The sequence below is a fragment of the Massilia sp. Soil_C_3 genome (assembly GCF_057657035.1).
The window spans coordinates 1-222,616 of record NZ_JBDGJG010000003.1 but is presented as its reverse complement, the minus strand read 5'-3'; the positions used below and the strand labels follow the sequence as shown (position 1 = coordinate 222,616).

The 222,616-nt window shown below is 64.5% G+C and carries 218 protein-coding genes and 5 tRNA genes (1 of these 223 cut by a window edge); 64 read left to right on the top strand and 159 right to left on the bottom strand.

The genetic code is table 11. The annotated features are described in order from the left end of the window. A protein-coding gene (locus tag AC3A6F_RS06755) for a hybrid sensor histidine kinase/response regulator (protein WP_487679176.1) crosses the window boundary here: on the bottom strand, positions 1-1,011 show its start. It extends 1,440 nt beyond the left edge of the window; only the first 1,011 of its 2,451 coding nucleotides appear in the window; its start codon is at positions 1,009-1,011; its stop codon lies off the left edge, out of view. A gap of 133 nt (positions 1,012-1,144) precedes the next feature. Here AC3A6F_RS06755 and AC3A6F_RS06750 point away from each other — a divergent pair, with 133 nt between their 5' ends. The 3 genes from AC3A6F_RS06750 (at position 1,145) to AC3A6F_RS06740 (ending at position 4,213) form a co-directional block, all read left to right on the top strand. Continuing rightward, positions 1,145-2,200 (top strand): sensor histidine kinase, encoded by a 1,056-nt coding sequence (locus AC3A6F_RS06750; RefSeq protein WP_487679175.1) that lies wholly within the window; start codon positions 1,145-1,147, stop codon positions 2,198-2,200. Continuing rightward, entirely contained in the window at positions 2,188-2,913 is a 726-nt protein-coding gene (locus AC3A6F_RS06745) for a LytR/AlgR family response regulator transcription factor (RefSeq protein WP_487679174.1), read from the top strand. Before AC3A6F_RS06750 ends, AC3A6F_RS06745 begins: the two co-directional genes overlap by 13 nt. 79 nt (positions 2,914-2,992) lie before the next feature. Then, a complete protein-coding gene (locus tag AC3A6F_RS06740) occupies positions 2,993-4,213 on the top strand; it encodes an acyltransferase family protein (RefSeq protein ID WP_487679173.1) in 1,221 nt (406 codons plus the stop codon). A 2-nt stretch (positions 4,214-4,215) separates the two neighbouring features. Here the strand turns inward: AC3A6F_RS06740 and AC3A6F_RS06735 are convergent, their stop codons facing one another. Continuing rightward, positions 4,216-4,818: a phasin family protein gene (locus tag AC3A6F_RS06735; RefSeq protein WP_487679172.1), complete on the bottom strand. Its 603-nt coding sequence runs from the start codon at positions 4,816-4,818 to the stop codon at positions 4,216-4,218. 192 nt (positions 4,819-5,010) lie between these two features. Between AC3A6F_RS06735 and AC3A6F_RS06730 the strand changes: the two genes are divergently transcribed. After that, complete coding sequence (locus tag AC3A6F_RS06730; protein ID WP_487679171.1) at positions 5,011-5,823, top strand: hypothetical protein; 813 nt, start codon at positions 5,011-5,013, stop codon at positions 5,821-5,823. A 52-nt stretch (positions 5,824-5,875) separates the two neighbouring features. Here AC3A6F_RS06730 and AC3A6F_RS06725 read toward each other — a convergent pair whose 3' ends face one another. Further along, entirely contained in the window at positions 5,876-6,787 is a 912-nt protein-coding gene (locus AC3A6F_RS06725) for an ion transporter (RefSeq protein WP_487679170.1), read from the bottom strand. A gap of 33 nt (positions 6,788-6,820) precedes the next feature. After that, positions 6,821-7,375, bottom strand: coding sequence for an NADPH-dependent FMN reductase (locus tag AC3A6F_RS06720; RefSeq protein ID WP_487679169.1), 555 nt, complete (start codon positions 7,373-7,375; stop codon positions 6,821-6,823). Positions 7,376-7,612: 237 nt separating this feature from the next. On the opposite strand from AC3A6F_RS06720, the gene AC3A6F_RS06715 reads away from it, so the two are divergent. Both AC3A6F_RS06715 and AC3A6F_RS06710 read left to right on the top strand, forming a co-directional pair. Beyond that, positions 7,613-7,972 (top strand): NADH-quinone oxidoreductase subunit A, encoded by a 360-nt coding sequence (locus tag AC3A6F_RS06715; RefSeq protein WP_109347086.1) that lies wholly within the window; start codon positions 7,613-7,615, stop codon positions 7,970-7,972. A gap of 41 nt (positions 7,973-8,013) precedes the next feature. Continuing rightward, a complete protein-coding gene (locus tag AC3A6F_RS06710; RefSeq protein ID WP_487679168.1) occupies positions 8,014-8,199 on the top strand; it encodes a hypothetical protein in 186 nt (61 codons plus the stop codon). Between the two features lie 42 nt (positions 8,200-8,241). On the opposite strand, the gene AC3A6F_RS06705 is transcribed toward AC3A6F_RS06710, so the two are convergent. The 27 genes from AC3A6F_RS06705 to AC3A6F_RS06575 all read right to left on the bottom strand — a co-directional run bounded on the left by AC3A6F_RS06705 (position 8,242) and on the right by AC3A6F_RS06575 (position 32,469). Beyond that, complete coding sequence (locus AC3A6F_RS06705; protein WP_487679167.1) at positions 8,242-8,550, bottom strand: hypothetical protein; 309 nt, start codon at positions 8,548-8,550, stop codon at positions 8,242-8,244. Between the two features lie 2 nt (positions 8,551-8,552). Further along, positions 8,553-9,815 carry an MFS transporter gene (locus tag AC3A6F_RS06700; RefSeq protein ID WP_487679166.1) on the bottom strand — a complete coding sequence of 421 codons (1,263 nt, stop codon included), beginning with the start codon at positions 9,813-9,815 and terminating at the stop codon, positions 8,553-8,555. 48 nt (positions 9,816-9,863) lie between these two features. Further along, complete coding sequence (ispF, locus tag AC3A6F_RS06695; RefSeq protein ID WP_487679165.1) at positions 9,864-10,379, bottom strand: 2-C-methyl-D-erythritol 2,4-cyclodiphosphate synthase; 516 nt, start codon at positions 10,377-10,379, stop codon at positions 9,864-9,866. 19 nt (positions 10,380-10,398) lie between these two features. Beyond that, positions 10,399-11,136: a 2-C-methyl-D-erythritol 4-phosphate cytidylyltransferase gene (ispD, locus tag AC3A6F_RS06690; RefSeq protein ID WP_487679164.1), complete on the bottom strand. Its 738-nt coding sequence runs from the start codon at positions 11,134-11,136 to the stop codon at positions 10,399-10,401. After that, a complete protein-coding gene (locus tag AC3A6F_RS06685) occupies positions 11,133-11,846 on the bottom strand; it encodes a hypothetical protein (RefSeq protein ID WP_487679163.1) in 714 nt (237 codons plus the stop codon). The genes ispD and AC3A6F_RS06685 overlap by 4 nt, the downstream gene beginning before the upstream one ends. Before the next feature lie 5 nt (positions 11,847-11,851). Beyond that, entirely contained in the window at positions 11,852-12,406 is a 555-nt protein-coding gene (locus AC3A6F_RS06680; RefSeq protein ID WP_487679162.1) for an NUDIX domain-containing protein, read from the bottom strand. A 211-nt stretch (positions 12,407-12,617) separates the two neighbouring features. Further along, positions 12,618-12,944, bottom strand: a complete 327-nt coding sequence (locus AC3A6F_RS06675) for a DUF2818 family protein (RefSeq protein WP_487679161.1) — start codon at positions 12,942-12,944, stop codon at positions 12,618-12,620. A 3-nt stretch (positions 12,945-12,947) separates the two neighbouring features. Next, positions 12,948-14,462: an NADH-quinone oxidoreductase subunit NuoN gene (nuoN, locus tag AC3A6F_RS06670; RefSeq protein ID WP_487679160.1), complete on the bottom strand. Its 1,515-nt coding sequence runs from the start codon at positions 14,460-14,462 to the stop codon at positions 12,948-12,950. A 6-nt stretch (positions 14,463-14,468) separates the two neighbouring features. Continuing rightward, on the bottom strand, positions 14,469-15,971 hold the full coding sequence (locus AC3A6F_RS06665) for an NADH-quinone oxidoreductase subunit M (RefSeq protein WP_487679159.1): 1,503 nt from the start codon (positions 15,969-15,971) through the stop codon (positions 14,469-14,471). Positions 15,972-15,993: 22 nt separating this feature from the next. Next, a complete protein-coding gene (gene nuoL / locus AC3A6F_RS06660) occupies positions 15,994-18,108 on the bottom strand; it encodes an NADH-quinone oxidoreductase subunit L (protein WP_487679158.1) in 2,115 nt (704 codons plus the stop codon). Between the two features lie 39 nt (positions 18,109-18,147). Continuing rightward, positions 18,148-18,456, bottom strand: a complete 309-nt coding sequence (gene nuoK, locus AC3A6F_RS06655) for an NADH-quinone oxidoreductase subunit NuoK (RefSeq protein WP_123067878.1) — start codon at positions 18,454-18,456, stop codon at positions 18,148-18,150. After that, a complete protein-coding gene (locus AC3A6F_RS06650) occupies positions 18,453-19,139 on the bottom strand; it encodes an NADH-quinone oxidoreductase subunit J (RefSeq protein WP_487679157.1) in 687 nt (228 codons plus the stop codon). Before AC3A6F_RS06650 ends, nuoK begins: the two co-directional genes overlap by 4 nt. Before the next feature lie 24 nt (positions 19,140-19,163). Next, a complete protein-coding gene (gene nuoI, locus AC3A6F_RS06645) occupies positions 19,164-19,652 on the bottom strand; it encodes an NADH-quinone oxidoreductase subunit NuoI (protein ID WP_487679156.1) in 489 nt (162 codons plus the stop codon). Positions 19,653-19,661: 9 nt separating this feature from the next. Further along, complete coding sequence (nuoH, locus tag AC3A6F_RS06640; protein WP_123067875.1) at positions 19,662-20,753, bottom strand: NADH-quinone oxidoreductase subunit NuoH; 1,092 nt, start codon at positions 20,751-20,753, stop codon at positions 19,662-19,664. Beyond that, positions 20,753-23,095 carry an NADH-quinone oxidoreductase subunit NuoG gene (gene nuoG / locus AC3A6F_RS06635; protein ID WP_487679155.1) on the bottom strand — a complete coding sequence of 781 codons (2,343 nt, stop codon included), beginning with the start codon at positions 23,093-23,095 and terminating at the stop codon, positions 20,753-20,755. Before nuoG ends, nuoH begins: the two co-directional genes overlap by 1 nt. Positions 23,096-23,116: 21 nt before the next feature. Next, the gene (nuoF, locus tag AC3A6F_RS06630; RefSeq protein ID WP_320475818.1) at positions 23,117-24,412 is read right to left on the bottom strand and encodes an NADH-quinone oxidoreductase subunit NuoF; all 1,296 of its coding nucleotides are present in this window, start codon (positions 24,410-24,412) and stop codon (positions 23,117-23,119) included. Continuing rightward, entirely contained in the window at positions 24,409-24,885 is a 477-nt protein-coding gene (gene nuoE / locus AC3A6F_RS06625; protein ID WP_487679154.1) for an NADH-quinone oxidoreductase subunit NuoE, read from the bottom strand. The genes nuoF and nuoE overlap by 4 nt, the downstream gene beginning before the upstream one ends. A gap of 18 nt (positions 24,886-24,903) precedes the next feature. Continuing rightward, a complete protein-coding gene (locus tag AC3A6F_RS06620; RefSeq protein WP_147933133.1) occupies positions 24,904-26,157 on the bottom strand; it encodes an NADH-quinone oxidoreductase subunit D in 1,254 nt (417 codons plus the stop codon). After that, on the bottom strand, positions 26,157-26,750 hold the full coding sequence (locus tag AC3A6F_RS06615) for an NADH-quinone oxidoreductase subunit C (RefSeq protein ID WP_487679153.1): 594 nt from the start codon (positions 26,748-26,750) through the stop codon (positions 26,157-26,159). Before AC3A6F_RS06615 ends, AC3A6F_RS06620 begins: the two co-directional genes overlap by 1 nt. Positions 26,751-26,768: 18 nt before the next feature. Beyond that, positions 26,769-27,245, bottom strand: a complete 477-nt coding sequence (locus tag AC3A6F_RS06610; protein WP_005666428.1) for a NuoB/complex I 20 kDa subunit family protein — start codon at positions 27,243-27,245, stop codon at positions 26,769-26,771. 3 nt (positions 27,246-27,248) lie between these two features. Continuing rightward, entirely contained in the window at positions 27,249-27,608 is a 360-nt protein-coding gene (locus tag AC3A6F_RS06605; protein WP_487679152.1) for an NADH-quinone oxidoreductase subunit A, read from the bottom strand. 171 nt (positions 27,609-27,779) lie between these two features. Then, positions 27,780-27,864, bottom strand: a tRNA-Leu gene (locus AC3A6F_RS06600). A gap of 298 nt (positions 27,865-28,162) precedes the next feature. Then, the gene (gene secG, locus AC3A6F_RS06595; RefSeq protein WP_487679151.1) at positions 28,163-28,606 is read right to left on the bottom strand and encodes a preprotein translocase subunit SecG; all 444 of its coding nucleotides are present in this window, start codon (positions 28,604-28,606) and stop codon (positions 28,163-28,165) included. 115 nt (positions 28,607-28,721) lie between these two features. Further along, entirely contained in the window at positions 28,722-29,468 is a 747-nt protein-coding gene (tpiA, locus tag AC3A6F_RS06590; RefSeq protein ID WP_487679150.1) for a triose-phosphate isomerase, read from the bottom strand. A 162-nt stretch (positions 29,469-29,630) separates the two neighbouring features. Next, the gene (locus tag AC3A6F_RS06585; RefSeq protein ID WP_487679149.1) at positions 29,631-30,617 is read right to left on the bottom strand and encodes an NAD(P)H-quinone oxidoreductase; all 987 of its coding nucleotides are present in this window, start codon (positions 30,615-30,617) and stop codon (positions 29,631-29,633) included. A gap of 262 nt (positions 30,618-30,879) precedes the next feature. Further along, positions 30,880-31,830: an MYG1 family protein gene (locus tag AC3A6F_RS06580; protein ID WP_487679148.1), complete on the bottom strand. Its 951-nt coding sequence runs from the start codon at positions 31,828-31,830 to the stop codon at positions 30,880-30,882. Positions 31,831-31,905: 75 nt separating this feature from the next. Beyond that, complete coding sequence (locus AC3A6F_RS06575) at positions 31,906-32,469, bottom strand: hypothetical protein (protein ID WP_487679147.1); 564 nt, start codon at positions 32,467-32,469, stop codon at positions 31,906-31,908. A gap of 196 nt (positions 32,470-32,665) precedes the next feature. Between AC3A6F_RS06575 and AC3A6F_RS06570 the strand changes: the two genes are divergently transcribed. Then, positions 32,666-33,880 carry an SGNH/GDSL hydrolase family protein gene (locus AC3A6F_RS06570; RefSeq protein ID WP_487679146.1) on the top strand — a complete coding sequence of 405 codons (1,215 nt, stop codon included), beginning with the start codon at positions 32,666-32,668 and terminating at the stop codon, positions 33,878-33,880. Positions 33,881-33,884: 4 nt separating this feature from the next. Here the strand turns inward: AC3A6F_RS06570 and AC3A6F_RS06565 are convergent, their stop codons facing one another. Continuing rightward, positions 33,885-34,508, bottom strand: coding sequence for a tetratricopeptide repeat protein (locus AC3A6F_RS06565; RefSeq protein ID WP_487679145.1), 624 nt, complete (start codon positions 34,506-34,508; stop codon positions 33,885-33,887). Positions 34,509-34,532: 24 nt separating this feature from the next. Next, a complete protein-coding gene (locus AC3A6F_RS06560) occupies positions 34,533-35,321 on the bottom strand; it encodes a GIN domain-containing protein (protein WP_487679144.1) in 789 nt (262 codons plus the stop codon). A 285-nt stretch (positions 35,322-35,606) separates the two neighbouring features. Here AC3A6F_RS06560 and AC3A6F_RS06555 point away from each other — a divergent pair, with 285 nt between their 5' ends. The 4 genes from AC3A6F_RS06555 to AC3A6F_RS06540 all read left to right on the top strand — a co-directional run bounded on the left by AC3A6F_RS06555 (position 35,607) and on the right by AC3A6F_RS06540 (position 39,895). Continuing rightward, complete coding sequence (locus AC3A6F_RS06555) at positions 35,607-36,998, top strand: M16 family metallopeptidase (RefSeq protein WP_487679143.1); 1,392 nt, start codon at positions 35,607-35,609, stop codon at positions 36,996-36,998. Between the two features lie 10 nt (positions 36,999-37,008). Continuing rightward, complete coding sequence (locus tag AC3A6F_RS06550; protein ID WP_487679142.1) at positions 37,009-38,418, top strand: M16 family metallopeptidase; 1,410 nt, start codon at positions 37,009-37,011, stop codon at positions 38,416-38,418. Positions 38,419-38,560: 142 nt separating this feature from the next. Then, on the top strand, positions 38,561-39,529 hold the full coding sequence (locus AC3A6F_RS06545) for an IS1595 family transposase (protein WP_487679141.1): 969 nt from the start codon (positions 38,561-38,563) through the stop codon (positions 39,527-39,529). Positions 39,530-39,613: 84 nt separating this feature from the next. Then, positions 39,614-39,895, top strand: a complete 282-nt coding sequence (locus AC3A6F_RS06540; protein WP_208277737.1) for a PAAR domain-containing protein — start codon at positions 39,614-39,616, stop codon at positions 39,893-39,895. Between the two features lie 3 nt (positions 39,896-39,898). Here AC3A6F_RS06540 and AC3A6F_RS06535 read toward each other — a convergent pair whose 3' ends face one another. Beyond that, positions 39,899-40,711, bottom strand: coding sequence for a TOBE domain-containing protein (locus AC3A6F_RS06535; RefSeq protein WP_487679140.1), 813 nt, complete (start codon positions 40,709-40,711; stop codon positions 39,899-39,901). A gap of 98 nt (positions 40,712-40,809) precedes the next feature. Here AC3A6F_RS06535 and modA point away from each other — a divergent pair, with 98 nt between their 5' ends. Genes modA through modC form a run of 3 tightly spaced genes read left to right on the top strand, consistent with a single transcriptional unit; the run spans position 40,810 to position 43,308 of the window. Next, complete coding sequence (gene modA, locus AC3A6F_RS06530) at positions 40,810-41,550, top strand: molybdate ABC transporter substrate-binding protein (RefSeq protein WP_487679139.1); 741 nt, start codon at positions 40,810-40,812, stop codon at positions 41,548-41,550. Position 41,551: 1 nt separating this feature from the next. Beyond that, positions 41,552-42,235, top strand: a complete 684-nt coding sequence (modB, locus tag AC3A6F_RS06525) for a molybdate ABC transporter permease subunit (RefSeq protein ID WP_123067852.1) — start codon at positions 41,552-41,554, stop codon at positions 42,233-42,235. Further along, entirely contained in the window at positions 42,232-43,308 is a 1,077-nt protein-coding gene (gene modC, locus AC3A6F_RS06520) for a molybdenum ABC transporter ATP-binding protein (protein ID WP_487679138.1), read from the top strand. The genes modB and modC overlap by 4 nt, the downstream gene beginning before the upstream one ends. Positions 43,309-43,493: 185 nt before the next feature. On the opposite strand, the gene AC3A6F_RS06515 is transcribed toward modC, so the two are convergent. From AC3A6F_RS06515 to AC3A6F_RS06465, 11 genes are all read right to left on the bottom strand, one after another. Next, positions 43,494-45,398 (bottom strand): hybrid sensor histidine kinase/response regulator, encoded by a 1,905-nt coding sequence (locus AC3A6F_RS06515; RefSeq protein ID WP_487679137.1) that lies wholly within the window; start codon positions 45,396-45,398, stop codon positions 43,494-43,496. After that, on the bottom strand, positions 45,395-46,771 hold the full coding sequence (locus AC3A6F_RS06510; protein ID WP_487679136.1) for an ATP-binding protein: 1,377 nt from the start codon (positions 46,769-46,771) through the stop codon (positions 45,395-45,397). Before AC3A6F_RS06510 ends, AC3A6F_RS06515 begins: the two co-directional genes overlap by 4 nt. Further along, positions 46,768-47,796 (bottom strand): ATP-binding protein, encoded by a 1,029-nt coding sequence (locus AC3A6F_RS06505; protein ID WP_487679135.1) that lies wholly within the window; start codon positions 47,794-47,796, stop codon positions 46,768-46,770. Before AC3A6F_RS06505 ends, AC3A6F_RS06510 begins: the two co-directional genes overlap by 4 nt. Further along, positions 47,784-48,251, bottom strand: coding sequence for an anti-sigma regulatory factor (locus AC3A6F_RS06500; protein WP_487679134.1), 468 nt, complete (start codon positions 48,249-48,251; stop codon positions 47,784-47,786). Before AC3A6F_RS06500 ends, AC3A6F_RS06505 begins: the two co-directional genes overlap by 13 nt. Continuing rightward, entirely contained in the window at positions 48,251-48,607 is a 357-nt protein-coding gene (locus AC3A6F_RS06495; RefSeq protein ID WP_027867697.1) for an STAS domain-containing protein, read from the bottom strand. The genes AC3A6F_RS06500 and AC3A6F_RS06495 overlap by 1 nt, the downstream gene beginning before the upstream one ends. Positions 48,608-48,617: 10 nt before the next feature. Next, positions 48,618-49,481: an STAS domain-containing protein gene (locus AC3A6F_RS06490; RefSeq protein WP_487679133.1), complete on the bottom strand. Its 864-nt coding sequence runs from the start codon at positions 49,479-49,481 to the stop codon at positions 48,618-48,620. Between the two features lie 125 nt (positions 49,482-49,606). Then, positions 49,607-52,792: an efflux RND transporter permease subunit gene (locus AC3A6F_RS06485; RefSeq protein WP_487679659.1), complete on the bottom strand. Its 3,186-nt coding sequence runs from the start codon at positions 52,790-52,792 to the stop codon at positions 49,607-49,609. 22 nt (positions 52,793-52,814) lie between these two features. Next, positions 52,815-54,005 (bottom strand): efflux RND transporter periplasmic adaptor subunit, encoded by a 1,191-nt coding sequence (locus tag AC3A6F_RS06480; protein ID WP_487679132.1) that lies wholly within the window; start codon positions 54,003-54,005, stop codon positions 52,815-52,817. Further along, on the bottom strand, positions 54,002-55,246 hold the full coding sequence (locus AC3A6F_RS06475; protein WP_487679131.1) for a TolC family protein: 1,245 nt from the start codon (positions 55,244-55,246) through the stop codon (positions 54,002-54,004). The genes AC3A6F_RS06480 and AC3A6F_RS06475 overlap by 4 nt, the downstream gene beginning before the upstream one ends. An 81-nt stretch (positions 55,247-55,327) precedes the next feature. Then, positions 55,328-55,636: a hypothetical protein gene (locus AC3A6F_RS06470; protein WP_487679130.1), complete on the bottom strand. Its 309-nt coding sequence runs from the start codon at positions 55,634-55,636 to the stop codon at positions 55,328-55,330. 177 nt (positions 55,637-55,813) lie between these two features. Beyond that, a complete protein-coding gene (locus AC3A6F_RS06465; RefSeq protein ID WP_487679129.1) occupies positions 55,814-56,713 on the bottom strand; it encodes a LysR family transcriptional regulator in 900 nt (299 codons plus the stop codon). Positions 56,714-56,827: 114 nt separating this feature from the next. Here AC3A6F_RS06465 and AC3A6F_RS06460 point away from each other — a divergent pair, with 114 nt between their 5' ends. Beyond that, positions 56,828-57,658 carry an SDR family oxidoreductase gene (locus tag AC3A6F_RS06460; RefSeq protein WP_487679128.1) on the top strand — a complete coding sequence of 277 codons (831 nt, stop codon included), beginning with the start codon at positions 56,828-56,830 and terminating at the stop codon, positions 57,656-57,658. 25 nt (positions 57,659-57,683) lie between these two features. Here AC3A6F_RS06460 and AC3A6F_RS06455 read toward each other — a convergent pair whose 3' ends face one another. The 3 genes from AC3A6F_RS06455 to rpsO all read right to left on the bottom strand — a co-directional run bounded on the left by AC3A6F_RS06455 (position 57,684) and on the right by rpsO (position 62,348). Next, positions 57,684-59,525 carry an ABC transporter ATP-binding protein/permease gene (locus AC3A6F_RS06455; RefSeq protein WP_487679127.1) on the bottom strand — a complete coding sequence of 614 codons (1,842 nt, stop codon included), beginning with the start codon at positions 59,523-59,525 and terminating at the stop codon, positions 57,684-57,686. A gap of 274 nt (positions 59,526-59,799) precedes the next feature. Beyond that, complete coding sequence (pnp, locus tag AC3A6F_RS06450) at positions 59,800-61,902, bottom strand: polyribonucleotide nucleotidyltransferase (RefSeq protein ID WP_147933107.1); 2,103 nt, start codon at positions 61,900-61,902, stop codon at positions 59,800-59,802. A gap of 176 nt (positions 61,903-62,078) precedes the next feature. Next, complete coding sequence (gene rpsO, locus AC3A6F_RS06445; protein WP_005666365.1) at positions 62,079-62,348, bottom strand: 30S ribosomal protein S15; 270 nt, start codon at positions 62,346-62,348, stop codon at positions 62,079-62,081. 186 nt (positions 62,349-62,534) lie between these two features. Here rpsO and AC3A6F_RS06440 point away from each other — a divergent pair, with 186 nt between their 5' ends. Then, positions 62,535-63,029, top strand: a complete 495-nt coding sequence (locus tag AC3A6F_RS06440; protein WP_487679126.1) for a hypothetical protein — start codon at positions 62,535-62,537, stop codon at positions 63,027-63,029. 22 nt (positions 63,030-63,051) lie between these two features. After that, a complete protein-coding gene (gene bamE / locus AC3A6F_RS06435; RefSeq protein ID WP_487679125.1) occupies positions 63,052-63,537 on the top strand; it encodes an outer membrane protein assembly factor BamE domain-containing protein in 486 nt (161 codons plus the stop codon). Positions 63,538-63,540: 3 nt separating this feature from the next. Here bamE and AC3A6F_RS06430 read toward each other — a convergent pair whose 3' ends face one another. From AC3A6F_RS06430 to AC3A6F_RS06385, 10 genes are all read right to left on the bottom strand, one after another. Further along, positions 63,541-64,461 carry an alpha/beta hydrolase gene (locus AC3A6F_RS06430; protein WP_487679124.1) on the bottom strand — a complete coding sequence of 307 codons (921 nt, stop codon included), beginning with the start codon at positions 64,459-64,461 and terminating at the stop codon, positions 63,541-63,543. Further along, a complete protein-coding gene (gene pssA / locus AC3A6F_RS06425; RefSeq protein WP_123070704.1) occupies positions 64,461-65,327 on the bottom strand; it encodes a CDP-diacylglycerol--serine O-phosphatidyltransferase in 867 nt (288 codons plus the stop codon). Before pssA ends, AC3A6F_RS06430 begins: the two co-directional genes overlap by 1 nt. Positions 65,328-65,457: 130 nt before the next feature. Further along, a complete protein-coding gene (locus AC3A6F_RS06420; RefSeq protein WP_487679123.1) occupies positions 65,458-66,228 on the bottom strand; it encodes an SIMPL domain-containing protein in 771 nt (256 codons plus the stop codon). Between the two features lie 311 nt (positions 66,229-66,539). After that, positions 66,540-67,556 (bottom strand): ketol-acid reductoisomerase, encoded by a 1,017-nt coding sequence (gene ilvC, locus AC3A6F_RS06415; protein WP_487679122.1) that lies wholly within the window; start codon positions 67,554-67,556, stop codon positions 66,540-66,542. Positions 67,557-67,652: 96 nt separating this feature from the next. Beyond that, entirely contained in the window at positions 67,653-68,144 is a 492-nt protein-coding gene (gene ilvN, locus AC3A6F_RS06410; RefSeq protein ID WP_005666354.1) for an acetolactate synthase small subunit, read from the bottom strand. Then, positions 68,144-69,871 (bottom strand): acetolactate synthase 3 catalytic subunit, encoded by a 1,728-nt coding sequence (locus tag AC3A6F_RS06405; protein WP_487679121.1) that lies wholly within the window; start codon positions 69,869-69,871, stop codon positions 68,144-68,146. Before AC3A6F_RS06405 ends, ilvN begins: the two co-directional genes overlap by 1 nt. Before the next feature lie 486 nt (positions 69,872-70,357). After that, complete coding sequence (locus tag AC3A6F_RS06400) at positions 70,358-71,221, bottom strand: ABC transporter permease (protein ID WP_487679120.1); 864 nt, start codon at positions 71,219-71,221, stop codon at positions 70,358-70,360. Continuing rightward, a complete protein-coding gene (locus tag AC3A6F_RS06395; RefSeq protein WP_487679119.1) occupies positions 71,221-72,063 on the bottom strand; it encodes an ABC transporter ATP-binding protein in 843 nt (280 codons plus the stop codon). Before AC3A6F_RS06395 ends, AC3A6F_RS06400 begins: the two co-directional genes overlap by 1 nt. Before the next feature lies 1 nt (position 72,064). Next, positions 72,065-73,069, bottom strand: coding sequence for an ABC transporter substrate-binding protein (locus tag AC3A6F_RS06390; RefSeq protein ID WP_487679118.1), 1,005 nt, complete (start codon positions 73,067-73,069; stop codon positions 72,065-72,067). Positions 73,070-73,086: 17 nt separating this feature from the next. Next, positions 73,087-73,962: a TauD/TfdA dioxygenase family protein gene (locus AC3A6F_RS06385; RefSeq protein ID WP_487679117.1), complete on the bottom strand. Its 876-nt coding sequence runs from the start codon at positions 73,960-73,962 to the stop codon at positions 73,087-73,089. Between the two features lie 218 nt (positions 73,963-74,180). On the opposite strand from AC3A6F_RS06385, the gene AC3A6F_RS06380 reads away from it, so the two are divergent. The 5 genes from AC3A6F_RS06380 to AC3A6F_RS06360 all read left to right on the top strand — a co-directional run bounded on the left by AC3A6F_RS06380 (position 74,181) and on the right by AC3A6F_RS06360 (position 77,595). Further along, entirely contained in the window at positions 74,181-74,753 is a 573-nt protein-coding gene (locus AC3A6F_RS06380) for an RNA polymerase sigma factor (protein WP_123070640.1), read from the top strand. Continuing rightward, on the top strand, positions 74,750-75,166 hold the full coding sequence (locus AC3A6F_RS06375) for a DUF3619 family protein (RefSeq protein WP_147933096.1): 417 nt from the start codon (positions 74,750-74,752) through the stop codon (positions 75,164-75,166). Before AC3A6F_RS06380 ends, AC3A6F_RS06375 begins: the two co-directional genes overlap by 4 nt. Continuing rightward, the gene (locus AC3A6F_RS06370) at positions 75,163-75,978 is read left to right on the top strand and encodes a DUF3106 domain-containing protein (protein WP_487679116.1); all 816 of its coding nucleotides are present in this window, start codon (positions 75,163-75,165) and stop codon (positions 75,976-75,978) included. Before AC3A6F_RS06375 ends, AC3A6F_RS06370 begins: the two co-directional genes overlap by 4 nt. Next, positions 75,965-76,513, top strand: a complete 549-nt coding sequence (locus AC3A6F_RS06365) for an RDD family protein (RefSeq protein WP_487679115.1) — start codon at positions 75,965-75,967, stop codon at positions 76,511-76,513. The genes AC3A6F_RS06370 and AC3A6F_RS06365 overlap by 14 nt, the downstream gene beginning before the upstream one ends. Positions 76,514-76,605: 92 nt before the next feature. After that, positions 76,606-77,595 (top strand): SDR family oxidoreductase, encoded by a 990-nt coding sequence (locus AC3A6F_RS06360; protein WP_487679114.1) that lies wholly within the window; start codon positions 76,606-76,608, stop codon positions 77,593-77,595. Here AC3A6F_RS06360 and AC3A6F_RS06355 read toward each other — a convergent pair. From AC3A6F_RS06355 to AC3A6F_RS06275, 17 genes are all read right to left on the bottom strand, one after another. Next, positions 77,589-79,238 carry a choice-of-anchor I family protein gene (locus AC3A6F_RS06355; RefSeq protein ID WP_487679113.1) on the bottom strand — a complete coding sequence of 550 codons (1,650 nt, stop codon included), beginning with the start codon at positions 79,236-79,238 and terminating at the stop codon, positions 77,589-77,591. The genes AC3A6F_RS06360 and AC3A6F_RS06355 overlap by 7 nt on opposite strands. A 67-nt stretch (positions 79,239-79,305) precedes the next feature. Further along, a complete protein-coding gene (locus AC3A6F_RS06350) occupies positions 79,306-79,812 on the bottom strand; it encodes a hypothetical protein (protein ID WP_487679112.1) in 507 nt (168 codons plus the stop codon). Positions 79,813-79,838: 26 nt separating this feature from the next. After that, a complete protein-coding gene (locus AC3A6F_RS06345) occupies positions 79,839-80,540 on the bottom strand; it encodes an RNA pseudouridine synthase (protein WP_487679111.1) in 702 nt (233 codons plus the stop codon). After that, positions 80,537-81,571 (bottom strand): low-specificity L-threonine aldolase, encoded by a 1,035-nt coding sequence (gene ltaE, locus AC3A6F_RS06340; RefSeq protein ID WP_487679110.1) that lies wholly within the window; start codon positions 81,569-81,571, stop codon positions 80,537-80,539. Before ltaE ends, AC3A6F_RS06345 begins: the two co-directional genes overlap by 4 nt. A 4-nt stretch (positions 81,572-81,575) precedes the next feature. Then, a complete protein-coding gene (locus AC3A6F_RS06335) occupies positions 81,576-82,460 on the bottom strand; it encodes a class I SAM-dependent methyltransferase (protein WP_487679109.1) in 885 nt (294 codons plus the stop codon). A 7-nt stretch (positions 82,461-82,467) separates the two neighbouring features. Next, the gene (gene fdx, locus AC3A6F_RS06330; RefSeq protein ID WP_487679108.1) at positions 82,468-82,809 is read right to left on the bottom strand and encodes an ISC system 2Fe-2S type ferredoxin; all 342 of its coding nucleotides are present in this window, start codon (positions 82,807-82,809) and stop codon (positions 82,468-82,470) included. A 187-nt stretch (positions 82,810-82,996) separates the two neighbouring features. Continuing rightward, on the bottom strand, positions 82,997-84,886 hold the full coding sequence (hscA, locus tag AC3A6F_RS06325) for a Fe-S protein assembly chaperone HscA (RefSeq protein ID WP_487679107.1): 1,890 nt from the start codon (positions 84,884-84,886) through the stop codon (positions 82,997-82,999). A 184-nt stretch (positions 84,887-85,070) separates the two neighbouring features. Further along, positions 85,071-85,586: a Fe-S protein assembly co-chaperone HscB gene (hscB, locus tag AC3A6F_RS06320; RefSeq protein ID WP_487679106.1), complete on the bottom strand. Its 516-nt coding sequence runs from the start codon at positions 85,584-85,586 to the stop codon at positions 85,071-85,073. Between the two features lie 4 nt (positions 85,587-85,590). Continuing rightward, positions 85,591-85,914 (bottom strand): iron-sulfur cluster assembly protein IscA, encoded by a 324-nt coding sequence (gene iscA / locus AC3A6F_RS06315; RefSeq protein ID WP_487679105.1) that lies wholly within the window; start codon positions 85,912-85,914, stop codon positions 85,591-85,593. A gap of 93 nt (positions 85,915-86,007) precedes the next feature. After that, entirely contained in the window at positions 86,008-86,400 is a 393-nt protein-coding gene (gene iscU / locus AC3A6F_RS06310; protein WP_005666324.1) for a Fe-S cluster assembly scaffold IscU, read from the bottom strand. A 20-nt stretch (positions 86,401-86,420) separates the two neighbouring features. Beyond that, entirely contained in the window at positions 86,421-87,677 is a 1,257-nt protein-coding gene (locus tag AC3A6F_RS06305; RefSeq protein ID WP_487679104.1) for an IscS subfamily cysteine desulfurase, read from the bottom strand. 19 nt (positions 87,678-87,696) lie between these two features. Then, the gene (gene iscR / locus AC3A6F_RS06300; RefSeq protein ID WP_109347015.1) at positions 87,697-88,173 is read right to left on the bottom strand and encodes a Fe-S cluster assembly transcriptional regulator IscR; all 477 of its coding nucleotides are present in this window, start codon (positions 88,171-88,173) and stop codon (positions 87,697-87,699) included. Between the two features lie 203 nt (positions 88,174-88,376). After that, positions 88,377-89,168 (bottom strand): uracil-DNA glycosylase family protein, encoded by a 792-nt coding sequence (locus tag AC3A6F_RS06295; protein WP_487679103.1) that lies wholly within the window; start codon positions 89,166-89,168, stop codon positions 88,377-88,379. 79 nt (positions 89,169-89,247) lie between these two features. Beyond that, positions 89,248-89,997, bottom strand: a complete 750-nt coding sequence (locus AC3A6F_RS06290) for a PEP-CTERM sorting domain-containing protein (protein ID WP_487679102.1) — start codon at positions 89,995-89,997, stop codon at positions 89,248-89,250. Positions 89,998-90,427: 430 nt separating this feature from the next. Continuing rightward, positions 90,428-91,180, bottom strand: a complete 753-nt coding sequence (locus tag AC3A6F_RS06285; RefSeq protein ID WP_487679101.1) for a PEP-CTERM sorting domain-containing protein — start codon at positions 91,178-91,180, stop codon at positions 90,428-90,430. A 308-nt stretch (positions 91,181-91,488) separates the two neighbouring features. Continuing rightward, positions 91,489-92,133: a maleylacetoacetate isomerase gene (gene maiA / locus AC3A6F_RS06280; RefSeq protein ID WP_320475764.1), complete on the bottom strand. Its 645-nt coding sequence runs from the start codon at positions 92,131-92,133 to the stop codon at positions 91,489-91,491. Then, a complete protein-coding gene (locus AC3A6F_RS06275; protein WP_487679100.1) occupies positions 92,130-93,167 on the bottom strand; it encodes a fumarylacetoacetate hydrolase family protein in 1,038 nt (345 codons plus the stop codon). The genes maiA and AC3A6F_RS06275 overlap by 4 nt, the downstream gene beginning before the upstream one ends. A 92-nt stretch (positions 93,168-93,259) precedes the next feature. Between AC3A6F_RS06275 and AC3A6F_RS06270 the strand changes: the two genes are divergently transcribed. Together AC3A6F_RS06270 and AC3A6F_RS06265 are read left to right on the top strand one after the other, a co-directional pair. Next, the gene (locus AC3A6F_RS06270; RefSeq protein ID WP_487679099.1) at positions 93,260-94,159 is read left to right on the top strand and encodes a LysR family transcriptional regulator; all 900 of its coding nucleotides are present in this window, start codon (positions 93,260-93,262) and stop codon (positions 94,157-94,159) included. 52 nt (positions 94,160-94,211) lie between these two features. Beyond that, positions 94,212-94,793 carry a gamma-glutamylcyclotransferase gene (locus AC3A6F_RS06265; RefSeq protein WP_487679098.1) on the top strand — a complete coding sequence of 194 codons (582 nt, stop codon included), beginning with the start codon at positions 94,212-94,214 and terminating at the stop codon, positions 94,791-94,793. On the opposite strand, the gene AC3A6F_RS06260 is transcribed toward AC3A6F_RS06265, so the two are convergent. From AC3A6F_RS06260 to AC3A6F_RS06230, 7 genes are all read right to left on the bottom strand, one after another. Continuing rightward, on the bottom strand, positions 94,774-95,355 hold the full coding sequence (locus AC3A6F_RS06260; RefSeq protein WP_487679097.1) for an AAA family ATPase: 582 nt from the start codon (positions 95,353-95,355) through the stop codon (positions 94,774-94,776). The two genes, AC3A6F_RS06265 and AC3A6F_RS06260, sit on opposite strands and share 20 nt — an antisense overlap. 19 nt (positions 95,356-95,374) lie before the next feature. Next, complete coding sequence (locus AC3A6F_RS06255; RefSeq protein ID WP_487679096.1) at positions 95,375-96,745, bottom strand: MFS transporter; 1,371 nt, start codon at positions 96,743-96,745, stop codon at positions 95,375-95,377. A gap of 69 nt (positions 96,746-96,814) precedes the next feature. Next, positions 96,815-97,990: a PA0069 family radical SAM protein gene (locus tag AC3A6F_RS06250; protein ID WP_487679095.1), complete on the bottom strand. Its 1,176-nt coding sequence runs from the start codon at positions 97,988-97,990 to the stop codon at positions 96,815-96,817. Positions 97,991-98,048: 58 nt separating this feature from the next. Further along, positions 98,049-98,639, bottom strand: coding sequence for a tRNA-uridine aminocarboxypropyltransferase (locus AC3A6F_RS06245; RefSeq protein WP_487679094.1), 591 nt, complete (start codon positions 98,637-98,639; stop codon positions 98,049-98,051). 70 nt (positions 98,640-98,709) lie between these two features. Further along, a complete protein-coding gene (locus AC3A6F_RS06240; protein WP_487679093.1) occupies positions 98,710-100,092 on the bottom strand; it encodes an efflux transporter outer membrane subunit in 1,383 nt (460 codons plus the stop codon). Beyond that, a complete protein-coding gene (locus tag AC3A6F_RS06235) occupies positions 100,089-101,150 on the bottom strand; it encodes an HlyD family secretion protein (protein WP_487679092.1) in 1,062 nt (353 codons plus the stop codon). Before AC3A6F_RS06235 ends, AC3A6F_RS06240 begins: the two co-directional genes overlap by 4 nt. A gap of 19 nt (positions 101,151-101,169) precedes the next feature. After that, on the bottom strand, positions 101,170-102,843 hold the full coding sequence (locus AC3A6F_RS06230; protein ID WP_487679091.1) for an MFS transporter: 1,674 nt from the start codon (positions 102,841-102,843) through the stop codon (positions 101,170-101,172). A gap of 211 nt (positions 102,844-103,054) precedes the next feature. On the opposite strand from AC3A6F_RS06230, the gene AC3A6F_RS06225 reads away from it, so the two are divergent. Together AC3A6F_RS06225 and AC3A6F_RS06220 are read left to right on the top strand one after the other, a co-directional pair. Then, positions 103,055-104,335, top strand: coding sequence for a dienelactone hydrolase family protein (locus tag AC3A6F_RS06225; protein WP_487679090.1), 1,281 nt, complete (start codon positions 103,055-103,057; stop codon positions 104,333-104,335). Positions 104,336-104,512: 177 nt separating this feature from the next. Then, the gene (locus AC3A6F_RS06220; protein ID WP_487679088.1) at positions 104,513-105,706 is read left to right on the top strand and encodes an esterase/lipase family protein; all 1,194 of its coding nucleotides are present in this window, start codon (positions 104,513-104,515) and stop codon (positions 105,704-105,706) included. Here the strand turns inward: AC3A6F_RS06220 and AC3A6F_RS06215 are convergent. The 3 genes from AC3A6F_RS06215 to AC3A6F_RS06205 form a co-directional block, all read right to left on the bottom strand. Next, the gene (locus AC3A6F_RS06215) at positions 105,690-106,226 is read right to left on the bottom strand and encodes a DUF2325 domain-containing protein (RefSeq protein WP_487679087.1); all 537 of its coding nucleotides are present in this window, start codon (positions 106,224-106,226) and stop codon (positions 105,690-105,692) included. The two genes, AC3A6F_RS06220 and AC3A6F_RS06215, sit on opposite strands and share 17 nt — an antisense overlap. A gap of 122 nt (positions 106,227-106,348) precedes the next feature. Next, positions 106,349-107,317 carry an IS1595 family transposase gene (locus AC3A6F_RS06210; RefSeq protein ID WP_487679086.1) on the bottom strand — a complete coding sequence of 323 codons (969 nt, stop codon included), beginning with the start codon at positions 107,315-107,317 and terminating at the stop codon, positions 106,349-106,351. Between the two features lie 105 nt (positions 107,318-107,422). Next, the gene (locus AC3A6F_RS06205; RefSeq protein WP_487679085.1) at positions 107,423-109,330 is read right to left on the bottom strand and encodes a hybrid sensor histidine kinase/response regulator; all 1,908 of its coding nucleotides are present in this window, start codon (positions 109,328-109,330) and stop codon (positions 107,423-107,425) included. 236 nt (positions 109,331-109,566) lie between these two features. Between AC3A6F_RS06205 and AC3A6F_RS06200 the strand changes: the two genes are divergently transcribed. Further along, a complete protein-coding gene (locus AC3A6F_RS06200) occupies positions 109,567-111,807 on the top strand; it encodes an ATP-binding protein (protein ID WP_487679083.1) in 2,241 nt (746 codons plus the stop codon). Positions 111,808-111,815: 8 nt separating this feature from the next. Beyond that, on the top strand, positions 111,816-112,271 hold the full coding sequence (locus AC3A6F_RS06195; protein WP_320476468.1) for a response regulator: 456 nt from the start codon (positions 111,816-111,818) through the stop codon (positions 112,269-112,271). Here AC3A6F_RS06195 and AC3A6F_RS06190 read toward each other — a convergent pair. After that, positions 112,253-113,902, bottom strand: coding sequence for a response regulator (locus AC3A6F_RS06190; RefSeq protein ID WP_487679082.1), 1,650 nt, complete (start codon positions 113,900-113,902; stop codon positions 112,253-112,255). The two genes, AC3A6F_RS06195 and AC3A6F_RS06190, sit on opposite strands and share 19 nt — an antisense overlap. A gap of 188 nt (positions 113,903-114,090) precedes the next feature. Between AC3A6F_RS06190 and AC3A6F_RS06185 the strand changes: the two genes are divergently transcribed. Together AC3A6F_RS06185 and AC3A6F_RS06180 are read left to right on the top strand one after the other, a co-directional pair. After that, entirely contained in the window at positions 114,091-114,381 is a 291-nt protein-coding gene (locus tag AC3A6F_RS06185) for a hypothetical protein (protein WP_487679081.1), read from the top strand. Positions 114,382-114,442: 61 nt separating this feature from the next. Further along, the gene (locus AC3A6F_RS06180; protein ID WP_487679080.1) at positions 114,443-114,922 is read left to right on the top strand and encodes a YeeE/YedE family protein; all 480 of its coding nucleotides are present in this window, start codon (positions 114,443-114,445) and stop codon (positions 114,920-114,922) included. A gap of 54 nt (positions 114,923-114,976) precedes the next feature. On the opposite strand, the gene AC3A6F_RS06175 is transcribed toward AC3A6F_RS06180, so the two are convergent. Then, positions 114,977-115,052: transfer RNA gene (locus AC3A6F_RS06175), tRNA-Asn, on the bottom strand. Positions 115,053-115,196: 144 nt separating this feature from the next. Here AC3A6F_RS06175 and purT point away from each other — a divergent pair. Both purT and AC3A6F_RS06165 read left to right on the top strand, forming a co-directional pair. Beyond that, entirely contained in the window at positions 115,197-116,411 is a 1,215-nt protein-coding gene (gene purT / locus AC3A6F_RS06170; RefSeq protein ID WP_487679079.1) for a formate-dependent phosphoribosylglycinamide formyltransferase, read from the top strand. Positions 116,412-116,438: 27 nt separating this feature from the next. After that, a complete protein-coding gene (locus AC3A6F_RS06165) occupies positions 116,439-116,999 on the top strand; it encodes a cysteine hydrolase family protein (protein WP_487679078.1) in 561 nt (186 codons plus the stop codon). A gap of 53 nt (positions 117,000-117,052) precedes the next feature. Here the strand turns inward: AC3A6F_RS06165 and AC3A6F_RS06160 are convergent. The 4 genes from AC3A6F_RS06160 to AC3A6F_RS06145 all read right to left on the bottom strand — a co-directional run bounded on the left by AC3A6F_RS06160 (position 117,053) and on the right by AC3A6F_RS06145 (position 119,445). Further along, positions 117,053-117,128: transfer RNA gene (locus AC3A6F_RS06160), tRNA-Asn, on the bottom strand. Between the two features lie 66 nt (positions 117,129-117,194). Next, a complete protein-coding gene (locus tag AC3A6F_RS06155) occupies positions 117,195-117,953 on the bottom strand; it encodes an alpha/beta fold hydrolase (protein ID WP_487679077.1) in 759 nt (252 codons plus the stop codon). A 90-nt stretch (positions 117,954-118,043) separates the two neighbouring features. Further along, positions 118,044-118,119 (bottom strand) — tRNA-Asn (locus AC3A6F_RS06150). A gap of 114 nt (positions 118,120-118,233) precedes the next feature. Then, entirely contained in the window at positions 118,234-119,445 is a 1,212-nt protein-coding gene (locus tag AC3A6F_RS06145; RefSeq protein ID WP_487679076.1) for an amino acid aminotransferase, read from the bottom strand. A gap of 118 nt (positions 119,446-119,563) precedes the next feature. Between AC3A6F_RS06145 and uvrB the strand changes: the two genes are divergently transcribed. After that, the gene (uvrB, locus tag AC3A6F_RS06140; RefSeq protein ID WP_487679075.1) at positions 119,564-121,660 is read left to right on the top strand and encodes an excinuclease ABC subunit UvrB; all 2,097 of its coding nucleotides are present in this window, start codon (positions 119,564-119,566) and stop codon (positions 121,658-121,660) included. A 187-nt stretch (positions 121,661-121,847) separates the two neighbouring features. On the opposite strand, the gene AC3A6F_RS06135 is transcribed toward uvrB, so the two are convergent. From AC3A6F_RS06135 to ndk, 20 genes are all read right to left on the bottom strand, one after another. Beyond that, positions 121,848-123,800 (bottom strand): hybrid sensor histidine kinase/response regulator, encoded by a 1,953-nt coding sequence (locus AC3A6F_RS06135; protein WP_487679074.1) that lies wholly within the window; start codon positions 123,798-123,800, stop codon positions 121,848-121,850. Positions 123,801-123,953: 153 nt separating this feature from the next. After that, the gene (locus tag AC3A6F_RS06130) at positions 123,954-124,586 is read right to left on the bottom strand and encodes a PEP-CTERM sorting domain-containing protein (RefSeq protein WP_487679073.1); all 633 of its coding nucleotides are present in this window, start codon (positions 124,584-124,586) and stop codon (positions 123,954-123,956) included. A gap of 137 nt (positions 124,587-124,723) precedes the next feature. Further along, positions 124,724-125,368, bottom strand: a complete 645-nt coding sequence (locus tag AC3A6F_RS06125) for a PEP-CTERM sorting domain-containing protein (RefSeq protein WP_487679072.1) — start codon at positions 125,366-125,368, stop codon at positions 124,724-124,726. Positions 125,369-125,528: 160 nt separating this feature from the next. Next, a complete protein-coding gene (locus AC3A6F_RS06120; protein ID WP_123071965.1) occupies positions 125,529-126,125 on the bottom strand; it encodes a MarC family protein in 597 nt (198 codons plus the stop codon). A 206-nt stretch (positions 126,126-126,331) separates the two neighbouring features. Next, positions 126,332-126,871 (bottom strand): phosphoribosyltransferase, encoded by a 540-nt coding sequence (locus AC3A6F_RS06115; protein ID WP_123071966.1) that lies wholly within the window; start codon positions 126,869-126,871, stop codon positions 126,332-126,334. Positions 126,872-126,895: 24 nt separating this feature from the next. Beyond that, entirely contained in the window at positions 126,896-128,212 is a 1,317-nt protein-coding gene (locus AC3A6F_RS06110; RefSeq protein ID WP_487679071.1) for an adenylosuccinate synthase, read from the bottom strand. Positions 128,213-128,215: 3 nt separating this feature from the next. Continuing rightward, the gene (locus AC3A6F_RS06105; protein WP_487679070.1) at positions 128,216-129,370 is read right to left on the bottom strand and encodes an ATP phosphoribosyltransferase regulatory subunit; all 1,155 of its coding nucleotides are present in this window, start codon (positions 129,368-129,370) and stop codon (positions 128,216-128,218) included. Positions 129,371-129,727: 357 nt separating this feature from the next. Then, positions 129,728-130,606: a protease modulator HflC gene (hflC, locus tag AC3A6F_RS06100; RefSeq protein ID WP_123071968.1), complete on the bottom strand. Its 879-nt coding sequence runs from the start codon at positions 130,604-130,606 to the stop codon at positions 129,728-129,730. Further along, entirely contained in the window at positions 130,606-131,892 is a 1,287-nt protein-coding gene (gene hflK / locus AC3A6F_RS06095) for an FtsH protease activity modulator HflK (protein ID WP_487679069.1), read from the bottom strand. Before hflK ends, hflC begins: the two co-directional genes overlap by 1 nt. Positions 131,893-131,895: 3 nt before the next feature. Beyond that, positions 131,896-133,107: a GTPase HflX gene (gene hflX, locus AC3A6F_RS06090; RefSeq protein ID WP_487679657.1), complete on the bottom strand. Its 1,212-nt coding sequence runs from the start codon at positions 133,105-133,107 to the stop codon at positions 131,896-131,898. A 32-nt stretch (positions 133,108-133,139) separates the two neighbouring features. Then, positions 133,140-133,379 (bottom strand): RNA chaperone Hfq, encoded by a 240-nt coding sequence (gene hfq, locus AC3A6F_RS06085; protein WP_005666255.1) that lies wholly within the window; start codon positions 133,377-133,379, stop codon positions 133,140-133,142. Between the two features lie 168 nt (positions 133,380-133,547). Then, positions 133,548-134,885 carry a ribosome biogenesis GTPase Der gene (gene der, locus AC3A6F_RS06080; protein WP_487679068.1) on the bottom strand — a complete coding sequence of 446 codons (1,338 nt, stop codon included), beginning with the start codon at positions 134,883-134,885 and terminating at the stop codon, positions 133,548-133,550. Positions 134,886-134,893: 8 nt separating this feature from the next. After that, positions 134,894-136,048 (bottom strand): outer membrane protein assembly factor BamB, encoded by a 1,155-nt coding sequence (gene bamB, locus AC3A6F_RS06075; RefSeq protein ID WP_487679067.1) that lies wholly within the window; start codon positions 136,046-136,048, stop codon positions 134,894-134,896. 84 nt (positions 136,049-136,132) lie between these two features. Beyond that, positions 136,133-136,813: a YfgM family protein gene (locus AC3A6F_RS06070; RefSeq protein ID WP_487679066.1), complete on the bottom strand. Its 681-nt coding sequence runs from the start codon at positions 136,811-136,813 to the stop codon at positions 136,133-136,135. A gap of 48 nt (positions 136,814-136,861) precedes the next feature. Continuing rightward, complete coding sequence (gene hisS / locus AC3A6F_RS06065) at positions 136,862-138,214, bottom strand: histidine--tRNA ligase (RefSeq protein ID WP_320468740.1); 1,353 nt, start codon at positions 138,212-138,214, stop codon at positions 136,862-136,864. Between the two features lie 156 nt (positions 138,215-138,370). Then, the gene (gene ispG / locus AC3A6F_RS06060; RefSeq protein ID WP_487679065.1) at positions 138,371-139,672 is read right to left on the bottom strand and encodes a flavodoxin-dependent (E)-4-hydroxy-3-methylbut-2-enyl-diphosphate synthase; all 1,302 of its coding nucleotides are present in this window, start codon (positions 139,670-139,672) and stop codon (positions 138,371-138,373) included. A 25-nt stretch (positions 139,673-139,697) separates the two neighbouring features. Then, complete coding sequence (locus AC3A6F_RS06055) at positions 139,698-140,729, bottom strand: RodZ domain-containing protein (RefSeq protein ID WP_487679064.1); 1,032 nt, start codon at positions 140,727-140,729, stop codon at positions 139,698-139,700. Between the two features lie 49 nt (positions 140,730-140,778). Further along, positions 140,779-141,600: a type IV pilus biogenesis/stability protein PilW gene (gene pilW / locus AC3A6F_RS06050; RefSeq protein WP_487679063.1), complete on the bottom strand. Its 822-nt coding sequence runs from the start codon at positions 141,598-141,600 to the stop codon at positions 140,779-140,781. Beyond that, positions 141,600-142,769 carry a dual-specificity RNA methyltransferase RlmN gene (gene rlmN, locus AC3A6F_RS06045; RefSeq protein WP_487679062.1) on the bottom strand — a complete coding sequence of 390 codons (1,170 nt, stop codon included), beginning with the start codon at positions 142,767-142,769 and terminating at the stop codon, positions 141,600-141,602. The genes pilW and rlmN overlap by 1 nt, the downstream gene beginning before the upstream one ends. A 125-nt stretch (positions 142,770-142,894) precedes the next feature. Further along, on the bottom strand, positions 142,895-143,320 hold the full coding sequence (gene ndk / locus AC3A6F_RS06040; protein WP_123071979.1) for a nucleoside-diphosphate kinase: 426 nt from the start codon (positions 143,318-143,320) through the stop codon (positions 142,895-142,897). Positions 143,321-143,576: 256 nt separating this feature from the next. On the opposite strand from ndk, the gene AC3A6F_RS06035 reads away from it, so the two are divergent. Continuing rightward, positions 143,577-144,263, top strand: coding sequence for a Bax inhibitor-1/YccA family protein (locus AC3A6F_RS06035; RefSeq protein ID WP_123071980.1), 687 nt, complete (start codon positions 143,577-143,579; stop codon positions 144,261-144,263). A 46-nt stretch (positions 144,264-144,309) separates the two neighbouring features. On the opposite strand, the gene AC3A6F_RS06030 is transcribed toward AC3A6F_RS06035, so the two are convergent. The 9 genes from AC3A6F_RS06030 to AC3A6F_RS05990 all read right to left on the bottom strand — a co-directional run bounded on the left by AC3A6F_RS06030 (position 144,310) and on the right by AC3A6F_RS05990 (position 154,901). Continuing rightward, positions 144,310-144,471, bottom strand: a complete 162-nt coding sequence (locus AC3A6F_RS06030; protein ID WP_487679061.1) for a PQQ-dependent sugar dehydrogenase — start codon at positions 144,469-144,471, stop codon at positions 144,310-144,312. Positions 144,472-144,676: 205 nt separating this feature from the next. Next, a complete protein-coding gene (locus AC3A6F_RS06025) occupies positions 144,677-146,269 on the bottom strand; it encodes a PQQ-dependent sugar dehydrogenase (RefSeq protein WP_487679060.1) in 1,593 nt (530 codons plus the stop codon). After that, positions 146,270-147,643: a 23S rRNA (uracil(1939)-C(5))-methyltransferase RlmD gene (gene rlmD / locus AC3A6F_RS06020; RefSeq protein WP_487679059.1), complete on the bottom strand. Its 1,374-nt coding sequence runs from the start codon at positions 147,641-147,643 to the stop codon at positions 146,270-146,272. It abuts the gene before it with no gap. A 127-nt stretch (positions 147,644-147,770) separates the two neighbouring features. Beyond that, positions 147,771-148,793, bottom strand: coding sequence for an RNA polymerase sigma factor RpoS (gene rpoS / locus AC3A6F_RS06015; RefSeq protein ID WP_487679058.1), 1,023 nt, complete (start codon positions 148,791-148,793; stop codon positions 147,771-147,773). Between the two features lie 7 nt (positions 148,794-148,800). Continuing rightward, on the bottom strand, positions 148,801-149,661 hold the full coding sequence (locus AC3A6F_RS06010) for a peptidoglycan DD-metalloendopeptidase family protein (protein ID WP_487679057.1): 861 nt from the start codon (positions 149,659-149,661) through the stop codon (positions 148,801-148,803). A gap of 54 nt (positions 149,662-149,715) precedes the next feature. Continuing rightward, complete coding sequence (locus AC3A6F_RS06005; protein ID WP_487679056.1) at positions 149,716-150,582, bottom strand: protein-L-isoaspartate(D-aspartate) O-methyltransferase; 867 nt, start codon at positions 150,580-150,582, stop codon at positions 149,716-149,718. Continuing rightward, positions 150,579-151,328, bottom strand: coding sequence for a 5'/3'-nucleotidase SurE (gene surE / locus AC3A6F_RS06000; protein WP_487679055.1), 750 nt, complete (start codon positions 151,326-151,328; stop codon positions 150,579-150,581). The genes AC3A6F_RS06005 and surE overlap by 4 nt, the downstream gene beginning before the upstream one ends. A gap of 424 nt (positions 151,329-151,752) precedes the next feature. Beyond that, positions 151,753-154,284: a tetratricopeptide repeat protein gene (locus tag AC3A6F_RS05995; protein WP_487679054.1), complete on the bottom strand. Its 2,532-nt coding sequence runs from the start codon at positions 154,282-154,284 to the stop codon at positions 151,753-151,755. 8 nt (positions 154,285-154,292) lie between these two features. Beyond that, positions 154,293-154,901: a toll/interleukin-1 receptor domain-containing protein gene (locus AC3A6F_RS05990; RefSeq protein ID WP_487679053.1), complete on the bottom strand. Its 609-nt coding sequence runs from the start codon at positions 154,899-154,901 to the stop codon at positions 154,293-154,295. Positions 154,902-155,077: 176 nt separating this feature from the next. On the opposite strand from AC3A6F_RS05990, the gene AC3A6F_RS05985 reads away from it, so the two are divergent. After that, a complete protein-coding gene (locus AC3A6F_RS05985; RefSeq protein WP_487679052.1) occupies positions 155,078-156,052 on the top strand; it encodes an NADPH:quinone oxidoreductase family protein in 975 nt (324 codons plus the stop codon). 7 nt (positions 156,053-156,059) lie between these two features. Here AC3A6F_RS05985 and yoaA read toward each other — a convergent pair whose 3' ends face one another. Both yoaA and AC3A6F_RS05975 read right to left on the bottom strand, forming a co-directional pair. Further along, positions 156,060-158,108 (bottom strand): DNA repair helicase YoaA, encoded by a 2,049-nt coding sequence (gene yoaA, locus AC3A6F_RS05980; protein WP_487679051.1) that lies wholly within the window; start codon positions 158,106-158,108, stop codon positions 156,060-156,062. A gap of 31 nt (positions 158,109-158,139) precedes the next feature. Next, complete coding sequence (locus tag AC3A6F_RS05975; RefSeq protein WP_005666222.1) at positions 158,140-158,340, bottom strand: YdcH family protein; 201 nt, start codon at positions 158,338-158,340, stop codon at positions 158,140-158,142. Positions 158,341-158,521: 181 nt separating this feature from the next. On the opposite strand from AC3A6F_RS05975, the gene AC3A6F_RS05970 reads away from it, so the two are divergent. Next, entirely contained in the window at positions 158,522-159,298 is a 777-nt protein-coding gene (locus AC3A6F_RS05970) for a PP2C family protein-serine/threonine phosphatase (RefSeq protein WP_487679050.1), read from the top strand. 93 nt (positions 159,299-159,391) lie between these two features. Here the strand turns inward: AC3A6F_RS05970 and AC3A6F_RS05965 are convergent, their stop codons facing one another. From AC3A6F_RS05965 to AC3A6F_RS05940, 6 genes are all read right to left on the bottom strand, one after another. Then, the gene (locus AC3A6F_RS05965; RefSeq protein WP_487679049.1) at positions 159,392-160,093 is read right to left on the bottom strand and encodes a hypothetical protein; all 702 of its coding nucleotides are present in this window, start codon (positions 160,091-160,093) and stop codon (positions 159,392-159,394) included. Positions 160,094-160,107: 14 nt separating this feature from the next. Next, positions 160,108-161,205 carry a cell division protein ZapE gene (zapE, locus tag AC3A6F_RS05960; RefSeq protein ID WP_487679048.1) on the bottom strand — a complete coding sequence of 366 codons (1,098 nt, stop codon included), beginning with the start codon at positions 161,203-161,205 and terminating at the stop codon, positions 160,108-160,110. A gap of 104 nt (positions 161,206-161,309) precedes the next feature. Next, positions 161,310-162,746: a dihydrolipoyl dehydrogenase gene (lpdA, locus tag AC3A6F_RS05955; protein WP_487679047.1), complete on the bottom strand. Its 1,437-nt coding sequence runs from the start codon at positions 162,744-162,746 to the stop codon at positions 161,310-161,312. A 204-nt stretch (positions 162,747-162,950) separates the two neighbouring features. Further along, the gene (locus tag AC3A6F_RS05950; RefSeq protein WP_109346952.1) at positions 162,951-163,304 is read right to left on the bottom strand and encodes a PspC domain-containing protein; all 354 of its coding nucleotides are present in this window, start codon (positions 163,302-163,304) and stop codon (positions 162,951-162,953) included. A 68-nt stretch (positions 163,305-163,372) separates the two neighbouring features. After that, the gene (gene odhB / locus AC3A6F_RS05945) at positions 163,373-164,626 is read right to left on the bottom strand and encodes a 2-oxoglutarate dehydrogenase complex dihydrolipoyllysine-residue succinyltransferase (protein ID WP_487679046.1); all 1,254 of its coding nucleotides are present in this window, start codon (positions 164,624-164,626) and stop codon (positions 163,373-163,375) included. A gap of 82 nt (positions 164,627-164,708) precedes the next feature. Continuing rightward, entirely contained in the window at positions 164,709-167,564 is a 2,856-nt protein-coding gene (locus tag AC3A6F_RS05940; RefSeq protein WP_487679045.1) for a 2-oxoglutarate dehydrogenase E1 component, read from the bottom strand. Positions 167,565-167,873: 309 nt separating this feature from the next. On the opposite strand from AC3A6F_RS05940, the gene AC3A6F_RS05935 reads away from it, so the two are divergent. Genes AC3A6F_RS05935 through AC3A6F_RS05915 form a run of 5 tightly spaced genes read left to right on the top strand, consistent with a single transcriptional unit; the run spans position 167,874 to position 172,285 of the window. Continuing rightward, a complete protein-coding gene (locus AC3A6F_RS05935; RefSeq protein ID WP_487679044.1) occupies positions 167,874-168,545 on the top strand; it encodes a PepSY-associated TM helix domain-containing protein in 672 nt (223 codons plus the stop codon). A 26-nt stretch (positions 168,546-168,571) separates the two neighbouring features. After that, the gene (locus tag AC3A6F_RS05930) at positions 168,572-169,084 is read left to right on the top strand and encodes a DUF2271 domain-containing protein (protein ID WP_487679043.1); all 513 of its coding nucleotides are present in this window, start codon (positions 168,572-168,574) and stop codon (positions 169,082-169,084) included. A 29-nt stretch (positions 169,085-169,113) separates the two neighbouring features. Further along, positions 169,114-169,929 (top strand): DUF4198 domain-containing protein, encoded by an 816-nt coding sequence (locus AC3A6F_RS05925; RefSeq protein WP_487679042.1) that lies wholly within the window; start codon positions 169,114-169,116, stop codon positions 169,927-169,929. A gap of 5 nt (positions 169,930-169,934) precedes the next feature. Then, a complete protein-coding gene (locus AC3A6F_RS05920; RefSeq protein ID WP_487679041.1) occupies positions 169,935-170,945 on the top strand; it encodes an FAD:protein FMN transferase in 1,011 nt (336 codons plus the stop codon). After that, positions 170,942-172,285, top strand: a complete 1,344-nt coding sequence (locus AC3A6F_RS05915) for a sulfite reductase subunit alpha (protein ID WP_487679040.1) — start codon at positions 170,942-170,944, stop codon at positions 172,283-172,285. Before AC3A6F_RS05920 ends, AC3A6F_RS05915 begins: the two co-directional genes overlap by 4 nt. 63 nt (positions 172,286-172,348) lie before the next feature. On the opposite strand, the gene AC3A6F_RS05910 is transcribed toward AC3A6F_RS05915, so the two are convergent. After that, positions 172,349-172,693, bottom strand: a complete 345-nt coding sequence (locus AC3A6F_RS05910) for a KGG domain-containing protein (protein WP_123067803.1) — start codon at positions 172,691-172,693, stop codon at positions 172,349-172,351. Between the two features lie 260 nt (positions 172,694-172,953). Between AC3A6F_RS05910 and AC3A6F_RS05905 the strand changes: the two genes are divergently transcribed. The 6 genes from AC3A6F_RS05905 to AC3A6F_RS05880 all read left to right on the top strand — a co-directional run bounded on the left by AC3A6F_RS05905 (position 172,954) and on the right by AC3A6F_RS05880 (position 177,070). Beyond that, on the top strand, positions 172,954-174,450 hold the full coding sequence (locus tag AC3A6F_RS05905) for an ATP-binding protein (protein ID WP_487679039.1): 1,497 nt from the start codon (positions 172,954-172,956) through the stop codon (positions 174,448-174,450). Then, positions 174,447-175,109, top strand: coding sequence for a response regulator (locus AC3A6F_RS05900; protein ID WP_487679038.1), 663 nt, complete (start codon positions 174,447-174,449; stop codon positions 175,107-175,109). Before AC3A6F_RS05905 ends, AC3A6F_RS05900 begins: the two co-directional genes overlap by 4 nt. A 63-nt stretch (positions 175,110-175,172) precedes the next feature. Beyond that, on the top strand, positions 175,173-175,574 hold the full coding sequence (locus tag AC3A6F_RS05895) for a hypothetical protein (RefSeq protein ID WP_487679037.1): 402 nt from the start codon (positions 175,173-175,175) through the stop codon (positions 175,572-175,574). Between the two features lie 41 nt (positions 175,575-175,615). Further along, complete coding sequence (locus AC3A6F_RS05890; protein ID WP_487679036.1) at positions 175,616-175,789, top strand: oxidoreductase-like domain-containing protein; 174 nt, start codon at positions 175,616-175,618, stop codon at positions 175,787-175,789. Between the two features lie 62 nt (positions 175,790-175,851). Further along, entirely contained in the window at positions 175,852-176,316 is a 465-nt protein-coding gene (locus tag AC3A6F_RS05885) for a DUF421 domain-containing protein (RefSeq protein ID WP_487679035.1), read from the top strand. 151 nt (positions 176,317-176,467) lie between these two features. Further along, the gene (locus tag AC3A6F_RS05880) at positions 176,468-177,070 is read left to right on the top strand and encodes a CHRD domain-containing protein (RefSeq protein WP_487679034.1); all 603 of its coding nucleotides are present in this window, start codon (positions 176,468-176,470) and stop codon (positions 177,068-177,070) included. Here AC3A6F_RS05880 and gluQRS read toward each other — a convergent pair. The 11 genes from gluQRS to AC3A6F_RS05825 all read right to left on the bottom strand — a co-directional run bounded on the left by gluQRS (position 177,042) and on the right by AC3A6F_RS05825 (position 186,453). Continuing rightward, positions 177,042-177,977, bottom strand: coding sequence for a tRNA glutamyl-Q(34) synthetase GluQRS (gene gluQRS, locus AC3A6F_RS05875; RefSeq protein ID WP_487679033.1), 936 nt, complete (start codon positions 177,975-177,977; stop codon positions 177,042-177,044). The genes AC3A6F_RS05880 and gluQRS overlap by 29 nt on opposite strands. A gap of 4 nt (positions 177,978-177,981) precedes the next feature. Next, on the bottom strand, positions 177,982-178,473 hold the full coding sequence (locus AC3A6F_RS05870) for a nuclear transport factor 2 family protein (RefSeq protein WP_487679032.1): 492 nt from the start codon (positions 178,471-178,473) through the stop codon (positions 177,982-177,984). A gap of 80 nt (positions 178,474-178,553) precedes the next feature. Then, positions 178,554-178,961: a nucleoside diphosphate kinase regulator gene (gene rnk / locus AC3A6F_RS05865; protein WP_320476518.1), complete on the bottom strand. Its 408-nt coding sequence runs from the start codon at positions 178,959-178,961 to the stop codon at positions 178,554-178,556. 337 nt (positions 178,962-179,298) lie between these two features. Beyond that, positions 179,299-179,973, bottom strand: coding sequence for a thiol:disulfide interchange protein DsbA/DsbL (locus tag AC3A6F_RS05860; protein ID WP_487679031.1), 675 nt, complete (start codon positions 179,971-179,973; stop codon positions 179,299-179,301). A gap of 163 nt (positions 179,974-180,136) precedes the next feature. Further along, positions 180,137-181,438, bottom strand: coding sequence for a citrate synthase (gene gltA, locus AC3A6F_RS05855; RefSeq protein ID WP_487679030.1), 1,302 nt, complete (start codon positions 181,436-181,438; stop codon positions 180,137-180,139). A gap of 96 nt (positions 181,439-181,534) precedes the next feature. Beyond that, the gene (locus AC3A6F_RS05850; RefSeq protein ID WP_005666165.1) at positions 181,535-181,813 is read right to left on the bottom strand and encodes an FAD assembly factor SdhE; all 279 of its coding nucleotides are present in this window, start codon (positions 181,811-181,813) and stop codon (positions 181,535-181,537) included. A gap of 268 nt (positions 181,814-182,081) precedes the next feature. After that, positions 182,082-182,792, bottom strand: coding sequence for a succinate dehydrogenase iron-sulfur subunit (locus tag AC3A6F_RS05845; protein ID WP_109346931.1), 711 nt, complete (start codon positions 182,790-182,792; stop codon positions 182,082-182,084). 48 nt (positions 182,793-182,840) lie between these two features. Further along, on the bottom strand, positions 182,841-184,619 hold the full coding sequence (gene sdhA / locus AC3A6F_RS05840; protein WP_487679029.1) for a succinate dehydrogenase flavoprotein subunit: 1,779 nt from the start codon (positions 184,617-184,619) through the stop codon (positions 182,841-182,843). Positions 184,620-184,621: 2 nt separating this feature from the next. Further along, the gene (sdhD, locus tag AC3A6F_RS05835) at positions 184,622-184,990 is read right to left on the bottom strand and encodes a succinate dehydrogenase, hydrophobic membrane anchor protein (protein WP_005666160.1); all 369 of its coding nucleotides are present in this window, start codon (positions 184,988-184,990) and stop codon (positions 184,622-184,624) included. 3 nt (positions 184,991-184,993) lie between these two features. After that, positions 184,994-185,419 carry a succinate dehydrogenase, cytochrome b556 subunit gene (sdhC, locus tag AC3A6F_RS05830; protein ID WP_487679028.1) on the bottom strand — a complete coding sequence of 142 codons (426 nt, stop codon included), beginning with the start codon at positions 185,417-185,419 and terminating at the stop codon, positions 184,994-184,996. A gap of 269 nt (positions 185,420-185,688) precedes the next feature. After that, complete coding sequence (locus AC3A6F_RS05825; protein WP_487679027.1) at positions 185,689-186,453, bottom strand: GntR family transcriptional regulator; 765 nt, start codon at positions 186,451-186,453, stop codon at positions 185,689-185,691. Between the two features lie 319 nt (positions 186,454-186,772). Here AC3A6F_RS05825 and AC3A6F_RS05820 point away from each other — a divergent pair, with 319 nt between their 5' ends. The 4 genes from AC3A6F_RS05820 (at position 186,773) to acnA (ending at position 192,220) form a co-directional block, all read left to right on the top strand. Further along, complete coding sequence (locus tag AC3A6F_RS05820) at positions 186,773-187,762, top strand: malate dehydrogenase (protein WP_487679026.1); 990 nt, start codon at positions 186,773-186,775, stop codon at positions 187,760-187,762. 84 nt (positions 187,763-187,846) lie between these two features. Beyond that, positions 187,847-188,836 (top strand): HpcH/HpaI aldolase/citrate lyase family protein, encoded by a 990-nt coding sequence (locus AC3A6F_RS05815; protein ID WP_487679025.1) that lies wholly within the window; start codon positions 187,847-187,849, stop codon positions 188,834-188,836. A 7-nt stretch (positions 188,837-188,843) separates the two neighbouring features. Next, positions 188,844-189,392 carry a hypothetical protein gene (locus AC3A6F_RS05810; protein ID WP_487679024.1) on the top strand — a complete coding sequence of 183 codons (549 nt, stop codon included), beginning with the start codon at positions 188,844-188,846 and terminating at the stop codon, positions 189,390-189,392. 119 nt (positions 189,393-189,511) lie between these two features. Then, positions 189,512-192,220, top strand: coding sequence for an aconitate hydratase AcnA (acnA, locus tag AC3A6F_RS05805; protein ID WP_487679023.1), 2,709 nt, complete (start codon positions 189,512-189,514; stop codon positions 192,218-192,220). A gap of 117 nt (positions 192,221-192,337) precedes the next feature. On the opposite strand, the gene AC3A6F_RS05800 is transcribed toward acnA, so the two are convergent. From AC3A6F_RS05800 to AC3A6F_RS05765, 8 genes are all read right to left on the bottom strand, one after another. After that, the gene (locus tag AC3A6F_RS05800; RefSeq protein ID WP_487679022.1) at positions 192,338-192,595 is read right to left on the bottom strand and encodes a PAAR domain-containing protein; all 258 of its coding nucleotides are present in this window, start codon (positions 192,593-192,595) and stop codon (positions 192,338-192,340) included. A gap of 20 nt (positions 192,596-192,615) precedes the next feature. Then, positions 192,616-193,605, bottom strand: a complete 990-nt coding sequence (locus tag AC3A6F_RS05795) for a phospholipase effector Tle1 domain-containing protein (protein ID WP_487679021.1) — start codon at positions 193,603-193,605, stop codon at positions 192,616-192,618. Positions 193,606-193,628: 23 nt separating this feature from the next. Beyond that, positions 193,629-194,294, bottom strand: coding sequence for a hypothetical protein (locus AC3A6F_RS05790; protein WP_487679019.1), 666 nt, complete (start codon positions 194,292-194,294; stop codon positions 193,629-193,631). Positions 194,295-194,299: 5 nt separating this feature from the next. Beyond that, a complete protein-coding gene (locus AC3A6F_RS05785) occupies positions 194,300-194,917 on the bottom strand; it encodes a DUF3304 domain-containing protein (RefSeq protein WP_487679018.1) in 618 nt (205 codons plus the stop codon). A 66-nt stretch (positions 194,918-194,983) separates the two neighbouring features. Continuing rightward, positions 194,984-195,808, bottom strand: a complete 825-nt coding sequence (locus AC3A6F_RS05780) for a DUF4123 domain-containing protein (RefSeq protein ID WP_487679017.1) — start codon at positions 195,806-195,808, stop codon at positions 194,984-194,986. After that, complete coding sequence (locus AC3A6F_RS05775; RefSeq protein ID WP_487679016.1) at positions 195,805-196,899, bottom strand: DUF2345 domain-containing protein; 1,095 nt, start codon at positions 196,897-196,899, stop codon at positions 195,805-195,807. The genes AC3A6F_RS05780 and AC3A6F_RS05775 overlap by 4 nt, the downstream gene beginning before the upstream one ends. Further along, a complete protein-coding gene (locus AC3A6F_RS05770) occupies positions 196,812-198,476 on the bottom strand; it encodes a type VI secretion system Vgr family protein (RefSeq protein WP_487679015.1) in 1,665 nt (554 codons plus the stop codon). Before AC3A6F_RS05770 ends, AC3A6F_RS05775 begins: the two co-directional genes overlap by 88 nt. A 152-nt stretch (positions 198,477-198,628) precedes the next feature. After that, a complete protein-coding gene (locus AC3A6F_RS05765) occupies positions 198,629-199,312 on the bottom strand; it encodes a Fe2+-dependent dioxygenase (RefSeq protein ID WP_487679014.1) in 684 nt (227 codons plus the stop codon). A 397-nt stretch (positions 199,313-199,709) separates the two neighbouring features. On the opposite strand from AC3A6F_RS05765, the gene AC3A6F_RS05760 reads away from it, so the two are divergent. Continuing rightward, positions 199,710-200,963, top strand: a complete 1,254-nt coding sequence (locus AC3A6F_RS05760; protein ID WP_487679013.1) for a DUF2863 family protein — start codon at positions 199,710-199,712, stop codon at positions 200,961-200,963. A gap of 176 nt (positions 200,964-201,139) precedes the next feature. Here AC3A6F_RS05760 and AC3A6F_RS05755 read toward each other — a convergent pair whose 3' ends face one another. Beyond that, entirely contained in the window at positions 201,140-202,081 is a 942-nt protein-coding gene (locus AC3A6F_RS05755) for a LysR family transcriptional regulator (protein WP_487679012.1), read from the bottom strand. A gap of 133 nt (positions 202,082-202,214) precedes the next feature. Between AC3A6F_RS05755 and AC3A6F_RS05750 the strand changes: the two genes are divergently transcribed. Beyond that, positions 202,215-202,958: an SDR family oxidoreductase gene (locus AC3A6F_RS05750; RefSeq protein ID WP_487679011.1), complete on the top strand. Its 744-nt coding sequence runs from the start codon at positions 202,215-202,217 to the stop codon at positions 202,956-202,958. 6 nt (positions 202,959-202,964) lie between these two features. Here AC3A6F_RS05750 and glf read toward each other — a convergent pair whose 3' ends face one another. The 6 genes from glf to AC3A6F_RS05720 all read right to left on the bottom strand — a co-directional run bounded on the left by glf (position 202,965) and on the right by AC3A6F_RS05720 (position 208,150). Then, positions 202,965-204,119 carry a UDP-galactopyranose mutase gene (glf, locus tag AC3A6F_RS05745; protein WP_487679010.1) on the bottom strand — a complete coding sequence of 385 codons (1,155 nt, stop codon included), beginning with the start codon at positions 204,117-204,119 and terminating at the stop codon, positions 202,965-202,967. A gap of 206 nt (positions 204,120-204,325) precedes the next feature. Then, a complete protein-coding gene (locus tag AC3A6F_RS05740; RefSeq protein ID WP_487679009.1) occupies positions 204,326-205,498 on the bottom strand; it encodes a serine hydrolase domain-containing protein in 1,173 nt (390 codons plus the stop codon). Beyond that, positions 205,498-205,974, bottom strand: coding sequence for a CYTH domain-containing protein (locus AC3A6F_RS05735; RefSeq protein WP_487679008.1), 477 nt, complete (start codon positions 205,972-205,974; stop codon positions 205,498-205,500). Before AC3A6F_RS05735 ends, AC3A6F_RS05740 begins: the two co-directional genes overlap by 1 nt. Before the next feature lie 3 nt (positions 205,975-205,977). After that, positions 205,978-207,099: a M14 family metallopeptidase gene (locus AC3A6F_RS05730; protein WP_487679007.1), complete on the bottom strand. Its 1,122-nt coding sequence runs from the start codon at positions 207,097-207,099 to the stop codon at positions 205,978-205,980. 152 nt (positions 207,100-207,251) lie between these two features. After that, complete coding sequence (locus AC3A6F_RS05725) at positions 207,252-207,656, bottom strand: hypothetical protein (RefSeq protein WP_487679006.1); 405 nt, start codon at positions 207,654-207,656, stop codon at positions 207,252-207,254. Between the two features lie 152 nt (positions 207,657-207,808). Next, the gene (locus AC3A6F_RS05720) at positions 207,809-208,150 is read right to left on the bottom strand and encodes a KGG domain-containing protein (protein WP_487679005.1); all 342 of its coding nucleotides are present in this window, start codon (positions 208,148-208,150) and stop codon (positions 207,809-207,811) included. 339 nt (positions 208,151-208,489) lie between these two features. Here AC3A6F_RS05720 and AC3A6F_RS05715 point away from each other — a divergent pair, with 339 nt between their 5' ends. From AC3A6F_RS05715 to AC3A6F_RS05705, 3 genes are all read left to right on the top strand, one after another. Continuing rightward, on the top strand, positions 208,490-209,371 hold the full coding sequence (locus AC3A6F_RS05715) for a hypothetical protein (RefSeq protein ID WP_487679004.1): 882 nt from the start codon (positions 208,490-208,492) through the stop codon (positions 209,369-209,371). Positions 209,372-209,583: 212 nt separating this feature from the next. Beyond that, positions 209,584-210,591: a glycosyltransferase family 2 protein gene (locus tag AC3A6F_RS05710; RefSeq protein WP_487679003.1), complete on the top strand. Its 1,008-nt coding sequence runs from the start codon at positions 209,584-209,586 to the stop codon at positions 210,589-210,591. A gap of 12 nt (positions 210,592-210,603) precedes the next feature. Further along, the gene (locus AC3A6F_RS05705; protein WP_487679002.1) at positions 210,604-211,203 is read left to right on the top strand and encodes a D-glycero-alpha-D-manno-heptose-1,7-bisphosphate 7-phosphatase; all 600 of its coding nucleotides are present in this window, start codon (positions 210,604-210,606) and stop codon (positions 211,201-211,203) included. Between the two features lie 40 nt (positions 211,204-211,243). Here the strand turns inward: AC3A6F_RS05705 and AC3A6F_RS05700 are convergent, their stop codons facing one another. Continuing rightward, complete coding sequence (locus AC3A6F_RS05700; RefSeq protein WP_487679001.1) at positions 211,244-211,927, bottom strand: cation efflux transmembrane domain-containing protein; 684 nt, start codon at positions 211,925-211,927, stop codon at positions 211,244-211,246. A 66-nt stretch (positions 211,928-211,993) separates the two neighbouring features. On the opposite strand from AC3A6F_RS05700, the gene cadR reads away from it, so the two are divergent. Then, positions 211,994-212,395, top strand: coding sequence for a Cd(II)/Pb(II)-responsive transcriptional regulator (cadR, locus tag AC3A6F_RS05695; RefSeq protein ID WP_487679000.1), 402 nt, complete (start codon positions 211,994-211,996; stop codon positions 212,393-212,395). 21 nt (positions 212,396-212,416) lie between these two features. On the opposite strand, the gene AC3A6F_RS05690 is transcribed toward cadR, so the two are convergent. Continuing rightward, positions 212,417-212,686, bottom strand: a complete 270-nt coding sequence (locus AC3A6F_RS05690; RefSeq protein WP_487678999.1) for a hypothetical protein — start codon at positions 212,684-212,686, stop codon at positions 212,417-212,419. A 279-nt stretch (positions 212,687-212,965) separates the two neighbouring features. Here AC3A6F_RS05690 and AC3A6F_RS05685 point away from each other — a divergent pair, with 279 nt between their 5' ends. From AC3A6F_RS05685 to AC3A6F_RS05665, 5 genes are all read left to right on the top strand, one after another. After that, complete coding sequence (locus AC3A6F_RS05685) at positions 212,966-213,985, top strand: transporter (protein ID WP_487678998.1); 1,020 nt, start codon at positions 212,966-212,968, stop codon at positions 213,983-213,985. A 123-nt stretch (positions 213,986-214,108) separates the two neighbouring features. After that, positions 214,109-215,830: an FAD-dependent oxidoreductase gene (locus AC3A6F_RS05680; protein WP_487678997.1), complete on the top strand. Its 1,722-nt coding sequence runs from the start codon at positions 214,109-214,111 to the stop codon at positions 215,828-215,830. Between the two features lie 84 nt (positions 215,831-215,914). Then, the gene (locus tag AC3A6F_RS05675; RefSeq protein ID WP_487678996.1) at positions 215,915-218,743 is read left to right on the top strand and encodes a hybrid sensor histidine kinase/response regulator; all 2,829 of its coding nucleotides are present in this window, start codon (positions 215,915-215,917) and stop codon (positions 218,741-218,743) included. A 42-nt stretch (positions 218,744-218,785) separates the two neighbouring features. Beyond that, positions 218,786-219,358 (top strand): helix-turn-helix domain-containing protein, encoded by a 573-nt coding sequence (locus tag AC3A6F_RS05670; protein WP_487678995.1) that lies wholly within the window; start codon positions 218,786-218,788, stop codon positions 219,356-219,358. Then, complete coding sequence (locus AC3A6F_RS05665; protein WP_487678994.1) at positions 219,358-219,882, top strand: N-acetyltransferase family protein; 525 nt, start codon at positions 219,358-219,360, stop codon at positions 219,880-219,882. Before AC3A6F_RS05670 ends, AC3A6F_RS05665 begins: the two co-directional genes overlap by 1 nt. 49 nt (positions 219,883-219,931) lie before the next feature. On the opposite strand, the gene AC3A6F_RS05660 is transcribed toward AC3A6F_RS05665, so the two are convergent. Both AC3A6F_RS05660 and AC3A6F_RS05655 read right to left on the bottom strand, forming a co-directional pair. Beyond that, a tRNA-Pro gene (locus AC3A6F_RS05660) sits at positions 219,932-220,008 on the bottom strand. An 88-nt stretch (positions 220,009-220,096) separates the two neighbouring features. Further along, on the bottom strand, positions 220,097-221,986 hold the full coding sequence (locus AC3A6F_RS05655) for an MFS transporter (protein WP_487678993.1): 1,890 nt from the start codon (positions 221,984-221,986) through the stop codon (positions 220,097-220,099). A 31-nt stretch (positions 221,987-222,017) separates the two neighbouring features. Between AC3A6F_RS05655 and AC3A6F_RS05650 the strand changes: the two genes are divergently transcribed. Next, positions 222,018-222,242 carry a hypothetical protein gene (locus AC3A6F_RS05650; RefSeq protein WP_487678992.1) on the top strand — a complete coding sequence of 75 codons (225 nt, stop codon included), beginning with the start codon at positions 222,018-222,020 and terminating at the stop codon, positions 222,240-222,242. 9 nt (positions 222,243-222,251) lie between these two features. Beyond that, positions 222,252-222,431, top strand: coding sequence for a hypothetical protein (locus AC3A6F_RS05645; RefSeq protein ID WP_487678991.1), 180 nt, complete (start codon positions 222,252-222,254; stop codon positions 222,429-222,431). Positions 222,432-222,616: the final 185 nt, after the last annotated feature.

The window sequence follows — 222,616 nt, the reverse complement described above, 5'->3', positions numbered from 1 at the left end:
GATGGGCGCGCCGCCGGCGTCGAATTTCACTTCCAGGATGCAGAAGGCCTCGTCGACCTCCTCGAACAGCTTGCGGTATTTTTCTTCGGACTCGCGCAGGGCCACCTCGGTGCGCTTGACACGGTCGATGTCGGTGACCACCGAGACCTGGCCGTCGATCCTGCCGTCGGCATCGACGATCGGCACCGAGCTGATATGGGTCCAGATTTCGCGGCCGTCATCGGCGCGATACAAGGCCTCCATTCCCGGCACCACGCGCTCGCCGCGCAGCGCGCGCGCGCCAGGGAAGTCCCCTGCCGCCACCGGCTTGCCGGCGCCATCCAGCACCGTCCAGCGCGCCAGGCGCTGCGCGTCGCGCGAGGGCATGAAGCGGGCCGGCACATAGCGCCGCATCGCATCGTTGGCCAGCACCACCGCGCCAAGGGTATCGGTCACGGCCACGCCGACCGGCAGGCTGTCGAACACCGCCGACAGGCGCGCATCGCTCGCCCGCCGCGCCGCCTCGGCACGGCGCGCCTCGAGCACGCGGCCGGTGGTCTCGACGGCGGTGTGCACGAAGCCCTTGACCTCGCCGGCCAGACTGCGCAAGGGAATATAGGAGGCGGTGAACCAGCGCTCGCACTCGTCGGCTCCCGGAGGCAGCACAACGCACAAGTCCTCGACCTGGCCGGAACGGCCCGCCATGGCGGCGTCGGCCAGCGGCGCGACGTCCGGCCACAGGGTGGGCATCACGTCGCGCAGCGGCTTGCCCAGCGCGGCCGGATGGGCCGTGCCCAGGAGCCGCGCATAGGCGTCGTTGTAGAGCATCAGGTATTGCCCGGTCCAGCACACCAGCGTCGGATAGGGCGCATCGAGCATCAGGTCGAGCGCCACCCGCAGCTCGACCGGCCAGCCGCCGGGGTCGCCCATGGCGCTTGCAGGCCAGTCGTGGGCGGCCAGCAGCGTGCGCATCGCGTGCGGGTCGGCGGGTTCGCCCTTATCGCTGACAGATTCGTGGCCAGGTGTGCTCATTCCTTATTGTCGCACGATGAACTTGCGCGATACGCAATCGTCACAGATTGTCACACCATCGCGATCGCCGGACCGGTTTGACGAACGCCCGACGATGCACGATCATCGGGTTTTCTCTTCCAGAGCGCCATCCGTGCCCACGAACCGCAGCCTCGTCGTCGCCAGCATCGCCTGGGTCCTGTTCTGGACCATCATGGTACTGGTGGCGCTCGAGGATTACCGGCGCGACGGCGGCGCCGCGCCCTGGCAGCCGATCCTGTGGGAGACCTCGTCGGCGCTGGTGGCGACCATGCTGTTCCTGGTCCAGCGCCGTTTCAGCACCGGCGACGATGCGCTGGTCGCCACGCCCCGGCGCTGGTTCGGCCGGCAACTGCGCTGGCTGCCGCTGTACTGGTTCGGATTCACGCCGATCGTGTTCGGGATCCGCCACGGCGTCTATGCGCTGGCGGGCTCGACTTACCACCACCAGCCCTGGGACGAGGTGTTCGTCTACGAAGCGCTCAAGATCTCGCTGTTCTTCGGCTTGTTCACGACGATCGGCTTCGGCCTCTTGTCCTATAGCGAGATGATGAAGGAAAGGGTCAGGGCCGAGCAGGCCGGCGCCCTGCTGCGCGAGGCCCAGCTCGAACGCCTGACGCGCCAGATGCAGCCGCACTTCCTGTTCAATGCGCTCAACACCATTTCATCCCTGATGCACACCGATGTGGCGCGCGCCGACGCCACGCTGGTGCGGCTGGCCGACGTGCTGCGCGCCACCCTGGCCCTGGGCGAACGGCCGCAGGCGCGCCTGCGCGACGAGCTGCGCCTGGCCCAGGGCTATGCGGCGGTGATGGCCGAGCGCTTCGAGGGACGGGTGACGCTGGCCTGGGACATCGACCCGGCCGCGCTGGACGTCATGCTGCCCGCCATCAGCCTGCAACCGCTGCTCGAGAACGTGTTCAAGCACACGGTCGGACAGCGCCGCGAGTCGACCGCAATCCGGGTCGCGGCCCATATCGACGGCGACGCCATGGTGGTGCGGGTCGAGGATGACGGCGGCGTGCTGGACGAGTCAAGCACGCCCGGCATCACGGTGGCCAACCTGCGCACGCGGCTGGCGGCCCTGCACGGAAAAGACGCGGGCCTGGCCTTGATCGCCCTGGCGCCCGCCGGCGTACGCGCAGAGATGAGGCTACCATGCACCTGCTGATCGTCGACGACGAACGTCCGGCGCGCGACCGGCTGCGCCGCATGCTGGCTTTGGCCCCGGGCATCGGGTCGGTGCGCGAAGCGGTCGACGGCGTCGAGGCCCTGCGCATGGTCGAGAGCGAGCGGCCGGATGCGCTGCTGCTCGATATCGAGATGCCAGAACTGTCGGGCATCGACCTGGCCGTCTCGCTGCCGGCGCCGGCGCCGCTGGTGGTGTTCGTCACCGCCCACGAAGACTATGCGCTGCGCGCCTTCGACAGCGAGGCGGTGGACTATCTGCTCAAGCCCTTCGACCAGGCCCGCCTGCAGCGGGCGCTCGAACGGCTGCGCGCGCGCCTGGACGCGCCTATGCAGGCGGCGCCACCACCACCCAGCCCGCCGCGCCAGCTGCTGGTGAGCGAGCGCGGTGCGACACGCGTGGTGCAGGTGGCCGAAATTGAGTGGCTCGAGACGGCCGATAACTACGTGGCGCTGCACACGTCCGCCGGCGCGCCGCTGTTGCGCCAGACCCTTGGCGCCCTGCTCGGCCAGCTCGGCCCGGCCTTCGTGCGCTGCCACCGGCGCGCGGCGGTGCGCCTGTCGGCCATCGCGCGCATCGCACCGCTCGACAAGGGCGATTGCGAACTGGTGCTGCGCAGCGGCGCGCGGGTGCCGTGCAGCCGCCAGTACCGTCCCGCCCTGGTCGAACGGCTGGAACCGGCTCGCCCCACATAAGGCCCGGTTCGCCCCCTGGCGCTGGCATCTATCCCGCCTGCGCGCGATGCTGGCGCTCCCATCATGACAAGAGCGCGCCATGCAGCCAAACACTTCCGCAGGCAATCAACGCCTGTACTTCCTCGACTGGGTTCGTATCCTGGCCTTCTTCGTACTGATCGCCTATCACGTGGGCATGTACTACGTGAGCTGGGACTGGCACGTGAAAAGCCCGCACGCCGGGACCGGTCCGGAGCCGTTCATGCTGCTGTCCTCGCCGTGGCGCCTGGGCCTGCTGTTCTTCGTGGCTGGCGCGGCCTCGCATTTCTTGCTGCGCAAGATGGCGCCGGGGACCTTCGTGCGGCGGCGCAGCCTGCGCCTGCTGCTGCCGCTGCTGTTCGGCATGCTGGTCATCGTGCCGCCGCAGCCCTGGCTCGAGGTGGTCGAAAAGCTCGGCTATGCCGACGGCTTCATGGCCTTCATGCGCCTGTACCTGGTTGGCTACGATGGCTTCTGCCAGGACGGCTGCCTGATCCTGCCGACCTGGAACCATTTATGGTTCGTCGCCTACCTGTGGGTGTATACGTTGGTGTTTGCCGCCTGCACGGCATTGTTGGGCAATGCCCGCATCGACGCGCTGGCCGCGCGTACCGCCGCCATATTGAAAGGCTGGAAACTGCTGGTGCTGCCGGCGCTGTTCCTCGCCGTGATGCGCATCCTGCTGGCCGACCGCTTCCCGTCCACCCACGCCCTGGTCGACGACTGGTTCAACCATGCCACCTACCTGCCGATGTTCCTGCTCGGCGCCCTGGTGGCGCGCAGCCGCCACGTGTGGGAACGCATAGAGAGCGTGCGCTGGATGGCGCTCGGCATCGCACTGGCCGGATGGGCCGCCATCGTGGCCTGGTACGCCGCACCCCACCATGAGCACAGCGCGCAGATGATGGCGATCTGGGTTCCCATCATGCGCTGCGTGTACACGCTGTGCGCCTGGGGCGCCATCGTCGCGGCCTGCGGTTTCGCGCGCCGCCACCTGGACCGCGACGGGCCGGCGCGGCGCTACCTCACCGATGCGGTGTTCCCGGTCTATATCGCGCACCAGACCCTGATCGTGCTGATGGCGCATGCCTTCAAGCCGCTGAACCTGGCGCCCGGCGTCGAGGCGCTGCTGCTGATGGTGCTCACTGCCACCGGCAGCTTCGCGCTGTACGAGATCGTGCGCCGCCTGCCCTGGGCGCGGCCACTGTTCGGCCTGGCGCCGCGGGCAAGGACGGAGGGCGGGCCGGCCCCGGCGCACGGCCAGATGCCGGCGCCGCGCTGAGCTCAGTGCGTCGCGCCCGCTTGACGCACCTGCTGGCTGGCCTGGGCCACCTGCTGCGCCACTTGCTGGCTGGCTTGCTGGCTGGCCTGCTGGCCGACCTGCTGTGGCGGCTGCACCGTGCCATCGGCGCGCGCGTGGATCGCACCGTCGGCGCGCGTAAACGGGTCGGTCATGGTGCGCAGCGCCTCCTGCTGGCTACGGATGCCGCGCTCGGCTTCCTCGGCCGAAGTGCGCGCCACTTCGTCGACCACGGCGCGCGCGGTGCGGGTGGTGTTCTGCACGTGCTGCTCGGTGACGCGCGCCAGCTCGACCTGGGCGTCGGTGGCCAGGCGCGAAATATGCTGCTGGTAGGCGCGCAGCTTCTCGGTGGCCGGCTGGGCCCGCGCCGAGGCCGCGCCCAGCAGTTCGGACTGGCGGTCGACGCTCAGCACGTGCTGACTGGCCAGCGTGGTTTCCTCCAGCATGGTCTGGGCCAGCTGGATGTTGAGCTCACACATTTGCTGGAAGGAACGGAACAGGGATTTGGACATCTCGTTGACGAAGGCGGTCTGGGCGTCCATATGGGTGCGCACGGCCGGCGTCACGGATTGCGGAAACGGATACATGCATGCCTCTCTGTGGATGAATGAGATCGAATGTGAAATGGCGTGCCTGGGCACGAATTACGACACTAAAGCGCTCCCGCTCGTGCACGGTTGAGGTGCACCAAACGTGCAGTCCCCGGGTGTACGCGGGCTGGCCCGATCCTTGCATGTCAGAAAGCACCCTGGATTCCAAGGGCTTTGTGGGAGGTAAAGATGATTGGACAGAACGATGTAGTCGAATTCGCGGGCACGCCCGGGCGCACCGTCCGCGTGCTGTGGATCGACCAGCCGCGGGCGCTGGCCTGGACTTATCAACTGGGCAGCCATGCGGCCATGCCCGAGCCGATGCCGGTGGCGGCGCTGGAAGAAGCGCTGGCGTCGGGCCGTGCGCGCCGCCTGCTGGTCGACCCGTTCGCCGCGGCGCCGCCGCGCGAACCGGTGCCGCAGGGCTACCTGAACCTGCAGGCCAAGGCCTGGTCGGCCGTGCGCGCCCTGCACACCGACCGCCACGCGCTGTACGATCCACGCCAGCGCGCCACGCTGATGGCCGGCTACGCCGCCGCCCATGGCATGTCGAAATCGAGCATCCTGCGCTACCTGCGCCGTTACTGGGAGCGCGGCCAGACACCCGACGCCCTGCTGCCGGACTACGGCAATTCGGGCGCGCCGGGCCGCACCCGCGCGGTCACGGCCGGCATCAAGCGCGGGCGTCCGCGCAAGGGCGCGGCCACCGGCACCAATGCCGACGAGCGGATGCGCGCGATCTTCCGCGCCGCCGCCGCGCGCTATGCGGCCAGCAACGACGCCTTCTCGCGCCGCGCCGCCTATCGCCAGATGCTCGAGGATTTCTTCCAGGACGTCGACGCCGGCGCGCAGCCCAGCTTCGGCCAGTTCAATTACTGGCTCGAACGCGACGCCACCGTCCCGCCGCCGGTCACGCTGGCGCGTCCGGCGCCGCCGCGCGCGCCGGTGCATGCACCAATACATGCACCAGCGCGGTACACGATGCACGCCGCAATGGCCTGAGCGATCGCGGTGCACCGCACGCCATCATGGTGCGCGGTGCAGACCCCTCGCGTTACTCCGGGGCCGGCGCCAGCGGCGCGCCGCAATCCTTGCAGAAGTGGGCGCGCGGGTCATGGTCGCCGCTGCCGCAGGCGCCGCACTGGCGCGGCGTGCCGCGCGGGGCGTGGCGCGACATCTTCTGCGACGTCATCTCGGCCGAGACGATCCCCGTCGGCACCGCCAGGATGCCCCAGCCCAGCAGCACCATGAACGAGGCGATCGCCTTGCCCACCGGCGTGTGCGGCACCATGTCGCCATAGCCCACCGTGGTGATGGTCACCGTGGCCCAGTACATCGACATCGGGATGCTGGTGAAGCCGTTGTCCGGCCCCTCGATCACGTACATCACGGTGCCGAGGATCAGGATCAGCATCAGCACCACCGACAGGAACACCATGATCTTGCGCCGGCTGGCGACCAGGGCTTCGCCCAGGCGCGTGTATTCCTCGATGTACAAGGTCAGCTTGAAGATGCGGAAGACCCGCAGCAGGCGCAGGATGCGCACGTCCAGGAATACCTGGCTGCCGGGCAGCAGCAGCGACAGGTAGGTCGGCAGCACCGACACCAGGTCGATGATGCCGTAGAAGCTGCGCGCATAGCGCACCGGGCGCTGGATGCACACCAGGCGCGCGATGTATTCGATCGTAAACAGGATCGTGAAGCCCCATTCGAGCACCGAGGTCACGCCGGAATACTCGCTGTAGATCGAGGGCACGCTGTCGAGGATCACGACCAGGATGCTGAGCAGGATCAGGATCACCAGCACGATGTCGAAGCGGCGCCCGGCCGGCGTGTCGTTGCCAAAGATGACGTCGAACATGCGCGCGCGCCAGCCGTCGGGCGGACGGCCCAGCAGCGTGGGCAGGTCGCGCGGCGGCGTCGGCACGAACTTGCTATCGATCTTGCTGTCGGTCGCGCGGATCATCTGTAGCAGTTCCCCGCCCGCGCAGCCAGGCCGTTATTTGGCATGCTGCTCCACCCAGGCGCCAAAGGCGGCCATGAATTTCTGGAAGAAGGCGCGCGACGATTCGTCGACCAGCTTGTCTGCCTCGTACTTGCCGGCGACGCCGCCGACATAGGCTTCCGGCGCCGGCATGGTCGGCATGTTCAGGAACGGCAGCATCTGGCGCAGATGGTGGTTGGCGCCGAAGCCGCCAAGCGCGCCCGGCGAGACGCTGACGATGGCGCAGGGCTTGTCGGCGAAGGCCGCCTTGCCGTAGGGGCGCGAGCCGACGTCGATCGCGTTTTTCAGCGCTCCCGGCACCGAGCGGTTGTATTCCGGCGTGCAGAACAGGATGCCGTCGGCCTGGCCGATGGCGTCGCGGAAGGCCGTGAACGCGGCCGGCGGCGTCGCCGTCTCGTCGTCCTCGTTATACAGCGGCAGGTCGCGCAGTTCGACGATCGTGAGTTCGAGTCCTTCCGGGGCCGACTCGATCAGGCTGTGGGCCACGCGGCGAGTGTAAGAATCCTTGCGCAGGCTGCCGACGAGGACGGCGATTTTTTTCGAGACCATGGTGCTCCTTTGGGTTTGGATGAGGTCGTTTTGCCAACCCCTGATAATAACCATTTTGTGCCGCGCGCGGAGCCGATAGAGGCCAGTTAGGCGTAAATACCGACTAAAACGCGGTAATTACACGCAAAATGCCTGGTTGGCAACAAGGTTATATGCGGTTAGAATCGAGCCCAACTTTGCCTGTCGAGGCCGCATCATTCCTTTATCAACCCACGCGCATCACCGCGCAGCAGAACCATGAATCTCGAAGAATACTTCCCCGTACTCATGTTCATCATCATCGGCATCCTGGTCGGCGTCGCGCCCCAGGTGCTGGGCCGCGTGCTGGGCCCGCACCGTCCCGATCCCGAGAAGCTGTCGCAGTACGAGTGCGGTTTCGAAGCCTTCGGCGATGCGCGCATGCAGTTCGACGTGCGCTTCTACCTGGTCGCGATCCTGTTCATCCTGTTCGACCTGGAAGTGGCCTTCCTGGTGCCTTGGGCGGTCGTCGTCACCGACATCGGCTCGACCGGCTTCTGGGCCATGATGGTGTTCCTGGGCCTGCTGACGATCGGCCTGGCTTACGAGTGGAAAAAGGGCGCGCTTGATTGGGACTGAGTGCGCGGGACTGAGTTCCCGCGCCACCTGAGGGAGTGACGATGGACGCCATGCTGTTCGTGAACCTGGTGATCGGCATCGGCCTGCTGGACGCGGCCTGGCGCTCGCACATGAACGCGAAACCGCGCACCGCGGCGCTGCTCGCGACCATCGCCGGCACCGGGATCGCCCTGAGCCTGTTCGTGCTGGCCACCGGAGCCGGAGTCCCTCCTCCCACCATCGACTAGACTTCCATGGCCGCGAATCCCGCGGCTTTTTTTCGTCCCGCCTTACAGCCGCAGGCGTCGGTACATCTCCAGAAAACGCTTTACCTCTGCCTTGCTCATGACGACCGCCGGGTCGCCATGCCATGCATACAGGAACGGTTCCCCCCCTTGTCGATCCGTGATCCGCGCCGACAGCCGAAAGCGCGTACCGATCGGATACTGCCCGGTGTCGAGCAGGCGGCGCGAACACTGCACCCGCATATCGGTCGCAAAGGCCTGTCCCGACACCGGCCGAATGCGCGGCTTGCCGCTGCGCGCATCGAGCGCCGATTCAACGACGAGTTCGCGGTAGGCCCAGGCGTCGCGCGCCATCGTCACGCACCCGCCAGCTTGGGCGAACGCACCACCGCCGCTTCGCGGATCGGCAGGTTCACCAGGGCCGCCGCCAGCGCTAGCGCCATGTCGGCATACCACATCCAGCTATAGTCCCCGGTGTGCACCACGGCCAGGCCGCCCAGCCAGGCGCCGAAGAAGCCGCCGATCTGGTGCGACAGCAGGGTCATGCCGAACAGGGTGGCCAGGTAGCGCACGCCGAACAGCTTGCCGACCAGGCCGGCCGTCGGCGGGACGGTGGCCAGCCAGGTAGCGCCGAGCGCGGCAGCGAACAGGTAGAAGGTCCACTCGGTCTTGGGCGCCAGCAGGTAGATGCCCACCAGCACGGCGCGGCTGGCATAGATCCAGAACAGCAGCGACTTCATGCGGTAGCGCGAGGCCAGCATCCCGGCGCCCAGGCTGCCGGCGATGTTGAACAGGCCGATCAACGCCAGGGCTGTGGCCGAGACGCTGGCCGGCAGGCCGCACATCGCGACCTCGCCCGGCAGGTGGGTGACCAGGAAGGCGATGTGGAAGCCGCAGGTGAAAAAGCCCAGGTGCAGGCAGATATAACTGCGGTCGCGCATCGCCTGGCGCAACTGCTGGCCGAGCGAGATCGTGGGCGCGGCCGGCTGCGACGCTGCAGGCGCCGTCGCCGTAGCCACAGGTACGGCGGCGGCTTTCCTGCCACGCAGCGGCCATGCCAGCGGAATGGTCAGCAAGGTGGCCGCGGCCATGGTGAGCATGGCCCAGATCCAGCCGGCGCCGGCGATGATGGCGCCCATCAGCGGCGCGAACACGAACTGGCCGAAGGAGCCGCCGGCGTTGATGAAGCCCGAGGCAAAGGCGCGCCGCTCGGCGGGCAGGCGCTGGGCGGTGGCGCCGATCAGGATCGAGAAGCTGCCGGCGCCGGCCCCGGCCGCCGACAGAAAGCCCATCGTGAGCAGCAGCGCCCACTGCGAATCGACGAAGGGCGTGGCGGCGGTGCCCGCCGCCAGCATCATCCCGCCGAGGGCGATCACCCTGCCCGGCCCGTATTTGTCGGCGACGGCGCCAAACACCGGCTGGGCCGCGCCCCACATCAGCTGGGCCACCGCCATCACGAAGCTGATGCTGGCCACGCCGAGCCCGGTCGCGGTATTCAGTGGCGACAGGAACAGGCCGCTGGTCAGCCGCGCGCCCATCGTGATCATCATGATGGCGCTGGCAACCAGGATCAGGGTCCAGGCCGCGCGCGGCGAGAGTGCTGGGTTGGCGTTGGTCATCGGGCAATTATAGATTGCCTTTTCGACCTTTGCCGAAGCCCGTCAATACTACTCCGTGGAGGCCCGGATCAGCAGCGCCGTCGAGTGCGCCGCCATGCCTTCTTCGCGGCCCAGGTAGCCCAGCTTTTCGTTGGTCTTGGCCTTGATGTTGACCTGTTGCGGCGACACCCCCAGGTCTTCGGCGATGCGCGAGACCATCAGCGGAATGTGCGGCGCCATCTTCGGCTGCTGGGCGATGATCGTGGCGTCGATATTGCCGATGGTGTAGCCCGAGTTCAGCACGCGGTGCGCGACTTCGCGCAGCAGGGTGCGCGAATCGGCGCCGGCGAACATCGGGTCGGTGTCCGGGAAGTGCTTGCCGATGTCGCCCAGCGCGGCCGCGCCCAACAGCGAATCGATGATCGCATGCAGCAGCACGTCGGCGTCGGAATGGCCCAGGAGGCCCAGGCGATGCGGGATGGTGACGCCGCCGACGATCAGCTTGCGGCCTTCGACCAGCGCGTGGTTGTCGTAACCGGTGCCGATGCGAAACGGAGGATGAGGATTGTAGGATGCGAGTGCCATGGTGTGTGGTTCGTGTCGTTCAAATGGTGGAATCGAGCGCCAGGTACATCTCGGCGATGCGGATGTCGGATGGCAGCGTGACTTTCAGGTTGCGCGGATGGCCTTCGACCAGTCTCGGGGCCAGGCCCAGCGCCTCGACCGCGCTGGCGTCGTCGGTGATCGCGGCCGGATCCGTGGCCGCGTCGAGCGCGCGGCACAGCAGCGCGTAGGAAAACATCTGCGGGGTCTGGGCCAGCCACAGCCCGTCGCGCGGGACGGTCGCGACATGGTCTGCGTCGCGGCGCTTGACGGTGTCGACCACGGGCAGTGCCAGCAGGCCGCCGGCCGCATGGTCGCCGGTCTCGACGATCAGGCGTTCGATCAGCGCGGCGTTCAGGCCGGGCCGGGCGGCGTCGTGGACCAGCACGCGGTCGGCCTGGCCGAGCACGTCGCGCAGCGCATGCAGGCCGTTGCGGATCGACTCCATGCGGGTCGCGCCCCCGCAGCGCAGCACGGTGACGCGCTTGCCCGCCTCCTGCGCGTCGGGCAGCACGCCGTCGATGAAGGGATCGTCCGCGCTCACCACCACATAGGTGTGGGCGATCAGCGGGCTGGATAGGAAGGCGTCGACCGTGTGGCGCAGCATGGGCTTGGCGCCGATGGCAAGATACTGCTTGGGGCTGCCGGCCGCCATGCGGGCGCCGACGCCGGCCGCCGGAATGAGGGCGACATGCTGCCGCGCTGCCGTGTTCGTTTCGTTTGCTTGCTCGGTGGTCATGAACTGCTTCGTGTTGCCTGTCTAAGCAAAGACTGTACCTCACCTGCGCAAACCTTGCCCAGGCGGGCGTATTCCTGCGGCGTATCAATGGCCGCCTGCAATACTTCGACCTTTTCCATCTCACGTTTAATGTAGGGCATCCAGCTGCGGTCGACTTCGCGCTGGAGCAGGGATCGCGCTTGTCCGATCGGTGCATACAGCGGCTTGCCGGCAAAGCGCGCCGCCAGCCTGGCGCGGACGATGGCTTCGGCCTTCGGCAAAAAATCCTGGTAGGTCTGCAGGTGGCGCATCTCGTGGGCCAGCACTTCCCGGTAGGAACACGATCCCGGCGGGAATTCCCGGCTGACATAGATCACGATGGGCGCGTAATACAGGTTGACGTCGATACGCGGCGCCACGCATTCATGGCCGCTGGCGCGATCCGTCAGCATGCGCCCGCCGACCTTGATGCTCACCCGCGCCTCGGTATGCGTCAGGCCCAGCACCCAGGAGCCGCGGCGCACGCTGCCCTTCAGGCGCGTCAGGTCGAAATAGGAGCGCGTGTTATCGATGCGGTAGCCTTCACCGCGGCCGGACAGCACCGAGATCGTCTCGCCGATGGTGTCCTCGCATTGCGCCTGGAACGGGGTGCGGGCCTGGGCTGAGGCCGGGGCGACCACGACCATCGCACACGCAGCCGACAGCGCGGCCAGGCTCCGGCGCGGCTGCATGATGGTCAGGCAGGCGTCCAGTGGCCGGCCAGGATCTTCTCGAGCCAGAAGGTGCCGATGATGGTCTTGACGTCGGTGATCTCGCCCTTGCGCACCATCTCGAGCAGCTCGGGCACGGTGGCGCTGAAGATTTCGAGGAACTCGCCGGCGTCGAGCTGCTGCTCGCCCGCGGTCATGTCTTCGGCCAGGAAGATCTCCAGGTGCTCATCCGAATAGGCGATCGCATTGTGGATGGTGCAGACGAAGCGCCAGCGTCCCGCCGTGTAGCCGGTTTCTTCCCTGAGCTCGCGCTTGGCGCATTCGAGGTGGTCTTCGCCCGGATCGATCTTCCCGGCCGGGAATTCGATGAACACCTGCCCGTTCGGATAGCGGAACTGGCGCTCGAGCAGCACGCGGCCATCGGGTAGCAGCGGCAGGATCACGACGGCGCCGGGATGGCGGAAGAACTCGCGCTGGCTCTCCGAGCCGTCCGGCAGGCGAATGCGGTCTTTTTCGACTTTCAAAAAATGGCCGTCGTAGACGACGCCGCCGTCGATGCGGGTTTCTTTCAGATCCGGCACTTTTCACTCCAGTTAGTTGAGACTGCAATGGTAAGAATCATAAGCGAAACCCGCGCCGCACGAGATATTGTTGGCCCAAAAACGTCTTTTTTGGCACTGCCAAAAAAGACTTCCCGCGGAGGCGGGAACCTAAGTTGCTCGCGTATCGATAACGCTAAAAACTTAGGTTCCCGCCTGCGCGGGAACGACGGGTTGGCTGTACTGGTTGAACTTAACGACGCTTGCGCATATACCGCATCACGAAGCCCGGAAACGCCAGCACCAGGAACATGCAGCCGGTGACCGCATAAAACTCCCAGGTCTGCACGAACACCGAGCCGATACGCGATTCCAGCAGCTTCGCGACCAGTCCGACGATGAAGTACAAGACCACCAGCTCGAGCAGGCGCAGCGCGAACGCCTTGTTGCGGGGCTCCCCTGCCGCCGCCTTGCCTGCCGGGACCGGCACGAAGCCGAACAGGCGCTCGTTCACGAACGGCAGATTGGCCCCCGCCAGTGCGAGGGCAATCACCAGCAATGCGGCCAGCGAGCTATCCATGGCTTAATTTGCCAGGGTCGCCTGCATGGCGCTGTAGCAGATCGCCAGCAGGCCGCCCGGGACCACGCCCAGCACGACGATGGCGACGCCGTTCAACGACATGATGACGCGCATATCGGTAGGGGTCGAAATCGCGGCAGTGTCCACGGCTTCGTCGAACCAGATGGTCTTGACGATACGCAGGTAGTAGAACGCGCCGATCAGCGAGAACATCACGGCCACGACGGCCAGCCACACCATGCCGGCGTTGGCGACGGCCTGGATCACGGCGTACTTGGCGATGAAGCCCACCATCGGCGGCACGCCGGCCAGCGAGAACATCAGGATCGTGGCGACGATCGCGAACCATGGGCTGCGCTTGCCGAGACCCTTGAAGTCGCTGATCAGCTCCGCCTCATGGCCGGCGCGCGCCAGCATCATGATCAGGCCGAAGGTACCGACCGTGGTCAGCACGTAGATGATGGTGTAGTACATCGCGGCGCTGTAGGCGGCTGCGGCATTGGTGGTGTCGCCATCGACGTTGCCGACCACCAGGGCCAGCACCACGAAGCCCATCTGGGCGATCGTCGAGTACGCCAGCATGCGCTTGATATTGGTCTGCGCGATCGCGGTCACGTTACCGAAGGCCAGCGACAGCACGGCGACCACGAGCAGCATCTGCTGCCAGTCGAAGGCCATCGACGGCAGCGCTTCGGCCAGCAGGCGGATCACGATGGCGAAGGTGGCGATCTTCGGCGCGCCGCCCAGCAGCAGGGTCACGGCGGTCGGGGCGCCCTGCACCACGTCCGGCACCCACATGTGGAATGGCACCACGCCCAGCTTGAAGGCCAGGCCGGCCACCACGAACACCAGGCCGAACACCAGGATGGTGCGGTTGGCGCCTTCCGCGGCGGTCACTTGCGCGATGGTAGTGATGTCGAGCGAACCGGTCGCGCCGTAGATCATCGAGATGCCGTACAGCAGGAAGCCCGATGCCAGGGCGCCCAGGATGAAGTACTTCATCGCGGCTTCGGTCGAGATTGCGTGGTCGCGGCGCAGTGCAACCAGCGCGTACAGCGACAGCGACATCAGTTCCAGGCCCAGGTAGATCGACAGCATGCTGTTACCCGAGATCATGATCATCTGGCCCAGCATCGAGAACAGCGCGAGCGTGTAGAACTCACCGCCCAGGTTGCCCGACATCATGCCGCGCTCGCCGGCGTACTGGCGCGAGTAGACGATGGTCATGGCCGTGGCCAGGTAGGTGAACATCTTGAGCAGGTTCGACATCGGATCCGACACGTACATGCCACTGAAGGTGTACACGGTCGCGCCCGAGTCGAAATCCATGAAGGAGAAGATCGCGCAGCCGCCGATCGCCAGCAGCGACAGGCCATAGGTCAGGTTGCGCTTGCCCTCTTTCAGGAACAGGTCGATCAGCAGGATCGCCGACGTCGCGATCAGCAGGAAGATTTCGGCATAGACCGGCGCCAGATTGGTGTCGGCAGCCGATAACAGGGTCGAGTTCATTTCATTCATGGCGTTTTATTGAGGCACTTTGCTGACTGCGACGTGCTGAAGCAGGTCGGTGACCGAGACTTGCAGCGTCTCGGCGATCGGCGCCGGGTACAGGCCCATCGCCAGGGTGGCGATTGCCAGCACCGACAGGATGGCGAACTCACGGCCGTTCAGGTCGGTCAACGCAGCGACTTTCTTGTTGGCCACTGGCCCGAAGATGACGCGCTTGACCATCCACAGCGAGTAGGCCGCGCCCAGGATCAGGGCGGTACCCGATGCGACACCGGTCCAGAAGTTGAACTCGACCGCGCCCAGGATCACCATGAACTCGCCGATGAAGCCCGAGGTCGCCGGCAGGCCGGCATTGGCCATCGAGAACAGCACGACGAAGGCGGCGAACTTCGGCATCGTGTTCACGACGCCACCGTAGTCGGCGATTTCACGCGAGTGCACTCGGTCGTACAGCACGCCGATACACAGGAACATCGCGCCCGACACGAAGCCGTGCGAGATCGCCTGCATCAGGCCGCCCTGCACGCCCAGGTCGTTGAACATGAAGAAGCCCAGGGTCACGAAGCCCATGTGTGCGATCGACGAGTACGCCACCAGTTTCTTCATGTCCTTCTGCACCAGGGCCACCAGGCCGATGTAGATCACGGCGACCAGCGACAGGCCGATGACGACCGGCGCCAGGTACTGGCTGGCATCTGGCGTGATCGGCAGCGAGAAGCGCAGGAAACCGTAGGCGCCGAGCTTGAGCATGATCGCGGCCAGCACGACCGAACCGCCGGTTGGCGCTTCGACGTGGGCGTCCGGCAGCCAGGTGTGCACCGGCCACATCGGCACTTTCACGGCGAAGGCCATGAAGAAGGCGATGAAGATCAGGATCTGTTCTTTCATCGTCAGCGGCAGGTCATGCCAGGCCAGGATGTCGAAGGAACCCGACTTGTTGTACAGGTAGACGATTGCGACCAGGGTCAGCAGCGAACCGAAGAAGGTGTACAGGAAGAACTTGAATGCCGCGTACACGCGATTCGGGCCGCCGAACACGCCGATGATGATGAACATCGGGATCAGCGTTGCTTCGAAGAAGAAGTAGAACAGCAGGCCGTCCAGCGCGCAGAACACGCCGATCATCAGGCCCGACAGGATCAGGAACGAGCCCATGTACTGGGCCACGCGTTCTTCGATCACCTGCCACGCCGCCAGCACCACGATGATGGTGATGAAGGCGGTCAGCGGCACGAACCAGAGCGACAGGCCGTCCACGCCGAGGCGGTAGAAGATGTTGAAGCGCTCGATCCAGGCTGCCTGTTCATAGAACTGCATGCCGACCGTGGTGTTATCGAAATTGGCGATCAGCGGGATCGTCGGCAGCAGGCTGACGACGGCGCCGGCCAGTGACATCATGCGCACCATCCCGGCGTTCTTGTCGCGGCCGATGGCCAGGACCAGCACGCCGAACAGGATCGGGAGCCAGATTGCCAGGCTCAGGTACGGTGGAAACGTAGAAATTGTTGACTGCATCATTTTTCTTTATCTCTGCCTGTGATTAACCGCGCCAGAACGGGAAGAAGTACAGCATCGCTGCCAGTACGCCGACGATCATCACGAACGCATAGTGATAGATGTAACCGGTCTGCGCGCGCTTGGTGACGGTCGAGAACCAGCCCACCAGTTTGGCGCTGCCATTGACGACCAGGCCGTCGATCAGGCTGCGGTCGCCGACATTCCACAGGCCCTTGCCCACGCCGAGTGCGCCGCCAGCGAAGAACTTCTGGTTGAACGCATCCATGTAGTACTTGTTGTCCAGCAGGGTGTGCAGTGGCTTGAACTTGGCGTAGAACCAGGCCGGCACGCGCGGGTTGACCATATAGCAGTAGTAGGCGGCAACGACGCCTGCCAGTGCCAGCCAGAACGGTGCGGTCTGCAGGCCGTGCAGGGCCATCGCGCCGGCGCCATGGAACATCTCGCCCAGTTCGGCCATCGCAGGGTGAGCAGGATTGACCGTGATCACGCCGTCGAAGAAATCACCGTGCAACATAGGACCGATCGCCAGGTAGCCGATGACGACCGACGGGATGGCCAGCAGGATCAGCGGCAAGGTCACGACCCATGGCGACTCGTGCGGCTTCTGGCCTGGGGCCAGGCCGTGGTGGCCGTGGTCGTCGTGCGCGTCTTCTTCGTGGTGCGCGCCCGAATCGTGCAGCGCGTGCGGATCGGCATGGTCGTGCGCGGCAGCTTTGGTATGCGCATGATCGTCATGATGATCGTGTGCATGTGCTTTACCAAAACGCTCTTCGCCATGGAACACCAGGAAATACATACGGAACGAGTAGAACGCCGTGACGAACACGCCGGCCAGCACCGCGAAGTTGGCGAAGCCCGAACCCGGCAGCGTGCTTGCGTGCACCGCTTCGATGATCGAATCCTTCGAGTAGAAGCCCGAGAACAATGGGGTACCGATCAGGGCCAGCGAACCGATCAGCGAGGTGATCCAGGTGATCGGCATGTACTTGCGCAGGCCGCCCATATTGCGCATGTCCTGGTCGTGGTGCATGCCGATGATGACCGAGCCGGCGCCGAGGAACAGCAGCGCCTTGAAGAAGGCGTGGGTCATCAGGTGGAAGGCGGCGACCGAGTAGGCCGACACGCCCAGCGCCACGGTCATGTAACCCAGCTGCGACAAGGTCGAGTAAGCGACCACGCGCTTGATGTCGTTCTGAATGATGCCCAAAAAGCCCATGAACAGCGCGGTGATCGAACCGATGACGATGATGAAGGAGAGTGCGCCATCCGACAGCTCGAACAGCGGCGACATGCGCGACACCATGAAGATGCCAGCGGTAACCATCGTCGCGGCGTGGATCAGTGCCGAGATCGGGGTTGGGCCTTCCATCGAGTCAGGCAGCCAGACGTGCAGCGGGAACTGCGCCGATTTACCCATCGCGCCGATGAACAGGCAGATACAGGCGGCGGTCAGCAGCGGCCAGTCGGTGCCAGGCACGGTCATCAAGGCCAGCTGGTCGGCCTTTTCGAACACTTCGGCGTAGTTCATTGTGCCGGCACTGGCCAGGATCAGGCCAATACCGAGGATGAAGCCGAAGTCGCCCACGCGGTTGACCAGGAAAGCCTTCATGTTCGCGAAGATCGCGGTCGGACGGGTGTACCAGAAACCGATCAGCAGATACGAGACCAGGCCCACCGCTTCCCAGCCGAAGAACAGCTGCAGGAAGTTGTTGGACATGACCAGCATCAGCATCGCGAAGGTGAACAGCGAGATGTACGAGAAGAAGCGGTTGTAGCCGTCGTCTTCGGCCATATAGCCGATCGTGTAGATGTGGACCATCAGCGACACCGAGGTCACCACGCACATCATCATCGCGGTCAGGGTATCGATCTGGAAGCCGACGGCGAGCTTGAGCGTGCCGACCGTCATCCAGGTGTAGAGATCTTCATTCAGCGTGAAGCCACCCAGCGTGGCCATCAGGGTTTGCACCGAGATGATCAGCGCGATCAGCACGCCCAGGATGGTCGCCGTATGCGACACCTTGCGACCGACCACATTGCCCAGGAACTTGGTACCGAGCAGGCCGGCGATCGCCGAGCCTGCCAACGGCGCCAGAGGCACCGCCAGTAAGAGTGAGGTTGAAATTTGCCCCGCCATGTTGAACCTTATTCGTTATTAGTTATCGAGCCGAGCTCATCAGCCTTTGAGGCTGTCGAGGTCTTCCACGTTGATCGTGTCCAGGTTACGGAACAGGACCACCAGGATCGCCAGGCCGATTGCAGATTCGGCGGCCGCGACGGTCAAAATGAAGAACACGAAGATCTGCCCCGCCGCGTCGCCCAGGTAATGCGAGAACGCGATGAAGTTCAGGTTCACTGCCAGCAGCATCAGTTCGATGGCCATCAGCAGGATGATGATGTTCTTCCGGTTCAGGAAGATGCCGACCACCGAGATCGCGAACAGGATCGCGCCCAGGATCAGGTAGTGTGCGAGCGTCAACGTCATTTTGGCTCCTTCGGTTCGGCGGCGGCAGCGGCAGCAGCAGCACTTGCAGCGGCTGCGGCCTTCTCGACGTTCGCTGCGTCGATGGCGCGCTGGTTGACCGTCTCGACCTTGACGATCTTGAGGCGGTCGTTACGCTTGACGCGAACCGCTTGGCCCGGGTCGATGGCTTTGGTGTCCTTGCGGCGGCGCAGGGTCAGGGCGACGGCGGCGATGATCGCCACCAGCAGCACCACGGCGGCGATTTCGAAGCCGTAGATATAGCGGGTGTAGATCTGCAGGCCCAGTTCCTTGGTGCCGCCGATGTTCAGGGCGGCCGCTTCCGGCGTTTGCTGGAAGTTGCTGTAGCCATGCCACAGGACAGCACCCATCTCGAGCACGATCAGGCCGCCGACGCCGGCCGCCACGGGCAGGTAGCCCCAGAAGCCTTCGCGCATGCGGTCGATATTAATGTCGAGCATCATGACGACGAAGAGGAACAGCACCATGACGGCGCCCACATAGACCAGCACCAGCACGATGGCGAGGAATTCAGCCTTCAGCAGCAGCCAGATGCCGGCCGCGTTGAAGAAGGCCAGCACCAGGAACAGCGCGGCGTGGACCGGATTCTTGGCGGTGATGACGCGCAAGCTGGCCAGCACCATGATGGCCGCGAACACGTAGAACAGAACAGTTGTAAATGTCATGACTTACCCAGGACCCTTTTGTTATTAGCGGTACTTCGCGTCCGCCTCGCGGGCGGCGGCGATCTCGGCTTCGTAGCGGTCACCCACGGCGAGCAGCATCTCTTTGGTGTAGTAGAGATCGCCGCGTTTTTCGCCGTGATACTCGAAGATGCTGGTTTCCACGATCGAGTCGACCGGGCACGATTCTTCGCAGAAGCCGCAGAAAATGCACTTGGTCAGGTCGATGTCGTAGCGCGTGGTGCGGCGGGTGCCGTCATCGCGCTGCGACGATTCGATCGTGATGGCCATCGCCGGGCACACCGCTTCGCACAGCTTGCAGGCGATGCAGCGCTCTTCCCCGTTGGGGTAGCGACGCAACGCGTGCAGGCCGCGGAAGCGATTCGACATGGGAGTCTTTTCTTCCGGGTACTGGACCGTGATCTTGCGCGACAGCGCATATTTCCCGGTCAGGGCAAGGCCCTTGATCAACTCGGTCAGCATCAAGCTGCCGAGGATTTCTTTCATTCGAGACATGTCCGTTCCTTACTTCCAAATATTCCACGGCGTCTGCATCCAGACGGCAACGACAACCAGCCAGATCAGGGTCAGCGGGATGAACACTTTCCAGCCCAGGCGCATGATCTGGTCATAGCGGTAGCGTGGGAAGGTACCGCGGACCCAGATGAAGAAGGTCACGAACAGGAAGGCTTTCAGGAACAGCCAGAAGAAGCCGATGAAGCCACCAATGGTGCCGCCCACTTCCAGGAAGGCGAACGGCGCCGACCAGCCGCCCATGAAGAACAGCGAAGCCAGGGTACCGATCAGGATCATGTTGCCGTATTCGGCCAGCATGAACATCGCGTACGACATGCCCGAATACTCGACCATGTGGCCGGCCACGATTTCCGATTCGCCTTCGATCACGTCGAACGGGTGACGACCGCACTCGGCCAGGCCCGACACGAGGTAGATGATGAACAGCGGGAACAGCGGCAGCCAGTTCCACGACAGGAAGTTGATGCCCATGTCGGCGAACATGCCCACTTGCTGGCCGGCGACGATACCCGACAGGTTCAGGGTGCCCGACACCATCAGCACGACCACCAGCACGAAGCCCATCGGGATTTCATACGAGATCATCTGGGCCGAAGCGCGCATCGCGCCCATGAACGAGTACTTCGAGTTCGAGGCCCAGCCGGCGATGATGATGCCGTAGACTTCGACCGAGGTGATCGCCAGCAGCAGCAGCACGCCGGCGTTGACGTCGGCCAGCGCGAATTGCGGGCCGAACGGCACCACCGACCAGGCCGCAAGCGCCGGCATGATCGTCATGATCGGGCCGATGATGAACAGGTTGCGGTTCGCCTTGGCCGGGATCACGATCTCTTTGATCAAGAGCTTCAGGCCGTCGGCCATCGGCTGCAGCAGGCCGCCAGGACCGACGCGGTTCGGGCCAATACGGATCTGGATCCAGCCGATGAATTTACGTTCCCACAGGGTGGCGTAGGCGATCGCGATCATCAGCGGTGCGACCACCGCGACGATCTTGATGATGGTCCAGACCAGCGGCCAGACCGGGCCGAGCAGGTCGGCGCCGCCGGCGTTGAATGAATCGATGTAACCGGGCGTTGCCATTACTTGCCCTCCCCTGCTTTTTCAACTTGGATGGAACCGAACATCGCGCCGAGCGTGGCGACGGCCGGGTGGCCGGCGGCGACACGCACCGCATTCGACGGCAGGGTCTTGTCGACGTTGGCGACCAGGACGGCCGAACCGTTGCCTTGCGTGACCTTGACCTTGTCGCCGGCAGTGACGCCGATCGATTCGGCGACCGCTTTCGACAGCGTGACCAGCGGCGCATTCGCGTCGGCGGTGCGCTGCAGCGGCTCGGAACGGCGCGCCAGCGCGTCGGTGAAGTACACCGGCACGTCGGTCAGGCGCTCGAGCTGGCCGGCCGGGGCGTAGGCACCCGCGGTCGGGGCCAGGCTCGCCACATTGTTCAGCTTGGCCGACAGATCGGTATTGCCCTTGCCGAAGGCTTCGTCGCGGATCGATTCCGAGGTCTCGTAGTCGAAGCCGGTCAGGCCCAAGAGGTTACCCAGCACGCGCAGCACTTTCCAGGCCGGACGCGCATCGCCCAGCGGACGCACGGTGCCGTTGAAGCTCTGTGCACGGCCTTCGCAGTTCACGAACGTGCCCGAGGTTTCCGAGAACGGCGCGATCGGCAGCAGCACGTCGGCGTAATCCATGCCATGCTTGAAGGCCGACATCGCGACCACCATCTCGGCGCCCTTCAGGGCGGCGACGGCTTGCTGCGGATTGGCTGCATCCAGTTCCGGTTCCGCGTTCAGCAGCACATAGGCTTTCTTCGGCGTGGCGAACAGCGATTCCTTCTTGCCAGAGACAGCGCCCACCAGGTGGCCGCCGACGGTATTGGCGGCGTCGACCAGGTAGCCGAACGAGCAACCGGTCTGCTCGGCGATCCACTGGGCGCAAGCGTGGATCTGCGAAGCTTGCGGATGTTGTGCGGCGGCGTTGCCCAGCAGGATGGCGCCTGGGACTTCGACGTCACCGACGACGACCAGCGAAGCGGCGATGGCGCGCGCATGCTCCGACGCTTCGATGTTCTCGAAACCGTTTGGTACGGCGATGTTCTTGTCGGCGGCGATGGCGACCACGACTTCCGACAGGGCGACCAGCCAGTCGCTCGGTGCGGCGACCAGCTTGTGGGCGACCTTCATCAGCAGCTCTTCATCGCTGCCACCCAGCACCGACAGGCGCAGGCCGGCCTTGGTGGCGGCGCGCAGGCGGGTGGTGACCAGCGGGTGATCCTTGCGCAGGAAGGAGCCGATGACCAGGGCGCGCTTCAGGGTCGACAGTTGCGCGATCGGCATGCCCAGCCATGGGGTCACCTGGCCGTCCAGGGCGAAATCGCTCTGGCGCAGGCGGAAGTCGATGTTCTCCGAACCGAAGCCGCGGAACGCCTTGTTCAGCAGGTACAGTTCTTCCACCGTCGAATGGGCGGTGGCGACGGCCGCGAGACTGTCGGCGCCATGCTCGTGGCGGATATTGCGCAGGCCGTGAGCGACATATTCAAGGGCCGTCGACCACTCGGTCTCGATCCACTTGTTGTCCTGCTTGATCATCGGTTTCGTCAGGCGATCGGCATTGTCCAGCGCCTCGTACGAGAAGCGCTCTTTATCCGACAGCCAGCACTCGTTGACCGCTTCGTTCTCGAGCGGCAGCACGCGCATGACTTTGCCGCCCTTGACCTGGACGATCAGGTTGGCGCCCAGCGAATCGTGCGGCGACACCGATTTGCGGCGCTGCAGTTCCCAGGGACGTGCCGAGTAGCGGAACGGCTTGCTGGTCAGCGCGCCGACCGGGCACAGGTCGATCATGTTACCGGACACTTCCGAGTCGACGGTCTTGCCCACAAAAGTAGTGATCTCGGAGTGCTCGCCGCGGCCCAGCATGCCGAATTCCATGACGCCGGCCACTTCCTGGCCGAAACGCACGCAACGGGTGCACTGGATGCAACGCGACATCTCTTCCATCGAGATCAGCGGGCCCGCTTCTTTCGGGGCCACTACGCGTTTTTCTTCTTCGTAGCGCGAGCCGCTCTTGCCGTAGCCGACGGCCAGATCCTGCAGCTGGCATTCGCCGCCCTGGTCGCAGATCGGGCAATCCAGGGGGTGGTTAATGAGCAGGAATTCCATCACCGACTTCTGGGCCTGCACGGCCTTGTCGCTGTGGCTGCGCACGATCATGCCCGGCGACACTGGCGTGGCGCATGCTGGCAAGGGCTTGGGCGCCTTTTCCACTTCGACCAGGCACATGCGGCAGTTCGCTGCGATCGACAATTTCTTGTGATAGCAGAAGTGCGGAATATAGGTGCCGAGTTTGTTTGCGGCGTCCATCACCATGGAACCCGGTGGGACTTCGACTTTCTTGCCGTCTAATTCGATTTCAACCATTTGATCGTTACCTGACCTGGTTTAAAGGTATGCGGGCACGAGGCAGTGCTTGTGCTCGATGTGATATTCAAATTCCTGGCGGAAGTGCTTGATCATCGCCTGGACTGGCATCGCGGCCGCATCGCCGAGCGCGCAGATGGTGCGGCCCTTGATGTTGTCGGCGATGTTGTTCAGCAGATCCATGTCTTCCGGACGGCCCTGGCCATGCTCGATGCGATGGACCATGCGGTACATCCAGCCGGTGCCTTCACGGCACGGGGTGCACTGGCCGCACGATTCTTCGTAATAGAAGTACGACAGGCGCAGCAGCGACTTGACCATGCAGCGGGTCTCGTCCATGACGATGACGGCGCCCGAGCCCAGCATCGAACCGGCTTTCGCGATCGAATCGTAGTCGAGGTCGGTCTGCATCATCAGGTCGCCAGGCACGACAGGCGCCGACGAACCGCCAGGAATGACGGCCTTGATCTTCTTGCCGCCGCGCATGCCGCCAGCCAGTTCCATCAGGGTCGCGAACGGCGTGCCCAGCGGGACTTCGTAGTTGCCTGGACGCTCGACGTCGCCCGAGATCGAGAAGATCTTGGTGCCGCCGTTGTTCGGCTTGCCCAACGCCATGTAGTTCTCGGCGCCGATGTTCAGGATGAACGGGACGGCCGCGAAAGTCTCGGTGTTGTTGATCGTGGTCGGCTTGCCGTACAGGCCGAACGAGGCCGGGAACGGCGGCTTGAAGCGCGGCTGGCCCTTCTTGCCTTCGAGCGACTCGAGCAGCGCGGTTTCTTCGCCGCAGATGTAGGCGCCGTAGCCGTGGTGGGCGTGCAGCTGGAAGCTGAACTCCGAACCCAGGATGTTATTGCCCAAAAAGCCCGCCGCGCGCGCTTCTTCCAGGGCTTCTTCGAAACGCAGGTAGTCTTCGAAGATCTCGCCGTGGATGTAGTTGTAACCCACGGTGATGCCCATCGCGTAGGCGCCGATGGCCATGCCTTCGATCAGCGCATGCGGGTTGTAGCGGATGATGTCGCGATCCTTGAACGTGCCCGGCTCGCCTTCGTCGGTATTGCAGACGAGGTATTTCTGGCCCGGGAACTGGCGCGGCATGAAGCTCCACTTGAGGCCAGTCGGGAAGCCCGCACCGCCGCGGCCACGCAGGCCCGAAGCCTTCATGTCGGCGATGATCTGTTCCGGCGTGATCTTTTCTTCGATGATGCGGCGCAGCGCCGAATAGCCGCCACGATTGACGTAGTCGGCCAGGTGCCAGTTTTCGCCGTTCAGGTTGGCGAGGATCAGCGGTTTGATGTGACGATCGTGCAGGCTGGTCATTTGTTCAGTTCCTCAAGCAGGGCGTCGATCTTGGCGTCGCTCATGAACGAACACATGCGGTGATTGTTCACCAGCATGACCGGTGCGTCGCCGCAGGCGCCCATGCACTCGCCTTCCATCAGCGTGAACTTGCCGTCGGCGGTGGTGTCGCGGAAGTCGATGCCGAGCGCGTCCTTGATGCGCTGGGCCGCGTGTTCGCCGCCCGACAGGGCGCATGGCAGGTTTGTGCACACGGTGATCTTGTGCTGGCCGACCGGCTTGATGTTGAACATATTGTAGAAAGTCGCCACTTCCTGCACGGCGATGGCCGGCATGCCGATGTAGTCGGCAATCTCTTGCATGGTTTCAGGCGACAACCAGCCCAGTTCGACCTGGGCATGGGCCAGCGAAGCCATCACGGCCGACTGGCGTTGATCGGCTGGGTACTTGGCCAGCTCGCGATCGATTTTTTGGTAGCACTGCTGCGATAACATTTTCTCTCTGCCCTTCCCTTATCGGTCGATACTGCCGAACACGATGTCCTGGGTACCGATGATGGCCACCGCGTCAGCGATCATGTGGCCGCGTGCCATCTCGTCGAGGCTCTGCAGGTGGACGTAGTCCGGAGTGCGGATTTTCAGGCGGTATGGCTTGTTGGCGCCGTCGGAGACGATATAGATGCCGAACTCGCCCTTCGGGTGCTCGACCGCGGCATACGCCTCGCCCTCTGGGACGTGGAAGCCTTCGGTGAACAGCTTGAAGTGGTGGATCAGCGATTCCATATTGGACTTCATGTCCATCCGGTTCGGCGGCGCAATCTTGTTATTGTCGATCATCACCGGGCCTGGATTGGCGCGCAGCCAGGTCAGGCACTGCTTGATGATGCGGTTCGACTGGCGCATTTCTTCCACGCGCACCAGGTAGCGGTCGTAGGAGTCGCCATTGGTGCCGACCGGGATGTCGAACTCGACCTTGTCGTAGGCCGCGTAGGGCTGGTGCTTGCGCAGATCCCAGGCGATGCCCGAGCCGCGCAGCATGGCGCCGGTGAAGCCCATGGCTTTCGCGTCTTCCGGCGACACGACGCCGATGCCGACGGTCCGCTGCTTCCAGATACGGTTATCGGTCAGCAGGGTCTCGTACTCGTCGACATAGCCGTCGAAACGCTTGGTGAACGCGTCCAGGAAGTCGATGACCGAACCCTGGCGGTGTTCGTTCAGGTCGGCGATCGCCTTGGCGCTGCGGATCGGCGATTGCTTGTGCTGCGGCATGGTGTCCGGCAGGTCGCGGTACACGCCGCCCGGACGGTAGTAGGCCGCGTGCATGCGCGCGCCCGACACCGCTTCATACACGTCGAACAGGTCTTCACGGTCGCGGAAGCAGTACAGGAACGGGCCCATGGCGCCGATGTCCAGCGCGTGCGCGCCGAGCCACATCAGGTGATTCAGGATGCGGGTGACTTCGTCGAACATGGTGCGGATGTACTGGGCGCGGATCGGCGCTTCGATGCCGAGCAGCTTTTCGATCGCCAGCACATAGCCGTGTTCGTTGCACATCATCGACACGTAGTCGAGGCGGTCCATGTACGGAACCGACTGCAGATAGGTGCGGGTTTCCGCCAGCTTCTCGGTTCCGCGGTGCAGCAGGCCGATGTGCGGGTCGGCGCGCTGGATCACCTCGCCGTCGAGTTCGAGCACCAGGCGCAGCACGCCGTGCGCCGCCGGGTGCTGCGGACCAAAGTTCAGGGTGTAGTTCTTAAGCTCAGCCATTATTTCGTCCCGTAGGTCTCTTCGCGAATCACGCGCGGGATGTTCTCGCGCGGCTCGATCGTGACGGGTTGGTAGATCACGCGTTTCTGTTCCGGGTCGTAGCGCATTTCGACATAGCCCGAGATCGGGAAGTCCTTGCGGAACGGGTGGCCGATGAAGCCGTAGTCGGTCAGGATGCGGCGCAGGTCGCCGTGGCCGTCGAACAGGATGCCGAACATGTCGAACGCTTCGCGCTCGAACCAGTTGGCGGCGCGCCAGATACCGGTGATCGATTCGACCAGCGGCATGTCGTCGTCCGGGCAGAACACGCGCACGCGGACGCGCCAGTTCTTCGCCAGCGAGAGCAGGTGCACCACGACCGCAAAGCGCGGACCTTCATAGGTGCCTTCGCCATAGGTCGAGTAGTCGACGCCGCACAGGTCGATCATCTGTTCGAATGCCAGGGTCGGGTCGTCGCGCAGCGTGGTCATGGCCTTGATGTAATCAGCCGCCTTGACCACCACGGTCACTTCGCCCAGCGCCGCCGAAATGGCAACGCCCTCGCCCAATGCATTTTTCAGGGCGAGTTCAAGGGTCTCGAGTTTTGTCGTCATGGAGTACGCCGTCCGTTTTTAGCGCGCGATGGTATTGGTGCGCTTGATCTTGTTCTGGAGCTGCATGATGCCGTAGAGCAGCGCTTCGGCAGTCGGCGGGCAGCCTGGCACGTACACATCGACCGGGACGATGCGATCGCAGCCCCGCACCACCGAATACGAGTAGTGGTAGTAGCCGCCGCCGTTGGCGCAGGAACCCATCGAGATCACCCAGCGCGGTTCGGCCATCTGGTCGTAGACCTTGCGCAGCGCCGGCGCCATCTTGTTGCACAGGGTGCCGGCGACGATCATCACGTCGGACTGACGTGGCGATGGACGGAACACGATACCGAAGCGGTCCATGTCGTAGCGGGCCGCGCCCACGTGCATCATCTCGACCGCGCAGCAGGCCAGACCGAACGTCATCGGGAACATCGACCCCGTACGCGCCCAGTTGATCAGCTTGTCGGCTGTGGTGGTGATGAAACCTTCGTTTAATACGCCTTCAATTGCCATGGCTTATTCCCAATCAAGGGCACCTTTCTTCCAGATGTACCAGAAACCGACCACGAACTCGGCGATGAACACCATCATCGTGATGAAACCGGTCCAACCCAGCTCGCGCATCGAGACGCCCCATGGGAAGAAGAATGCCGTTTCCAGATCAAACAAAATGAACAAGATCGCGACCAGGTAGTACCTGACGTCGAACTTCATGCGTGCGTCTTCGAACGCTTCGAAGCCGCATTCATACGGGGACAGCTTGGCAGCGTCGGGCTTGTGGGGCCCCAGCAGGCGGCCGAGCACCTGCGGGGCAACACCGACACCGATGCCAACCAGGATAAAGAGAAGAACGGGGAGATAATTTTCGAGGTTCACAGCTGAAGCTTCCTGAACGATCGGTTAATGAAATGCTGCGGGGATGCAGCACCGAATCGTGCGAACCTGGCTTCAAGCCTGCCACCAGGACCGGACGACGATCCTCGTAAAAAAGCCAGCGCAGGCATGAGGAAAAACTCGTGCGCCCTTGCTGGCTTTCTTTCTAAATTTTGGTGCCGACGGCGAGACTCGAACTCGCACAGCTTGCGCCACTACCCCCTCAAGATAGCGTGTCTACCAATTTCACCACGTCGGCTGGAGACCAGTATTTTACCCTGCCTTAGCATTACTTATCAATGCTCAAATTGCGCAATCACAAGGATATTTGCGAATTCTTTGAATCATGTCGCCGAATAATCGATGGCTCATCAATTATTTACGCCAAACAGACCGCACTGCTAAACACGGTACACGTCAATATTCCAGGGTCGCGTACCACGTGGCTTGATACTTTAGCCACGCGCCGCAGCATTCTACGCCTAAAAACACAAACGCGCCGTAGAACGGCGCGTTTATGAACAACAAGTGTGGCGCGGTTGCCGCGCCCTACCCCATTACTTGGCTGGAGCGGCCGGCGCTGGCGTGGCTGGCGCCGGGGTCGCTGGAATGGCTGCGGCCGGTGCGGCGTTGTTGGCCGGCAGCGTCGGCACGTCGGCCGGTGCGGTCTGGGCCGGTGCGCCACCGGGGATGCCCGTAGCTGGCGCCTGGCTCGACGGCACGGTCACACGACCCATGACGCCGCCGCCGCTCTCGCCGCCGCTGCCGCTGTTGCCGATATAGGCCAGCGCCAGGGTCGAACCGAAGAAGATCGCGGCTGCGACGGCAGTCGACTTCGACAGGAAGTTCGACGAACCAGAGGCGCCGAACAGGCTGCCCGACGCGCCCGAACCGAAGGCGGCGCCCATGTCGGCGCCCTTGCCGTGCTGCATGAGCACCAGACCGATAATGCTCAGGGCAGAAATAACCTGCACGACGATAATCAAATTGAACCAGATCATTGCAATTCCATTCCAAGTTTAAAACAACGTTTTTAAATTTCTTATATTTTCAAAAGATTCGAAAATTCGTGATGCTTGAGGCCAAATCTTATGCTGCCCGCTTACGCGGCCCGGCCTACGCGGCGCGAATAATCCCGAGAAAATCACTCGACTTTAACGCAGCTCCGCCGATCAGGCCACCATCGATATCCGGCTGCGCCATCAGAGCGCCTGCATTCTCCGGCTTCATGCTGCCGCCGTAAAGGATTTGTACGCCCTCCGCCGCCTCGGCGTTGCAGTTGCGCAGTTTTTCGCGCAAGAAGGCGTGCACTTCCTGGGCCATCGCCGGCGTCGCCGTCTTGCCGGTGCCGATCGCCCATACCGGCTCGTAGGCCAGCACCAGCTTCGGCACGGCATCGGCGCCCACCACTTCGAGCACCGCATCCAGCTGGGCGCCGACCACGTCCTGCGTGGCGCCCGCCTCGCGCTGGTCCAGCGTTTCGCCGACGCACACGATCGGGGTCAGGCCGGCATCCAGCGCCGCCTTGGCCTTGGCGGCCACCAGCGCATTCGATTCGCCATGGTAGGCGCGGCGCTCGGAATGGCCGACGATCACGTAACGACAGCCGAAATCCTGCAGCATCGAGGAACAGACTTCGCCGGTGAAGGCGCCGCACGGCTCGGTCGCGACGTCTTGCGCGCCCCAGGCCATCGCACTGCCTGCGAGAAGTTGTTCACACTGAAAGAGGTAGGGAGCGGGGACGCAGACGGCGCTCGCGGCGCCTGCCTCGGTCAATCCAGCGAGAATACCTTGCAGCAACTGTGCATTGGCTGCACGGCTGCCGTTCATCTTCCAGTTACCTACGACGAGTTTGGGACGCATACTACCCCATGTCAAATAACCCGCTATTCTAGCGGTCGATCATATGGCGGTCAAACACAGGCTGAGCTGCTCAGCTCGTTGATTTTTTGCCTGGAAACCGCCGCCAATGCGTGCCCGCAAGGCCGTCCTGGCCCGGCCCAAGCACGCTCCTTTTCATCACCTTCAGCCCGGCTGCACCTGCAGCACGATCTTGCCGACGTGGGTGCTCGATTCCATCAGCGCATGCGCCTGGGCTGCCTGCTCCAGCGGGAAGACCTGGTGGATCACCGGCTTGATCTTGCCCTGGGCGAACAGCGGCCATGCATGTTCGCGCAACTGTTGCGCGATCGCCGCCTTGAATTCCACCGGACGCGGCCGCAGGGTCGAGCCGGTGATGTGCAGGCGGCGCCGCAGCACCTGCCCCATGTCGACATTGGCGCGCGCGCCGCCCAGCAGCGCGATCACGACCAGGCGGCCGTCGTCGGCCAGGCAATCGATCTCGCGCGCCACGTAATCGCCCGCAACCATGTCCAGGATAACGTCGACACCTTTGCCGTTCGTGAGTTCCTTGATCACGGCGACGAAATCCTCGTCGCGGTAATTGATGCCGCGTTCGGCGCCCAACGCCTCGACGGCGCGGCATTTGTCGGCACTGCCGGCGGTGGCGAACACGCGGTGGCCCAGGGCCTTGGCCAGTTGGATCGCGGTCACGCCGATGCCCGAGCTGCCGCCCTGCACCAGCAGGCTCTCGCCCTCGGACAGGCGGGCGCGGTCGAACACATTGCTCCACACGGTGAAATACGTTTCCGGCAAGGTGGCCGCTTCCAGTGCGCTCAAACCCTCCGGCACCGGCAGGCACTGTTCGAGCGGCGCCGCGCAGTATTCGGCATAGCCGCCGCCCTGCACCAGCGCACACACGAGGTCGCCCTTTTTGAGGTCACTGCCTTGCAAATCGCCGCCGACGATCTCGCCCGCCACTTCCAGGCCCGGCAGGTCGGAGGCGCCGGGCGGCACCGGGTATTTACCCAGGCGCTGCAGCACGTCGGGCCGGTTGATGCCGGCCGCGTGGACCTTGATGAGCACTTCGCCGGCCTTCAGGACCGGCGTCGGGCGCTCGCACAGTTGCAGGACTTCCGGCTTGCCCGGCTGGGTGATTTCGATGGCGCGCATGGTTGATTGCTCCCGTGTTAGCAAAACCGTAATTGTACGGGAGTCGGGGCGGATCTGCGTGTGGGCGTGGATCGTGCGTGTCAATAACAGTTAGCCCCCCGCACGTCGTTCCCGCGCAGGCGGGAACCCAAGGTTGCATGAGCTGAAGCTGCGTTTAAAAGTATCGGCAGCGCTGAGGCCTTGGGTTCCCGCCTGCGCGGGAAGTCGTTGCTGCCAGTGGCAGGAACGACGTGCGACGGGTGAAATGAAGCGCCGCGGGGCGTTACGCGCCCGCCTCCACCGCGGCCAGCGCCTGGCGCGCCATGGTCAGGGCGCCGGCATAGCTGCGGGCGGCGGCGATGAAGCGGCCGGTGTGGCAGAACACGGCATCCTCGACGCCGGTAACGGCCGCCAGCTCGGCTTCGCGCAGGCCGGCCCAGGCTTCGGGCAGGTCGGCCCTGGCGTCGAAGCTCTCGGTGTCGACCGACACCGTGTGCAGCATGTAGCGCTGCTCGGTCAGGCTGTGGCTGATGACGAACAGGATCTTCGGCATTTCCTTGCGTACCACACTGCTCCAGGGCAGCGCGGCATTCTTGAGGAACAGCAGCTTGCCGTCTTCGAGCACCTCGGCCTGGCGCACCTGGGTCACGGCCAGCATCGCGCCGACGCGATAGCGCACGGCGTTGCCCATGATGTCGGTCAGGAACTCGACCGCGCGCATGAACTGGCCCATGCGGTAGACTTCGACCGCCTCGCCATAGCCCAGGCGCTGCTCGTCGAGCCAGCCGGGATTAAAGCCCGACACCACCGCCGACAGGCCATAGCTGCCCGGCGCGTTCTTGGCCACGCCCACGTCCGACAGGTCGAGGTATTGCACGATGTCGGCATCGATCGCGTAGGCGATCTGCTGGGCCGTGTCGTCCGTCAGGCGCTCGCCGGTCTGGCGCTCGGCCAGGGCGGCGACGCAGCGCGCGCCATAGTCGCGCCAGACCAGGCCGGCGCTGGCATACGGCACGCCGGACACGCGGGTGGCGTCGAATTCCTTCTGGTGGTGGTCGAAGCGGCCGGTGGCCGGGTCCCAGACCCCGCCGACGTCGATCGCGAAGTCGGCGGCATCGATCCTGGCCTGTTCGCGGGTGCGGACGATCTCCGCCTCGGGGAACAACACCTTCAGGACGGCGACCGCCCACGCATCATCCGCGTGGAATTTGCCGCCGTGAGTGGCAATCAACATACTACATGCTCCAAATGGTCGCCGCGCCTTAGCCACTGTATTGACAGGCGCGCGCGCGTGAGTCGAAGCCGAAGCCTACCACGCGGACCTGTCCCGGCGCGCCCTTCCATCTCTGTTTTGGGCAATTTCCTGGCTTTGCACGTCCAGCGCACGCGCCAGCATCTTGTGACGGTGCGCGAACAGCAGCTTGACCATGGCGCGCACCACGGGAGTGGCGAACCGGGGCGAGAAGGCGAGATGGTCGGTAATCAGGGCGCCGCGGCCGTCGGCAGCCGGCGTGATCACGCGCTCGTGCCGCCAGGCGTGCATCGAGAGCAGTTGCGACTGCTCGACGAAGCGGTGGCCCGGCACGATCTCGGTAAATGTCAACTTCGACATATCGACTGGAAACAAGCCGAACAGCAGGAACTGGCACCGGCCCAGCGACTTGCCGAGCATCGTATTGGCGCCGATATCCGTCATCCCTTTCGGAAAGACGAGCTTCAGCAAAGGCCGCATCTCGGCGCGCACGCTCTGGAGCGAGGTCGACCAGGCCCAGGCCTCCTGGGTAGACACCGGCACCTGGGTCGTCATCGTCAATTCAACATCCGCCATCGTCATCTCCTCATCGATGTATCCAAGCATCATGCTGGCCCCCATCGGCGCTCCGCTCAGTTCGCCAGATCGCTTACGGCAAACTTTAGATGGCTAGAATTTTCTTATTGGAATCGCAATCAACGTGGGCTTCGATATCGCGCAACGATCCGGCGGCTTGCCATCTTTTCCACATCCTGTATCGCCGCTAGATTGTCATTACGAGCTCATGCTTATCGCATGCGCGTCCAAGGAGCTGCACATGAACCGTTTCCTGTCCGCCCTGGCCGCCACCATCGCGCTGGCTTGTCAGCCGGCAACGGCCCAATCATGGGACGCCAGCCACTGGACCGCGAGCTGGGGCGCGGCCCCGGCCGGACCGCCGCCGGACGCCAGCGTGTATGCATTCAATAACCAGACCCTGCGCCTGATCGTCCAGTCCAGTGTGGGTGGCAACCGCGTGCGCTTCCGATTGTCGAACGAACTGGGGTCGAGGCCGCTGCGGATCGGCGCCGCGCGCATCGGCCTGCGCGCCCAAGGTTCGGACCTGGCGCCCGGCACCGACCGCGCCCTGACCTTTGGCGGGCACGCCGGCGTGACGATCCCGGCCGGGGCGCCGGCGCTGTCCGATCCGGTCGAACTGAACCTGCCGCCGCTCACGTACGTGGCCGTCAGCCTGTATCTGCCGGGCGCGGTGCAGGCGGCCACCGTCCACGTCCAGGCACGCCAGACCGGCTATGTCTCGCCGAGCGGCGACCATACCGCCAGCGCCAGCCTGCCGGTGCAGCGCACGATCACCGCCTGGCCTTTCCTGACGGCGCTGGAAGTCGATGGCATGAACAGCGCCATCGCCGTGCTGGGCGACGCGCTCACCGACGGCGCGCGTAGCACCATTGACGCCAACCGGCGCTGGACCGACGTGCTGGCGCGGCGCCTGCAGACCGGGCGCAATGCAGGTGCGCGCCCTGGCGTGATCAACCGGGGGATTGGCGGCAACCGCCTGCTCGGCGACGACCCGGCCAAGCCGCTGGCCGGACACAGCGCCCTGGCGCGCTTCGAACGCGACGTGCTGGCCACCGGCGGCGTGCGCCAGCTGGTGCTGATGATCGGCATCGAGGATATCGGCCACAGTTCGGCGGCCGATCCGGTCACGCTGGACGACTTGGTGGCCGGCTATCGCCAGCTGATCGCGCGCGCCCGCGCCGCGCGCATCGCCGTGATCGGCGGCACGCTGGCGCCGTTCGAAGGCGCGGCGCTGTACTCGATTGAAAAGGAAACGCTGCGCCAGGCGGTGAACGCCTGGATCCGCAGCAGCGGAGAGTACGACGCGGTATTCGACGCCGACCGCGCGCTGCGCGATCCGGCGCGCCCCAGCCGGCTATTGCCGGCCTATGACAGCGGCGACCACCTGCACCCGAACGACCGTGGTTACCAGGCGCTGGGCGAGGCGATGCCGCTGACGCTGCCGCGCCGCTGAACGCCTACGGATTGGCGCCGGTCTTCGACGCCGTCGGCAAGGCCGTCCCCACCTTCCAGGTGCGCGACAGGGCCTGCGCTTCCTCAACCTGTTCCGGCGTCATCTTCTTGCCGATCGCGGCGCGTTGTTCGACCGCGTTGCGGTGGCCGCCAGCCGCGGCCAGGTTGTACAGCATATAGGCCAGCACCGCATCCTGCGGCACGCCGGCCACGCTGTAGCGGTACATCAGCCCGAGCGCGTGCTGGGCGTCGGGATTGCCCTGCTCGGCCGCCTTGCGGAACCAGCTCACCGCATGCTTCTGGTCTTGCGGCACGGCGTTGCCGGTGTAATACATGGCGCCTACCACGTACTGGGCGTCGGCCTTGCCCTGCCCGGCCGCCTTCAGGTGCCAGGCGAAGGCCTGCTTGTAATCGCGTGTGACGCCGCGGCCCATGTAGTACATCAGGCCCAGCAGGTGCTGGGCGTCCGCATTGCCGGCCTTGGCCAGCGGAGTGATTTCTTTCAGTGCCAGTGCATAGTTGCGGGCGTTGTAGGCGCTCGCGCCCTCCGCAAAGCCGGCCCTGGCGCTCGTCTGCAGGCCGAATTGCAGGCCGACGGCAAGCAGCGTCACAAGGAGTATTTTTTTCATGTCTCGTGCACAGAATCTGGATCGTTATTTCCAGTTGACCTTGCCCAGGCCATCGAGGGCGACCTTGCGATTGGCCGGCTTGCCGAACACCGTCACCGATCCCATGCCCGACAGCGCGAGGTTGACGCTGCGCTGGGCGTTGACGGTGGCGTTGCCCAGGCCCGACAAGTCCAGCGTGACCGAGTCGACCGCACAGGCCTGCGCATCCAGCCCGCCCAATCCGCCCAGCTCGGCCCTGAGGTTCTTGCTGCGCCCACTCAGGGTCACGTAGCCGGCGCCGCCCAGGCTCAGGTCGACGTGCTCGCTGTTCACGCCCTGGATCTTGAGGTTGCCCACGCCGCCCAGGCTGGCCTTGATGGTGCGGTAGTCCGACGATGATACATACATCGAGCCGGCGCCATCGAGGTTGATGTTCAGCGTTTCGCCGGCAAAGCCGCTCACGGTAGTGGAACCGAGGCTTTCCGACGACACCGCCTGCAAATTCGGCAGCACCAGTTCGGCCTGCAGGCCAGACGAACGGCCGAAGCTGAAGCCGGAATTGCGGCCCTCGGTCTCGATGTTCAGGGTATCGCCTTTCTGCGAGGTCGTGGTCCGCGACAACAGGCGCGCGTCGCCCGTGAGCACCAGGGCCGGGGTCGCCCCCTGCCGGATCTTCAGGTCGCCCAGCCCTTCAAGCTTGACGCGCACCACCCGCGCATCGATCGGGCGGGTCTCGGTGCTCATCTCCGGCGCGGCCTCGGCGACGCCGATCGCCGCACAGAACAAGGCGCACGGCACGGCAAGTGCGGCGCCCAGCTTGATCAGGTGGTTCATCCATTCTCTCCAGTAAATTCTTGCGCCGGCATTGCGCCAGGACTTGTCATGTTGCAACTATAGCCTGAAAGCCAGGCGGGTCGATGGCCCATGCGACGAACTGCACGAATCGCTACCCGAAATGCACACGCCGGGGATGGATGCCGTCTGCATGACATCGGCATGGACAGGCATAACCCGTGCGATGGCACAATAAAAAGACCGCTTATCAACATGCCATTGCGCTAAGATGAGCCGCCGATGACGCCCCGGCGCCATCGCTCCATCATTCATCATGAGGTCCCCATGCGCATGCGCCCATTACCTGTCCTGATGGCCGGGTTCACCCTGTCGATGTCGGCCTTCGCGGCCCCGAGCGACCAGTGGACCCTGCCGGTCAATACCAAGAAACTCGACAACGGACTGACCGTCATCGTGTCGGAAGACCGCAGCTCGCCGACCGTCGGCGTCTCGGTGGTCTACCACGTCGGCATGCGCCTCGAGCCCCGTAACCGCACCGGTTTCGCCCACCTGTTCGAGCACCTGATGTTCCAGGGCACGCCGAACGCGCCGAAGGGCGTATTCGACACCACCATCACCGCCGGCGGCGGCTGGAACAACGGCTCGACCCGCCCCGACTTCACCAACTACATCGAGACCGCCCCGGCCTCGAGCCTGGAGCCGATCCTGTGGCTCGAAGCCGACCGCATGAAGACGCTCGACTTTAACCCCACCACGCTGAAGAACCAGCAAGACGTGGTCAAGGAAGAGATCCGCGTCAACGTCAAGAACCAGCCCTATGGCGGCTTCATGTGGATCGACATCAGCCAGCACGCCTTCCAGAAATGGGAGAACAACCACGACGGCTACGGCAGCTTCGAAGACCTGGAAAACGCCAGCCTGGACGACGTGCGCGCCTTCCACCGCGACTACTACGGCCCCAATAATGCGGTACTGGCGATCGCCGGCGACATCACGCCGCAGCAGGGCTTCGCGCTGGCCCAGAAATACTTCGGCGGCATCGCGGCGCGCCCGGTGCCGAAGGGCACCGACTTCTCGGAGCCGCTCAATACCGCCGAAAAACGGCTGGAGCAAAGCGACGCCCTGGCCCAGGTGCCGGCCATCGCGGCGGCCTGGAAGGCGCCGGAACGCGGCAGCCGCGACCAGGCGCCGATCGCGGTGCTGGCCGAGCTGCTGGGCGGCGGCGACGCCTCGCTGTTCTACCAGGGGCTGGTGAAGGGCCGTGAGATCGCCCTCAACGTCGACACCATGTTCGGCCTGACCAGCCCGTGGGAATACAATGGCCCGACCCTGATGACCGTATTCGCGCTGTACAAGCCGGACAGCAGCGCCGATGCCGTGCTCAAGGCGATGGACGAAGAGATCGCCAGGATCGCGAAGGACGGCGTCGACAAGGCGACACTCAAGCGTGTGAAGACGCGCATGCTGGCCGACTGGAACAACAAGCTGGAGAGCTTCGTGAACCGCGCCGACACGATGGCCAAGCTGCAGGTCTTGTGGGGCGACGCCAACGTGGTCAACAAGATCCCGGGCTGGATCGAGGGCGTGACCTCGAACGACATCCAGCGCGCGGTCAAGACCTACCTGGTGCCGGCCAACCGCACCGTCATCGACCGCAAGCCGGCCGCCATGATCGAGGCGGCCAAGACTGCCTCGGCCGTCACCAACACCAAATAAGGAGCGCATCGTGAACAAACTGATGCTCGCAGTCGCCGTTTCGCTCGCATGTGCGCCGGCGGCCCATGCCGCCGACGTCAAGACGCCGTCCGGCATGCCCGCCTATGGCCAGGAAAAATCGATCCCGGCGCCGAAGATCGCCAAACAGACGCTGTCCAACGGCCTGACCGTGTGGGTCGTGCCACGCGAGGGCCTGCCGCGCGTGGACTATGTGCTGGCGCTGCACGGCGCCGGCTTCGCGGCCGACGCGCCGAGCCAGAGCGGCTTTGCCGCCATGCTGGCCGGCATGCTCAACGAAGGCACGGCCAAGCGCGATTCGCGCGCGATCGCCGAAGCGGCCCAGGGCATGGGCGGCGAAGTGGCGGCCAGCCCGGCCGCCGACGGCATCATCGTCTCGGGCAACGCCCTGGCCTCGCAGGCGAGCGGCATGCTGAACCTGATGGCCGAGATCGTGCGCCGGCCGTCCTTCCCCGAGAACGAAGTGACGCTGGCCAAGGCCAATGCGCTGCAGTCGCTGCGCGTGTCCGAGACCCAGCCGGGGTTCCGCGCCGAGCGCGCGATCAAGAAGGCCGTGTATGCCGACCACCCATATGGCCGCACCGACCCGACGATCGAGTCGATCAATGCCGTCAGCGCCGGGATGCTGCGCACGGAACATGCGAAGCGCTTCCGTCCCGACCGCGCGCTGCTGGTGGTCACCGGCCGAATCACCGAAGCCGAGGCGATGAAGCTTGCCAAGGCCGCCTTCGGCGACTGGAAGGCCAGCGGCGCGGCCCTGCCCGACACTCCGGCAGCGACTACCGGCGTGAAGCCTGCCCGCATCCTGCTCAAGCGCGACGGCAGCGTGCAGTCGACCTTGCGCCTGGGCAGTCCCGGCATCGCGGCCAGCGCGGCGGACCAGATCCCGCTGCGCCTGACCAGCACCATCCTGGGCGGCGGCTTCTCGAGCCGCATCAACACCAATCTGCGCGAAGAAAAAGGCTATACCTACGGCGCCTCGGCCGGCGCGCGCATGAGCCGCGCGGGCGGCATGATGGTGGGCGGCGCCGACGTGCGCAACGAAGTCACCGGCGCTTCGCTGGAAGAATACTTCAAGGAATACAAGCGCCTCGGTTCGGAGCTGGTGCCGGCCAGGGAAATGGACATGAACAAGCGCTACGTCGCGGGCGGCTACCTGCTCAGCAACCAGCTGCAGCGTTCGGTCGCCAATACCCTCGCCGCCAACTGGCTGGTCGGCCTGCCGCCGGAATTTTTGGGCGAGTACGTGCCGAAGATCCAGAAGGTCACGCCGGAGCAGGTGCGCACCGTGGCGAAGAAGTATTTTGCGCCCGACAACCAGTCGATCGTGGTGGTCGGCGATCCGTCCAAGCTCGAGGAGCAGCTCAAGCCGTATGGCGACTTCAAGGTGACGGACAAGTGAGCCAGCGTAGATGCTGACCTGAAAGCCCCGCGTCGTTGGCGGGGCTTTTTTTATGGCGCTGTCATCGTTAAATATGGATGAGCATTGAACTGCTGAGCTGATTTGCGGTCTAATCCCGGTCGCCATCGATCGGGAGCGCGCTATGAAAGCGCCGAAGTTCGCGAAGCTGGTTGCCCAACTACCGCTACTGAACCAGCCGCAGCGTCAGCAGGTACTCGCCGCCCTGCATCCGGCAGCCGGGCTCGACCGGGTGGTCGCGCTCATCGGCGAGATCCGGTCAGAAGGGCGCTGCTGCCCCGATTGCGGCTGCGAGCGTTGCCACCGTCACGGTCATGCTAACGACCTGCAACGCTTTCGCTGTTGCGCGTGCGGCCGCACCTTCAACGACCTGACCGGCACACCGCTGGCGCGGCTCAGGCACAAGGGCAAGTGGCTCGATTATCTCGACACGGTGCTCGATTCCCGCACAGTCCGCTCCGCAGCCAAGCGTGTCGGTGTGCACCGCAACACCACGTTTCGCTGGCGTCATCGCTTTCTCGACCGGGTCAAGGACGACCGACCCGAGCGCCTGGTTGGCATCGTCGAGGCCGACGAGATGTTCCTGTTCGAATCGCAGAAAGGGGCACGCAAGCTCGATCGCAAGCCGCACAAGCGTGGCGGCCGGGCCGCCCTGCGCGGGATTTCGCATCACCTCGACTGCATCCTGGTGGCGCGCGACCGCAGCGGACAAACCATCGACGCCGTCACCGGCCGCGGCGCCTTGAAGGTGGCCCAGCTGGTCAAGCACTTGCTGCCGAAGCTCGATCCCCAGGTGCTGCTGGTCACCGATGCCAACGCTGCCTATCCCGCCTTCGCCCGTGCCCATGGCATTGCGCACCAGGCGGTCAATCTCAGCGCCGGGGAACGCGTCCGCAACGGCGCCGAAGGGGCCATCCATGTGCAAAACGTGAACGCCTACCATCGGCGCTTCAAGGAATGGCTGGCGCGCTTCCATGGTGTGGCGTCGCGCCGCCTTCCCAACTATCTGGGCTGGCATTGGGCGCTCGATGGCGGCCGAGTCACTTCTGTCGAGAAATTGCTGCGTCTTGCATTCGGGGTCATCAACAGATAACGATGACAGCGCCTTTTTTATGAGTTGTCAAAACCGGCTACCCGGTCCATCCTTATGCTGCATCCTTGCAGACAAGGAGTGGACATGGCAACGCGCTACTACATCACGCTCGGCGCATCGACGACGGCCGGCGGCACGGTCACGTCAGCCAGTTCGCTGCTGGCGCTCGATGGCGTGAAGGTCGCGCTCGAAGGCGACCAGGTGTCCTGCCCCGTCTGCGGAACGACAGGCATCATCGGCCTCGACGGTCCGCGCCTGCCGGCGCGCCATGACGGTCGGCAATATGCCCTCGACGGCGACCTGTGCCTGTGCCGCTGCGATCCGCCGCCGCGCCTGGTCGCGATTCAGCATCTGTGCGGCCAATAAGGCCTACTCGGGCACGCCCAGGATCACGCTCGACGCCTTGAACAGCGCGGTCGCCGCCACGCCCTCGGCCAGTTCGAGCGCATCCACGCTCTCGTTGGTGATCGTGGCCGCCACGCTACCGCCGCCCGCCAGTTCGATCACGACTTCAGAATTGACCGCGCCGCGCATCAGCCGCGTGACCTGGCCCTGCAGTTGATTGCGCGCCGACAGCCGCGCGCCCTCGCCGGCCGTCATCACGATCACCGACGACGACTTGATCAGCGCAAAGGCCTGCCGCCCTGGCGCCAGCCCGAGGTTCTCGGCACTCTCGCGCGTGACGATGGCGACGATCGTCTGTCCGCCCGCGATCCCGAGCTCGACTTCGTCGTTGACGGCGCCGCGCGCCACCCGGGCCACCGTGCCGAAGAACTGGTTGCGTGCGCTGGTCCTCATCTTGAACCTCGTGAAGAGCGCCAGGTCGTCGGCCACGTCGCCGGCCTGGCGGTTGAGTCGCTCGAGAAAATCATTGTGCACCTGTTCGATCGTCCTGAAATTGTCCACCAGCTGCTGGCCACGCGCCGTGAGCCGCGTGCCGCCGCCGCCCTTGCCGCCGGTGACGCGCTCCACCAGCGCCTCGCCTGCGAGATTGTTCATCGTGTCGATCGCATCCCAGGCGGCCTTGTAGCTCAGGCCGACCGCCTTGGCGGCGCCGGTGATGGAGCCGAGTTGCCCGATCGCCGCCAGCAGTTCGACCCGGTTGCCGCCGCCGAGGTTCTCGCCGCCGACCGTCATCCAGACCTTGCCCTCGAGGGCGATGCTCTTGTCTTCCGTGCTCATCTGTTGTCGTGAGAAATTTCGTTATATACTTCAATATACAGCGCCTGCGCCTCAACCGGCAAGCTACCACGATGTTGCCGACATTACATGGAGAAAACATGAAACGCCTTGCCAGCCTGCTCGCCGTACTGACCATGATGGGGACGGCAAACGCCGGCGAGGTGCAGGTCGCGGTCGCCGCCAACTTCGCCGGGCCGATGGAAAAGCTGGCCGCCGAGTTCCAGCGCGACACCGGCCACAAGGCCGTCGTCGCCACTGGCGCCACCGGCAAGTTCTACGCCCAGATCCGCAACGGCGCGCCGTTCGAGGTGCTGCTGGCGGCCGACGACGAAACCCCCGCCAAACTGGAAACCGAAGGCCACGTCGTGGCCGGCAGCCGCTTCACCTATGCCACAGGCCGCCTGGTGCTGTGGTCGGCGAAGGATGGCGCCGTTGATGCCAACGGCAATGTCCTCAAGACCGGTAGCTACAAGCACCTGGCGATCGCCAATCCGAAGACCGCGCCGTATGGCGCCGCCGCCGTCGCCACCCTGCAAAAGCTGGGCCTGTACGAGACCGTGCAGCCGCGCATCGTCCAGGGCGAGAACATCGCCCAGGCCTGGCAGTTCGCCAGCACCGGCAACGCCGAACTGGGCTTCGTGGCCCAGGCCCAGGTCTGGCGCGACGGCAAGTTCACGGGTTCGGGCTGGATCGTCCCGGCCACCATGCATGAACCGATCCGCCAGGACGCCGCACTGCTGGCCAAGGGCGCGAAGAACCCGGCGGCCCAGGCGCTGCTGCACTACCTGCGCAACGACAAGGCGAAAGCGCTGATCCGCAGCTTCGGCTACGAAGTCTGAGGTGCTCGATTCGTCCGACTTCGCCGCGATCTGGCTGACCCTCAGGCTGGCCACGGTCGTCACCCTGCTCTTGCTGGTGTTCGGCACGCCGCTGGCCTGGTGGCTGGCGCGCACGCACTCCAGGCTGCGGCACGCGGTCGGGGCGGTGGTGGCCCTGCCGCTGGTGCTGCCGCCGACCGTGATCGGCTTCTACCTGCTGCTGGCGATGGGGCCCAACGGCCCGCTCGGCCAGCTGACCACGGCGCTGGGCCTGGGCACGCTGTCGTTCACCTTCACGGGTCTCGTGATCGGTTCGGTCTTCTATTCGCTGCCCTTCGTGGTGCAGCCGCTGCAGAACGCCTTCGAGGCGGTCGGCACGCGGCCGCTGGAAGTGGCGGCCACGCTGCGCGCCAGTCCCTGGGACACCTTCTGGTCGGTGGTGGTGCCGCTGGCGCGGCCCGGCTTCGTCACCGGCGCCATCCTCGGCTTCGCCCACACCATCGGCGAGTTCGGCGTGGTGCTCATGATCGGCGGGAACATCCCCGACAAGACGCGCGTGGTTTCGACCCAGATCTACGACCACGTGGAAGCGATGGAATACGCGCAAGCGCACTGGCTGGCCGGCGGCATGCTGGTGTTCTCGTTCGTGGTCCTGCTGGTGCTGTACACGCTGTATCCACAATCGGTCAGGGGGACGCGCCGATGAGCGGCATACGCATCAAGGTAAGACTCGATCGCGGCGCATTCGCCCTCGACGCCGATCTCGACCTGCCCGACCACGGCGTGAGCGCCCTGTTCGGCCATTCCGGCTCGGGCAAGACCACGCTGCTGCGCATCCTGGCCGGACTGGAACGCTCGCCGGGCGCCGTCATCGCCGTGGGCGACGAAACCTGGCAGGACGATGCGCGCGGCGTGTACGTGCCGACCCACCGGCGCGGCATCGGCTACGTGTTCCAGGAGGCGAGCCTGTTCGACCATCTCGACGTGCGCGCCAACCTGGAGTTCGGCCTCAAGCGCCTGCCGCCGGGCGCGCGCCGCTTCGACATCGGGCCAGTCACCGAATTGCTCGGCATCGGCCACCTGTTGGACCAGCGCCCGGCGACGCTGTCAGGCGGCGAACGCCAGCGCGCCGCGATCGCGCGCACCCTGCTCGCCTCGCCGCGCCTGCTGCTGATGGACGAACCGCTGGCCGCGCTCGACATGAAGCGCAAGCAGGAGATCCTGCCCTATCTCGAACGCCTGCACGACGAGCTCGCGCTGCCGGTGGTCTACGTCAGCCACTCGGCCGATGAAGTGGCGCGCCTGGCCGACTATCTGGTGGTGCTGGAACAGGGCCGCGTGCTGGCCAGCGGTCCTCTGGCCGATACCCTGGCGCGGCTCGACCTGGCGGCGAACTTCGAGGACGATGCCGGCGTGATGATCGAGACCATGCTCGCCGAACAAGATGACGACGGCCTGTCGCACCTGGCGTTTCCCGGCGGCGTGCTGCTGGTCGGCCGGCGCGATGCCGCCATTGGCAGCCGGGTGCGCTGCCGCATCCACGCGCGCGACGTCAGCCTGGCGCTCGAGCGCCCGCGCGGCAGCAGCATCACCAACATCCTGCCGGCCGTCGTCGATGCGGTGGGTCCGGCGGCGACGCCGGGGCAGGTGCTGGTGCGCCTGAAGATCGGCGCAACCTTCCTGCTGGCGCGCATCACCGAGCGCTCGCGGCGCGAGCTCGCGGTGGAGCCGGGATGCGCGCTGTGGGCGCAGGTGAAGGCGGTGGCCTTGCTGGCGTGATCGAACCACCACGTGCGATCGAACCACCACGTCGTTCCCGCGGAGGCGGGAACCTAAGTCAATCTGCGTAGTCGATAAGTCGCGCGCAGCGTCGTTGCGAGCGCACTTGGGTTCCCGCCAAGGCGCCCGGCGATGGCGGGAACGACGGAGGCACGTGTGCGGCAAACGCCCGCGCAACGGGTCGATCAGCCCCGCAGCGCCGCCTCCAGATCCGACAACTCGGCCGGCTTGACCAGGTGCGCGTCGAAACCCGCTTCCTGCGCGCGGCGCCGGTCTTCGGGCGAGCCGTAGCCGGTGTGCGCCACCAGGCGGATGTGCGCCAGGTCGGGATTGCCCTTGATGCGGCGCGCGACCTGGTAGCCGTCCATGCCCGGCAGGCCGATGTCGAGCACGATCACCTGCGGCTTGTGGCGCAGCGCCAGCGCCTCGATCTCACCCGCGTCGGCCGTGGTGACTGGCTGATAGCCCATCTCGGCCAGCAGGAAGCCCATCATCTCCATGGCGTCGACGTTGTCGTCCACGAGCAGCACGCGCATGCCGCCGGATTCGTTGCCGTCCGCGGCTTGCTGCGGCGCGGCCGCGGGCGCGCCGGACGCGGCGCGCAGCAGCGGCAGTTCGATCGTGAAGGTGCTGCCCTGGCCGATGCCCGGGCTGGCCGCTTCCAGCCGGCCGCCATGCAGTTCGGCCAGGTGCGACACCAGCGACAGGCCGATGCCCAGCCCTTCCGGCGCGCGGTCCGGCGGCACCGCCGCCTGGGCGAACATGCCGAAGATGCGCGGCAGGTTGTCCTCGTCGATGCCGATCCCGTTGTCGCGCACCGAGATGCGCACGCGCAGCTGCTCGCCCTCGCCGGCGACATCGATACCCAGCACGATGGCGCCGCCGGACGACGTGAACTTGGCCGCGTTGTGCAGCAGGTTGCCGACCGACTGGGCCAGGCGCACAGGGTCGCCCACCACCCACAGGTCCTGTTCCGGCTGGCGCACGTCCAGGCTATGTTGGCGGGCAGCGATCAGCGGGCCGGCGGTTTCGATCGCCTGCGCGATCACGCTCTTGAGGTTCACTTCTTCGTTGCGCAGCACGATCTTGCCTTCCGAGATGCGCGCCACGTCCAGCAGGTCGTCCACCAGATGGGCCAGGTGGTCGACCTGGCGCGTGATCACCTCGCGCGCGCGCGCCTGGCGCTCGACCGCACCTTCGCCGCTGGCGCCCAGCAGGGCCGCCGCGTTGCGGATCGGGCTCAGGGGATTGCGCAGCTCGTGCGCCAGCGTGGCCAGGAACTGGTTCTTGTTGCTGTCTGCGGTGCGCAGCAGCGCCTCCATTTCCTTGCGCCCCGTGATGTCGCTGCTCATGCGCGCCACGCGGTATACCTGGCCGCGCGAGTTACGCACCGGGAACAGGCGGTCGCGCACCCAGTGCAGCTGGCCGTCGGCGCCGTGGATGCGGAACTCGTCGTCGTAATGGGGTTCTTGCGCCAGGCGCTCCCAGCGCGCCGTCATGCGCGCGCGGTCGTCGGCATGCACGGCCTCGAGCCAGCCGCCTGGATCGTCACGCAGCGACTCGGCGCTGCGGCCCCAGATAGGGGCATATGCCGGGCTGACATAGACCAGCGCGCGTGCCGGCACCGAGAACATCCAGAACACGTCGTCGATATTGTCGGTCAGCTGGCGAAAGCGTTCTTCGCTGTCGCGCAGGTCGACCTGGATGCGGCGCATGCGCAGCAGTGCGTTGACGTTGGCGATCAGTTCATCGGCCTCGATCGGCGCCGCCAGATAATTATCGGCGCCGCCCTCCAGGCCGCGGATCTTGTCGGCGCGGCCAGTCAGCGCGGCCGAGGTCTGCAGCACCAACACGCTGCTGCTGTCCGATTCTGCCTTGATGCGGCGGCACACCTCGATGCCGTTGATGTCAGGCAGCTTGACGTCAAGCAGCACCAGCGCCGGCGCCAAACGCTTGACCATGTCGAGCGCATCGGTGCCGTTGGCGGCCTCGATGACGTCGAAGCCGGCGCTCTGCAGGATGCGGGTCTTCGCGTAGCGGGCCCCGTCATTGTCGTCAACGTTGAGAATCTGGGTCGGGTGACTATTCATGATGCGGTTCCATCAGGATCCATGGGCGGTTGCGGCGAAGTGTTGGGCAGGGTGCGCGGCAGGGTCAGTGTAAACGTCGATCCTACGCCCGGTGTGCTCGATACGTCGACCCGTCCCCCAAGCAGGTCGGCCAGCTTGCGGCACAGCGGCAGGCCGAGGCCCGTGCCCTTGCTGCGACGCTGGAGCGGATGCTCGATCTGGCTGAACTCTTCGAAGATCAGCTGCAGGTTGTCGTGGCTGATGCCGATGCCGGTGTCGGCCACCGCGAAAGCGATGGTGTCGGCTTCCGGGTCGTGCGCGGCGAACACCAGCACCGATCCATGCTCGGTGAATTTCAGTGCGTTCGAGATGAAGTTGCGCAGGATCTGGGAGATCTTGCCTTCGTCGGAGTAAAACGGCTCCTCGATACCGGACGGCTCGAAGATCAGCTCCACCCGTGCCTCGTCCACCAGGGGACGCAGCATCCCCTTGAGCGCGCGGAACAGGTTTTCGACCACCACCGGCTCGGCATGGACCTCGACCCGGCCGGCCTCGATCTTGGCCAGGTCGAGCAGGTCGTTGACCAGCTCCGACAGGTCGGCCGCCGCAGTGGAGATGAACTTCACCTGCCGTTCCTGCTCGTCGGTCAGGTCGCCATCCATACGGTCCAGCAGCAGTTGGGCCAGCGCGCGGATCGACGACAGGGGCGTCCTCAATTCATGGCTGGTGTTGGACAAAAAGCGCGACTTCATTTCGTCCGCGCGGCGCAGGCGCTCGGCCTTGTCCTCGATCTCGGCGTACAACGCCACGATGCCGCGATTGGTGTCTTCCAGTTCGCGCGTCAGCGACATCAGGTCGTCCTGGCGCTCGCGCAGTTCGGCCAGGGTCGACAGCAATTCCTGGTTCTGCAGCTGCAGTTCGTGCACCGGGTTCGATGCCGGGGTGTCGGCCAGGCGCGCGCCGATCTCGGCCAGCCTGGCGTTCGTCACGTGCTCGTGACGCGGCAGCATCTTGCGCACCGTGACGGTCGACGCGCCGGCCTCGCCGGGATCGACCTCGCAGGCATCCATCAGGCGGTGTGCGGTGACGATCGCCAGTTCGCGCAGCGACTCGACCTCGTCGGTCGCGGCCGAACGGCCACTGCCCGCGCCGCCGCTGAGCAGCACCTCAAGGTGCTGGCGGCCATCCTTCTCGCCCAGCTGGAACAGTGCCCTGCCGCCGCGCCCCTGGAGACTGGCGCCGCGCGCCACTTCCGAGACGGCGGTGCCGATGCGCACCTGGTCCTGCTGCGAAAATCCCAGCAGCGCCGAGATCTGGCGCGCGCGCTGGCGCACCAGCACCACGTCCTGGTCGCTGTCCAGGCCGACGCCCAGGATGCGCTGGACTGTACTCATGCCGTCCCCGCCAGGCGGCGCACCACCAGCACCATGGCGTCGTCGCGGCCGCGGATGTGGTCGCGCATCAGGACGGCCGCGATCAGGGCCGGGCTGCGGCCCTGCAGGCCCGGATACTTGTCCAGGTCCCAGCGGGTCTCGATGCCGTCCGAATGCATGATGCACAGCGCACCTGGGCCGAACGGCACCGTGAACTCCTGCACCTTGCGCATATTGTGGCCGACGATGCCATTGTGCGACACCAGCGCGCGGCGCGTCTCGTCGAACGCGACCGCGCCGATATTGCCGACGCCGGCGAAGCGCAGCTCGCCGGCGTCGAAATCGATGCGCGCGGCCGCCAGCGCGGCGCCGCGCGTCGGCCGCAACGCTTCGTGCGCCAGGTGCATCATCTCGCTCGCCCCGACCGGACCGCGCCGTTCGAGCGCGCCAATGGCGGCGTTGGCGGCGCGCGCCGCGTCCGGACCGTGTCCCAGCCCATCGGCGGCGAGCAGCGTCGCGCCGGAAGCCTCGCAGGCGACCGCCCAGCCGTCGCCGCAGGCTTCCTCGCCCCGGATCGGCGTCCACAGCGCACCCACCTCGACCCCGCAAGGACTCGGGCCGGGCACGTCGCGCCACAGGCGCATGAAGAAGGCGGCGCCGTCGCCGCGGGTCGAAAACACGTCGAATTCGTCGGACAGGCGGTGCAGCGCCCCCAGGCCGGTGCCGGCGGTGCCCGCGGTCGAGACGCCGTCGACCAGGCTGCGGGCCAGGTCGGCGATGCCCGGGCCTTTATCGAGGGCCAGCACGTCGACGCCGATGCCGCTAGGGGACTGCGCCGGACCGACGTGGATCTCGCCCTCGCCGGCGTGCTTGAGGATGTTGGTGGCCGCCTCGGTGATGATCAGGGCCAGCTGGCCGGCGCGGGTCTCGTTGAAACCCAGCGAGTCGGCCAGCTTCTGCCCGGCGCGGCGCACCGCGGCGACGTCGCTGGCGTGGGAAACGGCGAAGACATACTGCGGGGACTGCGAACTGATCAGCGTTTCCATTTGACGATCAGCACCGCGGTGCCCTCCTTCGGACGGCTGTCGATGTCGAACTCGTCGACCAGGCGCTTGGAGCCGCCCAGGCCCAGGCCCAGGCCGCCACCGGTGGTGAAGCCATCCCGCAAGGCGCTGTCGATGTCGGGAATGCCTTGCCCGGCATCGACGAACAGCAGGCCGATGCCCTTGCGCATGCCGTCATTGAGCGAATCGAGATGCACTTCGCCGCCGCCGCCGTACTTGATCGTGTTGCGCGCCAGTTCACTGGCGGCGGTCACGAGCTTGGTCTGGTCGACCAGCGACAGTGCGATCGCCACCGCGCGCTCGCGCACCTGCTTGCGCAGGCCCACCACATCCTCGTCCGAGCGCAGGCGCAGGGTCACGCGCCCGGTGCGCTGCTGGCGACGATGATCCAGCAGGTGCGTTTCGAACAGGACCGCATCGGTTTGCGCGTCGCTCATTATTTATAGCTCTTTCCAAGCAGGGCCATGCCCTTCTCGACATTCAGCGCGGTCTTCACGCCGTGCAGGGTCAGGCCCAGCTCGACGAGCGTGATCGCGACCGCCGGCTGCATGCCCACCACCACGGTGCGCGCGTCGAGCACGCGCGCCATGGCGGCGGTATTGCTGATCATGCGGCCGATGAAGGAGTCGACCAGGTCGAGCGCCGAGATGTCGATCAGGACGCCCTTGGCGCCGTCGCTCACGATGCGCTCGGTCAGGTCATCCTGCAGCTGCATGGCGAGCCGGTCGTGCATATCGACCTGGATCGTCACCAGGAGCAGGTCGCCCATGCGCAGGATCGGGATGCGTTCCATGGCGCGGGCCTCAGGCTTGCTTGATGGTGATCGCGGCGCCGGTGCGTTCGAGCGCGACCAGGAAGGCGTCGGCCAGGGTGGCCTTGGTGATCACGTCTTCCAGGTTCACGCCCAGGTGCACGATGGTCTGCGCGATCTGCGGACGGATGCCGCTGATGATGCAGTCGGCGCCCATCAGGCGCGCGGCGGCGATGGTCTTCATCAGGTGCTGCGCCACCAGGGTGTCCACGGTCGGCACGCCGGTGATGTCGATGATGGCGATCACGGCGCCGGTATCGACGATCTTCTGCAGGATGTTTTCCATCACCACCTGGGTGCGGGCCGAGTCCAGGGTGCCGATCAGCGGCAGCGCCAGGATGCCGTTCCACAACTTGACCACGGGCGTGGACAGCTCGAGCAGCTCCTGCTGCTGGCGCACGATGATCTGGTCCTTGGTCTTCTGGAACACCTCGATGGTGTACAGGCCCAGCTTGTCGAGCAGGTTGGTGATGATCCACGTCGCCCCCGCCAGTCCCGCAGGGTCGTCCGCGAACGCCTGCTGCAGGGGGCTGAACAGCGGCTGCTTGACCGAGAACACGAAAGTGGCGGTCTCGCTCGGGGTCGAACCCGACTTGGCGCGGGTCGACGAGATCTCGGCCAGCAGGTCGCGCACCTCGTCCCAGGAACGGTGTTCGATGTTCTCGAGTTCGCCGCTGCGGGTGGCTGCGGCGAAGGCTTTCAGGAACTGGTTGCAGTGCGAACGCAGCTGCTCGCGCGCGGCGGCGCTGCTGCGCACACTCAGCGCTTCGAGCTGGGCGAGCCATTCGGCGCCGATGGCGGCCTCCTGGTCCAGGATTGTCTGGCTGATGCGATCCGCGTAATCCTTCATGCTCATCTGTCTTATCCCTTGTAATGGTGATTGGCGCCGCGCCGGGGCCGCCTGGCTGCCGGTGCGGGCGAATTCTGTTAAACATCCAACTATACCATTTTCATCTATAGCAATATGTGGCGCACGGTTGTCTACGGGATATTTTTGCTGTCCCTGCGGAAAAACGCGCGCGCGAATGGCGAAACGGCCGGCGCAGGTCGTTCCCGATGCGTCCATTCATACAAAACCGGCAACAAAAGCAGGGTCAACACCGTCGACGACAGCACCCCGCCGATCACCACCGTGGCCAGGGGGCGCTGCACCTCGGCCCCGGTGCCGACCGCCAGCGCCATCGGCACGAAGCCGAGCGAGGCGACCAGTGCCGTCATCAGCACCGGCCGCAGGCGCGCCAGCGCGCCCTGGCGCACCGCATCGGGCAGCGCCATGCCGTCCTGGCGCAGGCTGCGGATGAAGGAAATCAATACCAGGCCGTTGAGCACCGCCACCCCGGACAGGGCGATGAAGCCGACCGCCGCCGAGATCGACAGCGGGATGCCGCGCGCCCACAGGGCCGCCACGCCGCCGGCCAGGGCGAACGGAATCCCGGTGAACACCAGCAAGCCGTCGCGCACGTTGTTGAACACAAGGTACAGCAGGACGAAGACCAGCAGCAGCGAGGCCGGCACGATCAGCTGGAGGCGCTCGGCCGCCTTCGCGAGGTGCTCGAACTGGCCGCCCCAGGCGATCCAGTAGCCGGGCGCGATGCGCACCTCCCGCGCGATGCGCTCCTGGGCCTGGGCGACGAAGGAACCGATGTCGCGCCCGCGCACATTGGCGCTGACCACCACCCGGCGCTTGCCTTGCTCGCGACTGAGCTGGTTGGGGCCCGGCGCCACTTCGAAGGTGGCGATCTCGCCCAGGGCGATGAAGCTGCGCGTTCCCTCGGCGCTGCCCGGGAGCGCCACCGGCAGCCGGCGCAGCGCGTCGATATCGCCACGCACCGCTTCCGGCAGGCGCACCACGATGTCGAAGCGGCGGTCGCCCTCGAACAGGGTGCCGGCGGCGCGGCCGGCGGTGGCGGTCGCAATCATTTCCTGCACGTCGCCGATGTTCAGCCCCATCCTCGCGGCGCGCTCGCGGTCCACGCGAATCTGCAGCATCGGCAGGCCGCTGGTCTGCTCCACCTGCACTTCGCTGGCGCCGGGCACCCGGCGCAAGGTGGCCGCGATCTCGCCCGCGGTGGCTTCGAGCACGGCCAGGTCGTCGCCGAACAGTTTGACGGCGACGTCGCTGCGCACGCCCGAGATCAGTTCATTGACGCGCAGCTGGATCGGCTGGCTGAATTCGTAGCTGTTGCCGGGCAGGCCTTCGAGCGAGGTGCGGATCGCGCTTTCGACCTGCGCGCGCGTACGCCTCGGCCTGGGCCACTCCTTCTCGGGCTTGAAGATGATGTAGCTGTCGGCCACATTGGGAGGCATCGGGTCGGACGCGATCTCGGCGGTGCCGATGCGGGCGAACACGCGCGCGATCTCGGGGAATTCGCTCTTCAAGACGGTCTCGATCTGCTGCTGCATTTTCACCGACTGAGTCAGGCTCGTGCCGGGCACGCGCATCGTCAGCACCGCCATATCGCCCTCGTCGAGATTGGGTGCGAACTCGGTGCCAAGGCGCGTACCCATCAGGGCGGCAAGCGCGATCACCACGGCCGCGAACACCAGCATCACGGCGCGGTTGGCCAGCGCATAGTCGAGCGCCGGCGCATACCAGCGGCGCGCCGCGCCCATCACGCGGCTTTCCTTTTCGTCGACCGAGCGGCCGATGAACAGCGCCACGGCGGCCGGCACGAAGGTCACCGACAGGATCATCGCGCCCAGCAGCGCGAACACCACGGTGAAGGCCATCGGATGGAACATCTTGCCCTCGATGCCGGTCAGGGCGAAGATCGGCAGGTAGACGATCATGATGATCAGCTGGCCGTAGACGAGCGGCCGGCGCGCTTCGCGCGCCGCCTCGAACACCTCGGCAAAGCGCTCCTCGCGCGTGAGGACCCGTCCCAGCCGGTGCTGGGCGCCGGCCAGGCGCCGCACGCAGTTCTCGACGATCACCACGGCGCCGTCGACGATGATGCCGAAGTCCAGCGCCCCCAGGCTGAGCAGGTTGGCGCTGACCTGGTTAGCCACCATGCCACTGAAGGTAAACAGCATCGACAAGGGGATCACCATCGCGGTGAGCAGCGCTGCGCGCAGGTTCCCAAGGAAGAAGAACAGCACCGCCACCACCAGGATCGCGCCCTCCACCAGGTTCTTGCGCACCGTCGCGATGGCCCGTTCGACCAGCACCGTCCGGTCGTAGACCGTGACGGCCTTGACGCCCTTGGGCAGGCTGCGGTTGATCTCGAGCATGCGCGCGTCGACCGCTTTCGACACCGCGCGGCTGTTCTCGCCGATCAGCATCACCACGGTGCCGAGCACCACCTCGACCCCGTTCTCGGTGGCGGCGCCGGTGCGCAGCTCCTGCCCGATCGTCACCTCGGCCACGTCGCGCACCCGCACCGGGATGCCTCGGATGCTGGTGACGACGATATTGCCGATGTCGTCGATCGACGCGGCCTGGCCCGGCGCGCGCACCAGGTACTGTTCGCCTTCGCGCTCGATGTAACCGGCGCCGACGTTGCTGTTGTTGCGCTCCAATGCGTTGACGATGTCGGCCAGTTCCAGCCCATAGGACGACAAGGTGGCCGTGTTCGGCGCCACCAGGTATTCCTTGTCGAAGCCGCCGATCGAGTTGATCTCGGTGACGCCCGGCACGGTGCGCAGCTGCGGCTTGATGATCCAGTCCTGGATCTCGCGCAGGTCAGTCGGGGTGTAGGGCGTGCCGTCGGCCTTCCTGGCGCCCGGCTCGGTCTCCACGGTCCACTGGTAGATCTCGGACAGGCCGGTCGCGATCGGCCCCAGGGTCGGAATCACGCCAGCGGGCAACCCCTCGCGCGCGTCCTGCAGGCGCTGGCTGACCAGCTGGCGCGCGAACTGGATGTCGGTGCCCTCCTCGAACACCACCGTCACCTGCGACAGGCCGTAGCGCGACAGGGAACGGAACTGTTCCAGGTGCGGCAGGCCCGACAGCACCGCCTCGACCGGATAGGTGATGCGCTGCTCGGTCTCGAGCGGCGAATAGCCCGGCGCCGCGGTATTGATCTGCACCTGGACATTGGTCACGTCCGGCACCGCGTCGATCGGCAGGCGGCCGTAGTTGTAGACGCCGATGCCGGCCATCGCCAGCACGGCCAGCATCACCAGCCAGCGGCGCGCGATCGCGGTGGCGATCAGGCGGTCGAACAGGGTCGGGGATTGGTTCGACTGGTCAGTGTTCATGACTACCCTCCCCCTTGCCCTGCTCCGCCTTGACCGCGAAGCTGCCGGCGGCCGCGTAGTCGTCGCCCGCGCTCAGGCCGGATGTGACCTCGATGAAGCGCCCGTCGGAGCGGCCGGTGGCCACCGGCTGCGCGACAAAGCCTTCCTTGACCCGCTTGTAGACGACTTGCCGCCCATTGGCCGTCTGGATCGCCTCGCGCGCCACCGCCACCGGCACGTCGGCCGAGCCGGTGACGATGTCGATGTTCACCGCCAGCCCCGGACGCCAGGCCGCGCCCGGATTGTCGAGCACCACCCGCGCCTTGGCCGAGCGCGATTCCTCGCCCACCAGCGAACTCACATACGACACCTTGCCCGGCGCCGTCGTGTTCGATGCGATCGATCGGATGACGGCATCGGTGCCGACCCGGACGATGTCGAGGTCGCGCGCCGGCACCACCACATCGGCCCATACGGTCGACAGGTCGGTGAGCGTGAACACGCGGGTGTCGGCACCCACGACTTCCCCCATCGTGATGTGTTTTTCGACGATCACGCCATCGAACGGCGCCCGGATTTTCAAGAGGTTGGATGACCCGGCGTCGCGTGCGCCGAGCGCCTGCAACTGCTGGCGCGCGCTCTGCACGGCGATCTCCGCCTCGTGCAATTCCTGCTCGGCGCGCAGCAAGTCCTGGCGCGCCGATATCTGCTCTTCCCACAGCATTTTTTCGGACGCATGGATCTTGCGCGTATACGCGAGCCGGCGCTCGGCCGTCGTCAGCGCGCCGCGCTGGGCCGCTACTTCGGCGCTGGCGACGCTGGCCAACACCTGATCCTTGCGCACCTTCTCGCCGAGGGTGGCATTGACTTCGCTGACCGCCCCGGCGGCGCGAGGCGTCACGTGGGCGGTGCGATCTTCGTTAAGGGCGATCTGGCCCGGCATGCGAATGAAGGTGTCCAAGTGGACCGGGCCGGCCTTGGCGATCGTGATGCCGGCCACGCCGACCTGCTGCTCGGTGAAGCGGATCACGCCGTCGTCGGCATGCCCCTCTTGACCGCGTTCGTCCGCGTGCTCCTGCCCCTCTTGATGAGCGTGTTCATCCGCACCGCCCGGGGCGCGGTCGCGCAACAGCACGATGGCGGCGAGGAAGATGGCGATCGCCAGCACGATGGCGATGACCTTGCTTTGCTGCTTGTTCATGGATTCTCCTGGACGGCTGCGTGTCCCAGCAGCCGTGCGATATCGGCCGCCGCGCGATGACTCTCCGCGACGGCGTTCAGGTAGTGGTTCTTCGATTGCGCCAGCACGCGCTGGGCATCGAGCACGTCGATCAGGCCGAACTTGCCCAGTTCGAAGCCGCGGTTGGCGGCGCGCTGCGCGTCTTCGGCGCCGGGCAGCACGTCGCCTGCGATCAGCGCGCATTCGGCCAGCGCCGCCGTGAGCCGCGCATGCGCCTGGGCCAGTTCGGCGCGCAGGCGCACGCCTTCGGCATCCTGCTGGTCGCGCGCCTTGTCGACCCGGCGCAGCGCATCGAGCACGGCGCCGTCATTGCGGTTGAACAGCGGCAGCGGCACCGACAAGCCGAGCACCGCGCGGTTGCGGGTGTCCGGTCCTTCGCGCTGGGCGCCGACGATCACATTGACGTCGGGCGTACGCCGCGCGCGTTCGAGCCGCGCCAGCGCTTCGCGGTGGCCCACCTGGGTGCGCGCATGACGCATCGCCGGAGATTGGTCGAGCTGCGCCAGCAGCTTGTCCAGCGGCGGCGCCGGGGGCAGCGCGGCGGCCTGCGGCGCAACGATGTCCAGCCCGCGCGCATCGCCGGCCCATAGCGCGGCCAGGCGGATGCGCGCGCCTTCCACGTCGCGCCTCGCCTGCAGCGCCTCGATCCGGGCGCTGCCCTGGGCCACGCGGGCGCGGGTCTCTTCGACCGGCGACAAGGTCCCGGCCTCGACCCGCTTGCCGGCGGCGCCCAGCGCGCGGCCGGCAAGCGCGACGAGCTCCTGGGCCATGCGCTCGCGCTCCTGCGCCGCGACGACGTCGTGGAAGGCGGCGGCGGTATCGGCGCGGACCTTGTCCCGCTCCGTCTCCAGTGCGATTGCCGCCAGTTGCCTTTCCTGGCGCGCCGCATCGACCCGCGCGCTGCGCTTGCCGCCCAGTTCAATGGGAATATTCAGGGTGGCGGTCGTGGTGCGGTTGCTACTACCCTCGCCTTCGCGCAGCAGCTCGAGCTCGGGATTGGGTAGTGCCCCGGCCTGGGTCAGCGCGCCCTCCTGCGCCGCCACTTCGCTGCCGGCCGCGCGCAGGGTCGGATTGGCGCGCAGGGCCAGGTCGATGGCCGCTTCCAGGGTCAATGGAGTTGATGGTTGCGACCACGCCGCCACAGGCAGGCACGCGCAGGCGAACGCGAACGCCGCCAGCAGCGGTGTCAAACGATGTTTCATGATGATGCTCCGAACGGGTGGATGTCCGGCGGGTGCGATGGCGTTGCCGCGTTACGCGGCGCTGTGATGGTCCCCGCCGCCTTAGCTGCGGAGCGGCCGGTCTGGCGGAGGAATCAGGTCGGGGACGTGGGAGACGTAGCGCCGCAATTCGCCGCGCATATGCGGGGCTCCCTTGGGCAGCGGCAGATTGGGTTGCGCGGACAGCACGGCGCTGGCGGACAGGTGGTGGCAGGCGTCGCAATCGTCGCAATGCTCACCCGGGGCGCCGTCATCCTCGCCCTGGTTGGCCGATGGCGGATGCTTGTGGACGTGGTGACCCGGATGCATGGTCTGTTCGTCATGACTGCAATACGGCGCGCCAGCGGCCCAGGCGGCCTGGAGTGGCATCATGAGCAGCAGGAGTATCAGGAGCAGGCGTCGCATCGCGTCAGGGTGGTCAGGTAGCGCAGGGCCGGTCGGCCAACTTTTTCTACCAGCTATTAAATACCCTGTAGCCGCTACAGGGTCAAGCACATTCGTACGTTCGCTGCGATTCCCGTATATCGCGTAAAGGAATCGATCCGGAATTCACGCCGGTGCGTACACCTCCTGCAGCACCCCGATGAAGGCGCGCAGCGCCGCCGGCACGTGGCGATGACCCGGATAGTACAGCGCCAGTTCGGACGACGGCTGGCACCAGTCCTCCAGCAAAGGTACCAGGCGGCCCTCCTGCAAATGATCGCGCACGGTCGTGTCCGGCACATAGGCGATGCCACGTCCCGCGATGGCGGCCTCGGCCATCAGCCCGACCTGATTCAGGACCAGGGTGCCCGGCACGTCCAGCGCGAAGGCCTGGCCGTGACGCGCAAACTCCCAGCGATAGATCTTCCCGCTCTGCATGCGCATGCGGATGCATTGGTGCCGGTGCAGATCGTCGGGCGCCTGCGGCGTGCCGCGCGCCGCCAGGTAGGCGGGCGATGCGACCGGCATGAAACGCACCGGCGCGCCGAATGGGGCGACGTGCATGTCTTGCGGGACCGCCTCCAGCAGGCGCACACCCGCATCGAAGCCGGCGGCGACGATGTCGACCAGGCCATTCTCGACGAACAGGTCGAGCGACACTTCCGGATAACGTTCCTGGAATACCGGCACCGCATGCTGCAGCAGCCAGCGCGCCGTCGGTTCGGCCGTGTTGATGCGCAAGCTGCCGCCGGGCCGCTCGCGAAAGCCGTTGACGTCTTCCAGCGTGGCGCCCAGTTCGCGCAGCGCCGGTTCGAGCCGGCGCAGGAAGTGTTCGCCGGCCTCGGTCGGCGCCACGCTGCGGGTGGTGCGGTGCAGGAGGCGCACGCCCAGCTTTTCTTCCATCACCCGCATCATGTGGCTCAGGGTCGAGGGAGAAACGCCGAGCTCGTCGGCGGCCTTGCGAAAGCTGCGGCGGTGGACGATGGCGACGAAGGCGCGCAGGCTGTCGAGGTCGGGCGGGGACATTAATGGCGTTCCTTCACTAATGCATGCGGGATTGGATGGATGATAACAGCAATGTGTTCGTCTATTCTGTTTTCAAGGCAGCCATCCGGCGACCACCATACAAGGAGAACGACCATGCAACGCACCTGGTTCATCACCGGCACCTCGACCGGCTTTGGCCGCATCATGACCGAACAACTGCTGGCCCGGGGCGACCGCGTCGCGGCCACGCTGCGCAATCCTGCCGTGCTGACGGAGCTGCAGGAACGCCATCCCGGGCAGTTGTGGGTGGCGCAGCTCGACGTCACCGACGATGCAGCCATCCGTAGTGCGATGGCGCGCGCTTTTGCGGAACTGGGGCGCATCGACGTCGTCGTCAGCAATGCGGCCTATGGCCTGTTCGGCGCGGCCGAGGAGCTGACCGACGCGCAGGTCAAGCGCCAGCTGGACACCAATCTGCTGGGATCGATCCAGACGATCCGCGCCGCCTTGCCCCATCTGCGTGCGCAAGGCGGCGGGCGGGTGATCCAGGTCTCGTCGGAAGGCGGCCAGATGGCTTATCCGAACTTCAGCGTGTATCACGCGACCAAGTGGGGGATCGAGGGCTTCGTCGAATCGGTGGCGCAGGAGGTCGCGCCGTTCGGCATCGAGTTCACGCTGGCGGAACCGGGGCCGACGCCGACCAATTTCGCGGCTGGTCTCGATGCCGCGCCGGCGATGGCCGAGTATGTCGATACGCCGTCGGGTGGGGTGCGGCGTGCGCTGGCCGACGGCAGCTTCAAACTCACCGGCGACCCGGTGCGGATGGTCGAGATCATGATCGACTCGGCAGGCCAGGCGCCGGCGCCGCGCCGCATCACGCTGGGCTCGACCGCCTATGAGTCGATCCGGGCCGCGCTCACCGACCGGCTGGCCCGGCTCGACGCGCAAAAGAGCGTCGCCCAGGATGCGGACCTGAAGGCCTGACAGGCCTGACGGTAAGCGCAGCCGACTAACCTGCCAGTGCCGTCTCGCGCGGCTGCCATGCGGCTGCCTGCGGCGCCATCGCGCCGAACTGGTAATCCGCCGCGGCATGCATCTCCCAGCAGCCCTTGCCCGTCAGCCACAGCACATGGGTATGGTGACGCAGCACGCCGGCGCGGTGGGCGATGCTGACCAGCGTCGTGCCCTTGTCGCGCAGGCGCTTGTACAGCGACGATTCATTGGCGCTGTCGAGCGCACTGGTGGCTTCGTCGAGGATGACGATGCGCGGCTCGTGCACCAGCACGCGGCCGAATGCCAGCCGCTGCTGTTCGCCGATCGACAGCAGCTTTTCCCAATCCAGCACGGCATCCAGGCCGCCGACACGGCCGGCCAGGTAAGGCAAATGCACCTGCTCCAGGATGGAGAGCAGCTGTTCGTCGCTCAGGTCGGTGCGGTCGCTTGGGTAGATGAGCTGGCTGCGCAGGGTGCCCGGCTGCATATACGGCTGCTGCGGCAGGAAGAAACAATCCTCGCGCGGCGGATGGTGGATCGTGCCGCTGCCCTTGTGCCACAGGCCGGCGATCGCGCGCAGCAGCGAGCTTTTTCCGCATCCACTGTCGCCGGTGATCAGTAAAGCATCGCCGGGTTGCACCGCCAGCGTCAGGTCCTTGATCAGGACGCGTTCCGATTGCGGCGGGCACAGGGTCAGCGAGTCGATCTTGAGGTGCGAGCAGGGCGTGCGTTGAATACGCGATGATGGATCACATGCCGGTTCGCTCGCCGCTTGCGGCGCCGGCAGCACATGGCTGGACAGGGTCTGCAGGCGCCCGATGCCCGCCACGAAGCGGCTCAGGCTTTCGAAGTTGTCGACGATGACGCCCACCGCAGTCAGCACCGCGGTAAAGGCGCCGGCAGCCTGCACCGCACGCCCCACCTCCAGCTGGCCCGACAGCACCGCATCGGCCAGGATGACGAACGGCAGTACCAGCGTGAGCTGGCTGAAGGTGCGCTGGAACAGGTTGAGCGCGCGCTGCTTCTTGATCAGGCGCGAGAAGTTATGGATGACCTTGTTGAACTTGTTGTCGATGCGTGCACGCTCCTGCGCCTCGCCGCCATAGAAGGCAATCGACTCGGCGTTTTCACGCACGCGTATCAGGCTGAAGCGAAAATCGGCCTCACGCCGCAACTGCCAGAAATTCAGGTGGATCAGCGGATTGCCGAACACGTACAGCGCGACCATCGTCCCTACCAAAGCGTAGGCAATCAGCACGCCCACCAGCACATGCGAGATCGACCACAGGACGGCGCTGAAGGCGACCAGCTGCATCAGCGAGCCCAGGAAAATCAGCATGAAGTGGATGGAGCGTCCGGTGAAGGTGTTCACGTCCTCGCTGATGCGCTGGTCCGGGTTGTCGATCTCGCGGTTCGAGCCGAGCTCGTAGTATTTGCGTCCACCGAGGTAGCCGTCGAGGAAGCGCCGGGTAAGCCAGCGCCGCCACTGGTTCGCGAACAGGTCGCGCATATAGTAGTAGAAGGCATAGATCGGCACCGCGAACGCCAGGACGACCAGGCAGGCCTGGACCGAGGTCCAGAAACGCGGGCGATCCCGGCCTGCCAGCGCCGAGGTCATTTCCCCGGCCTGGTCGTTGAGCATGACCGCGAGCTTGGTTTCCACCAGCATCAGCACGATCAGGAGCGTGAGCAGCAGCCACGCCCTGCCCTTCTCGTCGCCCAGCCAGTAAGGCTTGGCGACGCTGACAAACTGCTTCCACGCAGCCACCGACAAGGTCGCGCCGCTGCGCCGTTTCTTCGTTGACCCTGGAATGTCGCCAGCGATTCCTTCGTTCGACGTCTGCGTAGGGGTCTTCATGATTCGTGTGGTGCCCATGCCCGGTCAGGTCCGGCCGCAGGACATGACTGGTCTTGCTATCATCCTTGTCGACAGCGGCGCCCATCGCCATCCCGGCGCCGGTGTCTGCGGTCCCGTGGCTTGTATTTATCCAATCCACGAACCCAGCATAGAACCGGGAATCGAACCGTTCCGTGCGAAAACATACATAACAAACGCCAAATAAAAAACCGCCAGGCTCACGCACTGGCGGTTTTTTCATTCAGCGGCGAACCGCTCCGTTACTTGCAGCTTATTACTGCGCTGCGCCTTCGACCGGATCGGCCGCCTTCATCGACAGCTTCAGACGACCACGCTCGTCGGTCTCCAGGACCTTGACGCGCACTTGCTGGCCTTCTTTCAGGTAGTCGGCAACGGCGTTGACACGCTCGTTGGCGATCTGCGAGATGTGCAGCAGGCCGTCTTTACCTGGCATGACTTGCACGATCGCGCCGAAGTCCAAGAGCTTCAACACGGTGCCGTCGTAGGTCTTGCCCACTTCGACCGATGCGGTCAGTTCTTCGATGCGGCGCTTGGCTTCCTGGCCGGCGGCAGCGTCGACCGACGCGATGGTGACCACACCTTCGTCGCTGATGTCGATCTGGGTGCCGGTTTCTTCGGTCAGCGCGCGGATGACGGCGCCGCCCTTGCCGATCACGTCACGGATCTTTTCAGGATTGATGCGGATGGTGATCAGGCGCGGTGCGAAGTCCGACAGCTCGGTCTTCACGGTCGGCATGGCCTTCTGCATTTCGCCCAGGATGTGCTGGCGGCCTTCCTTGGCTTGCGCCAGCGCCACTTGCATGATTTCCTTGGTGATGCCCTGGATCTTGATGTCCATTTGCAGCGCGGTGATGCCTTGCGCGGTGCCGGCCACCTTGAAGTCCATGTCGCCCAGGTGATCTTCGTCGCCCAGGATGTCGGTCAGGACCGCGAACTTGCCGCCTTCCTTGATCAGGCCCATGGCGATACCGGCCACGTGCGCTTTCATCGGCACGCCGGCGTCCATCAGCGCCAGGCAGCCGCCACAGACCGAGGCCATCGACGACGAACCGTTCGACTCGGTGATTTCCGACACCAGGCGCACCGAGTAGCTGAAGTCTTCAGGGTTGGGCAGCGCAGCGATCAGCGCGCGCTTGGCCAGGCGGCCGTGGCCGACTTCGCGGCGCTTCGGGGTGCCCACGCGACCGGTTTCGCCGGTGGCAAACGGAGGCATGTTGTAGTGCATCATGAAGTCGTCGGTGTACTCGCCCATCAGCGCGTCGATCTTCTGGCTGTCGCGGGCGGTGCCGAGGGTGGCAACGACCAGCGCCTGGGTTTCGCCGCGGGTGAACAGGGCCGAGCCGTGGGTGCGCGGCAGGACGCTCGAGCGGATCGAGATTGGACGCACGGTGCGGGTGTCGCGACCGTCGATGCGTGGCTCGCCGTCCAGGATCTGCGAACGCACGACCTTGGCTTCCATGTCGAACAGGATGTTGCCGACATCGCCAGCATCGGCGGCGACGCCTTGTGCCGACAGCTCGGCCATCACTTCCGACGACAGCGACTTCAGCTTCTGCTGGCGCGCCGATTTTTCGCGGGTCTGGTAGGCGTCACGGACCTTGGCGCCGGCCAGTTCGCCAACGCGGGCGATCAGTTCTTCGTTCTTTGGCGCCGGCGCCCATTCGACTTCCGGCTTGCCGCCTTCGGCGACCAGGTCGTGGATCGCGTCGATCACGGCCTTCATTTGCTCGTGGCCGAACACGACCGCGCCGAGCATGACTTCTTCGGACAGTTGCTGGGCTTCCGATTCCACCATCAGGACGGCGGTTTCGGTGCCGGCCACGACCAGGTCCATCTGCGAGGTTTTCAGCTCGGTGGTGGTCGGGTTCAGGATGTACTGGCCGTTCGCGTAGCCGACGCGCGCGGCGCCGATCGGACCGGCGAACGGGATGCCGGCGATGCACAGGGCTGCCGAGGCGCCGATCATCGCAGGGATGTCCGGATCGATTTCAGGGTTGACCGACAGCACGTGGATGATGACCTGGACTTCGTTCAGGTAGCCTTCCGGGAACAGCGGACGGATCGGACGGTCGATCAGGCGCGACGTCAGCGTTTCTTTTTCGGAAGGACGGCCTTCGCGCTTGAAGAAACCGCCAGGGATCTTACCCGCAGCGTACGTTTTCTCCATGTAGTCGACGGTCAGCGGGAAGAAATCCTGGCCCGGCTTGGCGTCCTTGCGTGCAACCACGGTTGCCAGGATGACGGTGTCTTCGACCGACACGACGACGGCGCCGCTTGCCTGGCGCGCGATTTCACCCGTTTCCAGGGTGACCGTGTGTTGACCGTACTGGAAGGTTTTCGTAACTTTATTAAACATTGGGTAATCCCTTTCATTTTACCGACAGATTTTCAGGAGCTGTCGTTCACCTCTCACCACGGGCCACAGAGAAATGGCCTTGCAACAAACAACCAGACAGCAAAAACGAAAAATGCCCGCGTCAGACAACTGGCGCAGGCATTTTTGACTAAACCGTCTGAAGCAAGAGCTTACGATTACTTACGCAGGCCCAGCTTGGCGATCAGGTCGCGGTAACGATTCAGATCTTTGTTCTTCAGGTAAGCCAGCAGGCTCTTACGGCGGTTGACCATCATGATCAGACCACGACGCGAGTGGTGATCCTTCTGGTGTGCCTTGAAGTGGCCGTTCAGTTCGTTGATGCGTGCGGTCAGCAGTGCGACCTGGACTTCCGGCGAACCGGTATCGTTCTGGCCACGAGCGTTGTCCGCGATGATCGCGGCTTTGTTGATGTTTTCAACCGACATGATGTTACCTTTCACATGCGGTGCAAGAGTCGGAACCCAGAGCACCGTGATTTATCAAATAACTGTCCGGATTGGACAGACCCGCCAGTATAGTGCAAAACGCCGGCTCGAACCAGTGTTTGCTTTCTTCCTTCAGCGATTGGACAGGACGCCGCCCGGCTGGCAAGCTCGACACAGGTGACAATCATGAACAAGATGAGCAAACTTACAACGCTAATCGTTGCCCTGCTGCTGGCCGGCTGCGCCATCCGCCAGGCGCCGGATCCCGGCGATTCGCAGGACGTCATCCAGTCCAAAATGGGCGCGCCTACTGCGGTCTACACCGACGGCGCGCAACGCACCCTCGAGTACTCTACCGGCCCCATGGGCCAATACACCTGGATGGCGCACCTGGGCCCGGATGGCCGCCTCGCCTCCTACGAGCAAGTCCTGACCAGCGAGAAATTCGCCACTGTTAAAATTGACCATGCGACGAAGGGCGACATGCTGCGCACCTTTGGCCATCCGGCCGAGCGCTCACGCGTCGCCATGCACGACTATGAGGTATGGTCATATCGCTACAAGGAGGCCGGCGTGTGGAATTCATTGATGCACGTCCATTTTGACGGGCAAGGCGTGGTGCGCCAGATGATGAATGCGTCGGATCCCATGTATAACCCACAGGATCGCGGCATCTGGTGAGTGCTGCGACGATTAAAACACAATGATCAAACGAACAATATTCATCGCCACCTTGCTGCTGACGGCCTGCGCCATGCGCACGCCGCCGAACCCCGGCGACACGCAGGATGTGATCCAGGCCAAGATGGGGGCGCCAACCGCGGTGTATGTCGATGGCGCGTCTCGCACGCTCGAATACGCCACCGGCCCCATGGGCCAGAACACCTGGATGGCGCACCTCGGCCCGGATGGCCGCCTGCTCTCATACGAGCAAGTACTCACGAGCGAGAAATTTGCCACGATTAAAATCGATCAAACGACCAGGGAGCAGGTATTGCACACCGTCGGCCGCCCCGCGGAGCGGTCGCATGTCGCCATGAAAGATTATGAAGTCTGGTCTTATCGCTACAAGGAAGCCGGCGTCTGGAATTCGCTCATGCACGTCCATTTCGACGGGCAAGGCGTGGTGCGGCAGATGATGAATGGTCCCGATCCGATGTACGAACCGCGCGACCGCTTCGGTTTCTGAGCGTTATTTTGCCGGAACGGTGCGGCGGCCGCCGTCGCTGCGCACGAAATCCTCGACCGCGTCCAGACTTGGCGCCAGGCGGCTCAGCGTGGACGAGAGCGTGGCCACCAGGGTGGCGTGGTTGACGTTGTCGTAATATTCCTCGCGCACGGGAACGTCGGCGTTGCGCATCCTGGCCGCGAGCGCGCCGGTATTGCGTTCCGGGTTCACCGTCGTGTCGTTGCGGGCGGCGATCAGCAGCGCCGGCGGCGCCCCGGCCCTGACATGATCGATCGGCTGCGAGTCGCGCGGCGTATCGGGATAGTGAAAAACAGGACGCGTGGTTTCGTTCTCGACGGGCAAGAAATTATACGGGCCCGCCAGGCCGATCCAGCCGCGCAGGATGCCAGGGCTACTCCCCTGTTCGCGCAGCCAGCGCGGATCGAGCGCCAGCATCGCCGCGTTGTAGGCGCCTGCGCTATGCCCCATGACGAACAGGCGTTTCGGATCGCCGCCATAGGCCGCGATCCGGCGCTGGGTCCAGACGACGGCGCGCGCGCCATCGTGCAGGAAGCCGGGATAGCTGGCCTGTGGATACAGGCGATAATCGGGAATCACCACCACGAATCCGCGCTTGGCCAGCGAACGCCCGACGAAGGCATAATCGTCGCGCTCGCCACTGACCCAATTGCCGCCGTAGAAGAAGACGATCACCGGCGCCTTGCTTGCGCCCGATGCGGGCCGGTAGATGGACAGCACGTGGCGCGGGTCGGGACCGAAGGCGGCCGTCGCGACCGAACGCGCCGTTCCGCCTGGCGACACCGCATTGACCAGGCTGAGCGGTGAACAGGCGCTCAGGGCGCCGGCCAGGACCAGCGCAGCCAGCGCCGCCGCGGCGACGGCGAGCGTCTTCGTCAACCGCAAACGGGAGCCAGTCACCGGCATCAGCGGCGCACGTCGTCCGGCTCGTCGTCGAGCGGAATGATGCTAACCGGCTTGCCCTTGGCCTTCTGCCAGACATACACGGCATAGCCCGACAGGCCATACACCACGAAGATCGGCCACAGCACCTTGGGCGGATCGATCGCCAGCAGCGCCAGCACCAGCGCGATCAGGAACACCGCGATGAACGGCACCGACTTCCTGAAATTGATGTCTTTAAAACTGTAGAACGGCACATTCGACACCATGGTCAGGCCCGCGAACACGGCGATGCACCACGACACCCAATCGACCTTGCGCGCGCTGACGCTGATGTCGGGGTCGATCATCATCATGATGAAGCCGATTACCAGCGCCGCGGCGGCTGGGCTCGGCAAGCCCTGGAAGAAGCGCTTGTCCACCACCTGGATATTGGTGTTGAAGCGCGCCAGGCGCAGCGCCGCGCAAGCGCAGTAGATAAAGGCCGCGATCCAGCCCAGCTTGCCAAGGCCGCGCAGCGACCATTCATAGATCACCAGCGCCGGCGCGGCGCCGAACGAGACCATGTCGGCCAGGCTGTCGTATTGCGCGCCGAACTCGGACTGGGTATTGGTCAGGCGCGCGATGCGTCCGTCCAGGCCGTCGAGGATCATGGCGATGAACACGGCCCAGCAGGCATGCTCGAAGCGCTGGTTCATCGCCATGACGATGGCGTAGAAGCCGCAGAACAGGGCCGCGGTGGTGAAGGCATTGGGAAGCAGGTAGATGCCGCGCCCACGTTCGCCGGCCTGGCGGTCTTCCGCGCGGCGGCCGAAACGCTTTTTCAGGCGGGAAAATCGTGGACCCTTTGGCGTTGTCCCTGGTGTTCTTCTTCGTGGAAAGGTTGGCATAAGGAATCGTATTCAAGTAAGTCGCCGAGCGACAGTTCCCCCACATTATAGAGGTGGGGACACGTGTTAGCGAAACACTACGCTAACCCGACTGGCGATTGCCTGGCGCTTACTTGAACACAGCCAGCTTTTACTTGAACTTGACCTTGCCCACCACGCGCATTTGCAGCGTGGTTTCGCCCGGCTCGAAGCTCGGTTCCGACATCTCGTCGGCCATCTCGCGCTTGGCGCTGCGCATCATCATGGCCTGCGGCGCCGCGGCATCGCCCGCGTAATTGCCCGAGCCCTCGAAGTCGACCGTATCGAGCACGGCGTCGGTCGGCTGGCGGCCCATGGCCTTGGCGATCGAGACGATGCGCTCGTTCAGGTTCCGGTAGGTTGCGGCGATACGCTGGTCGTCCAGGCGCTTTTCGAGTTCAGGGCTCAGGCCAAAATTAACGCCATTGATCTGCAGCACCTTCTGGGCGGCGGCGGCGGTCTTCGGCAGCGCGGCCAGGTTGGTCGTCTTCACTTCCAGGTACTGGCCGACGCGCCAGGCGATCGGCACCGGCTTGACCGGCTGCTGCGTGGTGCGGCCGACTGGCTGCGGCGGCACTTCCGGATAGACCGGGTAGGTGTAATAGCCCTGGGTCTTGAGTTCGGCATTCGGATCGGCGCGGCGCACGATCTCGGTGCCCTCCTTCATCTTGCGGTTGACGCGGTCGGCGGCGGCATTCTTGTCCTTGTCGTGCTCTTCGACGGCGAAGACAACGGTGGCCTGATCATTGGCGTGCTTGACTTCGCCGAAGGCGGGAACCACGACCATGGTGCCGCTGGTGGCCGGCGACGGCAGGTTTTGCGCCTGGGCGGCGCTGAAAGCCAGGACCAGAGCGGCGGCGACGAGGGATTTAGAAACAGCCATTTATTGTTCTCCTATAAGTTGCGACAGATGTCTGACAGCACTTATACGATACCAATCACAATGATTCCATCGTGATTTTGTAATGGACAGTTGCAAATGAGTAGGTTTACGGTCGAATTTGTAACAGTTCGAATGACCGCATGCCCAAAACAACGTCGTCCCCGCGCAGGCGGGGACCCAAGTTTCTTCGCGTAGCCACTTAATTTTATATAAGTGGCTCGATGAGGACTTGGGTCCCCGCCTGCGCGGGGACGACGTGCGGAGGTCGGAGGGAACGGTGGCGTAATCGCTGCGCTACCGTGCCAAAAAAATTAGTTCTTCGACTGATCCACCAGCTTGTTCTTGGCGATCCACGGCATCATGCCGCGCAGCTTGGCGCCGACTTCTTCGATCTGGTGCTCGGCGGTCAGGCGGCGGCGCGAGATCAGGGTTGGGGCGCCGGCCTTGTTTTCCAGGATGAAGCTCTTGGCGTATTCGCCGGTCTGGATGTCCTTCAGGCACTGGCGCATCGCGTTCTTGGTGTCTTCGGTGACGATGCGCGGGCCGGTCACGTATTCGCCGTATTCCGCATTGTTCGAGATCGAGTAGTTCATGTTGGCGATGCCGCCTTCGTAGATCAGGTCGACGATCAGTTTCAGCTCGTGCAGGCACTCGAAGTACGCCATTTCAGGCGCGTAGCCGGCTTCGGTCAGGGTTTCGAAGCCAGCCTTGATCAGCTCGACGGCGCCGCCGCACAGCACGGCCTGCTCGCCGAACAAGTCGGTCTCGGTTTCTTCGCGGAAGTTGGTCTCGATGATGCCGGCACGGCCGCCGCCGTTGGCCATGGCATACGACAGCGCGATGTCGCGCGCCGCGCCCGATTTGTCCTGGTACACGGCAACCAGGTGCGGCACGCCGCCGCCTTGCGTGTAGGTGCCGCGCACGGTGTGGCCTGGGGCCTTTGGCGCGACCATGATCACGTCGAGGTCGGCGCGCGGCACGACCTGGCCGTAGTGGACGTTGAAACCGTGGGCGAATGCCAGGACCGCGCCCTGCTTGGCATTCGGGGCGACGTTCTTGTTGTAGACCTCGGCGATGTTCTCGTCCGGCAGCAGGATCATGATGACGTCGGCAGCCTTGACTGCCTCGTCGACCTCGGCGACCTTCAGGCCGGCTTGTTCGACCTTGCCCCATGACGCGCCGCCGCGGCGCAGGCCGACGGTGACGTTGACGCCCGATTCAGAGAGGTTCTGGGCGTGGGCGTGACCTTGCGAGCCGTAACCGATGATGGCGACGTTCTTGCCTTTGATGAGGGAGAGGTCGCAGTCTTTGTCGTAGAAAACTTTCATTTGGGTGTCCTGTATTTGAGTAATTTAGTGGGTATTCGGGCGTAACGCGTCGGCGGCATAGCCGCCAACCCTACGTCGTTCATTCAGCTTTTTTGGTCAGACTTTTAGGATGCGTTCGCCGCGCCCGATGCCCGAGCCGCCGGTGCGGACCGTCTCGAGGATGGAAGCCCGGTCGATCGAGTCGATGAAGGCGTCCAGCTTCGACTTGGCGCCGGTGAGCTCGATCGTGTAGGTCTTTTCGGTGACATCGATGATGCGGCCGCGGAAGATGTCGGCGGTGCGCTTCATTTCTTCGCGCTCCTTGCCGACCGCGCGCACCTTGATCAGCATGAGCTCGCGCTCGATGTGCTGGCCTTCGGTCAGGTCGACTACCTTCACCACCTCGATCAGGCGGTTCAGGTGCTTGGTGATCTGCTCGATGATGTCGTCCGAACCGGAAGTGACGATCGTCATGCGCGACAGGGTCGCGTCTTCGGTCGGGGCCACGGTCAGGGTTTCGATGTTGTAGCCGCGCGCCGAGAACAGGCCGACCACGCGCGACAGCGCGCCGGCTTCGTTCTCCAGGAGGACAGAGATAATGTGGCGCATCACAGGTCCTCCGAGCCGAGCAGCATTTCGTTCAGGCCACGGCCCGCCTTGACCATCGGCCAGACGTTTTCGTTCTGGTCGGTGATGAAGTTCATGAAGACCAGGCGGTCCTTCATGGCGAAGGCTTCGCGCAGCGAGCCCTCGACGTCGCCCGGCTTTTCGATGCGCATGCCGACGTGGCCATAGGCCTCGGCCAGCTTCTCGAAATCGGGCAGCGAATCCATGTACGACTCGGAATAGCGCGAACCGTAGTCGATCTGCTGCCACTGGCGCACCATGCCCAGGAAGCGGTTGTTGAGCAGGATGATCTTTGGCGTCAGGTGGTATTGCTTGCAGGTGGCAAGCTCCTGGATGCACATCTGGATCGAACCCTCGCCGGTGACGCAGGCCACGGTCGCATCCGGATTGGCCATCTGCACGCCCATCGCGTACGGCAGGCCGACGCCCATCGTGCCCAGGCCGCCGGAATTGATCCAGCGCCGCGGCTTGTCGAAGGCGTAGTACTGCGCGGCCCACATCTGGTGCTGGCCGACGTCAGAGGTGATGAAGGCGTCGCCATTGGTCACGCGGTGCAGTTGCTCGATCACCGACTGCGGCTTGATCACGGTATCGGAAGTCAGATACTTGAGGCAGTCGCGGCCACGCCATTCGGCGATCTGCTTCCACCAGCCCTGCAGCGCATTGGTGTTCGGCGAGACATTGCCGGCGTCCAGCTGCGACAGCAGTTCGACCAGCACATCCTTGACGTTGCCGACGATCGGGATGTCGACCCGCACCCGTTTCGAGATCGACGAAGGGTCGATGTCGATGTGGATGATCTTGCGCGGATGCGAGGCGAAGTGCTTCGGATTGCCGATCACGCGGTCGTCGAAGCGGGAGCCGATGGCGATCAGGACGTCGCAGTGCTGCATCGCCATGTTCGCTTCATAGGTGCCGTGCATGCCCGGCATGCCGACGAAGTGCGGATCGGAAGAGCGCGATCCGCCCAGGCCCATCAGCGTATTCGTGATCGGGAAACCGGTTTTCTCGACCAGGCGGTTCAGTTCATCCGAGGCATTGGCCAGGATCACGCCGCCGCCCGCATAGATCATCGGGCGCTCGGCGTTCTGCAGCAGCTGGACCGCCTTGCGGATCTGGCCGGCATGGCCCTTGTCGACCGGACGGTACGAGCGCATCTCGATCTCGCGCGGGTACTCGAACAGGCATTTATTGACCGTGATGTCCTTCGGAATATCGACCAGCACGGGGCCTGGACGGCCGGTACGGGCAATGAAGAAGGCTTTCTTGATGGTAGAGGCCAGTTCGCGCACATCCTTGACCAGGAAGTTGTGCTTGACCACCGGACGGGTGATGCCGACGGTATCGCATTCCTGGAACGCATCCTGGCCGATCGCGTGGCTCGGCACCTGGCCCGAGATCACGACCATCGGGATCGAATCCATATAAGCGGTGGACAGACCAGTGACGGCATTGGTGACGCCGGGGCCGGAAGTGACCAGGGCGACGCCCACGGTGTTCGAGCTGCGCGAATAGGCGTCGGCGGCGTGCACCGCGGCCTGTTCGTGGCGAACGAGAACGTGCTGGAATTTGTCCTGCTGGAAGATCGCGTCGTAGATATAGAGGACCGCGCCGCCCGGGTAACCGAAGACGTGCTTGACGCCCTCTTCCGCCAGACAACGGACCACTATCTCAGCGCCCGTGATCGGGACGGCTGAATCGTTACTCATGTACATTCCTTTCAAAACCCAATGGGAGATTGATCGGATGCCCGTTCCTAACGATATGCGTCTTTGCGCGACAACCCTCAGGCTTGACTACTTTCTGCGTGCACGTCGATGTTTCGGACACCGTAGGGTCCTTACGCACCGGCGCTGGGCGCAACTCGTTGAGCGTGAGTGTCTGTAGCGGTCTTACGCATCTCTCGCGCTTGTGGCGCGGGTCGGAGCAAACTGCCTACAAATGAAAGCGTGTCATAACCGGACTGGGCCTTGTGTGCCGGGTCCGGATGACGTAAAAGCCTTGGGGATGCAAAGCGTGAGGGACACCTTACCGCGCCGCACCATTTTGGTCAAGAAGGAAAGATAAAAATCGCTTCATGAACAAAAATGGTGCAACAAATTTGGCGAAAGCCCGATAAAGTGCGCCGTTTTAGCGTGGCGTGCGTCGATCGTAGGGTGGCCCGGGGCGCGCAGCCGGCTACGCCGTCCACGCGTTCACCGCTGCATCCCCCACCGCCGCACGGTAACTCTCTCCAGCGCCTGAAACACGAAGTGCTCGATGGCCAGGCCAATCAGGATCACGGTCGCCAACCCCGCGAACACCTTGTCGGTGAACAGTTCATTGCGGCTCTGGAAGATATACCACCCCAGCCCGCCCTGCCCCGAGGTGCTGCCGAATACCAGCTCGGCCGCGATCAGGGTACGCCAGGCAAACGCCCAGCCGATTTTCAGGCCCGACAGGATGGCCGGCAGCGCCGCCGGAATCAGGATCTGCAACACCATGCGCAATCCACCGAGACCGTAATTGCGACCAGCCATGCGCAAGGTTTCGGGCACGGCGCGAAAACCGGCGCTGGCATTCAGGGTCAGCGGCCACACCACCGAGTGCACCAGCACCATCAACAGGCTGCCCTTGCCCAGCCCGAACCACAGCAGGGCCAGCGGCAGCAGTGCGATGGCCGGCAGCGGGTTGAACATCGAGGTCAGGGTATCGATCAGCTCGCGTCCGAAGCGGTTCGAGACGGCCAGCCAGGTCAGCAGGAAAGAGCCCGCCACGCCCAGCAGGAAGCCCTGGCCCAGGATCGCCAGCGACACCGAGACATAGCCGATCAGCTCGCCCGACAGCATGCCGTCCACGAAGGCGCGGCCGGTCTGCAGCGCGCCCGGCAGCAGCAGGTCGTTGTCGAACCAGCGCGCGAGCGCTTCCCACACGACGGCCAGCGCCAGCAAAATGGCGGGCTTTCTCAGCCAGCCGAAGCGGTCGAGCGATACGGACGCTGCCGACGCCGGCGCGGCGACGACGGGCCGCAATGGAAGGATGTACTCGGGGCGGATCGGCGGTTCACGCAAGGTCGTCATCAATGCGCCTCCGCCACGAGGTGAGCACCCTCGCGCACATCGGGCGCGGCTTCCCCGGCGCCGAACAGCAGCCCATGGATGCGCTGGGTCGCCGCCTGGAATTCCTGGCTACCGGCACTCGACAAGCTGAACTGGTGACTATTGAGCTCGGCCCGCACCCGGCCCGGATGGGGCGACAGCAGCAGGATGCGGTTGCCAACCACCAGCGCCTCCTCGATCGAGTGGGTCACGAACAGCATGGTAAAACCGATCTCGTCCCACAGCGCCTGCAGCTCTTCCTGCATGCTGCGCCGGGTCAGCGCATCGAGCGCGGCGAACGGCTCGTCCATCAGCAGCACGGCCGGCTGCATCGCTAGCGCACGGGCAATGGCCACCCGCGCCTTCATGCCGCCCGACAGGGTGTGCGGATAGGCGTCGGCAAAGCGGGCCAGCCCGACCTTGCCCAGCCAGTGACGGGCGCGCCTGTCGCTCTCTTCTCGTCCTACGCCGCCCGCCAGCATCGGAAACATCACGTTCTGCCGCACCGTCTTCCATGGCGGCAGCTGGTCGAATTCCTGGAACACGACGATGCGGTCCGGCCCCGGCCCCGTGATCGGCTTGCCGGACAGGCTGAGGCTGCCGGCGCGCGGCGCGATGAAGCCGCCAATCGCTTTCAACAAGGTCGACTTGCCGCAGCCGGACGGTCCCAGCAGCACGAAGCGGTCGCCGCGGTGGACGTCGAAGCTGACGTCGTCCGTGGCGCGCACGATGCCGCGTTCGCTCGCATACTCGAGGGTGACGTGCTCGGCGCGCAGCAATGGTTCAGGGGGGACCAGGTTCAGCGGTATGACGGGGGTCACCATGTCAGCTCCCGTTGGCGATGACCGGATGCTCGAAGAAATAATCCTTCCACGAGGCCGGCTTGTTCTTGATGGCGCCGACCTGATGCAAAAATTGCGCAAGGCCCAGCGTATTCTGCGGCGCGACGCGGAACTGCGTTTTCGGATCCTTGATCACCTTCAGCAGCAGCGCGCGGTCGATATTGCCCTTATTCACCCGCAGGTAGGCATCGGCTGCGCCGTCCGGATTGGTCGCGATGTACTCGGCCGCCTCGGCCAGCGCATCGAGGAAGGCGCGGTAGGTCTTTGGATTTTCCTTCACATATTTTTCGGTGGCATACAGCACCGTTGCCGAGGCCGGCCCGCCCAGCACCTGATAGGAATCGAGCACGATTTTCGCGTTCGGGTTACCGGCAAGTTCTTGCTCCTGGAATGGCGGCCCGCCGAAGTGGGCGTTCAGTTCGGTCTTGCCGGCGATCAGGGCCGCGGCCGCGTCCGGGTGCGGCAAGGTCTGGGTGATCGGGTCGAGTTTCTTGAACTGGGCATTGCCCCACTGCTTGGCGGCGGCCATCTGCAGGATGCGGGCCTGCACCGACACCGTCACCGCCGGCAAGGCAATGCGGTCTTTCGGGCCGAAGTCGGCAATGGTCTTGACGTTCGGATTGGTGCTGACCAGGTAATAGGGGAAGCTGCCCAGCGAGGCGACGCCGCGCACGTTCTGGCGGCCCTTGGTGCGGTCCCAGATCGTCATCAGGGGGCCGACGCCGGCGCCGGCGATATCGATCGAGCCCGACAGCAGCGCATCGTTGATCACGGCGCCGCCGGACAGCTTGACCCAGCCGACGTCGACGTCGACGCCCTGCTTCTTGCCATGCTTTTCGATGAGTTTCTGGTCTTGCGCCACGTTCAGCAGCAGGTAGACCACGCCGAACTGCTCGGCGATGCGGATCTGGCCTTCGGCCTGGGCAAATGATGGCAGCGCCAGGGCCAGCGCGGCACCGAAGGCAATGAACTTCTTGTGGAGTGTCATGGGTTTCCCGGGTTGAGTCAGAACGGAACGTCGCCTTCGATGGTCGTGCGGTACAGCTTGCGGCGCAGGTGGTCCGGACAGCCGGCCGCCAGGTGCATCAGCGAACGGTTGTCCCAGAACACCATGTCGTGCGGCTGCCAGTGATGGCGGTACACGTGAGGCGCGCGCGTGCTGTGGTCGAACAGCGCGTCGAGCAGCTCACGGCTGCGCTGTTCAGATATGCCCAGGATGCGGGTCGTGAAGTGCTCGCTGACGAACAGGGCCTTGCGGCCGGTTTCGGGATGGGTGCGCACCACCGGGTGGCTGACCGGCTTGACTTCGTCGATCTGGGACTGGGTGAGCTTCGGGCGGAACGGGTTTTTCTGGCGCAGCTCTTCATACTTCGCCAGATACCAGTGCTCGGCCTGCAAGCCTTCGACCTCGCGCTTCAGGTGGTCAGGCAAGGCTTCCCAGGCCGTGTGCTGGTTCGCGAACAGGGTGTCGCCGCCTTCTTCCGGCAACTCTTGCGCATGCAACATCGAGCCCAGGCTCGGCGTTTCCTTGTACGACAGGTCGGAATGCCAGAAATGGCCGGCATCGCCCAGGCCGATCGGCTCGCCGTTCTCGCGGATGTTCGAGACGATCAATAGTTCGGGGTGGCCCGTCAGCTGAAAATTGCGCAGCACGTGAATTTGCAATTGCCCGAAACGACGGCTGAACTCCACCTGCTGGGCGGGCGTGATGTGCTGGTCGCGAAACACCAGCACGTGGTAGTCGAGGTGGGCGCGGTGCAGGCGTTCGAAGTCTTGCGCACTGAGGGGACGCGACAGGTCGAGGCCGACGACTTCGGCGCCCAGCGGCGCTTTGACAATGGGGTGGACAGCGAATGCTTGGCGGGGAATATCGAGCGGCATGATGGCGGAGGCGGTGTGGTCGTGTTGCTAGCGTAATGACGCTCCAATAGGCGAACAACGAATGATTTCGCGTATCTTCATGCAGTTTCTGAACGTTATGCAAATAGCATTGCCGTCTCCCTCCACTGTGAGATGTCGGTGCAGGCCAGGACGTTTTTTGCTAGGATGCGAAGGTTTTCCCTAAAGCACGAGTAAGACGAGCGCTTCCTTGAACCCGCATGGCCACAGATAAAGAACTCAACGACTTCCTCGAGAATGTCGAACGGCGTGCGTTCAAGCAGGCGGTGTATGCGGTGCGCAAGGACGAGTCGGCGCTGGACATCGTCCAGGACGCCATGATCAAGCTGGCCGAAAAATATGGCGACAAGCCAGCCGCCGAGCTGCCGATGCTGTTCCAGCGCATCCTGCAGACGACGATTCTCGATTACTTCCGCCGCGAAAAAGTGCGCAACACCTGGGTCAGCCTGTTTTCGGGCTTCAGCCGCCGTGAGGGAGATGACGATGACGACTTTGATATACTTGCCTCATACGCGGCTGAAGATGGATCGGCCGCGGCAGAGTCGAGTGCGGACCAGCTTGAGCGTGAACAAACTTTGCGCTTGATCGAAGAAGAAGTACAAAAGCTCCCAACGCGTCAACGGGAAGCCTTCCTCATGCGTTACTGGCAGGATATGGACGTGGCCGAAACGGCCGAAGCAATGGGATGCTCCGAAGGCAGCGTCAAGACACATTGCTCCCGTGCCACCCACGCCCTCGCCGCAGCGCTCAAGGCCAAGGGAATCACACTATGAATACCGACGACATCAACCTGGCGTATAAAATCCGCCATGCACTGAACGAACAGCTCGATACCCTGCCGGCATCGACCACCGACCGGCTCGCCGCCGCGCGCGCCGCCGCGCTCGCGCGCAAGAAGGCGGACGCGCCGGTCGAGTATTTCAAGCCGGCCCCTTCCGGCTGGCGCCAGATGCTGGCCGGCTTCGGCAATGCCCTGAGCGGCCCGGCCATGTCGCGCCTGGCCGTTGCGGTGCCGGTCCTGGCGCTGGTGATCGGCATGGGCGGTGTCTACCAGCACGAACAGCAACAGCAGATCGCCGAGCTGGCCGACATCGACGCGGCCGTGCTGTCCGATGAACTGCCGCTCAACGCGTACCTCGACCCTGGCTTTTCCGCCTATCTGGAGTCGCAGCAGCGCCGGCAATGACGAAGAACGACGCTTCACAGTCTCGCGCATCGAAGCCCGGCGCCTCGAAAGCACGGTTTCCCGTCCTGAAAACGGTGGCCGGGGTGCTGGTGGCGGGTGTCATCGCCTGGGTCATCGTGGACCGTTTCGACACCCCGTCCGTACTGCCGTCGGTGGCCGATGTCGTCGATGGCGAACGCAAGTCGCCCAAAACCTTCGACAAGCCCCTGTGGAACGATCTGAGCAGCGCCCAGCAAGTGGCGCTGGCGCCGCTGGAACCCGAGTGGAACCAGATGGAAGGACCGCGCAAGCGCAAATGGATCGAAATGTCGGCCCGCTTCGCCTCCATGCCCGCGTTCGAGCAGCAGCGCGTGCACGAACGCATGCGCCAGTGGATGAAGCTCACCCCCGAGCAGCGCGAACTCGCGCGCGAGAACTATAGCCGCACCAGCCGCCTGGCCCAGGGCGACAAGGCGGCCGACTGGGAAAACTACAAGCAGCTGTCGGCGGACCAGAAACGCAAGCTGGCCAACAGCCCGGCGGCGACGCGCCACAAGAGCATCCCGGTGGCGCTGCCTGAAGCGCCGATGCTGGTCACGCCGACGCCCTGCCCGCCGAACACCACCCGCCGCGGCGCCGAATGCATCCTGATCGGCACGGATACCGTGGTGCCGACCGACACCGCGGGCGTGCCGCCGGCGGCGCAGCCCGTCCCTGCTCCCGTTTCCCCGGCGACGCCGGGTCCGGCGGCCAGTTCCGCCGCCGATGGCGGCGCGATCGCCGCCCCGGGCGGCCAGCAGGCGCCCGCGCAGGCCGCCAATGCAAGCAACTGAGCCGCTTGCCAGTCCGGGCGCGGCTACTGCGGCGCACGCGGCCTCCTTCCCGACGCCGACCGTCAAGCGCCGCGTGACGGTGATGGTCTATGAATTCTTCCTGCTGTTCGCCGTCGAGATGCTGGCGGTGCTGGTCTACATCCTCCTCACCGGCAACCGCCAGGAGCCGCTGTTCCAGCATGGGCTCAAGCTCTGGCTGTTCCTGGTGACGGGCCTGTACTTCACCTGGTGCTGGCGCGACAGCGGCCACACGCTGGCCATGAAGACCTGGCGCGTCAAGGTGGTCCAGGCCGGCCACGCGCGCCTGCCATGGCGTACGGCCATCGTGCGCTTCCTGCTGGCCTGGGGCTGGTTCGCACCGGCGCTGCTCGTGTGCGCCGCCTTCGGGCTGCACGCCAGGGGCGAGATCGCCGTTGCGCTGACGGTCGGCATCGTCCTCTGGGCGCTCACCGCCTTCCTCGACCAGGACCGCCAGTTCCTGCACGACCGCCTGGCCGGCACCCGCCTGGTCCAGCTGCCCAAGATCAAGCGCTAGTCCTACCTCTAGCTTGCCGCGCGGCATTCGAACGCGGCGGCTTCCGGAATCGCGGAATAATCGACCTTTTCACTGTGAATGAAAGGTCAACGATGAAGCGATCGAATCTCCGCGTGGTCATCATGGGCGCCTCCAGCGGCATCGGCGCCGCGACCGCCATCGCTTTTGCCCGCGAAGGCGCCGACCTGGTGCTCGGCGCGCGCGGCAAGGAAGGCCTCGACGACGTTGCCCGCCGCTGCTTCCAGGCAGGCGGCCGGGCCGAAACGGTGGTGGTCGACGCGACCGACGCCAAAGCCGTGGCAGCCTTCGCGCGCGAAGCGCGGTCCATCCTGGGACAGATCGACCTCTGGTTCAGCAATGTCGGCGCCGGCGTGGTCGGCAAATACCACGACGTGCCCATGGACGACCACCGCCAGGTGATCGAAACGAACCTGCTCACCCATATGAACGACGCGCACGCGGTGCTGCCGGTCTTCTTGGAGCAGGACCACGGCATCTGGGTCAATATGATCTCGTCCGGCGGCTACGTCGCCACACCCTATGCCGCAGCCTACGCGGCCAGCAAGTTCGGCCTGCGCGGCTTTAGCGAAGCCCTGCGCGCCGAGGTAGGCAAGCGGCGCCATATCCACGTCTGCGACGTGTACCCTACTTTCGTGGATTCGCCCGGCTTTGGCCATGCGGCCAACTATAGCGGCGCCCATCTCTCGTATCCGCCGGGCGCGCTGGCGCCGGAAACCGTGGCCGACGCCGTCGTGAAGCTGGCGCGCCGCCCGCGCGACACGACCGTGATCGGGGCGCCCGCCGCCGCCATGAAGGCCACCCAGCTGGCGCCGAATCTCGTCGCGGCCGGCATGAACCGTTTCATGGATGCGTGGGCAAAACGGGCGGAACGCACGCCCGATACGCGCGGCGCGCTATACGAGGCGCCGCGCGGCGCCAGTGGCCTGCATGCCGATCCGAGCCGCCTCAATCAACCAAGGCCGCAGCCGAGCCAGCCGGCCAACAAGGTGCTGGTGGCCGGTGCGGCGGTGGTCGCCGCCGCGATCGGCATGCAGCTGCTGCGAAAGCGCGCGGATCAGTAGGTCAGGTTGATCTGCATGACGGCGGTGGTGCCGCTGACCTCGTTACCGACGATCAGCAGCGGCTTGCCGTTCGGCGACTTGTGTCCGGGGATCAGGGTCAGGCCTTCCGGACCCAGGTCGCCCTTGTCGCCGTCGCGGGTGTTCAGGTAGGTGACGAAGGAAGGCTGGGATGGTTTACTCACGTCATACACCATCACGCCACCGACGCGCTCCAGGCCGATGAAGGCGTAGTGTTTGTTGCCGAACTTGCCGACCACCGCGCCCTCTGGCTCCGGGCCCTTCGAGGCACTGCGGTCTTCCAGGTCGTTGTTGTCGTTGCTGGCGTTGAATTTGACGTTCGGCAGCGCCTTGGTACGCTGCTCGAACTCGTCGCCCGAGTCGTAGACGCGCTTGATGTCGGTGTCCCAGATCGAGAACGAACGGCCGCCGAAGGTATAGAGCTCGTTGCACTGCCCTGCCGCGTTCTTGCCGTCCTTGCCGCCATTCGGCGTCGTCGTGATGCGCAGGCGCCCCAGGTTCGAATCGAAGATCTGGTTGGCCGCGTCCGCGAAGACGGCGGGGTCCAGCCCTGCCGTGCAGTGCGCACGCACGCGGCTCTCTTCATTGAAGCCCGGCCAGTCGGCGCGCGCGTCTCCCTCGTTGGCGGTGATCAGGTAATGCTTGCCGTCCACCGAATAGCTGGCGATGGCGTCCGGCAGGTACATGCCCTTCACCGGCTGCGGGCCGATCTTGATGGCTGGCGAACCGCTGTTGGTATTGGCGCCGCCGTCTTCGTCCGACGCATCCATCCCCATGCCGGCGACGCTGTGGTCTTTAAAACCGAGCGGCTTGACCGCGGTGACCTTGGCCGTCGCGATATCGACGATGGCGATCGCGTTGTTCTCCTGCAGGGTCACCCAGGCCGTGCGGCCGTCGTCGCTGACGGTGATGTATTCCGGCTCGAAGTCCTGGGCTGCGCTGGCGTTCGGCCCGAAAATGCGGATGCCCTGCGCGCGCAGCGCGGTTTCCTGGCCGTTGAAGGCGCGGAAGTCGGCTGTCGCCACCGAGGGGGTACCGCCGCGGTTCACGGTGATAACGCTGACCGAACCTTCCGGATCGGTCGTGCCGGCCACGCCATAGCCGCTCGGCTCACCCTCGTTCGCGACCAGCACCTTGCTGCCGTCCGGCGTGAAGGTCAGCATGTCGGGCAGCGCGCCGACCTTGACGCTATTGACCAGCTTGAGGTCGGCCGCATTGTAGAAGGCGACGGTGCCCGGCTGGGTCTTGGGATTGGCTTCGATCGCCAGCGCCACCAGGCCGTCGTGCACGGCAACGCTGTTGACCGCCTTGCCCAGGCTGGCCACATTGATGGTGCCGATCAGTTTCGGCGTGCTTGGGGCCGCCAGGTCGAGCACGTCGACCGTGCCGTTGGCGCCGTTGACGACGAACAGGCGACGGCTGCCCGCATCATAGGCCGTGATCTCGGCCGCGCCGGCCGCTCCGCCGTTGTAGCCGCCGATCTTTTGCAGCGCGAGCGTGGTCGGGGTCGGATCGTCGTCGTCGCCGCCGCAGGCCGCGAGCACGCAGGCCAGCGCGATCGCGCTCAACATCGGGACGTAACCCGGAAAGTAACGGGAAGGTTTGGCGGGGCGACGCAGGAACATGGTTGTCGATTTTCCAAGGATGAAAAATCGACAGCATATGGATGCAAGATGACAGCCGTATGACTTCTCAGGCGCGTTCGACGGCGCGCTGCATCAGCTTGCGCGGCCACGGCAGCAGCTGGAACAGGATGCCGCAGGCCAGCGCCGGCAGGATGAACAGCTCGATCACCATATAGGCGCGGATGATCTTCCATGGATCCGGGTTGTTCGGGTCCATCCCGCCCAACAGGTCGCCATAGGAATGGCGCGCGATGTAGAGCGTGAGCGCGGTCATCGCCAGCCCGCAGGTCAGCGCCGCGACTGCCCCCAGCAGCACACGGCGCGGCGTGGTCTGCAGGCGCCGGCGCAGCGGCTCCAGCTTGACGGCCAGCGCCACCAGCATGCCGTGGGCAAGGCCCAGCGCACCCGCGATCAATGCGCCGAACAGCAGCGCCGCCAGGTAGAACGACGGCATGAGCTCGATGCGGCCCTTGGTGAACAAGGTGGCCAGGGTGAATTCGATCACGGGGATCACGGGCCCCAGCAACAGGAAGAACAGGACGCTGGTCGCGACGAGGCGGAACGAACTTGGCATAAGTAGAATGTAGAAGCGGTACAGAATCAGAAGCGCTCGACGTCGCGCAGGTAGCGCCAGCCGCCCGGCGGCAGGCTGCCCATGGAAATGCGGCCGATGCGCAGGCGGCGCAGCGCGGTGACCTTCAGGCCGACGTCGCCGCACAGGCGCTCGATCTGGCCGCGCTGTATGTTCTTGCCCGCGATGCGCAGGCGGGCCTCGCTTTGCCAGCTGGCGCGGAACATGCGGCCCAGTTTATCGAGGCCACCCTCGGCGATCTTTCCGTCCACCTCGGCCACGTATTCGTACTCGTTGCGCGGCGCATCTTCAACCAGCTTGCGCATCACGCGCCAGTCCTGGCTGAACACGACCAGGCCGGATGCCGTCGTCTCGAGCGGCGTCGCCAGCGCCAGCTTGAACAGGTGCCGGCGCAGGAAAGGCTTGCCGAAGCCATTGTCCAGCACTTGCGTGTCGGCGCCGATCGCCGCCAGCAGCGCGTCCTGATCGACGCCGGCCGGCTTGTGCAGCAGGATGGTGACCGGCTCAGGCTCGACCGGGGTCGCGCCCGGCAGCATCAGGACCTGTTGCCCGGCCGTGACGCGGGTGGCGGGATCTTCGGCCACCACGCCATCGACGCTGACCCAGCCGCCCGCGATATAGCGCTCGGCGTCGGCGCGCGAGCACCCCGCTACGTCAGCGACGCGTTTCGCGAGGCGGATGCCGTCGTCGGTGTTCGATGGTGCGGTCATGCGTGCCAATCAGAGAAAAATTCGGTGAATACGTCGATGGTGCGCTTGATGTCGGCGTTCGAGATATCGAGATGCGTCACCAGGCGCATTTTCGGGCCGACCGTGGCGCGGATCTGCGCGCGCTCCAGTGCCTGGCGCAGCGGCGCGCAGGCGGCGGCCGGCACGTCCATCCAGAAGATATTCGTCTGCGGCGTGCCGACGCTGAGCTGCTCAATCCTGGCCAGGCCGCGCGCCAGTTCGGCTGCGTTATCGTGGTCGTTGGCGAGCAGCGCGACGTTGTGCTCCAGCGCATAATGGGCCGCGGCGGCGATCACGCCGGCCTGGCGCATGCCGCCACCCAGCATCTTGCGCCAGCGCTTGCCCTGCTCGATGAGGGACTTCGGCCCCAGCAGGACCGAGCCGACCGGCGCGCCGAGGCCCTTGGACAGGCACACCGACACCGTATCGAAACCTTTTACGGCATCAACCAGGCTGATGCCCTGCTTGACGGCGGCGTTGCAGATGCGGGCGCCATCGAGGTGGGTCGCCAGGCCCTTGTCGTGGGCCAGCGTGGTCGCCGCAGCGATGTATTCCTGGCTCAGCACGCGGCCACCGATGGTGTTTTCCAGCGCCAGCAGGCGGGTGCGGGCGAAGTGCATATCGTCCGGCTTGATATAGGCCTCGATGTCCGCCAGGGCGATCGAGCCGTCCGGCTGGTTCGCGATCGGCTGCGGCTGGATGCTGCCCAGCACTGCGGCGCCGCCGCCTTCGTACTTGTAGGTGTGCGCTTCCTGGCCGACCAGGTATTCGTCGCCGCGGCCGCAGTGGGTCATCAGCGCAATCAGGTTCGTTTGGGTGCCGCTCGGGGCGAACATGCCGGCCTCATAACCGAACAGCTCGGCCGCATAGTCCTGCAGGCGGTTGACGGTCGGGTCGTCGCCGTAGACGTCGTCGCCGACCGGGGCGGCCACCATGGTGGCGCGCATCGCGGCGCTCGGCTGGGTCACGGTGTCGCTACGCAGGTCGATCCAGCGCTGTTGGTCTTGGCTCATCTTCTTATTCCGTGGTCTCGGCTTGCGGGGTATAAAAACGGCTCTTCATTTCATCCAGACCGACCTCGTGCAGCACTTCGTGCAGGCGTTCGCTCGGCCGGCGGCGCGGCAGGTTCTTATAGGTGGCGACGATCAACTCGTTCTTCATCGAGTGTTCCCAGCCCACCAGTTCGGTGACCGTGACCTGGTAGCCATGGGCCTCGAGCTGCAGGCAGCGCAGAACATTGGTGATCTGGCTGCCGAACTCGCGGGTGTGGATCGGGTGGCGCCAGATCTCGGTCAGCGCGCTGCGTTTGATGTCATTGCCCTTGTTCTTGCGCAGCACGGTGGCGACTTCGGCCTGGCAGCACGGCACCAGCACCATGTGCCTGGCCTTCTTCTTGAGGGCGAAGTCGATGGCGTCGTCGGTGGCGGTGTTGCAGGCGTGCAGCGCGGTGACGATGTCTATTGTCTGGGGCAGTTCTGTCGAGGTGGTCGACTCGGCCACCGACAGCGGCAGGAACGACATCCCATTGAAACCCAAACGCGCGGCCAGCTCGGTCGATTTGCTGACCAGCTCTTCGCGGGTCTCGATGCCGTAGATGTGGGAGCCCTGCTCCTGCCCCTTGACGAACAGGTCGTACAGGATGAAGCCGAGGTAGGACTTGCCGGCGCCATGGTCGACCAGCGAGACGCTGCCCTTCTCGTTCTTCACGTCGCGCAGCAGCGGCTCGATGAAGTTGTACAGGTGGTATACCTGCTTGAGCTTGCGGCGGCTGTCCTGGTTCAACTTGCCGTCGCGGGTCAGGATGTGCAGCTCCTTGAGCAGCTCGATCGACTGGCCGGGACGAACCTCCGGCGGCAGTTCCTGTGGCGCCGGGACTTTTTTGGCTTGCTCAACACGCTTCATGGACGGCTCAGTGGTTCTTTTCTGCGGCGTGGTTGATCGTGTATTTCGGGATCTCGACCACCAGGTCTTCTTCCGCGACGATCGCCTGGCACGACAGGCGCGAATTCGGCTCCAGGCCCCAGGCCTTGTCGAGCATGTCTTCTTCCTTTTCTTCCTGCTCGTTCAGCGATTCAAAACCTTCGCGCACGATCACGTGGCAGGTGGTGCAGGCGCAGACGCGGTCGCAGGCGTGCTCGATGTCGATGTCGTTGTCGAGCAGGACGTCGCAGACCGACTTGCCGCTAGGCGCTTCGAGCACGGCGCCGTCGGGGCAGAACACCGGGTGTGGGAGGATGACGATTTGTGGCACTTGGGTTACCTCGGTTGGTATGTTGTGTGTGGTGCGCTACTGCTTATTCTATGCCGCTGCTTCCGATCCGTCGTTCCCGCGAAGGCGGGAACCCAAGTCCTTGGCGCCCCAGCTACTATCGATGCTACTGGCAGAGCGAGCAAACTTGGGTTCCCGCCTTCGCGGGAACGACGTGCGGGCGATCGCGTTAGATCTCGTCCAGCGACTTGCCCGCCAGCGCCTTGCGCACGCTCTTGTCCATGCGGCGGGCGGCGAATTCTTCGGTGCCCCTGGCCAGTGCCTGCACCGCATTGTGCAAGGCATCCTGGCGTTGGCCCGCTGCGGTCGACGCGTCGTTCGACGCCGTCACCGCATCGCGCACCGCCTGCAGCTGCTGGCCAATCGCGGCCTGCTCTTCCGGCGCCAGCAGATCCACGTCGGCGTCCAGCGCCGACTGGGTCGCCAGCAGGATGCGCTCGGCCTCGACCTGCTCTTCGCGCAGCGCGCGCATCTGCATGTCTTCCGATGCGGAGCTGTACGACTCCTGCAGCATGCGCGCCACGTCGTCGTCAGCCAGGCCATAGGATGGCTTGACCGTGATCGACGCTTCCACGCCCGAACGCATTTCGCGCGCCGCCACTGACAGCAGGCCGTCGGCGTCGACCTGATACGTGACGCGGATGCGCGCCGCGCCGGCCGCCATCGGTGGAATGCCGCGCAGCTCGAAGCGCGCCAGCGAACGGCAGTCCGACACCAGCTCGCGCTCGCCCTGCACCACGTGCACCGCCAGCGCCGTCTGGCCGTCCTTGAAGGTCGTGAATTCCTGGGCGCGCGCCACGGGGATCGTCGAATTGCGCGGAATGATCTTCTCGACCAGGCCGCCCATCGTCTCGATGCCCAGCGACAGCGGGGTCACGTCCAGCAGCAGCCAGTCGTCGCCCTCGGCGCGGTTGCCGGCCAGTTGGTCGGCCTGGATCGCGGCGCCCAGCGCCACCACGCGGTCCGGGTCGATATTGGCGTGCGGGATGGTCTGGAAGAATTCCGAGACGGCGCGGCGCACGTGCGGCATGCGCGTCGCGCCGCCGACCATCACGACGCCGTCGACGTCGTCGACATTGACGCTCGCATCGCGCATCGCCTTGCGGATCGCATTCATGGTCTTGCCGACCAGGTGCTTGGTGATCTCGGAGAACACTTCGGCGGTGACCGACACCTGCACGATCTCGCCCGACTTCAGGATCGCCTCGACCGTCGTTTCTTCATTGGTCGACAAGAGTTCCTTGGCCTGGCGCGCCTTGACCATCAGGGTCGCGGTGTCGTGCTCCGACAGCGGCGCCAGCTTGGCCTGCTCGGTGATCCAGCAGAACAGCCGGTGGTCGAAATCGTCGCCCCCCAGGGCCGAATCGCCGCCGGTCGACAGCACCTCGAACACGCCCTTCGAGAGCTTGAGGATCGAAATGTCGAAGGTGCCGCCGCCCAGGTCGTAGACCGCGAAGACGCCCTCTTTGCCATGGTCGAGGCCATAGGCGATGGCGGCGGCGGTCGGCTCGGACAAGAGGCGCAGCACGTTCAGGCCGGCCAGCTGGGCCGCGTCCTTGGTGGCCTGGCGCTGGGCGTCATCGAAATAGGCCGGCACGGTGATCACGGCGCCGACCAGGTCGTCGCCCAGCGAATCCTCGGCGCGCTGGCGCAGCGTGGCCAGGATCTGGGCCGACACCTCGACCGGGCTTTTCACGCCGGCGACGGTGTTCAGCTGGACCATGCCCTGGCCATCGACGAAGTCGTAAGGCAGGTTTTCGGCGTGGGCGATGTCCTTGAGACCGCGGCCCATGAAGCGCTTGACCGAGACGATGGTGTTCTTCGGGTCGGTGGTCTGGTGCACGCGCGCCTTGTGGCCGATGTTGGCGTGGCCGTTCGGCAGGTAGCGCACGATCGACGGCAGCAGCGAACGGCCCTCTTCGTCGCTCAGCACTTCGGGGCTGCCGCTACGGACGGTGGCGACGAGCGAGTTGGTGGTGCCCAGGTCGATGCCCACGGCCAGGCGGTGCTGGTGCGGGGCGGTGGACATGCCGGGTTCGGCGATTTGGAGGAGTGCCATAGTCGTGATACCAATATTGTTTTTCTGCGCCGGGACGGAGCGACAGCTATTTTACGCTGGGACGCATTGCGACGCCGTAGGGTTGGCGGCGGAGCCGCCGACGCGGCGATTGTTATCGGCTCCGTTATTGCGCCGGATGAACTTGCCTCCAACTATCACCGCGTCGGCGGCGGAGCCGCCAACCCTACGCGTCAATGGCCTCGAATGCGTACTGGACTTCGTCGCCGAATTTATCCAGGAACATCAGCGAGCGCACGCCTTGTGCCGCGCCGACGTAGTCGCCAGCGTCGAGCTGCCGCTCGACCGCAACCAAGATATTCTTGCGCTCGGCGCGCAGCTGCGCTTCCAGGCGGTCGAGCGCAATGGCGTCCTTGGCCGCGCGCGCGTCCTCGAGCTCCTCGCGCCATTCCATCTGCTGCATCAGGAAGGCAGGCGGCATGGCCGTATTCGACTCGGTCTGCAGGTCGACGCCGTTCAGTTCGCACAGGTATTGCGCGCGCTTCTGCGGGTTGCGCAGCGTTTGATAGGCCTCGTTGGCGCGGGTCGCCCACTGCATCGCGACACGCTTTTCGGCGTCGGTGGCATTGACGAAGCGGTCCGGGTGGACGCGGCCCTGGACTTCGCGGTAGGCGGAATCGAGGGCGTCCTGGTCGACCTCGAATTGGGCCGGCAGCTGGAACAGGTCGAAGTGATTCTGCATCGGCTTAAATACGGAAGCTCTCGCCGCAGCCGCAGTTGTCCTTGACGTTCGGGTTGTTGAAGCGGAAGCCTTCGTTGAGCCCTTCGCGGGCGAAATCGAGTTCGGTGCCGTCGATGTAGGCCAGGCTTTTAGGGTCGACGAAGACCTTGACGCCGTGCGACTCGAACACCGCGTCTTCGGCGGCGCTCACATCGACGTATTCGAGCTTGTAGGCCAGGCCGGAGCAGCCGGTGGTGCGCACACCGAAGCGCAAGCCGATGCCCTTGCCCCGGCGTTCGAGGTAACGGTTGACGTGCTTCGCGGCTTTTTCGGTCAGGGTGATTGCCATGTGCTTCTCCAGCTCTTCTCTAAATATTCCAACGCTGCTGCAATGCCGTTGAACGTGAACGCGTGGACGGCGAAGCCGTCCACCCTACGTTCATTACGCTGCTGCCTTCTCGTGCTTCGCCTTGTAGTCGGCGACGGCGGCCTTGATCGCGTCTTCGGCCAGGATCGAGCAGTGAATCTTGACTGGCGGCAGGGCCAGTTCTTCGGCGATCTGCGTGTTCTTGATCGCCAGCGCCTCGTCCAGGCTCTTGCCCTTCACCCATTCGGTGATGAGCGAGCTCGATGCGATGGCCGAACCGCAGCCATAGGTCTTGAACTTCGCGTCTTCGATCAGGCCCTGGTCGTTGACCTTGATCTGCAGTTTCATGACGTCGCCGCAGGCCGGCGCGCCGACCATGCCCGTGCCGACTGCATCGTCGCCCTTGTCGAAGGCGCCGACGTTGCGCGGGTTTTCGTAGTGGTCGAGTACTTTGTCCGAATATGCCATGGTGATGCTCCTTCAGTGATTTAGTGGGCTGCCCATTGGATCGAATTCAAGTCGATCCCTTCCTTGAACATGTCCCACAGCGGCGACAGTTCGCGCAATTTGCCAACCTTGGCTTTCAGCAGGTTGACGGCGAAGTCGATCTCTTCTTCGGTCGTGAAGCGGCCGATGGTGAAGCGGATCGAGCTGTGCGCCAGTTCGTCGCTGCGGCCCAGGGCGCGCAGCACATACGATGGTTCCAGGCTGGCCGAGGTGCAGGCCGAACCGGACGATACGGCGATGTCCTTGACCGCCATGATCAGCGACTCGCCTTCGACATAGTTGAACGAGACGTTCAGGTTGTGCGGCACGCGCTGGTCCATGTCGCCGTTGATATAGACTTCTTCGATCTCGAGCAGGCCCTTGGCCAGGCGGTCGCGCAGCGCGCGAATACGCACCAGCTCACCGTCCATCTCTTCTTTCGCCAGGCGGAACGCCTCGCCCATGCCCACCAGCTGGTGGGTCGGCAGGGTGCCCGAACGCAGGCCGCGCTCGTGACCGCCGCCGTGCATCTGCGCTTCGAGGCGCACGCGCGGCTTGCGGCGCACGTACAGGGCGCCGACGCCCTTCGGGCCGTAGACCTTGTGCGCGGTGAAGGTCATCAGGTCGACCTTCGATTTTTCGAGGTCGATGACCACCTTGCCGACGGCTTGCGCGGCGTCGCAGTGGAAGATGATGCCTTTCGAGCGGCACAGCGCAGCCAGCTCTTCGATCGGCTGGACCACGCCGATCTCGTTATTGACCAGCATGACCGAGACCAGGATGGTATCCGGACGCAGGGCCGCCTGCAGCTGCTCGACGGTGATCAGGCCGTTGTCTTGCGGCTCGAGGTAGGTGGCGTCGAAGCCGACGCGCTCGAGTTCGCGTACGGTGTCGAGCACCGACTTGTGCTCGGTCTTGACCGTGATGATGTGCTTGCCCTTGGTCTTGTAGAACTGGGCCGCGCCCTTGAGCGCCAGGTTGTTGCTCTCGGTCGCGCCCGAGGTCCAGATGATCTCGCGCGGATCGGCGCCGACCATGTTCGCGACGTTCTGGCGCGCCTCTTCGACCGCCGCCTCAGCGCTCCAGCCGTAGGCGTGGCTGCGCGAGGCCGGGTTGCCGAACTGCTCGCGCAGGAACGGGATCATGGCATCCGCGACGCGTGGATCGACCGGCGTAGTGGCCGAATAATCCAGGTAGATCGGGAAATGGGGCGCAGTCGCGAAGCTCTGCTCGGTTTTCTTGTCCAAAGGCGCGTTCATCAATTCACTCCAGTAAGCTTCAGTTTGTTCCGACGGCGGCCGGGGCGCCACGGTGCACGTGCACGACGTTCTGTTCTTTTTGACGCTGCTGGTCGACCAGGTCTTGCAGCGACACCGAATCGAGGTAGTCGACCATTTTTTCGTTCAGCGTGGTCCACAATTCGTGGGTCATGCAGCGGGCGCCATCGGTATGGGCGCCATGGCAATTCTCTTTGCCACCGCACTGGGTCGCATCCAGCGGCTCGTCGACGGCGATGATGATGTCGGCCACCGTCACCTTGCCCGCCGGCCGTGCCAGGCTGTAGCCGCCACCCGGGCCGCGGATCGATTCGACGATCTCGTGGCGGCGCAGCTTGCCGAACAGCTGCTCCAGGTAGGACAGCGAAATGGCCTGGCGCTGGCTGATGCCCGACAGCGTGACCGGACCATTGCCTTGACGCATGGCAAGATCGATCATCGCGGTAACAGCAAAACGGCCTTTGGTGGTCAGACGCATTACAACCCCGGTTAATGTTAAAATATTCCTCTTGCCCAACTATCCCGTACTGCCGCCGACTTCTCTTGCGGGACCAGGCTAAAAACCCGATTAGTTGAACGATTTAGTCAAGTATAGCAAATCGCGGACATCTTGTCTTGGCGCCCCCCAAAATGGGCCACCCACCTTCTCCCCCTTTCGCCTGACTCCTGCGACGCCCGCCGTTATCGCTTGCGCAACAGCGCCATCGGGCCAAACAGCTGTTGCATACCCGCGTGTCCGATGAAGCTCAGGTTGTAGGGATGCTCGGCCAGCGCCTGCGGGAAGGCGGCCGTCTCGGGCAGCTTTTTCAGTTGTTCGGCGATCTTGCCCCACAGGACAAGGGTCGGTGGCTCGGGCCGCTCGCCCAGCGCCGCCAGCACCGTTTGCAGGAACGGCAACCAGGCGCGCGCATCGATGACCGGCGCGACGTGTTTACGGAACACTAACGCTGCGTTCAGCAGCAGGAAGCCGTGCCCGTGCAGATTGTCCTGCAGTTCAGCCAGGGTCTGGATCGCGCCATCGTCCCTGGCCGCCTGGGCGATCGGCGCCAGCGCTGCGCCGCCGGTCGCGTCAGGCTGCAACTGGCCGCTCGCCACCAGCAGCATTTTCATGAAATTACGCAGCGAGGTCGCGCGGTTGACCGGCTTCGACAGGCCGCTCTCGGACCATAACTCTCCTACCGCCCCATCCATGAAACAGACGCCGGTCGCGCTCGCGGCGCGCGGGTATGGGCCCTCGCCCACCAATACGTAGCGGACCTTGTCGAGTGGCTGGGCGAAGGCGGCGAACAGGCGATGTTCGGTAGGCAGGTAGTCGTCGACGGCCAGCGCCGGCAGGTAGCCGGGATTGGCGCGGGCGACGGCCTCGAGGCCGGCTACGAGGACGGGACGCCAGGAAGCGTCGGCCAGGTCGAGGGCTTGCAGGATCGGGGCGGGAATCTGGGAAGAAGGCTTGGAGGCGTCGGCGGAAGTCATGGCGTACCGGTAAAAAAGACGAGGCCGGATTGTATCCCGCCCCGTCGATCCGGTTCGCCAGCCTTCCGCTGGCTGTCGGTCAGCCCCGCGGCGTAGGGCGCGAGCGGCGGCGCGCCATCCAGCCCAGCATGCCGAGGCCGCCGAACATCAGCGCGACGCTCGACGGCTCCGGCACCTCGGCTACGCCAGCGCTGACCGAGATATTGTCGATCGCGACGTCGAAGTCGGTGAAGCCGTAGAACCAGCCGGGAACGAGGGTGGAGAACACCAGTTCGTCCACGCTCGACAGCACGTCGGCGAAGGTACGGCCGGGCGGGAGACCCGGCCCCTGGGCGTCATCCGTCGTACCGTAACCGCCCCAGCCGGCCGGCAGGGCCGCCATCGCGGTATCTTCGATCGTCACCGACAGGTGCTGCCAGCCGAGCGTGGCGTCGATGACGCCCAGGTCGAACCAGACGCTGGAGTAAGGCATGCCCTCCGGCGTATTGTCATAGTCGCGCAACTCGACGATCAGGTTGCGCGAGACCTGCTGGCCGACATAACTGATCGAATTGGCGATGATGTCCAGGCCGATGGTCACGCTGCCGAGCTTCGAGTAATCGCCCACGTAATTCTGGTTACGGTTGCTGAAACCGATGCCGAAATTTTCCATCACCGTGTGCAGCGCAGGGGCGCCATTGCCCAGGGTGGTGTCGATCCATGACCCACCTACGCCATTGGCAGGCTGCGAGCCTTCCCATCCCTGGGCGCCGTTGGAAAAGTCGACGAATGACGAGGCCGGTGCGGCCTTGACGGTGGTCGCCGCCAGAGAAAGCGCCAACACAAACATTAATTTATGCAAGGTCATGATCTTCCCTTATGAATATTTAAAAAAGGCGAATATCCACCCCTTCCAGCAAAAACCGGAATCGATTTACTGTGCACTGAATATATTCAGGGGGAATGGATAAGTGATTCTAGGGCCGTCATATTTACCGGTCTACGGCATCTCGACACTAAATTGTCATAATTATGTAGCAAATTTACTATTGGAAATTTAATTATTCTCAGTAGAAATCATTCCTGCGATCGAGAACCAGTTAATAAAGTTCGGACCGCATAATCGCCATCGTTTAGTAAAATTTCTCCGGCGTTTAGCGCGTTTATTAAATAATGAACGATCCCGGATATGGACCATCCGGAATATCACAACCGTTGTGCGCGGGGAGGCAAAACGTACAGCCTGCCCCGCTAATACTGTGTGCAGCGCCGGCTAACGTTCAGATTCTCGGAATGCTTCGCGATCTGCGTCGCGCCATACAGCCCAACAGACCGAGGCCGCCCGCCAAGAGCGCGTAGCTCGACGGCTCAGGCACCTCGGCCGCGGCGGCGAATGAAATATTGTCGATCGAAATGTCATAGAGCCCATACAGGAAACCCGTTCCAGGAACGATCGTCGTGAAGGCCACCTCGTCGATGCTGGACAGCACGTCTGCAAACGTCCGGCCTGAGGGCAGACCGCCGTCATTCGACGCACCGTATCCTCCCCAACCTGCGGGCAAAGTACTGGCGGCGGTATCCGCGATCGTCACCGACAGGTGTTGCCACCCGTTAGCGGCATCGATAACGCCCAGGTTGTACCAGACACTGGTATAGGGCTTGTCCGCAGGCGTGTTGTCATAGTCGCGCAGTTCTACAACTAGACTTCTCGGCAATTGCCCCCCGCCGGTGGTGATCGAATTGGCGACGACGTCCAGGCCGATACTCACGCTGCCGAGTTTTCGATAATCTCCAAGATAATGTTGATTAGTGCTATTCAAAAAACTGGCGCCAAAAAAATCGAGGCTGCTGCGCAACGCTGGCGCGTCACGACCCATGCTTGTATCCACCCAGGTTCTACCAGGCACGTTCTTCAAACCATCCCATCCCTGCGCACCTTGAGAAAAATCCACAGTCGATGTCACCGGCTCTGCCATCGCCAAACTACTCGCCAAGAAAAGCGTCGACGCATACATTATTTTATGCAAGTTCATGATTTCCCTTTATTAGATAGGTGGGAAAACAAGCTGATATGCCACCACCTTCCACACGCGATCGTGTGCAAGAAGCCGACAGGTGCACTACCCGGCTCTAAAGTGGCAAATCAATTCTAGGTCACTGGAATTATGGAATCCATGACATGAACAAGCTAATTTGTCGTTATTATGTAGAATTTTCTCGTTGAATAATAAGCATTCTTTAGAGAAAAATATATTAACGAGCAGGCCTATAAATAAATAATGCACAGCGACTCAATCGCTGTGCATTATCAGACCGCATCGACGACGTGATCGTATTGCAGCTATTCCGTATCCGGCTGGTGCGACGGATGCGCCGCCCTGAACGCCGGCAGCTCGACGCACAGCGAATTGATGCGGTCGATGTTCGGATAGGCCGAGACGTCGATATTGAAGCGCTGGGCATTGAAGACTTGCGGCACCAGGTAGCAGTCGGCGATGGTCGGATGGTCGCCGTGGCAGAACGGACCGGCGCCCGGATCGCGCGCCAGGTGCGCCTCGAGCGACTGGAAGCCCTCAATGATCCAGTGGCGGTACCACTCGGTCTTGGCCTGGTCCGACAGACCCATGTGCTTGACCAAGTAGTTCAGCACGCGCAGGTTGTTAATGGGATGAATGTCGCAGCCGATGATCTGGGCCAGCTCGCGCACCCTGCCCCTACCCGGCGCATCCTTCGGCAGCAGCGGCGGCTCGGGATGGATCTCTTCGAGGTATTCGATGATCGCCATCGATTGGGTCAGCGTGATGCGATCGTCCTGGAACGACGGCACCAGGCCGCTCGGATTGATCTTGCGGTAGTCGTCCTGCAGGTGCTGGCCGCCGTCCTTGAGCAGGTGCACCGGCACTGCATCGTAGGACATGCCCTTCAGCTTGAGCGCAATGCGCACCCGGTACGCGGCCGAGCTGCGAAAATAGGTGTAGAGCTTCATCGCTGCCTCACTTGGTGCTTCTCTTTATAAAGCATGACTTCCTGGTCGATCGCGCCGAAGACGCTGGCGCCGTCGGCATCGAGCATTTCGATGCGCACCGTGTCGCCGAATGCTAGGTACGGCGTCTTCGGCTTGCCCTGTTCGATGGTTTCGTACATGCGCACCTCGGCCAGGCAGCAGTAGCCGACCCCGCCGTTCTCGACGCTCGAACCGTGCAGGCTGCCCTGTTTGTTCGACACCGTGCCCGAACCGATGATGCTGCCCGCGCACAGCTCGCGGGTAGTAGCCGCATGCGCGACCAGCTGGGCAAAGCTGAAAGTCATGTCCTCGCCGGCATTCGGACGGCCGAAGGCGGCGCCGTTGAGCGTGACCAGCAGCGGCAGGTGCAGCTTGCTGTCGTGCCAGGCCTCGCCCAGCTCGTCCGGCGTGACGGCGACCGGCGAGAAGGCGCTGGCCGGCTTGGACTGGTAGAAACCGAAGCCCTTGGCCAGTTCGTTCGGGATCAGGTTGCGCAGCGAGACGTCGTTGACCAGCATGACGAGGCGGATCGCGCTTGCGGCGCGCTCCACGCTGGCGCCCATCGGCACGTCGCCCGTGACCACCGCCACCTCGGCCTCGAGGTCGATGCCCCAGTCCTCGGACAGGGCCGCGATCGGATCGCAGGGCCCGACGAAGGAATCGCCGCCGCCCTGGTACATCAGCGGATCGGTATAGAACGAAGCCGGCACTTCGGCATTGCGCGCCTTGCGCACCAGCTCGACGTGATTGATGTAGGCCGAGCCGTCGGCCCACTGGTAGGCGCGCGGCAGCGGCGAGTGGCATTCCTGCTCGATGAAGGATTCGGCGCCGTCGGCGTTGCCGTCGTTGAGCTGCTCGTAGACCTTTGCCAGGTGTGGCGCGACCGCATCCCAGTCGTCCAGCGCGGCTTGCATGGTGCGCGCGATCTCGGGCACGGCTTGGTACGTAACCAGGTCGCGGCTGACGACGACCAGGGCGCCGTCGCGGCCGCCGGATTTGAGGGTGGCGAGTTTCATGGGCATTTCCTTATTGCTGAGTAGCCACCATTACAAATCAAAAGCCACTATCATACAAACAGTATTTTCAACCCGATTTATCAGGTTTTCTTATGAATCCAACCCTGCGCCAGATGCGCGCCTTCGTCGCCCTTGCCAAGACCGGCAATTTCACCCTCGCGGCGCAGGCGATCCACGTGACGCAGTCGGCGCTGTCCGGGCTGATCAAGGAGCTGGAGCAGACCCTGGGGGCGCGCGTGGTGGACCGCAGCACGCGCCGCATCGTATTGACCGACATCGGTCGCGAACTGTTCCCCCTATTTAGCCAGATGATCGATGACCTGGACGGTGCGCTGGCTAACGTGGCCGATCACACGCAACTCAAGAAGGGGCTGGTGCGGATCGCGGCGCCGCAGCTGATGTCGTGCACCCTGTTGCCGCAGGCGATCGCCGCCTACCGGGCGGAACACCCGGCGATCGAGGTGCGCCTGGCCGATACCGAAGTGGAGGGCGTGATCGCGCGCGTCTTGTCGGGCGAGGCGGACGTGGGCATCGGCCCCGAGCGGGTGCCGGCGCCGCCGCTGGAGGCGCGCGAGCTGTTCGAGATGCCGTTCGCGCTGGTGTTTCCGGAGAATCACCCGCTGGCCTCGCTGCCGCGCCTGACCTGGCAGGACGTGGCAAATTTCCCCTTCATTTCGCTGCAGGGCCAATTCACCGAGCGGCTATTAGACGATATGCATGCGTCGCTGCGCGAGACGCCCATCAAACCGGCGCACGAGGTGACCTTCATGACCACGGCGCTGGCGATGGTCAGTGCCGGGCTCGGGGTAACGGTCTGCCTGCCGTACGCAGAGCCGCTGGTGAAGCTGCACGGCCTGGTGTTGCGTCCCCTCGATGAGCCGGTGCTGACCCGGCGCTTCTTTGTCTATACCCGCCCCGGCCGCTCGCTGTCGCCGGCGGCCGAGAGTTATATTAATTTCCTGTTTGGATATGTAAAACGGTCGCAACGCTGATTGCGCATGGCGCGCTACAATGAACAGCATCTGTCTTAGCCCTGACCTCACGATGTCACACAATACGATCGCGATCAACCAGCGGATGAACAAGTTCAACGGCCACAAGCGTGTCTGGCTGTTCGGTTACGGTTCACTGATCTTCAAGGCCGATTTCCCCTTCATCGACCGGCGCCCCGCCTATATCGGCGGCTGGTCGCGGCGCTTCTGGCAAGGCTCGCACGACCACCGCGGCACCGAGACGGCGCCGGGACGCGTCGTCACCCTGGTGCCCGACGCCGGCACGCTGTGCCACGGCATGGCCTATCTGGTGACGCCAGAAGAATTCGCGCACCTGGATCACCGCGAAAAGAATGGCTACCTGCGACTGGCGACCGAGATGCATTTCGACGACGGCAGCAGCGACGAGGGGATCGTCTACATCGCCACGCACGAGAACGAAGCCTATCTCGGCCCGGCCGACGAAGTCGACATCGCGCGCCAGATCGCCACGGCCCGCGGCCCGAGTGGGCCGAACAGCGAATACCTGCTGGGCCTGGCGCAAGCCTTGCGCGAACTCGGCAAGCCCGACCCGCATGTGTTCGCGCTCGAGCGGCACCTGGCCGATCTCAAGCTTACGCAGCTGCGCGCTTGAGCTGCCGGTCCTGCTCGATCGACGACAGGACTTCCATCACCTTCGCGGCGCGCTGTTCCAGCGTGCCCGTCAACACCGTGTAGTCGATGCCGCGCCGGTCGAGGTCTTCCAGCACCAGGCGCTGGATGTGCGCTCTCCAGTCGGCGTTCTCGCGCACGCCGGGTTCTTCTTCATACGGGATGTCGTCGGCGCACACGAAATGGTGCAGGTAGCGGGTGCGGCAATCGTCGGCATGGCGCAGCAGCGCGGGCGGCGCCGGCTCCGTGACCTGGCCGAAGCACAGGCCGAGCAGCAGCGTGGTGAGCGCATTGGTGTCGACGAAGACCCAGGGACCCGATGCCTGTTTCACCGCCTCGTCTTCGGCAGCGCGGTGGCGTTCCGAGATCTCGACGTAATCTTCGGCCGTCAGCCGGCCCTGCTTTTCTTCCCAGATGAAGCGGCCGATTTCGGGAACGAAGCCGGCGTCGAGACGCCGCGCCAGGTGCTGCGCCAATGTGGATTTGCCGGTCGATTCCGCGCCGACGAAGACGATCATGTCGACCAGCTGCTGTTGTACGCCCATCCGATTCACCTCTGTATCCTCAATCCAGCGCCCGCTGGCGCGACTCGGTGTCGACGCACAGGATGGCGACCGCCCCGACCAGCAACAAGCTGGAGAGCATCACCAGCGCCAGCGTGAAGTGCGTCGCCATCACCGGCGCCACGATCGCCGGCGCGAACAGGCCGCCAAAGCGCGCGACCGCGCCGGCCATGCCCATGCCGGTTGCGCGCAAGCGGGTCGGATAGACCTCGGGCGTGAACGCATACAGGGCGCCCCAGGTGCCGAGCAGGGCGAAACTCATCAAGAGCGTCGATCCTACCACCAGCGCGGTGGAACTGCCGAGGCTATAGCCAAGGCAGCCGACGGCGCTCAGCAACAGGAAGCCGACCAGGGTCGGCTTGCGGCCCCAGCGCTCGACACCATAGGCGGCCAGCGCGAAGCCCGGCAGCTGGACCAGCGCCAGCACGATCAAAAATTCCTGGCCGCGCATGAAGCCGAAGCCTTCGGCGCCCAGCTTGATCGGCAGGTAGACGAACACGCCGTAATAGGCGATCGAGATCAGGGCCCATGCCGCGAACAGCGAGACGCTGCGGCGGCGCAGGCCGTCCTGGAACAGCGAGAACAGCGACGTGACCTGCCTGCGTTCGGGCTGCAGCATCGGGATGTCGACATTGCGGCCATTGGTCCTGGCCACCCGCGCCAGCACCGCGCGCGCTTCTTCGGACTTGCCGCTACGGTGCAGGTACATGGGCGACTCGGGAATATAAAAACGCAGGACCACGCCGACCAGGGCCGGCAGGCCGGTGACGAAGAAGATCACGCGCCAGGCGTCGTCGCCCCACTGCACCGCCCATAGCGCCAGCACCGCCAGGCAGATCGTCCCCAGCGCCCAGAACGACTCGAGCAGCACCAGCCAGCGGCCGCGCCGGTCGCTGGGCAGGAATTCGGCCATCATCGTGTAGTCCACCGGCAGGGTCGCGCCGACGCCGACGCCGGTCAGGAAGCGCAGCGCCAGCAGCCAGGTGAAGTCGGGGGCGAAGGCTGACGCCACACCGAAGCAGGCGTCGATCAGCACCGCGATCAGGAGCACCGGGCGGCGGCCGATCCGGTCCGCCAGCCGGCCGAACACGAAGGCGCCGATCAGCATGCCGACGAAGAACAGCGTCCCCGTCTGCAGGGCTTGCGGCATGCTCAAGCCGAAGGTCCTGGCGATCGACGGCGCACTGAAACCGATCGACAGCACCTGCATGGCGTCGGCCAGCCAGACCAGCCCGAAGATCGTGAAAATGCGGTACTGGAAGCGGCCGACACCGGCGGTCTGCAGGCCCTGTTCCACCGTCACTGCGGCGGCGCCCTGCCCGGTGGAATTTGCGGGATGTCCGCTCTGCGCTGCAGGAACTGAGGTGGCCATAGCATGTAGAAAGGAGCAACAGACGGCATTGTACGCCGGAGGCCGCCAACGCACGCTCCCTCTCGCAACCTAAAACAGATCCAGTTGCCCCGCGTCTTTCGCATCCCGTTTCTGCGTTGACGGCACCACCAGCGGCCGCCTGAACTGCGAACGGTCGAGCCGCCCGAAGCGCCCGCGCAAATCCGAGAAACCGAGCCGCTCCGACGCCTTCTCGAAACGCTGCCGGATCAGGTCGGCCCACACGCCCTCGCCCTTCATGCGCGTCGCGAAATCGCTGTCGTAGTCCTTGCCGCCCCGCATCTCGCGGATGCGGTTCATCACCCGCTGCGCGCGATCCGGGAAGTGCGCCTGCAGCCATTCCTGGAACAAGGGATTGACCTCGTGCGGCAGGCGCAGCACCGTGTAGTGCGCGCCCACCGCGCCGGCGTCGCGCGCCGCTTCCAGGATGCGTTCGATCTCGGGCTCGGTCACGAATGGAATGATCGGCGCCACGCTCACGCTCACCGGGATACCGGCATCGGTGAGCGTGCGGATGGTGCGCAGCCGCCGCATCGGCGCCGCCGCGCGCGGTTCCAGCGTGCGCGAAATCTCCGCATCCAGCGTGGTCAGTGTGATGGCCGCGCACGCCAGCCCCTTCGCGGCCATCGGCGCCAGGATGTCGATATCGCGCTCGATCAATGACGACTTGGTGATCAGCCCGGCCGGATGGCGGCATTCGGACAGCACTTCGAGCACCGAACGCGTCAGCTTGCGCTCGCGTTCGCACGGCTGATAGGCGTCGGTGTTGACGCCGATGGCGATGTGCTCGGGCACGTAGCCGGGTTTCGCCAGCTCGCGCCGCAGCAGCTCGGGCGCGTTGACCTTGGCGAACAGGCGGCTCTCGAAGTCGAGCCCCGGCGACAGGCCGAGATAGCTGTGCGTCGGCCGCGCGAAGCAATAGATGCAGCCGTGCTCGCAGCCGCGATAAGGATTGAGCGAGACGCTGAACGGGATGTCCGGCGATGTATTGCGCGACAGGATGCTCTTGGCGGTCTCGTCAGTGACCACGGTCTTGAAGGCCGGCGCTTCATCCTCGTCGACCGCCCACCCGTCTTCGAAGCGCTCGCGCCCGTTGACCTCGTAGCGGCCTTGCAGGTTCGACACCGCCCCACGTCCCTTGCGCGCGAGCGGCGGCGGTGACGGCGCAAGGGCGACATGCCCGTCGTCGAAAGGTTCGCGCTGGAGTGGAAAATCGATGGTGCCCATAGTCGGCGCTCCAATACTGTATATTTGTACAGTATATTACGCCGCCCCCGTGCCAAATTCAAGCGCGCACGTACGATGCCTGTTGCGAAACGAACCCGTCGAAGGCCTCCAGCAACGCTCCGTACCGTCCGCCATCACCTTCGAGCTGGCCCAGCGCCTGCGCCGCCGCTTCCAGGCTCGACAGCTGATGCGGGGCATGCGCCTTGCGGATGCGGTAGTTGGACGGCGCCACGTCGCTCAGCGCCAGCCGCGGCAACTTCTGTAGCGCCGGATTCAGGTACAGCATCTTGCGGCTCTTGCGCCAGGTGGCGTCGAGAACGACCAGGCGCAGCATCGACGCTGGCAGCGAAGGAAGCGCCGGCGGCGGTGGCATATTCCGGTCATCGGGCGTCTGCGGATACAGCAGCACCGGCGTGCGTCCATCGGCGTGCAGCAGGCCCTCCAGCACCTCCGCATCGAACGCTTCGCCGACCGCCAGCTCACTGCCGGCCACGCTTAGGTGCAGCAATCTCCCGCTGTTCTTGGCATTACCGACTTCGAGCGGATGCAGCAGGACCAGCAAGCGGGCCTCCGGTTCCACGTGGGCGATCCAGTGGCAGATGCAGGTGGATTGCGCGCGCAGGCAGGTGGAGCATGTCGGGCGTTTCATGACAAGTCGGCGCTATCGGCGTATCGAGGGACTTGGGTTCCCGCCTTCGCGGGAACGACGAGATAGGTGGTCACTGCGCCGGCGTCCATCCACCACCCAGCGCTCGGTACAGGTCGACGTGCGCCGCCAGCAGGCTGGCGCGCAATTGCAGCGCATTGAGGTCGGCATTGAAGGCCGTGCGCTGGGCGTCGAGCTCCTCCAGATAGGAAGCGTAGCCATTGCGATAGCGGTTGGCCGCCACCCGCAGCACCTCGCCCGCCGCCCGGCGCCGCGCCTCGGCTTCCACCAGTTGCCGCTGCAAGCCGTCGATCGAGGCCAGCGCATTGTCCGTTTCGGCGAACGCCGTGCGCACCACCGATTCATAGGTATAGACCGCGCGGTCGCGTACCGTGCCCGCGATCTCGGCCTGGGCGCGCAGCCGGCCCGCGTCGAACAGCGGCGCCAGCACGCTGCCGCCGATGCTCCACAACTCGGTCGGATCGCGCAGCAGCTGCGACAGGCTGTGTCCTTGCGCGCCCAGCGAGGCCGTCAGGCGGATCGACGGCAGCAGCGCATCGCGCGCCACCGCCAGGCTGGCGTCGCTTGCCGCCACCAGGCGCTCGGCCTGGGCGATGTCGGGGCGCCGGCGCAGCAGTTCCGACGGCAGCCCCGGCGTCGGCCGCGGTTCATGCAATGCCTTCAGTTCCGCGTCCCGCGCCACCGGGCCGGGGCTGGCGCCGAGCAGCAGGTTCAGCGCCTGCTCCTGCAAAGCGATCTGGCGCTCCAGCTGGGGCACGGTGGCGGCGGTCGAGTGCAACTCGGCCTCGGCCTGCGACATCTCCAGGCGCGAGCTGTAGCCGACCTCGAACTGGTGGCGCGCCAGCTCGAACGAGCGCTCGCGCGATTCGAGCGTCGCGCGCGCCAGCGCCAGCTGAGCGTCCAGGCCAAGCAGGTTCAGGTAGCCGGACGCCGTATTCGCCGCCACCGCCAGCGCTGCGGCTTCCAACGCCGCCTCCTGCGACAGCGATTCGAAGCGCGCCGCCTCGACGCTGCCGGCGATGCGGCCAAACAGGTCGAGTTCATAACTGGCCTGCACCGCGCCGACCACCGAGGTGGTCTCGACCGGTTCGCCGAGCGGGCCGATGGCGCGCGAGCGCGTCGGCCCCAGCGACAGGTTCAATGCCGGCAGGCGCGCGCTGTCGGCCACGCGGATGCGCGCCTGGTATTCCTGCAAACGCGAGCGCGCGATCTTGAGGTCGCCGTTGCTGTCGAGCGCACGCCGCACCAGCGCGTCGAGCGCCGGATCGCCGAAGGCGCGCCACCAGTCACGGTCGATGGCGGCGCTGTCGCCGGCGCTGGCCGTGCGCCAGGCCGGAGGAACAGTCAGGGAAGATTCCGGCGCCGGCTGCGGCGCCATCGCGCAGGCCGACAGCAGCAGCGGCAGCGCCGCCAGGGCGAGCACGCGCCGGCTCACCGCGCGGCTCCGGCGTGCGCCGTATCGATCGTGGTCACCACCGACATGCCCGGCCGCAGGCGCTGCGCCAGCGGCTGGTTCGGATCGATGCTGATCCGCACCGGAATGCGTTGCGCGATCTTGACGAAGTTGCCGGTGGCGTTGTCTGGCGCGATCACCGAGAACTCCGAGCCGGTCGCCGGCGAGATGCGCTCGACGTGGCCGCGCAGCCGTGCGTTACCCAGGGCGTCGACGCTGAACGTCACCGGCTGGCCGACGGCCACGTTGGCCATCTGCGTTTCCTTCATATTGGCGATGACCCACATTGTGCTCGGCACCAGCGCCGTCAGCTGCGCGCCCGCGTTCACGTAGGCGCCCTGGCGCACCGTCACCTGCCCCAGCTGGCCGTCGCGCGGAGCGGTGATGCGGGTGTTGGCCATGTCGATCTCGGCCAGCTTCACGGTCGCTTCGGCATTGGCCACCGCCGCCTCGAGCGCGGCGCGATTGACGTCGACCGAGCGCAGGTTCTGGCGGGCGATCTCGATCGCGGCGCGCGACTGGTCGCGCGAGGCGCTGGCCTGGGCCTGCGTGGCGCGCGCGGCATCGAGTTCGCGCGCCGACAGCGAACCGTCGGCCGCCAGCTCTTCCACGCGGCGCAGGTCGGCCTGGGCGCGCCGTGACTGCGCCTCGTTCGACGCCAGCAGCGCCTGGTTCTGGACAATGGTGGCGCGCGCACTCGACTGGCTCTGGGCAAAGTTCGCAAGCGCCGCCTGGCGGTTGGCCAGTTCGGCGCGCGCCTGCGCCAGGCGCTGGGTGGGAATGCGCTCGTCGATGCGCATCAGGAGCTCGCCCTTCTTGACCATCTGGAAATCCTGCACCCGCACCTCGACCACGTAGCCGCTCAGTTGCGGGCTGATGATCGTCACCTGGCCGCGCACCAGCGCATTCTCGGTGCTCTGCAGGGTGCTGCGAAACGGCGGCAGGTTCCAGGCATACAGCACGATCAACACGCCGGCGATGGCGATGGCGCCGAACGCGAGTGCGCTCAGCAGGATGCGGCGGCGGGAACGGGAAGGCACGGTCGATGGTTCTGGCATATCAGTCGGTCACAGGGTCGGGTGGTGGTGGGGTTCCCGGCTTGGGCGCGGGGGTCGGCACGGCTTTCACCGCCGGGAAGTAATGCAGCCACACGGCATGCAGGAAGATCCAGGCCGCGCTCGCGGCGGCCAGCATGGCCAGCACCAGGAACACGTCGTTGTAGGCGAGGATATTTGCTTCGCGCGTGGCGACGCTCGACAACGATTGCAGGCTCTGGCGCGTCGCGGCCGCCGGGTCGGCCAGCAGGCGCCCGGCCGCGGCGGCGCCGGACTGGATGCGGCTGGCCACCAGCGGATCCAGGCTGGAGAGGCCCTCGACGATCAGCGAGGAATGGTATTTTTCGCGGATCACCTGGAAGGTGCCCACCAGGCTCGAACCGAGCAGGCTGCCCAGGTTTTGCGTCAGGCCGAACAGCACCGAGAAGCTGATCAGGTTTTGCGGATTGGGGATCACGGCCCCGAGCAGCGACACCACCAGGGGGCCGAGGAACAATGTGCCGCCAAAGGCGAGCAGGCTCTGGCTCAGGTACATCTGCTCGGGACGGGTCTGGTTGCTGGCATGGGCGTCGATCCAGGCGCCCAACGCCATGCACAAGAGCGCGATCACCTGGGGCGACACCAGGTGGTTGACGTTGATGGTCAGCGCCGACACCACGATCCCGGCCACCGTGGCGGCCAGCACGATCGCATACAGGGTTTGCAACTGGTCGTTGTCCAGGCCCACGGCGCGCAGGAAGCCGACCGCGCCGACGCTCTGCTCCGACAGCACGATGCGCACCAGCAGCATCGACAGCGCCAGGCGCGCGATATTGCCGCTGGCCAGCCAGCGCAGGTTCAATAGCGGATTGGCGCGGTTATGCTCGACGCATAGCGCCGCCGCCAGCAGCAGGATCGCGCCCGCCAGCGCCATCCCGATCCAGGCGCGTTCGAACCACCATTCCACGCGGCCGAAGCTGATCGCCGCGCACAGCAGCGCCATGCCGGGCGCGAACAGGGCGAAGGTGACGAAATCGGTGGGCCGGAAGGCCTTGATGTAGTCGCCCGACGGCAACTTGAGCAGCAGCACGGCGCCCAGCGACACCAGCGCCAGCCCCAGCTCGAACAGGTAGAGCCCGCGCCATTCGGCGATCTGCAGCAAGTCGTTGGAGAAGATGTAGGCCAGCGGCAGCGCCAGCTGGGCCGCGCCCATCGCCAGCGCCACCCCGCGCAGCCGCCACTCCTTCTTGAAGCCTTGCAGGATGTAATACAGGCCCAGCGGCGACACCGCCGCCGCCAGCATGCCGTGCGCGGCGCGCACCGCGATCGCCGAGGCGAGATCGTTGACGAACAGGTGGGCGAAGGTCACCAGCGCATACAGCACCAGGAAGATCTCCGTGAACAGGCGCAGGCCGAACTGTTGACGGAATTTCACCAGCAGCAGGTTCATCGAGGCATTGGCCATCACATAGGCGGCCGGCAGCCAGGTGGTTTCGGTGGAATAGGCGCCCAGCACACCCTGCAAGTGGACCAGGTTGACGGTGACCAGCGCATTGCCGAGACCGCCGGTAATGGTGATCAGGACGCCGACGAACAGGTAGGCGAAGCGCAGCGGAGTCGGGTGGGGCGGCGTCGACGGCGAGCCGGGCATCATCGGCCGCTCGTCGGGTGCCCACTCGCGCGGCGCATACTTGCTCATGCGTAATTTCCCTTGCTACTCACAGGGGGCGATGATACTCCTTCAGGGAAAAACGCGTCGGATGACACTTTCGCCACACACAAAAATATTCCTTCCGATCTGGTCAACCGGATATTGCTCTCAAGATTTACTCGTCCTAGACTCGGTTTATTCCGTGCGGAAATTGTTCCGTATGGCAGTAAATATGCACCGCGCATTTCCAGAGTCATCCATGTCGAGAACACTGTCCACCCTGATCTCCGCTTCGATTGCCGCGCTGGCCATGCTGCCCGCCGTGGCGCACTTGCAGGAATTGCCTGCCACTCCCGTCCCTGCCAGCACCGCGGCGCTCGATTACCACATGAACGAGCGCATCGTCCAGGTGCCGGCTGGCGACGGCGGCGTCACGCTCGAGACCACCGTGTTCCAGCCGAACGGCGCCGGTCCGTTTCCCCTGATCGTCATCAACCACGGCAAGGATTCCGGTCGCCCCGGCCTGCAGCCGCGCGACCGCTTCTATCACATGGCCAGCGCCTTCGTGAAGCGCGGCTATGCGGTGATGGTGCCGATGCGCCAGGGCTTTTCGAAGTCGGGCGGCCGCTACCGCGACCATGGCTGCGACATGACGGCCAACGGCTATACGCAGGCCGAAGACATCCGCTCGACCCTCGACTATGCGCGCAGCCAGCCCTGGGTCGATGGCGAGCGCATGGTGGTGGCCGGCCAGTCGTATGGCGGCCTGGCCACGATCGCCCTCGGCACCGAAAACCTGCCGGGCGTGCGTGGCCTGATCAATTTCGCCGGCGGCCTGCGCGACGACAGCGACCGCTGCGCCTGGCGCTCGCAGCTGGTGGCGGCCTTCGGCGAATACGGCGCCAAGGCCAAGCTGCCGAGCCTGTGGATGTATGGCCAGAACGACTCGCTGTTCGGGCCGGAACTGGCGGGCCGCATGCACGCGTCCTATCTCCAGGCCGGCGGCCGCGGCCGTCTGGTCGAGTTCCCCTCGTTCAAGCGCGATGCCCATGGGATGCTGGCCAGCCGCGACGGCGAGAAGGTGTGGTTGGCAGATACGGAACGCTTTTTGAAAGAGATCGGCATGCCGACTGCGGTCGTGGTCGACGTCGCGGCCCCGCCGAGCCAGCCGCGTACCGATTTCGCCAGTGTCGACGCCGTCGACGCCGTGCCCTTCCTGTCCGAGCACGGCCGCCGCGCCTACCGCGAATATCTGACCAAGATGACGCCGCGCGCCTTTGCCGTGTCGCCGAGCGGCGGCTGGACCTGGGCCGAGGAAGGCGAAGACCCGGAAGGCCGCGCGCTGGCCACCTGCTCAGCTAAAAGCCGCGACCCGTGCCGCCTGTACTCGGTCGACGACTACGTGGTGTGGACCGATAGCCGCCTGGAGCAAGCCGAGAAGGCGGCGGCGACCGCATCGACCGCGCCGCTGCCGGGCGCCACGCCGGCGACGGCGGTCTCGGAGCCGACCACCTCGGTCGGCAGCACCACGGTGCGCTGATCGCATAAGTAATCATCGGGAGTAATACATGCAGGGAATATGACGCGGCGTTGTCAAGCGGCATGCGCATGTTTCCTTGCGTGAAGTTTAATTCCTTCGCCGCGGGTCGACGCAGCGCAAACCCGACCGTCGTCCTACCTCCGACAATGTGCTTGACGCATTTAACGGAGAAGCCAGATGGTTCGGTTCTATCGCGCCTGCGCCGCCCTGTTGACGGCGCTGGGCATCCTTGCCGCTCCGGCCTGCAGCGCGGCGAATAACTATCCCGTCATCCTCGTCCACGGCTTCCTCGGCTTCGGGCCCGAGGAATTCCAGCACAGCGGTTTCAACTACTGGGGCGGCTACGGCGACATCGCCTCGCAGATGCAGATCTACCGCGGTCCGCGCGCCGTGTTCGCCGCGGCGGTCGGGCCGATCTCGTCCAACTGGGACCGCGCCGCCGACCTGTATGCCCAGATCAAGGGCGGCTGCGTCGACTATGGCAAGGCCCATGTGCGCGACCACGGCTTGCCCGGTCAGGTACAAAAGCCCCCCGGCAAATGTTGGGCCGCCGATCCGCGCAATAATCCGCAAGACTATCCGCTGGCCCTGTATCCGGCCTGGGACCAGGACCACCCGATCCACTTTATCGGACACAGCCAGGGCGGCACCACGATCCGGGCGCTGATCGAACTGCTGGAACATGGCTCGCCCCAGGACGAAGGCGACGGCGAACTGTTCAAGGGCGGCAAGGTCGGCTGGATCCGCAGCGCGACCACGATCTCGGCGCCGCACAACGGCACCACCCTGACCGATGCCGTGTTCAACATCCTGCCCGGCATCCGCCTGCCGCTGCGCGACGTGCTCGGACACCGGGTAGCGGGCTGGGAACTGGCGCCGGACGGCGCGCGCGAATTTAACTTGTGGGCGCGCACCTCGCCGCACATCTATTATTTTTCGGTCGGCACGGTGGCCACCGAAGGCGGCGCCTGGTGCTGCAACGGTACCGACCGCGTCGTCGCCCCGGTCCAGACCACCTTGTTCCAGTATGCGCGCGCCGACATGATCCCCTATTTCAAATCCTCCGCCGGCGAGTGGATCGTGCCCTCGGTGGCGCAGCGCGGCATGGGCAGCTATACCCTCGACCTGCCCAACCGGGTGCGCATCGACAGCGACTGGTTCTCGAACGACGGCGTGGTCAACACGATCAGCATGCGCTCGCCGGGCGGCCACCCGGCGCGCGACTACGACGGCACCGCCGTGCGCGGCGCCTGGAACTTCCTGGGCAACTACAAGGGCTACGACCACTTCGACATCCTGAACTGGCCCAACCAGGGACCGTCGGCCGACAAGCTCTATGAACAGGTCAGCGACATCATTTTTGCGCTGTAAGATGATCGATGCGCATGATCTGCACCCGGTCGGGCTGGTCGACCAGCATGCAGGGCTTGCCGCTGCGCTTGCAGTGGTCCTGCACGCGCCAGTAGTCGCCATGGCTCAGGCAACCGGTCTGGCAGATCACCAGATCGGCCGCCAGCAGGCTCGCTTCCAGCTCGACTGGCAAAGCCTCGTCCGCCCGCGAAGCATGTTCGGCCAGCTCGCGCGAATGCAGCTGGCGCATCAGTGTGTGCACCCGCGCCTGCAGGGATTCGATCTGGCGGCCCATGGCGGCGCGCCGCTCCAGGCCAGGCGCAGCCTTTTCGAGCGCTGCGCGGTCCTCGCGCTCCCAGGCCAGCGCGGTGAGGCTGCGCATCGCCGCCACGCGCGAGCGCATCAGCTGTGCATCGAGGCCGCGAATGCGCTCGGCCTGCTCGCGTAACAGCACAGTGCAGCGCGCCTGAACCTGAGCATGGGCCCGCAGCAGCGCGCCATGCTCGCATAGCAGTCGATCGACGTCCTGTTCGGCCAGCATGGCATCCCCTTTCGAAGGGTGACGCAAGGTGCGCCACAGCCGCCATCTTAAATGAGAATTATTCTCATTTCAATGAAGACCCTTCGGCAACCATGGACTCACAGACAAAGGCGCTGTCATCGTTACCTGTTGATGGCCCCGAATGCGATACGCAGCAGTTGCTCGACAGATCTAACTCGCCCGCCATCGAGCGCCCAATGCCAGCCCAGGTAGTTGGGTAACCAGCGTGACGCCACGCCATGGAAGCGCGCCAGCCATTCCTTGAAACGCCGGTGATAGGCATTCACATTCTGAACGTGGATTGCGCCCCCAGCGCAATTGCGGATGCGTTCGCCAGCACTGAGATTGACGGCCTGGTGGGCGACGCCTTGGGCACGGGCGAAGGCGGGATAGGTGGCGTTGGCATCGGTGACCAGCAGCGCCTGGGGATCGAGTTTTGGCAGCAAGTGCCTGACCAGCTGGGCCACCTTCAAGGCGCCGCGTCCGGTGACGGCGTCGATGGTTTGTCCGCTACGGTCGCGCGCCACCAGGATGCAGTCGAGGTGGTGCGAGATGCCGCGCAGGGCGGCCCTGCCGCCACGCTTGCGCGGCTGGCGATCGAGCTTGCGTGAACCCTTCTGCGATTCGAGCAGGAACGTTTCGTCGGCCTCGACGGTGCCGACCAGGCGCTCGGGCCGGTCGTCCTTGACCCGGTCGAGAAAGCGATGGCGCCAGCGAAACGTGGTGTTGGGGTGCACGCCGACACGCTTGGCCGCAGAGCGGACTGTGCGTGAATCGAGCACCGTGTCGAGATAATCGAGCCACTTGCCCTTGTGCCTGAGCCGCGCCAGCGGCGTTCCCGTCAGGTCGTTGAAGGTGCGGCCGCACGCGCAGCAGCGAAAGCGTTGCAGGTCATTGGCATGGCCGTGCCGGTGACAACGCTCGCAGGCGCAATCGGGGCAGCGCCGTCCCTTTGACCGGATCTCGCCGATGAGGGCGACCACCCGGTCGAGCCCGGCTGCCGGATGCAGGGCGGCAAGCACCTGCTGACGCTGCGGCTGGTTCAGTTGAGGCAGCTGGGCGAACAGCTTCTCGAACTTCGGCGCTTTCATGGTGCGCTCCCGATCGATGATGACCAGGATTGGACCGCGGATCAGCTCAGCAGTTCAATGCTCATCCATATCTAACGATGACAGCGCCCAGACAAAAGGCGTCGATCAATGCGCGCTGCGCAGGCTCCGGGCCAGGTCCGACAGCCGGTACGGCTTGCTGACGAAGGCGAACTCCCCCAGCCGCGAGCGGTCGAGCTTCAATGCCGGTTGCGGGTAGCCTGAGGCCAGCATCACCTTCACGTTCGGGTAGTGGTTGCGCGTATAGGCCGCCAGCTCGATGCCGTTCATCCCGTTCGGCATCACCACGTCGGTGAACAGGATATCGACGTCGCGGCTGGCCAGCAGGTTCAGGGCGTCGTTGCCGCTGGCGGCGGTCATCACGTCATAGCCCATGCTCAGAAACAGCGAGGACGCGACGTCCAGCAGGTCGGGTTCGTCCTCGACGATCAGCACGGTCTCGGTCTCGATCTCGGCCAGGTCGTGCGCGTGCGAAGTCACGGCCGGCAGCCAGATGACAATGCTGGTGCCCTCGCCCACCGTGCTCTCGATGGTCACCTCGCCGCCCGACTGCTTGATGAAGCCATACACCTGCGACAGCCCCAGGCCCGTGCCCTTGCCGACTTCCTTGGTGGTGAAGAACGGTTCGAAGGCGCGCGCGATGGTCTCGGGCGCCATGCCGGTGCCGGTATCGCTCACGCTCAGGCGCACATACGAGCCGGCCGCCAGCGCCGCGTGCTCGCCCTGCGCCAGCGCCACGCCCGCGGTCTCGACCACGATGCGCCCGCCGCCCGGCATGGCGTCGCGCGCGTTGACCACAAGATTGAGCACCGCCGACTCAAGGCGCGCGGCGTCGATCACGGCGTTCGGCGCCTTGGGGTCGAGCTTGAGCACGAAATCGATCGACGAGTTGGCGGCGCGCCGCAACACCGATTCGAAGCCGCTGATGATGCGGTTGACGTTGCGCGTTTCAGGTTCCAGCGGCTGCTGGCGCGCGAAGGCCAGCAGTTGCTGGGTGAGCGTGGCGCCGCGGTCGATCGCGCGCCGCATGCTGTCGAGCGTCTTGGCGTCGCCGCCCGGACTGCGCTGCATGCTCAGGATCTCGAGGCCGCTCGAGATCACCGACAACAGGTTGTTGAAGTCGTGCGCGATGCCGCCGGTGAGCTGGCCGATCGATTCCATCTTCTGGGCCTGGAACAGCGCCGCCTGCGCTTTGTCGAGCGCCTCGGCCGCCGCCTTCTTCTCGGTCAGGTCGCGCGTGATCTTGGCATAGCCCAGCAGGCGCCCATCGTCGCCGCGGATGGCGTCGATCACGACATTGGCCCAGAACCGGGTGCCGTCCTTGCGCACGCGCCAGCCCTCGGCCTCGTAGCGGCCGACGTCGCCGGCCGTCGTCAGCGCGCGCGCCGGCAAGCCGCGCAGCCGGTCTTCGTCGGTATAGAACAGCGAGAAGTGATGGCCGACGATGTCGTCCTGGCTGTAGCCCTTGATGCGCTGGGCGCCCAGGTTCCAGTTCGACACCACGCCCTCGGGCGTGAGCATGTAGAGCGCGTAGTCTGTCACGCCCTGCACCAGCAGGCGGAAGCGCTGCTCGCTCTCGCGCAGCAAGTCCGCGGCCTGCTTCTTGTCGGTGACGTCGCGCGTGATCTTGGCGTAGCCGATCAGCTCACCCCGGTCGTCGCGGATCGGATCGATCACCACATGCGCCCAGAAGCGGCCGCCGTCCTTGCGCACGCGCCAGCCTTCTGATTCGTAGCGGCCGTGCTCGAGCGCTTCGGCCAGCGCCTGCGCCGGCAGGCCGGTGGCGCGGTCCTCCGGCGTATAGAAACGGGAGAAATGCTGCTGCAGGATCTCGTGCTCGACGTAGCCCTTGAAACGCTGGGCGCCGGCATTCCAGCTGGTGACGTATCCTTGCGGATCGAGCATATAGATCGCGTAGTCGCTGATGCCGGCGATCAGGTACTGGAAGCGTTGCTCGTCGGTAAGCGTCTGCTTGACGGGTAGAGAAGTGTCCATGGGGCGATACCGCGTCCTTGTCTACGGAGTCAAAAAAGTAGCCCATCATACATCTGCTTTAACTGACCACGCCATACGACATTGCGTACGTGCGCGCCGATAACCAGTTATCAGGACAGATAGCCACAATGACAATGCAGTGGCACATCGGATGTTGAAAAACATTCTATATAGAATGAGATACCAGCTTTTCACGTTACAATGGGCCTTGTTCCCTGCTCGTTAAAAAGCGGCTCATGATCCAGGCATCTCCCGAACAACTCGACATCACCGGCTGCGATCGCGAACCCATCCGCACGCCGGGCAGCATCCAGCCGCATGGGTTCATGCTGACGCTGTCGCCTGCGCTCGAGGTGCTGCAGGCCAGCGCCAATCTCGCCGAGTGGGCCGGCGTCGACGCCGGCGCCGTGATCGGCCGGCCGCTGGCCGCGGCGATCGGAGAAGCTGCCGTCTCCCAACTGGCCCAGGAACTGGGCAGCGGCACGCTGGGCCAGCGCCCGGCCTACCTTGGCACCGTCACGACCGTCAACGGCCAGCATTTCGACGTGCTGGCGCACGCCTGGGACGGCCTGGTGATCGCCGAATTCGAATCGGTCATGCGCGCGCAGCCGGCCGATTTCCGCCACCTGTACCCCTTGATCACCGACTTTCTGGCGCGCGTGGGCGACCATGCCTCCATTCCCGCCCTGACAGACCTGGCCGCGCACCACGTGCGTTCGGTAACCGGCTACGGCCGCGTCATGGTCTACCAGTTCGACCCCGCCGGCCATGGCCGCGTGGTGGCCGAGTCAAAGGCGGACGATTACGACTCGTATCTTGGCCAGTCGTTCCCGGCCAGCGATATCCCGGCCCAGGCACGCGCGCTGTACACGCTCTCGCCGATCCGTGTGATCCAGGACGCCAACTACGAGGCCGCCCCGCTGGTCCCGGACGTCAATCCGGCCACTAGAGCGCGCAACGACCTGTCCTTCGCCGCCCTGCGCAGCGTCTCTCCGGTTCACCTGCAATACATGCGCAATATGGGCACGCTGGCCTCGATGTCGGTGTCGCTGATCGTCAAGGGCAAGCTGTGGGGGCTGATCTCGTGCCATAACGCCATGCCGTGCCAGGTGTCGGTCGAGAAACGTACCGCCTGCGAGCAACTGGGCCAGATCCTGGCGCTGTGCATCGAGTCGCGCGAAGATGCGCGCGAACTGCAGTTCCGCCTCGACGTGCGCCGCATCATGGTCGAGATGCTGGGCCGCCTGACCAAGGGTTCCGACTTCATCGACAACCTGTCCGGCGTGTTCCCCGAACTGCTGCGCTTCGCGCGCGCCGGCGGCGTGGCGATCGTGGTGGACGACCGCATACTGACGTATGGCGACACGCCGAATGACAAGGCGATCCGTTCGTTGGCAACCTGGCTCACCGTGAATGGTCACGAGGTATTCCATACCAATCAGCTGGCCGGCGTGTATCCGCCGGCGCGGGACCTGACGCGCAATGCCAGCGGCCTGCTGGCGCTGCCGATCTCGCGCATCCACCAGCACTACCTGCTGTGGTTCCGCCCCGAGCTGGTACAGACCGTGGAATGGGCCGGCAACCCGTATGAAAAACAGGCGGCCGCGAACGCGCCGACCAGCCTGTCGCCGCGCCAGAGCTTCGCCGCCTGGCGCGAAACCATCCACGGCCACAGCCTTCCGTGGCATGCCGCCGAGATCGAGCTGACCACCGAGTTTCGCAGTGCGCTGCTGGGCATCGCGCTCGAGCGCGCCGAACAGATGGCCGAACTGGCTGAAGAACTGGGCCGCGCCAACAAGGAGCTCGAGGCGTTTTCATATTCGGTATCGCACGACCTGCGTGCGCCGCTGCGCCACATTGCAGGCTTTTCGGACCTCTTGATCGAATCGGCCGGCAGCGAAGACGTGGCGATGCGCCAGCGCTTTTTAAAGAACATCAAGGAGTCGGCGCGCCTGGCCGGCAAGCTGGTCGACGACCTGCTGTCGTTCTCGCAGATGGGCCGCGCCGCCCTGCGCCCGACCAGCATCGACATGACCGACCTGGTGTCGGGCTGCATCGACAAACTGGCCCTGGACATCGGCCAGCGCAAGGTCGACTGGCATATCGAAGGCATGCCGGTCGTTTGCGCCGACCCGGCCTTCCTGCACCTGGCGATGTACAACCTGCTGTCGAACGCGGTCAAGTTCACGCGCGAGCGCGAACAGGCCGTGATCCGGATCACCTGCGACGAGACCGCGGACGATTTCGTATTCCACGTGGCCGACAATGGCGCTGGCTTCAACCCCGACTACGTGCACAAGCTGTTCGGCGTCTTCCAGCGCCTGCACCGGATGGAAGACTTCCAGGGTACCGGCATTGGCCTTGCCAATGTGCGCCGCATCATCGAGCGCCATAACGGCCGCGTATGGGCCGATTCGACATTAGGCGAAGGGGCGACGTTCTCCTTCACCCTTCCAAAACAACCCATCAATCCGTAGACCGTACCATGCTCAAACCCATTCTTCTGGTCGAAGACAATCCGCACGACCTCGAACTGACGCTCATCGCGTTGTCGAAGAGCCAGTTGGCCAATGAAGTCGTGGTCGTGCGCGACGGCGCCGAGGCGCTCGACTACCTGCACCGGCGCGGCGAGTTCGCCGACCGCCAGCTGGGCAGCCCGGCCGTGATCCTGCTCGACCTCAAGCTGCCCAAGGTCGACGGCCTCGAGGTGCTCAAGGAAATCCGCAACACCGATGGCCTCAAGCCGGTGCCGGTGGTGATGCTGACCTCGTCCAAGGAAGAGCAGGATGTGGTGCGCAGCTATGCGCTGGGCGTGAATGCCTATGTGGTCAAGCCGGTGGACTTCAATGAATTCGTGCGCGCGATCGCCGATCTTGGCATCTTCTGGGCGGTGCTGAACGAACCGCCGCCAGGCTCGCACCGCTACATCAAGCCGAAATGAGTCGCGCTTGACGGCTTGCCGGCGGCGCGCCTGGCGCGCCGCAGCAGGTGACGGATGCGCGCGCTCAGCGCTTCCGGATGGTAGGGTTTCTGCAGCAAATGGACCGATGCGTCCAGTTTTCCTTCATGGGTCAGCACGCCCTCGGCATAGCCCGAGGTGTACAGCACTTCGCATTCCGGCAGCTTGCTGCGCACGATCTCGCCCAGTTGCAGGCTGGTGAGCGGCCCCGGCATCACCACGTCGGTGAACACCAGGTCGATGTGACGCCCCTGTTCGATGATCGCCGCTGCCTGCGCGGCGTCCTCCGCCTCCAGCACGTCGTAACCGAGCGCGGACAGGATGCCGCAGGTCGACGAGCGCACGTCTTCTTCGTCCTCGACTACCAGGATGGTTTCCAGGCCCCCGGCCAGCGGCAGGTGGTAAGGATGCTCGCTGGCCACCTGCGGCGCTGCACTGCTGCGCGGCAGATAGATACGCACGCTGGTGCCCTTGCCTGCCTGGCTGCGCAGTGCGATCTCACCGCCTGACTGCTTGACGAAGCCGTAGGCCATCGACAGGCCCAGGCCAGTGCCCTGCCCGGTCGGCTTGGTGGTGAAAAATGGCTCGAACGCGCGCGCCATCACCTCGGGCGGCATGCCCTTGCCAGTGTCGGCGATCTCGATCATCACGAAGTCGTCGGATGCCACTTCCGCCGGCCGTTCGTCGCCCGGGCCGATATTGGTGGCGCGAATGGTCAGGGTACCGCCTTCAGGCATCGCATCGCGCGCATTGATGACCAGATTAAGCAGCACATTATTGAGCTGGTTCGGGTCGATCACCGTGCTGCCAAGGTCAGCAGCGATCTCGCTGCGGACAAAGGTATTGGCGTCCAGCAGGCGGCGCGCCATATCGTCGAGCTCGCGCAGCAGATGGCCGGGATCGATCACGATCGACTGCAAGGGCTGCCGGCGCGCAAAGGCGAGCAGGTGCGACGCGAGCTTGGCGCCGCGTTCGACGCCGGCCAGCGCCATCTCGACCCGCGAGCGCCCCGCATCGCTCAGGCCGCCAACCATCCTGAGCAGTTGCAGATTGCCGCCGATGATCTGCAGCACATTGTTGAAGTCGTGGGCGACGCCGCCGGTGAGCTGGCCGATCGCCTCCATTTTCTGCGCCTGCTGCAGGGCCGACTGGCTGGCGGCCAGCTCTTCCTGGCTGCGGCGCAGCGAGGCGAAGGCCTGGTCGCGCTCGCGCCGGGCGATGCAGGCGCCGCTGTGGTGGCGCACGCGCGCCACCAGCTCGCGCGGATCGGGCCACTTGACCATATAGTCGCTGGCGCCGATGGCGAAGGCCTTGGCCTTGATGTCGGGATCGTCCTCGGACGAGAGCAGGATGACGGGAATGTCGTGGGTATCCGGATGCGCGCGCAAGCTGGCGATCACGTCGAAGCCATCGACTCCACCCGGCATGCGCAGGTCGACGATGACGACGGTCGCATCGACCTGGCGCGCCACGTCGACGGCGCGCGACGAGTCCGATTCATACACGAGTTGATGACCGACGCAACCTTTCAGACCGTGCGCGATGATGTCCTGAGCAAAGGACTCATCGTCAATCAACAACACGGAGCAGCGGGTCGAGTCGTCTTCAATCATGCAACTGTGTCGCTTTCAGGTTAAAGAGGGAATGTATTGCACAAAAATCAAGCGCAAATTTTACACGTTTACTATTTTACACAAGGCGCACACGCATTTCTCCATTGAAATTATCGGGTCAAGACTTGTGCAACGCGTTCTAGCGCACCATATCGCAATCGATAAGCAAACACAACCCGGAGCAGGATGTGATCGACAACTGTTGCCCTCTGTGCGGACGGCCTCTCGGGACTGCCAATATCGACCGCCACCACCTGGTCCCGAAGACCTTCAAGGGCAAGGAACAGTTCCCGATCCACAAGATCTGCCACCGCAAGATTCACTCTGCGCTGACCGAGCGCGAACTGCTGCGGCAGTATCACACCTGGGACGCGCTGCGTGGGCACGAGGACATCGCCGCCTTCATCGGCTGGGTGGCAAACAAGCCGCCCGAGTTCTACACCCGTACTTACACATCCAACAAGAAGAAGAGCCGCTGAGCGATAGGCTCGCGACAACTTTCGCGCGCACCCACAGTCCAAGGTGGATTGGGGAGGGACGATGGAAATCGACTGGGTCAATTTCACGCCATGGTCGGCGCTGGCCGGCGGGTTGCTGATCGGCGTGGCAGCCGGCGGCCTGTTGCTGTTCAACGGCCGCATCGCCGGCGTCAGCGGGATTCTCGGCGGGCTGCTGCATCCGGCACATGGCGAGACCGGCTGGCGCATGGCGTTCCTCGCGGGCCTGGCCTGCGCTCCCCTGCTCCATGGCCTGGTTGCCTCGCCGCCCCACGTCGAGGTCGATGCGGGCTGGCTTGCCCTGATCGCGTCCGGCCTGCTGGTCGGCATTGGCACCCGCTACCTGGTGGGCAGCCTGGTGTTCGGCGGCGGCTGGGGACTGGCCGGGTATTGCCCCGGGCCGGCGGTGGCGTCGATCCTGGTCGGCGGCATCAAGCCGTTGCTGTTCTTCGTGGCGATGGTGGTGGGGATGGGCGTCTACGAATTACTTCAACGGCACGGGGCTCAGCGCGCGGCGGCGTGAGTGGCGCCACAAAAGCAAAAAGGGCCGCATTCGCATGCGGCCCTTCTCTTGTTCTGGCTCCCCGACCTGGACTCGAACCAGGGACCTGCGGATTAACAGTCCGTCGCTCTACCAACTGAGCTATCAGGGAATTGAGGCAATATTATAGCCGTTCGATTGCAGTTTGACCAGCGTCTCTTGTGAATCGATGCCACTACGCGATCCTGCGCCTCCCGCTTTGCTATAGTTTCGGCTTCGCCGCCACCTGCGGCCTGCCACCTCTATCAGACAGATCATGACCACTTCCCGCACCCTCGGCACCCCGCTCTCCCTTGTCGCAACCAAAGTCATGCTGCTCGGCTCCGGCGAGCTGGGCAAGGAAGTGATCATCGCCCTGCAGCGCCTGGGCGTCGAAGTGATCGCCGTCGACCGCTACCCGAACGCGCCCGGCCATCAGGTGGCGCACCGCGCCCACGTGATCGACATGACGGACGGCGCCGCATTGGAGGCCCTGATCGAGCGCGAGCGCCCCGATCTGGTGGTGCCCGAGATCGAGGCGATCGCCACCGACAAGCTGGCAGAACTCGAAGCCGCGGGCCGCATCACCTGCATCCCCACCGCCCGCGCGGCCCAGCTGACCATGAACCGCGAAGGCATCCGCCGCCTGGCGGCCGAGGAACTGGGCCTGGCGACCTCGCCCTACCGTTTCGCCAGCAGCCTGGCCGAGTTGCAGGACGCCTGCGAAGCGGTCGGCTTCCCTTGCGTGGTGAAACCGGTGATGTCGTCGTCGGGCAAGGGCCAGTCGAAGCTCGACGCCGCCGCCGACGTGCAGGCCGCGTGGGACTACGCCGCCGCGGGCGGACGGGTCGACGCCGGCCGCGTGATCGCCGAAGGCTTCATCGACTTCGACTACGAGATCACCCTGCTGACGGTGCGTTCGCTGGGGGCCGACGGCAAGATCGAAACGAGCTTCTGCGAACCGATCGGCCACAAGCAGGTGCAGGGAGACTACGTCGAATCGTGGCAGCCGCACCCGATGCAGCCGCTGGCGCTCGAGCGGGCGCGCGACATCGCGAGCAAGGTCACCGCCAACCTGGGCGGGCTGGGCGTGTTCGGCGTCGAGCTGTTCGTCAAGGGCGATATGGTGTGGTTCTCGGAAGTGAGCCCGCGTCCGCACGACACCGGCATGGTGACGATGGCGAGCCAGTTGCAGAGCGAATTCGAACTGCACGCGAAAGCCATCCTCGGCCTGCCGGTGAACCCGGCATTGCGCGCCCCTGGCGCCTCCGCCGTGATCTATGGCCAGCTGGACGAAGCCGGCATCGCCTTCGAGGGCGTGGCCGAGGCGCTGCGCGTGCCGGGCGCCGACCTGCGCCTGTTCGGCAAGCCGGAATCGTTCGCGCGCCGCCGCATGGGCGTGGCGCTGGCGAGCGCCGACGATGTCGAGACCGCGCGCCAGCGTGCGCTCGAGGCGGCGTCGAAGGTCAGGCCGGTGTCCGGCAAGCGCTGAAGCCCCCCTCCCTCAAGGACGACCGCCATGCATGAACAGCTTGCACTGCTCATCATCGATATGCAGAACGCGATGTGCAGCCAAACCCTTCCACCCCGCAACAATCCGGCGGCGGAAGACAATATCGCACTCCTCCAGCTCGCCTGGCGCAATGCGGGCCAGCCGCTGGTCTTCGTGCGGCACATCAGCCGTTCGCCGACGTCCGTGTTCGCGCCTGGCCAGCATGGGGCGACGCACCAGGAGCGCTTCCTGCCGCAGCCGCATGAACACGTCGTCGAGAAGAACGTGCCCGACGCCTTCATCAACACCGGGCTCGAGCGATGGCTACACGCACGGGGTTTGCGCCGCCTCGTGATCGCCGGGGTCAGCACCAACAATTCGGTCGAGGCGACGGCGCGCACGGCGGGCAACCTGGGCTTCGACGTCGTGGTCGTGTCCGATGCCTGCTTCACCTTCGACAAGCAGGATTTCGGCGGCACGTGGCGCAGCGCCGAAGAGGTGCACCTGATGGCGCTGGCCAACCTTCATGACGAGTATGCAGAGGTGCGCAGCACGGACGAGGTACTGGCCACGCTGGCGCGCGGCTGATCCAGGCTACCAACGCAAAAAGGGCCGCATTCGCATGCGGCCCTTCTCAATTCTGGCTCCCCGACCTGGACTCGAACCAGGGACCTGCGGATTAACAGTCCGTCGCTCTACCAACTGAGCTATCAGGGAAAGGAGGCCGCATTATACCTGCTGTTTTCGATTTCGCAAGCATTCACGCGACGAAAAAACGTGAAACTAGGTTTTCGCCCGCGCGACCAGGCGCCTCAGGGCGTCCAGCACCAGCTCCGGCTCGGTCAGCTGCGGGAAGTGGGCGCTGCGCCGCGCCTCGATCCGCTCGCCCAGTGGTGACAAGGCCGCCAGCCCCAGCTGGGTACGCTCACGTTCGCGCACGAGGGCTGCAGGCACCATCCAGCGCGGCAGGCGCTTCGTGCCCGACAACACCGTCACCGGCACCGGCGGGAACGCGGGCGCCTCCTGGATGTCCTTCACAGTCTCGGCTTCATGCCGGATCTCGTCGAATCGATCGCGCGGCGATATGCGGTCGAGCAGATTGATGAAGCCGCGCTGCAACGGCGACTGGAATTGCTTGAGCGTGGTGACGTCGTCCGGCGCGGTCGCTTCCAGGAACAACACGCCGGCAACCTCGTCAGCGAAGGCGCGTGCGAACAGGTTGGCGTGCAGGCCGCCGAAGGAATGGCCGACCAGCACGAACGGCGGCTCGACGCCAGCCGTCTGCAATAGCAGGCGCAGCTGTGCCACCACGGTCTCGCCGTACTGCGCCTCGCGCGGCTTGGGGCTGCCGCCGACACCGGGCCGGTCATAGGCGAACACGGTGCCCAGCTGCTCGATCTCGGGATACAGCTTGTACCAACCATCAAGCGGGCCGCCCGCGCCATTGATCAGCACGATCGACGGCTTGCCCTGCCCCGACTTCATCAGGCGGAACATCTGCCCCTCGATCAGGGTGGCATGGCTTTTCGGAAGGTGCTTCACGCGGGTATCTCCTATGGTGCCCGACAGCGCCAATCATGCACGCCGCAAAACGAAAAAGGCCGCATCCTCAGATGCGGCCTCTTCTAATTCTGGCTCCCCGACCTGGACTCGAACCAGGGACCTGCGGATTAACAGTCCGTCGCTCTACCAACTGAGCTATCAGGGAATTGATGCTTGCATTATATGGCTGCTGAAACGTTTCTGTCAAATTTGCACAGATCGCAACCGCCACTCCTGCTGCTCTCCGCACACGCTGTAACGCTTGCGGAGAGCCGGGATTTTAGAGAACTTTGGCAACCGCGTCAACGACGCGATCGATATTGGTCGAGTTCAGCGCGGCGACGCAGATGCGACCGGTGTCCACGGCGTAGATCGATTCGTTGCGCAGCTTGCCCACTTGTTCCTTGGTCAGGCCCGAATACGAGAACATGCCGACCTGCTCGCGCACGAATTCGAAGTCGTGGCCCGGGGCCTTGGCCTTGAGCTTCTCGACCATCGCGCCGCGCATTTCGCGGATGCGCACGCGCATGCCGGCCAGTTCTTCTTCCCACAGTTTGCGCAGCTCAGGGGTCGACAGCACGGTCGCGACGACCTTGCCGCCATGGGTCGGCGGATTCGAGTAGTTGGTGCGCACCACGCGCTTGAGTTGCGACAGCACGCGGGCCGCCTCTTCGCCACTGGTGGCGACGATCGACAGCGCGCCGACGCGCTCGCCGTACAGCGAGAACGACTTCGAGAACGAGTTCGACACCAAGAGCGGCATGCCGGTCGCTGCGAAGCGGCGCACGACGGCGCCGTCTTCGTCGATGCCGTTGGCGAAGCCCTGGTAGGCCATGTCCAGGAATGGCACCAGGCCGCCCGACTGCACGGTGGCGATGACTTGATCCCACTGCGCTTGCGACAGGTCGGCGCCGGTCGGGTTGTGGCAGCAGGCGTGCAGCACGACGATCGCGCCGGCCGGCATGGCCTTGAGCGCGGCCAGCATGCCGTCGAAGTTCACGCCGCGGGTGGCCGCGTCGTAATAGGCATAGTTATGGACGGTGAAGCCGGCGCTTTCGAACAGCGCGCGGTGGTTTTCCCAGCTCGGATCGCTGATATACACGTCGGACGATGGCAGGAAACGCTTGAGGAAGTCGGCGCCGATCTTGAGCGCGCCGGTGCCGCCCAGGGCTTGCACGGTGATCGCACGCTTCTCTTGAATTACGTCGCTATCGGCACCAAATACCAGCTCTTGCACCGCCTTGTCGTAGGCCGCCAGGCCATCGATCGGCAGGTAGGTGCGCGGCGCAGGCTGCTCCATCAGCTTCGCTTCCGCTTTCTGTACGCATTCCAACAGTGGCACCTTGCCGTTATTGTCATAATAGACGCCCACGCCGAGGTTGATCTTGGCAGGGTTGGTGTCGGCATTGAAGGCTTCGGTGATGCCCAGGATCGGGTCACGCGGGGCCATTTCAATGGCGCCGAAGAGGCTGGCAGAGGCGGTGGAAGTCATCGTGATAAACTCGGTTTTCGGCTGGGTTGGCAGCGGTGGGGTTAGTAATTGTATAGACAGCGGCCCTTGTAGGTGCAAGGCCGCGGGCGGATTCTCATTCTAACAAAGGTCTGTAAGCATGGCTGATTTATCCATCGCAACTTCGCCGGAACCGACGGTCATCACCTTCCCGGATTCCCCTTTCAAGTTGCATCAACCGTTCGAGCCGGCGGGCGACCAGCCGACCGCGATCGCGGGGCTGATCGAAGGCATCAACGATGGCCTGTCGTACCAGACGCTGCTTGGCGTGACGGGCTCGGGCAAGACGTACACGATGGCCAATGTGATCGCGCGCGCCGGCCGTCCGGCGATCGTGTTCGCACCCAACAAGACGCTGGCGGCCCAGCTGTATTCGGAGTTCCGAGAATTCTTCCCGCAGAACGCGGTCGAGTATTTCGTCTCGTACTACGATTACTACCAGCCCGAGGCCTATGTGCCGCAGCGCGACCTGTTCATCGAAAAGGACTCGTCGATCAACGAACACATCGAGCAGATGCGCCTGTCGTGCACCAAGTCGCTGATGGAACGGCGCGACGTGGTCATCGTGGCCACCGTGTCGGCGATCTACGGTATCGGTAATCCGAACGAATACCACAAGATGATCCTCACCCTGCGCCACAAGGATAAAGTGGCGCAGCGCGACATCATCGCGCGCCTGATCCAGATGCAGTACACCCGCAACGAGATGGATTTCTCGCGCGGATCGTTCCGTGTGCGCGGCGACACCATCGACATCTTCCCGGCCGAGCATGCCGAGCTGGCGATCCGCGTCGAGATGTTCGACGACGAGATCGAATCGCTGCAGCTGTTCGACCCGCTGACCGGCCGCGTGCGCCAGAAGATCCCGCGCTTTACCGTGTATCCGGGCTCGCACTACGTCACGCCGCGCAGCACCGTGCTGCGCGCGGTCGAATCGATCAAGGCCGAGCTGCGCGACCGCCTGGAGGAATTCCGTCAGCAAAACAAACTCATCGAAGAACAGCGCCTCGAGCAGCGCACCCGCTTCGACCTCGAGATGATGGCCGAGATCGGCTTTACCAAGGGCATCGAGAACTACTCGCGCCACCTGTCCGGCGCGATGCCGGGCGAGCCGCCGCCGACCCTGATCGACTACCTGCCGAAGGACGCGCTGATGTTCATGGACGAGTCGCACGTGATGATCGGCCAGCTCAACGCGATGTACAGCGGCGACCGTTCGCGCAAGACCAACCTGGTCGACTATGGCTTCCGCCTGCCGTCTGCGCTGGACAACCGGCCATTGAAATTCCAGGAATTCGAGAGCAAGGCGCGCCAGACGATCTTTGTCTCGGCTACGCCGGCCGAGTACGAGAAGGGCAAGGCCGACAATGTGGTCGAGCAGGTGGTGCGCCCCACCGGCCTGGTCGACCCGCAGATCATCGTGCGCCCTGCCCTGTCGCAGGTCGACGACCTGATGAGCGAGATCAACGACCGCGTCGCCAAGGACGAGCGCGTGCTGGTGACCACGTTGACCAAGCGCATGGCCGAACAGCTCACCGAATACCTGGGCGACCACGGCATCAAGGTGCGCTACCTGCACAGCGACATCGACACGGTCGAGCGCGTGGAAATCCTGCGCGACCTGCGCCTGGGCACCTTCGACGTGCTGGTCGGGATCAACCTGCTGCGCGAGGGCCTGGACTTGCCCGAGGTATCGCTGGTGGCGGTGCTCGATGCAGATAAAGAGGGCTTCCTGCGCTCCGAACGTTCGCTGATCCAGACCATCGGCCGCGCGGCGCGTAACCTCAACGGCGTGGCGATCCTGTACGGCGACCAGATCACCGATTCGATGCGGCGCGCGATCGACGAAACCGAACGCCGCCGCGCCAAGCAGATCGCCTTCAACGAGGCCAATGGCATCACGCCGAGGGGCGTGCACAAGAAGATCAAGGAAATGATCGACGGCGTGTACAGCAACGCCGCGCAGAAGGCCATGGTCGAGGGCGTGCACGACGACGCAGCGACGGCCAAGGTCGAGTCGATGAGCGAGAAGCAGATCAGCAAGGAGATCAAGCGCCTCGAGAAGCTCATGGTCGACCATGCCAAGAACCTCGAGTTCGAAAAGGCGGCGCAGGTGCGCGATCAGCTGCATGTGCTCAAGCAGCAGGCGTTCGGGGCGCCGGGGGCGGATAATGTGGTGTCGATGTTGGGCAAGTAATCTTGCTATCAGCCTGAAATCAGCCGTCGTTCCCGCGCTCGCCGGGCGCCTTGGCGGGAACCTAAGCTTGCTCGCTACGAGGCAACGTTTTCATGTAGCGGAAACTCAAACGACTTAGGTTTCCCGCCTCCGCGGGAACGACGTTTTTGGGCTGCGGACAGAATTACCTTCTCACGGTGCGGACGCCTTACGCTGCCACTCCCGCCAGCAACTCCAGCAGTTTCGCCAGGTCCGCCGGCTTGGCCATGTGATGATCGAATCCGGCATTGTGCGCGCGCTGCCGGTCTTCTTCCTGCCCATAACCCGTCAGCGCCACCAGCAGCGCCTGCGTGGTCTCGGGCATCGCCCGGAGCCGGCGCGCCAGTTCGTGGCCGTCGATGTCGGGTAGCCCGATATCGAGCAGGGCGACGTCCGGCGGCGCATGCAGCGCGCTGGCCAGCGCGCTGCGGCCATCGTAGGCGACGTCGACCTCATACCCGTTCATCTCCAGCAGCGTCCCCAGCATTTGGGCCGCGTCGACGTTGTCGTCGACCACCAGCACCCTCAGCCCGCGCGCGACGCGCGATTGCACGTCCAGCAGCGGCGTGCTCGCTTCCGGCGCCTCGGCCAGGTACGGCAGATACACCACGAACTCGCTGCCCTTGCCCAGCCCTTCGCTGTGCGCCTCCACCCGTCCGCCATGGAGCACGGCCAGGCTCTTGACCAGCGCCAGGCCGAGCCCAAGGCCGCCCTGCGAGCGGTCGGGCGTGCGCTCGGCCTGGATGAACAGGTCAAAAATGTAGGGCAGGATCGGTGGATCGATGCCCTGCCCGTTGTCGCGCACCGCCACCCGCACGCAACCCGAGTCGATGCGCGCGCCGAGCACGATGCATCCGCCCGGCGCCGTGTACTTGGCGGCGTTGTTGAGGATGTTCGAGACCACCTGGACCAGGCGCGTGCGGTCGCCCTCCACGCGCAGCGCGCCGGAGGCGATCTCGCAGTGCAGTTCGTGGCGACGCGCATCCATCAGCGGGCGCACCTGCTCCACCGCCGCGCCCACGATCTCGCGTACTTCCAGCGCCTCCCTGGTGATGGTCACCTGGCCGCGTGTCACGCGCGAGACGTCGAGCAGGTCGTTGACCAGGGACGTCATGTGCTGGGCCTGGCGCGCGATGATGTCGCTGGCGCGCTGGATGCCCGGCGCGTCCATCTGGCCGCGCTGCAGCAGCTGGGCGGCCGTCGTGATCGGCGCCAGCGGATTGCGCAGCTCATGCGCCAGCATCGCCAGGAACTGGTCCTTCTGGCGGTTGGCGGCGCGCAGCTCGTCCTCGATGCGCTTGCGCGCCGTGACGTCGCTGCCTTCGACGAAGATGCCGGAAACCTTGCCGTGCTGGTCATGGATCGGCTGGTAGACGAAGTCGATGAAGCGCTCTTCCAACGGCGCATCGCGGTCGCGCTGCACGCGCAGCGGCACCGCGTGGCCGACGAAAGGCTGGCCGGTCTGGTACACGTGGTCGAGCAGCTCGAAGAATCCCTGCCCCCGCACCTCGGGCAGCGCGTCGCGCGCAGCCTTGCCCACCAGCGCGCGGTGCCCAACCAGTTGCAGGTAGGAGCGGTTGGTGAGCTCGAACACGTGATCCGGCCCACGCAGCACGGCGATGATGCCGGGCGCCTGCTCGAACAAGGTCACCAGGCGCTCGTTCTCTTCTTCTCGGTAGCGCTGCGCCAGCACCTCGCCGGTCATCTCGACGCAGGCGCAGAACATGCCGGCCACGGTGCCGTCTTCGTCGCGCACGGGCGAGTACGAAAAGCGGAACCAGGTGTCTTCGTCGTAGCCGTGGCGGCGCATCCGCAGCGGCAGGCGGTCCATGTAGCTGGCCTCGCCCCTCAGGGCGCGCACGACCAGCGGGTGAATGTCATGCCAGATCTCGACCCAGACATCGTGGAAGCGTTTTCCAAGCGCGGCCGGATGCTTGTCGCCCAGGACCGAGATATAGGAGTCGTTGTACAGGAAGCCAAGCTCGCCGCCCCAGGCGACGAACATCGGGAACTTCGAGTTGAGCATCAGCCCGACCGTCGTGCGCAGCGCCTGCGGCCAGGTGCGCGGATGCCCCAGTGGGGAGGCCGACCAGTCGTGGGCGCGCATCATCGCGCCCATCATCCCTCCTCCACTGAGAAAGGGTAGCCATTCGGTCGGTGACGCGGATTCCTGATTCATTCGTGTGCCGGGAGTCGCGTACAGTTTACGCAATTGCAGTGTGCCAGATTTGTCCGGCGACTCCCGCACGGATGCCCGGAACAGGCTGCTTGCCGCTTAGAGCATGCGTGCGCACCGCCGCCTGCAGAGGCCGAGACAGCCGAGCGCAATGCCGATCAGCGACAAGGTTCCGGGCTCCGGGATCTGGCTGACCGCCAGCTCGACCGAGATGTCGTCGAAGAAAATTCCCGAAGGATCGTGGTAGCCGGATAACTGCAGGATCGTCGATGCCGATGTCGCCAGCAGGTTGCGGACGATGATCTGCGTGGACGGGCCGCCCGTCGTGATATCGGTGGACGTGTTCGTGGTCGGGAAGTTGTAGATGGCCGTGGCCAGCGCGTCTCCGAACATCACCTGTATTCCATTATCAAACTGAAATATCGGAAAGCCTCCCGGGCCGATCACGCCGTCCGCGTACAGCCAGAAGGTCAGATCGTAGCGCTGGCCGATCGTCGTCGGCAGGACCTGGGTGGCGAAACAGGAGAATTCAGGGCCGAAGCAGCCGGTACTGAGCGAGTTGACGCCGCTGTGCGCGCCGCGGCCGGCGTCGCCCAGAAACCAGCCTTCGGAGAGTTCCCACGTGCCGTCGTTCAGTTCAAAACTGCCGTCGCGGACAATATTGGCACTTGCCGGCACGGCGACTGCCAACGCCAGCAGAATTGCCGCGGCAACACGCATTACGGATTTCATCGAGACCTCCTCTGAGCACATCCGGGAGTAAACGATGATTGATTTTCGCGAGGACGATGTCAAGGAACGCCATCTGACGGGAGTCAATGCGGTGGCGAGTCCCGCACAGATGGCTTCAGGACGGCAGGACCCGCTCCTCAGTCGGCGCGCATGCGGCGCCTGCGCGCCAGCGCCAGTCCGCCCATTGCCAGGCCGAGCAGCGACAGCGTGCCCGGCTCCGGCACTTCGCCCGGCTCTTCGCCAGGCACTGCCTCGACCATGACGTTGTCGAGATAGATGCCGGCCGGGTTGTGGTAGCCGGCGAACTGCAGGACGGTCGATGCGGAAGTCGCCAGAATATTGCTGATAGTGATCAGCGTCGAAGGTCCACCGGGGTTGAAGCTCCCGCTCGTATTCGTCGTCGGGAAATTGATGATCGTCTGGACGATCTCGTCGCCGAACCAGACCCGCAAGCCGTTATCGAAATTCAACGCAACGTTGCCATTGCTGTCGACAACGCCGTCGGCGTACAACCAGAAGCTCAGATCGTAGCGCTGACCGGCGACAGTGGCCAGGGTCTGGCTGAGCGTGCAGCTGAAATTGCTGCCCATAGCGCAACCGGTACCCGCCGAGAAGCCGCCATCCTGCGTGCCGCGCACGTACCGGCTCCAGCTCTCGGTTTGCCATGCGCCCTCGCCGTCGAAGGCTTCGAAACTGCCGTCGACGACGATGTTGGCGCTGGCCGGTGCGATGACCGCGGCAGCCAGGACGAACGTGGCGGCAAGTTGTTTTGCGAATTTCATCTGACATCCCTTCAGAAATAGTTGGTCTAGTGTCCTCCCATCCAAAGGAAGATGCTTCTGCCTAAGCAAAAAGCACACCACGCCAATAATTTCCTTAGGAATCAAGCAACTAAAGTTGCGTCACACCTGACACTGCGATCTCTGTAAAGAAAACCGACAGTTACAACGACTGAACGAATTCGCGAATACCACCCAGCAGCATCTCTATCGACATCGCCGTCAGGATCAGGCCCATCAGGCGCTCGAAGGCGGTCATGACCTGCGGGCCGAGTTTCTGCTGCAGCTTCTCGGCGCTCAGGAACACCATCAGCCACACGATGCCCACGGCAGCCAGCGCGGCGACGTGCACCATCGTATCGGTAAAGCTGGTGGAAGAAAACAGCAGCACCGTCGCCAGCGCCGACGGACCGGCCAGCGCGGGAATCGCCAGCGGCACGATGAACGGCTCGCCGCCTTCGCTCTTGCCCAGCACGCCGTCCGGGTGCGGGAAGATCATCCGGATCGCGATCATCAACAGGATGACGGCGCCGCCGATGCGCAGCGCGACCGGGGAGAGGTGCAGCGCTTCGAGGAAATGCTTGCCGAAGAACATGAAAGTCAGCAGCAGCAGGAAGGCGATGCCGCACTCACGGATCACGATCTTGTTGCGGCGCTCGATCGGCGTGTCTTTCAGGGCCGCGGCGAACAGGGGAACGTTACCGAAGGGATCAGTGACGAGGATGAGCAGGATGAAGGTCTGGAAGAAGCTTTGGGTCATGGCTTGTTATTGTTGGGATGCCAAAAGTTTTGGTGACGCAATACTACCAGAGGCCCGAAACGACCTCGTCCCCGCGAAGGCGGGGACCCAAGCTCGCTTGCGCGGCCACTTCGCTTGAAGCAAGTGGTGCGCTGAAAAACTTGGGTCCCCGCCTGCGCGGGGACGACGGGCCGGCGGCTGCTAACTGGACAGCCGCAGCGGTCTGCTTACTTCTCGAATTTCTTCAGCCACGCCGCCAGCTGGTGCGGGCGCAGGCCGTCATACTCTTCGAACGGTTGATGAATCCACGGATTGTGCGGCAGATCGTCCAGGAAGTAATCCGGACGAATCGACGACGTGCCCTTGACCCAGATGACCGCCGATTTCACTTCGGTCACTTGCGGGTAGTTCTCGGTCAGGTGCTGGCTGACTTTACGCAGCGTCACGCCCGAATCGGCCAGATCGTCGACCAGCAGCACGCGGCCGGCCAGCGGACCCTTGGTCATGGTCATGTACTTCGAGATGTCCAGGTCGCCCTGCTTGGTGCCCGCTTCTTCGCGGTACGAGCTGGTCGACAGGATCGCCAGCGGTACGTCGAAGATGCGCGAGAACACGTCGCCCGGACGCACACCGCCGCGCGCCAGGCACAGCACCTGGTCGAACTTCCAGCCCGATTCATAGACCTGCAGCGCCAGGCGCTCGATCAGGCGGTGGTATTCATCCCAGGAGACCCACAGGTCTTTATCCGTCGATACGGGGGTATTCATCTTCTACTCCAGATTCTTCTTAGATTATGCTGCGAACGGGTGACGCAGGACGATGGTTTCTTCACGGTCCGGGCCGGTCGACACCATGTCGATCGGCACGCCAACCAGTTCTTCGATGCGCTTGATGTAGGCGCGGGCATTGGCCGGCAGCTCTTCCATCGACTTGGCGCCGACGGTGGTTTCGGTCCAGCCCGGCATTTCTTCGTACACCGGCTCGCACATGGCGGCTTCTTCGGCGCCGACCGGGAAGATGTCGACCTCGCGGCCGTCGATCTTGTAACCGGTGCAGAGCTTAAGGGACTCGATACCATCCAGCACGTCCAGCTTGGTCAGGCACATGCCCGACACGCCGTTGATCTGCACCGAGCGGCGCAGCAGCGCGGCGTCGAACCAGCCGCAACGACGGGCGCGGCCGGTCACGGTGCCGAATTCATGGCCGATGCGCGACAGGTGCTCGCCCACGCCTTCGTCGGTCGGCAGTTCGGCCGGGAACGGGCCCGATCCGACGCGGGTGGTGTAGGCCTTGGTGATGCCCAGGATGTAGTGCAGCATGTTCGGGCCGACGCCGGCGCCGGCGGCGGCATTGCCTGCCACGCAGTTCGACGAGGTGACGAACGGATAGGTGCCGTGGTCGACGTCGAGCAGCGAACCCTGCGCGCCTTCGAACAGCAGCTTGCCGCCGGCCTTGTGGGCAGCGTACAGCAGCGACGACACATCGGCGACCATCGGACGCAGGCGCGGCACGAGGGCCATCGCATCGTCATAGGTTTGCTGGAAGTCGATCGCTTCGCCGCCCAGGTAGTTGACCAGCACGTGGTTGTGGTAGTCCAGGTTTTCCTTGAGCTTCTCGGCGAAACGCTCCGCGTTGAGCAGGTCGGCGATACGGATCGCGCGACGCGCGACTTTATCTTCGTAGGCCGGGCCGATGCCCTTGCAGGTGGTGCCGATCTTGTTCTCGCCGCGCTTGGCTTCGCGCGCCTTGTCGATGGCGACGTGGTACGGCAGGATGATCGGGCAGGCCTCGGAGATCTTCAGGCGCGACACGACTTCGATGCCGGCAGCCTGCAGCTTGTCGATCTCGCGCATCACGTCCGGCACCGAGACCACGACGCCGTTGCCGATGTAGCAGGCCACGCCTTCGCGCATGATGCCCGATGGGATCAGCTGCAGCGCGGTCTTCTGGCCTTTGATGACCAGGGTGTGACCAGCGTTATGGCCGCCCTGGAAACGCACCACGCCGGCGGCGTGGTCGGTGAGCCAGTCGACGATCTTACCTTTGCCTTCATCGCCCCACTGGGTGCCGATGACAACGACGTTCTTTGCCACGTTAGTATTTGACATCACTTAACCTAAGTTTTTGAGAATCCAATTTCCGTTTTCGAGGACGAGCACGCGGTCGCACTCGAACTCGTCCTGAACATTGTCGTGACCAGGCATGCTCTGGATCACGACTTCGCCTGCCTTGCGCAGGTCAGCGATTTTTTCCTTCAGCTCGGGGGCATTGCCCCACGGCGCGCGGATGGAATGCTTGCGCTCGGCCGTCGGCAGCAGCCGGGCCAGTTCGCGCAGGTCGAGCGAGAAGCCGGTCGCCGGACGCGCGCGTCCGAAGGCCTCGCCCACATGGTCGTAGCGCCCGCCACGGGCCACGGCGTTCGGCAGGCCCGGCACGTACAGGGCGAACATGGCGCCGCTTTCGTACTGGTAGCCGCGCAGGTCGGCCAGGTCGATCGCCACGTCGGCGCGGCCGATGGCGCCAGCCGCCAGCGCCGCCAGTTCGGCCAGCGCGCGCCCGATGCCCGGCAGCGCCGGCAGCTGTTCGCGCGCCTTGGCCAGCACCTCGACGTCGCCGTACAGGTGCGGCAGCGCCAGCAGCGCCTGGCGGGTCTGCGGGTAGTAATTGGTCGAGATCTCGTCCAGGCCCGGCGCATCCTTGGCGCGCAGCAGGCAATAGATCTGGGTCTCGTCGCGCTTGGCGGCCGGATCTTCGTTCAGCAGTGCGCGCAGCACGCCGACGTGGGCCAGGTCCAGGCGCACATTGGTAAAGCCCGCCAGGGCCAGCGAGCCGAGGGCCAGCTCCTGGATCTCGGCGTCGGCTTCCAGGCCGGCATGACCATAAATTTCGGCGCCGATCTGCACCGGCTCGCGGGTAGCGTGCAGGCCCGACGGACGGGTATGCAGCACGCTGCCGGCGTAGCACAGGCGCGTGATCGATTCGCGGTTCAGCAGGTGGGCGTCGATGCGCGCCACCTGCGTGGTCATGTCGGCGCGCAGGCCGAGCAGGCGGCCCGACAGCGGGTCGATGACCTTGAAGGTTTTCAAGTCGGTATCTTCGCCGGCGCCTGCCAGCAGCGACTCGGTGTATTCGAGCAGCGGCGGCATCACGAGCTCGTAGCCGTACAGCCGGAAGTTATCGAGCATCAGGCGGCGCAGCTCTTCGATCTTGCGCGCTTCGGACGGCAAGACATCGGCAATATTCTCAGGCAATAGCCAGTTCGGCATGGGCAACAGATGGGAGTTGGGATTGTATTTGCGATGGGCGTGCCAGCGCATGGCGCGAACGCCGAATCGGTGATTTTACCCGAAAACGGGCAGATCGAGGAATGGAATGCTGTCTAGACATGGTGGCAGGTTGATAATCTGCCACGGTTGGAGGTGCTGCGTGGGGTGGTGGTTTGCAAATGACTTGGGGGGAACAATGCCAAGGGCATTGTTCCCGCCTTCGCGGGAACGACGTGCTTTGGCAGGAGGTGAACAGAGGCGCTATACGCTTCTCACCCAGCTTCAAAACCGTCATCCCCGCGAAGGCGGGAACCCCAGTGATGCAAGAACAGCCCCGCACTCAAGCGGAGCTATTCATCAGCGCCCCGATGCCCCAGGCTGCTTCATGTACTTGAAGAACTCCGAGCTCGGATCCACCACCAGCACGTCGCTGCGATCCTTGAAGCTGGCGCGGTAGGCTTCGAGCGAACGGTAGTAGCGGGCGAATTCCGGGTTCTTGCCGAAGGCATCGGCGTAGATGGCCGAGGCTTTCGCGTCGCCGTCACCCTTGACCTTCTCTGCGTCGCGGAAGGCTTCGGCGATGATCACGGTGCGCTGGCGGTCGGCATCGGCGCGGATCTGCTCCGACTCGGCGGCGCCGGTCGAACGCAGCTCGTTGGCGACGCGGACGCGCTCGGCGCGCATGCGTTCGTACACCGAGTTGTTGATCTGCTCGATGTAATCCACACGCTTGAGACGCACGTCGACGATGCCGACGCCGATCTCCTTGGCCTCGGCCACGACCTTGGCCTGCACCGCCGCCATCACCGCGGCGCGCTCGCCAGAAATCACTTCGCGCACGGTGCGCTTGGTGATCTCGTCGTTCAGCGCCGCCTTGATGATCTGCGACATGCGGTCGCGGGCACGGCTTTCGTCGCCGCCGAAGCTGACGTAGTACAGGCGCGGATCTTCGATACGCCATTTCATGAAGGCATCCACCAGGATGTTCTTCTTCTCGGCCGTGATGAAGCGGTCGGCGTCAGGCGTGTCCAGCGTGAGGATGCGCTTGTCCAGGTAGATCACGTTCTGGAACGGCGGCGGCAGCTTGAAGTGCAGGCCCGGCTGGGCGATCACTTCCTTCACCTGGCCGAGCGCGAACACGATCGCGAAGCGGCGCTGGTCGACGACGAAGATCGTCGACGACAGCAGCATCAGTGCGATGAAGCCCGCGACGAAAATAGTTACGAGGCGGTTCATCAGCGGGTCTCCCTGTCGCGTGAGGTATCGCGGCTACGCTCGTCTCGCTGGCGCACCGCTTCCAAGGCCTGGGTCACTTCGGCCGGCTGGCCGTTCTGCTGCAACTGCACCGGACCGGATTTGCTGCCGACCTGGGCGTCGTTGGCTGCCTGCTGCTGCATCAGCTTGTCGAGCGGCAGGTACAGCATATTGTTGTTGGCGCGCGAGTCGATCATCACCTTGGTGGTGCTGGTGAAGATCTGCTGCATGGTGTCGATATACATGCGGTCGCGGGTCACGGCCGGGGCGCGCGAGTAGGCAGCCACCACCTGGTCGAAGCGCGAGGCGTTACCGGTCGCGTTCTCGACCACCATCGAGCGGTAAGCCTCGGCGTCCTGCTGCAGGCGGAAGGCCTGGCCGCGCGCAGCCGGGATGATCTGGTTGGCATACGCTTCACCCTCGTTGCGGGCACGGGCACGGTCTTGCCCGGCGCGCACGGCGTCGTCGAAGGCGCTCTGCACCTGCTCCGGCGGCTGCACACCCTGCATCGTCACGTTAGTGATCAGTGCGCCCAGCGCGTAGCGGTCGCCGATCGCCTGCATCATCGAATGCACGTCGGCGGCGACCTTCTCGCGGCCTTCGTACAGGACGAAGTCCATCTTGTTGCGGCCGACCACTTCGCGGATCGCGGTCTCGGCGATCTGGCGCACGCTGTCGTCCTGGTCGCGGTTGTTGAACAACCAGGCGACCGGGTCCTTGAGCGTGTACTGCACCGCGAACTGGATGTCGATGATGTTTTCGTCATCGGTCAGCATCAGCGCTTCTTGCGGCTGCTTGTTGCGCACGTTCGCGCGGTAGCCGATCTCGGCAGTGCGGATCTGCGAGGTGTTGACGGTCTCGTGGGCCTGGAACGGATACGGCCAGCGCCAGTTGAAACCCGGCGTCGTCGAGTGGCTGTACTTGCCGAAGGTGGTCACGACGCCAACCTGGCCCTCTTGCACGATGAAGGCGCCGCTGGCGAGCCAGATGAAGCCGACGATGATGGCGATCACGCCGGCGCCGATGCCGGCGCCGCGCATTTCACCGCGCGGGCCGCCGTTGTCGCCGCCGCCGTTATTGTTGCCGCGGCCGCCGAACATGCGGTTCAGGCGCGCATTGAAATCGCGCCACATCTGGTCGAGGTCGGGAGGACCGTCACCGGGGCGGCGACCATCCTGGGCCTTGCGGTCGTCTTCGGGGTTGCGTCCCCAGCGTGGGTCGTTCAGCGACAGTTTGACGCCGAATCTTTTTAGTAGAGAAACAAGCATAGGCTAGTTGGGCCTGACATGGGTGGAAGTTGGCATATTGTCGGCAAGACCGCCGGGGTGCGCGTCCACCGACGCGTCGTCCTCGGCGAGCCCGAAGGCTTCGTCCTGCTCTTCGTTTTCTGGGTTACCGTACCCGCCTGACCCCGGCGCGGACGCGGCTGCCTCGGCGATTGCCGAACGCAGCAGATCCAGGCCGGCGCCACTGTGGGCGCTGATGAAAACCCGGTTGATCTTATCATACTCATCACGCTCGACCCCAGGCTCCAGGCCGGCGGCATCGATCTTGTTCCACACCAAAATTTGCGGAACATGATCTGCGCCAATCTCGCGCAAGACTTCATTGACCTGTTCGACCTGTTCCATGCGCGTCGGGGAGGCGCTGTCGACCACGTGCAGCAAGAGGTCGGCATGGATGGTTTCTTCCAGCGTGGCGCGGAACGCCGCCACCAGTTGGTGCGGAAGTTCGCGCACGAAACCGACGGTGTCCGAGATCACGACGCTGCCCACCTCGTCGTTCAGGTACATGCGGCGGCTGGTGGTATCGAGGGTCGCGAACAGCTGGTTCGCCACGTACACGCCGGCTTTCGTCAGCGTATTGAACAGGGTCGACTTGCCGGCATTGGTATACCCGACGAGCGACACCGAGAAGGTCTTGTTGCGGCCACGCTGGCGGCGCTGGGTCTCGTGCTGCTTGCGCAGCTTGGCCAGGCGCGCGCGCAGCATCTTGACCCGCTCGCCGATCAGCCGGCGGTCGGTCTCGAGCTGGGTTTCACCCGGACCGCGCAGGCCAATACCGCCCTTTTGACGTTCAAGGTGGGTCCAGCCGCGGATCAGGCGCGTGGCCAGGTGCTGCAGTTGAGCCAGCTCGACCTGCAGCTTGCCCTCGTGGCTCTTGGCGCGCTGCGCGAAGATATCGAGGATCAGGCTGGTGCGGTCGATCACGCGCAGCTGGAGACGGCGTTCCAGGTTGCGCTGCTGGGCAGGAGAGAGAGCGTGATTGAAGATGACGATCTCGGCGCCAAGGGCCTTGGCGTCGAGGGCGATTTCGTCGGCCTTGCCGCTGCCGACGAAATGCGCGGGGTCCGGGCTGCTGCGCTTCGCCGTGATCGTGGTGATCGGTTCGGCGCCGGCGGAGCGCGCAAGCAGCGACAGTTCTTCGAGACTGGCATTGAAGTCGCCAGTCCCGAAGTCGATGCCGACCAGCGCTGCGCGCAAGGTGGGAGTGCCGGGGGCGTCAGCCATCGGCCTTACTCGGCTTCGTTGGAGTCAAGGTTAAGATTGACGGCACGTGCCGGCACGACGGTGGAAATAGCATGCTTATAGACCATCTGGGTCACGGTATTACGAAGCAAAACGACGTATTGGTCGAAGGATTCGATATGGCCCTGGAGTTTGATACCGTTGACGAGGTAGATGGAGACAGGGACGTGTTCCTTGCGCAAGGCGTTGAGGAATGGGTCTTGTAACAGTTGCCCTTTGTTGCTCATAACAGCTCCGTAATGTTGTTGTAGTTAAAAGTTTGAGGCGATTTGCCGGTTTTCAAGTAGCTAGAGCCATATTCTGCGTGAGCGAATGCAGCCCTAAGCCTACTGTAACCTGTTTTGCCGGTTTTTGTCGTACCGCTAAGGCTTAAGGTAGCCTTAATCGCCCCTCGATCAGTCCTTCGCAAACGGGTTCTTACCGCTGCGCAGCTCGATCCGCAACGGCGTGCCGACCAGGCTGAACGTCTCGCGGAAATGCTTTTCCAGATAACGCTTGTACGGCTCGGTAATGCCTTCGAGGGCATTGCCGTGGATGACGATGATCGGTGGATTCTGGCCACCCTGGTGGGCGTAGCGCATTTTCGGACGCGACGTACCCTTGCGCTTCGGCTCTTGCTTCTCGACCGCCTCTTGCAGCGCGCGCGTCAGGCGCGGCGTCGACAGGTTGGCGGTGGCGGCGGCATAGGCCGCTTCGACCGATTTCATCAGCTGCGACACGCCGGTGCCGCGCAGTGCCGACACGAAGTGGGTCTTAGCGAAACTGAGGAAGTCCAGCTTGCGGTCGAGGTCGATCTTGACCTCGTCGCGCTCCTGCGTCTGCAGGCCGTCCCATTTATTCACGGCCACGACCAGCGCCCTGCCCGACTCCAGGATGAAGCCGGCGATGTGCGCATCCTGCTCCGAGATATCCTGCTGGGCGTCGAGCAGCAGGATCACGACGTTGGCGTCCGAGATCGACTGCATGGTCTTGACCACCGAGAACTTCTCGATCGCCTCGAAAATCTTACCGCGGCGGCGGATACCGGCGGTATCGATCAGCGTGAAGCGCTTGCCGTCGCGTTCGAAAGGCACTTCGATCGAGTCGCGGGTGGTGCCCGGCATGTCGAAGGCGATCACGCGCTGCTCGCCGACGAGGGTGTTGATCAATGTGGACTTACCAACATTAGGACGGCCGACGATGGCGATCTTGAAGCCGTGGTCGGCCGGCTCGAGCTCTTCGGGCTCTTCCGGACGGCCTTCGAAGGCCATGTCGAGCGCCTCGTTGACCAGATCGGTTACGCCGTCGCCATGGGCGGCGGAGATGACGTAGGGGTCGCCCATGCCGAGCTCATAGAAATCGGCGGTGACCGAGGTGTACTTCATGCCTTCTGACTTGTTCACCACCAGCATGACCTTGCGGCCACTCTTGCGCAGGAAGTCGGTGATGGTCTTGTCGTGCGGGGTCAGGCCCTGGCGGCCATCCACGATGAACACGACCACGTCGGCCTCGGCCACGGCCTGGCGCGTCTGCAGCGCCATTTCGTGCATGATGCCTTCTTTGGCGACCGGCTCGAAACCGCCCGTGTCGATGACCAGGAATGGCCGTTCGCCAATCCGGCCTTCGCCATAGTGGCGGTCGCGTGTCAGGCCAGGGAGGTCGGCCACCAGCGCGTCACGCGAACGGGTCAGGCGGTTAAATAAGGTCGATTTCCCGACGTTGGGACGACCTACGAGTGCGATTACCGGCTTCATGTTTTATTCTATTCGACCGCGATGGCGGTCACAGTTCCATTTTGTGTTTGAAAAATCAGGTTCGTGCCGGCCACCAGCGGCGTGCCCAGGATCGGGCTGCCATCGGTCGCTGCGCGCGCCAGGAAAGATCCGTCCTCGCGCGACAGGAAGTGCACGAAGCCTTCGAAGTCGCCGACCGCGACGGCGCGGCCATATGACAGCGGGGTCGACAGGCGGCGGAAGGCCAGCTTGTCGTTCTTCCAGCTGGAAGAACCCGTGTCGCGGGTGAAGGCATGCAGGGCGCCCTTGTCGTCCGGTGCGAACACATACAATTGGTCGACGGCGACCCCGGCGTCGGACGACAGGTCGCGCGTCCACTTGGCCGAACCGGTGACCAGGTCGAAGCAGCCTACGCGGCCTTGATAGGACACGGCGCACACCTCGCTCTCGAACAGCACCGGGGCGCCGCCAATATCGGTCACGCGCTCCAGCTCGGTGGCGCCACGCGAGACACCCACCTCGACATCCCAGCGCGGCGCGCCGGTGGCCAGGATCATCGACGACAGCTTGCCGCCCGGCTGGGCGACGATGACGTCGCCGCCGGCCACGATCATGCCCGGCGCATTGCGCAGGGTGAGCGGCGGCGCGACCTTTTGCACGGTCCACTTGGTCTTGCCGTTGGCGGCGTCGATGCCGACGATGCGGTTGTCGATCGAGCGCGCCACGACGACGCCCTGCGACACCACCGGCGCCGACAGGATTTCGCTCGACAGCTGGGTCTTCCACAGCGCCTTGCCATCCATGTCGAAGGCCAGCAGCTGGCCCTTGTCGGCGCCGACCACGATCAGGTTGCCGTCGGTGCCAACGCCGGCCGACAGCTCGGTATCGGCCTTGATGCGCCACAGCTGCTTGCCGCTCCCGGCTTCGACGCGCGCGATGGCGCCGTCTGCGCCGGCCACCACCACCGTGTTGCCGGTCAGCGCGGGCGAGAAGGTGTAGCCGTGCGCCTTGCCGATATCAAGTTTCCATGCTGTACGCACGGCCATGCTGCCTTTCAGCTCGACCAGCTTGGCCGGCTGGTCGCCCTTCTTTTCAGACGCGAATGGATTGAGCGAATTGAGGGTCGAGCAACCCGTCATCAGGGCCAGTACGCCGACACCAACAAGCTTGCTGCAAATACGCATTTTGTTCTACCTTGTTCCTGGACTATAGAGGACGCAAGGCCCGCGCCGCCGTCAGGCGTGCGCGGGCCCTCTCATGGGGGAGGATTACGCGGCTGCCTTTTTCTCGGCAGCTGCTTCCGATTTCTTATCTGCCGGCACGGTGCCGCCGATCGCTTCCAGCTTGATCTGCACCAGCTGGCGGCCCGGTGCATTCGGCTCCATGGCGGCGATCGCCGCGACATAGGCCGCGCGCGCTTCGTTGAGCTTGTTCTGCGCGACCAGCAAGTCGCCCTTGCGGTCGTTCACTTCCGACGTGAACTGCGGCAGGAACTTGCCGTTCAAGACCTTCAGCGCTTCGTCGAATGCCTTCTCGTCCAGCAGCACGCCGGCCAGGCGCAGGTTGGCGATCGACTTGTACTCGTCGTTGCCGTGCTCGGCCGCCCACTGCAGGTGCGTCTTGGCAGACTTGAGGTCGTTCGCTTCGAAGGCGGTCTTGGCCGCGGCCAGGGCCGCCATCGGCGCGTAGGCCGACGATGCGTACTTGGCGCGGATGTCGCCCGCGACGCGCTGCACCTTGGCATTGTCGTTCGCCAGCAGCGAGGTCTGCAGCTCGTCATACAGCGCCGACGCCTCGACCGACTTGTTGCGCTGGTGGGTTTTCCAATAGTTCCAGCCGGCGTAGGAGCCGAGCGCGAGAATCAGGACCCAGATGATGATATTGCCGTACTGCGACCAGAACGCCTTGAAGGAATCAAGCTGTTCCTGTTCCTGGTGATCGTATGCCATGTGCGTATTCTTGTAGTGAGTGGTTCGAAAATGTGGCCGGTGCCGGGATTAATGCCTGTGCACGTGGTCGTGGTCGTGGTCGCAATCGGGGCCGTGAACATGTCCACCGACAATCTGGTCGACCAGGTAGTCGACCACTTCCTCGAACGGCACGCTGGCCTGCTGCTGTTCGCCAATCTCGCCGCGCATGGTCTTCACTTGCGCGGCATTGTTCGCGATCTCGTCCTGGCCGATGATGACGGCAAAGGCCGCACCGCTGCCATCGGCCTTCTTCATCTGGCTCTTGAAGCTGCCCGCACCCGTTGGAGTTGCGCAATGTAACACAACATCCAGGCCGGCATCCCGAATCCTCTCGGCCAGGATGAAGGACTGCAGCTGCGCTTCTTCTCCCTGGTGGACCATGTAGACGTCGCACACGTTCGGCTCGGCCGGTTCGCCCAGCCCTTTCATGAGCTCGATGATGCGTTCCATGCCCATCGCGAAACCGACTGCCGGGGTCGGCTTGCCGCCGAAGGTCTCGATCAGCGGATCGTAGCGCCCGCCCGCGCAGATGGTGCCCTGGGCGCCCAGCTCGTCGGTGACCCACTCGAACACGGTGCGGTTGTAGTAATCCAGGCCGCGCACCAGGCGCGGGTTGACGGTGTACTGCACCGCGTTCTTGTCCAGCAGCGCCTTGACGCCGTTGAAGTGGGCCAGCGATTCCTCGCCCAGGTAGTCCAGCAGGCGCGGGGCGGCGTTGACCATCTCTTGCATCGCCGGGTTCTTGGTATCCAGGATGCGCAGCGGATTGCTGTGCAGGCGGCGCTTGGCTTCGGCGTCCAGGATGTCTTCGTGTTTTTCCAGATACACGATCAGGTCAGCGCGGTGGCGGTTGCGCTCTTCGGCATTGCCGATCGAATTGAGTTCGAGACGCACGTTCTGCAGGCCCAGGTCATCCCACAGGCGGCGCGACATCATGATCATCTCGGCGTCGATGTCCGGGCCCGAAAAGCCGATCGCTTCGGCGCCGAACTGGAAGAACTGGCGGTAGCGGCCGCGCTGCGGACGCTCGTGGCGGAACATTGGGCCCTTGTACCACAGGCGGCGCGGGCCGTCGTAGACCAGGTTGTGCTCGAGCACGGCGCGCACGACGCTGGCCGTGCCTTCCGGACGCAGGGTCAGCTGGTCGCCGTTCATCGAGTCTTCGAAGGAATACATCTCCTTCTCGACGATGTCGGTGACGGCGCCAATGGCGCGCGCGAACAGGCCCGTCTGCTCGACGATCGGGGTCACGATCTTCTGATAGCCGTAGCTTTTCAGGATCGTTTCGGTGGTGTTCTCGAACAGCTCCCACAGCGGCGCGTCTTGCGGGAGGATGTCGTTCATGCCTTTGATGGCGACGATTTTTTCTGGTTTGGACATATTAGTTAACTTTTGATCCTCGTCGTTCCCGCGCAGGCGGGAACCCAAGTTTGCATACGTTACCGCAGCGCTGGAAAACTTAGGTTCCCGCCTTCGCGGGAACGACGTGCTGTGGCCGGTGGCCGTTGTTATCGTGTCGTGGCCGGTGGCCGTATTTTATTGCGTTGCCGCCTCGCGGCTGTAATTCTTCTTCACATAATCGAGCACGATGGTCTGGAACTCGTCGACGATGCGCTCACCGCGCAGGGTCGCGAATTTCTGGCCATCGACGAACACCGGCGCGGCTGGCGATTCGCCGGTGCCCGGCAGGCTGATGCCGATGTTCGCGTGCTTCGATTCGCCCGGGCCGTTGACGATGCAGCCCATCACGGCCACGTTCATCGCCTCCACGCCTGGATAGGATTTCTTCCATTCCGGCATCTGCTCGCGCAGGAAAGTCTGGATATTGTCCGCCAGCTCCTGGAACACGGTCGAGGTCGTCCGGCCGCAACCCGGGCAGGCGATCACCATCGGGGTGAACTTGCGCAGGCCCATGGTTTGCAGGATTTCCTGGCCCACCACCACCTCGCGGGTGCGGTCGCCGCCCGGTTCCGGCGTGAGCGAGATGCGGATGGTGTCGCCGATGCCTTCCTGCAGCAGCACCGACAGCGCCGCGGTCGAGGCGACGATGCCCTTGCTGCCCATGCCGGCCTCGGTCAGGCCCAGGTGCAGCGGATAGTCGCAGCGGCGCGCCAGTTCGCGGTAGACCGCGATCAGGTCCTGCACGCCCGAGACTTTACAGGACAGGATGATCTTGTCGCGTGCCAGGCCGACTTCTTCGGCGCGCACGGCGTTCTCGATCGCCGAGGTGATCAGGGCTTCGTACATCACCGCCTGGGCGCTCCATGGATTGGCGCGCGCGGCGTTTACATCCATGATGCGCGCCAGGAGCGTTTGATCGAGCGAGCCCCAGTTGACGCCGATGCGGACCGGCTTGTCGTATTTCGCGGCGATCTCGATCATCTGGGCGAACTGGGTGTCGCGCTTGGCGCCCTGCCCCACATTGCCCGGATTGATGCGGTACTTCGACAGCGCCTGCGCGCATTCCGGATAGTCGCGCAGCAGCAGGTGGCCGTTGTAGTGGAAGTCGCCCACCAGCGGCACGTCGACTTCCATACGGTCGAGCTGTTCGCGGATCGCCGGCACGGCGGCAGCCGCCGCCGGGGTGTCGACCGTGATGCGCACGATCTCGGAACCGGCGCGCGCCAGGTCCTTGACCTGGATCGCGGTGCCGATCGCGTCGGCGGTATCGGTATTGGTCATCGACTGCACCACTACCGGCGCGTCGCCGCCCACCCACACGGTGCGGGCGCCGTGCGAGACGGCCACCTTGCGGCTGGCGCGGCGCGCCAGCGGGCCGGAGGGGATTGCTGCGGCCGGCGTAGGCTCGGGAGTGCAGGCTTCGTTCAAGGAGTTCATTCTTTGTATTCCAACTTGATCCAGCTTATTTCAGCGCCACGCGCGCGATGGTGCGGCCCGGCTGCGGCGGCAGCGCGATGTCGGCGCCGCGCAGGGTCGCGGTCACGCCGCCAGGCGCGCCGACCACCAGGGTCGCGGGGCCGGCCAGTTCGATCGACTCGGTGCTGCCGCCCTTGACCAGGCGCGAAATCAGCGGACGGCCGCCGGCGCTCGGGCGCACTTCGATCCAGGAATCCTCGCGCACGTTCAGCACCAGGGTGTTGGCGCCGGCGGCGGCCGGCACCGCGGTTACGGCGACGGCGGCGGTCGCAACGCTGGGGGCCGGGGTGGCGCCAGGCGCGGCGGCGCCTGGCGTTCCAGCTGGCGGCGTCGTGGTCACGGGCGCAGTCGGTGCGGCCGGCGTTGCCGGCGTGTCCGTGGCCGGCGCCGCTGACGGCGCGCCTTCTCCGGCCGGCGCCGGCACCGAGATCAGCGGCACCGACGGATTGATCAGGCCTTGCGGAGCGCCATGCGCGGGCGCCGAGCCCGGCGCAACGACGCCGGCGGCAGGATTCTCGAGCACCGTGGCGTCGTCCGCCTGGCCATCGCGCTGCAGGTTCGGAATCAGATCGAACTGCCAGGCCGCGACGGCGGCGCCGGCCACCACCACGGCGGCGGCGATCCAGCCCAGCGGCAGGCGGTTGCGTTTGCCGCCCATCGGGAACCGGGTCTGGGAGAACGTGGCCGGACGCTGTTCGCGGCGCACAGCGCCGGCATTGATGGGGGCGCCGGCCTGGGCTTCCGGCGGCATATTCAGTTCGATCATCGACACCAGCGGCGCGGCGTCGACCTTGAGCAGCTTGGCGTAGGCGCGCACGAAACCGCGTGTCACGGCCGGGCTCGGTAGCGCGGCGTAATCGCCCGCTTCCAGCGCCACCACCTGGCGCGGGGCCAGCTTCAGCTGGTCCGCCACCTGTTCCACACTCCAGCCCATCGCCTCGCGCTGGGATTGCAGGGTCTTGCCAGGGATGCCGGGCTGGTTGCCTGGCGTAGCCGGCTGATCTGCTTGCTCGTTCATTGTCCTCGTCCTTGTCCGTGTGAGCTTCTAGTTGAGCTTGTTCTTTTGCTTACTCGTCGAAAGCGCCTCGCTCGAACGCCGCGTATTCGGGCGAACCGGGGAAGCGCCGCCGCAGCTGGGCCGCAAACGTCGCTTCATGGGTCCGGTCGCCCAGCTTGCGCTGTACGCGCAGCGCGAGCCAGAGCGCGTCGGCCGGCAGTGTCTCGATGCTTGCCGTCTCGATCAGGCGATTCACGAAAAAACCGGCGCGCTGCATGTCGCGCCGCTCGTAGTACACCCGCGCCAGGCCGGCATTCACCGCCGGCTGCGTCGGGTTCAGACGCAGGGCCTCGAGCAGGTAGCGCTCGGCCGCGTCGATATTACCGTTCTTGATGCTGCACGCGCCCGCGTTGATCAGCGCGGACAGCGGCGTCTGATAGGCGGGATTCTTGAGCGCGGCATCGAAATAACGCAAGGCCTCGGCCGGCTTGTTCACCGACTGGCACAGGAAGGTGCCGTAGTTGTTCGCGAACTCGGGATTGCCCGGTTCGAGCCGCAACGCGTGGCGATGGTTCTCGTCGGCCAGCGGAAACTGTCCCATCGAGGTATAGATCAGGGCCCGCAGGCCGTAGGCGTCGGCGTAGTTCGGATCGGCCGCCAGCGCCTGTTTGACTTCGTCGAGGGCGATCTCGTGCTTGCCCTCCTGGTAGTAGCCGACCGCCAGCTGCACCCGGATCGAGGCGCGCTTTTCCAGCGCGGTCTGGTCCGAGGCGGTCCTGAGTTCGCCGTCGCGCGCCGTCGCCGCGCCGCCCGCCCCCGTGCCGGCGCAACCGGCCAGCACAGCCAGGGACAGGGTCGATGCGAATGCGAGCCAGGCGGCGGCGAATTTCATCAGGTCGGGATCTCCACGATGCGACCGAAATCGGCGCCGAACTTCTTCTGGTATTCGGCCATCTTTTCCATGCGCTCGGCCACGCGGGTGCGGTCCTTGACCTCGCCGGCCAGCTGGCCGCAGGCGGCGTCGATGTCGTCCCCGCGCGTCTTGCGCACGGTGGTCACGATGCCGGCGTTCATCAGCACTTCGGCGAAGGCCTTGATGCGCGGATTCTTGGAGCGGAACAGGCCCGACTCGGGGAACGGGTTGAACGGGATCAGGTTGAACTTGCAGTTCACGCCGACCACCGGATCGTTCACCAGCGCGATCAGTTCGCGCGCGTGCTCGTCGCTGTCGTTGAAGCCGTCGAGCATGCAGTACTCGAAGGTGATGAAGTCGCGTGGCGCGAATTCCAGGTAGCGCTTGCAGGCGGCCATCAGCTCGCGCAGCGGATATTTTTTATTCAGCGGCACCAGGATGTCGCGCAGCGCATCATTCGAGGCGTGCAGCGACACGGCCATGGCCACCGGCACGTCTTGCGACAGCTTGTCGATATTCGGCACCACGCCCGAGGTCGACAGGGTCACGCGGCGGCGCGACAGGCCGTAGGCGTTATCGTCGAGCATCAGCTTGAGCGCGGTGACGGTCGGCTCGTAGTTCAGCAGCGGCTCGCCCATGCCCATCATCACCACATTGGTGATCTGGCGTTCGCCTTTCGGGCCGGGCTCGATACCCTTGGTGCGGCGCAGCTCGAACTCGGCCATCCACAGCTGGCCGATGATCTCGGCGACCGTCAGGTTGCGGTTGAAGCCCTGCTTGCCGGTCGAGCAGAAACGGCAGTTGACGGCGCAGCCCGCTTGCGTGGAAATGCACAGCGTGCCGCGGTTTTCTTCCGGGATGAACACGGTTTCGACCGCGTTGCCGTTGCCGACGTCGACCAGCCATTTGCGGGTGCCGTCACTGGCCGTCTTGTCGCTTACGATGCTTGGTGCGCGCACTTCAGCGCGCGTCTTGAGCTTTTCGCGCAGCGACTTGGCCAGGTCGGTCATGCTGTCGAAGTCGCTTGCTCCGAACTGGTGTATCCAGCGTTGCAATTGCTTGGCGCGGAACGGTTTCTCACCCAAGTCGGCGCAGTAAGCGACGAGTTGCGCGGGATCAAAGTCCAGCAGGTTGGTGAGAGTTGTCATATCGTATTCCTATATTTCCGAACCCGCTTGCGCCAGCCCTTGGCTGCGGGCAAGCGGGTTACTCATTTAAATTAGTCCGGGGGAATCAATCCGGGGAACGCCCGGACTGCGTTCCCCCTTACTAATTAACGCGAGTAGACGTTCAGTGCTGGGAAGTAGTAAGCGATTTCCACAGCGGCGGTTTCGGCAGCGTCCGAACCGTGAACGGCGTTGGCATCGATCGAGTCAGCGAAATCGGCGCGGATGGTGCCGGCGTCGGCTTTCTTCGGATCGGTAGCGCCCATCAGGTCGCGGTTTTTCAGGATCGCGCCTTCGCCCTCGAGCACCTGGATCATCACCGGACCCGAGATCATGAAGTCGACCAGGTCCTTGAAGAACGGACGCGCAGCGTGCACTGCGTAGAAGCCTTCGGCTTCAGCGCGCGACAGTTGCACCATGCGTGCAGCCACGACCTTCAGGCCGGCTTCTTCGAAACGGCTATAGATTTTGCCGATCACGTTTTTTGCAACTGCGTCCGGCTTGATGATGGACAGGGTGCGTTCGATTGCCATGAGAAAACTCCAATAAAAGAAAGGTTTTGAACTGAGAAATTCGTTTGAACTTTGGGACTCAATCAACCTTTAATTTTACCATACCTGCCCCAGATATCCGATATTGCGGTAGTGGCAAGCATGGTGTTACAGTGGCGGCAAAAGTCCGTCCAATGTGATCGTTTCTTCATCTTCAGTTAAGAAAGATGCGATAGGATCAAGGTGACGTACCTCGCGTAGCACTCGCAAGTACCATTTATCTAACCGGAGGCACTATATGTACCCTAGTACCCAACAGCAAAGTACCATCGACCTGAGCAAAGGTGGTCAGGCCACGCGTAACAAAGTGTTACGCAACACGTATTGGCTGCTGGCGCTGTCGATGATTCCTACGGTCCTGGGCGCCTTCACCGGCATCTCCCTTGGCATCGCATTCACCGGCATCATGGGCTTCGTCATCTTCCTCGCGGTTGCCTTCGGCTTCATGTGGGCGATCCAGAAGAACAAGGATTCCGGCCTGGGCGTCGCCCTGCTGCTCGGCTTTACCTTCTTCATGGGCCTGATGCTGGCGCCGCTGCTGACCCACACGCTCAATTACTCGAACGGCGGCAGCCTGATCATGACCGCCTTCGGCGGTACCGCCGCCGTGTTCGCCGTGATGGCCAGCATCGCCACCACCACCAAGCGCGACTTCTCGGGCATGGGCAGCTGGCTGATGGCCGGCGTCGTCGTCCTGCTGCTGGCGGTCGTGGCCAACATCTTCCTGCAGATGTCGGTGCTGTCGATCGTGATCTCGGTCCTGGCGATCGGTATCTTCTCGGCCTTCATCCTGTATGACGTGCAGCGCATCGTCAACGGCGGCGAGACCAACTACGTCACCGCGACCCTGTCGATCTACCTGAACGTGTTCAACATCTTCACCAGCCTGCTGCGCCTGCTGGGCATCGTGGGCGGCGACGACTGATCGATCGCTGTTTCTCGACAAGAAACCGGCCTGCGGGCCGGTTTCTTCATGGGCGCGTCAAACGCAGCAGGCTGGCATCGACGCCATCGGTCAGGACGTAGATCGCGCCGTCCGGGCCGACCTTGACGTCGCGCATACGCTGATCCAGTTCTGCCAACAGCGTCTGCTGGCCGACGATCCTGCCGTCATCGCAGAACAACGGGGTCACAGAACAACCAACAACGGGGTCACAACCAACAACGGGGTCAGGTCTGACATTTGGACACGAGCTCAGCCTTCAAGGACGCTTGCTGTCGAGGCCGTGTCTGAATGTCAGACCTGACCCTAGCTGTATGACCCTAGTGTGTTCGTGGGCGGCGACGACTGCTCGATCGCTGTTTCTCGACAAGAAACCGGCCTGCGGGCCGGTTTTTTCATGGGCGCGTCAAACGCAGCAGGCTGGCATCGACGCCATCGGTCAGGACGTAGATCGCGCCGTCCGGGCCGACCTTGACGTCGCGCATACGCTGATCCAGTTCTGTCAACAGCGTCTGCTGGCCGACGATCCTGTCGTCATCGCGCACGACGCGGTAAATGGCACGGCCGCGCAGCGCCGGCACCAGAAGGTCGCCGCGCCATTCGGGGAACTGGTCGCCGCGATAGATCGCGAGGCCGGCAGGCGCGATCGACGGCGTCCATTCCAGCAACGGCGCCTCGAAGCCGGCCAGGCGGCTGAACGGCGTCACGCGGCCGAACGGATAATCGATGCCGGCCGTGACGAGCGGCCAGCCGTAATTCTTGCCCGCCACGATGCGGTTGATCTCGTCGCCGCCGCGCGCGCCGTGCTCGGTGAGCAGCAGCTCGCCCGTGGCCGGATCGACGGCGATGCCCTGCGGGTTGCGGTGACCGAGGCTGTAGACCTCAGGCGCGGCGCCGGGACGGCCCAGGAAGGGATTGTCGGGCGGCGCCTTGCCGTCGCGGTCGAGCCGGACGACGGTGCCAAGGTGATTGGCGGCGTTCTGCGCTTCTTCTCGGCGCCAGTTGCCGTCGCCGACCGTCAGCACCAGCGTCTGATCGGGCAAGAAGGCGATGCGGCCGCCGTTATTGCCGGCGCGCGGCTTCGGCGTGGAGCTGAACAGGATCCGGACGTCTTCCAGGCGGTCATTCTCCAGCCTGGCCCGCGCCAGGCGCGTGCCATTGGCGCCCTCCTCGCCATGGCCCATCGTCAGGTACAGCAAGCCATTGCGCGCGAAGGCGGGATCAAGGGCGACGTCCATCAGGCCGATCGTCCCGCCACGCTGGAACACGGGCGGCAGGCCGCCGGTGGCGATCGGCGTCTTCGCGCCATCCCTGCCGATGACCAGCAGGCGCCCGGCCATCTCGGTAACGAGCAGGCGACCGTCCGGCAGGAAAGCCAGCGACCACGGCCGATCGAGTCCCTTCGCCACGGTTTCGACCCGGTAAGTGGCGGGATCGACCGCATCGAGCTTGTCGGCCGCACCGGGCGAGGTGGCGAGGAAGAGCGCCGCGGGGACGAGGGCCATCAGCGCCGCCGCCAGCACCTGGCGCCGCGGCCCTGCGGCCTGCCGCGCCGGCAACGTCATGCGGGCATAGACCAGGCCGCCGGCGATGCCGCTCAGAGCCATCAGGGCGTGCTCGAGTCCACCGCGGGTCGCGGCGATCGCCGGCATGGGAATGACGTTGAGCATCAGCCAGAATGCCGCCCACAGGCCGGCGACGGCCGCCACGGCGAACAGCGGTGCACGGCGCCCCAGCCCGGCGGCGCGTTCGACCGCATGCGTGGCCAGCATGGCCGGCAACAGCGCCGCGAACGAGATCCCGATCATGACCGGGCCAAAGCCCGCCAGGTCTTGCAGCGTAGTCCAGGCCCGCAGCGACAGTGGAATTGCCGCACCGAGCGCGGTGAGTTCGCCGAGATTGACCTGGGTCTGGACCAGGCTGGCGACCATCCCGGTCGCGACGGCGGCGGCCAGCAAGGCTGCCGCGTGGCGACCGAGCTGCCTCACTCAGGCCACCGCGTCAACTGCAGGCACGGGCCTGGCGCCCAGCTCGAACACGCCGATCGACTCGACGTGCGAGGTGTGCGGGAACATGTTCACCACGCCCGCCTTCTTCATCACATAGCCCGCCTTGTGCACCAGGATGCCGGCGTCGCGCGCCAGGGTCGACGGGCTGCACGACACGTAGACGATGCGCTGCGGCATCAGGTCTTCATGGGTCTCGCGCAGCTCGGCCAGCGCCGTCGCCAGCGCCATGGCGCCGTCGCGCGGCGGATCGACCAGCATGCGGTCGAAACGGCCGAGCGCCACCAGGTCATTCTTGGTGACTTCGAACAGGTTGCGGGTCGAGAACGAGGTTTTTGCGGCCAGGCCGTTGGCCTTGGCATTGTCCAGCGCGCGCGTGGTGAGCGCCGTGCTGCCCTCGATGCCCACGACTTCACGCGCCTGGGTCGCCAGCGGCAGGGTGAAGTTGCCCAGGCCGCAGAACAGGTCGGCCACGCGGTCTTGCGGCTGCACGTCGAGCAGGCGCAGCGCCTTCGCCACCAGCACCCGGTTGATGTGGTGGTTGACTTGGGTGAAGTCGGTCGGCTTGAACGGCATGCGGATGCCGAATTCAGCCAGCGTGTAGTACAGCTCCTTGCCAAGCGGGTAGAACGGATGGGCAGTGTCAGGGCCTTTCGTCTGCAGCCACCACTGGATGCCCCATTGGTCGGCGAAGGCTTTCAACAGGGTTTCATCGGCGCCCGTCAGCGATTCCATGATGCGCAGCACCATCACCGTGCTTTCCTCGCCGATCGCCACTTCGATCTGCGGCAGGTTGTCGTAGATCGACAGACTCGCGATCAGCTCGCGCAGCGGCACCAGCAGGCGCGCGACGTGGTCCGGCAGGATCTCGCAGGTGGTGATGTCGGCCACGAAGGACGAGCCGCGCTCGTGGAAGCCGACCAGGATGCCGCCCTTCTTGGCCACGTGGCGCACCGACAGGCGCGCGCGGTAGCGGTAGTCCCAGGTCGGGCCGTACATCGGGCGCATGATCATCTCGGCCTTCACTTTGCCGATGTGCCACAGATTGTCTTCCAGCACGCGGCCCTTCATCGCCACCTGGGCGCCCGGCTCCAGGTGCTGCATCGAGCAGCCGCCGCAGGTACCGAAATGCTGGCATTTCGGCTCGACCCGCATCGACGAGGCGCGCTGCAGGGTGACCATGCGGCCCGCTTCCCAATTCTTTTTCTTGCGCGTCGTTTCGAAGCTGACGCGTTCGCCCGGCAGCGCGCCTTCGACGAAGATCACCTTGCCCGGCGAGCCGTCCTCGTTTTCGAGGTGGCCCACGCCGCGCCCGTCCATGTCGAGGGATTTGATGTCGATGAAGATTTCTTGCATGGTGATGAGAAAGTGGGGTGAAGGCAGGGGCTGGCCCTGGCTGGCGGCGCATGCTTCAAAGGCCGCGCAAAAAAGAACGGCGGATGATAGCAAGGAATCGAAGTGGACGCTACCGGAGGGGTTGTCGCTAAAGCAATGAATCGCGCACCACGCCGCGCGCCGCCATCGCACGCTTGAGCTTGACCAGCGCTTCCTGCTGGATCTGGCGCACCCGCTCGCGCGTCACGCCCATCTCCTCGGCCAGCGTTTCCAGGGTAGCAGGATCGTCGTTGTCGAGGCCGAAACGGCGGGTGACGACCAGGCGCTGCTTGTCCGGCAGCCGGGTCAGCCAGTCGCGCACCAGCAGCGCCACCTCTTGCTGCTCGGCGTGGGTGTCGGGACTGCCTTCGCCGTCGTCGGGCAGCATGTCCATCAGGCTCGATTGCGGATCGTTGTCGAGCGGCGCATCGAGCGAGGTCGCGTGCTCGGACAGGGTCAGTATGTCTTGCACTTCCTCGACCGGACGGCCGACCAGGCTGGCGATGTCCTCGCTCGAGGCGTCCTTGCCGTCGTGCTTTTGCGCTTCGAGGTGGTATTTGGCGCGCAGCACGCCGTTGAGCTCGCGCACCATATGCACGGGCAGGCGCACGGTGCGAGCCTGGTTCATGATGGCGCGCTCGATGCTCTGACGGATCCACCAGGTGGCATAGGTCGAGAAACGAAAGCCCCGTTCGGGTTCGAACTTGTCGATGGCGCGCATCAGGCCGATATTGCCCTCTTCGATCAGGTCGAGCAGGACCACGCCGCGGTTGATGTAGTGCTTGGCGATCGAGACGACCAGTCGCAGGTTATGCTCGATCATCTTCTGGCGCGCGCCGAAGTCGCCAGCCTTGGCCAGGGTGGCGAAATGGACTTCCTCGACGGCCGTGAGGAGCGGCCTGGCGCCGATCTGGTTCAGGTAGTGCTGGGTGGTGTCGGTCGCGAGTTCGGCCTGCAAGACCTTGCGCAGCTCGTCGACCGTCTCGACGCTGGCGTGGCGCGCGAGCGATTCCTGGCCCGCCGCACCGTCGCCGCGGCCGGTATCGTCGTCAACATGCACGCGCTCGCTTTCCGGTTCGTCCGGAAACTCATCCGTATCCTCCTGGTCCAGCGAGTGCGGCGGCTGCGTCATACCGTTCCTAACGAACGGGCAAGAACCTCGTCGGGTCGACCGGCTTGCCCTGCTGACGAATCTCGAAGTGCAACTTGACCGCATCGGCGTCGGAGTCGCCCATCTCGGCGATCACCTGGCCACGGCTGACGTTGTCGCCCTCCTTGACCACGATCTTGCGGTTGTGGGCATAGGCGGACAACAGGCTGTTGCTGTGCTTGACGATGACGAGATTACCATAACCGCGGATGCCGCTGCCAGCATACATTACCTTGCCCGAACTGGCGGCGACCACCGGCTGACCCAGCTTGCCGGCGATGTCCAGCCCCTTGTTGCGGCCATCGTCGAAGGTGGCCACGACGCGGCCTTCAGATGGCCACATCCAGCTCAGGCGCGCTTCGTCGGCAGCAGCCGGGGTGGCCGGTGCGGGCGGTGCGGTGGTGGCCGGCGGCGTGGTGGTAGCCACCTTGCCGTCGCTGTACGGGGTCTTGTCGGCGCGCGGCTCGGTCTTGCGCGGCACGCTGGCCGACGGCGGCATCGGCACCGGCTGGGTCTGTACATTGGCGGTGCGCTCGCCCTGGGGCTGGGTCACGCGCAATACCTGGCCGACCTTGATGTCGTCCGGATTGGCCAGGTTGTTCCAGCTCACCAGGTCGCGGTAGTTCTGGCCGAAGTCGAGCGCGATGCGCAGCAGGGTGTCGCCCTTGCGCACGGTGTACATGCCGCGCTCGTCCTGCTTCGGCGCTTCTTCGACATGCGCCGGTGCCGGACGGCTTGGCGCGGCGACCACGGGACGCTCGACGACGGGCGCCTGGCGGGTGGTGGTGGAACAACCGGCCACGAGGCCGATGAGGATCGTCAGGAGGGCTAAACGCGGTGCTTGTGTCATTGGCATTCTATTGTCTTATCGGCGTACGGCGGGCCTGGCGGCCCTTCTTGGGTTTCAGATGGTGCCTGGGCGCAGCGGCACGAAGTGGCACGCTTCCAGCGTTTCGCTGGTCCACTCGGATTTGCCGGTGCGGGTAATACGGTGCAGATGCTGCACCTGGGCGCCGACCGGCGCCACGAGATGCGCGCCGATGGCCAACTGCTCGAGCAAGGCCCGCGGCACCTCGAGTCCGGCGGCGGCGAGGATGATGCCATCGAAAGGCGCGACCTGCGGCATGCCTAGCATACCATCCCCATACTGCAAACGCAGGTTCGATATCCGCAGCGGCCGCAGATTGGTCTTCGCCAGCTCGTGCAAGGGCTTGATGCGCTCGATCGAATACACGTCCTTGGCGACGAAGGACAGGACCGCGGCCTGGTAGCCGCAGCCAGTGCCGATTTCGAGCACTTTGCCCAGCGCGCCGCCGGCATGCCTCGATCCGATCATGGCTTCGATCATGCGGGCGACGATATACGGCTGGGAAATCGTCTGGTTATGGCCGATCGGAAGCGAGGCGTCGACATATGCCTGGCCCGACATGGCCGGTTCAATGAACAGGTGGCGCGGCACGGTTTCCATCGCCATCAGCACCTTCGGGTCGCTCACGCCCTGGCGCGCGATGCGGCCCACCATCGCGCGGCGCACCGCCTCGCTGGCCGCCAGGTCCGAACGCTGGGCGGCCGGCGCGCTGCTGGCCGCCTGCACATAGCTGGGCGCGCGCGGCGCCGGGCCCGGGGACGGCGGCGTCCTGGCACCGGTATAGCTGGTGGCGTTGCGGGTGGCGGTCTGCGGCGTCTGCACCGGCGCCGGCGTGCCGGGTTTGCGCACGCCGCTCGTCACCGACGACAGCGGCAGCGGAAAATTCGGTCGCGCATCCTTCATCCCAAGCCTCCCGCCAGCAGCGCCAGCTGGGTCTTGTGGGTCAGGTCGATCTGCAGCGGCGTGATCGACACGCGACCTTGCGCGGTCGCGTGGAAGTCGGTGCCCTCGCCCGCATCGCGGCAGGCGCCGGGGGCACCGATCCAGAAGATCTCGCGGCCGCGCGGATCCTCTGCGCGGATCACGGGCTCGGCCTGGTGCCGGCGTCCGAGGCGGGTCGGCGTCAGCGGGCCGATCTCCTCGTACGGCAGGTTCGGGATGTTCACGTTCAGCAGGAAGGCCTTGGGCAGCATGTCGAAGCCGCCGGCGGCGAAACGCTCGACAATGTCGCGCGCCACCCGGGCGGCCGAATCGACGTGGGCCCAGCCGCCGTGCACCTGCGAGAAGGCGATCGCCGGCAGGCCGAACAGGAAGGCTTCGGTGGCGGCGGCGACGGTGCCGGAATACAGGGTGTCGTCGCCCATATTCTGGCCATTATTGATGCCGGAAACCACCAGGTCGGGCGGCGCATCGGACATGCCGGTCAGGGCGATGTGCACGCAGTCGGTCGGCGTGCCATTGGTGAAATAGAAGCCGTTGGCCGATTTATAGACCGACAGTGGCCGGTCCAGGGTCAGCGAATTCGAGGCGCCCGAGCGATTGCTGTCAGGTGCGACGACGACGAGGTCGGCGATCGGCGCGAGCGCGTCCGCCAACGCCTGCAGCCCAGGCGCCAGATAACCGTCATCGTTACTGATCAAGATTCGCATGGCGGAGATTTTACCTGAAGCAACGCCCGTATCGACGCCCGGCAGTAGAAATTCACGCCCAGATTTCATAATCCGGGACGATCGATGGACCGCCTGATAACAGTGAAGCGGACATGCGACAGTTTACTGGACAGGCTGACAATCTCGACTGGAATCGGCCAATGCCGTCTTTACAAGTTGCTTGTCAGTAGGGAAAGTCAGGGCGTGGCGTGCGAAGGTGATGGTCAATCTGGGCAGGCAGATGCGAGGCCGGCAAGGGGTCGCGAGCTGGCGCCACGCGGGTGATGGCGGCTCAATGCTGGCGGGTTGGAAGCCAGCGATCAGGCGCAGGCCCGCGGGCGCCGGCATAAGAAAGCCGGCATACGAACGCCGGCCCAAGCACTTGCCCGGAGCGGCGCCGGGCGTCAAGGCTGGCGCAGCGCCGTCAGCGTATCGCCATCGGATTGTCGCGCGCCGCCTCGATCAAGGCCCCTTCGAGCAGCGACACTTCGTCCTGGGTGAAGGACAGCAGTGCGTCCTTGTCGCCCTCTTGCAGATAGACCTGCTTGATCATGGCGGCGCCGCGCCGGCGCAGCGGATGGGCGGCGCTGGGCCTCAGCACCGAGGTGCGCAGGCTGTCGGCCAGCGCCCTGGCCTCGCCCGGACTACTGCTGTCGATCAGGTTCTGCAACTGGGTCAGCTTGTGCCCCAGGTTGTCGGCCGCGTGGCCGGTCTCGGCATGCTCGCGCGAGGCCGCATGCGCGTGCTGGCCGCGCGCCGCGATGCCTTCCGCCGCAGGCTGGGACGGCGGGGTAGTCTCTACGCCGTCCGGGAGCAGCCCGGCGGCTGACGCCCCGGCCTGAGCCCGCATCCGCTCCAGCATCTGCGCCTGCACGGCATCGTCCGGCGCGCCACCGGTCGCCGGCGCGCCTTCGACTTCGCGCAAGTGCTGGCGCAATTCGGCCACCTGTTCGCGCAGGCGGCGCGCGGCTTCGGCCTCGCCCTGCTGGCCCAGGGTCGAGGCCAGCCGCAGCTGCATATTGAGCGTTTCGGGATGGCCGGCCCCGAGGTCCCGCTCGCGCGTGCGCGCCAGCGATTCCTGGATGCTGCGCACCGCCGCCAGATCGCCCTGGGCGGCCAGGATCTCGGCCAGCGCCTCGCGCGCCGACAGCGTGCCGGCGGCGTCCAGGCCGTCGTGCCGTTCGCGGGCCCGCAACACCGATTCGAGCATGCGCCGCGCGTTGCCCAGTTCGCCCGTCTCGCCCAACAGCAGCGCCAGCCGCTGGCCACAGCGCAGGGTGTCGGCATGCTCGCCGCCCTGGCGCCTGCGGCGGGCATCGAGCACCCGCTCGAGCACGATGCGGGCGCGTTCGAGTTCACGCTGCTGCACCAGGCTGTGGGCCAGGTCTTCAAGACAGTCGAGCGTGACCGGGTGTTCGGCCCCGAGCGCGCGTTCGCAGGTGCTCACCACCTGCTCGTGCAGCGCCAGCGCGCGCTCGCCCTCGCCCAGCGCGGCCAGCACCCGCGCCAGCTGCGAGCGCGCCGTCAGCGTCTCGGCGGCTTGTGCTCCGGCCTTGCGCGCGCAGGCCTGGGCCAGCAGGTCGTAGTGGCGGCGCGCCTCTTGCACGGCGCCGCTGTCGAGCAGGAGTGCGGCCAGCGCGGCGCGGCCCTGGCGGGTGGCCGCATGGTCGTCGCCGAGCAGGCGTTCACGCAAGACCAGGCTTTCTTCTAAACAGGCGCGGGCTTCTTCGCGGCGCCGCTCGCGGCGGCACAGCTCGCCCAGGCGGACGAGGTATTCGGCCAGCTGCGGCGAGCCGATCTCGTCGTCGCCGCCCAGCCGGCGCGCCTGCGCGACCGCGGCGCGCAGGCGCACTTCGGCCAGCGATTGCCAGGGAAGGCTTGCCGGCGCCAGCCATTCGGCCAGCAACGCGGCATGGCGCGCCAGCGCACGGCGGTCGCCGGCCGGGCCGGCGGTGGACAGGGCGTCAGCCAGCGCCAGCTGGGTCTCGTCGAACCAGCTGTCGAGGTTGACGCGCGACCAGCCATAGCTGGCGCGCAGCAGCGCCTCGAAGCGCGGCTGGTAGCCAGGCAAGCCGTGGCGCGCATCGCCGCGCCGCCAGCGCGCATGCGGATCGCTGCGCGCGCCGTCGGCGCTGCAGGCCAGCGGATAGAGCAACAAAGGACGCTGTTCGTCTTCATGGGTGCAGCGGTAGTCGATGGCACGCCGCAGCACGCCTTCGATGCCTTCGATGCTGCCCGGCGCCGGCGTGAACAGGCCCACCAGGCGGTCGGGCACGAGGGTCGAACACACGCTGACGGCGGCCGAGCGCCCGGCGGCGGTGGCGACCAGCACGTGGCCGAAATGCTGGGCCAGGCGCGCCGCGAAGCGGCGGAACAGCGCCGGGCAGGCGTCGAACAGGGCTGGGTAGTCGAGCCGGCCGGCGCGTTCGGCATAGCTGTCGTCGAAGCGTCCGGCGCGCAGCAGGTAGAGGGGACGGCGGCCGTCGGCGCGTTCGAGATAGGCCTGCCAGCCGACGCCGTCGATCACGCGGTCGGCCAGCTCCTCGCCGCGGCCGGCGGTGTTGCGCAGCCGGGCGCGGCAGGCCTCGAAGAATTCGAGCAGCCCGGGCCGCGCCGCGTCGCCCGCTTCGTCGTCGGCGGCATGCGCGCCCGGAAGCCCCGCCAGGTGCGCGGACGCCGGCCCGGTGTCGGGCTGGGAGGCAGACTGGGAAGCAGGCAGCGAGACAGGCAGCCCGGCTAACGGTTCATCGGCCGGCACCGCGAAATAACGGTGCAGCGCCGGCGCCTCGAGATCCCAGTCGATCACCAGCACCGGCGCCTCGGCGTCCCCACCCGCCAGCTGCAGCGCCAGCGCCGCCAGCACGGCATTGCGCGCCGCGCCGCCCTCGTAGGCATAGAAGCTCGTCACCGCGCCGGGCATGGCCAGCGGCGGAAGCGAGATACCTTGTTGGTCCATATGGCTCCTCATTCTTTTGGAAACGTCAGTTCTGGAACATCGCGCCATTCTGGTGGGACAGCGGGAAGCACGAAATGGTTGCAGTCGTGGTCGAGTGGAGTATGCTTTTTTTGACATGCATAATGGGCTGCGATCCGCTTGACCATCTTGTCAATGTCCGGCAAGAAGTCTGGATTCGACATGAGATCGGGCGTGGCCATCGTGTAGTGCGAAAAGTCGACGTAGAAGCGCGCGTCGCTGATCTGGAGCGGCAGCGATTCGGGGTGGCGCGTCATGACGACCGGGATGATCAGGCGGCTCGGCAGGGTGTACCACTTGCCGCGCTCGGCCTCGATCAGGCGCATGGCCTCGTACTCGCGCCGCGTGTAGGCGTGGGCCTCGTACTTGGGCGTATAGATGAGGATCATGCAGACGCTCTCGCACATGGCGCGTGCGATCTTGCTGTCGAGATCGTCGCCGCCGCCCAGCTGCTCGGTATCGATAAACAGTTCGTGTTCGTTGTCCAAGTAGGGTTCGAGATAGCAGCGCAGGGCGTCGGCCAGGGCCGACTTGAAGCGCTGCATCAGCGCGTGCCGGCCGTGGGCATAACTGAAGAAACAACCGTAACGGATTGCCATGCTTGTCCTCTTGTGCTGGGCGCGCGCAGCGTCCACATCCCAAGACTCTAGCGCGCAGCCCCATGCCGGCTTTGCGGACGGACAAGCGGACACGGGCCTTGCGACGAAGATTCGCTCTCTTTCTTAAGGCATAATTCGCCCCGCCAACAACTCCGCCAATAAACTGTGAGGAAGCAATGAAAGCCGTACGCTGCACCGCTTGGGGACCGCCAGACAGCCTGGTGCTCGACAACTTGCCGGAGCCGGTCGCCGGCCCTGGCGACGTCGTGGTGGACGTGAAGGCGGCCGGCGTCAACTTCCCCGACGTGCTGACGGTCCAGGGCAAGTACCAGGTGCGTCCTCCCCTTCCCTTCACGCCGGGCAATGAGTTCGCGGGCGTGGTGCGCGCCGTCGGCGCCGGCGTGGACGGCTTCGTTCCCGGCCAGCGCGTGATCGGCTTCACCCGCACCGGCGCCTTCGCCGAGCAGGCCGTGGCGCCAGGCAGCGCCTTCCTCCCGATGCCGGACGATATGGACTTTGACGTCGCCGCCGCCATCACGCTCACCTACGGCACCTCCTATCACGCGATCGCCGACCGCGGCGCCTTGCGGGCGGGCGAGACGATGCTGGTGCTGGGCGCGGCCGGCGGCGTGGGCCTGGCGGCGATCGAGATCGGCAAGGCCCTCGGCGCGCGCGTGATCGCGGCCGCGTCCAGCGACGAGAAACTGGCGGCGTGCAAGGCGCACGGCGCCGACGTGCTGATCAATTATGAAACCGAGGACTTGCGCGAAGCGATCCGCTCCGCCACCGACGGCAATGGCCCGGACGTCATCTACGATCCGGTCGGCGGCAAGTACAGCGAGCCGGCGCTGCGCTCGATCGCCTGGCGCGGGCGACACCTGGTGGTGGGCTTCGCGGCCGGCGAGATCCCGCGCCTGCCGTGGAACCTGATGCTGCTGAAAGGGGCGTCGGTGGTGGGCGTGTTCTGGGGCGACTTTACGCGCAAGGAACAGGATGCGCACCTGGCGGCGATGGCGCGCATCACCGGCTGGATCGCGCAAGGGAAATTGAAACCGCTGGTCTCGCAGCGCTACCGCCTTGCCGACACCGCGCAGGCGCTGCAGGATATGGCGGCGCGCAAGGTCATCGGCAAGGTCGTGATCGTGCCCTGAAGCACGGTCAGGCGACGTTCTCGTCCGCCTCTTCGACCGGCCGGAAGAACTGGATCACTTCTTCCTGCACCCGCGTGCGCTTGAACGACGGCAGACTCTGCCAGATGCGGCGGCCATAGGGCTTGGTGATGATGCGCGGATCGCAGATCATCAGCACGCCGCGGTCGTCGACGTCGCGGATCAGGCGGCCGGCGCCCTGCTTGAGGGTAATGATCGCCTCGGGCAACTGATGGTGCATGAAGCCGTTCATGCCCTGCTTTTCCATCACCTCGATGCGCGCAGCCAGCACCGGATCGTCGGGCGGCGCAAACGGCAGCTTGTCGATGATCACCAGCGACAGCGCCTCGCCGCGCACGTCGACGCCTTCCCAGAAGCTCTGGCTGCCGACCAGCACCGCATTGCCGGCATTGCGGAAGGAATCGAGCAGTTCGGTGCGGCCCCGCTCGCCCTGCACGAATAGCGGGAAATCCCAGCCGCGCTCGGCGAACTCGGTGCGCAGGCGCTCGGCCACTTTATTGACCGCGCGGATCGTCGTGCACAGGAAAAAGGTGCGGCCACCGGCCGCCTCGATCACCGGCAAGGCGGCATCGACCACGGCGTCGGTGTACACGGCCGCCTGCGGTTCAGGCAAGCCGGTCGGCACGTACAGGATGCCCTGGTTCTCGTAGTCGAAGGGGCTGGGCCAGGTCTTGGCCGGCTCGCCGGTCAATCCGAGCTGATCGGAGAAATGCTTGAAATCGTTCTTCACCGCCAGCGTGGCCGAGGTGAAGATCCAGCTGCGCGGCGTGCCTTCGCGCTGGTTGGTGAAGATCGGCGCGATCGACAGCGGCGTCTTGTGCAATTGGAGCGAGGACGAGAAAGCCTCGGCCCACAGCACGGCCTGCTCGTTGGCCGGCGCCTTGTGGTCGGGCTTCCAGCCGTCGAACGAGGCGGCCAGCTCGTGCGCGCGCAGGCGGCAGGCCTCGATGGTTTCGGCGCGCGCGGCGTTTTCTTCGAGCACCGTGATCATGCCGGCGATTTCTTCTTTCAGCTTGTCCAGGGCCGGGAAGAACTGCGACGTCGGCATGATCTGCGGCAGCGACAAGCGCAGGTTGCCGTCGCCGAAGGACAGGCGCAGGTCGCGCGCGGCCTTTTCGACCACGGTCACCACCTTGGCCCAGTCCGGGCCGCCGCGTGCATGGGCCAGGCCCTCGGCCAGCACGTCGCGGCACAGTTCCAACACTTGCGAGGTCGAGACCGACTGGCCGAAGAACAGGGTCGCGACGTCGGGCAGCTGGTGCGCCTCGTCGAAGATGATGGTATTGGCCGACGGCAGCAGCTCGGCCACGCCGGTATCCTTCAGCGCCACGTCGGCAAAGAAGAGATGATGGTTGACCACCACCACATCTGCTTGTTGTGCTTCCCTGCGCGCCTTCATCACGAAGCAATCCTGGTAGTACTGGCACTCGGCGCCCATGCAGGTATCGCGGGTCGAGGTGACCAGGTTCCACACGGTGGCGGTCTCGGGCACCTTGGCCAGCTCGGCCTTGTCGCCCGAGCTCGTCATCTTGATGAAGCGCGAGATCTCGCGCAGGTGGCCAACGTCGTCGCGCGACGTCAGGCGCCCGTTCTGCAGGGTGCGCTCGAGATGGAAATGGCAGACGTAGTTCGAACGGCCCTTGAGCAGGGCGACCGAGACCGGCGCGCGCAAGGCGGCGCGCACGGTCGGGATATCGCGCAGGAACAATTGGTCTTGCAAGTTCTTGGTGCCGGTCGAGACGATGGTCTTGCCGCCCCACAGCAGTGCCGGCACCAGGTAGGCGAAGGTCTTGCCCGTGCCGGTACCGGCCTCGGCCATGAGCACCTGCTGGTCGGCGATAGCCTGGGCCACGGCCTTGGCCATCTCGGTCTGCGACTGGCGCGGCTTGAAGGTGCCGACGGCCGGCGCGAGCGGGCCGCCCGCACCGAACAGGCGATCGACGTCGGCGTCGTACTTGCCGGCGGGAGCCTGGGTTTCCGGGGCTGCGGGAGCAATAGTCTCCACCGCATCCGGAGAAGCAGAAAGTTGGTCGGTCAAAATACGTGGTTTCGTTGGGCCTGGGAATGAATCAGGCGGGGATATCGGGTACCAGCTGCATCTTCAGCAGCGTAATATGATCTTTGAGCTGCAGTTTACGCTTCTTGAGGCGGCGCAGTTGTAACTGGTCGGCATGACCGTCCGCCGTCAACAGGGAGATCACGGCGTCGAGGTCGCGGTGTTCCACATCGAGTTCGATAATACGGCGTTGTATGTCCTGGACGTCGGTCATGTTGGATGCAGTTACGGGAAAGAATGGCGAAAAGCGCCGGCCAAGGCGGGCGCTCCGGATTTTGCTATGTTGTTGCTACAACATTAACTTGCAAGCTGGTGGCTTCTCAGTGCATAGTTTAATCGAGGCGGAGGTTGCCGCCAACAAAGAATGGCGTTAGCGTCCCGGAAAACACGGATTTATGACTTCTTACAAGATCGAAGCGGGCACCGCGCAACATATCGGAAACCGCCCCCAGCAAAACGACCGCGCCGCCCTGTTCACCGGCGCCCGCGCCCCCGGCTACGTGCTGGCGGTGCTGTCGGACGGGGTCGCCAGCCCGGCCGGGGCCGACCAGGTGCTGCATACGGCGCGCCAGGTCTTCGACGCATTCAAGCCCGGCGACCGCCCCGGCATCGAGCGCCTGGCACAACTGCTGCACGAGATGATCAGCGAGACCCACACGGTGATCAAGATGAACGCCGTGGCCACCCAGGCCGAAGTCCACGCCAGCTTCGTCGGCCTGGTGATCAGCCCGCACGGCGAGGCGGTCTGGGCCCACGTGGGCGATTCACGTCTCTACCGCTTCGAGCACGGCAAGTGCGCGGTGCGCACCAGCGACACCGCCTACGTCGAGCACCTGATCGGCAGCGACCGCCTGCCGCCCGACGCGGCGCGCAACCACCGCCGCTCCAAGCTCTTGCTCAATGTATTGGGAAACAGCCGCAAGGAACCCTTCGTCACGACTGGCAGCCACACGGGCCTGGCGGCGGGCGACAGCTTCTTGTTGTGCTCGGACGGCCTGTGGCATTTCTTCACCGACGCCGAACTGGCGGCCGTGACCGCCAGGACAACGCCGCGCCAGGCGTCCGAGATGCTCATCAACAAGGCCACCGAGCGCTCGCAGGGCAAAGGCGGTAATTGCACCATGGCCATCGTGAAGCTGGTCAAGCCGGCCCAGGATGGATCGTTCGCCTGACCAGGGTCGTCGCTGGCGTCAACGGCGACCGCCAGCTTGAGCCGGTAGCCCTCGCCCCGTCGTTCCTGCCACTGGCAGAAACGACGGTTGAGGCTATTGGCTATTGGTCGGCGCCGGCCCGTTGCCGTTGGCGCGCCTGGCTTCCTCGGCCGCGCGCTGGGCGGCCTTGGCTTCGCGTTCGGCCACGCGGCGCGCGACTTCCTTCTGGCGCTCTTCGGACTTGCGGCGGCGCTCTTCATAGGCCGCGACATTCGCGGCGCGTTCGGCGGCTTCCTTCTCGGCGTTCGCCGCGCTTTCCTGGGCACGCTGCTGGCTGCGTACCACGCGCGATTCGCCCGGCTTGGTGCGCGGCGGCGGCGCGGTGCTGGCCGCAGCCTTCACCGGCGGCGGATCGGCCGCCAACTTGGCTTCTTCTTGCGCATAGGCGGCGTCGGCCTCGGCGATCGCCTTGTCGCGCTCGTCTACCTTGAGGCGGCGCAGATAAAGCGAGGCCTCGATCTCGATCGCGCGCTGCGTCACCAGGGCCGCACGCCGCTCTTCGCGCGCTTCGTCCAGGCAGCGGTTGACGAAGAATTTATCGTAGCAAACCACTTCGCGTTCGGCATAGCGCGCCTCGATCGCGGCGCGCTCCGCGGCGACCGCCGCCAGGCGCCCTTCGGCCTGTTCGGCCGAGGTGGTCGGCGCCGGCGGCGTTTCCTCCGGCACCAGCTCGGTGTTCGAGCAAGCCCCCAGCAGCAGCGTCAGGGAGATTGAGGCGGCGATTGCGGTGAAGCGCAGCATCGGTTGTCTCGTCATGGTGTTCCTTTCGATCATGCAATGGCGTCGGCCGCGCCGCGCCGTTCGGCGAGCAGGTACTCGCGCGACTGCATCTCGATGATACGCGATACGGTCCGGTGGAATTCGTTCGCCAGCTGGCCGGTGGTGTACAGCTCTTCCGGCTCGACCGCTGCCGACATGATCAGCTTGACCTTGTGGTCGTAGAACACGTCGATCAGCCAGGTGAAGCGGCGCGCCTCGGACGACTGGGCCGCCGACATCGCCGGGATGCCGGACAGGACCACGGTATGGAACTGGCTGGCCAGTTCCAGGTAGTCGTTCTGCGAGCGCGGGCCGCCGCACAGGGTGGCGAAGTCGAACCAGATCACGCCGCCGGCGCGGCGCAGCGCGCGGATCTCGCGCTTTTCGATGTGCACGATCGGCGATTCGTCGGCGGTATCGGCCACCTTGGCATAGGCGTCGCGCAGCGCCTTGTCGGACGCCGCGTCGAGCGGCGTGTAATAGGCCTCTACCTGCTCCAGCGCGCGCTTGCGGTAGTCGTTGCCGGCGTCGACGTTCAGCACGTCGAGTCTGTCCTGCAGCAGCGCGATGGTGGGCAGCATGCGGTCGCGGTGCAGGCCGTCCGGATACAGGGTCGACGGCTCGTAGTTCGAGGTCATCACGAAGGAGACGCCATTGTCGAACAGGGCCTTGAGCAGGTTGTACAGGATCATCGCGTCGGCGATGTCCGAGACGTGGAATTCGTCGAAGCAGATCAGGCGATACTTCTTGGCGATGCGCTTGGCGACTTCGTCGAGCGGATCGGCCACGCCCTTCAGTTCATCCAGCTGGCCATGCACGGCGCGCATGAACTCGTGGAAGTGCAGGCGCGTCTTGCGCACCACTGGCACCACCAGGTAGAACGAATCCATCAGGAAGGATTTGCCGCGCCCCACCCCGCCCCACATATACACGCCCTTGGGCACGTCGGGACGGTTGATCAGGCGCTTGAAAGCGGACGACCGCTGGGCCTTGTAGTGGACCCAGTCGTCGTACGCCTGTTGCAGGCGGTCGACCGCCATTTGCTGCGCCGGGTCGGACTTGAAGCCGCGCTCGTTCAGCGCGTGCTGGTAATACTCTTGAACGTTCATATTCTTACCGCTGTAAACGTAATGTGGGCGGGGAAGCCCGCCCACATTACGGGATACCGTTCGCCGGCGCCGCGTGAACCGCGCCGGCGAATGTTCCTGTTTGCTTAGAAGTTCAGCGAACGCTTGTCGACTGCCAGCGCGGCTTCCTTGGTCGCTTCCGACAGCGACGGGTGCGCGTGGCAGATGCGGGCGATGTCTTCCGACGAGGCCTTGAACTCCATCGCGACCACGGCTTCCGAGATCAGCTCGGAGGCCATCGGGCCGACGATGTGCACGCCCAGGATTTCATCGGTCGTGGCATCGGCCAGGAACTTGACCATGCCCGAGGTGTCGCCCAGCGCGCGCGCACGGCCGTTGGCCATGAACGGGAAGGTGCCGGCCTTGTACTGCACGCCTTCGGCCTTGAGCTGCTGCTCGGTCTTGCCGACCCACGCGATTTCCGGCGAGGTGTAGATGACCCAAGGAATCGTGTTGAAGTTGACGTGACCGTGCTGGCCGGCGATGCGCTCGGCAACCGCCACGCCTTCTTCTTCGGCCTTGTGCGCCAGCATCGGGCCGCGCACGACGTCGCCCACCGCCCACACGCCCGGCAGGCTGGTGCGGCACTCGTCGTCGACCACCACGAAGCCGCGCTCGTCGAGCTGCAGGCCGACGGTTTCGCCGCCCAGACCGATCGTGTTCGGCACGCGGCCGATCGAGATGATCAGGCGGTCGAACACGGCCGTCGAGGCCGCGCCGGACGAATCCGTATATTCCACGGTGACGTCGTTGGCGCCCTTGGTGATCGCGCCGATCTTGCAGCCCAGGTTGATCTTCAGGCCCTGCTTGGTGAACAGCTTGTGCGCTTCCTTGGAGATCTGCTCGTCGACCGCGCCCAGGAAGGTCGGCAGGCCTTCCAGCACCGTGACGTCGGCGCCGACACGGCGCCACACGCTGCCCATTTCCAGGCCGATGACGCCGGCGCCGATCACGCCGAGCTTACCCGGCACGGCGTCGATCGCCAGTGCGCCGGTGTTCGACAGGATCAGTTTCTCGTCGAATTCCGCGCCCGGCAGCTGGCGTGCGTTCGAACCGGTCGCCACGACCACGTTCTTGGCGGTGATGGTCTCAAGGGTCGGGCCCGAGACGTTGATGGTATAGCCCGCATCGCCTTCCGCCTTGCCGGCGAAGGCGCCGCGGCCGTGGAAGAAGGTGACCTTGTTCTTCTTGAACAGGAACAGGATGCCGTCGTTGTTCTGCTTGACGATGGTGTCCTTGCGCTTGAGCATGGTCGGCAGGTCGAGCTCCAGGCCCGAGACCTTGATGCCGTGGTCGGCGAAGGCGTGGCCGGCGTGCTCGAAGTGTTCCGACGATTGCAGCAGCGCTTTCGACGGGATGCAGCCGACGTTGGTGCAGGTGCCGCCCGGGGCAGGCTTGCCTGCGGCATTGCTCCACTCGTCGATGCAGGCGGTCTTGAAGCCCAGCTGGGCAGCGCGGATGGCGGCGATGTAGCCGCCAGGACCGCCGCCGATCACGACGACGTCAAATTGTTTATCGCTCATTACTTTGATTCCTTGTTAAGTTCGATTCGTTGCCTCTGCCCTAGCCCTTGGAACGTCGTCCCCGCGAAGGCGGGGACCCAAGTTTCTCCGCACAGTGGCTGCGTTCGAATCAGCCAGCGGCTCGGAAGACTTGGGTTCCCGCCTTCGCGGGAACGACGTGCTGGAGACGCGGATTCGTGAAGCACTCGTACGCATCAAACGTGTTTATTCTTCCGGAATGAATACCCACAACAGCAGGTATATCAGGATGCCGAAGCCGAACGTCAGGACGAACAGCACGAAGATCAGGCGCCAGACCCACGATTCGAGACCGTAGGTGCGCGCCAGGCCGCCGCACACGCCGCCCAGCCAGCGGTCGAGCCGCGAACGGCGCAGGCCGCTCAGCAGGTCGTCGCGATGCTGGTCGAAGGAAATCCGCTCCGTAGTGGGCGGTTCCTTGCTGAGACTGACGGTCGACGCACCCGACAGGATGCGCGCCTTGGCCTGCTCGAATTCGGCATCCGACAGCGCGCCGGCCTGGTGCAGCTCGTGCAGCCGCTTGATTTCATCTGACAGCATGACGTTCTCCGGCAAACAGCAAGCCGGCGCGCGCATCGATGAACGATGTGGCGCCGGCACGTGATGAATTACAGGTCCAGCAGCAGGCGGGCCGGATCTTCCAGCGCGTCCTTCATCGCGACCAGGCCCAGCACGGCTTCGCGGCCGTCGATGATGCGGTGGTCGTACGACATTGCCAGGTAGTTCATCGGACGGATGACGATCTGGCCGTTTTCGACGACGGCGCGGTCCTTGGTCGCGTGCACGCCCAGGATCGCCGACTGCGGTGGGTTGATGATCGGGGTCGACAGCATCGAGCCGAACACGCCGCCGTTCGAGATCGAGAAGGTACCGCCCGACAGGTCGTCCAGGGTCAGCTTGCCGTCCTTGGCTTTCTGACCGAACTCACCGATTTTCTTTTCGATCTCGGCGATCGTCATCTGGTCGGCGTTGCGCAGGATCGGCACCACCAGGCCACGTGGCGAACCGACGGCGATGCCGATATCGAAGTAGCCGTGGTAGACGATGTCGTTGCCGTCGACCGAGGCGTTCAGGATCGGGTACTTCTTCAGTGCGGCAACGGCAGCCTTGACGAAGAAGGACATGAAGCCCAGCTTGACGCCGTGTTCTTTCTCGAACTTGTCCTTGTACTTGTTACGCAGTTCCATGACCGGAGCCATGTTCACTTCGTTGAAGGTGGTCAGGATGGCGTTGGTCGATTGCGATTGCAGCAGGCGCTCGGCGATACGGGCACGCAGGCGGCTCATCGGCACGCGTTCTTCCGGACGGTCGCCCAGGTTCCCTGGCGCCGGTGCGGAGACTTGCTGCAGGGCTGCCTTCGGTGCGGCAGCAGGCGCTGCGGCTGGCTTGCCGGCTGCGGCGGCCAGGGCGTCGCCCTTGGTCACGCGGCCGTCACGGCCCGAGCCTTCGACGCTCGACGCCGAGATATTGTTCTCAGCCAGGATCTTGGCGGCGGCCGGCATGGCGACGCCTGCTTTCGATTGATCAGCAGCTGGCGCGGCGGCTGGTGCGGCTTCGATCGGCGCGTTTGGCGCTGCCGAGGGAATAGCCTTGACCGCGATCGGGCTGGTCTGCGCCGATGCTTCGGTATCGATGATGGCGATGACTTCGCCGGCGACGACGGTCGCGCCGTCGGCTTTGAGCAGTTGCACGATCACGCCGGCGCTTGGCGCCGGCAGTTCCAGGACCACCTTGTCGGTCTCGATGTCGATCATGTTTTCGTCGCGCGACACGGATTCGCCGACTTTCTTGTGCCACGACAGCAGGGTTGCTTCAGCAACGGATTCCGACAGAACAGGGACCTTGACTTCGATTTGTGCCATTTTTTAAAACTCCAGTAATTATTCTTTGCAAGTACCCCCGCGCACGGGTCGCGGGGGCCGTGGTTTTACCTTATCTGACCGATTACTTGGTCAGGATGAAACCTTTGAGCTTCGAGAACGCGGTCTCCAGCAGTTCTTTCTGCTGAGCGATGTGCTTGTCCGCATAACCCACTGCCGGCGATGCCGACGCGGCGCGACCGGCGTAAGCCAGGCGCTGGCCATCTTCCATGCCTTCGAAGATGTTGTGCTGGATCTGGAACCACGGACCCTGGTTTTGCGGCTCGTCCTGCGCCCACACCACTTCGGTCGCGTTCGGGAACTTTTTGAGTTCGGCGGCGAACGACTTGTGCGGGAACGGGTACATCTGCTCGATACGGATGATCGCGGTGTCGGTGCTGTTGCGTGCCTTGCGTGCGTTGACCAGGTCGAAATAGACCTTGCCCGAGCAGGCGATCACGCGCTTGACCTTGCTTGCTTCGATCTTGTCGTCGCATTCGCCGATGACGGTCTGGAAGCCGCCCTTGGCCAGGTCGGTCAGCGGCGAACCGGCGTCCTTGTTACGCAGCAGCGACTTCGGCGTGAAGATCACCAGTGGCTTGCGGAACTGGCGCACCATCTGGCGGCGCAGCAGGTGGAAGATCTGGGCAGCCGTGGTCGGCTGGACCACTTGCATATTGTTGTCGGCGCACAGCTGCAGGAAGCGCTCGATACGGGCCGACGAGTGCTCCGGACCCTGGCCTTCGTAGCCGTGCGGCAGCATCATGACCAGGCCCGAGGCGCGGCCCCACTTCACTTCGCCCGAGGCGATGAACTGGTCGATGACGACTTGCGCGCCGTTGACGAAGTCGCCGAACTGGGCTTCCCAGATGGTCAGGGTGTTCGGTTCGGCGGTCGAGAAGCCGTATTCGAAGCCCAGCACCGCTTCTTCGGACAGCACCGAGTCAATCACGGTGAAGTCGGCCTGGTTGTCAGAGACATTGGCCAGCGGCAGGTAGATGCCCTGGTCCCAACGCTCGCGGTTCTGGTCGTGCAGCACGGCGTGGCGGTGCACGAAGGTGCCGCGGCCGGCGTCCTGGCCCGACAGGCGGATCGCGTAGCCCGAGGCCAGCAGCGAAGCGAAGGCCAAGTGTTCGCCCATGCCCCAGTCGAGGTTGACTTCGCCGCGGCCCATGGCGGCGCGGTCGGCCAGCACCTTGTCGACCAGCGAGTGCGGTTTGAAACCTTCAGGCACCTTGGTAATGCGTTCGGCCAGGCGCTTCAGTTCGGTGACCGGCACGGCGGTGTCGGCGGCGTCGGTCCACTTCTTGTTCAGGAACGGCGCCCAGTCGACGGCGTACTTGCCCTTGAAGTTGGTCAGCACCGGATCGACCGTGTGCTTGCCGGCGTCCATGGCGTCGCGGAAGGCGGCGACCAGCTTGTCGCCGCCGTCGGCTTCGATGGTGCCCTGCGCAGCCAGTTTTTCAGCGTACAGCTTGCGGGTGCCCGGGTGCTTGGCGATCTTCTTGTACATCAGCGGCTGGGTCAGGGCCGGCGTATCTTGCTCGTTGTGGCCCAGTTTGCGGTAGCAGATGATGTCGACCACGACGTCCTTGCCGAACTCGGCGCGGTAGTCGAGCGCGATCTGGCTGGCCAGCACGACGGCTTCAGGATCGTCCGCATTCACGTGCAGCACCGGCGCTTCGATCATCTTGACGACGTCCGAGCAGTACAGGGTCGAGCGCGCATCGCGCGGATCCGACGTGGTAAATCCGATCTGGTTATTGATGACGATGTGGACGGTGCCGCCGGTACCGTAGCCGCGGGTCTGCGCCAGGTTCAGGGTTTCCATGACCACGCCCTGGCCGGCGAACGCAGCGTCGCCGTGCACCAGGATCGGCAGCACTTCCTTGCCCTTCTTGTCGCCGCGACGCATCATGCGCGCCTTGACCGAACCTTCGACCACCGGGTTGACGATCTCGAGGTGGGACGGATTGAACGCCAGCGACAGATGGACCGGGCCGCCCGGGGTCGAGATATCGCTCGAGAAGCCCTGGTGGTATTTCACGTCGCCAGCCGGCAGGTCGTCGGCGTGCTTGCCTTCGAATTCTTCGAACAGGTCGGCCGGGCTCTTGCCCAGGGTGTTGACCAGCACGTTCAGGCGGCCACGGTGGGCCATGCCGATGACGATTTCCTGGACACCTTTTTCACCGGCGCGCTGGATCACTTCGTCGATCGAGGCGATGAACGATTCGCCGCCTTCGAGCGAGAAGCGCTTGGCGCCGACGTACTTGGTGTGCAGATAGCGTTCCAGGCCTTCGGCCGCGGTCAGGCGTTCGAGGATGTGCTTTTTCTTTTCGGCGCTGAAGGTCGGGGTCGAGCGGATCGATTCCAGGCGCTCTTGCAGCCAGCGCTTTTCGGTCGGATCGCTGATGTACATGAACTCGGCGCCGATCGAACGGGTGTAGGTATCACGCAACATGTTCAGGATATCGCGCAGTGGCGCGGTTTCCTGACCGAAGTAGGTGTTGCTGATATTGAAAACGGTGTCGAGATCGGCTTCGGTGAAGCCGTAGAAGGCGGGATCGAGCTCTGGGAGTGGCGGACGTTCCTGGCGTTGCAGCGGGTCCAGGTTGGCCCAGCGCGATCCGAGGTAACGGTAGGCGGCGGTAATCTGGGTGACGGCGACGCGCTTGCGGCCCAGTTCGGAGTCGGCCGAAGCGACGACGGTGCGGATCGGACCCTGCTTGGCGCGTTCCGCGAACGAGGCTACCACCGAGGAGTGCACCACATCGGGGCGGTTCGAGCCGTCGACTGCCGGCACGTGTTGCATCTGGTCGAAATAGGCGCGCCAGTTTTCGGGCACCGACGTCGGATTATCCAGATAGGCCTCGTACAACTCTTCCACGTACGGGGCATTGCCGCCGAACAGGTAGGAGTTGGCGTTATGTTGTTGCATCATTCTTGCTCACCTTTCTTTTCGCGCTTCGCGAGGTTTGGGCGGGTTGTTTAAAACCTTCCGCGACACGGCCTGACCGGTTAGCGGATTGCACTTCAAGACATCAAGTTGTGGGGGAAGGACTGTTCAGTACCAAAATACGTGTGCAAAATCCTGCCAATTTGCGCACATTATTGTAACGCATGATCTTGACCAAGGCAGACCTTGGTCGAACAAATTATTTATTTCAAAATGTGTTTTTCAGCGTCGCACTTTTGGCATTCATTTCACTGCTGAGTTGACCATGTAAATGATAATCGTTATCATTTAAGGATGTCTTCATCCGCAACTCCCCTCAAGAACAAAGCCGAGCCTGAAAGCGCCCTGCCCGGCGCCAGCCGCGCCATGTGGCTCAAGCAGTTGCACCAGTGGCATTGGATCAGTTCGGCCATCTGCCTGATGGCCATGCTGCTGTTCAGTTTTACCGGCCTGACCCTGAACAACGCCACCCTGATCGAGGCCAAGCCGGTCGTCACGCGCCTGAAGGCGACGCTGCCCGAGCCGCTGCGGGCCCAGTTGCAGGCCTATGCCGAAGACCACGCCGACGCCGAAGTGCCGCTGCCGAGCGAGATCGCGGACTGGACCAATGGCGTCTTCCCGGTCGACGTGCGCGGCAAGCGCGCCGAATGGAGCGAAGAAGACGCCTACGTCGCCCTGCCCCGCCCCGGCGGCGACGCCTGGCTGCGCATCGCCGTCGACGGCAGCGCCGAATTCGAGAAGACCGACCGCGGCTGGATCTCGTGGCTCAACGATATGCACAAGGGCCGCAACACGGGCGCGGTGTGGAGCTGGTTCATCGACATCTTCGCCGTCGCCTGCGTGGTGTTCTGCATCACGGGCTTTCTGATCATGAAATACCACGCGGCCAAGCGGCCGTCGACCTGGCCGGTGGTCGGTTTCGGCATCGTGTTGCCGATCGTACTGGCGCTCCTGTTCGTCCACTGATCCATCAACCTGAGAGAAGACCAAGAATGAAACTGTCCCATTCGCTCGCCCTCACCCTCCCGCTCGCGTCGGGCTGGGCCATGGGCGCCGACCTGTCCGTCAAGTTCGACGTGCCGCAGCTGAACGTGGCCGAATATCACAAGCCCTATGTGGCGATCTGGATCGAGGGCGCCGACCAGAGCATCGCGTCCAACCTGGCCGTGCTGTACGACGTCAAGATGAAGGACAAGGGCGGCGAGAAATGGGTCAAGGACTTGCGCACCTGGTGGCGCAAGGCGGGCCGCGACGCCACCCTGCCGATCGCCGGCGTCAGCGGCGCCACCCGCGCGCCCGGCACCCACACCATGAAGTTCGACGGCGCCAGGTTTGGCATCGACAAGCTGGCGGCCGGCGAATACAAGCTGGTGGTGGAAGCGGCGCGCGAGGCGGGCGGACGCGAAGTGGTCAAGGTGCCGTTCACCTGGACCGGCAAGGGCAAGCTGGCGGCGAACGCGGCGGGCAAGGAAGAACTGGGCGCCGTGTCGCTCCAGATCCAATAACGATAAATACACACAATCAGGAGAACACCATGCAACAGAATAAACTCTACAAGGCCGCCATCGTCGGCCTGATGCTCGCCGGCGCCTCGATGACGGCCCAGGCCCACCGCGCCTGGATCCTGCCGAATACCGCCATGGTCGATTCGAAGGAAGCCTGGGTCACGATCGACGCCGCGATCTCGAACGAGGTGTTCGAGTTCAACCACCACCCGCTGCGCCTGGACAACCTGGTGGTCACCGATCCGGACGGCGTGCAGGCCAAGGCCGAAGGCGCCGTGGTCGGCAAGTACCGCAGCACGCTCGACCTGCGCCTGCCGAAGGACGGCACCTATCGCCTGGCGATCGTCAACAACAACCTGATGGGCAGCTACAAGCTGAACGGCGAAACCAAGCGCTTCCGCGGCGCCGCCGGCAGCCCGGCGGTGGCGATTCCCGCCGGCGCCACCGACGTGCAGACCACCGCCGTCCACTCGCGCAATGAAACCTTTGTGTCGGCCAACAAGCAGAACGACACCGCCCTGAAGCCGGTCGGCGAAGGCCTGGAAATGATCCCGCTGACCAATCCGTCCGACCTGCGCGTCGGCGAGCCGATCCGCGTGCGTTTCCACCTCGACGGCAAGCCGGTCGCGAACCTGCCGTTCAGCATCGTGCAGGGCACCGTCAAATACCGCGGTGCGTCGGGCGAGCAGCGCCTGACGACCGACGCCAAGGGCGAGGCCTCGTTCACCGTTCCGGCCGCGAATATGTACTGGCTCAGCGCCGGCTTCCCGTTCGGCGAAGGCAAACCGCAGCCGGGCGCCAAGCGCTACAGCTACGCGGCCACGCTCGAAGTCCTGCCGCAATAAGTACGATGCGCGACGTTCTCGTTCCGCTGGAAGTCGACATGGCGCTGCCGCCCGGCGGCAGCACCTTGTACACGACGTCCGGCACCGCGATGGGCACCGGCTGGTCGGCGCGGCTGATGCTGCCGCCCGGCGCCGACGGCGCCGCCTTGACGCACGCCCTGCAGCGTGAACTGGACGAGATCGTCGCGCAGATGAGTCATTGGGAGCCTGACTCCCTGCTGTCGCGCTACAACCAGGCCCCGGCCGGCAGCTGGCATCCGCTGCCGCCGCAGTTCTTCGAAGTCGCCGACTACGCGCTGCGGGTGCATGAAGACAGCGGCGGCGCCTACGATCCGGCCGGCGGGCAGCTGGTGAACCTGTGGGGCTTCGGCGCCACCCGGCGCTACGACCAGGCCGGCTTCTATGCGCCGGATGCGGCCGCGATCGGCGCCGTGCTGGCGCAGCGGGCCGCCAGCCAGCCGACGCTCGACCGTGCTGGCCGCCGCCTGCTGCAGCCCGGCGGCGCCCTTCTCGATTTTTCTTCCGTCGCCAAGGGCTATGCCGTCGACTGCATGGCGCGCTGCCTGGCACAGCGCAGCGTGCGTCACTACCTGGTCGAGGCCGGCGGCGAACTGCGCGGCGCCGGCGCCAAGGCCAATGGCGAGCCGTGGTGGGTAGAGATCGAAGGCGTCCCCGATGCCAACGGCTCCGCCAACCAGGCCGTGGTTGCCCTGCATGGCCTGGCAATCGCCACCTCGGGCGACTACCGCCGCTACTTTCAACACGGCGCCCGGCGCGCCGCGCACACCCTCGATCCGCGCAGCGGCCATCCGGTTGCCAATGGTGTCGCCTCGGTGACCGTGCTCGCGCCCACCTGCATGGCGGCCGATGCGCTGTCCACCGCGCTCACGGTGCTGGGTCCCGACGAGGGCCTCGCCTTCGCCGAGGCGCGCGGCATCGCGGCGCGCTTCCTGGTGCGCGCACCTGGCGACCTGGTCGATACTACGTCCAGCGACTGGCGCGCCTTACTGCAATGATGCTGACGATCGAACCCTTGCGCTGGGGCGGCGCGCTCGCGCTGTCCGGCGTCTATTTCGCCATGTGCCTCGGCATCTGGCGCAGCCGCCTGGCGCGCACCCGGGCCAGCGGCGGCGCGGCCGACTGGCTCGTGGTGCACGCCAGCCAGACCGGCAGCGCCGAATTCCTGGCCGAACGCACCGCCGCCACCCTGGCCCTGGGGGGCCTGGACGCGCGCGCCGCCTGCATGTCGACCGTCGAGGCCGCGCAGCTGGCCGCAGCCTCGCGCGTGCTGTTCATCTGCAGCACCTATGGCGAGGGCGATGCGCCGGATACGGCCGCGCGCTTTGCCGGCCACACGATGGGCGAAGCACTCGACCTGTCGCGGCTGCACTATGGCGTGCTGGCGCTGGGCGACGCGACGTATACCAATTACTGCGGCTTCGGCCGCGCGCTGGACGCCTGGCTGCGCCAGCGCGGCGCCACGCCGCTGTTCGACCGGATCGACGTCGACCGCGGCGCGCCCGAGGCGCTGGCCGCCTGGCAGCACCACCTGAGCCACCTGGCCGGCACCAGCGATGCGCCGGACTGGGAAGCGCCGGCCTACGGCGAATGGCGCATCGCCAGCCGTATCCAGCTCAATCCCGGCAGCGCCGGCGCGCCGTTGTACCGCATCGCCCTGGCGCCGCGCGCTGGCCAGCTGCCCGCCTGGGAAGCGGGCGACCTGGCCCAGGTCAGCGCGCCGCTCGACCCCGACCACCCGCGCGAGTATTCGATCGCTTCGGTGCCGGGCGAGGGCCGGCTCGAACTGCTGGTGCGTTTGCAGACGCGCGAGGACGGCACGCCGGGCGCGGCATCGGGCTGGCTGTGCGTGTGCGCGGGCCCGAACGACACGATCCGCCTGCGCGTGCGCGCCCATGCGCGCTTCCGGCTGGGCACGAATGCGGGGCGTCCCCTGATCGCGATCGGCAACGGCAGCGGCCTGGCCGGATTGCGTTCGCTGCTCAAGGCGCGCATCGATGCCGGAACGGACCGCAACTGGCTGCTGTTCGGCGAGCGCAATGCGGCCCACGACTATCTCTGCCGCGAGGAACTGGAAGCCTGGCGTGAAGGCGGCATGCTGGCGCGGCTAGACCTGGCGTTTTCACGCGACGAGGGGCAGGCGCTCTACGTGCAGCACCTGGTGAATGCGCACCAGGCAGAACTGCGCCGCTGGGTCGCGGATGGCGCGGCAATCTATGTCTGCGGCAGCCTGCAAGGCATGGCTGGCGGCGTGCACGATGCGCTGGTGTCGGCGCTCGGACTCGATAAGGTCGAGGCCATGATGGAAGACGGTCGCTACCGGCGCGACGTCTACTAGACAGGAATGAGAACCGCCGGCACTGCCGGCGGTATCGATCAATATTGCTGAGCTAACACAGCGTCAGCGTTTGTCGTTCTTGTGGCTTTGACGCCCTGCTTCGGCGTGCTGTTCCGGCGTGCCACCCTGGACGCCCTTTTGCTGGCTGCCCTGACTGCGGCCGCTTTGCTGGCTGCCCTGGTTCAGGTTGCTCTGCTGGCTGCCCTGGTTGTTGCCGCTCTGCTGGTTGCTCGACCCATGCGATGCACGACCGCCCTGGCTGGCGATTTCACGCTGGCGCTCCGGATCCATCGATGCGAAACCTTGCTTGCCGCTACCTTGATTGCCCTGGTTACCGCTCTGGCTATTGCCTTGCTGCGAGTGTTGGTTGTTGCCCTGTGGGTTGTTGTTACGCGAATTGTTTGCCATGATTGACTCCTTTTCATCGTGAACACATGTCAGCAGTGCTGACTCGAAGGACTCCATCGTAGCCACCTGAAGGCGCGCTGAACACCAAAAACCGGCAGTGCTCCTGTAGGAGTCTGCCCCACTGGCCCATGCGTCTGGACTGGCATACTGAAAGAAAAATCAGATATGAATTTGCCAGTTTGTAGAATGATAATTAATAAAATGGAAGCCCTGCGGAAGAAATGGGCTACGCCGAGACACCCTTATCTCTTTGCGGCAATATGAAGATCGGCATCGGGCACCGTCTTTTCATCGCTGTCCTGCTCGCCATTCTCACGGTGGCCGGCGCCGGTGTCTTATTACTGCGGCACAAGGTCCTGGGCAGTTTTGGCGACTACGCCGTCGGCATCGAACTCGACCGGCTGGACGGCTTGTCGAACGCCGTGGCGCGCCAGTACCGGGACCATGGCGACTGGACTTTCGTGCCTGGCGGCGACGCGCGGCGCGGCTGGATCACGCAAGAACTGGCGCGTCTGCAGACGAGCCATGTTGTCGCACCGGTCATGCCGGTCGCGCCGGCGCCGCCCGCTCCGCCCGCCATGCCGGTGTCCCCGGTCCCTCCCGCGCCACCGGCGCCTCCACTTCCCCCGCTGCCGCCACCCGCGCCGACCGGCGTCACCCAGGATCTGCACACGCGCATCACACTGCTCGACGCCACGGGCGGCTACCTGGCCGGACGCCTTCCCGGCACGCTGCCACTGGCGCAGCGCCCGATCGAGGTCGATGGCCGCACCGTCGGCTACCTCGGCGTGGCGCGCAGCCACCGGCCGAGCGATGCGATGGCCTACGCCTTCCTGTCCCAGCTTCAGCACAGCCTGTGGCTGATCGGCGCGGTCGCCGTCGTGCTCAGCGCATTGGCCGCGACCCTGCTGGCGCGCCACTTCCGGCATCCGATCGACCAGCTCGCGCGCGGCGCCGCCACGCTCGCCGCCGGTGACTATGGCGTGCGCCTGCCTGACACGCGCAGCGACGAACTGGGCGCGCTGGCGCGCCATTTCAATGTGCTGGCCGAGCGCCTCGACGGCGCCGAAACGGCACGCCGCCAGTGGGTGGCAGATACTTCGCACGAGCTGCGCACCCCGCTGGCGGTATTGCGCGCGCAGCTGGAAGCGATCCAGGACGGCGTGCGCCAGCCCACGCCGCAAGCCATCGACGCCATGGGGCGCCAGGTGAGGTCTCTGACCAGGTTGATCGACGAGCTGTACGCGCTGGCGCGCGCCGACGTCGGCGCACTCGAATGCCGACGCGAAGCGCTCGACCTGTGGGCGCTGGCAGCCAGCGAAGCCGGCGCCTTTGCCGCGCGCTTCCAGGCGGCCGGGATCGCGCTCGACATTGCCGCTGCGCCCACACAGTCGCGCGTGCTGGCCGACCCGGACCGCTTGCGCCAGGTATTGGCCAACCTGTTCGAGAACAGCCTGCGCTATACCGCGGCTGGAGGCATCGTGCGCCTCGCCGCGCATGCCGACGCCGGCCGCCTTCACCTGCTGCTCGACGACAGCGCGCCCGGCGTGCCGGACGAAGCGCTGGCCCGGCTGGCCGAGCGCTTCTACCGGGTCGATGCCTCGCGCAGCCGTGAGCATGGCGGCGCCGGACTCGGGCTGGCCCTGTGCCGGCGGCTGCTCGAGGCGCAAGGCGCGGCCCTCGCCTTCGACCATTCGCCGCTCGGCGGCCTGCGCGTGACCGTGTCGCTGCCTTTGGACGAAAAGGAACACGCATGAGCGTGGCCATCATGATCGTCGAAGACGAACCCGAACTGGCATCCGTCATCGCCGACTACGCGCAGGCCGCGGGCTATGCGCCAGCCGTGTTCGGCGACGGCCTCGTGGCGCTTGAAGCGATCCGGCGCGCACCGCCGGCCCTGGTCGTCCTCGACCTGATGCTGCCCGGCCTGGACGGCCTGGCGCTGTGCGGTGCGGTGCGCACATTTTCCAGCGTGCCGATCGTGATGGTGACGGCGCGGGTGGAAGAAGTCGACCGCCTGCTGGGCCTGGAAACGGGCGCCGACGATTACCTGTGCAAGCCGTTCAGCCCGCGCGAGCTGATGGCGCGCATCAAGGCCATCCTGCGCCGCAGCGGCACGCCGGAGGCTGCGTCCGTGCTGGCGCTGGACGAAGCCGCACTCCGCGTCACACTCCACGGCAAAGTGCTCGAACTAACGCCGAGCGAGTACGCGATCCTGGCAGCCCTGGCGCGCCGTCCCGGCCAGGTGCTGTCGCGCGCCCAGTTGCTCGACGCGGCAAGGGCCGACCACCTCGACGCTACCGACCGCGCCATCGACAGCCACGTCAAGAACCTGCGGCGCAAGATCGACGCCGTCGCCCCTGGCCTGGAACCGATCCGCTCGATCTACGGACTCGGTTACCGCTGCGATCTCTAGCCTCCATTTTTTCTCCACATTCGGGATGCACGATGGTGTTCATCGCCACCGAGGAGAAAGACCATGCAGAGAACCATCCCACTGATCCTGGCCGCCATGCTGGCGCTGGGCGCCACCACCGCCGAAGCCGGCATCCACTATGTGTGCGAAGCGGCGCGCGGCAAATGCCCGAAACCGCCAGTGCCGCCGGCACCGCCCACGCCACCCGCGCCGCCAGCCCCGCCGGCGATCGTCGGCCAGCCGGCGCCAGCCCTTCCGGCCAGGCCCGCCCCACCGGCGCCACCGGCACCACCCGAGATCGACCTGCCCGAGATTCCCGCCGCCTTCCACGCGGCCTGCCAGGGCAAGATCGATGGCACCAGGCTGAACCTGACCATGCGTCCCGGCGAAGGCATGGGCGGCGTGTGCGAGAACGAAGGCGGCAAGATGGTGTTTCACCTGCGCAGTTACCATCGCGCGGATTGAGCGCGGTCGACGCCAGGCCCGGCATCCTCTATGCTGGGCAAATGACGTCACCCGCCCCGACCAGCCCCCGCCCTGAACCTCCCGTCGCGCCCGACCTCGACGATTGCTGCCGCAGCGGCTGCGTGCCGTGCGTGTTCGACCTGTACGAGGAGGCGCTGGCGCGCTATGAAGCCGCGCTGGCGGCGTGGGAAGCGGCGCAAGGACCGCCCAACTGAAAGTCGTAATGTTAATAGATTGATTACAATGAGCTGAACCGTGTCATGCCTGCGGAGGGCTCATGTTTGGTCTCGATCTTCCATGGTGGGAACTGATTGCGCGCGGCGCCATCGTGTATTGCGCGCTCCTCATCATGATGCGCCTGTCCGGCCGCCGCACCGTCGGCCAGTTCACACCGTTCGACCTGCTGGTGGTGATGCTGCTGTCGGAGGCGGTATCCAACTCGATGACCGGCGGCGACGAATCGCTGTTCGGTGGCCTGATCATCGCCGCGACCCTGGTGGCGCTGACCGTGCTATTCGCCTTCGTCACTTCCCGCAGCAGGAAGCTCGAGGAAATCATCGAGGGCAGCCCCGTGCTGATCGGCCGCGACGGCGTGTTCTTCGACAAGGTCATGAAGCGCTGCCGCCTCTCCGACAGCGACGTCGAAGTAGCGCTGCGCGAGGCCGACTGCCCCCGTCCCGAGATGAAATGCGCCTTTCTCGAAGCGGACGGGCGGATCAGCATCCTGCGTAATCCTCAATAGCCATGTCGCACTTGCCTGAACTGCCGAGATTTCTCAGCAGCCTTTGACCACCCGTACGGTGTGGGCGGGCCACTCCTCCTGTGCTAATTTTTTGGGCACTGCCGCCAATCCGGCGGAGCGATTGGTTTCTTTCCTGATCAGGAGGTGTGCCATGAAACGAGCCCTCACCGCGTTCGCGCTGGCCGCGTCGACAGTTGCCGCTGCCACCAGCCAGGCCGCGCCGGTCTACTACCGTGCGGTAGCCAGCGGTCCCGCCGAAGACATTCCCAACGGTTCGCCGGGATCGAGCGTCTCGGCCTTCGAGATCGACGACCTCATCCTGCGCGCCGAGGTCCCGTTCCGCGACCTGTCCAGCCCGACCATCAGCGCCCACATCCACTGCTGCACGGTGGACGCCTTCCGCGGCGTGGCGCCGGTCGCCATCCCCTTCACCGGCTTCCCGCTGCAAGTCACGGCCGGCGCCTATACGGCCAACTTCGACCTGGGCGACCCGGCGACCTACAATCCCGATTTCCTGGCCGCCAACGGCGGCACGCCGCAGCTGGCCAGCGGCGCGCTGATCGATGCGTTCAACGGCAACCAGGCCTACATCAACATCCATACCGAGCGCTATACGGGCGGCGAAATCCGCGGTTTCGCGGTCGCGGCCCCGATTCCGGAGCCGCATACGTGGGCGATGATGGGGATGGGCCTGGGCATGCTGGCGCTGCTGGCGCGGCGCGGCTTTACTCCGCAGCCGCGCCTGGCGAAATAGCTTGCGCGGCTGCGCGGCGCGCCAGCAGGCGGCCCCAGGCGGGGATTGCCGCCTGCCAGAAGTCCTCGCGCGAGCACGGCTGCGCTGGCGCGAAGTCGAGGTCCAGATCGAGGTAACGGGCTGCCTGCACCAGTGCGGCGACGGCGGCGGCTTCGTCCCCCGCCGTCACCGCCAGCGCGCCGGTCTGCTTCGACAATTTTTCACCGTTCTCGTTGCGCACCACCGGCACGTGCAGGTAGCGCGGCGTCGGCACGCCCAGCAGGCGCTGCAGGAAGATCTGGCGCGGCGTCGAATCGAGCAGGTCGGCGCCGCGCACGACGTCGGTCACGCCCTGTTCGGCATCGTCCACCACCACCGCCAACTGATAGGCCCAGAAGCCGTCGGCGCGCTTGAGCACGAAGTCGCCCGAGTCGAGCGCCAGGTGCTGCGTGACCGTGCCCGCGAAACGGTCGATGAAGGTGATCTCGTCAAGGCCGGCCTCGGGTACGCGAACCCGCAGGCTGCGCATGGTGCGGTCCGGCCCCAGGCCGTGGCGGCAGGTGCCGGCATAGATCGCCGCGCCGTCGGGTGCAAAGCCCAGGCGCGAATCGGCGATCTCGCGCCGGTTGCAGCCGCAGGGATAGGTGTCTAGCGCGATTCGCTCCGCCGCCGCCTGGTACAGGTCTTTGCGCTGACTTTGCCAGACGATCTCGCCGTCGGCATGCATGCCCAGCGCGTCCAGCAGCGCGAGGATTCCCTCGGCCGCACCTTGCACGCTGCGGCCCTCGTCGACGTCTTCGATGCGCACCAGCCAGGTGCCGTCGTGCCAGCGGGCGTCGAGGTAGCTGGCCAGCGCCGCCACCAGCGAACCGGCGTGCAGCGGGCCGGAGGGCGATGGGGCGAAGCGACCTATATAAGCTTGGTTCACTTGCTTACTTCTTAGCCTTCTTCTCTTGCTTGGCGATGATGCCGGTGACCTGGTCGATCACCTCGTTCGGCACCGCCAGCGACAGCTGATAGTGGACGAGCTCGAAGCCGGTCGTGGTCTTGCGGATCACGCCGCTGGCCATCGCATGGCCCATGTTCTTTGTATCGAGCAATTCATCGAACCAGATGAGCGACTTGTCGGCGGACGCATAGACGTTACGGCGGGTCGCCTTGAAAGTCCAGGCCGACTTGGCGTCGAAATACTTCTTCGACCAAGCCTTGAATTCGTCGCGGGTCCACAGCTCGCTGCGGTCGGTGCCGATGTAGACACCGTCCTTGGCGATCTTGTCGAAATAGGCCATCCGCGTGTTCGCCGCGTCGTCATGCCATTCGTCGACGAAGGCGTTGACCTGCTTCGTCAGTTCGGCATCGGTGGCGGCATTGGCGGCGCCAATCAAGCCCAGGCACAGCAAGCAGGCGGTCAGGAAGCGTTTCACGAAAAGTCCCTTCGATAGAGTTTGAGCGCAGTTATTGTACACATGCAAATGTGCTCGCAACACACCACGCCCACATCCCGCTATCGATGCAACTCCCCTGCCCGTTCCGGCTGGTAGTCGATGTCGAGCACGACGGCCTCGAAAGTGCCGCCGCCCGGGCGTTGCCAGGTGATGCTGGCGCCGACGCGCAAGCCCAGCAAGGCGGTGCCGACCGGCGTCAGCACCGACAATTGCTCGCCGCTGTCCTTCATGTCTTTCGGATAGCTCAGGGTCATGGTCACGTCTTCGTCGGAACCGGCGAAGCGGAAGCGCACCCGCGAGTTCATGGTGACGACGTCGGGCGGCATGTCCCACGGCTCGACCATTTCAGCACGCTCGAGTTCGCTCAACAGGGCGTCACGCGCATTGGCTTGCGCGGCGGGAAGGCGGTCGAGGATGCGTTCGAGACGCTCGAGGTCGAGCCAGGATACGACGATGGAAGGTTTCATGTGTTCTCCACAAAATGACCGGATAAGGTCAAGAATGATGACGGCGCCGCATGGTCGATGCGGCGATTCAGTGAATGGAGGCGGCCCGGGAGGATGGACAGGCGCTGGCCTGCCGTGTTCCTCACCGAGCCCGGGAAAGCCGGGCGAGGTCGAGGCTGGAAAGGTGCGCCGCTCGACGCGATGCCACACGCACGCGCACGCCGCCATCGCCCAGGGGCGATGTGGCGTCAAACGGTGGCAGGCAAAATGGATTCATGGCGGGCGGCTGGGACGATTAGCGCAGTATAGCCCGCTTTGCCGTCCAGTCAACCGGCAGCTGATCTGGACGATGGCTTGTTTACTTGCTGGCGGCCGCTTTGGTCACGAGTGCGTCGAGCACCTGGCCGGTCGCCGTCATCAACTGGCCCACATCCTGGATCTTGTTGGCCTGCCGCACCGCATCGGGCGACACGACATACTTGCCGTCGATGACGACCGTCGGCGTGCCGCTCACCTTGTAGGCGTTGGCGATCTGCGACAGGCGCTTGAGCCTGGTCTGCACGCCGAACGAGTTCCACGCCCCCATGAATTTCGCCTTGTCCAGGCCGTTCGCCGCGGCCCAGGCGATGATGTCGTCGTCCTTCATCAGGCGCTTGCGTTCGACGTGCACGGCGCGGAACACGCGGTGGTGGTAATCCTCGACCTTGCCCATCGCTTCCAAGGTCAGGTACAGGCGCGCTTCCGGGTCGAGCGGCCCCTGGAACGGCAGCGGGATGCGGCGCATGACGATATTGTCGCCCTGCTTCTTCGCCCAGTTGACGAGGGTCGGCTCGAATGCGTTGCAGGCGCCGCAGTGATACGCGAAGAACTCGATCACTTCGACCTTCTTGCCGCTCGCCTGGGTCGCCTGCGGCTGTGCGAGGGTCGTGAATTCGGCGCCGTTGCGTGGGTCGGTGGGCGACGCGTCGGCGATACCCGCGGCCAGTGCGACCGCAATCAGGGCAAAAAGCGGGGCAAAACGCATGAGACGCATATCTTTCCTTCGGCAAATAAGTGGACGAAGGCGAGAGTACCACTTTTTCATGCTCTGACGACCAGGCTACGGCTGTGTGCGACTGGGAGCCCCGGACCGCGAGAAAAAGCAGCGGATAAAAAAAGCGGGCCGAAGCCCGCTTTCCGATGACGCCGCGTCGTGATTAACGCTTGTCGATCGCTGGCACGTCGCGCACCGGCGAACCGACGAACAGCTGACGTGGACGGCCGATCTTCTGCTCTGGATCGGCGATCATTTCGTTCCACTGTGCGATCCAGCCGATGGTGCGGGCCATGGCGAAGATGCCGGTGAACATCGAGGTCGGGATGCCCAGGGCCGATTGCACGATGCCCGAGTAGAAGTCGACGTTCGGGTACAGCTTGCGCGACACGAAGTATTCGTCGTTCAGGGCGATCTTTTCCAGTTCCATCGCCAGCTTGAACAGTGGGTCGTCCTGCAGGCCCAGCTCTTCCAGCACTTCGTGGCAGGTTTCGCGCATCAGCTTGGCGCGCGGGTCGAAGTTCTTGTACACGCGGTGACCGAAGCCCATCAGCTTGACGCCCGAGTTCTTGTCCTTGACCTTCTCGATGAAGGCCGGGATGTTCTCGACCGAGCCGATTTCTTTCAGCATGGTCAGTGCGGCTTCGTTGGCGCCGCCGTGGGCAGGGCCCCACAGGCAGGCGATGCCGGCTGCGATACAGGCGAACGGGTTGGCGCCCGACGAACCGGCCAGACGGACGGTCGAGGTCGATGCGTTCTGCTCGTGGTCCGCGTGCAGGATCAGGATGCGGTCCAGGGCGCGCACCAGAACGTCGTTGACCTTGTACTCTTCGCACGGATTACCGAACATCATGTACATGAAGTTGGCGCTGTACGACAGGTCGTTGCGCGGGTACATGAATGGCTGGCCGACCGAGTATTTGTAGGCCATCGCGGCCAGCGTCGGCAGCTTGGCGATCAGGCGGATCGCCGAGATCTCGCGCTGCTTGGCGTCGTTGATGTCCAGCGAATCGTGGTAGAACGAGGCCAGCGCGCCGACGGTGCCGACCAGCACCGACATCGGGTGCGCATCACGGCGGAAGCCACGGAAGAAGAAGTTCATCTGCTCGTGGATCATCGTGTGCTTGGTCACGGTGTCGCTGAACGTCGCCTTCTGCTCTGCGTTCGGCAGTTCGCCGTTCAGCAGCAGGTAGCAGGTCTCCAGGAAGTCGCAGTTGACGGCCAGTTGCTCGATCGGGTAGCCGCGGTACAGCAGCTCGCCCTTGTCACCGTCGATGTAGGTGATGCTCGAGTTACAAGCGGCGGTCGACATGAAGCCAGGATCGTAGGTGAACTTGCCGGTCTGGGCATACAGCTTGCGGATGTCGACGACGTCCGGGCCGATGGTGCCCTTGTAGATTGGCATGTCGACCGACGGGCTGCCGTCCGAGAACGACAGGGTGGCTTTGGTATCAGAGATGTTCATGGCACTTCCTTCTTGTGGGAGTGGGTTCTACAAAATAAAACGAAACCGGAGGGCGCCGCGACCAGCCCGCGAGGCAGACCGGATGCCCAATTTCGCTTACGCTTGCCGCAACCGCGCCAGCAAGGCACGCACATGCGGCAGGTCGACTTCGCCGGAAGGCTCGGAGCGTCCCAGCAGCAGGTCCATCAACGGGTTGTCCGCCAGATCGAGCAGACGGGTCAGCGCATCGACCTCTTCGTCGGTCAGTTCTTCTTCGTGCGCATCGAGGAAGCGCGTGAGAATCAGATCGTTCTCGAGCAATCCCCGGCGTGCGCGCCAACGCAGGCGGGCACGGTTGGCGGGATCGGATTGATGCGCGTTTGCACTAGGTTTCACACTAGAGTCCGTTGTGGGTTCGACATCATACTCCGGCTGCCGCGATTCGGCAGTACGGTACTTTTACTGTATTGCTTCGGCATATTTAATGCCGAACGAGGTATGCACACGTTCGTTGAACGCGTCGGCGGGAGGACCCGTCAACCCGACGTAGGGTTGGCAGCTTTGCTGCCGACGCGTTCAACCGGCGCCCGAAACATCGCGCCGCCAAACGCACGTCTGCACACCACATGCGGCGCCAAACCGGCCGCCGCATGCGTAACACGCCTTAAATGGCGCGACGAACCAGCAATTCCTTGATCTTGCCGATCGCCTTGTTCGGATTCAGGCCCTTCGGACACACGTCCGTGCAGTTCATGATCGAGTGGCAGCGGAACAGGCGGTAAGGATCTTCCAGGTTGTCCAGGCGGTCGTTGGTCGCTTCGTCGCGCGAGTCGGCGATGAAGCGGTAGGCCTGCAGCAGGCCGGCCGGGCCGACGAACTTGTCCGGATTCCACCAGAACGACGGGCACGAGGTCGAGCAGCAGGCGCACAGGATGCATTCGTACAGGCCGTCGAGCTCTTCGCGCTCTTCCGGCGACTGCAGGCGCTCTTTCTCTGGCTTGATCGAATCGTTGATCAGGTACGGCTTGACCGAGTGGTACTGCTTGAAGAAGTTGGTCATGTCGACGATCAGGTCGCGCACCACCGGCAGGCCCGGCAGAGGACGCAGCACGATCGGCTGGGTCAGCTCGTTCAGGTTGGTGGTGCAGGCCAGGCCGTTCTTGCCGTTGATGTTCATCGCGTCCGAACCGCACACGCCTTCGCGGCACGAGCGGCGCAGGGCCAGCGAATCGTCGACGTCCGACTTGATGCGCTGCAGTGCGTCCAGCAGCATCTTGTCGGTGTCTTTCAGCTCGACGGTCACGTCTTGCATGTAGGGCTTCGAATCCTTGTCCGGATCGTAGCGGTAGATTTTCAGTTGGACGGTGCGTGCCATTTGATTACCTGTTCTGGGCCGGAACATCGGTTCCGGCCATGGAAAATATTAGAAAGTACGGGCCTTCGGCTTGAAGGTGTCGACGGTCAGCGGTTTTTGCACGACAGGCTTGTAATCGAGACGGTTGCCTTCCGAGAAGAACAGGGTGTGCTTCATCCAGTTCTCGTCGTCGCGGTTCGGGTAATCGCTGTGGGCGTGGGCGCCGCGCGATTCCGGACGCGCCGCTGCCGACACGATGGTCGCCTTGGCGGTCTCGATCAGGTTGTCCAGTTCCAGCGCTTCCACGCGGGCGGTGTTGAACACCTTCGACTTGTCCTGGAACGACACGTGCTTGCGACGCTCGTCCAGCTTCATGATCTCGGTGACGCCCGTCTCCAGCAGTTCCTGGGTACGGAACACGCCGCAGTATTTCTGCATCGTGGCGCGGATATCGTTGGCGACGTGCTGCACTTTTTCGCCGCCCACCGAGGTCTCGAGCTTGTTCAGGCGCGCCAGGGCGAAGTCGGCCGCGTCCGCTGGCAGCGGCTTGTTCGACTTCTGCTTCAGGTTCGACGCGACGACGTGGTTGCCGGCCGCGCGGCCGAACACCACCAGGTCGAGCAGCGAGTTGGTGCCCAGGCGGTTCGCGCCGTGGACCGAGACGCAGGCGCATTCGCCGATCGCGTACAGGCCATTGACGATCTTCTGTCCGCCGGCGCCGTCAGGCGCAACCACCTGACCGTGAATATTGGTCGGGATGCCGCCCATCTGGTAGTGGATGGTCGGGACGACCGGGATCGGTTCCTTGGTCGCATCGACGTTGGCGAACTTGTGGCCGATTTCCAGGATCGAAGGCAGGCGCTTCTCGATGGTGTCCTTGCCGATGTGGCGCAGGTCCAGCAGCACGTGGTCTTTATTCGGACCGCAGCCGCGGCCTTCCTTGATCTCCTGGTCCATCGAACGCGACACGAAGTCGCGCGGCGCGAGATCCTTCAGGGTCGGCGCATAGCGCTCCATGAAGCGTTCGCCGTTCGAGTTGATCAGGATACCGCCCTCGCCGCGCACACCTTCGGTGATCAGGACGCCGGCGCCCGAGACACCCGTTGGGTGGAACTGCCAGAACTCCATGTCTTGCAGTGGCAGGCCGGCGCGCGCCGCCATGCCCATGCCGTCGCCGGTGTTGATGAAGGCGTTGGTCGATGCGGCGAAGATGCGGCCTGCGCCGCCGGTGGCGAAGATGGTCGTCTTCGCTTCCAGGATCATCACGTCGCCGGTTTCCATTTCCAGGGCCATCACGCCAACCACGTCGCCGTCGGCGTCGCGGATGATGTCGAGGGCCATCCACTCGACGAAGAAGTGGGTGCGGGCGCGGACATTACGCTGGTACAGGGTGTGCAGCAGCGCGTGACCGGTACGGTCGGCTGCGGCGCAGGCGCGCTGGACCGGCTTTTCGCCGAAGTTCGCGGTGTGGCCGCCGAACGGGCGCTGGTAGATGGTGCCGTCGGGATTGCGGTCGAACGGCATGCCGAAGTGCTCGAGCTCGTACACGACCTTCGGTGCTTCGCGGCACATGAATTCGATCGCATCCTGGTCGCCCAGGTAGTCGCCACCTTTGACGGTGTCGAACATATGCCAGTACCAGTCGTCCTCGCTCATATTGCCCAGCGAAGCGCCGATGCCGCCCTGGGCAGCGACGGTGTGCGAGCGGGTGGGGAAGACTTTCGACAGCACGGCCACGTTCAGGCCGGCTTCGGCCAGCTGCAGCGATGCGCGCATGCCGGAACCACCGGCGCCCACGATGACCGCGTCAAAACGACGGGTTGGAATTGCAGTTTTGATTGCTGCCACGATTACACACTCCAGAGAATTTGCACGGTATAGGCGACGCAGCCCACCAGCCAGAAGATGGTGATGAATTGCAGCGTCAGGCGCAGGCCGACGTTCTTGACGTAGTCCATCCAGATATCGCGGATGCCGACCCAGGCGTGGTAGTACAGGCCAAGGAAGGTGACCATCGACAGCAGCTTGAACCACTGTTTCGCGAACAGGCCGGCCCAGCCTTCATACGTGAAATTCTGGCCGGACAGGAACATGGCCAGCAGGACGACGGTATAGACCGCCATGAGGATCGCGGTGACGCGCTGGGCCAGCCAGTCGCGGAAGCCATAATGAGCGCCGACGACGAGGCGGCGCTGGCCGATATTATTCTTGCTTGCCATGGTTTAAAACACTCCGAACAATTTCAGGCCGACCAGCGCGGTCAGCAGGAGGCTGATGATCAGGACCCAGCGCGCGGTCGATTGCGCGGCATCCTTGTCCAGGGCAAAGTGGTTGTCCATGAACAGGTGGCGCACGCCGGCGATGAAGTGGTGCAGGTAAGCCCACGACAGGCCCAGCAGGATGATCTTGACCAGCGGGTGCGACACGATGCCGGCAAAGTAGCCGAACGTCGATTCCGACAGCAGGCTCTGCTGGAACAAATACAGCAGGAACGGCAGCATCAGGAACAGTCCGGCGCCGCTGACGCGGTGCAGGATCGACACGATCGCCGACGGCGGCATGCGATATTTCGTCGTGATATCGCCGATTCCGACGTTGCGATACACCGGCCGCCCTTTCTTGCTTGCTTCTCTCACGGCTTCCGACATGATGGTACACCTCCCATTTATGACAAATTTTTGTATGAACCCTGCATTCTTGCCGATTTCACGTCCTGGTCCGGGAAAGTGGACCAAGCCAGCGGGACAGCGAGCGGCGAACCGGGTCATGTCCGTCGCGTACCCAAAACCAATATATTTTAATCGCATTCGTGCGATTGACGCAGAGGGGAGTTTTATTCCATTTGGCTATTTTCCGAACTATTTGAAAAGACAGAAAACAGAGAATATTTACTCGACTGTTTTCAGCTTTATTCTCCTCACGACAATTCGTTCAAATAATGATGTTTCACGGTCGAATACAGCTCGCGGCGCAGCTCGACGGCCTTGTCGCCATAGGTGAACGACACCCGCTCGCCCAACAGCAGCGGCGTGCCGGGCGCCACCTTCAGGTGCTCGGCCGTGGCCGCGTCGGCCGACACCGCGCGGATCTTTTCGGTGGCGCGGATCATGCGCGTGCCGAACTCGGTCTCGAACAGGCCGTACATCGGCCCCTTGTATTCCTGCAGCCGCTCCGCGCTCAGGCCCTTGAACAGCTGACCCGGCAGCCACAGCTCTTCCAGGATGGTCGGCTGGCCGTCGAACGACTGCACGCGCTTGATGTAGACCACGGCGTCGCCCGACTTGAGATCGAGCAGGCGCGCGACCTCGGCCGGCGCACGCATGCGCTTGACCTCGAGGAAGCGGTTCTCCGGATGATGGGGGAGCCCCTCATCCGGCATCAGTCGCAGGAAACGGAAATGGGCGCGCTCTTCGGCGTGGCTGGCAACGAAGGTGCCCTTGCCCTGGCGCCGCAGCACGAGGTTTTCGGCGGCCAGCTCGTCGATCGCCTTGCGCACGGTGCCCTGGCTGACCTTGAAACGGGCCGCCAGCTCGACTTCGCTCGGCATGAGTTCGCCAGGTTTCCACTCACCGGCCTGCAGGCTCTGGGTGATCAGCGCCTTGATCTGCTGGTACAGGGGCCGGAACGACGGCGAGCCACTGCTGACAGGATCAACGGCCGGATTGGATGGGGCGGAATTCATAGACCGCGATTTCACCACAAAAGTGCATGACCGTCCAGTATTAGAGGCCTTTAGATATGTGTCTTATATAAGACATATGATATTGAATTGACAGACCAAACGGCAGAGGAATACACTCATGGCCGACCGGGAGTCGGCGCCACTCTTCCATGATTGTACGCGCGCGACACCCGTCTTTCGACCTTGAAGGCTTGAAGAGCGCTTTTGGTATCATTGCAGCTTCATCAAACCGCGTGAAGGCAATTTGTAACCAAACAGGCGTATGCTCGGCGTCGACCTTCGGCGCAAACCGTTTTCATTCCCACTTTGGAGATTCATCATGGCTAAAACCCCAATGCGCGTCGCCGTCACCGGCGCGGCCGGCCAGATCGGCTATTCCCTGCTGTTCCGCATCGCCAACGGCGACATGCTGGGCAAGGACCAGCCGGTCATCCTTCAGCTGCTCGAGATCGACAACGAGAAGGCACAGAAGGCGCTCAAGGGCGTCATGATGGAAATCGACGACTGCGCATTCCCACTGCTCGAAGGCATGACCGCCCACTCGGACCCGATGACCGCTTTCAAGGACGTCGACGTCGCCCTGCTGGTCGGCGCCCGCCCACGCGGCCCAGGCATGGAGCGCAAGGACCTGCTGGAAGCCAACGCCCAGATCTTCACCGTGCAAGGTAAAGCCCTGGATGCCGTCGCTTCGCGCAACGTCAAGGTGCTGGTGGTGGGCAACCCGGCCAACACCAACGCCTACATCGCGATGAAATCGGCCCCTAGCCTGCCGGCCAAGAACTTCACCGCCATGCTGCGCCTGGACCACAACCGCGCCCTGTCGCAAGTGGCCGCCAAGACCGGCAAGGCCGTCAAGGACATCGAGAAGATGGTCGTCTGGGGCAACCACTCGCCGACCATGTACGCCGACTACCGCTTCGCCACCGCTGGCACCGACGCCGTCAAGGACCTGATCAACGACCAGGAATGGAACGCCAACACCTTCCTGCCGACCGTCGGCAAGCGCGGCGCAGCGATCATCGAAGCGCGCGGCCTGTCGTCGGCCGCATCGGCCGCCAACGCCGCGATCGACCACGTGCGTGACTGGGTGCTGGGCACCAACGGCAAGTGGACCACCATGGGTATCCCTTCGGATGGTTCCTACGGTATCCCAGAAGGCACCATGTTCGGCTTCCCGGTTACCACCGAGAATGGCGAATACACCATCGTCCAGGGCCTGGACATCGATGCCTTCTCGCAAGAGCGCATCAACCTGACCCTGAAAGAGCTGGAAGAAGAGAAAGCCGGCGTCGCTCACCTGCTGGGCTAAGTTTCAATCTGGCGCGCGGCATTTGCCGTGCGCCGACCGCGCCGTGCCACTCAATTGGCACGGCCGTTTTATGTTGTGAGAGATATGCACCCTTCCGAGGTTTTATTCCAGGGCAAACGCCAGCCACTCCTTCTCCCCGCCTGCGACCACTACGCCGGTTCCGAGAAGCTGATGCGCAAATCGATGGCCCTGCAACAAGAGCTTGGCCCCCTGTTCGACATCACGTTCGACTGCGAAGACGGCGCCACCGCCGGCAGCGAACTGGAGCACGCCATCCTGGTGGCGCAACTCGTCAACAGCGACGACAACCATTTCAACCGCATCGGCGCGCGCCTGCACGAGCCGGCCAGCCCCCATTTTGCGAAAGACGTCGAATTCATCGTGGGCGGCGCGGCCAAGCGCCTGGCCTACATCGTGCTGCCCAAGGTGGAAAGCGCGATGGAAGTCACGCGCGCGATCGACCTGATCAACCAGCATGCCCAGGCCGCCGGCCGCCCTGACCTGCCGGTGCACGTGCTGATCGAGACCCACGGCGCGCTGCGCGAAGGCTACGACATCGCTGCCCTGCCCCAGGTCGAATGCCTGTCGTTCGGCATCATGGACTTCGTGTCGAGCCACTATGGGGCGATTCCCGCGAGCGCGATGCGCACGCCGGGCCAGTTCACCCACCCGCTGGTGGTGCGCGCCAAGCTCGAGATGGTGGCCGCCTGCCACGCCCATGGCAAGGTGGCATCGCACAATGTCACGACCGACATCAAGGACAGCCCGACGGTTGCCAACGACGCCCAGCGCGCCGGCGCCGAATTCGGCTTTACCCGGATGTGGAGCATCCATCCGGACCAGATCAAGCCGATCCTGAAGGCGTTTACGCCGCGCCTGTCCGAGGTCAATGAAGCGACGAATATCTTGACGGAGGCCATGGCGGCGGACTGGGGTCCGATTGCTCAACATGGCCGCTTGCACGACCGTGCGAGCTACCGATATTATTGGTCGGTGTTGCAGCGTGCCAAACTGGCGGGCCTCGCGCTGCCGGAAGCCGCTGCCGCAATCGTCAACCTCCCCGACAGCGAATAAACCGACCATGGCCATCCTCCTCCCGAAAATGATCGCCGCCTGCGCCGTCGCGCTTGCGGCCGCCGTCGCGTGCGCGCCGGCAAGCGCTTCCGTCGCCAAGGAAAAGCATCCGAAAGCGGAAGCGGTCCTGAAAGCGCAAGCCAAGAAGAAGCCGTCCAAGAAGGCCCAGGCGGCTGCAGCGGCCGCTGCGGCAGCCGCCGCTGCGGCGGCAGTTGCGGCGAACCCGCTCGAAATCAACGAGCCGGACATCACCGACACCAAGGTGACCGAATACGCTTGCGAACTCGGCAACAAGATCACTATCTATACCAACGATACCGATGACAGCCATATCGCGCTGCGCTGGAAGCAGCGCCTGCACCGCCTGGCCCGCATCGGCACCACCACCGGCGCGCTGCGCTTCGAGAATCCTCACTATGGCCTGATCTGGATCGGTATCCCGTCCAAGGGCATCCTGCTCGACTCGAAGCTCAACCGCCAGTTGGCCAATGAATGCAAGAACGCCGAACAGTCCGCGATCGTGGCGACCGCGGAACCGGAGGCGAGCAAGACTTGAAGATGCGGCGCGGACTTTCCCGGAAGTCCGCGCCGTTCTGTCGCCCGAAGTTATATCTGGCCCGTTATTTCCGTGAACGCTGCTGTTGAAATAACAATATTCCCACTGAAGGAGAGATTATGTCTCGCAACACTCTGAACACACTGAAGGAATTCCCGATCGGCGCAGGCCAGAGCGGCCAGTTCCATTCGCTGCCGGCGCTGGCGGAAAACCTCGGTGTGAACCTGTCGCGCCTGCCGGTGTCGATCCGTATCGTCCTCGAGTCCGTGCTGCGTAACTGCGACGGCAAGAAGGTCACCGAAGAACACGTCAAGCAAGTCGCCAACTGGGGCGCGACCGCAGAGCGTACCGACGAGATCCCGTTCGTCGTGGCCCGCGTCGTGCTGCAAGACTTCACCGGCGTGCCGCTGCTGGCCGACCTGGCCGCGATGCGCAACGTCGCCGCCAAGATGGGCCTCGACGCCAAGAAGATCGAGCCGCTGGTGCCGGTCGACCTGGTGGTCGACCACTCGGTCACCATCGACCACTTCCGCGAGCCGGGCGCGCTCGACCTGAACATGAAGCTGGAATTCTCGCGCAACAACGAGCGCTACCAGTTCATGAAGTGGGGCATGCAAGCCTTCGACACCTTCGGTGTCGTCCCTCCGGGCTTCGGCATCGTCCACCAGGTCAACCTGGAATACCTGGCGCGCGGCGTCATGAAACAGGGCGACGTGTACTACCCTGACACCCTGGTCGGCACCGACTCGCACACCACCATGATCAACGGCGTCGGCGTCGTCGGCTGGGGCGTGGGCGGCATCGAAGCCGAAGCCGGCATGCTGGGCCAGCCGGTCTACTTCCTGACCCCGGACGTCATCGGTGTCAACCTGAAGGGCAAGCTGCGCGAAGGCTGCACCGCGACCGATCTGGTGCTGACCATCACCGAACTGCTGCGCAAAGAGAAAGTCGTCGGCAAGTTCGTCGAGTTCTTCGGCGAAGGCACCCGTTCGCTGTCGACCACCGACCGCGCCACCATCGGCAATATGGCCCCTGAATACGGCGCGACCATGGGCTTCTTCCCAGTGGACGAAGCGACCGTCGACTACTTCCGCGGCACGGGTCGCACCGAAGAAGAGCTGGCCGCTTTTGAGGGCTACTACAAGGCCCAGGGCATGTTCGGCATCCCGCAGGAAGGCGAGATCGACTTCACCCGCGTGGTCGAGCTCGACCTGTCGACCGTCACGCCTTCGCTGGCTGGCCCGAAGCGTCCGCAAGACCGTATCGAGCTGGGCAACGTCAAGAACAACTTCACCGAGCTGTTCAGTAAACCTACCACCCAGAACGGCTTCAACAAGAACCCGGACGACCTGCACAAGGTCTACGAGACCACCAACGGCGTGCGCGTGAAGAACGGCGACATCCTGATCGCCGCCATCACCTCGTGCACCAACACCTCGAACCCGAGCGTGCTGCTGGCCGCGGGCCTCCTGGCCAAGAAAGCCGTCGAGCGTGGCCTGACCGTCGCGCCGCACATCAAGTCGTCGCTGGCGCCTGGATCGCGCGTGGTCACCGAATACCTGACCGCCGCTGGCCTCTTGCCTTACCTGGACAAGCTGGGCTTCGGCGTGACCGCCTACGGCTGCACCACCTGCATCGGTAACGCCGGTGACCTGACCCCGGAACTGAACGCCACGATCACCCAGAACGACATCGTCGCGTCGGCCGTGCTGTCGGGCAACCGGAACTTCGAAGCACGTATCCACCCGAACATCCGCTCGAACTTCCTGGCGTCGCCACCGCTGGTCGTCGCTTACGCGATCGCCGGCAATATGACGAAAGACCTGATGACCGAGCCAGTCGGCAAGGACAGCAACGGCGTCGACGTCTACCTGGGCGACATCTGGCCAACCTCGCAAGAGATCGGCGAACTAATGCGCTTCGCGATGAATTCGGAAGTCTTCAAGAAGAACTATGCCGACGTCAAGGGCAACCCTGGCGCGCTGTGGGAACGCGTGTCGTCGACCGAAGGTCAAGTCTACAACTGGCCTGAATCGACCTATATCGCCGAACCACCGTTCTTCGCCGATTTCGAGATGACCCCGAAAGCGGTCGCCACCGGCATCACCGCAGCCCGTGCCCTGGGCGTGTTCGGCGACTCGATCACCACCGATCACATCTCCCCGGCCGGTTCGATCAAGGAAGACGGCCCTGCAGGCAAGTGGCTCAAGGAACATAACGTCCTGAAAGCGGACTTCAACTCCTACGGTTCGCGCCGCGGTAACCACGAAATCATGATGCGCGGTACCTTTGCCAACGTGCGTATCAAGAACCGCATGATCCCGGCCAAGGCTGACGGTTCGGCAGTCGAAGGCGGCATCACCCTGCACCAGCCGACCGGCGAACAGATGTCGATCTATGACGCTGCAATGAAGTACGTGGAAGCGGGCACCCCGACCATGATCTTCGGCGGCGAAGAATACGGCACCGGCTCGTCGCGCGACTGGGCTGCCAAGGGCACCCAGCTGCTGGGCGTGAAGGCGGTCATCGTGCGTTCGTTCGAGCGCATCCACCGTTCGAACCTGGTCGGCATGGGCGTGCTGCCGCTGCAATTCATCGGCAACGACAGCGTCGACACCCTGGGCATCACCGGCAAGGAAACCTACGACCTGAAGGGCCTGGAAGGCGAGATCAAGCCGCAACAACTGGCGACCCTGGTGATCCACCGCGAAAACGGCGAATCGCAAGAAGTCAAAGTGCTGCTGCGTATCGACACCCCGATCGAAGTCGACTACTACAAGCATGGCGGCATCCTGCCGTTCGTGCTGCGTCAGCTGCTGGCTGCTTAAATCTGGAAGGCCCGCTACGGCGGGCTATCGCTTCAAGCGAAAAGGGCTGGAATCCGGGAGGGTTCCAGCCCTTTGTATTTGTTCGCTCCTGCTGCAAATCGACACTTCAGAAGGGTGTCAAATCGACGAGATAAGCTTGGCGCCGCACGCAGTGAGGTCCTGATCATATGCGACCTGCTTTCCCTGATGCTTACGGGTGCTGTCACTTGCCTGAATCGGGAACTGGCCTTTGCATTTGGGGCAGTAAGTCGCGTCGCCTTCTACGGCAAGACGCTTGCCAAGTACAGTGAAGTCCGCTACTGCGGAAATTACTTCACCGCCATGCGTGGTCTTGTCGCCGAGTCGGATAACGCCTCGTCCGTTTTGATCTTTCATAGCGCACCTTCTCTATTTGATCATGCTGCGCCGCGGACCCGATCAATATCTTGGTTCGTAGCGACAGTATGGTTATCGGTACCCAAGAAGGCCCTTCGGTACCGCCAGTAACCGGGACTTTCCAGAAACGGTGAATTGAACCCTGCCAGCGAATCATGCACATATCCGTCGAATAAATTCGCAAACGACGGGGGCGTCGGCCCGGACTTTTGAGCACGCATCAATACGGAAGACGCTTCCGGCTCCAATGACCTGATTCTCGAAACCTCATATCTCTCTTGAGACTGAAACACAGTTTTAAAAGCGGCAAGCGTGAGCTTTGCAATGCTCCAGCCTTTACTGAAACGCAACATAATGTTGGCATCCGTGATTAGGCTTTTGTTGAAATTCACAAGAATTTCTTTGTCAGATTTACTTGCTTGCTTAACCTGATTGGTGGTGTGAAAACGGTCGCGCATCTGCCATCGCCAATTTAAATATGGTTGCAACCATTCGTATACTGGACGTGGATCTAGCATGGACTGAGAAATAAAATCATCAAATGCTTTGACAAGATCAGGGTGAGTGGCGAACGGATCATACTCACCCGGCACAGCCCTCGGCTTATTCAGTGGAACGCCGGCTGAGATCGCGCATTCGAGCATATGATTCAGCGGGATTTGGGATAGCTTCTGAGAATCGTCGCCGGCCGCAAGACCCAGCTCTCCCGGGCGATATCCTCCGCCGACATCGCTATGTGAGCCAGGATATGCATATTGCAGCCAACCATCTTGCAGTTTTCCTTCAATCCCAATGGCATCAAGAGGAAAATTCCTGCGAAGCTCATGCATTGCCACCATATGCACACAGTTCTCCACTGACGACGGGATACGTAAGGCTTCGGCGCTCGCCCATGCTCCGTGGCCTCCCGTCGATTTTGTAGCTAGTGCGATCGTGCCAGACCAAAATCCTGCCGATGCAACGATATCTATGATTCCAACAAAGCGGAAACGGAGTGGTATGCCAGCCAACCGACCGCCGACAAGCAATTCATCTAACCAACTGCAGAATACCCGTGCTTCCGCTGCCCCCTGGAGAACCCAAAAACATCAACGAAACATTCGACAATTCGTGGCTTTTTAGCTTTTAGTTTTTCCTCAAGAATCTTGGATTGTCTTATTAAGAATTGGCATCGTCTCCCCTCTCCGATTTCCGGCTCGAGCAATCCACTACTCTCACCCATCTTGGCCAAAACTGCAAGATCTCGCTTAAGTTTTACATAGGACCCATTTCGACATAATGCAAGGGCAGAATCTCCATCGAACATGTTGATCTCAAAGCATTGTCGGTGAAGAGAATCTAGAACCTCTAGAATCCCGAAGATTACCCGTCCCTCGCAACCAAATGCGCAACCGCTACCTAATGAACTTTCTTCAAACTCGCCAATCTCTGGAAATATCGTTCCAACACCAGGAATGTAAATTCGGTGATAACCAATTTCCCTTTTGCTACTGTATCGATCAAAAAGTCGAGCAATATTTGTATCCGAACGATGCGGGGAATCTCTATCCTTGTTATTGTTAGTACCATCAAAGAATATCCCGACATTAACTACAGTTTCGCATCTTTTTAGTTCATAATTAAGGGACGACTCCACCCGTTTAATTTTCTCTATCGGCGATTTCTTTGTGGGCAACACGGAAAAGCTAGAAAGGGTCATGATTTTTATCTCCAATCGCCGTATATTTTTCGATCGCGGTCAATTTCACGCCGCAACTCTGCTAGGTCCTCTTTATTGAAAATAGCATCGATAGGCTTCCCAGTCGTAGCAAATTCCTTGGCCCTGTAATCATCACCCTGTATTGGATGCAACTTTCCGCCAGAGGCATTTGGACTGACAACAAGCCGAACACGGCCGCCAGAGAAAAAATGCACGTACAAATCGCCAGGCTCTGCATATAACTCGATTGGCACTTCTGCCTGGTATATTCCATTGACCTCTTCAGTCTCTTCTAGAGTAGAGTCCGATGGCCTTACGATATGGTGTACTTTCCAACGAACGTCTGCCGTCAAATTCGACCTCGATTCACGCGGGAGATTTATGCAACACACCCTACTCCCGCCACCACCTTCTTCCCCAACGTTATCTCCAATACGTTTATTTATATAAAACCGGTTGATTAAATAATCTGCACCAAGGTGATGCACCCCAACAACAGAAGCGAGAACTTTCTCTTCCTCATAGGATTTACTCGAGGATACCACCCCGAATACGATCAACAGCATTACTAAGGTCAGTGAGCCGATGCAGCGCCACTTAATGGAATGTTTTCTTCGATTCATAAATATTTCCAAACGTATAAATCTAGAGACAGCTTTCTATCACTTAATTTATTTATTGGCTTGTAGTTACAATTCAATCGTATCGATAAATTTTCTCAATTTTTTTCGAAAATCGTCGAGACTATCTAAAGACATATAAACTGAGAGCTCTTTGTCATTGAAAATTTCACCTCGCGTGACCAACGCAGCTTCAGTCAAGCTTGTTAAAAATTGAGGATTCATCTTCTTTTCGGTGCGCCATATTTGACGGGCCGCACACGCCCACGCATACTGCTGCGCTGCGCTACCTGGGAGGTCTTCTCCGTGGTGCAGCATTTTCACTTTGGCGATGAGATGATCCACTTCACTAGCCTCGTCTAGTGATGCCAACTGTTCCCGATCCAAAAAAAACGGCGTTGGTACATGTTCATAAGGCTCAGGCGACGCCAGTTGAATAAGTGATCCTGACCGATCATGCGATAGCCACCCCGAGATCGCTGCATTCATGGTTGTCCATTGAGCCGCGGTAAGAACAGCCGAAAGCGACATAAGAACTGCACAGTCGGCAAATCTGAGCGTAAATTGCTTACCTTCGGCATCGACGATAAAAATAAATCTGCGCAGATGCCGGGCAATCTGTCCAATATCCAGCCCGGTCTCAATGATCGATACATGTAGCGCGGGCCTGCGCGCATTCACAAAGCTCATAAACTGGTCTACGGCGCCTGCTTCATAAGCAGCTTCCATATCAATTAGGAATGGGCTGACCTCGAGAGCCCGCTCCGCATATATTGGTTCCAACCACGGTGGACGACGTTCCGCACCTGCCCCGGTATAGCCTGATGAAGCTTCTTGCAATAGGCCGTTGTCGATCAGGAGATACACGAACAGTTCGCCGTTATCGCTGTTCATTCTGCCTCCACCAATGGGCTATGTGCACGCGCCGCCACAAGCATGCAGGGAATGCAAATATCGTGGTGCGGCAGCTCGTCAGGGAATTGAACCTCAGAGGACTTCTTGGCGAAGGTCTGATGATCGGCCGCATACATAAGACTATTGCCAGTCGTGTTGCCGACAATGCCTTCAGCACTGATCTTCAGCTCACTGCCGCCGCCATAGATCCGGACACCCTTCCTGGCTTTGATGTTGATCCAGTCGGTGTTACTGATCACTTCCATCACTTTCTTTGCAATCAGATTGATGGCGCCATCCTGCGCCTCCGTGTGGATATCGCCTCGCGCCGCAACATGCTTGATGCCACCGTCGTTCGTGAAAGCGCTGAGGCCCATGGCCGCACGCATTGACGTCCTGCCACCGGCAGCCAGATGCGTGTCCGCAGCCGTGATCAGGTCGATATTCTTTTCGGCGCCCAATGCCAGGCTTTCCGCGCTCGCCATGACAATCCCCGCCGGTCCGGTGACCGCGACGATAGATGCACTGCCAGCCTCACCCTCGCCCACATTGGTTCCGCGTTCCAGATGCCTGAGCTTGTCCACCAACTGACTAAGCAGTGGCCCGTTGCCTGTATCTTTGGCATGGGTTTCGGCGAGCTTTGCAAGCTGGTCCGCGATGTCGCGCAATCCGTCGGCAAGTCCAATCAGCTCGGCCCGATCCAACTGATTTCCTTCGGCCTTTGCACTGCTGGCGGCAGTGATCAGCACTCCCTTCCCGCCACGAATCGCCACCGCATGATCGCTGCGCAGCTCAGCGCCTTCGCCGCGGGGATGGCTCCGCTCGCCCCTCGGGTGCGTCAACCAACCCAGATTCAGTTGCGAAGCGCCGTCGTCGCTCGCCAACTGCGCGCTGATTTGTCCCGGCGTGTCATCGAACCGGATCTGGTTGGCGCGCAGACCGCCGATTTCCTGGCTGTGGATGCCCGACAAGAAACGCGTCGTCGGCAGCCTGGCGTTCTTGCTCAACGGTGGAGGCAAGGCCCGCCCATTGTAGAGCTGGGAAATGATGATGGGCTTGTCCGGGTCGCCGCCGACAAAGGCGACCAGCACCTCGGTTCCCACTCTCGGGAGCGCAGAATGCCACAGTGCGAATCGCCGCTGCCTGCCCAATTGCTTGCCACCCTTACCCAGGCCGAATCGGCGTCCGTGTCCGACGCGCCAGCGCCGCCCGCATGCTCATGGTCTCCAGGACGTGTTGCCGGAAACCGGATCTTGACACGGCCAAGCTCGTCACAATGGACGACTTCGTTCCGGGGCCCCACCACGAGGGCGATCTGAAGTCCCGGATCGCGCAGGTCGGTTCGCGGATCGAATGGGGGAATGATAGGAACGGCGCGCCGGACGGCTTCGAATCGCATCTGGAAAGGTGTGACATTCCAGTTGTCCGCAGCCCCGGCATTCCCTCTCGGCGCCTGCTCCCGTCCGTTACGCTCGAACAGCCGCTGTACCCTGGCCTCGAGGTGGCCCGGGAGATTGTTTCGGGCTCGGATGTCGAGTGCGGTAATAACGAAATCGCGCTCGGCGACAGGACGGGCGTCGATCTCGGCATGATTCTGGAGCGTGAAATATTCGCCGACACGAAAGTCGCGTACGGTTCCCTCTCCGACGAAGCGCTTCGCATCGAGCTCCTTGCGCTGCATGCGCAGCAATCCGAGGCGATACAGCTCGTCGCCATCCGCTGCGACATGCGGCGATTCGACTATATATTCCTGCATCCCAGCGGCCAGCTGGTTGCCGGACTGCCCTTGATCAGCTTTTCCAGGAACCTCGGTAGCCATTCCCGGGCCAGCGCCTGGATTCTTGTAGTCCCAGCTGAACAGGCTGGCGCCACCGGCCTGGAGCGTGCGAATGGCTCCCCAGCGAGTGACGGAATCACGCTGCTCGGTCGCGTCGTCACGGTGATAGCGAACGACACCAGCATCGTTCCGCGCAAGCCTGCAATGGGCGTCGAACAGCACAAGCGTGTGTATCGCCGTCGCGGCGCCATCCTGCCGGCCGGGCTGCATCGCTAGGCTACAACCGGGACGAAAGAACCATGCTATACCGCAACGGCCCAGGAGGCGGCGTACGAACGCTGCATCGGATTCGTTGAACTGGACGGTCTGGTCGCGCTCGGCGTAGTTTTCGAGCCGAAACCCATCGGCGAATTCGTAGTCGAACGCTCCTGCCATTGCACCATTTAGCCGCACCCATTCGTCCAGCAGGACGAGCACGATCCTGGGCCAGCTCATGCGCCTGAATACACGCGTATTCACACGTTGCTCCATGATCTCCATGGCATCGCAGATCGTGACGCGGTGACTGGCGATGGCACCGTCCGATTCGCCTGAACTCGCCTGTGCGACAATCCCACATACCTGCCGCAAATCCCCACGGTCATTTACGAACTCGAGGGTAGCCGGCAAGCCGATTAGCTCCTTCAGCGGCAGCCGGGAGGAGGTGGTGATGCAGTCGATGTGGTATCGAAAGCCACCGCACACGGTTTCATTACCGTCAACATACTGGGGAAGTAAAAGATTGCCGCTGGGTTTATCTTGCTGAAAGAGCGTGAGCCGGATCGGTCGGTGATCGGTACCGAGCTGAGTTGCAGGATGCAAAAGACTACCGAGTTCATGACCAAGGTCCATGCCATCCTCCAGCTATTTCCCATCGGAACAAGCATGAATTCTGGCACTACCGATCTGGGTGCCTTTGATACGCGACAGAGTTCCTCGATGACGGCATCGTGGATACCTGACGCCTTGGCAGCGAAGCAGCGACCTGCCTCCTCAAGCCGGCGTCACACCTCGGCCCACATCCTCAGCAGGTTGTGATAATGCGCCGTCAGCCCTACCGTTATCTCCGACTCCCCATGCTGGGCCCGCAGCTTCTGGATCTGGGTATCGAGATCGAACAGCATCCCGCGCTTGCCATCGTCGCGCACCATGCTCTGGGTCCAAAGAAAAGAAGCCACCCGCTCGCCGCTCGTGACCGGCCGCACCTGGTGCACGCTGCCCGACGAATACACGATCGCGTCGCCCGCCGCCAGCTTGACCTCATGGGTGCCGTAGAGGTCGACCACTTCCAGCTCGCCGCCCTCGTACTCATCGGGCTCGCTCAGGAACACCGTGGTCGAGACATCGGCCCGCACCGGCGCCCCACCGCCGCGCTGGGCACGGATCGCGCCATCGACGTGCAGCCCGTAATGCTCGCCGCCGCTATATGAATTGAAATATGGCGCCAGCACCCGCAGCGGCAGCGCACTGGAAAAGAACAGCGGATTCGCCATCAGGGCCGCGCTGACGATCTGGCCCAGCTCGACGGCCAGCGGCGTGCCCTCACCCAGCTGGCGGTTGCGCTTGACCTTCGCGCCTTGGGGGCCGACGCTCTCGCGGCCATCGAGCCATTCCGGCGCGCCGGCCAATCGGGCGCGGAGTTGGGCTACCTGATCCGGCGTCAGCACGCCGGGAATATGCAGCATCATGTCGTTCTTCTTGCTGTAGAACCAACAAAAAAATCCCTCCTGACAATGTCAGGAGGGCAGAATCCGGTTGCCCGGCGGGGGTGGTACTCCGTGAGAAACATCCGTCAGTGCTTTCCCGGTCACCGACGGCTACTGCAACAACAGCTGGAAACACAACTTGATGAACACTCCAATCGCTCTTCCCAAACATGTTTGAATGAGAATTATTCTCATTATGTACCGTGTTCACACATTGTGCAAGCGTTTGCGTGCGCGGCGGTCGTCTGGCTTTCGTCCTGCCTCCATGACACCCATTGTTCATGACCTGTAGCCGAATCAACTACAATACCGGGGATATGGGTTTATCATCACCCCTCGGACTTTCGAAACATTCACTGACAAGAGACCCACCAGCGCCATGCGTCGTCCTTCCAAAGATTCAACTCCAAAACTTTCCGCAGAAAGCCAGCGCCTCGTCAGCCTCTCGCAAGCCCTTATGCAAGCTGCCAGCCGTGCTGAAGAACGTGCGTGGGAACACCAGCTCGACACGTGCCTGCAAAAGCTACTCAAGACCAATCATCAGGATGGCATCGACGCTGCCCTGAACGCCCTGTTCAAGGACGACCTGGCCTCGTACGACGTGCTGATGGATACGGTCGAAGCGGTCAGCGAATCGGCCACCATGGTCGAGCAGGCCGATGGCGGCGACGTTACCTGGCAGGCCCTGCTGGTCGCGGCGCCGATCCTGGCCTGGACCCGCTTCTCGATCGCCACCGGCACCATCCCGAACGACCTGCTGTCGACCCTGGGCGCCCACTTCTCGGCCCACCTGCTGGCCGACGGCACCAAGATGGCAATTGCTCCCACCCTGTATTCGCTCGACCAGCTGCCGCGCACCCACGCCGAAACCGCGGCGCTGACGCAAAAGCTCGCGGCCGCCGCCCACAAGGGCGGCACCATCAAGCCGGCCCAGCACCTGGACGAGACCGCGCCCTTCCTGGCCGATACCCGCTACCTCTTGATTGCGATCGTCGCCCGGGCCGGCGAGCCGCTGTTCCGCTGGCAAGAGCCGCAGCACCATCTGCGTTTCGCCGACGAGCGCAACCGCAGTCTCGAGCAGTGGCGCAGCCAGGCCACCGCGAATATCGCGCGCCTGCTGCCGGGATGCGGCATCGAGCTGCTGCTGCCGGAAGCCTATTACGTGGCCTGCCGCGAAGCCGACAAACTGATCCGCCCGATCTCGATCCGCGCCGCCGTGCACTACCTGACCAATACGCTGGGCGTCGAAGCGTCCGACCTGCGCGCCGTGATCGCGGGCTTTGGCGAAGAGTCGCCGGACATCCAGATCGACGAGTACCGCGTCTCGTTCACCATGCGCCAGAGCGCCGACGTGGTGTATGGCATCGTCTGGCCGCTGTATGGCCAGGAAGACGAGGAAGGCACGCCGATGGAAGGTCCGCTGGCGGTCAGCGCCACGCCGCTGTCCCCGATCAACGAGATCGCGGCCCACCTCAACGACGCCGGCGTGGCCCACATCAAGCGCATCAACGAGCGTTACGTGGCCGAGTACTGTGACGACTGTGGTGCGCCGCTGTTCGCCGATCCGACCGGCGAGCTGGTGCATGCAGAAATGCCGGAAGACGCACCGGTGGGGACTGAGCACTTCCACTAAGCCCGTCAGTCAAATCCCCGTCGTTCCCGCGAAGGCGGGAACCTAAGCCCGTAGCGGACCAGCACATTTTTTCTGGCTAGATCTGGCGCACTTAGGTTCCCGCCTCCGCGGGAACGACGGTTTTGGGGCTGCGTTAAACGACGGTTCTGGGGCTGCGTCATTCAGATAATGCGGCACTACGCACCCGGCCCCTCCGGCGTGATGAACTGCCGCGCCAACCCCTGCTCCTCGAAACGCGCGACCACAAAGTCGATGAACACCCGCGTCTTGACCGGCAACAACCTGCGGCTCGCGTAATACAGGCAGAGCGCCCGCCCCTCCACGAACCAGCCCGGCAAGACGTCGACCAGCGCCCCGCTGCGCAGGAATGCTTGCGCGTGCGGCAGCGGCAGCACCGCCATGCCGATGCCGGCCAGCGCCGCCTGCGCCATCGCCTCGGGATCGTCGCACACCAGCGCCGTGCGCAGGTCGACCGGCGCCTGCCGCCCGTCGTCATGGCGCAGGGTCCAGGAGAGCAGCCGGCCACTGCCCACGGCGCGGCGGGCGATGCCGTCGTGCCTTGCCAGGTCGTCCGGATCGAGCGGCCGGCCGCGCCGCTCGAGATAGGCCGGGCTGGCCACGACGATGCTGCGCACGGTCGTCAGTTCGCGCGCCACCATCCCCTCGTTCAGCTCGACGCCACCGCCGATCGCCACGTCGAAGCCTTCCTTGACCAGGTCAACCTGGCGGTTCTCGAAATGCAGGTCAGGGACGATGGCCGGATAGCGCTTGAGAAAATCTTCCAGCATCGGCACGAAATACGTCCGCCCTACCAGCGGCGCCATGCCGATCTTCAGGGTGCCGCCCGGCTGGCCGGCGCCCTGGCGCGTGGCCAGGGTTGCCTCCTCGATCCGGCGCCAAGGCTCGGCCACTTCGTGCAGATAGCGTTCGCCCTCGGCCGTGAGCCGCAGCTGGCGCGTGGTGCGCTGGAACAGGCGCACGCCCAGATGTTGCTCGAGGCGGGCGACGTTCTTGCTGACCGCGGCCGGGCTCAGGCCCAGCCGGCGCGCTGCCGGCGAAAAGCCGCGCTCCTCGGCGCTGTAGATGAACGAGACGAGATGGCTGATCGATTCCGGCATGGCGGTGTCTAGATGGTAGCGATCCCGGGATTTTATACCTGGAGTTGAAAGTCATACGACGTCAAGCCGGCTAGTTTCAACTCCTGGTCGGCAGCATACTGCCGACTCGTCCAATCATTCACAGGGAGTCATCATGAACAAGGCATTCGAAGGCAAGGTCGCCGTCGTCACCGGCGGTTCGCGCGGCATTGGCGCCGCCATCGCGAAAAGGCTCGCCAGCCAGGGCGCGCACGTGGCGCTCACCTACCAGCAATCGGCCGGCGCCGCCGACACGCTGGTGGCGGAGATCCACGCATCAGGCGGTAGTGCGGAGGCGATCCGCAGCGATGCCGCCGATCCGGCGGCGATCGACGCCGCCATCGCCCGTGTCGCACAGAATCATGGCCGCATCGACATCCTGGTCAACAATGCCGGCGTCGCCGTGTTCGGGCCGATCGACGACTTCACCCTGGAAGATTTCGACAAGACGGTCAACGTCAATGTGCGCGCCGTCTTCGCCGGCGTGAAGGCGGCGCTGCCGCATATGAAGGAAGGCGGACGCATCGTCAATATCAGCAGCACCAATGCGCTGCGCATGCCGATGGTGGGCGGATCGGTGTATGCGATGAGCAAGTCGGCCTTGAGCGGGCTGACGCAGGGACTGGCGCGCGAGCTGGGGCCGCGCGGCATCACGATCAATAATGTGCTGCCCGGCCCGGTCGACACCGATATGAACCCGGAAATGACCGAGTTCGGCGCCGGCCTGCACGGCTATATGGCGATCAAGCGCCACGGCCGCCCCGAAGAGATCGCGGCCATGGTCGCCTACCTGGCCGGGCCGGAAGCCGCTTACGTCACCGGCGCCGACCTGCTGATCGACGGCGGCTTTGCGGCCTGAGCGCTGTTATGCCATCGGATCGATGGTGAAGGCCGGCATGCGCTCGCCGCTCTTCGCGCTGTCGAGGAATTTGTCGGCGGTGAGCAGCGCTTCATGGATGGTGACGTCCATGTCCAGGTAGCGGTAGGTGCCCAGGCGGCCGACGAAGGTCACGTTCTCTTCGTTCTTCGCTTTGTTGACGTACAGCTCCAACTGAGCCTTCTCGCGCGTCTGCCGGATCGGGTAGTACGGGACGTCCTTTTCTTCGCACTGGCGGCTGTACTCGGCGTAGCAGATGGTCTTCTCGTGCTTTTCCCACGGCGAGAAGTGCTTGTGCTCGGTAATGCGGGTGTATTTCTTGTCGTCGTCGCAGTAATTGATGACGGCATTGCCCTGGAAGTCGCCGTCGGCGCGGAAGGTTTCGAAGTCCAGCGTGCGGTAAGGCAGGCGGCCCTCCTCGTGCTTGAACCAGGCATCGATCGGGCCGCTGTAGAACACGTGGGCGTAGTTGCCCTTGTCCGCTGGATCGAAGGCCGTGCTCAGGTGCACGGTCACGCCCGGCACGTCGATGATGTTCTGGACCAGCGCCGTGTAGCCGTCGGCCGGCATGCCCTGGTATTTGTGGTTGAAGTAATTGTCGTCGTAATTGAAGCGCACCGGCAGGCGCTTGAGGATGCTGGCCGGCAGCTCGCTTGGGTGCAGGCCCCACTGCTTGATCGTATAGGTCTTGAAGAAGGCCTCGTACAGCTCGCGGCCGACGAAGCGCAGCGCCTGCTCTTCAAAGGTGGTCGGGTTCTCGATCGACTTGTCGCCCAGGCTCTGCAGGAATTCCTGCGCCTCGGCCGGACCCATGGTCTTGTTGAAGAACTGGTTGATGGTCAACAGGTTGATCGGCAGGGTGAACACCTTGCCGCCGGTGATGGCCTTGACGCGATTGACGTAAGGCTTGAACTCGGCATAACGGTTGACGAATTCCCAGGCGCGCTCGTTATCGGTGTGGAAGATGTGCGGGCCATAGACGTGAACCATGACGCCGGTCTCGGCATCGCGTTCCGAGTAGCAGTTGCCGGCGATATGGGGACGCGATTCGAACACGTCGACGGTATAGCCGGCCTGCGCCAGCTGGTTTGCGATCACGGCCCCGGAGAATCCTGCGCCGACGATGGCGATATTCTTGCTCATTCTTGTGTGTCCTGGTGGTGTTTGGCAATGCCGGAGCGTATGCCTGACCTTGACCCGACCTGGGATTACATCAAGAATAAATTGTCGGGTCAATCGTGGACACACAACACCGCATCGCGGGAGGAATTAATGATAAAAATATATCATTCAAATCCCTTTTTGCTCCGCACAATTGGAGCATCCCCCGTTGCAGATTGTGGATGACGTTATTTACGAATGGCAGCGATCACGCGTGTGGCGAACTCGGCCGCATTGCCGGCATGCCAGCGCCACACGATTACCAGGTCATGTTCGGGCGAAACGACGATGTCGTTGCTGCCCGCCCCCAGCGCCGCGAAGGCGGTGGTTGGCATGCCCGGCAGGTTCTTCCCCTTGGTATTGAGCCACCACAGGTAGCCATAATCCGGGCCGTGGGCGCTCGGGGTGAGCGCTTCCTTCACGTAGGACGCCGGCAGGATCTGCTTGCCGCCCCACTTTCCCTCGTTCAGCCACAGGTAGCCGAAGCGCGCCATGTCCCAGCTGTCGATCCACATCCCGCCGCCCCAGCGCGTGCCGCCACTGACCGATGGCACCTGCTTGCCGTTCACTTCCACGTAGCTGTTATGGTAGGGAACCCACTTCCACGTCGACGAAGCGCCGATCGGATCCATGACCTGCTGCTGGAACACGTCCGGCACCGATTGGCCGAACACGCGCAGCAGCGACAGCGCGAAGCGGTTCACGCGGGTGTCGTTGTACTCGTAGAAGCTGCCCGGCGCCTTGATCGCGCGCGGCTTCTTCTCGCCCTTGCCGAAGGCCTCCTTGCCGATGAAGTTGCTATGCTTGCCCCACAGCTCGCCTTCCCACTCGGATTCCTGCTGCAGGTGCTGCTTCCAGGTGACCGGGGCATTGTGTGGCGCCGAATAGCCGCCGTCGTTGACGGTCTTGGCCACCGGGTCATTGATCTGGATGCGGCCGTCGCGCACCGCCACGCCGGCAACCGTCGCCAGCATGCTCTTGGCCACCGAATAGGTCGGATCGACGAAGCGCGTGTCGCCGAACTCGGCCACCACATAGCCCTTGTAGATCACCACGCCATTGGTGTGGGCGCGCCTGGTCGGCATCGAGCCCAGGCGGGTGCCGAACACGGCTTCTTGGTCGGACAGGTCGAGCGGGCGCTCGGTTTCGCGCGATTGCGCGAACTGGATGGCCGCGGCCAGGGCCGCCGGGTCCATGCCCAGCTGGGCCGGGTCCTTGCGGGCCCACTCGCCGGCGGGCGGGAAGTAGGCCGCCGCATCGGCAGCGAACGCGGCACCGACCGGCAGCGCCAGGCCCAGTGCGGTAGTGAGGGAGAGTGCGAGCAGGCTGCGGCGCAGCATATTGGGCGAAGCGGTCGTCATTATTCGGTATCGGTCCAGGTGGAATACGGAGAACGGATCAGGTTGGAGTTGTAATACCGCTTGTCGCCGGTGACTTCCCGGCCGATCCAGTCCGGCTTGTCGAAGACGGCGTCTTCGGCTGGCAGCTCGATCTCGGCCACCACCAGGCCCGCGTTCTCGCCCAGGAACTCGTCGACTTCCCAGGTGAAGCCCGCGTGCTCGATGCGGCGCCGGTATTTCTCCACCAGCGGCCGCTCGCACAGGCGGTCGAGCAGTTCGGCGGCGTCTTCGAGCGGGATCGGATATTCCCACTCCCCGCGCGCCGCGCCTTCGCTCTTGCTCTTGATGGTTAGAAAACCCTGGTCGCCGTAAATGCGCGCCCGCACGGTGCGTAGCGGGTCCGAGCTCAGGTAACCCTGGCGCACCAGGACCGGCGTGCCCAGCGTGCGCCAGGCATCGTTCGCGAGCAGGAACTTGCGTTCGATTTCAACGCCCATCGTTCAGCCCAGCGCCTGCAGGATCGGCTGCAGCATCGCCGCGCCCAGGCCGGCGCTGCGCGCACCGTTCCAGCCGACGTGCGGGTCGGGCAGGTTGGCATTGTCCTTGAACGGCATCTCGAGCGTCAGCGACAGGCATTTATAGTGGTTGCCGACGTACTTCGAGGCCAGCGTCAAGAGCTCGTCGTTGTACTTGCTGGCGGCGTAGCCGTATTCCTTCTGGAAGTCCGGGCTGCACGAGATATAGCGGTCGATGAAGCTGCTCTGCTCCAGCGCGCGCTCGGCAGTGAAGTCTTCGAGCATTTCGCAGCCGGCCACGAAGTTGTAGGGCAGCGCCTCGTCGCCATGGATGTCGAAGAACATGTCGATGCCGACTTCTTCGATCTTGCTCTTGACGCACAGCACTTCAGGACTGCGCTCGAGCGACGGGTTCATCCATTCGCGGTTCAGGTTGGCGCCGGCGGCATTGGTGCGCAGGTTGCCGCGCACCGAGCCGTCCGGGTTCATGTTCGGCACGATGTAGAACACGGCGCGCTGCAAGAGCTTGCGCGCGACCGGGTTGGCGTTGTCGAGCAGCGCATCCATCATGCCTTCGACGAACCACTCGGCCATCGATTCGCCCGGGTGCTGGCGCGCGATGACCCAGATTTTTTTCTCGGCCTGTGGATTGCCGATCACCACCAGGTTCATGTCGCGGCCGTCGACCGTGCTGCCGATATCAATCACACGCGCGATTGGATTCTCCGCCACTTCGCCCAGCAGGCGCAGGTGGCGTTCCCAGGTGTAGGGCTCGAAATACGCGTAGTAGACGCTGTCCAGTTCCGGGGTGTGCTCGATCGTCATCACCTGGCCGTCGAAGCTGGTGGGCACGCGGAACCAGTTCTCGGTATCGTAGCTCGCCACTGCCTGGTAGCCCTCGAAGCCCTTCGGATAGGTCGCCTGGCCGGCGTTCAGGATGCGCATCGTGAGGGCCTGGTCGCGCGCGCCCTGCAGGCGGAAGTGGAACCACTGGTGGATGTCGGCGTGCGAATCCTTGCGCAGGTTCAGGTCGATCTGTTTGACGTTGTCGGCGCGGACGACGTCGATCGAGCCGGAGTCGAACATCGTGCTGATCTTGATGGGCATCGTGGGATCCTTTCATGGCCCGTCGCGGTGGACGGTGTGCAAATATCGGGGCGTCGGGCGCCTGCCCGACGATCAGTGCATTAGCAGCGCCGGCCATGATACCGGATCGGCCACGCCGACCGCTGATGCCGGGCCGGGGCGGGGGCGCGTGCTTACTGCGCGTCGAGGTCGATCAGGTCCTTGGTGTACATGGCCATGATCTGGCGCATCAGTTCGACGTTGCCGCGGTCGAGGACGACGGTCAGGTCGGGCTTGCGGTCGAGCACGAAGCTCATGCGGATCGCGCCCGGCAGTTCCTTGCAGTTCACGTATTGCGCGCGCGGAATGTAGGGACTGTCCCAATCGGCCTGGGTAATGCCGGGACCGGCAGGCGGCGCCTTCAGTTGCGGATCTTGGTTGACCGGCAAGTGCTTGAGCAGCCAGAACACGATCGAGGCCGGGATGTGGATGCACAGGTCGCTCGCGCCCTGGCTGGAGAACTTGGTGAGCAACAGGTTGCCGACCCGGTCGCAGGACATGGACAGGCTCTTGACTTGACGAATGACCGCTGGTTTCACGACGTTGATCCTTGGGGGAAGGTTGAAAAAGGCGCAGCGATTCTACCCCATCCCATTCGCATTTTGTGTGTATTAGAGGCAAAACCAAAGCAAAACGGGAAGCTCGTGGCTTCCCGTTCCTTGCCTGCCGCCGGCCTCGGCCGACTGGTTGCTTACTCTTTCGAGCCGCCGCTGCGGTTGCCGCCCTGGGTGCTCTGGCGGTTGCCGCTCTTGCTCGAGGTACGCGCGGCGCCACCGGCGCTGGCGCTGGCGCTGGCGCTGGCGGTGGCCGACTGGCGGTTACCGTGGCTCAAGCTGCCGGCGCGGCGTGCTTCTTCCGACGTGAATTCGTGGGCGGTACCCTTGGCATGGGCTGCCTTGCCACCCTGGCTGGCGATTTCGCGCTGGCGCGCTGGATCCATCGAGGCGAAGCCGCGATTGCGGGTGCCGCTGGCGGTGCTCTGGCTATTGCCTTGGGTGCCAGCTTGCTTGTTACCTTGGTTGCTTGAGGCCATGATGACGTTCTCCCTTATACACTTGTGGAAACCGCCGCGTCCTGCGGCAGGCTTGAGACCCGATCGCCGCTGGCCACCAGGTCAGCGAACGATGAGTCGAAGCCCATCTTAGGCAGGCATCTCCGATGCGGCTATAGGAGCATTTCAGATGACTTTGTAGGACTTCGCGCGACAAATAATGCATCTGCGAAAAATAACTTCCAGTCGTCAACAAACTCGTCAGCATCAGTCCTACACCGCCCCCCTACCTCTTCCTATTCTGTGCGGAGTCTGCGGCGCGCATCATGGCTGTATGCGGCAGGAACTCGACCTGCCTGTCTACCAGAACAGGAGACCGTCATGGACACCAACAAGCAAGACAAGCACAAGCTTCCCGGCAACCAGGCCAACTACGGCGCCAATGAAAAAGGCACGCCCGGTTCCAAGGGCATCACGCGCGATGGCCCGCTCGACCATACCTACCCCAATGCGGCCAGCCGCCAGCAAGGCACGACGGCAATCGACGAATCGGGCGGCAGCCTGGCCCAGGGCGGCTCGATGCAGGGCCAGCAGTCCGGCGGCAGCGGCACCACCCAGGGCGTCACCGACAGCCACGATCGCCAGATGCAGATGCATTCCGATGCCTGGGGCAAGCTCGAGCAGCCGGTCGGCAACCGCCAGCGCGATACCGGCGTCTCGGTGACGGGCGACGTCCTCAACCGCCAGGGCAAGACCCAGACCGGGGACACGCTCAATCCGCAGGATCCGGCGCATCCGCAGCTGCATGGCGCCGAACCCGGCCGCGACGGCCGCGTGCCGGGCACCGTGGCGCCGGAGCCGATCGGCACCGAGGCCGGCGTGCCTGGCGTGCAGCACGGCGACATCTACGGCAACCGCCAAAGCGCCGACGACAACCGCGCCGACACCCAGGACGCCAGCGCCAGCCGGGTCCAGCAACAGGTCGACCGCGAAGCCGCGCAGGGCGCCGAGCCGCGCGACAATGGCAGCGACGACGTCCACAAGTCGAACAACGTGTCCGGCGGCCTGCCGCGCAGCCCCGGCAACTCGGGCCCGCGCACCGAGGGCGAAGGCTACCAGGTCGGCGGCAGCATGCATGCCGAGCCGAATCCGGTGCACCAGTCGAACGACGCCGCCGGCGGCTACCCGCGCAGCCCGGGCGGCGCCAACAAGCTGGCGGGCGACCGCAAGATGGACGACGACACCGGTTTCTCGCGCGGCTAAGAACCTATCCCGGTAGGTTCTAAGCACGCTCTTTTTTCGCATGACAAGCGGCCCCATCCAGGGCCGCTCGTCTTTTCCGGCATCCGTGTTGATCCATCTCCAAACCGTACCGGACTGGAGGAACCGGGCCATACGCTGGGCACTCGAACCGCTCGACATCGCCACGACCACGCCGTGGCGCGAGACCAGCGGAGAAACCGAGGAGACCTCGCATGCCTGCACCGGATGACGCCCCCAATAACGCCCTCCCCACGGTTTCCGTGGTGCTGCCGGCCTGCGGCCGCATGGACCTGCTCGACCGCAGCCTGGACGCCCTGATGCGCCAGAGCGTCGATCCGCGCAGCGTCGAAGTCATCGTCGTGGACGACGAACCCAACCACAATACGCTGCACCTGGTGGCCGGCTGGCGCACCCGCACGCTCGAACGCGGGCCGCGCCTGGCCTATGTCGCCAATACCGGGCCGCGCGGGCCCGGCGCCGCGCGCAACCGCGGCTGGCGCGCGGCGCGGGCCGACGTCATCGCCTTCACCAGCGACGACGCCGTGCCCAGCCCCGACTGGCTGGCCCAGGGGCTGGCCGCCTTCGACGGCGGCGCCGCCGTCGTCTGCGGCCGCATCGAGACCCCGGTGCCGGCCCGCCCCACCGACCGCCAGCGCAGCGCGCATGCGCACGAACTGGCCGATTTCAGCAGCGCCAACTGCTTCGTCCACAAGCCGGTGCTCGAACGGCTCGACGGCTTCGACGAGCGCTTCAGCGTCCAGCGCGGCAGCGACGCCGACCTGCACTTCCGCCTGCTCGAACAGAACATCCGCATCGTGCACGCGCCGCAGGCGCTGGCGGTGCACCCGGTGCGTCCGGCGCCCTGGGGCGCGAGCCTGCTGCAGATCCGCCATGCCGTGTTCGATGCGCTGCTGTACAAGAAGCACCCGGCGCTGTACCGCGAACGCATCGAGGCGCGGCCCTGCTGGGACCACTACGCCATCGTCGCCGCCCTGCTGCTGGCCCTGCCCTGCTGGGCGCTGGGCGTGCGCTGGCTGGCCCTGGCCGCCACCCTGGCCTGGCTCGCGCTCACCGTGCGCCTGTGCCTGCGCAGGCTGCAGGGCACGGCCCACAGCGCCTCGCACGTGGCCGAGATGGCGATCACCTCGGTCCTGCTGCCGCCACTATCGGTGTTCTGGCGCTTGGCGGGCGCGGTGCGCTACCGCGTGCGCTTCGCCTGAGCGCGCAATCCGATGAAAGCCATCTTCCTCGACCAGGAAGGCACGCTGGTCGACGACATACCATTCAATGCCGAGCCGCGCCGCATCCGCCTGGTGAGCGGGGCCGGCGCGGCGCTGCGCCTGCTGGCCGAGCTCGACTATCGCCTGTTCGTGGTCTGCAACCAGTCCGGCATTGCGCACGGCTGCTTCACCGAAGCGGCGATGGGCCCGGTGTCCGACCGCTTGAGCGACCTGCTGTTTCGCGAGCAGCTCGTTCTCGCAGGCTATTACTATTGCCCGCACCATCCGCTCGGCACCGTCGGCGGCTATGCCTTCGCCTGCGCCTGCCGCAAGCCCTCGCCAGGCATGCTGCTGCGCGCGGCACAAGAGCATGCCATCGACCTGCGCGCGTCCTGGATGATCGGTGACATCCTGCACGACGTCGAGGCCGGCAACCGCGCCGGCTGCCGCACCCTGTTGATCGACAACGGCAGCGAGACCGAATGGCGCCTGGGTCCACGCCGCCTGCCCACGCGCATCGCGCCTGACCTGTACAGCGCGGCCCTGCTGATCGCCGAGCACGGCGAGCGAGAGGACGTGCGGCCGCAGGCGGGTGCACGTCCTTTGGGCTAACGGGGGACGGCAATGCCTGCCGGAACGATGACGGTCCCGCTCAGCCCCGTCGGATCTCGATGATTGGCGCCGACGCCGACGTTGGCGCCGGTAAGCGCGCCGCCGACGCCTGCGCACGCAGCTCGGCGCGCGCCTGCCGTATCACTTCGCGCGCGGCCGACAGGCCCAAGCAAGCCATGATGCTCGCCACCACGATGTCCGGCCATCCGGCGCGGGTGCCGAACACGCCGAGCGCCGCCAGCATCACGGCCAGGTTGCCGATCATGTCATTGCGGGTACACAGCCACACCGAGCGCATATTGGCGTCGCCGTTGCGAAACGCGTACAGCATGGCCGCCACCGCGCCATTGGCGGCCAGCGCCAGCAGGCTGACGGCGCCCATGGTCTGGGCATGCGGCAAGTGGCCGTCGAGACCGAGCCACAGTGCCCGCGCCAGCACCAGCACGCCAAAGACGCCCATCACGATGCCTTTGGCATAGGCCGCGCGCGAACGCCACACCACGGCCATGCCCAGCACGAACAGCGACACCCCGTAATTGGCGGCGTCGCCAAGAAAGTCGACCGAGTCGGCCAGCAGCGACACCGAGCCGGCGGCCAGGCTGCTGGCCAGCTCGACGCCGAACATGGCGAAATTGATGATGAGCGCCGCCCACAGCACCTTGCGGTAGCGCCCGTCGGGCGGCGGCGTGGACGAACTGCAGGATCCGGAACAACACGCAGACATGGTTCACCTCCAATGACGATATCTGCATTAGAATCCCTGTAGTAACTACAAGGTCAAGGGGTATTCATGCTGATGCGCATTGGTGAACTGGCGAAACTGACGGGCTGCCAGTCCGAGACGGTCCGTTTCTACGAGCAGAAGGGATTATTGCCGCCACCGGTCAGGTCGCAGGCGAATTACCGGATGTACGATGCCGACCACGCCGAGCGGCTGCATTTCATCCGCCGCTGCCGTTCGCTGGGCATGTCGCTCGGCGAAGTGGAGACCCTGCTCGGCTACCAGGACCAGCCGGAACGCTCCTGCAGCGGCGTCAACGCGCTGGTGGACCACCAGCTGTCCGAGATCGACCGCCAGATCCTCGAACTGAAGGCGCTGCGCACCGAACTGTCGACCCTGCGTGCGCGCTGCGATTCCACGCGCCCCGCCGGCCAGTGCGCCATCCTGCGCGAGCTGACCGAGCACGCCTGACCGCCGGCCGCAGGCCCTCGATTACATCCTGGGATCGTCGATCACGGCGCGCTCGTCGAGCGCCGCCTGGTCGTCGCCACGCACCTGCTCGCCCATCAGCACGCGGTGGATCACGGCGCCATGCACGCCATGCTGCTTGAGGAATTCGACGGCGCTGCGGGTGCCCAGGCTGGCCTGGATGAGGATGCCCTGGCGCACCACGTGGGTCGCGCCTGCATAGGGATTGGCAAGGCCATGGTCAGCCATGTGGTTCGGCGCCGCGCCGCGGCGATCGATCTGAGAGAGGTGCATCTGTTTCCTTTCGTCGGGCCTTGACAGCCCATCGTGCAGCGCCATGCCCGCCTGGGAGGCGCACAAAAAAAATCCGCCGACCGTGAGGCCGACGGAAAAACGCAGTATCCGGTTGAGGGATCACGCGGAGAGACACAGGAGCAATCTTAGCGGCCGATGGTTTCAACTTGATGACAAGCCAAGATTTCCATACATGCCACCGGTAATCGCCCCGAGGTTCCGCATCGCTCTGCAATTACGCTCTACAATTGCCTATCGTTTATTTATCCAGGAAGGTCAATGGCGCAGATGGCGGCTCCCGGCTTCAGTTACGGCTCCGACGATTCGGGCCTGGTATGGGGATTTCTATTCAGCCGCGACACAACCGCGACGCCGATCGGCGTGCACGAGGCCCTGGCCTGGATGCGCGACCCGCAAGCGGAACAGTTTATCTGGCTGCACTTCAACCTGTCGAACACCGCCAGCGAGCGCTGGCTGCGCAGCCACGCCATGCTGGCCGACGAGTTCTACGAGACCTTGCACCAGGGTTCGCGCTCGACCCGCCTCGAGCTGGCCGACAATGCCCTGATCGCCGTCGTCAACGACGTGCTGCACGGCTTTTCACTCGACAGCGCCGAGATCTCGACCTTGTGGGTCCACGTCACGCCGCAGGTCGCGATCAGCGCGCGCAGGAAGCCCCTGGCCTCGATCGAGCGCCTGCGCCAGGACGTACGCCAGGGCACCCTGCTGCGCTCGTCGAGCGAACTGCTGATCCACCTGCTGCGCGACCAGGCCGACGTACTGGTCAATATCGTGCGCGAGGCGGTGGCGCGGGTCGACACCATCGAAGACCGACTGCTGGCGGGTCGCCTGACCCGCCAGCGCGAAGACCTCGGCACGCTGCGCCGGGTGCTGGTGCGCCTGCAGCGCCTGCTGGCGCCGGAGCCGGCCGCCCTGTTCCGCCTGCTGCAGCGCCCTCCGTCCTGGGTCGATGGCGACGACCGCCAGGACCTGCGCCAGGCGACCGAGGAATTCACGGTAGTGCTGAGCGACCTGGCCGCGCTGCAGGAACGCATCAAATTGCTGCAGGAAGAACTCGCCGCCCGCGTCAACGAGGACAATGCCCGCAGCCTGTATCTGTTGACGATCGTGACCGTGATGGCCCTGCCGATCAACCTGATTGCCGGCCTGCTCGGCATGAACGTGGGCGGCATCCCGCTGGCCGACGAGAGCCACGGCTTCTGGATCGCGCTGGGCCTGGTCGCGGCCTTCACCACGGTGGCCGGCTGGCTGCTGTTGCGGCTGCAGCGCCAACGCTGAATAGGGAGCGATTTACACGCCTTGGATACCCATCCTAGGGTATAGCTTACAAAGCGACCGGCCTGGATTACCATGCAGTCGCCAGCACGCCATCCGACCAGCCCAGCCGAGCCGAGAACCGCCATGAACGACAGCACGCCCGAGTCCCTGCCCGAACCGTCCGTCATCGATCCGCGCTACCTGATCGACCTGAAAACGCGCGGCCACCAGGTCTATCCCGTCCTCGGCGAGGACGAACTCAAGCGCATTCGCCGCTTCGCTACCGAGCGCGCCTGGCACGATGGCGACTACGTATTCCGGGCCCTGGTCGATTCGCCCGGCATGGTGGTCGTGCTGTCCGGCCAGCTGCGCTGCAGCCGCAGCAATGCGCTAGGCCACCGGGTCGAGGTGCACCTGTTCGACCCCGGCCAGTTCACCGGCGAAGTGTCGCAGTTGTCGGGCCGGCCGCCGCTCGTCGACGGCGTGGCGGTCGGCCACCTGGAAGCCCTGGTGCTCGATCCCGAGGCGCTGCGTGCGCTGCTGATGGCCGAGGCGGTGCTGGGCGAGCGCGTGATGCGCGCCTTCATGCTGCGCCGCGCGCGCCTGATCGGCGAACAGCCGACCGGGCCGATCCTGATCGGGCCGCCCGGCCACGCGCGCCTGTTCGAGCTCGAGAGCTTTTTGTCGCGCAATGCGCAACCCTATACCCGGCGCGACCCGGCCTCGGATCCGGACGCCGCCCAGCTGGTACGCGAGCACTGGCGCCAGGAGCACGACTGGCCGCTGGTCGCCATGCCCGACGGCTTCGTGATCAAGAACCCGAGCCTGCTCGAGGTGGGCCGCTTCCTGGGCACCATGCCGCGCATCACGCGCGAGATGGTCTACGACGTGCTGGTGGTCGGCGCCGGCCCGGCCGGCCTGGCCACGGCGGTGTATGCGGCCTCGGAAGGCCTGTCGGTGATGGTGCTGGAACAGCGCGCCTACGGCGGCCAGGCCGGCGCCAGCGCGCGCATCGAGAACTTCTTCGGCTTTCCCACCGGCATCTCGGGCCACGCCCTGGTGAGCCGCGCTTTCGTGCAGGCCAGCAAGTTCGGGGCCGAGGTCGCGATCCCGGCGCCGGCGATGCGCCTGCTGTGCCGCGAGCGCCCGCTGCGCGTGGAACTGGACGACGGCAGCTGCGTGCGGGCGCGCAGCGTGGTGCTGGCGGCCGGCGCGCGCTACCGCAAGCCCGAGCTGGACGACCTGTCCCGCTTCGAGGGCCGCGGCGTGTACTACTGGGCTTCGCCGGTCGAGGCGAAGGTGTGCCGCCAGCAGACCGTGGTGCTGGTGGGCGGCGGCAACTCGGCCGGCCAGGCCGCCGTCTACCTGGCCGCCCACGCCCACACGGTGCACCTGATGGTGCGCTCGAGCGGTCTCGAGGCCAGTATGTCGAGCTACCTGATCGAGCGCATCCGGGCGAGCGCGAACATCGTGCTGCACACCCGGCTCGAACTGGCCTCGCTCGAGGGAGACGATACCGGCCTGGAGCGGGTGCACTGCCGCAGCCGCAGCGGCGGCCCGCCAGTCGTGTTCGACACCCACCACCTGTTCCTGTTCATCGGCGCCGATCCCAACAGCGACTGGCTGCTCGAGTGCGGCGTGGAACTGGACCGCAAGGGCTTCGTGCTCACCGGCTACGAGGCCACCGGGCAGCATGGCGGACGCGATCTCGAGACGAGCGTGCCGGGCGTATTCGCCGTGGGCGACCTGCGCGCCGGCTCGACCAAGCGGGTCGCCGCGGCGGCGGGCGAAGGCGCGGCCGTGGTGGCGCAAATCCACCGTTTCCTGGCCGAACAGCAGCAAGAGTCCAGCGCCGGCGCCGGCTGAGGCGAATCTTGCCTTGCAACATTGCAGTTGCCAAGTGAGCAAGCAGCCCGTATCGTGGGCAGTTACTCACACCACCGATTGACGATGTTGCATACGAATCACAGCTTCCTGGCCGGCGGCGGCGAGATGGGCGCCCTCATGCGTGCCCACGATTGGCGCGACAGCCCGCTGGGGCCGCCCGACGCCTGGCCGTCCACGCTCAAGACCCTGCTGCGGGTCCTGCTGTCGAGCAATCACCCGATGTTCATCTGGTGGGGCGACGACCTGATCCAGTTCTACAACGATGGCTACCGCCATACCCTGGGACCGGAGCGCCATCCGGCCGCCCTCGGCCAACCGGGCCGCCCATGCTGGGAGGAAGCCTGGGACCTGATCGGACCGGACATCGAGCGCGTGATGCGCGACGGCGCCAGCGCCTGGCACGAGGACCGCCTGGTGCCGCTGACCCGCAACGGGCGGCGCGAAGACGTCTGGTGGACCTATGGCTACAGCCCGATCGAGGACGAGGCCGGCATCCGCGGGGTGCTGGTGATCTGCAACGACGTCACCGAAGACCACCTGCTCAGGCAGCGCCTGCAGCAGACCAATCACGCGCTGATCGAGACCATGGACGACGGCTTTTGCCTGCTCGAATTGATCGACGACGCCGACGGGCGCGCGGTCGACTACCGCTTCATCGAAGCGAACCGCGCCTTCGCCCGCCACACGGGGCTGGTGGACAGCGTGGGCAAGACCGCGCGCCAGCTGGTGCCGAATCTCGAGCAGGGCTGGGTCGACACCTATGACGAGATCGCGCGCAGCGGGGTGGCGCGCCGCTTCGAGGAAGGGTCGGAAGCGATGGGACGCTGGTTCAATGTGTATGCCAGTCCGATCGACCATCCGGACCGGCGCCGCGTGGCCCTGCTGTTCACCGACATCACCGACAAGAAGAACGCCGAGCGCGCCTTGCAGGCCAGCGAAACGGCGGCGCGCGCCGCGGCCAGCCAGGCCGAAGCCGACCGCCGCCGCCTCGATGCCCTGCTCAGCTCGGCGCCAGTCGGCATCGTCTATGTGGACGAGCATGGCGCGCTGTCGGCCGTCAATCGCATGAACCGCCAACTGTGGGGCGAGCACCCGATGTCCACCAGCCAGGACCAGTACGCCGAGTGGCGCGGCTGGTGGGCCGATGGCTCCGAGCGCCATGGCCGGCCGATCCAGGCGCACGAGTGGGCGCTGGCGCGTGCGCTGCGTGGCGAGCAGGTCGAATCCGACATCGTCGAGATCGCGCCCTTTGGGCGGCCGCAGGAACGGCGCACCCTGTTGACCCATGCCACGGCGATCCGCGCCGAGGATGGCGCCATCACGGGCGCGGTGGCCGCCTCGATGGACCTCACGGCCCAGGTCGACACGCAGCGCGCCTTGCGCGAGAGCGAGGAAAAGTTCCGCACCATCACCGACGCGATGCCGCAGATGGTGTGGTCGAGCCTGGCCGACGGCCAGAACGACTACTCCAACCGGCGCTGGAGCGACTTCACCGGCCTGTCCAATACCGAGCTGCTCGGCACCAGCTGGGTGACGATCATCCATCCCGACGACCTTGCGCGGCTGCAGGCGCTGTGGGCCGGGAGCCTGGCAAGCGGCGCGCTGTTCGAGATCGAGCACCGCCTGCGCCACCACAGCGGCGAGTACCGCTGGGTGCTCAATCGCGCGCTGCCGGTGCGCGACGAGGCCGGCCGCATCATCCGCTGGATGGGCACGGTGACCGATATGCACGACCACAAGCTGGCCGCGGAAGAACTGAAGGCGGCGAGCGTGCGCAAGGACGAGTTCCTGGCCATGCTCGCCCACGAGCTGCGCAACCCGCTGGCGCCGATCAGCACCGCGGCCCAGATGCTCAAGCTGTCCGGCGCCGATCCGAAGCGCATTGCCCACGCCAGCGACGTCATCGGGCGCCAGGTGCGCCACATGGTCGAGCTGGTGGACGACCTGCTCGACGTCTCGCGCGTGACGCGCGGCCTGGTCGAGCTCGAGCGCCAAGCCGTCGACCTCAAGTCGGTGATCCAGAACGCCATCGAGCAGGCGCGCCCGCTGATCGAAAAAAAGGGCCACACCCTGTCGACCCGCCTGGGCGCGGCCAACGTCACCGTCACGGGCGATCGCAAGCGGCTGGTGCAGGTGATGGCCAACCTGATCAACAATGCGGCCAAGTACACGCCGGACGGCGGCGAGATCACGGTCTGCGCCGATCCGCTGCCGGATGCCGGCCAGGTGAAGCTGAGCGTGAAGGACACTGGCATCGGCATCGATGCCGCGCTGCTGCCCGATGTGTTTGAATTGTTCACGCAGGCCAAGCGCACGCCGGACCGGGCACAGGGTGGTCTTGGATTGGGCCTGGCGCTGGTACGCAGCATGGTCAACCTGCATGGCGGCACGGTCGAGGCGCACAGCGGCGGGCCGGGACGGGGCAGCTGCTTCAGTGTGGTGCTGCCGCTCGGGGTGGTTAGTCCTGATGACGATGCAAGGAAGCGCGAGGACGACGCAACGTTGGCTGCGCATTCGACGCTGCGCATCATGCTCGTCGACGATAACCGCGATGCGGCCGAATCGCTCGGCATCGTGTTGTCGGCGGTCGGACACGTGGTTCAGGTCGAGGACTCATCGACGGCGGCGCTCGCGCGGGCACAGGCGGAATCGTTTGACGTCTGCCTGCTCGACATCGGCTTGCCCGATCTGGATGGCTACCAGCTAGTGCAAAGGCTGGGCAAGCTGCCACCGATGCGCAAGACCGTCATGATCGCCCTGAGCGGCTACGGCCAACCGCAGGACATCACTGCCTCGCAGCGGGCCGGATTCGCCGCTCACCTGGTCAAGCCGGTCGACATCGCGCAATTGCTGGCTGTTCTGGATCGGCTGGCGCACGAAGCGCGCCGATAAAATCCAGTTTACAAGTCCATAAAATCCAATATACTGGATTTTATGGACATCAATCAACTCATCGCCCAGCGCCTGCGCGAGTTGCGCGACGCACAGGGGCTGTCGCTTGCCACGCTTGCCGAACGCAGCGGTGTCAGCCGTTCCAATATCTCCCTGATCGAGCGTGGCGAAAGCAGCGCCACCGCGACGGTACTGGACAGGTTGACCGCGGCCCTCGGCATCACGCTTGCAGCACTGTTCGACCAGCCTGCAGCCGAGCCGATGCCATTGCGACGTGCCGAAGACCAGCTGACCTGGACGGATCCGGTATCGGGCTATGTGCGCCGGAACCTATCGCCTGCCGTCGACTCCACGCTTGGGCTCGTGGAAGTCCATTTCCCGCCGGGACAGCGCGTTGCCTATGACACCGCGGCGCGCGACGTCGACGTCCACCAGCAAGTGTGGATCGTCGAAGGCAGCATGGAGATCACCGTTGGCGACACCTGCTGGCCCCTCATGGCCGGCGATTGCCTGGCGATGCTGCTCGATCGGCCCATCGCCTTCCACAACCCGACCAGCAAGCCGGCGCGCTACCTGGTCGCGCTTGGCACGCCCCTTCGTTCAAGGAGATCCTGATGAAAACCGAGGTGACACTGCGCTCGCTCAACGCGCAAGAAGCGACGGCATGCAGCCAGCAATTGGCCCAGGTACTGCTCGATTGTGTCGAGGGCGGCGCATCGGTCAGCTTCATGCTGCCGATGCAAGAGCAAAAAGCGCTGGAGTTCTGGCGCGGCGTGGCCGACAGCATCGGGCGCGGCGAACGTACGCTCATCGTGGCCGAGGATGCGCAGGGCATTGCCGGCACCGTGCAGCTGATCACCGATATGCCTGACAATCAGCCGCACCGGGCCGACGTCGCCAAGTTGCTGGTCGGACGGCGGGCGCGCGGCGCCGGCATGGGACAGCGCCTGATGGAGGCGGTCGAGGAAGCGGCGCGCACGCAGCGCCGGTCGCTGCTGGTGCTCGATACCGCGAATGCCACCGCCGAGCGCTTGTATGAACGCCTTGGCTGGCAGCGCGTCGGCGCCATTCCCGACTATGCCTGCCTTCCAACCGGAGAATTGTGCGCGACGACGTTCTTCTTTAAACGCCTCGGATGAGCCCATGAAAAAAGCCAGCTCGAAAGCTGGCTCTTTTCACTGGTTCTATTGGTCGGGGCGAGAGGATTCGAACCTCCGACCCCGTGCACCCCATGCACGTACGCTACCAGGCTGCGCTACGCCCCGACTAGTCGATAATTATATCAGAGCCAGCGAAAAAATCTTGCGCTTTTGCCATACTGTGCAAGATCTTTGCCGGACACGATCGGCAGTCCTACTTCCACTCCCCTCGCAGCGCCATCACCTGCTGCTGAAGGTATTCCGGCGTCGCCTGCTCCGGCGCCACCGGCTGGCCGACGGCCAGCGCCAGCTGCGAGCGCATGCCGCGCGCGATGCGCCGCCCGAACAGATTGCCCTGGTCGCGCGTAAACCAGCTGCCCCACAGGCCGCGCAGCGCCATCGGGATCACCGGCACCTTGCTGCGCTCCATGACCTTCGAAATGCCGTTGCGGAACTCGTTCATCTCGCCGGTCGAGGTCAGGCGCCCTTCCGGGAAGATGCACACCAGCTCGCCGTCATGCAGCGCATGGGCGATGTCCACGAACGCCTTTTCCATGGTCCACGGGTCTTCCTTTGCCGGCGCGATGGGGATCGCGTTCACGGCGCGGAAGATCCAGCGCAGGAAAGGCGTCTTGAAGATGCGATGGTCCATCACGAAGCGGATCGGGCGCGGGCTGGCGGCATTGATCACGATCGCGTCCACATAGCTCACATGGTTGCACACCAGCACCGCCGGGCCCTCGCTCGGAATGCGCGCCGTGTCGATGGTGCGCACCCGGTACACGGTATGGATCAGCAGCCAGGCCAGGAAGCGCATCAAAAATTCCGGCACCAGCGAGAAGATGTACACCGCCACTACCGCATTGAGCAGGGCCGTGGTCAGGAACAGTTCCGGGATGCTGAAGCCCTGCCCCAGCAGCAGGATGGCGACGCCGGCCGAAGCGACCATGAAGATCGCGTTCAGGATATTCATGCCGGCGATTGTGCGTGAGACGTGCTTCTGGTCGCAGCGGGTCTGGATCAGGGCGAACAGCGGCACGATGAAGAAGCCGCCGAACACGCCGATCATCACCAGGTCGCCCAGGATGCGCCAGGCGCCCGGCTGGTTCAAGAGGACCAGCCAGTCCACCGCCGTCGTGCTGGCGATGAAGGCGTCGCTGGCGAAATACAGGTCGATGCCGAACACCGACAGGCCGATCGAACCGAACGGCACCAGGCCGATTTCCACCTTGTGGCCCGATAGGCGTTCGCACAGCAGCGAGCCAAGACCGATGCCGAGCGAAAACACGGTCAACAGCAGCACGAACACGCTGTGGTCGCCCCTTAGGTAGTCTTTCGAGAACACCGGGAACTGGGCCAGCAGCAAGGCGCCATAGAACCAGAACCAGGAATTGCCCAGCATCGACAGGAACACGGTGCGGTTCTGGCGCGAATGCGCCAGGTTGCGCCACGATTCGGCCAGAAAATTGCGGCTGATGCGCAGCTCGGGCGCCGGCGCCGGGGATGGCGGGATGCGCCAGGCGGCGGCCAGGCCCAGCACAGCGAAGATCAAGGTCGCGCCGGCCACCAGCATGATGCCATTCGGCTTGTAGCCGACCAGGATCGCCCCGGCCACTTCACCCAGCAGGATGCCGACGAAGGTCCCCATCTCGACCACGCCATTGCCGCCGACCAGCTCGTCGGGCTTGAGATTTTGCGGCAGATACGCGTACTTGACCGGCCCGAACAGCGTCGAATGCATGCCCATGCCGATCACCGCCGCGACCAGGAGCCACAGCGTGTGGGTGTACCAGCCGATGCCGGCCACCAGCATGATCGCGATCTCGGCGACCTTGACGATGCGCGCCAGCTTGGCCTTGTCGAACTTGTCGGCGATCTGGCCCGAGGTGGCCGAGAACAGCACGTAGGGCAGGATGAACAGGCCCGGGATCAGGTTGTTGATCAGGGAGGGATCGAGCGTGGTCCAGTTGATCGCGTCATAGGTCATGACGACCAGCAGCGCGGTCTTGAACAGATTGTCGTTGAAGGCGCCCAGGAACTGGGTCCAGAAGAACGGGCCGAAACGGCGCTGGGTCAGCAGGGAAAACTGATTCGGTTGGCTCATGCTGGAAAGCTCGGCTGTGGAGGAGTGCGTAATGTACAACGGCAAGCACAGCGGAACAAACGCTGTTTCTCACATTCATGCTTGTATATCCGTATTCAATACCGCGAGTCTTACCCTGCGGCACCAGCACTTGAGCGAGCACAAACTCGGCGCTGCGGCAAGCGCGCGCGCAGAAACCTGCGGTGTGAACCATGGACGCTTGAAACCGGTCAAACCGGGCTTGATCTGGCACATTGATGCAATGCAGCGCAGGTAGAATCCGCAGATGACTTCCGCCAACTTCCACATCAGCTACGCCAGCGTCGCCAATGCGCTGTTCGAGCATATCGAGCAGGACCTGCTGCTGCTCACCACCGCCCTCCTCGACGATGATGAGGAAATACCACGCCGTTTCGAGGCGTATCCAGCGACATTGCTGGCGCATGAAGGCATGCCGCCGCCGTGAGACGCGTGCTTGCACCACCTGCCTGAAAACGTCGTTCCCGCGGAGGCGGGAACCCAAGTCTGCATGCTCCGAGGCTACTGACAACGTAGTGGTGAAGTAGCAGAATTAGGTTCCCGCCTTCTGAACTGCTACACGAAAGTCGGACACTAGTTCTAAGCGCTGCCTGTGTGCTTGACCCTGTACTG

Excerpts from the sequence above, each read along its gene's own strand:
- AC3A6F_RS06745 (WP_487679174.1), top strand. The coding sequence starts at position 2,188 with ATGCACCTGCTGATCGTCGACGACGAACGTCCGGCGCGCGACCGGCTG.
- AC3A6F_RS06740 (WP_487679173.1), top strand. The coding sequence starts at position 2,993 with ATGCAGCCAAACACTTCCGCAGGCAATCAACGCCTGTACTTCCTCGAC.
- AC3A6F_RS06735 (WP_487679172.1), bottom strand. The coding sequence starts at position 4,818 with ATGTATCCGTTTCCGCAATCCGTGACGCCGGCCGTGCGCACCCATATG.
- AC3A6F_RS06730 (WP_487679171.1), top strand. The coding sequence starts at position 5,011 with ATGATTGGACAGAACGATGTAGTCGAATTCGCGGGCACGCCCGGGCGC.
- AC3A6F_RS06725 (WP_487679170.1), bottom strand. The coding sequence starts at position 6,787 with ATGATCCGCGCGACCGACAGCAAGATCGATAGCAAGTTCGTGCCGACG.
- AC3A6F_RS06720 (WP_487679169.1), bottom strand. The coding sequence starts at position 7,375 with ATGGTCTCGAAAAAAATCGCCGTCCTCGTCGGCAGCCTGCGCAAGGAT.
- AC3A6F_RS06715 (WP_109347086.1), top strand. The coding sequence starts at position 7,613 with ATGAATCTCGAAGAATACTTCCCCGTACTCATGTTCATCATCATCGGC.
- AC3A6F_RS06710 (WP_487679168.1), top strand. The coding sequence starts at position 8,014 with ATGGACGCCATGCTGTTCGTGAACCTGGTGATCGGCATCGGCCTGCTG.
- AC3A6F_RS06705 (WP_487679167.1), bottom strand. The coding sequence starts at position 8,550 with ATGGCGCGCGACGCCTGGGCCTACCGCGAACTCGTCGTTGAATCGGCG.
- AC3A6F_RS06700 (WP_487679166.1), bottom strand. The coding sequence starts at position 9,815 with ATGACCAACGCCAACCCAGCACTCTCGCCGCGCGCGGCCTGGACCCTG.
- ispF (WP_487679165.1), bottom strand. The coding sequence starts at position 10,379 with ATGGCACTCGCATCCTACAATCCTCATCCTCCGTTTCGCATCGGCACC.
- ispD (WP_487679164.1), bottom strand. The coding sequence starts at position 11,136 with ATGACCACCGAGCAAGCAAACGAAACGAACACGGCAGCGCGGCAGCAT.
- AC3A6F_RS06685 (WP_487679163.1), bottom strand. The coding sequence starts at position 11,846 with ATGCAGCCGCGCCGGAGCCTGGCCGCGCTGTCGGCTGCGTGTGCGATG.
- AC3A6F_RS06675 (WP_487679161.1), bottom strand. The coding sequence starts at position 12,944 with ATGGATAGCTCGCTGGCCGCATTGCTGGTGATTGCCCTCGCACTGGCG.
- nuoN (WP_487679160.1), bottom strand. The coding sequence starts at position 14,462 with ATGAATGAAATGAACTCGACCCTGTTATCGGCTGCCGACACCAATCTG.
- AC3A6F_RS06665 (WP_487679159.1), bottom strand. The coding sequence starts at position 15,971 with ATGATGCAGTCAACAATTTCTACGTTTCCACCGTACCTGAGCCTGGCA.
- nuoL (WP_487679158.1), bottom strand. The coding sequence starts at position 18,108 with ATGGCGGGGCAAATTTCAACCTCACTCTTACTGGCGGTGCCTCTGGCG.
- nuoK (WP_123067878.1), bottom strand. The coding sequence starts at position 18,456 with ATGACGTTGACGCTCGCACACTACCTGATCCTGGGCGCGATCCTGTTC.
- AC3A6F_RS06650 (WP_487679157.1), bottom strand. The coding sequence starts at position 19,139 with ATGACATTTACAACTGTTCTGTTCTACGTGTTCGCGGCCATCATGGTG.
- nuoI (WP_487679156.1), bottom strand. The coding sequence starts at position 19,652 with ATGTCTCGAATGAAAGAAATCCTCGGCAGCTTGATGCTGACCGAGTTG.
- nuoH (WP_123067875.1), bottom strand. The coding sequence starts at position 20,753 with ATGGCAACGCCCGGTTACATCGATTCATTCAACGCCGGCGGCGCCGAC.
- nuoG (WP_487679155.1), bottom strand. The coding sequence starts at position 23,095 with ATGGTTGAAATCGAATTAGACGGCAAGAAAGTCGAAGTCCCACCGGGT.
- nuoF (WP_320475818.1), bottom strand. The coding sequence starts at position 24,412 with ATGACCAGCCTGCACGATCGTCACATCAAACCGCTGATCCTCGCCAAC.
- nuoE (WP_487679154.1), bottom strand. The coding sequence starts at position 24,885 with ATGTTATCGCAGCAGTGCTACCAAAAAATCGATCGCGAGCTGGCCAAG.
- AC3A6F_RS06620 (WP_147933133.1), bottom strand. The coding sequence starts at position 26,157 with ATGGCTGAGCTTAAGAACTACACCCTGAACTTTGGTCCGCAGCACCCG.
- AC3A6F_RS06615 (WP_487679153.1), bottom strand. The coding sequence starts at position 26,750 with ATGACGACAAAACTCGAGACCCTTGAACTCGCCCTGAAAAATGCATTG.
- AC3A6F_RS06610 (WP_005666428.1), bottom strand. The coding sequence starts at position 27,245 with ATGGCAATTGAAGGCGTATTAAACGAAGGTTTCATCACCACCACAGCC.
- secG (WP_487679151.1), bottom strand. The coding sequence starts at position 28,606 with ATGATCTGGTTCAATTTGATTATCGTCGTGCAGGTTATTTCTGCCCTG.
- tpiA (WP_487679150.1), bottom strand. The coding sequence starts at position 29,468 with ATGCGTCCCAAACTCGTCGTAGGTAACTGGAAGATGAACGGCAGCCGT.
- AC3A6F_RS06585 (WP_487679149.1), bottom strand. The coding sequence starts at position 30,617 with ATGCGCGCCATCGAAATCACCCAGCCGGGCAAGCCGGAAGTCCTGCAA.
- AC3A6F_RS06580 (WP_487679148.1), bottom strand. The coding sequence starts at position 31,830 with ATGTTGATTGCCACTCACGGCGGCAAATTCCACGCGGATGATGCGTGG.
- AC3A6F_RS06575 (WP_487679147.1), bottom strand. The coding sequence starts at position 32,469 with ATGGGGGCCAGCATGATGCTTGGATACATCGATGAGGAGATGACGATG.
- AC3A6F_RS06570 (WP_487679146.1), top strand. The coding sequence starts at position 32,666 with ATGAACCGTTTCCTGTCCGCCCTGGCCGCCACCATCGCGCTGGCTTGT.
- AC3A6F_RS06565 (WP_487679145.1), bottom strand. The coding sequence starts at position 34,508 with ATGAAAAAAATACTCCTTGTGACGCTGCTTGCCGTCGGCCTGCAATTC.
- AC3A6F_RS06560 (WP_487679144.1), bottom strand. The coding sequence starts at position 35,321 with ATGAACCACCTGATCAAGCTGGGCGCCGCACTTGCCGTGCCGTGCGCC.
- AC3A6F_RS06555 (WP_487679143.1), top strand. The coding sequence starts at position 35,607 with ATGCGCATGCGCCCATTACCTGTCCTGATGGCCGGGTTCACCCTGTCG.
- AC3A6F_RS06545 (WP_487679141.1), top strand. The coding sequence starts at position 38,561 with ATGAAAGCGCCGAAGTTCGCGAAGCTGGTTGCCCAACTACCGCTACTG.
- AC3A6F_RS06540 (WP_208277737.1), top strand. The coding sequence starts at position 39,614 with ATGGCAACGCGCTACTACATCACGCTCGGCGCATCGACGACGGCCGGC.
- AC3A6F_RS06535 (WP_487679140.1), bottom strand. The coding sequence starts at position 40,711 with ATGAGCACGGAAGACAAGAGCATCGCCCTCGAGGGCAAGGTCTGGATG.
- modA (WP_487679139.1), top strand. The coding sequence starts at position 40,810 with ATGAAACGCCTTGCCAGCCTGCTCGCCGTACTGACCATGATGGGGACG.
- modC (WP_487679138.1), top strand. The coding sequence starts at position 42,232 with ATGAGCGGCATACGCATCAAGGTAAGACTCGATCGCGGCGCATTCGCC.
- AC3A6F_RS06515 (WP_487679137.1), bottom strand. The coding sequence starts at position 45,398 with ATGAATAGTCACCCGACCCAGATTCTCAACGTTGACGACAATGACGGG.
- AC3A6F_RS06510 (WP_487679136.1), bottom strand. The coding sequence starts at position 46,771 with ATGAGTACAGTCCAGCGCATCCTGGGCGTCGGCCTGGACAGCGACCAG.
- AC3A6F_RS06505 (WP_487679135.1), bottom strand. The coding sequence starts at position 47,796 with ATGGAAACGCTGATCAGTTCGCAGTCCCCGCAGTATGTCTTCGCCGTT.
- AC3A6F_RS06500 (WP_487679134.1), bottom strand. The coding sequence starts at position 48,251 with ATGAGCGACGCGCAAACCGATGCGGTCCTGTTCGAAACGCACCTGCTG.
- AC3A6F_RS06495 (WP_027867697.1), bottom strand. The coding sequence starts at position 48,607 with ATGGAACGCATCCCGATCCTGCGCATGGGCGACCTGCTCCTGGTGACG.
- AC3A6F_RS06490 (WP_487679133.1), bottom strand. The coding sequence starts at position 49,481 with ATGAGCATGAAGGATTACGCGGATCGCATCAGCCAGACAATCCTGGAC.
- AC3A6F_RS06480 (WP_487679132.1), bottom strand. The coding sequence starts at position 54,005 with ATGAACAAGCAGCAAAGCAAGGTCATCGCCATCGTGCTGGCGATCGCC.
- AC3A6F_RS06475 (WP_487679131.1), bottom strand. The coding sequence starts at position 55,246 with ATGAAACATCGTTTGACACCGCTGCTGGCGGCGTTCGCGTTCGCCTGC.
- AC3A6F_RS06470 (WP_487679130.1), bottom strand. The coding sequence starts at position 55,636 with ATGATGCCACTCCAGGCCGCCTGGGCCGCTGGCGCGCCGTATTGCAGT.
- AC3A6F_RS06465 (WP_487679129.1), bottom strand. The coding sequence starts at position 56,713 with ATGTCCCCGCCCGACCTCGACAGCCTGCGCGCCTTCGTCGCCATCGTC.
- AC3A6F_RS06460 (WP_487679128.1), top strand. The coding sequence starts at position 56,828 with ATGCAACGCACCTGGTTCATCACCGGCACCTCGACCGGCTTTGGCCGC.
- AC3A6F_RS06455 (WP_487679127.1), bottom strand. The coding sequence starts at position 59,525 with ATGAAGACCCCTACGCAGACGTCGAACGAAGGAATCGCTGGCGACATT.
- pnp (WP_147933107.1), bottom strand. The coding sequence starts at position 61,902 with ATGTTTAATAAAGTTACGAAAACCTTCCAGTACGGTCAACACACGGTC.
- rpsO (WP_005666365.1), bottom strand. The coding sequence starts at position 62,348 with ATGTCGGTTGAAAACATCAACAAAGCCGCGATCATCGCGGACAACGCT.
- AC3A6F_RS06440 (WP_487679126.1), top strand. The coding sequence starts at position 62,535 with ATGAACAAGATGAGCAAACTTACAACGCTAATCGTTGCCCTGCTGCTG.
- bamE (WP_487679125.1), top strand. The coding sequence starts at position 63,052 with ATGATCAAACGAACAATATTCATCGCCACCTTGCTGCTGACGGCCTGC.
- AC3A6F_RS06430 (WP_487679124.1), bottom strand. The coding sequence starts at position 64,461 with ATGCCGGTGACTGGCTCCCGTTTGCGGTTGACGAAGACGCTCGCCGTC.
- pssA (WP_123070704.1), bottom strand. The coding sequence starts at position 65,327 with ATGCCAACCTTTCCACGAAGAAGAACACCAGGGACAACGCCAAAGGGT.
- AC3A6F_RS06420 (WP_487679123.1), bottom strand. The coding sequence starts at position 66,228 with ATGGCTGTTTCTAAATCCCTCGTCGCCGCCGCTCTGGTCCTGGCTTTC.
- ilvC (WP_487679122.1), bottom strand. The coding sequence starts at position 67,556 with ATGAAAGTTTTCTACGACAAAGACTGCGACCTCTCCCTCATCAAAGGC.
- ilvN (WP_005666354.1), bottom strand. The coding sequence starts at position 68,144 with ATGCGCCACATTATCTCTGTCCTCCTGGAGAACGAAGCCGGCGCGCTG.
- AC3A6F_RS06405 (WP_487679121.1), bottom strand. The coding sequence starts at position 69,871 with ATGAGTAACGATTCAGCCGTCCCGATCACGGGCGCTGAGATAGTGGTC.
- AC3A6F_RS06400 (WP_487679120.1), bottom strand. The coding sequence starts at position 71,221 with ATGACGACCTTGCGTGAACCGCCGATCCGCCCCGAGTACATCCTTCCA.
- AC3A6F_RS06395 (WP_487679119.1), bottom strand. The coding sequence starts at position 72,063 with ATGGTGACCCCCGTCATACCGCTGAACCTGGTCCCCCCTGAACCATTG.
- AC3A6F_RS06390 (WP_487679118.1), bottom strand. The coding sequence starts at position 73,069 with ATGACACTCCACAAGAAGTTCATTGCCTTCGGTGCCGCGCTGGCCCTG.
- AC3A6F_RS06385 (WP_487679117.1), bottom strand. The coding sequence starts at position 73,962 with ATGCCGCTCGATATTCCCCGCCAAGCATTCGCTGTCCACCCCATTGTC.
- AC3A6F_RS06380 (WP_123070640.1), top strand. The coding sequence starts at position 74,181 with ATGGCCACAGATAAAGAACTCAACGACTTCCTCGAGAATGTCGAACGG.
- AC3A6F_RS06375 (WP_147933096.1), top strand. The coding sequence starts at position 74,750 with ATGAATACCGACGACATCAACCTGGCGTATAAAATCCGCCATGCACTG.
- AC3A6F_RS06370 (WP_487679116.1), top strand. The coding sequence starts at position 75,163 with ATGACGAAGAACGACGCTTCACAGTCTCGCGCATCGAAGCCCGGCGCC.
- AC3A6F_RS06365 (WP_487679115.1), top strand. The coding sequence starts at position 75,965 with ATGCAAGCAACTGAGCCGCTTGCCAGTCCGGGCGCGGCTACTGCGGCG.
- AC3A6F_RS06360 (WP_487679114.1), top strand. The coding sequence starts at position 76,606 with ATGAAGCGATCGAATCTCCGCGTGGTCATCATGGGCGCCTCCAGCGGC.
- AC3A6F_RS06355 (WP_487679113.1), bottom strand. The coding sequence starts at position 79,238 with ATGTTCCTGCGTCGCCCCGCCAAACCTTCCCGTTACTTTCCGGGTTAC.
- AC3A6F_RS06350 (WP_487679112.1), bottom strand. The coding sequence starts at position 79,812 with ATGCCAAGTTCGTTCCGCCTCGTCGCGACCAGCGTCCTGTTCTTCCTG.
- AC3A6F_RS06345 (WP_487679111.1), bottom strand. The coding sequence starts at position 80,540 with ATGACCGCACCATCGAACACCGACGACGGCATCCGCCTCGCGAAACGC.
- ltaE (WP_487679110.1), bottom strand. The coding sequence starts at position 81,571 with ATGAGCCAAGACCAACAGCGCTGGATCGACCTGCGTAGCGACACCGTG.
- AC3A6F_RS06335 (WP_487679109.1), bottom strand. The coding sequence starts at position 82,460 with ATGAAGCGTGTTGAGCAAGCCAAAAAAGTCCCGGCGCCACAGGAACTG.
- hscA (WP_487679107.1), bottom strand. The coding sequence starts at position 84,886 with ATGGCACTCCTCCAAATCGCCGAACCCGGCATGTCCACCGCCCCGCAC.
- hscB (WP_487679106.1), bottom strand. The coding sequence starts at position 85,586 with ATGCAGAATCACTTCGACCTGTTCCAGCTGCCGGCCCAATTCGAGGTC.
- iscA (WP_487679105.1), bottom strand. The coding sequence starts at position 85,914 with ATGGCAATCACCCTGACCGAAAAAGCCGCGAAGCACGTCAACCGTTAC.
- iscU (WP_005666324.1), bottom strand. The coding sequence starts at position 86,400 with ATGGCATATTCGGACAAAGTACTCGACCACTACGAAAACCCGCGCAAC.
- AC3A6F_RS06305 (WP_487679104.1), bottom strand. The coding sequence starts at position 87,677 with ATGAACGCGCCTTTGGACAAGAAAACCGAGCAGAGCTTCGCGACTGCG.
- iscR (WP_109347015.1), bottom strand. The coding sequence starts at position 88,173 with ATGCGTCTGACCACCAAAGGCCGTTTTGCTGTTACCGCGATGATCGAT.
- AC3A6F_RS06295 (WP_487679103.1), bottom strand. The coding sequence starts at position 89,168 with ATGACTTCCGCCGACGCCTCCAAGCCTTCTTCCCAGATTCCCGCCCCG.
- AC3A6F_RS06290 (WP_487679102.1), bottom strand. The coding sequence starts at position 89,997 with ATGTTTGTGTTGGCGCTTTCTCTGGCGGCGACCACCGTCAAGGCCGCA.
- AC3A6F_RS06285 (WP_487679101.1), bottom strand. The coding sequence starts at position 91,180 with ATGAACTTGCATAAAATAATGTATGCGTCGACGCTTTTCTTGGCGAGT.
- maiA (WP_320475764.1), bottom strand. The coding sequence starts at position 92,133 with ATGAAGCTCTACACCTATTTTCGCAGCTCGGCCGCGTACCGGGTGCGC.
- AC3A6F_RS06275 (WP_487679100.1), bottom strand. The coding sequence starts at position 93,167 with ATGAAACTCGCCACCCTCAAATCCGGCGGCCGCGACGGCGCCCTGGTC.
- AC3A6F_RS06270 (WP_487679099.1), top strand. The coding sequence starts at position 93,260 with ATGAATCCAACCCTGCGCCAGATGCGCGCCTTCGTCGCCCTTGCCAAG.
- AC3A6F_RS06265 (WP_487679098.1), top strand. The coding sequence starts at position 94,212 with ATGTCACACAATACGATCGCGATCAACCAGCGGATGAACAAGTTCAAC.
- AC3A6F_RS06260 (WP_487679097.1), bottom strand. The coding sequence starts at position 95,355 with ATGGGCGTACAACAGCAGCTGGTCGACATGATCGTCTTCGTCGGCGCG.
- AC3A6F_RS06255 (WP_487679096.1), bottom strand. The coding sequence starts at position 96,745 with ATGGCCACCTCAGTTCCTGCAGCGCAGAGCGGACATCCCGCAAATTCC.
- AC3A6F_RS06250 (WP_487679095.1), bottom strand. The coding sequence starts at position 97,990 with ATGGGCACCATCGATTTTCCACTCCAGCGCGAACCTTTCGACGACGGG.
- AC3A6F_RS06245 (WP_487679094.1), bottom strand. The coding sequence starts at position 98,639 with ATGAAACGCCCGACATGCTCCACCTGCCTGCGCGCGCAATCCACCTGC.
- AC3A6F_RS06230 (WP_487679091.1), bottom strand. The coding sequence starts at position 102,843 with ATGAGCAAGTATGCGCCGCGCGAGTGGGCACCCGACGAGCGGCCGATG.
- AC3A6F_RS06225 (WP_487679090.1), top strand. The coding sequence starts at position 103,055 with ATGTCGAGAACACTGTCCACCCTGATCTCCGCTTCGATTGCCGCGCTG.
- AC3A6F_RS06220 (WP_487679088.1), top strand. The coding sequence starts at position 104,513 with ATGGTTCGGTTCTATCGCGCCTGCGCCGCCCTGTTGACGGCGCTGGGC.
- AC3A6F_RS06215 (WP_487679087.1), bottom strand. The coding sequence starts at position 106,226 with ATGCTGGCCGAACAGGACGTCGATCGACTGCTATGCGAGCATGGCGCG.
- AC3A6F_RS06210 (WP_487679086.1), bottom strand. The coding sequence starts at position 107,317 with ATGAAAGCGCCGAAGTTCGAGAAGCTGTTCGCCCAGCTGCCTCAACTG.
- AC3A6F_RS06205 (WP_487679085.1), bottom strand. The coding sequence starts at position 109,330 with ATGGACACTTCTCTACCCGTCAAGCAGACGCTTACCGACGAGCAACGC.
- AC3A6F_RS06200 (WP_487679083.1), top strand. The coding sequence starts at position 109,567 with ATGATCCAGGCATCTCCCGAACAACTCGACATCACCGGCTGCGATCGC.
- AC3A6F_RS06195 (WP_320476468.1), top strand. The coding sequence starts at position 111,816 with ATGCTCAAACCCATTCTTCTGGTCGAAGACAATCCGCACGACCTCGAA.
- AC3A6F_RS06190 (WP_487679082.1), bottom strand. The coding sequence starts at position 113,902 with ATGATTGAAGACGACTCGACCCGCTGCTCCGTGTTGTTGATTGACGAT.
- AC3A6F_RS06180 (WP_487679080.1), top strand. The coding sequence starts at position 114,443 with ATGGAAATCGACTGGGTCAATTTCACGCCATGGTCGGCGCTGGCCGGC.
- purT (WP_487679079.1), top strand. The coding sequence starts at position 115,197 with ATGACCACTTCCCGCACCCTCGGCACCCCGCTCTCCCTTGTCGCAACC.
- AC3A6F_RS06165 (WP_487679078.1), top strand. The coding sequence starts at position 116,439 with ATGCATGAACAGCTTGCACTGCTCATCATCGATATGCAGAACGCGATG.
- AC3A6F_RS06145 (WP_487679076.1), bottom strand. The coding sequence starts at position 119,445 with ATGACTTCCACCGCCTCTGCCAGCCTCTTCGGCGCCATTGAAATGGCC.
- uvrB (WP_487679075.1), top strand. The coding sequence starts at position 119,564 with ATGGCTGATTTATCCATCGCAACTTCGCCGGAACCGACGGTCATCACC.
- AC3A6F_RS06135 (WP_487679074.1), bottom strand. The coding sequence starts at position 123,800 with ATGATGGGCGCGATGATGCGCGCCCACGACTGGTCGGCCTCCCCACTG.
- AC3A6F_RS06130 (WP_487679073.1), bottom strand. The coding sequence starts at position 124,586 with ATGAAATCCGTAATGCGTGTTGCCGCGGCAATTCTGCTGGCGTTGGCA.
- AC3A6F_RS06125 (WP_487679072.1), bottom strand. The coding sequence starts at position 125,368 with ATGAAATTCGCAAAACAACTTGCCGCCACGTTCGTCCTGGCTGCCGCG.
- AC3A6F_RS06120 (WP_123071965.1), bottom strand. The coding sequence starts at position 126,125 with ATGACCCAAAGCTTCTTCCAGACCTTCATCCTGCTCATCCTCGTCACT.
- AC3A6F_RS06115 (WP_123071966.1), bottom strand. The coding sequence starts at position 126,871 with ATGAATACCCCCGTATCGACGGATAAAGACCTGTGGGTCTCCTGGGAT.
- AC3A6F_RS06110 (WP_487679071.1), bottom strand. The coding sequence starts at position 128,212 with ATGTCAAATACTAACGTGGCAAAGAACGTCGTTGTCATCGGCACCCAG.
- AC3A6F_RS06105 (WP_487679070.1), bottom strand. The coding sequence starts at position 129,370 with ATGCCGAACTGGCTATTGCCTGAGAATATTGCCGATGTCTTGCCGTCC.
- hflC (WP_123071968.1), bottom strand. The coding sequence starts at position 130,606 with ATGAACCGCCTCGTAACTATTTTCGTCGCGGGCTTCATCGCACTGATG.
- hflK (WP_487679069.1), bottom strand. The coding sequence starts at position 131,892 with ATGCTTGTTTCTCTACTAAAAAGATTCGGCGTCAAACTGTCGCTGAAC.
- hfq (WP_005666255.1), bottom strand. The coding sequence starts at position 133,379 with ATGAGCAACAAAGGGCAACTGTTACAAGACCCATTCCTCAACGCCTTG.
- der (WP_487679068.1), bottom strand. The coding sequence starts at position 134,885 with ATGAAGCCGGTAATCGCACTCGTAGGTCGTCCCAACGTCGGGAAATCG.
- bamB (WP_487679067.1), bottom strand. The coding sequence starts at position 136,048 with ATGCGTATTTGCAGCAAGCTTGTTGGTGTCGGCGTACTGGCCCTGATG.
- AC3A6F_RS06070 (WP_487679066.1), bottom strand. The coding sequence starts at position 136,813 with ATGGCATACGATCACCAGGAACAGGAACAGCTTGATTCCTTCAAGGCG.
- hisS (WP_320468740.1), bottom strand. The coding sequence starts at position 138,214 with ATGTCCAAACCAGAAAAAATCGTCGCCATCAAAGGCATGAACGACATC.
- ispG (WP_487679065.1), bottom strand. The coding sequence starts at position 139,672 with ATGAACTCCTTGAACGAAGCCTGCACTCCCGAGCCTACGCCGGCCGCA.
- AC3A6F_RS06055 (WP_487679064.1), bottom strand. The coding sequence starts at position 140,729 with ATGAACGAGCAAGCAGATCAGCCGGCTACGCCAGGCAACCAGCCCGGC.
- pilW (WP_487679063.1), bottom strand. The coding sequence starts at position 141,600 with ATGAAATTCGCCGCCGCCTGGCTCGCATTCGCATCGACCCTGTCCCTG.
- rlmN (WP_487679062.1), bottom strand. The coding sequence starts at position 142,769 with ATGACAACTCTCACCAACCTGCTGGACTTTGATCCCGCGCAACTCGTC.
- ndk (WP_123071979.1), bottom strand. The coding sequence starts at position 143,320 with ATGGCAATCGAACGCACCCTGTCCATCATCAAGCCGGACGCAGTTGCA.
- AC3A6F_RS06035 (WP_123071980.1), top strand. The coding sequence starts at position 143,577 with ATGTACCCTAGTACCCAACAGCAAAGTACCATCGACCTGAGCAAAGGT.
- rlmD (WP_487679059.1), bottom strand. The coding sequence starts at position 147,643 with ATGCAAGAAATCTTCATCGACATCAAATCCCTCGACATGGACGGGCGC.
- rpoS (WP_487679058.1), bottom strand. The coding sequence starts at position 148,793 with ATGACGCAGCCGCCGCACTCGCTGGACCAGGAGGATACGGATGAGTTT.
- AC3A6F_RS06010 (WP_487679057.1), bottom strand. The coding sequence starts at position 149,661 with ATGACACAAGCACCGCGTTTAGCCCTCCTGACGATCCTCATCGGCCTC.
- AC3A6F_RS06005 (WP_487679056.1), bottom strand. The coding sequence starts at position 150,582 with ATGAAGGATGCGCGACCGAATTTTCCGCTGCCGCTGTCGTCGGTGACG.
- surE (WP_487679055.1), bottom strand. The coding sequence starts at position 151,328 with ATGCGAATCTTGATCAGTAACGATGACGGTTATCTGGCGCCTGGGCTG.
- AC3A6F_RS05995 (WP_487679054.1), bottom strand. The coding sequence starts at position 154,284 with ATGGACCAACAAGGTATCTCGCTTCCGCCGCTGGCCATGCCCGGCGCG.
- AC3A6F_RS05990 (WP_487679053.1), bottom strand. The coding sequence starts at position 154,901 with ATGGCAATCCGTTACGGTTGTTTCTTCAGTTATGCCCACGGCCGGCAC.
- AC3A6F_RS05985 (WP_487679052.1), top strand. The coding sequence starts at position 155,078 with ATGAAAGCCGTACGCTGCACCGCTTGGGGACCGCCAGACAGCCTGGTG.
- AC3A6F_RS05975 (WP_005666222.1), bottom strand. The coding sequence starts at position 158,340 with ATGACCGACGTCCAGGACATACAACGCCGTATTATCGAACTCGATGTG.
- AC3A6F_RS05970 (WP_487679050.1), top strand. The coding sequence starts at position 158,522 with ATGACTTCTTACAAGATCGAAGCGGGCACCGCGCAACATATCGGAAAC.
- AC3A6F_RS05965 (WP_487679049.1), bottom strand. The coding sequence starts at position 160,093 with ATGACGAGACAACCGATGCTGCGCTTCACCGCAATCGCCGCCTCAATC.
- zapE (WP_487679048.1), bottom strand. The coding sequence starts at position 161,205 with ATGAACGTTCAAGAGTATTACCAGCACGCGCTGAACGAGCGCGGCTTC.
- lpdA (WP_487679047.1), bottom strand. The coding sequence starts at position 162,746 with ATGAGCGATAAACAATTTGACGTCGTCGTGATCGGCGGCGGTCCTGGC.
- AC3A6F_RS05950 (WP_109346952.1), bottom strand. The coding sequence starts at position 163,304 with ATGCTGTCAGATGAAATCAAGCGGCTGCACGAGCTGCACCAGGCCGGC.
- odhB (WP_487679046.1), bottom strand. The coding sequence starts at position 164,626 with ATGGCACAAATCGAAGTCAAGGTCCCTGTTCTGTCGGAATCCGTTGCT.
- AC3A6F_RS05940 (WP_487679045.1), bottom strand. The coding sequence starts at position 167,564 with ATGATGCAACAACATAACGCCAACTCCTACCTGTTCGGCGGCAATGCC.
- AC3A6F_RS05935 (WP_487679044.1), top strand. The coding sequence starts at position 167,874 with ATGTCTTCATCCGCAACTCCCCTCAAGAACAAAGCCGAGCCTGAAAGC.
- AC3A6F_RS05930 (WP_487679043.1), top strand. The coding sequence starts at position 168,572 with ATGAAACTGTCCCATTCGCTCGCCCTCACCCTCCCGCTCGCGTCGGGC.
- AC3A6F_RS05925 (WP_487679042.1), top strand. The coding sequence starts at position 169,114 with ATGCAACAGAATAAACTCTACAAGGCCGCCATCGTCGGCCTGATGCTC.
- AC3A6F_RS05920 (WP_487679041.1), top strand. The coding sequence starts at position 169,935 with ATGCGCGACGTTCTCGTTCCGCTGGAAGTCGACATGGCGCTGCCGCCC.
- AC3A6F_RS05915 (WP_487679040.1), top strand. The coding sequence starts at position 170,942 with ATGATGCTGACGATCGAACCCTTGCGCTGGGGCGGCGCGCTCGCGCTG.
- AC3A6F_RS05910 (WP_123067803.1), bottom strand. The coding sequence starts at position 172,693 with ATGGCAAACAATTCGCGTAACAACAACCCACAGGGCAACAACCAACAC.
- AC3A6F_RS05905 (WP_487679039.1), top strand. The coding sequence starts at position 172,954 with ATGAAGATCGGCATCGGGCACCGTCTTTTCATCGCTGTCCTGCTCGCC.
- AC3A6F_RS05900 (WP_487679038.1), top strand. The coding sequence starts at position 174,447 with ATGAGCGTGGCCATCATGATCGTCGAAGACGAACCCGAACTGGCATCC.
- AC3A6F_RS05895 (WP_487679037.1), top strand. The coding sequence starts at position 175,173 with ATGCAGAGAACCATCCCACTGATCCTGGCCGCCATGCTGGCGCTGGGC.
- AC3A6F_RS05890 (WP_487679036.1), top strand. The coding sequence starts at position 175,616 with ATGACGTCACCCGCCCCGACCAGCCCCCGCCCTGAACCTCCCGTCGCG.
- AC3A6F_RS05885 (WP_487679035.1), top strand. The coding sequence starts at position 175,852 with ATGTTTGGTCTCGATCTTCCATGGTGGGAACTGATTGCGCGCGGCGCC.
- AC3A6F_RS05880 (WP_487679034.1), top strand. The coding sequence starts at position 176,468 with ATGAAACGAGCCCTCACCGCGTTCGCGCTGGCCGCGTCGACAGTTGCC.
- rnk (WP_320476518.1), bottom strand. The coding sequence starts at position 178,961 with ATGAAACCTTCCATCGTCGTATCCTGGCTCGACCTCGAGCGTCTCGAA.
- AC3A6F_RS05860 (WP_487679031.1), bottom strand. The coding sequence starts at position 179,973 with ATGCGTCTCATGCGTTTTGCCCCGCTTTTTGCCCTGATTGCGGTCGCA.
- gltA (WP_487679030.1), bottom strand. The coding sequence starts at position 181,438 with ATGAACATCTCTGATACCAAAGCCACCCTGTCGTTCTCGGACGGCAGC.
- AC3A6F_RS05845 (WP_109346931.1), bottom strand. The coding sequence starts at position 182,792 with ATGGCACGCACCGTCCAACTGAAAATCTACCGCTACGATCCGGACAAG.
- sdhD (WP_005666160.1), bottom strand. The coding sequence starts at position 184,990 with ATGGCAAGCAAGAATAATATCGGCCAGCGCCGCCTCGTCGTCGGCGCT.
- sdhC (WP_487679028.1), bottom strand. The coding sequence starts at position 185,419 with ATGTCGGAAGCCGTGAGAGAAGCAAGCAAGAAAGGGCGGCCGGTGTAT.
- AC3A6F_RS05825 (WP_487679027.1), bottom strand. The coding sequence starts at position 186,453 with ATGAATTCCGCCCCATCCAATCCGGCCGTTGATCCTGTCAGCAGTGGC.
- AC3A6F_RS05820 (WP_487679026.1), top strand. The coding sequence starts at position 186,773 with ATGGCTAAAACCCCAATGCGCGTCGCCGTCACCGGCGCGGCCGGCCAG.
- AC3A6F_RS05815 (WP_487679025.1), top strand. The coding sequence starts at position 187,847 with ATGCACCCTTCCGAGGTTTTATTCCAGGGCAAACGCCAGCCACTCCTT.
- AC3A6F_RS05810 (WP_487679024.1), top strand. The coding sequence starts at position 188,844 with ATGGCCATCCTCCTCCCGAAAATGATCGCCGCCTGCGCCGTCGCGCTT.
- acnA (WP_487679023.1), top strand. The coding sequence starts at position 189,512 with ATGTCTCGCAACACTCTGAACACACTGAAGGAATTCCCGATCGGCGCA.
- AC3A6F_RS05800 (WP_487679022.1), bottom strand. The coding sequence starts at position 192,595 with ATGAAAGATCAAAACGGACGAGGCGTTATCCGACTCGGCGACAAGACC.
- AC3A6F_RS05790 (WP_487679019.1), bottom strand. The coding sequence starts at position 194,294 with ATGACCCTTTCTAGCTTTTCCGTGTTGCCCACAAAGAAATCGCCGATA.
- AC3A6F_RS05785 (WP_487679018.1), bottom strand. The coding sequence starts at position 194,917 with ATGAATCGAAGAAAACATTCCATTAAGTGGCGCTGCATCGGCTCACTG.
- AC3A6F_RS05780 (WP_487679017.1), bottom strand. The coding sequence starts at position 195,808 with ATGAACAGCGATAACGGCGAACTGTTCGTGTATCTCCTGATCGACAAC.
- AC3A6F_RS05770 (WP_487679015.1), bottom strand. The coding sequence starts at position 198,476 with ATGGACCTTGGTCATGAACTCGGTAGTCTTTTGCATCCTGCAACTCAG.
- AC3A6F_RS05765 (WP_487679014.1), bottom strand. The coding sequence starts at position 199,312 with ATGATGCTGCATATTCCCGGCGTGCTGACGCCGGATCAGGTAGCCCAA.
- AC3A6F_RS05760 (WP_487679013.1), top strand. The coding sequence starts at position 199,710 with ATGCGTCGTCCTTCCAAAGATTCAACTCCAAAACTTTCCGCAGAAAGC.
- AC3A6F_RS05755 (WP_487679012.1), bottom strand. The coding sequence starts at position 202,081 with ATGCCGGAATCGATCAGCCATCTCGTCTCGTTCATCTACAGCGCCGAG.
- AC3A6F_RS05750 (WP_487679011.1), top strand. The coding sequence starts at position 202,215 with ATGAACAAGGCATTCGAAGGCAAGGTCGCCGTCGTCACCGGCGGTTCG.
- glf (WP_487679010.1), bottom strand. The coding sequence starts at position 204,119 with ATGAGCAAGAATATCGCCATCGTCGGCGCAGGATTCTCCGGGGCCGTG.
- AC3A6F_RS05740 (WP_487679009.1), bottom strand. The coding sequence starts at position 205,498 with ATGACGACCGCTTCGCCCAATATGCTGCGCCGCAGCCTGCTCGCACTC.
- AC3A6F_RS05735 (WP_487679008.1), bottom strand. The coding sequence starts at position 205,974 with ATGGGCGTTGAAATCGAACGCAAGTTCCTGCTCGCGAACGATGCCTGG.
- AC3A6F_RS05730 (WP_487679007.1), bottom strand. The coding sequence starts at position 207,099 with ATGCCCATCAAGATCAGCACGATGTTCGACTCCGGCTCGATCGACGTC.
- AC3A6F_RS05720 (WP_487679005.1), bottom strand. The coding sequence starts at position 208,150 with ATGGCCTCAAGCAACCAAGGTAACAAGCAAGCTGGCACCCAAGGCAAT.
- AC3A6F_RS05715 (WP_487679004.1), top strand. The coding sequence starts at position 208,490 with ATGGACACCAACAAGCAAGACAAGCACAAGCTTCCCGGCAACCAGGCC.
- AC3A6F_RS05710 (WP_487679003.1), top strand. The coding sequence starts at position 209,584 with ATGCCTGCACCGGATGACGCCCCCAATAACGCCCTCCCCACGGTTTCC.
- AC3A6F_RS05705 (WP_487679002.1), top strand. The coding sequence starts at position 210,604 with ATGAAAGCCATCTTCCTCGACCAGGAAGGCACGCTGGTCGACGACATA.
- AC3A6F_RS05700 (WP_487679001.1), bottom strand. The coding sequence starts at position 211,927 with ATGTCTGCGTGTTGTTCCGGATCCTGCAGTTCGTCCACGCCGCCGCCC.
- cadR (WP_487679000.1), top strand. The coding sequence starts at position 211,994 with ATGCTGATGCGCATTGGTGAACTGGCGAAACTGACGGGCTGCCAGTCC.
- AC3A6F_RS05690 (WP_487678999.1), bottom strand. The coding sequence starts at position 212,686 with ATGCACCTCTCTCAGATCGATCGCCGCGGCGCGGCGCCGAACCACATG.
- AC3A6F_RS05685 (WP_487678998.1), top strand. The coding sequence starts at position 212,966 with ATGGCGCAGATGGCGGCTCCCGGCTTCAGTTACGGCTCCGACGATTCG.
- AC3A6F_RS05680 (WP_487678997.1), top strand. The coding sequence starts at position 214,109 with ATGAACGACAGCACGCCCGAGTCCCTGCCCGAACCGTCCGTCATCGAT.
- AC3A6F_RS05675 (WP_487678996.1), top strand. The coding sequence starts at position 215,915 with ATGTTGCATACGAATCACAGCTTCCTGGCCGGCGGCGGCGAGATGGGC.
- AC3A6F_RS05670 (WP_487678995.1), top strand. The coding sequence starts at position 218,786 with ATGGACATCAATCAACTCATCGCCCAGCGCCTGCGCGAGTTGCGCGAC.
- AC3A6F_RS05665 (WP_487678994.1), top strand. The coding sequence starts at position 219,358 with ATGAAAACCGAGGTGACACTGCGCTCGCTCAACGCGCAAGAAGCGACG.
- AC3A6F_RS05655 (WP_487678993.1), bottom strand. The coding sequence starts at position 221,986 with ATGAGCCAACCGAATCAGTTTTCCCTGCTGACCCAGCGCCGTTTCGGC.
- AC3A6F_RS05650 (WP_487678992.1), top strand. The coding sequence starts at position 222,018 with ATGTACAACGGCAAGCACAGCGGAACAAACGCTGTTTCTCACATTCAT.
- AC3A6F_RS05645 (WP_487678991.1), top strand. The coding sequence starts at position 222,252 with ATGACTTCCGCCAACTTCCACATCAGCTACGCCAGCGTCGCCAATGCG.